The organism is Microbulbifer jejuensis (assembly GCF_047289955.1).
Taxonomy (GTDB): Bacteria; Pseudomonadota; Gammaproteobacteria; order Pseudomonadales; family Cellvibrionaceae; genus Microbulbifer.
This window is the reverse complement of the sequence record NZ_JBLBUB010000003.1, coordinates 57,672-240,678: the sequence shown is the minus strand read 5'-3', so window position 1 is coordinate 240,678 and position 183,007 is coordinate 57,672. Positions and strand designations below refer to the sequence as shown.

The 183,007-nt window shown below is 51.7% G+C and carries 139 protein-coding genes, 3 tRNA genes and 3 pseudogenes (1 of these 145 running past the window's edge); 90 read left to right on the top strand and 55 right to left on the bottom strand.

All coding sequences use genetic code 11. The annotated features are described in order from the left end of the window. Positions 1–1,015: 1,015 nt before the first annotated feature. From ACL7TT_RS03370 to ACL7TT_RS03355, 4 genes are all read right to left on the bottom strand, one after another. Positions 1,016–2,167: a lipid-transfer protein gene (locus ACL7TT_RS03370; protein ID WP_299944561.1), complete on the bottom strand. Its 1,152-nt coding sequence runs from the start codon at positions 2,165–2,167 to the stop codon at positions 1,016–1,018. Then, positions 2,160–2,576 carry a Zn-ribbon domain-containing OB-fold protein gene (locus ACL7TT_RS03365; protein ID WP_366523402.1) on the bottom strand — a complete coding sequence of 139 codons (417 nt, stop codon included), beginning with the start codon at positions 2,574–2,576 and terminating at the stop codon, positions 2,160–2,162. Before ACL7TT_RS03365 ends, ACL7TT_RS03370 begins: the two co-directional genes overlap by 8 nt. 24 nt (positions 2,577–2,600) lie before the next feature. Further along, a complete protein-coding gene (locus ACL7TT_RS03360; RefSeq protein ID WP_413393164.1) occupies positions 2,601–3,896 on the bottom strand; it encodes an ISKra4 family transposase in 1,296 nt (431 codons plus the stop codon). A gap of 81 nt (positions 3,897–3,977) precedes the next feature. After that, entirely contained in the window at positions 3,978–6,458 is a 2,481-nt protein-coding gene (locus ACL7TT_RS03355; RefSeq protein WP_299944557.1) for a CaiB/BaiF CoA transferase family protein, read from the bottom strand. 266 nt (positions 6,459–6,724) lie between these two features. Here ACL7TT_RS03355 and ACL7TT_RS03350 point away from each other — a divergent pair, with 266 nt between their 5' ends. The 3 genes from ACL7TT_RS03350 (at position 6,725) to ACL7TT_RS03340 (ending at position 11,731) form a co-directional block, all read left to right on the top strand. Next, positions 6,725–7,348: a hypothetical protein gene (locus ACL7TT_RS03350; protein ID WP_413393163.1), complete on the top strand. Its 624-nt coding sequence runs from the start codon at positions 6,725–6,727 to the stop codon at positions 7,346–7,348. A gap of 516 nt (positions 7,349–7,864) precedes the next feature. Further along, a complete protein-coding gene (locus tag ACL7TT_RS03345; protein ID WP_413393161.1) occupies positions 7,865–10,885 on the top strand; it encodes a TonB-dependent receptor in 3,021 nt (1,006 codons plus the stop codon). 330 nt (positions 10,886–11,215) lie between these two features. After that, positions 11,216–11,731 carry a hypothetical protein gene (locus tag ACL7TT_RS03340; RefSeq protein ID WP_299944550.1) on the top strand — a complete coding sequence of 172 codons (516 nt, stop codon included), beginning with the start codon at positions 11,216–11,218 and terminating at the stop codon, positions 11,729–11,731. A 463-nt stretch (positions 11,732–12,194) separates the two neighbouring features. On the opposite strand, the gene ACL7TT_RS03335 is transcribed toward ACL7TT_RS03340, so the two are convergent. Beyond that, entirely contained in the window at positions 12,195–12,743 is a 549-nt protein-coding gene (locus ACL7TT_RS03335; RefSeq protein ID WP_413393159.1) for a YtfJ family protein, read from the bottom strand. Between the two features lie 344 nt (positions 12,744–13,087). Here ACL7TT_RS03335 and ACL7TT_RS03330 point away from each other — a divergent pair. The 4 genes and pseudogenes from ACL7TT_RS03330 to ACL7TT_RS03315 all read left to right on the top strand — a co-directional run. Further along, positions 13,088–13,393: pseudogene (locus ACL7TT_RS03330) on the top strand (transposase); the annotation flags it as partial. A 714-nt stretch (positions 13,394–14,107) separates the two neighbouring features. Continuing rightward, positions 14,108–14,431 (top strand): hypothetical protein, encoded by a 324-nt coding sequence (locus ACL7TT_RS03325; protein WP_299944546.1) that lies wholly within the window; start codon positions 14,108–14,110, stop codon positions 14,429–14,431. Between the two features lie 95 nt (positions 14,432–14,526). Then, the gene (locus ACL7TT_RS03320; RefSeq protein WP_413393158.1) at positions 14,527–15,954 is read left to right on the top strand and encodes a CoA transferase; all 1,428 of its coding nucleotides are present in this window, start codon (positions 14,527–14,529) and stop codon (positions 15,952–15,954) included. After that, positions 15,951–17,408, top strand: a complete 1,458-nt coding sequence (locus ACL7TT_RS03315; protein WP_413393156.1) for an amidohydrolase family protein — start codon at positions 15,951–15,953, stop codon at positions 17,406–17,408. The genes ACL7TT_RS03320 and ACL7TT_RS03315 overlap by 4 nt, the downstream gene beginning before the upstream one ends. Before the next feature lie 278 nt (positions 17,409–17,686). Here ACL7TT_RS03315 and ACL7TT_RS03310 read toward each other — a convergent pair whose 3' ends face one another. From ACL7TT_RS03310 to ACL7TT_RS03295, 4 genes are all read right to left on the bottom strand, one after another. Next, on the bottom strand, positions 17,687–18,583 hold the full coding sequence (locus tag ACL7TT_RS03310; RefSeq protein WP_413393154.1) for an enoyl-CoA hydratase/isomerase family protein: 897 nt from the start codon (positions 18,581–18,583) through the stop codon (positions 17,687–17,689). A gap of 38 nt (positions 18,584–18,621) precedes the next feature. Continuing rightward, positions 18,622–19,602 (bottom strand): Rieske 2Fe-2S domain-containing protein, encoded by a 981-nt coding sequence (locus ACL7TT_RS03305; protein WP_299944538.1) that lies wholly within the window; start codon positions 19,600–19,602, stop codon positions 18,622–18,624. A 91-nt stretch (positions 19,603–19,693) separates the two neighbouring features. After that, positions 19,694–20,302 (bottom strand): TetR/AcrR family transcriptional regulator, encoded by a 609-nt coding sequence (locus tag ACL7TT_RS03300; RefSeq protein WP_413393151.1) that lies wholly within the window; start codon positions 20,300–20,302, stop codon positions 19,694–19,696. A gap of 439 nt (positions 20,303–20,741) precedes the next feature. Beyond that, positions 20,742–22,982 (bottom strand): TonB-dependent receptor, encoded by a 2,241-nt coding sequence (locus tag ACL7TT_RS03295; RefSeq protein ID WP_413393150.1) that lies wholly within the window; start codon positions 22,980–22,982, stop codon positions 20,742–20,744. Between the two features lie 1,135 nt (positions 22,983–24,117). On the opposite strand from ACL7TT_RS03295, the gene ACL7TT_RS03290 reads away from it, so the two are divergent. The 6 genes from ACL7TT_RS03290 to ACL7TT_RS03265 all read left to right on the top strand — a co-directional run bounded on the left by ACL7TT_RS03290 (position 24,118) and on the right by ACL7TT_RS03265 (position 33,175). Next, positions 24,118–24,435, top strand: coding sequence for a 2Fe-2S iron-sulfur cluster-binding protein (locus ACL7TT_RS03290; protein WP_299944531.1), 318 nt, complete (start codon positions 24,118–24,120; stop codon positions 24,433–24,435). Positions 24,436–24,522: 87 nt separating this feature from the next. Further along, positions 24,523–26,010, top strand: coding sequence for a class I adenylate-forming enzyme family protein (locus tag ACL7TT_RS03285; RefSeq protein ID WP_413393147.1), 1,488 nt, complete (start codon positions 24,523–24,525; stop codon positions 26,008–26,010). A gap of 45 nt (positions 26,011–26,055) precedes the next feature. Further along, a complete protein-coding gene (locus ACL7TT_RS03280; RefSeq protein WP_299944528.1) occupies positions 26,056–27,774 on the top strand; it encodes an FAD-binding protein in 1,719 nt (572 codons plus the stop codon). Positions 27,775–27,790: 16 nt separating this feature from the next. Then, positions 27,791–29,278, top strand: a complete 1,488-nt coding sequence (locus ACL7TT_RS03275; protein WP_413393145.1) for an FAD-dependent oxidoreductase — start codon at positions 27,791–27,793, stop codon at positions 29,276–29,278. A gap of 186 nt (positions 29,279–29,464) precedes the next feature. After that, positions 29,465–31,099 carry a hypothetical protein gene (locus ACL7TT_RS03270; protein WP_413393143.1) on the top strand — a complete coding sequence of 545 codons (1,635 nt, stop codon included), beginning with the start codon at positions 29,465–29,467 and terminating at the stop codon, positions 31,097–31,099. Positions 31,100–31,132: 33 nt separating this feature from the next. Further along, positions 31,133–33,175: a DUF3604 domain-containing protein gene (locus ACL7TT_RS03265; protein ID WP_413393141.1), complete on the top strand. Its 2,043-nt coding sequence runs from the start codon at positions 31,133–31,135 to the stop codon at positions 33,173–33,175. A 291-nt stretch (positions 33,176–33,466) separates the two neighbouring features. Here the strand turns inward: ACL7TT_RS03265 and ACL7TT_RS03260 are convergent, their stop codons facing one another. From ACL7TT_RS03260 to ACL7TT_RS03230, 7 genes are all read right to left on the bottom strand, one after another. After that, positions 33,467–33,970 carry a nuclear transport factor 2 family protein gene (locus tag ACL7TT_RS03260; RefSeq protein WP_413393139.1) on the bottom strand — a complete coding sequence of 168 codons (504 nt, stop codon included), beginning with the start codon at positions 33,968–33,970 and terminating at the stop codon, positions 33,467–33,469. A gap of 57 nt (positions 33,971–34,027) precedes the next feature. Then, a complete protein-coding gene (locus ACL7TT_RS03255) occupies positions 34,028–34,501 on the bottom strand; it encodes an SRPBCC family protein (protein WP_413393137.1) in 474 nt (157 codons plus the stop codon). A gap of 36 nt (positions 34,502–34,537) precedes the next feature. Further along, the gene (locus tag ACL7TT_RS03250) at positions 34,538–35,743 is read right to left on the bottom strand and encodes an acetyl-CoA C-acyltransferase (RefSeq protein ID WP_413393135.1); all 1,206 of its coding nucleotides are present in this window, start codon (positions 35,741–35,743) and stop codon (positions 34,538–34,540) included. A 41-nt stretch (positions 35,744–35,784) separates the two neighbouring features. Further along, entirely contained in the window at positions 35,785–36,237 is a 453-nt protein-coding gene (locus ACL7TT_RS03245; RefSeq protein ID WP_299944515.1) for a MaoC family dehydratase, read from the bottom strand. A gap of 27 nt (positions 36,238–36,264) precedes the next feature. Further along, positions 36,265–37,056, bottom strand: a complete 792-nt coding sequence (locus tag ACL7TT_RS03240) for an SDR family oxidoreductase (RefSeq protein ID WP_299944513.1) — start codon at positions 37,054–37,056, stop codon at positions 36,265–36,267. A gap of 15 nt (positions 37,057–37,071) precedes the next feature. Then, positions 37,072–38,268 carry an acyl-CoA dehydrogenase family protein gene (locus tag ACL7TT_RS03235; protein ID WP_299944511.1) on the bottom strand — a complete coding sequence of 399 codons (1,197 nt, stop codon included), beginning with the start codon at positions 38,266–38,268 and terminating at the stop codon, positions 37,072–37,074. A gap of 1,189 nt (positions 38,269–39,457) precedes the next feature. Further along, a complete protein-coding gene (locus ACL7TT_RS03230) occupies positions 39,458–40,708 on the bottom strand; it encodes an NAD(P)/FAD-dependent oxidoreductase (protein ID WP_413393132.1) in 1,251 nt (416 codons plus the stop codon). 1,147 nt (positions 40,709–41,855) lie between these two features. On the opposite strand from ACL7TT_RS03230, the gene ACL7TT_RS03225 reads away from it, so the two are divergent. The 6 genes from ACL7TT_RS03225 to ACL7TT_RS03200 all read left to right on the top strand — a co-directional run bounded on the left by ACL7TT_RS03225 (position 41,856) and on the right by ACL7TT_RS03200 (position 47,048). Further along, on the top strand, positions 41,856–42,089 hold the full coding sequence (locus ACL7TT_RS03225) for a DUF2789 family protein (protein ID WP_299944507.1): 234 nt from the start codon (positions 41,856–41,858) through the stop codon (positions 42,087–42,089). Between the two features lie 100 nt (positions 42,090–42,189). Next, positions 42,190–43,155, top strand: coding sequence for an LpxL/LpxP family Kdo(2)-lipid IV(A) lauroyl/palmitoleoyl acyltransferase (lpxL, locus tag ACL7TT_RS03220; protein WP_413393130.1), 966 nt, complete (start codon positions 42,190–42,192; stop codon positions 43,153–43,155). Between the two features lie 93 nt (positions 43,156–43,248). Next, a complete protein-coding gene (gene dapA / locus ACL7TT_RS03215; protein ID WP_413393128.1) occupies positions 43,249–44,124 on the top strand; it encodes a 4-hydroxy-tetrahydrodipicolinate synthase in 876 nt (291 codons plus the stop codon). A 35-nt stretch (positions 44,125–44,159) separates the two neighbouring features. Beyond that, entirely contained in the window at positions 44,160–45,350 is a 1,191-nt protein-coding gene (gene bamC, locus ACL7TT_RS03210) for an outer membrane protein assembly factor BamC (protein ID WP_413393126.1), read from the top strand. Beyond that, positions 45,350–46,123, top strand: a complete 774-nt coding sequence (locus ACL7TT_RS03205; protein ID WP_413393124.1) for an MBL fold metallo-hydrolase — start codon at positions 45,350–45,352, stop codon at positions 46,121–46,123. The genes bamC and ACL7TT_RS03205 overlap by 1 nt, the downstream gene beginning before the upstream one ends. 103 nt (positions 46,124–46,226) lie before the next feature. After that, on the top strand, positions 46,227–47,048 hold the full coding sequence (locus ACL7TT_RS03200) for a sulfite exporter TauE/SafE family protein (protein WP_413393122.1): 822 nt from the start codon (positions 46,227–46,229) through the stop codon (positions 47,046–47,048). 249 nt (positions 47,049–47,297) lie between these two features. On the opposite strand, the gene ACL7TT_RS03195 is transcribed toward ACL7TT_RS03200, so the two are convergent. Further along, positions 47,298–48,830, bottom strand: coding sequence for a peptide MFS transporter (locus ACL7TT_RS03195; RefSeq protein WP_413393120.1), 1,533 nt, complete (start codon positions 48,828–48,830; stop codon positions 47,298–47,300). Positions 48,831–49,207: 377 nt separating this feature from the next. Between ACL7TT_RS03195 and ACL7TT_RS03190 the strand changes: the two genes are divergently transcribed. From ACL7TT_RS03190 to ACL7TT_RS03155, 8 genes are all read left to right on the top strand, one after another. After that, on the top strand, positions 49,208–50,380 hold the full coding sequence (locus tag ACL7TT_RS03190; RefSeq protein ID WP_413393118.1) for a tetratricopeptide repeat protein: 1,173 nt from the start codon (positions 49,208–49,210) through the stop codon (positions 50,378–50,380). 550 nt (positions 50,381–50,930) lie between these two features. Next, positions 50,931–53,822, top strand: a complete 2,892-nt coding sequence (locus ACL7TT_RS03185) for a TonB-dependent receptor domain-containing protein (RefSeq protein WP_413393115.1) — start codon at positions 50,931–50,933, stop codon at positions 53,820–53,822. Between the two features lie 126 nt (positions 53,823–53,948). Continuing rightward, positions 53,949–55,526 carry a tetratricopeptide repeat-containing sulfotransferase family protein gene (locus ACL7TT_RS03180; protein WP_413393113.1) on the top strand — a complete coding sequence of 526 codons (1,578 nt, stop codon included), beginning with the start codon at positions 53,949–53,951 and terminating at the stop codon, positions 55,524–55,526. Positions 55,527–55,569: 43 nt separating this feature from the next. Then, entirely contained in the window at positions 55,570–57,144 is a 1,575-nt protein-coding gene (locus tag ACL7TT_RS03175) for a tetratricopeptide repeat-containing sulfotransferase family protein (protein ID WP_413393111.1), read from the top strand. A 387-nt stretch (positions 57,145–57,531) separates the two neighbouring features. Further along, a complete protein-coding gene (locus ACL7TT_RS03170; protein ID WP_413393109.1) occupies positions 57,532–59,022 on the top strand; it encodes a hypothetical protein in 1,491 nt (496 codons plus the stop codon). Positions 59,023–59,227: 205 nt separating this feature from the next. Continuing rightward, positions 59,228–60,031, top strand: coding sequence for a glycerophosphodiester phosphodiesterase (locus ACL7TT_RS03165; RefSeq protein ID WP_413393107.1), 804 nt, complete (start codon positions 59,228–59,230; stop codon positions 60,029–60,031). 22 nt (positions 60,032–60,053) lie between these two features. Next, a complete protein-coding gene (locus ACL7TT_RS03160) occupies positions 60,054–60,968 on the top strand; it encodes an MBL fold metallo-hydrolase (RefSeq protein WP_413393105.1) in 915 nt (304 codons plus the stop codon). A gap of 287 nt (positions 60,969–61,255) precedes the next feature. Beyond that, positions 61,256–61,984: an amidohydrolase family protein gene (locus ACL7TT_RS03155; RefSeq protein ID WP_413393103.1), complete on the top strand. Its 729-nt coding sequence runs from the start codon at positions 61,256–61,258 to the stop codon at positions 61,982–61,984. Between the two features lie 362 nt (positions 61,985–62,346). Here ACL7TT_RS03155 and ACL7TT_RS03150 read toward each other — a convergent pair whose 3' ends face one another. Continuing rightward, entirely contained in the window at positions 62,347–62,805 is a 459-nt protein-coding gene (locus ACL7TT_RS03150; protein WP_413393101.1) for a hypothetical protein, read from the bottom strand. A 246-nt stretch (positions 62,806–63,051) separates the two neighbouring features. Here ACL7TT_RS03150 and dapB point away from each other — a divergent pair, with 246 nt between their 5' ends. The 10 genes and pseudogenes from dapB (at position 63,052) to ACL7TT_RS03100 (ending at position 76,206) form a co-directional block, all read left to right on the top strand. Further along, complete coding sequence (gene dapB, locus ACL7TT_RS03145) at positions 63,052–63,867, top strand: 4-hydroxy-tetrahydrodipicolinate reductase (protein ID WP_413393099.1); 816 nt, start codon at positions 63,052–63,054, stop codon at positions 63,865–63,867. A gap of 104 nt (positions 63,868–63,971) precedes the next feature. Further along, positions 63,972–64,373: pseudogene (locus tag ACL7TT_RS03140) on the top strand (ATP-dependent zinc protease family protein); the annotation flags it as partial. A gap of 132 nt (positions 64,374–64,505) precedes the next feature. Then, positions 64,506–65,435, top strand: coding sequence for a 30S ribosomal protein S6--L-glutamate ligase (gene rimK, locus ACL7TT_RS03135; RefSeq protein WP_413393175.1), 930 nt, complete (start codon positions 64,506–64,508; stop codon positions 65,433–65,435). 462 nt (positions 65,436–65,897) lie between these two features. Then, positions 65,898–66,203 carry a hypothetical protein gene (locus tag ACL7TT_RS03130; RefSeq protein WP_413393097.1) on the top strand — a complete coding sequence of 102 codons (306 nt, stop codon included), beginning with the start codon at positions 65,898–65,900 and terminating at the stop codon, positions 66,201–66,203. 287 nt (positions 66,204–66,490) lie between these two features. Beyond that, the gene (locus tag ACL7TT_RS03125) at positions 66,491–67,063 is read left to right on the top strand and encodes a YfiR family protein (RefSeq protein ID WP_413393096.1); all 573 of its coding nucleotides are present in this window, start codon (positions 66,491–66,493) and stop codon (positions 67,061–67,063) included. Positions 67,064–67,390: 327 nt separating this feature from the next. After that, positions 67,391–68,539, top strand: coding sequence for a glutamine-hydrolyzing carbamoyl-phosphate synthase small subunit (gene carA, locus ACL7TT_RS03120; protein ID WP_413393094.1), 1,149 nt, complete (start codon positions 67,391–67,393; stop codon positions 68,537–68,539). 112 nt (positions 68,540–68,651) lie between these two features. Further along, positions 68,652–71,879: a carbamoyl-phosphate synthase large subunit gene (gene carB / locus ACL7TT_RS03115; RefSeq protein WP_413393092.1), complete on the top strand. Its 3,228-nt coding sequence runs from the start codon at positions 68,652–68,654 to the stop codon at positions 71,877–71,879. Between the two features lie 85 nt (positions 71,880–71,964). Further along, entirely contained in the window at positions 71,965–72,441 is a 477-nt protein-coding gene (gene greA / locus ACL7TT_RS03110; RefSeq protein ID WP_299941766.1) for a transcription elongation factor GreA, read from the top strand. Positions 72,442–73,330: 889 nt separating this feature from the next. Then, positions 73,331–74,491: an NnrS family protein gene (locus ACL7TT_RS03105; protein ID WP_299941763.1), complete on the top strand. Its 1,161-nt coding sequence runs from the start codon at positions 73,331–73,333 to the stop codon at positions 74,489–74,491. Positions 74,492–75,003: 512 nt separating this feature from the next. Next, on the top strand, positions 75,004–76,206 hold the full coding sequence (locus ACL7TT_RS03100; protein ID WP_413393089.1) for a serine hydrolase domain-containing protein: 1,203 nt from the start codon (positions 75,004–75,006) through the stop codon (positions 76,204–76,206). Positions 76,207–76,397: 191 nt separating this feature from the next. On the opposite strand, the gene ACL7TT_RS03095 is transcribed toward ACL7TT_RS03100, so the two are convergent. After that, entirely contained in the window at positions 76,398–77,189 is a 792-nt protein-coding gene (locus ACL7TT_RS03095; protein ID WP_299941757.1) for a PhzF family phenazine biosynthesis protein, read from the bottom strand. A 276-nt stretch (positions 77,190–77,465) separates the two neighbouring features. Between ACL7TT_RS03095 and ubiM the strand changes: the two genes are divergently transcribed. The 14 genes from ubiM to ACL7TT_RS03025 all read left to right on the top strand — a co-directional run bounded on the left by ubiM (position 77,466) and on the right by ACL7TT_RS03025 (position 90,780). Then, positions 77,466–78,632 carry a 5-demethoxyubiquinol-8 5-hydroxylase UbiM gene (gene ubiM, locus ACL7TT_RS03090; protein WP_413393087.1) on the top strand — a complete coding sequence of 389 codons (1,167 nt, stop codon included), beginning with the start codon at positions 77,466–77,468 and terminating at the stop codon, positions 78,630–78,632. 363 nt (positions 78,633–78,995) lie between these two features. Continuing rightward, positions 78,996–79,072 (top strand) — tRNA-Met (locus ACL7TT_RS03085). Positions 79,073–79,113: 41 nt separating this feature from the next. Further along, positions 79,114–79,190: transfer RNA gene (locus tag ACL7TT_RS03080), tRNA-Met, on the top strand. Between the two features lie 40 nt (positions 79,191–79,230). After that, a tRNA-Met gene (locus ACL7TT_RS03075) sits at positions 79,231–79,307 on the top strand. Between the two features lie 135 nt (positions 79,308–79,442). After that, positions 79,443–79,907: a ribosome maturation factor RimP gene (gene rimP, locus ACL7TT_RS03070; RefSeq protein ID WP_299943869.1), complete on the top strand. Its 465-nt coding sequence runs from the start codon at positions 79,443–79,445 to the stop codon at positions 79,905–79,907. A 43-nt stretch (positions 79,908–79,950) separates the two neighbouring features. Next, complete coding sequence (nusA, locus tag ACL7TT_RS03065; RefSeq protein WP_413393085.1) at positions 79,951–81,453, top strand: transcription termination factor NusA; 1,503 nt, start codon at positions 79,951–79,953, stop codon at positions 81,451–81,453. Positions 81,454–81,518: 65 nt separating this feature from the next. Next, positions 81,519–84,284 carry a translation initiation factor IF-2 gene (infB, locus tag ACL7TT_RS03060; protein WP_299943864.1) on the top strand — a complete coding sequence of 922 codons (2,766 nt, stop codon included), beginning with the start codon at positions 81,519–81,521 and terminating at the stop codon, positions 84,282–84,284. Positions 84,285–84,373: 89 nt separating this feature from the next. Next, complete coding sequence (gene rbfA, locus ACL7TT_RS03055; RefSeq protein WP_413393083.1) at positions 84,374–84,769, top strand: 30S ribosome-binding factor RbfA; 396 nt, start codon at positions 84,374–84,376, stop codon at positions 84,767–84,769. A gap of 3 nt (positions 84,770–84,772) precedes the next feature. Beyond that, positions 84,773–85,714: a tRNA pseudouridine(55) synthase TruB gene (gene truB, locus ACL7TT_RS03050; protein WP_413393081.1), complete on the top strand. Its 942-nt coding sequence runs from the start codon at positions 84,773–84,775 to the stop codon at positions 85,712–85,714. 147 nt (positions 85,715–85,861) lie between these two features. Further along, the gene (rpsO, locus tag ACL7TT_RS03045; protein ID WP_299943856.1) at positions 85,862–86,131 is read left to right on the top strand and encodes a 30S ribosomal protein S15; all 270 of its coding nucleotides are present in this window, start codon (positions 85,862–85,864) and stop codon (positions 86,129–86,131) included. Between the two features lie 257 nt (positions 86,132–86,388). Next, positions 86,389–88,515, top strand: a complete 2,127-nt coding sequence (pnp, locus tag ACL7TT_RS03040) for a polyribonucleotide nucleotidyltransferase (RefSeq protein WP_413393079.1) — start codon at positions 86,389–86,391, stop codon at positions 88,513–88,515. Between the two features lie 132 nt (positions 88,516–88,647). Continuing rightward, entirely contained in the window at positions 88,648–89,298 is a 651-nt protein-coding gene (locus ACL7TT_RS03035; protein WP_413393077.1) for a hypothetical protein, read from the top strand. A gap of 99 nt (positions 89,299–89,397) precedes the next feature. Then, the gene (locus ACL7TT_RS03030; protein ID WP_413393075.1) at positions 89,398–89,691 is read left to right on the top strand and encodes a GFA family protein; all 294 of its coding nucleotides are present in this window, start codon (positions 89,398–89,400) and stop codon (positions 89,689–89,691) included. Positions 89,692–89,811: 120 nt separating this feature from the next. Continuing rightward, positions 89,812–90,780: a zinc transporter ZntB gene (locus tag ACL7TT_RS03025; protein WP_413393074.1), complete on the top strand. Its 969-nt coding sequence runs from the start codon at positions 89,812–89,814 to the stop codon at positions 90,778–90,780. 264 nt (positions 90,781–91,044) lie between these two features. On the opposite strand, the gene panB is transcribed toward ACL7TT_RS03025, so the two are convergent. The 4 genes from panB to pcnB all read right to left on the bottom strand — a co-directional run bounded on the left by panB (position 91,045) and on the right by pcnB (position 94,508). Beyond that, positions 91,045–91,857, bottom strand: a complete 813-nt coding sequence (panB, locus tag ACL7TT_RS03020) for a 3-methyl-2-oxobutanoate hydroxymethyltransferase (protein ID WP_413393072.1) — start codon at positions 91,855–91,857, stop codon at positions 91,045–91,047. A 5-nt stretch (positions 91,858–91,862) separates the two neighbouring features. Then, positions 91,863–92,546 carry a deoxynucleoside kinase gene (locus tag ACL7TT_RS03015; RefSeq protein WP_413393070.1) on the bottom strand — a complete coding sequence of 228 codons (684 nt, stop codon included), beginning with the start codon at positions 92,544–92,546 and terminating at the stop codon, positions 91,863–91,865. Positions 92,547–92,652: 106 nt separating this feature from the next. After that, entirely contained in the window at positions 92,653–93,129 is a 477-nt protein-coding gene (folK, locus tag ACL7TT_RS03010; RefSeq protein ID WP_299943836.1) for a 2-amino-4-hydroxy-6-hydroxymethyldihydropteridine diphosphokinase, read from the bottom strand. Further along, complete coding sequence (gene pcnB / locus ACL7TT_RS03005; protein ID WP_413393068.1) at positions 93,129–94,508, bottom strand: polynucleotide adenylyltransferase PcnB; 1,380 nt, start codon at positions 94,506–94,508, stop codon at positions 93,129–93,131. Before pcnB ends, folK begins: the two co-directional genes overlap by 1 nt. A 684-nt stretch (positions 94,509–95,192) precedes the next feature. Here pcnB and ACL7TT_RS03000 point away from each other — a divergent pair. Beyond that, positions 95,193–95,585 (top strand): hypothetical protein, encoded by a 393-nt coding sequence (locus ACL7TT_RS03000; RefSeq protein ID WP_413393066.1) that lies wholly within the window; start codon positions 95,193–95,195, stop codon positions 95,583–95,585. A 203-nt stretch (positions 95,586–95,788) separates the two neighbouring features. Here ACL7TT_RS03000 and ACL7TT_RS02995 read toward each other — a convergent pair whose 3' ends face one another. From ACL7TT_RS02995 to dksA, 5 genes are all read right to left on the bottom strand, one after another. Continuing rightward, the gene (locus tag ACL7TT_RS02995) at positions 95,789–97,180 is read right to left on the bottom strand and encodes a sigma-54-dependent transcriptional regulator (RefSeq protein WP_413393064.1); all 1,392 of its coding nucleotides are present in this window, start codon (positions 97,178–97,180) and stop codon (positions 95,789–95,791) included. 126 nt (positions 97,181–97,306) lie between these two features. Beyond that, positions 97,307–100,267, bottom strand: coding sequence for an ATP-binding protein (locus tag ACL7TT_RS02990; RefSeq protein ID WP_413393062.1), 2,961 nt, complete (start codon positions 100,265–100,267; stop codon positions 97,307–97,309). Beyond that, the gene (locus tag ACL7TT_RS02985; protein WP_299943824.1) at positions 100,257–100,433 is read right to left on the bottom strand and encodes a hypothetical protein; all 177 of its coding nucleotides are present in this window, start codon (positions 100,431–100,433) and stop codon (positions 100,257–100,259) included. Before ACL7TT_RS02985 ends, ACL7TT_RS02990 begins: the two co-directional genes overlap by 11 nt. 131 nt (positions 100,434–100,564) lie before the next feature. Beyond that, positions 100,565–101,458 carry a tRNA glutamyl-Q(34) synthetase GluQRS gene (gene gluQRS, locus ACL7TT_RS02980; protein WP_413393060.1) on the bottom strand — a complete coding sequence of 298 codons (894 nt, stop codon included), beginning with the start codon at positions 101,456–101,458 and terminating at the stop codon, positions 100,565–100,567. 57 nt (positions 101,459–101,515) lie between these two features. After that, a complete protein-coding gene (gene dksA, locus ACL7TT_RS02975) occupies positions 101,516–101,953 on the bottom strand; it encodes an RNA polymerase-binding protein DksA (RefSeq protein WP_299943818.1) in 438 nt (145 codons plus the stop codon). A gap of 257 nt (positions 101,954–102,210) precedes the next feature. Between dksA and sfsA the strand changes: the two genes are divergently transcribed. Next, complete coding sequence (gene sfsA, locus ACL7TT_RS02970; protein ID WP_413393058.1) at positions 102,211–102,909, top strand: DNA/RNA nuclease SfsA; 699 nt, start codon at positions 102,211–102,213, stop codon at positions 102,907–102,909. A gap of 18 nt (positions 102,910–102,927) precedes the next feature. Here sfsA and ACL7TT_RS02965 read toward each other — a convergent pair whose 3' ends face one another. The 4 genes from ACL7TT_RS02965 to ACL7TT_RS02950 form a co-directional block, all read right to left on the bottom strand. After that, positions 102,928–103,272 (bottom strand): Rieske (2Fe-2S) protein, encoded by a 345-nt coding sequence (locus ACL7TT_RS02965; RefSeq protein WP_299943813.1) that lies wholly within the window; start codon positions 103,270–103,272, stop codon positions 102,928–102,930. A gap of 82 nt (positions 103,273–103,354) precedes the next feature. Beyond that, a complete protein-coding gene (locus ACL7TT_RS02960; protein WP_413393056.1) occupies positions 103,355–104,413 on the bottom strand; it encodes a S1C family serine protease in 1,059 nt (352 codons plus the stop codon). A gap of 193 nt (positions 104,414–104,606) precedes the next feature. Then, positions 104,607–105,491, bottom strand: coding sequence for a protease HtpX (gene htpX / locus ACL7TT_RS02955; protein WP_413393054.1), 885 nt, complete (start codon positions 105,489–105,491; stop codon positions 104,607–104,609). Between the two features lie 202 nt (positions 105,492–105,693). Then, positions 105,694–105,978 (bottom strand): TfoX/Sxy family protein, encoded by a 285-nt coding sequence (locus tag ACL7TT_RS02950; RefSeq protein ID WP_299943804.1) that lies wholly within the window; start codon positions 105,976–105,978, stop codon positions 105,694–105,696. Positions 105,979–106,223: 245 nt separating this feature from the next. Here ACL7TT_RS02950 and ACL7TT_RS02945 point away from each other — a divergent pair, with 245 nt between their 5' ends. The 3 genes from ACL7TT_RS02945 to ACL7TT_RS02935 all read left to right on the top strand — a co-directional run bounded on the left by ACL7TT_RS02945 (position 106,224) and on the right by ACL7TT_RS02935 (position 108,428). After that, positions 106,224–106,940: a M15 family metallopeptidase gene (locus ACL7TT_RS02945; RefSeq protein WP_413393052.1), complete on the top strand. Its 717-nt coding sequence runs from the start codon at positions 106,224–106,226 to the stop codon at positions 106,938–106,940. 129 nt (positions 106,941–107,069) lie between these two features. Beyond that, entirely contained in the window at positions 107,070–107,912 is an 843-nt protein-coding gene (gene cysE / locus ACL7TT_RS02940) for a serine O-acetyltransferase (protein ID WP_299943798.1), read from the top strand. Between the two features lie 15 nt (positions 107,913–107,927). After that, positions 107,928–108,428 carry a hypothetical protein gene (locus ACL7TT_RS02935; RefSeq protein WP_299943795.1) on the top strand — a complete coding sequence of 167 codons (501 nt, stop codon included), beginning with the start codon at positions 107,928–107,930 and terminating at the stop codon, positions 108,426–108,428. A gap of 115 nt (positions 108,429–108,543) precedes the next feature. Here ACL7TT_RS02935 and ppa read toward each other — a convergent pair whose 3' ends face one another. Next, positions 108,544–109,077 (bottom strand): inorganic diphosphatase, encoded by a 534-nt coding sequence (ppa, locus tag ACL7TT_RS02930; RefSeq protein WP_299943792.1) that lies wholly within the window; start codon positions 109,075–109,077, stop codon positions 108,544–108,546. Between the two features lie 160 nt (positions 109,078–109,237). Between ppa and ACL7TT_RS02925 the strand changes: the two genes are divergently transcribed. The 6 genes from ACL7TT_RS02925 (at position 109,238) to ACL7TT_RS02900 (ending at position 119,481) form a co-directional block, all read left to right on the top strand. Next, positions 109,238–110,611, top strand: coding sequence for a glutamine synthetase family protein (locus tag ACL7TT_RS02925; RefSeq protein ID WP_413393050.1), 1,374 nt, complete (start codon positions 109,238–109,240; stop codon positions 110,609–110,611). A gap of 151 nt (positions 110,612–110,762) precedes the next feature. Continuing rightward, positions 110,763–112,151, top strand: a complete 1,389-nt coding sequence (locus ACL7TT_RS02920; protein ID WP_413393048.1) for an aldehyde dehydrogenase family protein — start codon at positions 110,763–110,765, stop codon at positions 112,149–112,151. 307 nt (positions 112,152–112,458) lie between these two features. Further along, positions 112,459–113,643 carry an iron-containing alcohol dehydrogenase gene (locus tag ACL7TT_RS02915; protein WP_413393046.1) on the top strand — a complete coding sequence of 395 codons (1,185 nt, stop codon included), beginning with the start codon at positions 112,459–112,461 and terminating at the stop codon, positions 113,641–113,643. 64 nt (positions 113,644–113,707) lie between these two features. Continuing rightward, positions 113,708–114,286 carry a peptide-methionine (S)-S-oxide reductase MsrA gene (gene msrA, locus ACL7TT_RS02910; protein ID WP_413393044.1) on the top strand — a complete coding sequence of 193 codons (579 nt, stop codon included), beginning with the start codon at positions 113,708–113,710 and terminating at the stop codon, positions 114,284–114,286. A gap of 326 nt (positions 114,287–114,612) precedes the next feature. Beyond that, a complete protein-coding gene (locus ACL7TT_RS02905; RefSeq protein WP_413393042.1) occupies positions 114,613–116,346 on the top strand; it encodes an SLC13 family permease in 1,734 nt (577 codons plus the stop codon). A gap of 615 nt (positions 116,347–116,961) precedes the next feature. Beyond that, positions 116,962–119,481 (top strand): TonB-dependent receptor plug domain-containing protein, encoded by a 2,520-nt coding sequence (locus ACL7TT_RS02900; RefSeq protein ID WP_413393040.1) that lies wholly within the window; start codon positions 116,962–116,964, stop codon positions 119,479–119,481. A gap of 245 nt (positions 119,482–119,726) precedes the next feature. Here the strand turns inward: ACL7TT_RS02900 and ACL7TT_RS02895 are convergent, their stop codons facing one another. The 14 genes from ACL7TT_RS02895 to ndhC all read right to left on the bottom strand — a co-directional run bounded on the left by ACL7TT_RS02895 (position 119,727) and on the right by ndhC (position 135,472). Beyond that, complete coding sequence (locus tag ACL7TT_RS02895; RefSeq protein WP_413393038.1) at positions 119,727–120,185, bottom strand: hypothetical protein; 459 nt, start codon at positions 120,183–120,185, stop codon at positions 119,727–119,729. A gap of 84 nt (positions 120,186–120,269) precedes the next feature. Then, positions 120,270–121,811 (bottom strand): NADH-quinone oxidoreductase subunit N, encoded by a 1,542-nt coding sequence (locus ACL7TT_RS02890; protein WP_299943773.1) that lies wholly within the window; start codon positions 121,809–121,811, stop codon positions 120,270–120,272. After that, the gene (locus tag ACL7TT_RS02885; protein ID WP_299943770.1) at positions 121,808–123,406 is read right to left on the bottom strand and encodes a complex I subunit 4 family protein; all 1,599 of its coding nucleotides are present in this window, start codon (positions 123,404–123,406) and stop codon (positions 121,808–121,810) included. The genes ACL7TT_RS02890 and ACL7TT_RS02885 overlap by 4 nt, the downstream gene beginning before the upstream one ends. Then, a complete protein-coding gene (gene nuoL / locus ACL7TT_RS02880; RefSeq protein ID WP_299943768.1) occupies positions 123,403–125,241 on the bottom strand; it encodes an NADH-quinone oxidoreductase subunit L in 1,839 nt (612 codons plus the stop codon). Before nuoL ends, ACL7TT_RS02885 begins: the two co-directional genes overlap by 4 nt. Before the next feature lies 1 nt (position 125,242). Then, a complete protein-coding gene (gene nuoK, locus ACL7TT_RS02875; protein ID WP_299943765.1) occupies positions 125,243–125,560 on the bottom strand; it encodes an NADH-quinone oxidoreductase subunit NuoK in 318 nt (105 codons plus the stop codon). Beyond that, the gene (nuoJ, locus tag ACL7TT_RS02870; RefSeq protein ID WP_299943762.1) at positions 125,550–126,074 is read right to left on the bottom strand and encodes an NADH-quinone oxidoreductase subunit J; all 525 of its coding nucleotides are present in this window, start codon (positions 126,072–126,074) and stop codon (positions 125,550–125,552) included. Before nuoJ ends, nuoK begins: the two co-directional genes overlap by 11 nt. A gap of 88 nt (positions 126,075–126,162) precedes the next feature. After that, a complete protein-coding gene (gene nuoI, locus ACL7TT_RS02865; RefSeq protein ID WP_299943759.1) occupies positions 126,163–126,681 on the bottom strand; it encodes an NADH-quinone oxidoreductase subunit NuoI in 519 nt (172 codons plus the stop codon). A gap of 40 nt (positions 126,682–126,721) precedes the next feature. Beyond that, complete coding sequence (nuoH, locus tag ACL7TT_RS02860; RefSeq protein ID WP_299943756.1) at positions 126,722–127,678, bottom strand: NADH-quinone oxidoreductase subunit NuoH; 957 nt, start codon at positions 127,676–127,678, stop codon at positions 126,722–126,724. A gap of 7 nt (positions 127,679–127,685) precedes the next feature. Beyond that, positions 127,686–130,532 carry an NADH-quinone oxidoreductase subunit NuoG gene (gene nuoG, locus ACL7TT_RS02855; protein ID WP_299943753.1) on the bottom strand — a complete coding sequence of 949 codons (2,847 nt, stop codon included), beginning with the start codon at positions 130,530–130,532 and terminating at the stop codon, positions 127,686–127,688. 42 nt (positions 130,533–130,574) lie between these two features. Next, positions 130,575–131,849, bottom strand: a complete 1,275-nt coding sequence (nuoF, locus tag ACL7TT_RS02850; protein WP_299943750.1) for an NADH-quinone oxidoreductase subunit NuoF — start codon at positions 131,847–131,849, stop codon at positions 130,575–130,577. Beyond that, positions 131,827–132,393: an NADH-quinone oxidoreductase subunit NuoE gene (nuoE, locus tag ACL7TT_RS02845; RefSeq protein WP_299943747.1), complete on the bottom strand. Its 567-nt coding sequence runs from the start codon at positions 132,391–132,393 to the stop codon at positions 131,827–131,829. The genes nuoF and nuoE overlap by 23 nt, the downstream gene beginning before the upstream one ends. A gap of 145 nt (positions 132,394–132,538) precedes the next feature. Next, positions 132,539–134,344, bottom strand: a complete 1,806-nt coding sequence (gene nuoC, locus ACL7TT_RS02840) for an NADH-quinone oxidoreductase subunit C/D (protein WP_413393033.1) — start codon at positions 134,342–134,344, stop codon at positions 132,539–132,541. Positions 134,345–134,391: 47 nt separating this feature from the next. Continuing rightward, entirely contained in the window at positions 134,392–135,039 is a 648-nt protein-coding gene (locus tag ACL7TT_RS02835) for a NuoB/complex I 20 kDa subunit family protein (RefSeq protein ID WP_459564484.1), read from the bottom strand. A 19-nt stretch (positions 135,040–135,058) separates the two neighbouring features. After that, positions 135,059–135,472 carry an NADH-quinone oxidoreductase subunit A gene (ndhC, locus tag ACL7TT_RS02830; RefSeq protein WP_413393031.1) on the bottom strand — a complete coding sequence of 138 codons (414 nt, stop codon included), beginning with the start codon at positions 135,470–135,472 and terminating at the stop codon, positions 135,059–135,061. 1,871 nt (positions 135,473–137,343) lie between these two features. Here ndhC and ACL7TT_RS02825 point away from each other — a divergent pair. After that, positions 137,344–139,527: a S9 family peptidase gene (locus ACL7TT_RS02825; protein WP_413393029.1), complete on the top strand. Its 2,184-nt coding sequence runs from the start codon at positions 137,344–137,346 to the stop codon at positions 139,525–139,527. Positions 139,528–140,170: 643 nt separating this feature from the next. Here the strand turns inward: ACL7TT_RS02825 and ACL7TT_RS02820 are convergent. From ACL7TT_RS02820 to ACL7TT_RS02805, 4 genes are all read right to left on the bottom strand, one after another. Next, positions 140,171–142,945 (bottom strand): valine--tRNA ligase, encoded by a 2,775-nt coding sequence (locus ACL7TT_RS02820; protein ID WP_413393027.1) that lies wholly within the window; start codon positions 142,943–142,945, stop codon positions 140,171–140,173. A gap of 140 nt (positions 142,946–143,085) precedes the next feature. Further along, the gene (locus tag ACL7TT_RS02815) at positions 143,086–143,916 is read right to left on the bottom strand and encodes a hypothetical protein (RefSeq protein ID WP_413393025.1); all 831 of its coding nucleotides are present in this window, start codon (positions 143,914–143,916) and stop codon (positions 143,086–143,088) included. Between the two features lie 15 nt (positions 143,917–143,931). Continuing rightward, the gene (locus tag ACL7TT_RS02810) at positions 143,932–144,363 is read right to left on the bottom strand and encodes a DNA polymerase III subunit chi (protein ID WP_413393023.1); all 432 of its coding nucleotides are present in this window, start codon (positions 144,361–144,363) and stop codon (positions 143,932–143,934) included. A gap of 118 nt (positions 144,364–144,481) precedes the next feature. Continuing rightward, the gene (locus ACL7TT_RS02805) at positions 144,482–145,948 is read right to left on the bottom strand and encodes a leucyl aminopeptidase (protein ID WP_413393021.1); all 1,467 of its coding nucleotides are present in this window, start codon (positions 145,946–145,948) and stop codon (positions 144,482–144,484) included. 131 nt (positions 145,949–146,079) lie between these two features. Here ACL7TT_RS02805 and lptF point away from each other — a divergent pair, with 131 nt between their 5' ends. Both lptF and lptG read left to right on the top strand, forming a co-directional pair. After that, positions 146,080–147,252, top strand: coding sequence for an LPS export ABC transporter permease LptF (gene lptF, locus ACL7TT_RS02800; protein ID WP_413393019.1), 1,173 nt, complete (start codon positions 146,080–146,082; stop codon positions 147,250–147,252). Further along, on the top strand, positions 147,245–148,306 hold the full coding sequence (gene lptG / locus ACL7TT_RS02795; RefSeq protein WP_413393017.1) for an LPS export ABC transporter permease LptG: 1,062 nt from the start codon (positions 147,245–147,247) through the stop codon (positions 148,304–148,306). The genes lptF and lptG overlap by 8 nt, the downstream gene beginning before the upstream one ends. A gap of 9 nt (positions 148,307–148,315) precedes the next feature. Here the strand turns inward: lptG and ACL7TT_RS02790 are convergent, their stop codons facing one another. From ACL7TT_RS02790 to ACL7TT_RS02780, 3 genes are all read right to left on the bottom strand, one after another. Then, entirely contained in the window at positions 148,316–148,807 is a 492-nt protein-coding gene (locus ACL7TT_RS02790) for an RDD family protein (RefSeq protein WP_413393015.1), read from the bottom strand. 72 nt (positions 148,808–148,879) lie between these two features. Then, complete coding sequence (locus tag ACL7TT_RS02785; protein WP_413393013.1) at positions 148,880–149,368, bottom strand: hypothetical protein; 489 nt, start codon at positions 149,366–149,368, stop codon at positions 148,880–148,882. Between the two features lie 382 nt (positions 149,369–149,750). Next, positions 149,751–150,455 carry a class I SAM-dependent methyltransferase gene (locus ACL7TT_RS02780; protein WP_413393011.1) on the bottom strand — a complete coding sequence of 235 codons (705 nt, stop codon included), beginning with the start codon at positions 150,453–150,455 and terminating at the stop codon, positions 149,751–149,753. Between the two features lie 83 nt (positions 150,456–150,538). On the opposite strand from ACL7TT_RS02780, the gene ACL7TT_RS02775 reads away from it, so the two are divergent. The 4 genes from ACL7TT_RS02775 to ACL7TT_RS02760 all read left to right on the top strand — a co-directional run bounded on the left by ACL7TT_RS02775 (position 150,539) and on the right by ACL7TT_RS02760 (position 154,009). Next, the gene (locus tag ACL7TT_RS02775) at positions 150,539–152,173 is read left to right on the top strand and encodes a GMC family oxidoreductase (protein WP_413393009.1); all 1,635 of its coding nucleotides are present in this window, start codon (positions 150,539–150,541) and stop codon (positions 152,171–152,173) included. After that, positions 152,170–152,979 carry a putative RNA methyltransferase gene (locus tag ACL7TT_RS02770; protein ID WP_413393007.1) on the top strand — a complete coding sequence of 270 codons (810 nt, stop codon included), beginning with the start codon at positions 152,170–152,172 and terminating at the stop codon, positions 152,977–152,979. Before ACL7TT_RS02775 ends, ACL7TT_RS02770 begins: the two co-directional genes overlap by 4 nt. Before the next feature lie 150 nt (positions 152,980–153,129). Continuing rightward, complete coding sequence (gene tadA / locus ACL7TT_RS02765) at positions 153,130–153,585, top strand: tRNA adenosine(34) deaminase TadA (RefSeq protein WP_413393005.1); 456 nt, start codon at positions 153,130–153,132, stop codon at positions 153,583–153,585. After that, positions 153,572–154,009 carry an ion channel gene (locus tag ACL7TT_RS02760; protein ID WP_413393003.1) on the top strand — a complete coding sequence of 146 codons (438 nt, stop codon included), beginning with the start codon at positions 153,572–153,574 and terminating at the stop codon, positions 154,007–154,009. The genes tadA and ACL7TT_RS02760 overlap by 14 nt, the downstream gene beginning before the upstream one ends. 24 nt (positions 154,010–154,033) lie before the next feature. Here ACL7TT_RS02760 and ACL7TT_RS02755 read toward each other — a convergent pair whose 3' ends face one another. Continuing rightward, the gene (locus ACL7TT_RS02755) at positions 154,034–155,119 is read right to left on the bottom strand and encodes a glycosyltransferase family 25 protein (protein ID WP_413393001.1); all 1,086 of its coding nucleotides are present in this window, start codon (positions 155,117–155,119) and stop codon (positions 154,034–154,036) included. Positions 155,120–155,927: 808 nt separating this feature from the next. Between ACL7TT_RS02755 and ACL7TT_RS02750 the strand changes: the two genes are divergently transcribed. The 21 genes and pseudogenes from ACL7TT_RS02750 to ACL7TT_RS02650 form a co-directional block, all read left to right on the top strand. Further along, the gene (locus tag ACL7TT_RS02750; RefSeq protein ID WP_413392999.1) at positions 155,928–157,976 is read left to right on the top strand and encodes a multicopper oxidase domain-containing protein; all 2,049 of its coding nucleotides are present in this window, start codon (positions 155,928–155,930) and stop codon (positions 157,974–157,976) included. Positions 157,977–158,294: 318 nt separating this feature from the next. Next, positions 158,295–158,585, top strand: coding sequence for a LexA family protein (locus tag ACL7TT_RS02745; protein WP_413392997.1), 291 nt, complete (start codon positions 158,295–158,297; stop codon positions 158,583–158,585). 99 nt (positions 158,586–158,684) lie between these two features. Continuing rightward, positions 158,685–159,140 (top strand): Y-family DNA polymerase, encoded by a 456-nt coding sequence (locus ACL7TT_RS02740; RefSeq protein ID WP_413392995.1) that lies wholly within the window; start codon positions 158,685–158,687, stop codon positions 159,138–159,140. Positions 159,141–159,545: 405 nt separating this feature from the next. Continuing rightward, the gene (locus ACL7TT_RS02735) at positions 159,546–160,337 is read left to right on the top strand and encodes an ABC transporter permease (RefSeq protein WP_413392993.1); all 792 of its coding nucleotides are present in this window, start codon (positions 159,546–159,548) and stop codon (positions 160,335–160,337) included. Next, complete coding sequence (locus tag ACL7TT_RS02730) at positions 160,334–161,002, top strand: ABC transporter ATP-binding protein (protein WP_413392991.1); 669 nt, start codon at positions 160,334–160,336, stop codon at positions 161,000–161,002. The genes ACL7TT_RS02735 and ACL7TT_RS02730 overlap by 4 nt, the downstream gene beginning before the upstream one ends. 52 nt (positions 161,003–161,054) lie before the next feature. Continuing rightward, a complete protein-coding gene (locus ACL7TT_RS02725; protein ID WP_413392989.1) occupies positions 161,055–162,287 on the top strand; it encodes a hypothetical protein in 1,233 nt (410 codons plus the stop codon). A 188-nt stretch (positions 162,288–162,475) separates the two neighbouring features. Beyond that, on the top strand, positions 162,476–164,110 hold the full coding sequence (locus ACL7TT_RS02720) for a polysaccharide biosynthesis/export family protein (protein ID WP_413392987.1): 1,635 nt from the start codon (positions 162,476–162,478) through the stop codon (positions 164,108–164,110). A gap of 83 nt (positions 164,111–164,193) precedes the next feature. Further along, the gene (gene rfbA, locus ACL7TT_RS02715) at positions 164,194–165,132 is read left to right on the top strand and encodes a glucose-1-phosphate thymidylyltransferase RfbA (protein WP_413393169.1); all 939 of its coding nucleotides are present in this window, start codon (positions 164,194–164,196) and stop codon (positions 165,130–165,132) included. A 28-nt stretch (positions 165,133–165,160) separates the two neighbouring features. Further along, complete coding sequence (rfbC, locus tag ACL7TT_RS02710) at positions 165,161–165,709, top strand: dTDP-4-dehydrorhamnose 3,5-epimerase (protein WP_413392985.1); 549 nt, start codon at positions 165,161–165,163, stop codon at positions 165,707–165,709. 214 nt (positions 165,710–165,923) lie between these two features. After that, positions 165,924–166,814 (top strand): dTDP-4-dehydrorhamnose reductase, encoded by an 891-nt coding sequence (gene rfbD / locus ACL7TT_RS02705; RefSeq protein ID WP_413392983.1) that lies wholly within the window; start codon positions 165,924–165,926, stop codon positions 166,812–166,814. A 215-nt stretch (positions 166,815–167,029) separates the two neighbouring features. Then, positions 167,030–168,088, top strand: a complete 1,059-nt coding sequence (gene rfbB / locus ACL7TT_RS02700) for a dTDP-glucose 4,6-dehydratase (protein WP_413392981.1) — start codon at positions 167,030–167,032, stop codon at positions 168,086–168,088. Between the two features lie 212 nt (positions 168,089–168,300). Continuing rightward, a complete protein-coding gene (locus ACL7TT_RS02695; protein ID WP_413392979.1) occupies positions 168,301–168,954 on the top strand; it encodes a hypothetical protein in 654 nt (217 codons plus the stop codon). Beyond that, on the top strand, positions 168,938–170,650 hold the full coding sequence (locus ACL7TT_RS02690) for a glycosyltransferase family protein (RefSeq protein ID WP_413392977.1): 1,713 nt from the start codon (positions 168,938–168,940) through the stop codon (positions 170,648–170,650). The genes ACL7TT_RS02695 and ACL7TT_RS02690 overlap by 17 nt, the downstream gene beginning before the upstream one ends. Before the next feature lie 446 nt (positions 170,651–171,096). Continuing rightward, positions 171,097–173,535 (top strand): adenylyltransferase/cytidyltransferase family protein, encoded by a 2,439-nt coding sequence (locus tag ACL7TT_RS02685; RefSeq protein ID WP_413392975.1) that lies wholly within the window; start codon positions 171,097–171,099, stop codon positions 173,533–173,535. Between the two features lie 72 nt (positions 173,536–173,607). Further along, a complete protein-coding gene (locus tag ACL7TT_RS02680) occupies positions 173,608–174,048 on the top strand; it encodes a transposase (RefSeq protein ID WP_413392973.1) in 441 nt (146 codons plus the stop codon). A gap of 188 nt (positions 174,049–174,236) precedes the next feature. Beyond that, positions 174,237–174,629: an adenylyltransferase/cytidyltransferase family protein gene (locus tag ACL7TT_RS02675; protein ID WP_413392971.1), complete on the top strand. Its 393-nt coding sequence runs from the start codon at positions 174,237–174,239 to the stop codon at positions 174,627–174,629. Positions 174,630–174,862: 233 nt separating this feature from the next. Then, positions 174,863–175,913, top strand: a pseudogene (galE, locus tag ACL7TT_RS02670) (UDP-glucose 4-epimerase GalE). A 723-nt stretch (positions 175,914–176,636) separates the two neighbouring features. After that, positions 176,637–177,596 carry a sulfotransferase family protein gene (locus tag ACL7TT_RS02665; protein ID WP_413392969.1) on the top strand — a complete coding sequence of 320 codons (960 nt, stop codon included), beginning with the start codon at positions 176,637–176,639 and terminating at the stop codon, positions 177,594–177,596. 601 nt (positions 177,597–178,197) lie between these two features. Further along, positions 178,198–179,439 carry a glycosyltransferase family 2 protein gene (locus ACL7TT_RS02660; protein WP_413392967.1) on the top strand — a complete coding sequence of 414 codons (1,242 nt, stop codon included), beginning with the start codon at positions 178,198–178,200 and terminating at the stop codon, positions 179,437–179,439. 491 nt (positions 179,440–179,930) lie between these two features. Further along, entirely contained in the window at positions 179,931–182,015 is a 2,085-nt protein-coding gene (locus ACL7TT_RS02655) for a glycosyltransferase family 2 protein (protein ID WP_413392965.1), read from the top strand. Positions 182,016–182,434: 419 nt separating this feature from the next. Next, positions 182,435–183,007 carry the 5' portion of a glycosyltransferase family protein gene (locus ACL7TT_RS02650; RefSeq protein ID WP_413392963.1) on the top strand. The gene runs 321 nt beyond the window's last position, so the window shows 573 of its 894 coding nt (coding positions 1–573); it begins with the start codon at positions 182,435–182,437; its stop codon lies beyond the right edge, outside the window.

Here is a 183,007-nt window from a genome sequence, read left to right as displayed (position 1 = left end):
CAATCTGGCATCTTTGCTCATAGGTCAGTTGCTTGTAGTGTCTCATTGCATAACTCTTGCCGGAGAAAAAGCGAGAAGCCTACGGGCAACTGGCCGCTTTTTCTAGCTCCATTGAGATATGCACTTACAAGTTGAATCTAGGCCTTATTATCCTCCTTGGCATGAAACATCAATGGCGCTGAAGAAAAATCAGTATAAAGACCAAGTTTCTAACATGCCAGGATACTATCTTTGATTAATGTAAGATAATAATACTGCCCGCGAGAATCAGTAAATCTATATTGTTACTCCGTAACTTCTCTAAGCTGTTTCCAGTTTGAATAAGAGCCCCCACTCTTAATGCGAAAGAAATACTCGAATATTGTATCTTATGCAAAATTTTATTCTGACTGTTTAACCAATTTTTGCATAGCTCTTGAAATGTTTAAATTTATCAGTCAGTTGTTCGATCTCTTTTAAATGATGCACAAGCTTTTAATTGCTTTTAGAATTCGTATCGCTTGGTGCGTTTTCTAATGGGTGAAATTTCTTTGGCTGCTCATCGAATCTATAAAAAATGTAGCATATTGGCTGCTGCTCTGAGTGCGCTTCAGGTAAAACTGTTTGCTATGCCCGGCTCACGATCTGGTATCACATAATGTATTATAATGTTTTCAGTCGCATGAAGGATTTTTACAGATCCGTTTTCACTGACAAGCAGTTTTTGTTTCCGGGCAGGCAATTCAGCCTGATGAATATGAGTGATGAGCATTGCCGTATCAGCCAGTCGTTGGTTATTTAATGATTTCAGAATTAATCACAACCATTCTGGCAACGTGGAGATTTTATGGTATTAATCAGAGAAGGTGCCCCGAGTGGTTACTACCGGTTCAGAAGAAACTCCAGAGCGCGCCGTGAATATAACCCTGTACGCTTGTAATCGACATCGATGCCTTATGTGATTCCGAGGAAGAGGGGTTTCTCCTCTTCTCTCCTGTCTTACTAGTGGGTCAATGTTACAGCATTGTCTAACTCTTTAAACATTCAGAATTAGCCCACTCATGCCCGCTGACACCAGAACATGCTCAACATTCCTTACCTGATTAACGGCGCTTCCACGCAACTGCCTCACCCCTTCAACAATGTTATTAACACCGTGTATGTACGCTTCACCAATAAGGCCGCCATTCGGATTAACTGGAATTCGACCATCCAGGGCGATATTCCCTTCACTTACAAAGTTTTTACCTTGTCCGTAATTGCAAAAACCAAAAGCTTCGAGTTGCATTAACACAATCGGTGTAAAGTGGTCATAGAGCATCGCCACCTGAAAATCGCCTGAACTCAAATTCGATTGCCGATATAGTTCTTTGCTCAATAACAGCGCTTCCTTAAATATCGATAACTCTCCATGATAATAATTGGTGACAACTTCAACGCCGTGAGGCACCATTTGCGAGGCGGCCTTTATATTCACTGGTGTTTGCTTTAGCTCGTTCGCCCGATCATTACTGGTTATGACCATGGCAACTCCACCATCACTCTCTTGGCAACAATCAAGTAAACGCAGGGTTGGCTCTATAATCCACTTTGACGCCTGATGTTCTTCCAAGGTAATGGGTTTTTGATAAAACCAGGCTGCAGGGTTTGTTGCTGCATGCTTTCTCATTGTAACGGAGACATGACCAAGATCGACATTACTGACACCATATATATCCATGTACCGCTGTAGGTTCATTGCCATCCAACTGGCCGGCGTCAGTGCACCAAATGGCATACTCCAAGTCATGAAATCAGTACCAGAACCCGGCCCGCCTGCCGTCGTTTGTGCCTGGCCAAAGCGTTGCCCAGAACGTTCATTCATAGCACGCCAAACAACCACCACGTCAGCCAATCCTGCGGTTATTGCCGCCGCTGAGTGTGACACAACACCACAGGCACCACCTCCACCGTGAGGTACTCGAGAGGAAAAACGTAGGTTTTCAATACCAAGCGATCGCACCAGGTCAATGTCTTCATTATTGTCAAGCGTAAACGTACTCATACCATCGACATCTGAAGGCGATAAACCGGAATCATCAAGTGCCTGTTTGATACATTCGCAAGCGAGTTGCAGCTCACTTCTACCAGAGTTTTTTGAAAACTCAGTTTGGCCGATCCCCACAATTGATGCATTCAGCTTAGTCATGGATACCCTCAGCGTCCGATTGCAGTGGGCGAAATTGATGAATAGTCTTACCACCGATTGTCTTTACAAAACAAACCTCAAGTGCCATTCCGGGCTTTAACTCACTAGTCTGGCACTCTATCAAATTACTTAACAAGCGGACACCACCAGATAAATCCACCAGGGCAGTAATTAACGGGTATTCAAACATCGGAATTTGTGGGTGGCGAGGTATGCACCAGCTATATAATACGGCCTTACCGTCTACTGTTATATGGTTGTGCTCAAGGCTATGACAATGGGGGCACATCGGACGCGGTGGGTGCAAGAAGGTTTGGCACTGAGCACATTGTTGAATCTGCAATTCATTGCGATTAAGCGCATCCCAAAAGAACTGGTTTGCAGGGCTCGGTATAGGATCTGGCCGCATCACTTTATTCAGTGCTCTTTTCGATTAATACTTAGTTAAAGATATGCCAACGGGAATCACTGAGCCCATAATATTTTTCCATAATTGCTCCCAACGGCCACTTGTTTGGGTGAGGGCTCTGATCCTTAATACAGCAGCGGCACTGCCATGCTTCCACCTCATGCCGGTATTACATAAACGCCGTTTAACCAGTGTTTTACTGGCAGATTCTGTGGCCCCCGAGCTTATTGGCCAGCTCTGTTTGACCGCTTGGGAATAACGCATAAGCGTATGATTAACCTTTAGATAGCTGATCGCTTGATAATGCTTTTCAATGAGTGAGATTGTTTTTTTTGGTAGCTCAGCTGACTCCAAATAGCATAGTAACCGACGTGCAGCGCCCTGCTTATGTTTCAATCGGTGCAGCCATTCCTCCAGCCATATTTTTCTCTGGGATTCATTTTTGGGAAACAAGGCGTAGGAGACATTCGAAATGTATTCAGATAAATGGTAAAAATCTAAAATCTGAAAAGCGGTATGTTTTTTCAGAAAAGACCAGTTGTCCCGAGTAGCATCTGTGATACCAATGTATTTGACTTCAGGATAAACCACTTTGACCTTCTCAATTCCCTGTTCTAGCTGATCCAGAAAACCCGCTCTGTCATCTTCAGAGACTGATGCCGTGTATATGGTGTGAAGCCGATGTCCGGAATCATCATACAAGCTAATTGTGCCGCATATTGCTTCACGCCATCCGTCATCGCACAGTAGCTTGCAAGTGCCATCAAGGCTGATAGAGATTGCAGATACAGATACATCCAGCTTGGGGAGTTCATACCCGGTTCCCTTATAGGTTTCAGCAAGAGAACCAACGTCATCTGACAACCGCTTGATGTATGAGCGAGCGAGATCTCGATTATGGTTGAGTGCCAGGTCTTCCTCAACAGCCGGGGCAGCCATTTTACTGTATTTCCAAGCCACCATTTTGGCCAGTTTCGGTGTTGCCGAACCCACAATTCTGGCATTAAAGTCAAGCGGTGAAAATGTAGAACCGCCACCACTGCCCTGATACACATCTCTTTTTAGTGAGACAGCCCCATAAGGTGTTTCATAACATTTAGCCACTTGATGCTTATAGGTTAGCTTACGTCCATTGACGATGACAGGCTTACGGCCTGGTATCTCGTAATGCGTCAGAATCTCAGCGGTACCCCGCTTGCCTGCCTCATTAAGGGCTTTTTGAAGATCTTCTTCACTGGCAAGCAGGTTGTCTTGCTGGATGGGAACTTCAATCTGAATGGTTATAGTGTGGCTGTTACGCGAAATTTGTGTTGTGCTCATTGCAGTATCAAGCAGTTGATAGTTATTTTATTGTATTATTCAGAGAGGACACTCACTTTGTTATAACTTGATATAAAATACTTAGCCTTGCTGAATTTTCAGTGGATACATATAAGAGGACTCATCCGAGACAACCTGTTGCTCAAATAACGCTGCCTGACCTGCTTCGTCATATCCCAATTCACTGAGGATCTCTCGAGTTTGCTCGCCGACGATCAATGGTCCACTTTTTGCCAACGCAGGGGTTGCGGAAAAATCATAGGGAACACCGACCTGACCAACCTTGCCAACCACCGGGTGTGGAAAGGATGTCAGCCAGTTGCGGTCCAATAGGAAGGAATCACTCCGCCACATATCACGGCTGAATTTGTTGTCGGCCATCTCGCAGGGAATACCTGCACTGTCGAGTCGGTCAAACCACTCTTTGGCGTTACGAGTTTGAAAACGCTCCATGAGTATTTCAGTCAGTGCCTGATCGTTTTCGCGACGTGCCTGGATACTGGCGAAACGTGTATCGATGTTTAATTCAGGAATTTCAAGCTGCACGAACAACTTTTCCCAATGTTGTTCATCACTGAGTGCTATACAAATATAATCATCCAGGGTCTTGTATAAACGATAGCCTGCACTAAAACCCAGCGCATCGCGTGTCATATAAGGTCGCTGCACGGCGCTGCCGTCTTCTTTCGCAAGAATATGCGAGGCATTAAAGAGGTGGGCATTAATAATGGACGTATCCACAAATTGCCCCTTGCCGGTTTTCTCTCGCTCCAGTAACGCCTGGATAATAGCATTGGCTGCCAGATATCCGTTGCCTGTATCGCCAAGGGTTGTCAGGCTCCAATAGGGCCTTCCACCGTTACCACAGGCACCATCTTCCCATTGTACTCCGGTTAATGCTGAGCCAGTTTGATCATTTCCTGGCAAATTTTCTCTGCGGCTCTTCTCAAACCCTCGTGTATGACAATAAATTAACCTGGGATGGGTCTCCCGTAAGGACGCGTAATCCAGACCTTTGTTCTCAACGGCCTTGTAGCGCATATTGTGAATCACAACATCGGCTTTGGAAATTAACTGCTTGATAATTTCAACACCCTGGGGATCACGCATATTAATGGCGATGCTATCTTTGCCGCGGTTGGCCGACATTGCGATTGCGTTAGAATGCCAATACCAATCGTAAGTGGCATTTACCTTGATAACGCGTGCGCCCAGATCAGATAATAACTGGGCGCCAAACGGACCTGCAATCGCCAGCCCCAAATCAATCACGGTAACGCCCTCGAGCGGCTGCTTTAACAACGCACTGCCAAAGTGGTCGGTCGCCAGCGTTTGCCCATCAGCCTCTTGCCGTACTTGTTCAGTATGCTGTCCAGATGCCGCATAGCCCTGCTTTACATATGCCTTATGGTTTTCCAGAGAGTAAAGGTTACCCACCTGATGTGTAACACCGTATGTTGGATCGTCAATTTTGGCCACACAGCCATCTTGTAAAAACAGCTCATCACTTAAAGCTTCTTCTGGCGAGCGTATTTTTTGGATACATTGTCCGGCTACCTCACCTGCTGCGACCCACTCGTCGGCAGTGAACTTCTTAAAAGCCTCTACCAACTGCGGATAATAGTGGTCAAGCACCAACATGTCGTCCATTGCAGGCATGATCCGATCTGGGTCGTTGCGTGATGACATATCCGGCGCTGGGTCCAATGCGCTACCACGGGAAGCGCCAAGCACAAATCGGGGATTTGGCACCCAATTAATTATCCAGCGGCCATCAGCACATTCAAAATTTCCGCGTGGTGAGCGACTATCATTGATCCATGTGGAAAAATGCGGCGCATCAGGGAATTCTCCATAGCTGTATGCCAGTGTTCCAGCCGTCAGTGCTCCCTGCATCAAACTGGTTTCAACCCACTGGCCAACCCCCGTTTTTTGGCGCACTAAAAGTGCCGCATTAATGCCAGTCATAGCGGCGTAAGCTGCGCCCAGACTGGGCCAATAGGTACCCGTAAAAAGCGGACCATCGCGGTCCTCATGACGAGGACCAACCACACCATCAGGCGCAAATTGAACGTCTGCGAATGGCGCTTCATGCCCTTTTACATGGTATTGCGCGCCAACACGACCACGTTGCTCAAAGTGCAAGCCAAGTTTGGCGGAAACCAGCGCATCGACAGCGGGGCGATCTGAATAAGGGGTATCCCGCCCGTAGCCTGTGATAGAACAGACAACTAATGCTGGGTTAATCCGCTGCAAGGACTCAAAATCCACCCCCAATTTTTTGGCAACACCCGGCGAATAACTCTCGACCAAAACATCTGCGCCCCTAACCAATTGATAAAACAGATCAAGCTCAACAGAATTTCTTAAGTCATAGCAGGCGCAACGTTTACCTCTTTGCCATACATGGTATCCGAGCTGCGACTCTCGATTGGAATCGCCGTCAGGTCCTTCTATCTTGATAACTTCTGCGCCATTGTCAGATAAAACCATAGTGGCCATCGGGCCAGCAATGCCCTGCGACAGGTCGAGAATTTTAATTTTATCGAGTACTCCAGCCATACTCTATTCCTAATATCCTTATCTGTTGTTTTATACGTCTTTTGACAACCATATCACTTTTCGTATAAATTTTGCAACTATTTTACGATTGGTATCACTATTTTTGCTAAAATGACATATGATCGTATCAATGCATCAAAATTAATGCAGCACATAACAACCAAAGGAAGGCCGGGCCCACAGACAAAAAACCTCGACCTTTGCCGGTTTTAGAGTGTTCTCTTTGATTAATACAATAAAACAGTCATCAACTGTCCGACACTGTAATGACCACAGCTCAAATTTCTCATAACAGCCCCACTATAACCATTCAGATTGAAATTTCTGTCCGGAAAGGCAACCTGCTTGCCGAAGAAGACAGTCTTCATAAAGCTCTTGATAGGCATGATTATCAGGGCAGTGGCGGCAGATCTATATCCTCCATGCTTGATTTTAATAGCGGTGTTGTGGGTTGGGCAACGACGAGACCGGCAAAAATGATTGCCCCATCAACTGGGAATGACCTCGAAGGCAATCCGAATCGGAGGCTGATTCGTTTATACATGAAACAGTGGTCGGATGGCGTTGATTTAAATGCTGAAGTCTTTAAGACCGTTGAACGTGAACGCTCCAAACTCGAATCACCCGTATCGTCAATCTCTATCTGCCTTGATGGCACATGCCAGTCGCTATGCGAGAATGGATGGCAGGATGCACTGTGCGCCACAATCACCCTGTATGCTGCGCGCGGGCTGCGGCTTCACACCAACTACACGCCGTCATCTTCTGAATCTGGCACGGCTGGTTCTCGGGATCGGTTTGAACAGAGCCTTGAGAAATTAAAGCGCTTTATCTCGCGGCCATTTACATTGGTTTCGCAAATGGCAGTCGGGACAACAGGTCTTTGCTAAAAAATTACCTCTTTTCAAATTATACAGTTTAATCACATTAGGGGGGTGGTCCTTAGTCAAAGAAGAAGCCGATGGAAGCAGTTATGAGAAAATATTATTGACCCATTGATTCCCAATGGCATATCTTCAATGATGTATTAGGAAGAAAGAATACTCAATTCATTTAATTTGGTCTTTTGTGATTGGCTTTATCTTTAGCACAATCAGTCCACCTTAAAGACAAATATTATTTGTATTTCCAGTAGTTTATGCTTGTGTCAGTACCACTTAGATAAGTCTGGACAACTCTTATATATTCAAGTGCAATGATTATTAAGTTCAAAAAATAAAATACTTAAACACTTATAGCTTAAATGGCAAGTTAGAAAAAGTATGTAAGGTATGTAATTACCATATAGTGGTAATCAAATTAATTTAATTCGCCGCTACAGCGTCTCACTAGGGGAGGGACGTCTCTGGATACTAAATGGGAATAATGGCGCATAATAAAAGGTATAAAGATAAGGATAAATCACGATGCGGAAACTCCATAAACCACAAAATTTAAATATCAATTATATTCGTGAGAGTGACAAGGTCAGTTCTTTCGTATCTCCTTGGTATAACCCCACTGTATTTTATCTTGCAATGAGTGCTGCCGCGGTCAATGCTCAGAGTAATGAAGAGATAAATAATAAACATATGGCCATGGAAGAGGTAATCGTCACTTCGCAAAGAATAGAGGAGAACATCCAAACTGTCCCTATCGCCGTTACCGCGCTTACTGACAAAGCACTAGGAGAATTAAAGATTGAACGCGGGGATGAATTATTAAGAGCAACCCCTAATGTCACCTTCTCCAAAGGTAATTTTAATAGATACAACTTTTCCATCCGTGGCGTCGGTACCAAGTCCTTGTCTGCCAGTTCTGATCCCGCCGTAGCAGTGAGCTTTAACAATACACCGATGCTGCGTAATCGACTATTCGAGCAAGAGTTCTTTGATGTGGACCGGGTAGAGGTACTACGCGGCCCACAGGGGACCCTGTATGGGCGCAACGCCACTGGCGGTGTGGTAAATATGTTACCGCGGTTTCCAACACAGGAATTCGAAGCCGACATTAAATCGGAGGTTGGAAGCCACAACACCAGGCGCATTGGCGGCATGTTCAATCTACCTTTGGGAGACAACTTTGCTGCGCGTTTTTCTGGTGCGATGACCAAACGTGATGGCTATGATTACAACACCGTTACTGGCAACGATGTTAATGACCGAGATCTATTTTCGACAAGGGTCATTTTTGAATGGACACCCACGGAAAAAGTGAGGGCAAATTTAATTTGGCAGCATTTTGAAGAAGATGATAAGCGTTCCCGTACAGGCAAACAACTTTGCACTCGGGATGAAGGGCCTGCTAGTGTTGGAAATCAAGAAATCCCTGATGATAATGAAATTGCACTGCACTTTACTCAAGGTTGTAAGCCGGATTCTCTATTTGCGGATGAAGCCTATGGCGCGCCCAACGCTGATACGCTTGCGAATTATGCTTGGCTAAATCTTGCTGTAGAACTAAAGGGTATTGATAAGAATGGCCGTGCGCAAAGGCTATATGATGCAGATGGAAATCAACTTAGGTTGTTTAATGGAAATAAGCCATATGGCGGCGTTAATCAGTCAAAGGATCTGCGCGAAATTGCGACAAATTACGATCCTAAGTTTAACGCGGAAAACGATTTAATACAGTTAAATATGGAATTTGCTTTGGCTGATACGTTAACGCTGTTTACTCAATCTACTTATGCTAAAGATGATTACCAGAGCATTCAGGATTATAGTCGTTATCAATCCAACCCTATCTTTACCGAAGTGCCTGATGTTGTTTATGATAGAAGGGGCAGAGTGCTTGATATAGTGGAGTTTCCGACAACCTCTGGTGGGGTCTATATGGATCCACAGCTCGGCCCTTCCAGTGGAATAGAGGCAGTGGATTTAAGCCGGTCTGATAGCGAACAATGGAACCATGAGTTGCGTATACAATCGGCTTACGACGGTAATGTTAATTTCTCTTTAGGGGTAAACTATCTAGATTTCGAAACCTCGGATGATTATTTCTTATTTAATAATCTCTATAATGCTATGGCCGAATTCTATTTGCATCAATTTGATGAAGAATGCACTGACGAAGTTGAGGGCCCCTGTATGTATGTGGATAAAAATGATCTGGATAATATAGACGAAGAAGGGCATAACTACTTCTATGGTCCAAACGCCGTTGCGACCCGCTCCTATGCCGCATTCGGTGAGTTCTATTGGCAGCTTTCAGAGGATGTTAAACTCACTACCGGAGTGCGCTATACTGCAGACAGTAAGACGACGACACCTTACCCAACTCAAGTGTTACTGATGGCTGGACCTAATGGTGAAACGGATGAGGTAATTACTGGTGGTACTGTACGTCGTGGCCTGGAAGCTGATCCTGAGGTAGTACAAAGATGGGATGAATTTACCGGTCGTGCAGTATTAGACTGGCAAACAGAAACCCCTTTTACTGACGAGACGATGTTCTATCTGTCTGTTGCCCGCGGTTACAAGGGCGGTGGTACCAATCCGCCACGAATAGGTATTGATCCTGAAATAGCCCAATACCGCGAGGCCAAGAAAACTTTTGACCCGGAATATGTTAATGCGTTTGAATTAGGGACTAAAAATAGCTTGTTAGAGAATAGAATGACACTCAATGCCACAGTTTTCTATTATGATTATAAAAACTACCAGATAGCAAGGATTTCTGATCGCTCTACGATAAACGAAAATTTCGATACCACGTCTTTCGGTTTAGAGTTGGAAACGCTATGGCAGGCTACCCAGAATACTCGATTTAATGCGGCTTTGGGTTATTTGAAAACTCGTGTCGGAAAAGGGGAAAAATCTGTGGATGTAATGAATCGTACCAACGGAAATGAAGACTGGATACTGTTACGTCCTTTTTTTGCATCACCTTCAAGTTGTATCGCACCCACAGCATTGGTTGAGGAAATCCTTTCCGATCTTAAGGATAATCCGTTTGGAAATGCCCATGCGAATCTTTTCACGCTATGTCCAGGCATGAGTGGTGGTCTTGTGCTTGACCCCAAATACAATTACGATCCGCTTGTCGATGCCCCCAATCAAGGTCGTGGCTGGGATGCCGATCTGAGCGGCAACGAACTGCCTAATTCACCCAACTTTACTTTCAACTTTGGCATGGAGCATATTGTTGGGATACAGAACTGGGACTTAAGGCTACGCGCCGACTATTACTATCAAGGAGAAAGCTATGCGCGTGTCTATAATACCGAGTACGACCGTTTAGAGGGTTGGGACAACCTTAATGTTTCGGCGACGCTGGTCCAACCCGAGTGGGATTTACAGGTGGAACTTTACGTCAAAAATGTCTTTGACGATGCACCTATCGTCGATGCCTTTACCAATGCCGATGATGTTGGCCTTAGCACTAACGTGTTTACCCTAGACCCCCGTATTATTGGCTTAAGCGTATATAAAGCTTTTGGTAACTAAAAAACGCCGGCAGCTGTATTTGGACCATAACCGGTCACAGTGCCACTGTATTCATTTTAAACTGGCAGAGTGTTGGCCTACCAGTAGGGCAGGAGGGAAGAATACCCTTCGCCCAGAATCGTATGAGGCGTGGTTATCAATTACGGTCGTACAGGGATGTAGTCACTGTGCATCCTGGAAGAGGGGTATTCTTTCCTTCCGAACCGGTAGTAATTCTTTTTCAGGCTTGTTGATGGTGATCTGAATTTACGCTCTTGTGTTAATGAAGTAGTTAACCGGGAGCGTGATGTTGTGCCGCAGTATTTTACTTAACTAATAAGGAAAAAAATCATGCGTTTGAATAAAATATGCACCGCAGTGTTCTTATCTATCCTCGCCAGTTTGTTTGTCGGGAAGGCTTATGCGGAGACGTGGTCTCCTACTGGCAATGGCAATCTGGATGATATTGATGGTCTAGAGGTGAAAAAAGGAATAATCGAATTGACCTGCAAGCTAACAGGGGAAGTCACTTTAGATGGTTCAAATGCCACTGTTGATAATTTAGTGGTTTATGGTGGCTTCCTAAATATTTGCAATAACAGGGTCATATTAAAAAACATTGATCCTTCGATGGGAACTAGCTTCAATATGGAAGGTATGGCGAGTAATATCGTTACTATAGAAAGTGTCTATGCTGAAGCCCCCATCGGTGGTGACTGCTCTGGTGATTTAACCGGTACCTTTGATCAAGCTACAGGTATACTGACTTTCATCAATGCTACACTCCCTGGTGTTTCTGGTGCGGCGGACTGTGAATTTTCAGGCGAGCTGGCCACATTCCCCGAGGCTTCTTATACTATTCCATAATGAGTAACAAAATTAAGTAACTAATGAGCGTCGTTGGCTGTATGTGCCTGCGGCGTTTTTTATACTCAAGGGTATCTCAATAAACCTAGTTTTTCTTAATTTTATCGCCGTGTGCCTCCATTGTTCGATGTTTATGGGCACTAATAAGTAATTTTTTTAAAGGTACCCTTAATATACTTCAGGGGTTGGTATAAAAATGTTGGAAAAATATCTACACATCACATTCAATACTCAAGTATACCCACTGGAAAACCAGGAAGTTTCAGTATTTACAAAAAAATAGTGTGCCGATAGATTGTTCTACCCTGGTTGTCCGAGGTTCTGTTGTCAGAATTATAATTATCTTGCATTCACAGTAAGAGAGTATTGCGCTAAATTTATTTCTGATGTTGAACGTAAAAGGACTGACCTAAATTTAGCGACTGCCAATTAGACTTGGGCAAGGGGTTTGCGCTTGATGGGATTAAAGTTGCTGCTTAATCACCGCTAGGGCTTGATCGATATCTTCATCCAGTAGTCTCCCTTGCTTCAGGTACACGACTTCGCCACTGGCAGAGAGAACGATAATCGCGGCGCTCTCTTTTTTTAAACCCCACTGCGAACGGATTTTACCGTTATTATCCAATACAAACGTCGTTTTCGGGTGCTTGATTTTATTATGTTTGATCTTACTGGTCACTAGGCGACGAGTACCCCACAGAGTGTCGTCTAAATTAATAATCGTGGTGCTGTGGAGTTTATCGCTTGCAATATTCTCGGCAGTTAGGCGATCTGTAAATGGTTGAATCAACTTATTGGCCGAACTACGACCCGCCATATGTAAAATAAGATTGGCTTTGTCATCACTTAAAGCACTGACATCCCAAGGGCGATAGCGAATAACATGCTCTCTGTTAATGAGTAATTCACCTTTGTCGTTAACCGATGACATGGGTAATGGTTGATTGATTTCCAATGCTGAGAGCCCGTGACTGGTAATGAGGAAAGCACTTAATAGTACTATTTTTATCATTGTATTATCCATTGAATTTTTATTGAATTACCTTGAGGCAAACTTTCTTTTATTTGCTGGGCGCTATTATAAATCTGTTTCAGAATCATCATTTTGGTAGGGTTAATAGCACATTATTATTCTGCGGTTTCGATGATATTGTCAATATGGCATTAGCTATCAAGGCCACGTAGTAATGCTCGGTGGGCGAGCTGAAGCTACAGGTAACGCAATCTCCAATAGTCAGCTGAAGGTGGGGATGCGTTCTGAGAGTGCCCTGCAGTGGGTCTTGATGAAAGTCAAGGTGCAGGGATTATCCACTCGAAAATGGCCAAAGTCAGGGCGGCAGCGGAGTCGATTGCACGGTACTGTTAGTGATGGGTGTAGAAGACTCGGGGAAGCGGAATCTACGCAGTTGCTTTGTATCACTATCAGAAGCTGAGCCCCACTGGAGCGCTTTCTTACAGACATTGGTTAAGCGAAGCTTGCAAGGGATTACAATAATAGCGAGCCATGCACACGCAGGATCGCGTTCAGCGCGTAAGACTAATTTCAGCAGAGTTGTCTGTTCCACGTGTAGCCACACGCTTTCCCTACCAAAGTCGTGCTTACGCCGGGTCTCTACCGTGGCAATAGCAATCACTGAAGCCTGGCAGACTGGAAAAACGTAGCTAACGCAATAAAATTCGGCGATCAGACAAGAAAAATTGAGAGAATGAAAGTTGCTTTATCCGGGGGATTCTAATGACGCTCGGGTACTTGATCTGGCTCAAGGAGGCAAGGAGTTACCCAATTCGGCCAATGATATCATGAGTTTTGGGGTGGTTCATGTGATTGAAATACAGGATTGGGACTGAATGATACGCGCTGACGACGACTATTAAGGAGAGATTTATGCGCGTGTCTACTGTGTCATTGCGCATATTATGGAGCCCCTAATGAAAAAATATCTCGTTTTTAGCTTTTTAACGAGTGTCTCGACAGTTTAGCGGGAATGTACTGTGGGTAAGAACCAGGAGCATAGCGGATAGATACTACCGGGTCATAAGGAAAGAATTTCCCTCTCCCAGGACACGCTGTGAATACACCCTTGTACGCTCGTAATCGGCATCCATGCTTCATACGATCCTGGGAGAAGGGTATTCTTCCCTCCCGCTTTACTAATAGGTTTGACGCTGCAAATCGTACTTTTTTTGTAGAAAAAACCCACTTTTTATGCAACTATAACGTGACGCTTTACCATGGGGGCTTAACCCTTTGGTTGGTGGCTTGTGTTGCAATCACAAATCAATCAGATATGCTGCTTTTTCTTCGAATCATCCAACACCAGATGCAGTTATAATTCATACAATTTTCATGGGATATCAAGCTTGGAGCGTCAAAGAATGATCGTATTAAAACCAGGTACACGTTTAAAAAGCGCTGTTTGCGAGACACAGATCATGCTAGTGAAAGGGAGGGGTGAGCATGATCTTTGTTGCGGAGGCATTGCCATGCAAGCATTGAATGCAATGGGCTCACCCACGACCCAGCTTGATTTTGACTCCCCATTTGCCGCTGGAACACTTATGGGTAAAAGGTATGTCAATAGTGACGGTAGTATAGAAGCTCTTTGTACCAAAGCGGGCCTGGGGAGTTTATCATTGGGCCCCAATCTGGACAACTTATTACAAATAAAGCAGACAGAAGCGCTTCCGGCTTCTGACTGATAACACGCAACGAATCCAGCAATGAAATACTGGCCTGTCAGCTGGCCCATTGGAAGCAAGGGCGCTCGAAGCACAAAGAATAATCTACCAAAATAATGAAACTTTATCCTGGGAATTTTTTGATCGATCAGTTTCTATCTGGTGTGTCTGGAGCCTACGCAAATCAACTGCTAACCAATTTGGGCGTTGTAGTCTGCCGGGAATCCAACTTACCAGATAGTCATCCCGTTGACGATTGGTTAGCGAGTGGGCTGCTCGACTATAGGGATGGTTCACTAGCAGAACCTCTTTGTCCGGTTCCTTTAGCCAGTTGTGCTATCGCTGCCATGAAATGCTTTTGTGTCTTATCAGGTCTGCAAGCTCCGATTGCCGAACAGGGCGCAAAAATACTGGGCTGTCGCTCAATACTCACTGGATTCACGCCAAAGGGCACACAATCAGCTGGGAAAAGCTGCCACTTAATACCGTCTCGAGATGGCCAAATCGCGCTTAATCTTGCTCGTCACCAGGACTGGGAAGCCCTTGCGGCATTATTTTCCACTGAATCGTCAGTTTCCAGTTGGGTATCTGTGCGCCGGCACGCAAAACATTTTTCATCCAAACAATTGCTAGATACTGGCCGCTTACTTGGCCTGACGATTGCCGATGCACTCGCATCAGATTCGAGTACACCAAACTGGTTTCATATACCCTTTGCTATTCAGACTAAAGAGCAGGGATTTAACCAAAAACCCTCGAAACAATCACCCCTGATTATAGATTTGTCATCTTTATGGGCGGGGCCCTTATGCTCATACCTGTGGCAACAGGCTGGAGCCCATATTATAAAGGTGGAGAGCACTGCCCGCCCCGATGGTGCACGACAGGGAAATGCTGAATTTTATCAATTGATTAACCAAGGTAAGCATTCCGTCAGTCTGGCACTTGATACCCATCAGGGACAACAACAACTGAAAAACCTAATCAGACAAGCGGATATTGTTATAGAAGCTTCCAGACCCAGAGCATTGCGACAAATGGGAATCCACGCTGAAGCCCTGTTAGAAAGCAACCCCGGCTTAACTTGGCTTAGCATCAGTGCCTATGGTAGATGCAAGACCGCACAAAACTGGCCGGGCTATGGTGACGAGACGGCTGTAGCCGCTGGCCTCAGCCATATTATCTATCAAGTGTGCGGAGCATGGCGTTTTTGTGGTGACGCCATCGCCGACCCACTTACGGGGCTCCACGCTGCTCTGGCAGGCTGGGCTGGTTGGCGATCAGGGGGCGGCAAGCTCATTGAACTCTCCCTGTACAATGTTGTTAGACACTGTATTGCAGCCACCGCACCGCAAGATAACGACTACCGCCGCCGTTATCGAGCGTGGAGGCGTTATTTAGCGCAAATACCTGCTCGCCCAAGACCAAAAATACTGAAAGCACAGCGCGGCACCGCTGAACTCGGAAAACACAATCACTTGTACCTGCACCCAAAATCAACCTTAGTAAAAAACTTTTATGATTCCAATCTCGCTGCTATATGAAGAATTCCGCGCTCATTATAGACAATGTAAATCGATACTCGAAAAACGACATTGCGAGCGAATCGCGTTGTGCGGTACATATTTTGGGTGGCAAAATTGTGGACATCACTCCGCCCTTTCCTGAGCCTTGTGGCATCAATATAATCGACGCCAGGGGAGCAACTTTAATACCTGGTTTACATGATCATCATATCCACCTAAGTGCTTATGCAAGCTCTCTGACTTCACTAGCATGTGGGTCGCCGACCCTTGAAACCAGGCAGCAACTTATTGACCAAATCTGCCAGTATGGCAAACAACGTCCTGGCGAGTGGTTGCGTGGCTATGGGTATCACCCCTATCTCGCTGGCGATATTGATCGCGACTGGTTGGATCAACATGTTCCCGATAACCCGGTAAGAATTCAGCACCGCAGTGGCCGCTTATGGGTACTGAACAGCTTGGCTTTGCGCCAACTTGGACTGATAAAGCAAACTAAACTGGCTATCCCGCAGGCCATACCGAAGGGTGCCGAGATCATCAAAGGTCGTTATACAGGCCGGTTATTTGAAGAAGATGCCTGGTTGAGCGCACAACTCTCGCAGAAAATGCCGGGATTCAAACCTGCCAGCGAGAAACTGGCCAGTTTCGGCGTAACCGGCATCACCGATTGCAGCCCACGAAACTCTACTAATGAATTTGATTACTTTCAGCAATCGCAACTAAACGGAGAGTTGCAGCAATCAGTGCGCATGATGGGTGATAGTAATTTAATTCAGGCTGGCTATAGCCCACGGCTGAAAACAGCTGAATTAAAGCTGCATCTACTGGAGGCCAAGCTGCCGGAGTTTGACCATATTTGTCAACAGGTTCGAGTCAGCAGACAACAAGGCCGCAGGGTTGCAGTTCACTGTGTTTCTCGAACTGAGTTAGTGTTTGCACTCACAGTACTGCGCGAATGCGGCACATCGAAGGGGGACCGATTGGAGCACGCCGGGGTTGTTCCCCCTGAGCTTATGCAACGTATCACTGAGCTGGAGTTATCCGTCGTCACACAGCACCATTTTCTCCGGGAGCAGGGTGACCGCTATCTTGAGCAAGTTGAGCAGGACGACCAACGGTGGCTGTACCTTGGGCAGAGCTTTCTATCTGCTGGGGTGCCGTTGGCGGCGGGTTCCGACGCACCCTTTGGCAGTGCCGACCCCTGGATTTCAATGGATTCTGCAGTGCGGCGGCAAAGCCGTAGTGGGGTTTTAATGGGTGCACAAGAGCGCTTAACGCCTGAACAATCTCTGGACCTGTTTATCAGTTGCCCACAGCTTCCAGGGCGACGATACCGACACATCGAGATAGGTGAACAGGCTGACCTGTGTTTGCTCGATGCGCCCTGGCATTTCGTACGTAACGATCTCAATAGTCGACACTGCCGTGTAACTATCAGCAGCGGTCAGATCATTTATGAAAAGGACAACTAAACGGTCGCTTCAATATCAGTGGGAAAAAGCACCCGCCAATACTGTTATTCCGTCGGTGCTTTTTACCGAGGCACCAGGGTGTGTAAGCTAGAACGTTTGTACGCAATTTGCCCCGTAGGGCTATGGAGATCGCCTGATGCCTCCGTACGCTGGCTGTGATGGAAAGGCCACTGAAGATAGATCTGGCTTAGGTGGTAATAACAAATCCTCAAATTATTTACTCAGGTTTATTCTAGCAAGGTCATACATTTCATTCAGTTTGTACAAACGGACTACTTTCAATCAACAATCGAGTCGATTAAGCCCCACTCCAGCGCCTTTTTTGTATTGATCTTCTTGCCCGACAGCGCCAACAAAGCCGTACGGTGACGACCTATTCTACGGGCAATACTAATACAGCCACCAGCACCTGGCATTAAGCCAAAGCGCAATTCCGGCAACTGAAAAAAAGTCTTGGTATTCGCGGTTAAATGACACGAAAATGCGGGCAATTCAATTCCTGAACCAATGCATGCGCCATGCAGGTGGCAGTGAATTCGATGACTATTGCGTGCAAACAGGTACGCAGGGTTGGTTTTACAACGAATACTATGCGCTGCTGCCGGGTCACCCGCCAAGCCAAATTCCTTTAACGCGCCACCAATGCTGAAACATTGGCCAAGTCCACACATTTCCAGTCGTATGATCGATGTATCCACTTCTAGCAAGGTCAGCACTTCTAATAAGGCATCACGCAATTCAACTGTTAGAGCATTATGGAATTCGGGACGATTTAATTTTGCATAAACGATATCATTCCTGCGCTCCAACAAAATGGGTTCGCCTTTTGAGTCAGTAATTTTTTTTGGGGGCTCAGATCGCTCTGCAAGCCAATTTTGATAGTCACACCCGGACTGCAATGTCGAATAAGCCAGGGATTCAATCAGTAAACTTTGCGCAATCGACATGCCCTCTGTCACACGCAATACCTGCACTAGTAACAGTGCAGGTATGGGAGCTTGGTTGATTTTGCCAGCTAATTGTTGCGCAGCAGGCAAGTCAGTGACGATCACATCCGCGTTGTTTATTTGTTCATGCGTATAGTTTATACCTTGCTCAGACAATGCGATAACGGGCTCTGCCTGCTGGCCCAGCCAACCTTCGACCTTGGGTATCTCGCAGGCAGGAATAATCACTGCAGATGGTTGCGAATGAGATTAAATATCTACAACCTCTAGGCATCGATATAAAATTGTTGGCTGAATTTTCGCCACAATCGAATGGGACCGTCACCGTCACATAACAATGGTTCTGGCCGATATTTTTTATTATTCCAGACAAGCATATCAACTGACTCAAAGCCGGCTGAATCTTTCCCTTCAGCTTCACCAATCGAATGTTGGTATAGAGTCTCGGCCACTTTACGTTCTTGTGAGTCTTCGGGGTAATCTTTAAAAGTAAAGTGCATTCGCGTCCGCGTCAGTTCAGAGTTTATCGGCAGTCCGGTAGAGAACATCAGCATTGAAACACCCTGCTGATTATGGCGAAGTTCTTGAATACCGGCACCATGACATTTTCCAACAATGTATCCACCACCTATGTCAAAGTTAAAATTGTGTCCATCTATCGACGCCTCTACCGGCGGAATGACTGGTGATCCATGTAAAAATTTTAAGTGCGCGTTATCAACACTGTTCTCTCCTATCTCCTGCAGGCAGGTCCCTATATCCCACTGGCCGTGCCTTACCGGAATATAACCTTCTGATTCAAGCTCTGGAATCGTCGGCACCTCAAACATGGGTTCTTCACCTTTTGGGTGATACCAGACAAATATCAAATCATATCGTTCCTGAGTGGGCAGGGAACGCAAGATTGGCTTTTTCTTTGCAATACCCGGCATCACTTTTCCATAGGGAATTTTTTTACACCAGCCCTGATTGTCATATTCCCAATGATGGAAAGGGCAGCGAATATTGTTCCCGACCACTTTGCCACCATGCCCTAAATGTGCGCCAAGATGCGGGCAAATAGGGTCAGTTACACCCACCGAGCCATCTTCGCCACGAAACATAACCCACTGCTGATCAAATGCTTCGATGTTTTGAATCTCACCCATCGCCAGATTTTCTGATAATTCTATCACGTACCATCCGTATGGTATGGGAAATGGGCAGCGCTCGAGCTCAGTGGAGGTTTGTACAATCTGGTCTTTCATATATTCACCTTTCACCTATTGTTGGTTTAGTGTTGTGAAGTGCGATCGGGGGCTTGGATCGCCATAAAAAACGCTATTGTCTAAGCTACAATTAAGACTCTAACGATGAATTAATCTTTTGGAGCAATGCATCAATCAAGAAATGCCCTGCATTTACGGCTACGGCTTTTCTGGGTGCGTTACCGTTTGAAATTCCAGCGCGTCTTTGTATTTGAGCCTCTAATTCCAACTCTGTAACTGCCGCGCCAATAGACGCCTGGCACACGGCTACATAAAGCTGTTCAGCATTCTCTGAAGACATACCTGCGTGGAGGATTTCCCGGGTAAAACCCGATTTCAGCCTTTGACTGGTTTCAACACCAAAGCCTCCCTCCATTAACTGGCTGATTACCTTGGGCTGCCGGATCATTGCCTGGCGTAAAGACTGGTAAAAACTCCGTATATACTCTTTGGGGTGATGCCCATCGCGTTGAGGTAAATCGAGATTGGTCAATAACTGGTCTACCACCAATTGCTGCAATTCATCTCTATTCGCTACATACTTATACAGCGTCGCAATACCAACGCCTAACTCGTCAGCCACCTGTTTCATAGTGATCTTGTCGCTACCCAGACGTAAGGCGGCATCAATGATTTTCTGGCGACTAATACTTCTTGGCCGACCAACCGAATTTGTGACTTGATTCTTTAATTTTTGCATTTTTTGATAATACCGAATGCATTTCGGAAATACAATCACAAATAATAAACAACAGTGTAAATGCTGACCAAGTCCTCTTATCAACCAATTTTGGCACACAGCCATTGGAGCCAAAGGGGGTTAACCGGATGGATATAGGGTGGTGATGGAATACAGGCGTGAATCAAATGCTCATGCAATCTGTAAGGTATTTAGTTCAGAAAATCAGGCCTGCGATACAGAAGTCCAATCTATATATCCGCCGTGTTAATAAAACGCAGGAAAGTGAATCACAGTCAATAGATTTCGGACAAGGTGGTTGATTTTGAGAGTCTGAGCAACGCGACGCCGACGCAACTCAATCCCATGGTACAGTTGCAGCACGTTTTTAAGTTTACGCCTTACCCAATGGTCGCTGTTCTTCCCTCTCATAAAAACCAGCAAGTTCTGGGCTTTTCAGTCAATCATCAATTGCCTGGAAGTTGTAGCGAACCTCTATGCCATAAGTGCGCGGATCACCAAAGTAACTAGTCGTCCAGCCAACACCGCTGTCGCCATTGGGGTCGATACGCTGATCAACACCACCAAAGGGGATAGTGTTAATGCGATAGTCCTCGTCGGTGAGATTTTGTCCCCACAGCGCAATTTGCAGTGTGCCACTGTCACCCAGCTTAATCTCGCTAATCGCCAGACGCGCATTGAGCAGTGCGCGATCACCCATTTTCGATGCCGCGTTCTGGTCTGGGTCAATGAAGGGCACGTAGTCATCGCGGTAGCTGTAATCTATGCGCAGATCCCATAAGCCGAAGCCCGTCTGGGCAATGCGCCAGTCCATGCCGAGCGTCAGAGAGTTCTCAGGGGAGTAGGGTGTGCCGGCATCGCCTTTGTCGAAGTAAGTGAAGTCGCTGGGGAACTTCTTGTACTCTGCATCGAGGTAACCATAAGCCACAGTCAATTGCAGGCTTTCATGGACCAGCGCGACCGCTTCGACCTCCACGCCCTTTGTTTCGTATTCCGGTACGTTAAATATGACAGAGGAAGCGAATTTACCTTCAAAAACCGACAGCTGAAAATTGTCGAACTCGTTGTAGAACAGGGCGCCGTTCAGCAATAGACGCCCGTCCAGAAGCATCGATTTCAGTCCCGTTTCGTAGGAGGTGACTTGTTCATCGTTGTAGCCTTCATTGAACTCGGCGGGCACAGCAGCTTCGCCGTTAAAGCCACCTGACTTCCAGCCCTTGGCATAGCGTACATAGCCGTTGATGTCATCAGTGAAGACCCAGTTTAGCGCGACCGACGGTGAAGTATTTTCAAAGGTGTCATTTGCTTGCGCGTTGAACATACCGGGGTGGACAATGTATTGATCCTTCCTCTCTTCGGTCCAGCGCAGGCCGGTAGTGACCGTCAGGCGGTCACCGAACATTGCCGGACGCCAATCCAGTTGGCCATAGAGTGCAACAGAGTCTGTGTCCAGTCCATAGCGGTTATTTGAGGTTGGACTGCCAAAGGTGCCGAAGAAGGTAATGGGATTCAAGACGTCTGCATCTTCTTCAAAATAGTAAGCGCCGACCACGTAATCCAGCTGATCCAGACTGCCTGACAATTGCAGTTCCTGAGAGAGGGAGCTGTAGTCGACGTGTCGGCTTGAGTGGAAGATATCGATGGCAGTGCCGTCAATATCAATGGTGTCATCCCAATCCAGCTCCCGGTAGGACGTGATGGAACGCAAGGTGTAGCTGTCACCTCGCCACTGTAGGTCAAGAGCGTGGCCCGTTGATTTCGACGTTTCCTCTATCGCCCAGTCGTTGCTGCCTTTGTCGGCGCGCTCGTCGTCCTTGGTGAGGTAGGGCTCTTGCATGCCGGAGTAGAGGTAGGAGTTGCTGCTAGTCTGAGTCAACTGGCCAAAGCGAGGTTTGTTGTCCTGATCGCTGTGATCAAAGGTGTAGTTGACGCTCAGGTTGTCGTTGAGGTCCCACTGCAACGCCAGCCGCGTGGCTTGCTCGTCCAGGTTGTGAAATTCATCGCTGGAGGGAGATGCCGCCAGCGGGTTGCCAAGCTGGTCTGGGCGGTTGTCAGTGAAGCCGTCGCGCTTTGCCTGATAGAGCGTCAGGCTGCTTTTCAAGCCCTGCCAGTCGGGTGTGTTTATCGTCGTGCGCCCGGACCAATAGCCCTTGTGGCCCAATTCGGCGGTGAGGGAACCACCAAATTTGTTGCTTGGTTTACGAGTGATAAGGTTCACTGCGCCACCCACTGTATTTTTGCCGTATAGGGTGCCCTGGGGGCCGCGTAGCACTTCAACCCGTTCCAGTTCGGCGATGTCGAAGATGGCTCCCAGGTTCTTACCCATGAAAACGCCATCGAGGTAAATGCCTACCGAATTTTCCCAGGTAATGGCCGGGCTGATTTGTGAGGCGCCGCGAATAGCAATAGTGGCGGCAGTGGTGTTTGCGGGAGAGTCGACAATTTCTACATTGGGCGCATGCAGGCTGATATCTGTAACATTGGTAATACGCTGGCGTTCGATTGCCGCTTTGTCGAGTGTGGAGATGGCGATGGGAACATCCTGTACAGACTGCTTGCGCTTCTGAGCGGTAACTACCACTTCTTCCAGAGTGAGCATGTCTTGTGCGACTGCTGGCATTGCGAAAGTGGCCAGCATGGCGGCACTTGAAAGTAGTATCCGAGTGACCTGATGTAGCATAAAGAGTCTCCGGTTTGTCCTGTTTTTCTTATTTCCGGGGCATGATCGTGCACACGGGGCACGGACCCTGGAATACGTTATCAGCCCGCTGTTCATTGTTCCTATTCAGGCAGTGGCAGATCGGCTCGCTCGGGATCAGAGGTTTGTGTTAAACGAGTCGTAATATAGAATCCGGCAGAGGCGGAGTGTATGTAAGTTTCATCAAATTTAACGTTTGAATTGGATGTATTGTTAGTGTCATTGACGGCCTCTGGGTTTTCTTTTCGAAATGACTCTCGGGTGGAAGGATGCCGGAAGGGTTGCGCACTATGGATGTTCTTTCCGATTAATACAGAGTTCAAGACAATCCAGCGGGAATCACTGAACCGATAATATGTGTCCATAGCTGCTCCCACCGGCTTCTTATTTGAGTGATATCCATTATTCTTATTACGACAGAGACGCTGCCGTGCTTCCATCTTTACCGAAATTTCATCAACGTTGCTTAATCAGCATTTTACCAGCAGCTTCTGCGACTCCCGAGCTTATTGGCCAGTGCTTTTTGGCAGATAAGTTGACTACAAATAGCACAACTGCCAATGGGTTGCCTCTGCTTATACTGTAATCTATACAGCCATATCATCCGCAGAGCTTTATTTTTAGGAAGCAGGGCTTGGAAGGCATTCGATACGTCTTGAGCTTTTGACTGGTTTCAACATCAAGGCTACTCACCATCAACTGGCTGATTTCCTTAGATAGTCTGGTCAATGCTTGGCATAAAGACTGGTAAAAACCCCCTGGATAACCTTTGCAGAGATCCCCATCGTATTTGGGTAAATCAATATTGGCCAATAGCGGGTCCATCGCCAGCTACTGTCATTCACCTTTATTGGTCACTTACTTATAAAGTAGCGTTATACCAACGCCCAGCTTGTCAGCCACCCATTTTATAGCGCACTTATCGTCACTCAGGCGGCAACAACGATTTTATGGCGGCTAATACTTCTTGGATAATTAATCTAATTGGGGGTTTGACTCTTTAATGATTGCATGGTTTGATAATAACGAATACATTTCGGAAATACAATCTCAAATAAGAAGCAACAACTTGATTACTGACGAAGTCGACTGATAAAGCAACTTGGACACGCAGCCAATGGAAATAAAGGTTAAAACTCGAGAGGGTGAATCACAGTCAATAGAGGTCGAATCGGGTAGAAACCTAATGCAGGTATTGAGCGAAGATTTTGATGTGGCCGGAACCTGCGGCGGATCAGCATCCTGCGGTACCTGCCACATTTATTTGAATTCGATATGGGCTCCGATACTCGGAGAACAAACTGAGGATGAATCTTACATGCTGGAGGCGCTGGCCGATATGGTAGAAGTGCAGCCAGGCTCCCGTCTTGCCTGCCAGATCACGCTATGCGAGGAGCATAGCGGCCTGCAACTCGAGCTTGCACCGGAGGCATAACACAGCATCGCCACAGGTTGTCCTGGGTTGGCCTTGACCTGAGTCGCACCTTGGCTCGTGCCCTTTCCAGTGACTGAAGGTCTTTCTATGAATATATCCATGTTATTGCAGATGTCGGCACAAACATTTCCAAGCCGCATTGCGTTGACCTATAACAGTGAGCATTACAGTTACAAACAGATTTACGATGCTGCGCAGCAGGCAGCTCAGGTATTTCAATATTCGGGGTGTAGCTTTATTGCCTATCTGGATGTCAACACTCCGGCCGTTCCAATTGCAATTTTTGCTGCCGCCATCGCCGGCATCCCCTACGTGCCCCTTAACTATCGTTTGAGTAAATCCGAGCTTGAATCTTTGCAGGCTCGATTAGACAAAGCCTATGTTATCAGTAATCAGGTACCGGAATTCAGCTTACCTGACTACACGTATCAACTAACAGATGCGTTTTACCAAAACATGCTGGCGGCAGGTGAAACGGATGAAGCACTGCATCCGGCAACAGATTCAGAAGAGTCCATCGCCGTGCAATTATTTACCAGCGGAACCACAGGAACGCCGAAAGCCGCTTTGCTTCAGCATAAACATCTGATGTCTTATATCCTGAATACCGTTCAGTTTGCAGCAGCCGCTGAAACAGACGCAACACTGGTTAGCGTGCCGCCCTATCATATCGCGGGTATCTCAGCGATGCTCAGCAGCTTCTACTCCGGCAGGCGCATCGTCCACATGGAAAATTTTGACGCCATGGAGTGGATCTCCTTGTGCGACCGGGAAAAGGTAACCCAGGCCTTCGTGGTTCCCACCATGTTGTCGGAAATCATGGTCAAGCATAAACAAAAACGACAATCCCTAGACAGTCTGCAAGCTATCGCTTATGGCGGTGGAAAAATGCCCTTGCGCACCATCGAAGAAGCCTTGCAGCGCTTTCCCAATGTGAACTTTGCCAATGCCTACGGACTCACCGAAACCAGCTCCACAGTATGTCTGCTGAGTCCAGAACAACATCGGGAAGCATTCAAAAGCGATAGACCGGAAATGCGTAATCGATTGCAATCCGTGGGCAAACCAGTGCCCGGCATCGAATTACAAATTCGAAATGATGAAAATCAATCACTGGCAGCAGGCCAAGTTGGGGAAGTGTTTTTACGCGGGGATCAGATATCCGGTAAATATCGTGAAAAAGAATTGGTTCAATACGATGGATGGTTTCCCACCTGCGATCACGGTTATATCGACAAAGGGGGTTATCTCTATCTAACAGGTCGTGCAGACGACATTATTGTCAGAGGCGGTGAGAATATTTCGCCTGGTGAAATCGAAGCTGTTATCAGAGAGAGTCCGGCCATTTCAGATGTGGCAGTCGTCGGGATTGCCGACGAACATTGGGGCGAATCCATTGCTGCCGCCATTGTTCTCGCGGAAGGTCACTCGATTAGAGACGACGAAATATCCGTGGCGGTAACGGAAAAGTTGCGTTCATCCAGAGTGCCGAAAAAAATTGTTCGCATGAAGCATCTGCCCTATAACGAAATGGGCAAACTGCTTCGCCGAAAAGTCAAACTGTTGCTTGAATAACACCGGGCCAAATGCACCCATATAAAATTAGGGAGGTAGAGGCACATGACAGACGAGCAAAACAATCAGTGGGACGAATCGGTTGACGTTGTGGTTGTAGGCACAGGTAACGGCGGTTTAACTTCCGCCTTATGCAATAAGCTTATGGGCGCTGGCGATGTCCTGATTTTAGAAAAGAGTGCCAAAATTGGTGGCACCAGCGCCACCTCGGGGGGTGGTATCTGGATTCCCTGCAGCCATTACGCCAAACAAGCGGGTGCCAAGGACTCTCTATCTGAGGCGCAGGAGTACCTCAACCAAACTCTGGCTGGCGAAGACGTGCCACCCAAATTAGTAACGGCCTACTTGGAAAATGGCCCCAAGATGCTTAAGTTTCTGCACGACAAAACCCATGTCCGCTATGAATCCCTTGGGCAATATCCTGATTATTACACAACTTTATCAGGTGCAAAACACGGGCACCGATCACTGGAGCCGCTCCCCATTAATGCTTCTGAGCTGGGTGATGACTATCGCAAGCTGACCTATACACACCATATGATGCGCCTGTTTGGCGTTATTCATTTCACTCAGGTAGAGGCACATCTGCTGGCGACCAAACTACCTGGATACCAAAAAGTTTTGGGTCGCATTATCTGGGACTATATCAAAGACATTCCCTGGCGCTTAAAGACTAGAATATCACGCAGGCTTTGTTGTGGCAGCGCAGGCATTGCCCGCTTGTTCCTGTCAACCAAACAGGCCGGCATTCCGATTTGGCTCAGAGCTCCAATGTCACGCCTGGTTGAGCAGGGCGGGCGTGTCGTCGGTATTGAGGTGAAGCGCGATGGTAGATTGACCAGAATTCAAACGCGCAAAGCTGTGGTGCTGGCAGCCGGGGGCTTTGAGAAAAACCAGAAGATGCGTGATCAATATCTGCCTAAGCCAACGAACACGGAATGGAGTGCTGGCACAACAGGTAATTCTGGCGATGCTATTACTGCAGGTCTTGACTTGGGCGCTGCTGCCCGCTTGATGGGTAACGCATGGTGGTGCACAACACTTTGTGTGCCAGATGAGCCGTCACCACGACTGAGCATTATAGAAAAATCTCTCCCCGGCTCGTGCGTGGTCAACAAAGCGGGGCACCGCTTTGCGAATGAATCACAAAATTATATGGCCTTCCAAAAAGCGCAATTTAAAGCACATTCTGATGACACCCCTTGCGCACCCGCCTTTCAGATTTTTGATGCACGCTTTCGCAGGAACTATATGGTGGGGCCGTTGATGACAAAATCAACCTTTCCGGATTGGCGTATTCCCAAAAAATGGTTTGACATGGGATTTGTGGGTAAGGCCAACACTATTGCTGATCTGGCAGTACAAATGGACATTGATCCCGCTGGGCTCGAAGCAACCATTAAGAAAATTAATCACTACGCAAGCACAGGTATTGATGAAGACTTCCAGCGTGGTGAAGCGGATTACGACCGCTATTATGCAGACCAAAAAATACAACCAAACCCATGCCTGGCAGCTATTGATGAAGGTCCATTTTATGCTATGCGTATTGATTCAGGCGACTTTGGCACCGCCGGTGGTTTGAGTACCAACACAGACGCTCAGGTACTGAGGGAAGATGGCTCGGCAATTGCTGGTTTGTACGCGATTGGAAACTGTTCAGCGGCGATATTACCAACTTACCCCGGACCGGGATCCACGCTGGGGCCAGCAATGACAATGGGTTATCAGGCCGCAAAAAAAATAACTGGTTACGCAGAATAAAGCCCGAGGGATTGCCGTGAGCGAGTACAAAACAATACCAACAAAAGCCATTAAGTTCAGCGAAATAGAAGAGTGGCACTACAAAACGGATGTTTCGGTAATCGGTTACGGCGGCGCCGGCGCCTGCGCCGCAATTGAAGCTGCTGATGCGGGAGCATCAGTGACTATCATTGAGTTAGCCGCAGCCCCTGGCGGCTCCACCGCCCTGTCTTCTGCAGAAATTTATATGGGTGGAGATGGCGGTACTCGGGTACAGGCAGCCATGGGTTACAACGATACCAATCAGGCCATGATTGATTATCTCAGTGCCTGCGCTGGACCACAGGCCGATGCGGATAAGATCAAAGCCTATGTTGAAGGCAGCAGAGAGCATTTCAACTGGCTGGTTGAGCAGGGCGTGCCATTTAAAAATTCAGAATATAAGGAACGTGCCATCATGGCGCTAACCGACGATTGTTTACTATATACCGGCAGTGAAAAAGCCTGGCCTTTCAAAGATATTGCTACGCCATGTCCGCGTGGTCATAACCTTGAAGTCGAGGGTGACAATGGCGGCCCACTGTTTATGGAAATTATGAGCGCGGCGGTGACACGTAGAGAGATAAAGGTTCGCTTCAATTGCCGCACCTTGACTCTGATTCAGGACGAAGCCGGGTCGGTTCGTGGCATTCGTATTCGTGAAGATCTGCAAGAAAAAAATGTACTGGTTGAACGTGGCGTCATACTTTGTACTGGCGGTTTTGCAATGAACCGTGACATGCTCAAAAAATACGCGCCCAACCTGCTGCGCTGTAGCGAACCCATTGGCAATCCGGGCGATATGGGCACCGGCATTTTGATGGGCATGGGCGTGGGTGGTGCCGCTATCAATATGCACGAGGGGTTTGTCAGTGTCCCCTATTATCCGCCCGCCAGTTTAACCTTTGGTTTATTTATAAACGCGCAGGGACAACGTTTTATCAATGAAGATTGTTACCATGGCCGCGTAGGCGCTTATATTTTGCAGCAACCCGGTAATCGCGTATATCTGGTATGCAGTGGCGAGGATTATGGTGACTACGAGCAGATTTCCTATCTGGGCGCCTCGGTCGCGGGTACCGGTGAAACCATTATAGAGCTTGAGCAAGAGTTGAAGCTGCCAAAAGGCCAGCTTGTACAAACGCTGCAAACCTATAACAAACACGCTCAAAATGGCGAAGACCCTGTGTTTCATAAGTCCGCAGAATGGCTCAAGCCCCTGAATGCACCCTATGTTGGATTGGATGTCACACCTGGACGAGGTGCTTTTTACCCCTATTTTACTTTGGGTGGTTTGGACACCAAACCATCGGGTGAAGTCTTAAATCCTGAAGGTAATGTCATTGCTGGGTTGTATGCGGCCGGGCGTACCGCCTGCGGTGTACCGCGCCGGGGTGCAGGCTATAACTCGGGAATTTCTGTAGGCGATGCAACTTTTACTGGCCGAATGGCTGGCAGAGCTGCAGCTGCAAGAAACAAATACTAGTAAAGTAGGAGGGAAAAATACTCCTCTCCAAGGATCGTATGAGGCATGGATGCTGATTACGAGCGTACAAGGATGTATTCACAGCGTATCCTGGGAGAGGGGTATTCTTTTCTTCCGACCCGGTAGTAAGGTTGGAGAATACATCGGCTTGTTAGAAGAGGTACTAGATAATACAAGAAAAATATCATGCACCTATCCATCAAAATAATAGCGTTATTAACCCTCAATATTATATGTTCTTCGTTAACGGCACTATCTGCCGATACACTGCTAAAATTTGAAATGCCAGCGCGCAATCCATATTTAGCAGATTCCAACAATGCGATGGCACACGGTGATTCCGCTCAGCAGGATGCCGTTTTACAACCGGGCCCAATGGGCCCAAGCAGAATCTTGAGCACGTCTGAATTGCAATATAACTTCAGTGGCCCCGGACTTATGGGTATCCTCACATCGGGTGAGTACGTCGATGGGCAGCGCGTTTTTTGGGGTAATGGTTTAGATCGTCTGGTGAAATTAGATTACCAAAGCTACCAGACAATCACTGAATTTTATTTACCCAACGTTGAACCCTATACCGAATCTCAAGCCGAAAAATCAATTGTCGGTTTCGACAAAAGTAATAGTGGATTGTTAGCCGTTATACGCGGTTTCATGGAAATATGGAAACTCAAAAATTTGTCTGGTTTATATACCGTACTTGATAAAGACCACAACTATTATGTCGGCAATAAGTCAGGTCTTATTCAGGTTTATGGCGACCAGAATCCGATGAACTCACGCTCGCCGATAATCAAACTCCGTCAATGGCAGCTACCTGATGAGGTAACAGGCCCTATTGTGGGTATTAATCTAACTTACGATGGGAGGTTAATCGTTGCTACTGAACATGGTTATCTGGTTGCAGTAAAGCGCGACTTTAGCGAGTATCAACGAGTTCGTATTCGACATAGCGAGGGTGCCGAGAACAAAGCAACACAACGCGCTGGTTATGGCTGGGTTCGCAACGGCTTTGCGATCGATCAAGAGGGCGGTATTTATATCGCCTCCCAGGAGCATATTCATAAAGTAGTATGGACTGGTGAGAAGCTGAGTACCGATATTTCCGATGGTGCCTGGACTGAACCCTACCTTAATCAGTGGAAACACGGCACTGGCGCCACCCCTTCGCTGATGGGTTTCGGAGAGGAAGATCAATTTGTGGTGATTACGGATGGCCAGCCCCAAATGAACCTTGTGCTGTTTTGGCGCAACGCTATTCCAGACAACTGGCAACAGTTGAGCAACACCTCCAGTCGCCGAGTTGCAGGGCAGTTACCGGTCAATATGGGTAAAACACAGGCATTCGAAATACAGTCTGAACAATCTGTTGTTGTTGCCGGATATGGCGCACTGGTGGTCAACAATAATGCAAACAATATACCCTGGTATCTACCCAAACAGGCAGTCAGCGTGCTACAAAGTTATTTGGGTAGCCATCCTGATCATCAGCCCTATGGTGCGCAGAAATTTAAATGGGACCCCGTTTCGCGCCAATTGCGAGAAGATTGGGTTAATCCATCAATTAGTTCTCCCAGTGCTGTCCCCATCGTTGGAATCGGTTCAAATATGGCCTATCTGATTGGCGCGCGTAATAATCAGTGGACACTCGAAGGATTGGATTGGGATACCGGTGTATCCAAATTCCATTACGTCATTGGTGGTCAACGCTATAACCCTTTATATTCTGCCACCTTAATAGATAATGACGGGAACATTCACTACGGCACCCCTTGGGGCCGCGTTCGGCTGATACCTGCGCAAGAGATAAGTGATGAGTAGGCATTACGCCAATGTCAAAACCGAGAAACACAGATGAATAAAAAATGGTTTAAATATACAGTTCTTTTTTTAATATTGATTATTGCAGCGTATTTTTTGCTCTCTCGAACAACACGCTATAGCATTGACCGCAGCGAGGTCATTATCTCTCCCGATTCAATTAAGTCACAAGCCGAACATTATGCATTCGGCTACCAGCCTGAACTTAAATATTCAGAGGAGCGTAGCCCCTGTATTGTTCAATATCCACTAAAAAAAGCTTATTATGGCGATCTGCATGTGCATACCGCTGTTTCAGCGGATGCCTATCCAGATGGGACACGTACCTACCCTGATGATGCTTACCGGTATGCCAAGGGTGCGCCCATCGCACTGCCTGTACCAGAGGGTAGCCCCCCACTCTCTGTGCAATTAGATCGGCCTCTTGATTTTGTCGCGGTGACTGATCATTCTGAAACAATGGGCGAAGGCTATATTTGTCGCAACGAAGGCAAGTTCCCCGGCTATTCATCCAAGGCATGTAAAACCTTTCGGCAGGGGGGGCAGCCGGGCATGCGTATATTTTTGACAGAAATGGCCCGTATGCGGCCTAAAAGAAATAGATCTGTATGCGGAGAAAACAACCAGGACTGCGAGGAAGCGACCAGAATTGTTTGGCGCGAAATGATTGAATCTGCTGAAAAGGCATACGATAAAACTGAAAACTGTAGCTTTACCAGCTTCGTTGGCTATGAATATACTCGCACGAGCAATAACAACCACTTACATCGAAATACCATATTTAATAATGCCTCCGTGCCGGATTTGCCTGCCACTTTTATTGGATATCCAGATTTACACAGTTTGCTCGGCAAGCTCGAAACCTCCTGTCGGCAAGATATTGAAACCTGTGATGTAATTTCAATACCGCACAATTCCAATCTTTCCGGGGGCAACGCCTTCAATCAAAAAGCTCTGCAAGGGTTTTCACAGGAAGCACAACAGGCTCACCGCAAACAGCGAAATGCATTTGATCGACTAGCAGAAATTACCCAACATAAAGGCACTTCCGAATGTCAAAACGGGTTTATAGATATTTTGAGTGATGAGGATGAATACTGTAACTATGAGGCAATCCGAAAACTCGGTAAGCTCGACAAAGCGATAGACCTCTCTACATACATTCCCCGTATGTATGATGTTATCACCAAAGAGTGTGAAGCCGATGATATGGACCCCAAGGATAATTTCTATAAAGGTAACTGTCTTTCTTCCCACGATTTTTTACGCGGCGCGTTGTTAGAGGGTCTCCACGTGGAAGATCATCACCATGTTAATCCCTTTGAGTTTGGCTTCATTGGCAGTAGTGATACCCACCTCAGTACCCCAGGCCAAACAAATGAAGCGAATTGGTCAGGGCATATAGCTGATGAAACTACATTGGCGGACCGCTTAGGGGAGTCTATATTGGCCCGCTATAATAAGCGCAGCTCGAATCCTGGAGGTCTTGCTGGTCTTTGGGCAGTTGAAAATTCCCGCGATGCTTTATTTCAATCCATGAAACGTCGTGAAGCTTTTGGCACATCGGGCACACGGATATCACCACGATTTTTTGTCGGCCGCTACCCTCCAAACCTATGTGAAGAAAAAAATTGGCTGGCGTTGGCTTATCAAAATGGAACACCCATGGGCTCTAAATTGCCACCCCAAACAGAGGGGTTTCAGATGCTGGCACAAGCAACGCGAGATCCACACCCCTCTGCCAAGGGTTTGGAAAAACTACAAATTGTTAAAGGCTGGCTGGATCAGAGTGGACAAAAAAGAGTAAAAGTTATGGAGATTGCCACGATGGAACGAGCTGATTCAGAAGGCGATGATGTGCTGTGCGCTGTTTATACTGATTCAGACTACGATCCGTCCTTAAACACCTATTATTATTTGCGTGTTGCTGAAGCCGAATCGAACAGATGGAGTTCTGCGCAATGCGAGGCTTTGCCTATACATGAGCGTCCCAAAGGTTGCAAAAACGATAGCCTTAAAAAAATACGTGAACTGGCATGGACATCACCCATATGGCTAACGCCTATGCAACCATAAAGCTATTACAATATTTTTATGAGAACTACCTATGGGATGCTTTTAAAATTAGCCGAAAAAAATAATACTCATAACTTATCGGGAAGGTTCCCCATGATGTAAGATTTTATTTTGACAATCCATTTTCGCAGTGATTTCAGCTATTCACTCATATACCATAGTCTTGAAATAGCAGTAAACATTCTTGCATCAGTTTAAACTTCACCTTCATTGAGGTGAAGTTCAAAAAAAGCGGCATCTTCTGCTTTGAGACCTGTGATCTTAAAGTGGATATTTCGAATATAAGTATCATCAAACCTCAATTGCTAAACCTGACATTGCCCCCATCTCAATCAACTTCATTGCGCCGATGCTGTCTTTTTGCATCATCAAATTGAAAGTGAGATTATATTGGGTGGTTTGAATCTTCCATTCATTGGCTTGTTTGCAGTAGCTGTCCATATAATAACCGCCCATAAATTGGGTTACCTGTGCCTCTGTTTCGATCAATTGAAACTGCATGCGCCAACGGCCATTAGCGGAGTGTTGATCGGTTAATTTAATTTCTGGGGCAAGCCCGTGGTGCAAATCGATATGGCTTGGCTTACCTGTCATTTCGATAAAAAGCGCAATGAACTCGTTCAGATCAGTAAATTTTCCAATAAAACCAAAATCGATGAAAATATCATGCTTGGCAAAACAATCCTTAATTGCACTGACATCGCGTTGATCACAGGCAAACCAGTAACGTGCTTTTAACTGCTTGATTTCCTCAATATCTTCAAGAGTCTGAATTCGGTATTCTAAGTTACTCATTTCATACCCCAATAAATAAGAACCAGTATGGCTTGTATTTGGTAAGGTATTATTATCTTAGGATATTTTTTGTGCTTTACCCGTTTCATAATACTTTTTTTGTGAAATGACAATTTTCTTTTGCATCTGATGCATCGATTTCATAATAATTTTGTACAGAAGATCACCAAAAATGCCCCACTTCATTTCAAATTGCATGCAGTTGATTAACTTGGTTTCAAATTCAGAGACTGGCTCCAGTGCATATTGAAAACTGGCGTTTTTAAATAGAGGCGGTATGCCATCACCGCTATCACTGTGTAATTTCAGCGTGAAACCTCGACCCTCATCCCAGGCTGTTACTGTTTCTATCAGCGGCGCTCGATCACTGTAGACACGGCGGCTGGTGCCAACCCCTTCCTTTTGAATGCTGGTAATCTCAGCCCCCGTTAAACCGGGCACATAAAAATGTGGTTTGCCCAGGTCACGCATTTTCTTCCAGGCTTCCTCAACGCTCACATTGGCAACACAATTCACAGAAATAGTTTTCATTCAGTCGGCCTTGATCCTGTATCTGTCTGATTGTATTTAACCGGCCACTTCAAATAAACCGGCCGCACCCATACCACCGCCAACACACATAGTGCATACTACGTATTTTGCGCCTCGGCGTCTTCCTTCGATCAGCGCATGTCCCACCATCCTCGAACCGGACATGCCGTAAGGGTGCCCTATGGAAATTGCGCCGCCATTAACATTCAGTTTTTCATTGTCGATACGCAGATGGTCGCGGCAATATAAGACTTGACAGGCAAAGGCTTCATTGATCTCCCAGAGGTCAATGTTATTCACCGACAAACTCTGTTGTTTTAACAACCTTGGGACAGCATACACAGGGCCGACGCCCATTTCTTCAGGCGCGCAGCCTGACACCGCGATACCACGATAAATACCCAACACCGGTAAATTGTACCGGGATGCATATTGTTCACTGGCAACAACACAGACTGAAGCTCCATCTGAAAGCTGCGAGGCATTGCCCGCAGTAATATACTTACCACGTTTGATGATTGATCCACCGCTATACACTGGCTCAAGCGAGTCCAGCGACGCCAGCGTCGTTTGTGGGCGATTGCCTTCATCGCGCGTCAGTTCAAGCTGCTCAAAAGACTCCTCACCCGTTTCTCTGTTGACGATTCTTTTATTTGTCGCAAAAGTAACCAACTCATCATCAAACAGCCCTTTCTCCTGAGCAGCTGCCGTGCGGTGCTGACTTTGCAATGCATAGTTGTCCTGTGCGCTACGGCTAATGCCATACCGCTCGGCAACCAATTCTGCCGTTTCTATCATCGGCATATACATATGAGCCGATTGCTTAAGCACCGCTTTTGAAACTGCCCTATGGCTGTTTTTATATTTATTTTGGATTAGAGAAACTGATTCGACACCACCAGCGACTGCGACGTTCATCTCTCCAGCTAAAACACTTTTTGCAGCGAGACCAATAGCGATCATGCCAGAGGAACACATCCGATCGATTTGCATTCCGCTGACCGATTCAGGTAAACCAGCCGCCATCGCACTCAGTCGACCAATATTATAACCCTGTGTGCCTTGTGGCGCTGCTGCTCCCATAATCACATCATCAATATGTGCAGGCTCTAATTCTGCCCGTTTAACCGCTTCACGGATGACTGTACCGCCTAGTACAGGCGCTTCCGTATTGTTATAAGCTCCGCGATAGGCTTTGCCAATAGGGGTTCGAGCCGTTGCAACTATCAATGCATCACTCATAATTTTTTTAAACCCTTCTTTTACATTTCGCTTATAATCTTCTAATTGTAAAAGCGCGAGATGGTATCAACCACACAGGCTGGGCGTTCTTCACCTTCAATTTCAACAATGATTCGCACAACTACCTGCACGCTATCCGGCTTTGTTTCTGCTGCAATTACTTCACCCACACCACGAATTCGCTGCTCGACTTTGACTGAGTTAGGGAATCGAATTTTGTTACAGCCATAATTTATTCCCATGCTATAAGTCTCAACTAGTAACAGCTCGGGTAAGAATTTACTCACCAGCGACAGCGTAAGATATCCGTGTGCTATGCACATTCCAAATGGGCCTATGGCCGCACGCTCAGGGTCAACATGAATCCATTGATGGTCGTCGCTTGCCTGCGCAAATTGATTGATTCTTTCCTGATTGATAACCATCCATTCGGTAGCTCCTAAAGATTGTCCGACCTGCTGCAATAAATCCCGGGGTTGTTTTACGCTAATCATGATTCACCCACCTTTATCTCTGTTTATCTAGGCTCTTTGACTTGAAACCGATACGATTTCACCAGTCATATAAGAGCTGTAGTCAGAGGCCAAAAACATCATCACATTGGCAACCTCCCAAACCTCAGCCGCGCGACCGAAGGCTTCCTTACCGGCAAGCTCTTCAAGCAATTCCATCGGTGTGGTTTTCTTTAAAAATTCATGGAAAGCGATACTCGGTGAAACCGCATTGATACGCACCTTGTAATCGGCCGCCTCCATCGCCGCACAGCGGGTCAGAGCCATCACCCCGGCCTTAGCGGCGGCATAGTGGGTTTGTCCCTGCTGTGCGCGCCAACCCAGCACGGACGCATTATTGATAATGACGCCGCTTTTGCGTGCCTGCATTAATGGCAGTATCGCACGCATCATACGCATGGTACCCGTCAAGGTGATATCCAATATTTTGGACCACTGCTTATCGGGCATTTCAACCAGTTTACATGTGCCGCCCAAACCAGCATTATTGATTAACACATCAATACCACTATGTTGCTCCTCGGCCTTCTTGATCAATAACTGTACATCGCTTTCATTGGTGACATCACAAAGTTGACCAAACACCGGTATCTCCGGGTGGTTATTTCTTAATTGTGCCACTGCTTTGTTTAAGCGGCCCGCATGCGCATCACTGATTGTCAGGCCTCTACAACCTTCTTCAACAGCTCGTGTGGCTGCTGCAAAGCCAATACCCGCCCCAGCGGCGGCGGTGATCAGCACTGACTTGCCCGTCAGCAAATTATGACCTTCGACATAAGCAGGTGGTTCTTTTAATGCCATGGCTTTTTCTCCGAATTAGACTGCTGGTCTCGGTTCTCTGGGTAAGCCAAGTGCCCGTTCAGCAATAATATTGCGTTGAATCTGATTGGTTCCACCATAAATCGTGTCCGATCGGGTAAACAAAAATAGCGTTTGCAAGCGGCTTAAGTCATAGCCTTCGCTCTCGATAATATCTGCATCCGGCCCCAATATATCCATAGCCAAGTTGCCCAAATTGCGATGCCAAATTGACCAATAGAGTTTGTAAGTTATTGAGGCGCGATTCAGCCCGACATTGGTCGGGTCTGAAGACAAAGTACGCATTGCGTTATAACGCATAATCTTCAACCCCATATGGGCATCGGCAATACGTTGCCTAATACTTGGGTCTTTACTAGCGCCATTTTGTTTGGCAAGGAGAATAATTTCCTGTAACTCGTTTTGGAACAACATTTGCTGCCCCAGTGTTGAGACGCCGCGCTCAAAACCGAGTAGTTTCATGGCGACCTTCCAGCCTTCGCCAGGTTGTCCCACAATGCAATCCGCAGCAACCTGTGCGTCATCAAAAAACACTTCGTTAAACTCTGAAGTACCATTAAGCTGTTGTATTGGCCTGACATCGATACCGACTTGATCCATCTCAACCAGAAAAAAACCCAAGCCTTTATGAGCTTTACTCGTCGGTTCTGTACGGGCAACCACAAAACACCAATCAGATTCCTGCGCCAGGGAGGTCCAGACTTTTTGCCCATTCAAGCGCCATATTTGTGCGGCCGAATCGAACTCAGCCTTAGTGCTTACGTTGGCCAAGTCAGAGCCCGCACCTGGCTCCGAATAGCCCTGGCACCAAAACTCTTCGCCGGCGAGAATTTTTGGTAAAAAACGCTGTTGCTGCTGTTTGGAGCCAAATGCCATCAAAGTCGGTGCCACCAGGCCTTCGCCAATATGCCCGGCGCGCCCGGGGCCTCCCGCACGTGCATATTCTTCGTAAAAGATTACCTGTTGTTCCAGTGAGCAGCCACGTCCTCCAAAGTTTCTTGGCCAGCCCACGCCCGTCCATCCACCCTCCGCAAGCTTTTTCTCCCAGGCCACACGCTCTAAGAAAAACCTGTGCTCGTCGCCCGGTCCGCCACGAAACCGGATTGATTCGAATTCGCCACATAAATTTCTTTCTAGCCAGCTCGCTATTTCCTGACGAAACGCTTCATCCTCTGCGGTAAAACCAAGTTTCACCCGATATCTCCTAAGGAATAATCCTTAATTAAACACTCGATATCCCGCCGTCTCTCGAGTATGGTGATAAATTTTTACTTCGGTAATAAAGTATCGAAAACAATAGTTTGCAGTTTTTTAAATTAGCTGCATCTTCCGCCATCCGTAGCCATGAGTATGCAGCGAGGTTCTTATCGGATCGCGAATCAAGGGTGGCTAGTTTTTAGTGCGGTTGTCGGCGAGAGATGTTCGCCCATTTTATACTTTTTCGCTGATGCGCAACGTGCATTCCCGTTCTGAGTTCCGTTCAGTTATTTCGCCACGGATGTTATTTGGGTCACCACCAAGAACAGAGTTGAACTCGATACCACTATGCCTGAGCTTGCCGCTTTCATTGCAGCTTAACGATAGAGATCCCGCACATAAAGAGAACGATACAAGTGATCCATTTTTGAACTTCCACACTCGCTGAATGGCTACTCAAGATCCTCTTCTGTATTCATACAGGGCTGATTATCACCGATCTCAGGCTCTGTGAAAACACGAAACTGAATTCGGAACTATTCCTTTTAATCCGGTGGTAATGTAGTGATGGTATATTGCGTACCCCTTCTTTTTCATGCCTGTATTTAACCATCACAATATATTCGCCAGATTAACAAGCCGGTTTTCTATTGGTGGCGGCAATCCCCTTATTAGCTCATTTTTCGTCAATTTAGTTGTAGCAGGTAGTGCAGCTGAATGATCCACCGCGCTTGACAACAATGCCATCAAGCATATTATCTGTAGTGCCCTGCATAAGGCTGACTCCGCGACTGGGATTAAATGCGTTGTTGTAAATGTTGGCTTGTATGAAAGTTACTGTTGGCATGTCTAAATTTCGGTATTAAATGCCTTGGATTCAAATACCAAGTACACCACAGCCTAAATAGCTATCAGTAAGGTACGAGGGAAGAATACCCTTTTGTCAGGATCAGATGAGGCATGGATGCCGATTACGAACCTACAGGGATATATTCACAACCCGTACTGGGAGAGCAGTATTTCGACATCCTCTTCGCGCGGTTTTGGCTGAACAGTTTCGTATGCTCATCGCGGCTAACCGAGCTTTCTGCTAACCTCTTTTTCCACCCCATTAAGTGATAAAGTTTAAGTTTGAACCTAAACTATTTTAAGGGGGTGAATCATACATGTTAGAATTGTTGTTTTGTCAAGCGTTTGCAGTCACCGGGCTACTGGCCAGCAAGCCCCTCAGTGCAATATTTTCGTCTGCTAATTGTCCGGCATCCATAGAATTGCCTTGGAGGATAAGCCGCTTGCCAAGCATAAATTCCTGAGGGCTATTGACCGCATCCACAGCCAACAATTTATCCTCCTGAAGATAAAATACCGAAAAATGCCGACTACCTTTTATATCTCCGCGTATCACTATATCAGTATAGCCTTGGCAAAGACCGGCGATCTGCAATTTCAGGTCATATTGATCAGACCAAAACCAGGGAAGGGCGGCGTAGGGTTTTAGCTTGCCGCACAGCGTGTTGGCAACCACCGAGGCTTGGTCTTGGGCATTTTGCACAGACTCCAAGCGCATTTGACGCTGATAAATAGGGTTGAAGTGTGAGGTGCAATCGCCTGCCGCTAAAATATCGACATCGTTAGTGCGTGCGTACTCGTCGACCTTTATGCCGTTGTCAATGTGCAGGCCGGCCTCGGCCGCTAATTCGACATTGGGGATCACACCAATGCCAATAATCACTATATCCGCTGGATAATCAGCTCCACTGAGACACTCCACCGATGCCACTTTTTTATCTCCGGTTATGGCTATAGCCTGCTCATTGGTTACAATTTCTACACCTTCTTCACGATGTGTTCTCGCAAAAAAATCGGCGACTTCAGGAGCGGTAACTCGCTGTAGAATACCAGGCAAGGCTTCAAGCACGGTTACCTGCATATCTAGCTTGCGCAGTGCAGCCGCAGTCTCCAAGCCAATGTAACCTCCACCAATTATTACAGCGCGTTTATCACTGCCAGTAAATGGTTTAATTTTTTGGGCGTTATTAAGGTTGCGTAAATAAAACACCCCCTTTAAGTCGGCGCCGGGGATGTCGATTTTACGTACTCGTGCGCCAGTGGTAATCACCAGTTTGTCATACTCAAGGCTTGCGCCATCATCCAGAATCAGTTGTTTGTTGGTGCGATCAATGGAGGTTGCCGTCACACCCATGGAGATACTGATATTACTTTTGCGGTAGACTTCTGGTGAGCGGATTAGCATCTGTTCAAGGCTTTTTATGCCCGCAAGGTAGTCTTTGGATAACGGGGGACGGTGATAGGGCAGGTAGTATTCATTGGAAATCATTGATATAATGCCAGCCCACCCTCTTTGGCGCAACACAGGGGCGAGTTGTGCTGCAGCATGACTCGCACCAATAATAATACATCTTTGTTTTGATTCCATTGTCGCGAGGCTTCCTGTTGGCAAAACAGAGTTGCGAGGGGCGGCCTATGGTTAATTACACCCAGCATACCCCTTTAATATAAAAACAAACGCACTTGTTTTACTCGGTTCTACAATTTTTATATTTGATAATCAAGCCGTATTCACAAAGCCATACTGTTTTGCCTGAGGCTTAAGTGAAGCAACGGTTTCATGCTTGCCCAGATCCCGTTCGACCATAAGGTTACTCGATTTGCGCACTGGTAGCGTGTCTTTCACGGCACGAGTCAGTGTTTCCAAAATATTTGCTGGGTCTTTGAGGTAGCCACTTCTTCGATAGTATCAACCAGCGCTTTAGCCTTGAGATGTTTTATCAGTCAGTCTGCAGGTATCCTGAACTGTTTTTTTACGGATTGGCGCATAAGTATTCAGATATGGATGCAATTTCGCTGCATAAGAGAATTAGACAGTAGAAAATTAGATCATGCAACCCTGGGAAAATAGGCATTCGAGCGGTTCAGGGTGTAGAGGCTGGTGAAAGTTCGATGGTGGTGATAGCGGCGCTGGGGCGGCCGGGTCCCTGTATATACAATGGGATTGCAAATTAATGTAAAGACAATATTGATGCCCTCACAGATTGTTGAAAAATCCCGGCATTGTCCATAAATGCCGTTTCCATTCTTGGGAAAATAAAAAAATACAGAATTTAATGATTTTGGTGCCAAATTCACGATTTTCCCGGGGTGTCCTCGTGTGTTTTATTTTATCAGGCGGACCCTTCCGGCAGATTCACCCTCCGCGTTGAATTCCAACTGATGGATCTCATGTTGAAAAAGATATGGACCCGCGCCAATCCTCCCCCTTGATTTGACGGGCCAGGCTCACTGTTTTGCTCCAGCCAAATCCCTCTTCGATACGTCTTTTCACTTTCATACTAAGAAACCTAGCCGAGGCGTCAGCTGCTGCGGCTGTCGATGGCCGGACCACCGCGGCGCTTGTCGTTACGCGTTATGTGTGGGGGTACATTCTGCCGGAGCAGTTGCCCTCGATTGAATGCATGCACCCATTGAATCCCAATCCGGCAGCGTACATCGGGTGCGGGGCTATCTATAATGGGAACAGCCACCTTAAGCTGGGGGCAGTCAGGCAACATTCGATGGGAGGCTCTATGGAAACCACCGGGCATCACACCCTCAATGACCTCTTTGCGCAGCTGGGGCTGGCTTCAGAGGATGCGGCGATAGACGAGTTTCTGATCGCTCACAGCCTGCACCGGCACGAGAAATTGTCAGCGGCCCCCTTTTGGAGCCAAGGGCAGCGGGAATTTCTCGAGGACGCCATCAGGGACGATTCCGACTGGTGTGTCGCCGTTGACGAGTTGGACTCCCTGCTGCGCCACTGAAACGTTCCGGCTCCGGAGCGGGCTCTTCTCCATAGGGTATACTACGCCGAATTCAATCAATCAAGCCGGTGCCCGGGCGCCGGATGCTTAGTGATATCCGATGGAAAAACCGCGATTTCAAGCTGCCTTGCTGCACCCCCGTTACTGGCTGACCTGGCTGCTGTTTGCACTTTGGTTCCTGGTGGCGCAGCTGCCCTATCGCTGGCAGCTGCACATGGGCCGCGGCATCGGCCGGGCAATGCTGAGACTTGCGCCCAGTCGGCGTACCATCGCCGAGCGCAATCTCGCGTTGTGTTTCCCCGGGCTCGGCCAGGCCGAGCGCACACAACTCCTGCACCGCAATTTTGAATCCAGCGGTATCGCCCTGATGGAAACCGGTATGGCGTGGTTCCGCTCGGCGCCCTGGCTGCGCAGGCGCGTTGCTATTGAGGGCCTGGAGGCCCTGCAGACTCTCCAGGCAGAGGGGCGCGGGGTGCTGCTGATGGCCATGCATTTCACCACCCTGGAACTGGGAGCGGCCTTGATGGGGATGAATATTACACTGGATGGGATGTATCGGCCGCACAAAAACCCTGTTTATGACTATATGCAGCGCAAAGGGCGCGAACGCCACACCGCCGATGGCTGTGTCTACCAGCGCAAGGATGTGCGCGGGGTATTGCGCGCCCTGCAGCGGGGGCGTGCGGTCTGGTATGCTCCGGACCAGGACTACGGGATCAAACAGGGGGTTTTCGCCCCGTTTTTTGGTGTCCCGGCGGCCACAGTCACCGGTACATCGCGGTTTGCCCGGGTGGGGCGGGCCGAGGTGGTGCCCTATATGGTGACCCGCCTGGACGATGGTTTTGGGTACCGCCTGAAAGTGTACCCACCCCTTGAGCAGATCCCCTCGGGAGATGAACAGCAGGATGCGGTCCTGGTCAACCAGTTTATTGAAGCGCGTATCCTGGAAGCCCCGGAGCAGTACATGTGGGTACACCGCCGCTTTAAGACCCGACCGCAAGGCGCGGCCAATATTTACGAAGGTGTGCGTAAGAAGAAAAAGAAACGCAGGCGCGTGGCGACCTAGTTGCACTGGCATAGATTCCGCGCCCTCAGTAACATACGGGTTCGTTTCTGGCGGTGCTGTTCCAGGGCGAGCGCAAAGTATGAAGGAGTGAGAATGTTTACCGGCAGTATGGTGGCTTTGGCCACCCCAATGTTTGCAGATGGAAGCCTGGACTGGGACAGTTTGCGCAACCTGGTCGAGTGGCATATCGAGCAGGGTACCCGCGCGCTGGTTACCGTTGGCACCACGGGGGAATCCGCCACACTCGACGTGCATGAGCATGTGGAGATGATCCGGCGGGTCGTGGATCAGGTAGCGGGCCGCATCCCGGTGATCGCGGGAACAGGTGCCAACTCTACCACGGAGGCCATCGACCTCACGGAAAACGCCACCCGGTGTGGCGCCGACGCCTGCCTGTTGGTGACGCCTTACTACAATAAACCGAGCCAGGAGGGGCTGTACCAGCACTACCTGGCCATCGCCAGGGCGGTGGCGATCCCGCAGATTCTCTACAATGTGCCCGCACGCACGGCTGTTGACATGCTGCCTGACACAGTGCTGCGCCTGGCGACCACCGGCAATATTGTCGGCATCAAGGAAGCGACCGGTGATCTGGCGCGCGCCAGGGTGTTATTGGATACCCTGCCCGAGGGGTTTGCCGTGTACTCCGGTGACGACAGTACCGCTTTGGAGCTGATGTTGATGGGGGGGCACGGCGATATCAGCGTAACGGCCAATGTGGCGCCCGCTGCGGTGGCCCAGATGTGTGAGGCCGCACTGGCTGGCGATGCTGTCACCGCGCAGGCCATCGATCAGCGTATCCAAATATTGCACAAAGTGCTGTTTCTGGAGTCCAACCCGATACCGGTAAAATGGGCCTTGCGGGAAATGGGGCGTATAGACGGGGGAATTCGCCTGCCGCTGACCAGCCTTTCCCCCCAGCACCATGCTACAGTGCGCGAAGCCCTGCGCAGTGCCGGCATACTCTGAACCCGCGAATTGAGAACGAATCAGGATAAGCTTTCATGAACAAATTGACCGTTGGAGCCGCGCTCTGTATTTCCAGCCTTACCCTGGCAGGCTGCGGTGTATTCGGCAACGATGGCTATTTCCGTGACCGCAGCAACGACTATCAGCAGGCCGATAGCCTGCCGCCTCTGCAGATGCCTGAAGGTGTCACTGCCAAGCACCAGGAGGAGCTCTACGAGATTCCCCAGATCGCCGCAGACGAGCTGGGGCAGGGGGATTTTGAAGTGCCCAGACCCCAGGCGCTTTCCATCAACGCGGGCCTGGACAGGGTTAAAATTCAAAAGTTGGGCAGTAACCGCTGGGTATTGATATCCCAACCGCCGGAGGAAGTCTGGCCACAGCTGCACTATTTCCTGCGCACTTCGAACCTGCGCGTGGAAATGTCTGATGCCAGTGCCGGTACTTTGGAAACCGCCTGGATGACCTTCAACGAAAGTCCTGAAACCAAAGACAAATACAGGCTGCAGATTGAAACTGGCGTACAGCCGGATACCACGGAAGTCCATGTGCGCCACCTGTCCGTGCCCATGGAAGCGCCGGTGGGTGGCATGGTCAACTGGCCTCAGCGCTCCACGAGTCCCGAGCGTGAAGGCTGGATGATTGACGAGATGTCCACTGCCCTGGCAACCGATACTTCCGGTGCCTCGGCCTCTTTGGTGGCCCAGGCCATCGGCGGTGATACGGTCAAGGTGCAGCTGCGTGAGCCGGTCGGTCACGAGCCCTATATCGCTATGGGGTTGGAGATGGAGCGGGCCTGGGCGACAGTGGCCCATGCGGTCAATGCCGGCGCCTATCGCCTGCACCGCGAAGATTCCGATATCGGGCTCTTCTACGTGACCTACGATGAGGATCGAGAGCTGGCCGACAGCGAGGAAGAGGGCGGTAGCTGGTTCTTCTGGAGCAGCGGGGATAAAGAGGACGAACTGGCGGAAAGTGCGGATCAGGTGACCCTGCAGCAGATTCTCGCCGGTATCGATCCGGATGCAGAGGTTGAGTCTCCTCTATTTAGGGAAATCAGGGGACTGGGTGTGAGCGCGAACCCCGATGAGGCATATCCCGGCTATCTGGTCGTTATACGGGGCAACGATGACGAGATTGAAGTGCGCATCCGCGATACACGCGGCCAGCCCCTGTCCAGAGCTAAGGCCTCCCAACTGTTGCTTTCTATCCAGCAGAACCTGATTTAATGGGCCTGCGCTTCGCTTCCCTGGGGAGCGGCAGCAGGGGCAACGGCACCTTGGTCGCCAGTGGCAGCCACAGTCTGTTAGTGGATTGTGGCTTCACCATTAAGGAGGCCGAGCGTCGTATGGCGCGACTCGGCATATCCCCATCGGACCTCTGCGCGATACTGGTAACCCATGAGCACAGCGATCACCTGTCGGGAGTAGCGCCCCTTGCGCGCAAGTACGGACTGCCAATTTACCTGACCCCCGGAACCCTCCGTGCCCGCAGTATAGGCAGGCTGCCCCAGATACACCTGATTGAGGGGCACCAGCCGTTTACGATTGGCGATATTCAGGTTACGCCGGTGGCTGTACCCCATGATGCCCGTGAGGCTGCGCAGTTTGTTTTTCGCAGTTGTGGCTGCAGTCTCGGGCTATTGACCGACCTGGGCACCGTGACCCCCCATGTGGAGGCGCATTTTGGCGATTGCGATGCCCTGGTTCTGGAGGCCAATCACGACCCTGGGATGCTGGCTCAGGGGCCATATCCCTGGCGTTTAAAACAGCGCGTCGGTGGTGCCTATGGGCATTTGAGCAACCAGCAGGCTGCCGGATTTCTGCAGCGGGTGGGCTATCAGCAGCTCCAGCACCTGGTGCTTGCCCATATCAGTGAGAAAAATAATCAATTGGCACTTGTCCAAGAGGCGCTGGCAGATGCTGTGGCTGGTGCGGGGAATAGCCTTTTTGCCTGTCAAGAAGCGGGATTTGGCTGGCTTGCTGTTGAGGGCCGTGGTTAATTGCCCCACTCCTCTAGTCAATGGCCAGTTTGTGCCTCTCTAATCCGACAACGTTTTGGTCCTGGCCGGGCTTGTCTGTCGCTGTAAATTCAGGGGGGACTTTATGGAAACACTCTTTGTTTACTTGCTGGTGGGGGCTGTGGCGGGCACCATCGCCGGCCTGTTTGGGGTTGGTGGTGGGCTGATAATCGTTCCGGCACTGGTGCTGGTATTTACCGCCATGGGTATTTCCCCGGAAATCCTGACCCACATGGCGGTGGGCACTTCACTGGCGACGATTGTGATCACCTCAATCAGCTCGGTGCGCACGCACCACCAAAAGGCTGCTGTGGATTGGCGGGTTTTCTGGGTAATGACACCCGGAATACTCCTGGGCTCCTGGGTTGGGGGCATAACAGCAGAACGCCTCTCCGGTGCCTGGCTACAACTGTTCATCGGTATTTTCGCTATCGTGATGGCCGTCCGCATGTGGCTGAGCGGTCTACACCACGGAGAGGTCTCGGAGGGCTCTGGTACATTGCCCGGCCCTCCTGTACTGATGACTGCGGGCGGGGTTATCGGCTGGGTCTCGGCAATATTCGGTATTGGTGGCGGCGCACTGACGGTGCCCTTCCTGTCGCGCTGCCGGGTAAATATGCAGCGTGCCATCGCCACTTCCGCCGCCTGCGGCCTGCCTATTGCGATTGCCGGCGCGCTGAGCTTTTCGGTGCAGGGCTGGGACAATACCCTGCTGCCGGGGTGGAGCAGTGGCTATATTTATTGGCCCGCTTTTTTCGGCATCGTGCTGGCCAGCACTTTTTTCGCCCGCTTTGGTGCCATACTGGCCCACCGCTTCCCCGCACGACTATTAAAACATGGCTTTGCCGCGTTGTTGTGCGTGATTGGATTTCGCTTTATCTGGCTGAACATTGGCCGCTTCTTATAAAGAATAACTGGTGGATGGCCCGCAATTGGCTGCCTGCACCCTCTCCCTCCCAACAAGTGAATATCCCATCAGCCACTGTGGTTGGGGATGGTAACTGGTATCCAAGGCGTGATGCATACCTAAGTACTCTGACATCTGGTGATCAAAAGCCCGAGGAGGAACTTCTGGGCGCACAAAAAAGCCGCTGTAGACAGCGGCTTTCTGATACTAATCCAGACCCGCACTGCGGGTCAGCGGGAGGGGGTATCCTTATACCGTTCTGGGGGTGGTTTCGGCGGGTTCGGCCACTTGAGACACCTCCCCAAGACTCTCCCAGTGTTTTGATTTCAGGCTGATCAGCGCGAGGATAATGCCGATGCCGATGGTGAACAGACTGATCTGCAGGTAAAGATTCGGCATTTCAGCGACATTGTTCGGATCGAAGTGTCCCGCCAGCAGGCCTGAGAAGATATTGCCGATGGAATAGGTCAGCACGAATACGCCCATCATCTGGCCGGCAAAGCGGCGAGGGGACAGTTTGCTGACGGCACTCAGGGCCACCGGGCTAAGACACAGCTCACCAACAGTGTGCAGGAAGTAAGTGGTAACCAACCAGTAGGGCGCCACTTTCAGGCCCTCGGCGGCGTACTGGGCGGCGAAGAACATCACCAGGAAACCGCTGGCCATAATGATCAGGCCGATGGCGCATTTCAGATTATAGGAGGGGGTCATCATGCGCTTGCCCAGATTGATCCACAGCGCTGCAAAGAAGGGGGACAAGGTGATGATGAACAGTGAGTTGAGGTTTTGGAACCAGGTCGCCGGTATTTCAAAGATACCGATCAGGCGGTCAGTATAATCGCGCGCGAACAAGTTGAGAGAGGAACCGGCTTGCTCGAAACCTGAAAAGAAAAAAGTGGAGGCCACACAGATCAGGAACAGGGCCCACAACTTCCTTTTTTCCGATCCGTTCAGTTTGCCACGGAAATAGATGAAGCCGAAATAGGCGAGGAAGGTCAGGGTAAAGATCACGGCCACGTACTGGGCGGCTGTGACTGGATCGATGGTGATGACGCCCTGCATAGTCAAACCGGTGATCAGTGCAACAGCAACTAAAACGGCACCAATGATGCGCCAGGTCAACCTGGTTCTCTCCGGCGACAGGGGACTTTCCGGCTTTAAGCTGGCATCACCCAGGTTGCCGATGGTCCTGCGGTACTGAATCAGGCCGATGGCCATACCAACTGCCGCGACACCGAAGCCCCAGTGCCAGCCGATATTCTCTCCGAAGTACCCACAAATGGTGGAACCGAGCACGGAGCCGATGTTGATGCCCATATAGTAGAGGGCGTAGCCACTGTCGCGACGCACATCTTGGGGTTGATACAGATGACCCACCAGGGCGCTGATATTGGGTTTGAGCAGGCCGGTCCCGGAGGCAACCAGGATCAGGCCCAGGAAAAAAGTGTTATCACTGGGGATCGCCAGCACGATATGGCCACACATGATAATGATGCCGCCGTACCATATGGTGCGCTGCCCACCGAGTAGGCGGTCGGCGATCCAGCCGCCGGGAAGGCCGAGAAAGTAGACCGCACCGGTGTAAAGGCCGTAGATGGCAGCTGCGGCGGCAACGGTGAAGGCGAGCCCCTCCTCCTGCAGGCTGGCGGTCATAAACAGTACGAGCAGGGCGCGCATACCGTAATAGCTCATCCGCTCCCACATCTCGGTGAAGAACAGTGTGGAAAGGCCTTTCGGATGACCAAAGAAGCCACCGCTAGTCTGGTGTGTATTCGACGACATAAGCTGAATTTCCAGTTGTTATAGCTTTACTCAAGCATACCTTGGCAAGCCAAGATACTCATGGGTTTCAGGGGCATGTGAACGATTCCCGTTCATTGGCCCGGCAATCCATCCAGACCTTGGAAAATGATTCCATTTTCCCGTTGTAATTGGTGATGGAGGCCTCGACCATACGGTGGTTTCCTTTACCACAAACCCCTCGGGCCGATCCGCTCTGGCAGCCCTGCCTCCAAGCACAACTGGCAAAGTGTAACAGTTGCGAGTGCAGCAGGCGACTCGTTACAGTTGCAACCAAACCGGTCATCGCACTGCTGTTCACAATTGGTCCGAAACATGTTAAATGCTCAAGCAGGATGCCCCGAACAGGGAAACCACTAATGAGAAAAGCCCCGGTACTCTTGACCCTTTTAATGCTTGCGGGCATTTTGGGGGCCTGCGCTGGCCAGCCGCTTGCGGAAAAACCGGCAGAAGTTGCGGTGGCGCACTTGCTGTCAGGTACTGCGATATTTGGCCGGCCCGTGAATGCCGTTGAATTGCCTCAAGACCTGGTGATGTCACTGACACCGGAGATGCGCCGATTTCTCGCAGAGATTGCTCCGGGCGCATCCCCACAGAGGCGCCTGGTGGCACTGATCAAAGCATTTGAAGCGCAGAAATTCCATATTGAGTACGATGAAGCCACCACCCTGACTGCCGCACAGACTTTCCATAAGCGGCGCGGTAACTGTCTGTCATTTACCCTGATGATGGTGGCGATGGCGCGGGAGCTGGGTGCCGAGGCCTACTTCAACCAGGTGGTGGTTCCCCCGGTTTGGAGCCACGACGTGGCCCAGACTTTCGTGGTTTACCGCCACGTCAATATGGTTTCGAAAGATCCCCGTGGCCGCCGCGTGGTGGATTTCAATCTGGCCGCTTATGATCCCGCCTACGACCAGCGCAGGCTGGATGACACCAGTGCTGTCTCGCTGTATTACAGCAATCGCGGAGTTGAGTTTATGCGTGCGGGCGAGGGTGAGAAAGCCTTTCTGTATCTGCGTAAGGCTCTGGAGCTGCGCCCCGAGATAAGCGATCTATGGGCTAACCTGGGGGCGTTTTACAGCCATTTTGGCTATTACTCTGAGGCGGAACAGAGTTATCGCCAGGCCTTGTATTTAAACAATATCAATCTGGTGGCTATGAGCAATTTAGCGCGCTTGTACCGCTACAGTGGCCGTGAGGGATTGGCCAATGCCTACGCAGAGCGTGCCCGCCACCACCGGGAGCGCAACCCCTACTACCTATATTACCAAGCCCGTGACGCCTATGAGCAGGGGGAATACAAGCGGGCTGAGAAACGTTTGCGCCGCGCCGTCTGGCACCAGGATGACCACCGTTTCCACTTTCTTTTGGGACTGACAAGATTTCAGCTGGGGGATATGGCCGCATCCCGGCAGAGCTTCAAGGAGGCCTTTTCCCTGGTGAAGAGCCCATATGCAGTAAATGTTTATGAACGCAAGCTAGGCTTACTGTTGGACGGGCTTGTCCAGCCCAAGTCTGGCAACTCCTCCTGAATGGAGAGGGGTGTTCTGATAGTATCGGGTAGCCCCGCTCTATAAGTGCCCTCAATTGGTCCCAATACTACACTCGCCTATGGTCGACTTGAAAGCCCAACAACGGTATTCTTGTCCATAGTGGCGTATTTTTTGAATGGCTGACTGTTTGGCGACAACTAACATGAGCCAGATATGCGGCTTTCTTTCAAACTCTCCATCACCAAATTCGGATATAACTCGGCGATGCCATTTGCCGGAGGGTTCAGTGAGTGAACAATAAGCAATGCATACTCACTGAGATGCAGAGGACGGCATACCAGCGGTATGCCGGATTTGACAGTAGCATCCTAACATGACTAAAATGCCATAGTGGAAAATCTTGAAAAGAAAAGTTGCCTCATTTGATTACAAAAATAGAAATTTGCCTTAATACATTGTTTTCTAGTATGACTTTTGACTTATAAGTGCCAAAATCCAGCATCAACTCTATTTGTAATGGGTGAGTAACCTGTAGAGAATGCCATTGCGATTTTTTTAAAAATTTGAGGTATTTCTTACGCTAACCGTCATGAAAAGTGTTGGGAGGAAGCAGGTTACTTTGGGGGTGATTGCTTCTGATTATCGCCATTCATGGCAAAAGACTATAAATCCAACGATCAAGAGAGGATTAACAATGAAAAAGAATCTCCTATCTGTAGCTGTGAAGGGGGCAATAGGCTTCACTGCAGCTGCAATCATGGTTCCGGCTATGCCTGTTTTCGCTCAGCAAGATGCGGAAATGGTCGAAGAGGTTGTGGTTACTGGCTCACGCATCAAGCGTGCCGATCTAGATAGCCCCAGCCCTGTAACTGTTCTCGACCGTGAGGATATGAAGGTTTCAGGCCTAACCGACGTGGGTGATCTGCTCCAGAGCCTGCCATCCATGTCTGGCTCTCCGATCGGAACCACTACCAACAACGGTGGTAACGGTTCCGTTGAGATCGATCTGCGCGGACTTGGAGTTGACCGCACCCTCACCCTGATCAATGGGCGCCGCACTGTTGACGGTGGCGATTACCAAACTATCCCCTCAGCAATGATTGAGCGGGTAGAAATTCTAAAAGACGGCGCATCAGCTACTTATGGTGCCGATGCCGTTGCAGGTGTAGTAAACATTATCACCCGCAAGGACTTTGAAGGTGTAGAGCTCGAAGTTCAGACCGCAGACTTTTCTGAAATGGACTCTGGCCGCCAAGATAGTGTAAGTATCGTAGTTGGTCAGCAATTTGATAAGGGTAACTTCGTATTTGGTGCGGAGTACGTCACCCAGGAAGAGGCTTTCCAGTCAGATGCACCATGGGACTTCTTCCAGAACAGCTATTATATTTACCCCGCAGGTTGTGAGAGTAACGTCACCAGCTGTTACGCCGGAGGATCCTCTCGCATTCCTGAGGGTCGCTTTGCCATTGGTGATAAGAGCTATATAAATCCCGGTAATGGCCTAGTTGCTGATGATGGTCGTCTATATAATTATGCGCCAATTAACTACATTCAGACTCCCTATGAGCGCTTGAATTTCTTCGTTGAAGGAAATGCAGAGATTACTGATAATGTTCGCTTCTTTACTGAAGTAAGAGCTAATAATCGCACCTCAGCCCAACAGCTGGCTCCAATGCCGTACGATAGCCGCCCGGGCTTTGATCCGGCCTACTCCGGTTTTTACGACTTTGACGGTAATGGTACTCTTAAGTCCTACAACGGTATTCACCAAGACAACTATTACCTCTCTAATGCTCTGGATGCCGCAGGCATCGATAACCAGCCTGCATCAGCTGTGCGTCGCCGAGTAGTAGAATCTAACCGTCGTTTTGAACAGGACATTGTACAGGTTCAAGGCGTATTTGGATTTGAGGGCACCTTTAACGATTATGATTGGCAGATTAGTTACAACCGTGGCTACCGTTCCAGAACCGATATTGATATGGGGCAATTCGTTGGCGCCAACCTCCAAAATGCCCTCGGTCCATCTGCCGATCTAGATGGAGATGGCACTCCTGAGTGCTACAGTGACATCAGTGATGAATCGACCCTAATAGAAGGTTGTGTGCCCCTCAATTTAGTGGGTGGCGCCGGTACTATCACTGATGAAATGCTTGCCTATGTTGGTACAAACCTCACTGACCACTATGTAGACACCCAAGAAGTACTGGACTTTAGTCTCAGTGGTGATGGTTTTGAGCTTCCCGGTGGTGCAATGGCCTGGGCGGTTGGTGGCGGCTACTGGGCTCAGGCCCGGACCTACTCCCCTGACTCAGGTAAAACCACAGGTGCGGTTACTGGTGGCACCGGCCTAGGTGCCGATGGTTCCTTATATAATGCCAACCTATTTGCCGAGGTGTTGCTCCCCGCTTATGATAACGGCGCACAATCTATTGATGTAAAGGGTGGCCTGCGTCACGATTCTTATAATCGCTTTGGCAGTGACACCACTTGGCAAATTGGCGTCGATGTTCAGCTGATAGATGCTCTCAAGCTCCGCGCCACTACAGGCACTGTATTCCGCGCTCCAACACTTGAAGATTTGTTCGATGGGCAGTTTGACAACGCTCCAACAGCGCAAGACCCATGTGCAGAGACCCCCCTGCCGGCAGGTTGTGCACAGGCATCAGTTCAAGACGACAATCAGCTACCTGCCACTATCGGCGGCAATGAAGATCTACAACCAGAGACCGGTGACACCTTTACTGCTGGTGTTGTCTGGACCCCAAGCTTTGGTGATTCAGGCGACTTGAGCATCACATTGGACTACTGGAAAATCCAGATTGAAGATGGAATCAGCTCTTACGGCGCACAATATATTCTGGACCAGTGCCACAGGAGTCAGGACGACAGTTTTTGCGCACTAATTACTCGTACTGGTGATTACGCAATTCAAGATATTCTGGATATCGACCAGAACGTAGCGGAGCAAGGGGCCGCTGGTGTCGACTTTGAAACTCGCTACACCCTGGATACTGAAATTGGTCAGTGGGAGGCATCCCTCTTGTGGACTCACCTTCTCGAACGCACCAAAGTTGCTGTTCCAGGCCTTGATGAGGAAAACCTTGAGGGCCGCTATACCGATCCAACAGCAGAAGATGGTGGTGCTTACGCAGAGAATAAGATCAATTACTCTCTGTCTTGGTATTGGAATGAGCTCAGCGTAAGCTACCGTGGTGAGTATATTAGCGCGCTGGAAGGTGATGTTAGCTTTGTTGACGATCTACCACCCGGCTACAAGCAGGATATTGATGCGCAGCTGTATCATGATCTCGTAGCTAGTTACGATTTCAGTAATGGTACCTCCATCAGTTCAGGTATCACTAATATCACAAATGAAGAGCCTCCATACATTGACATTGGTTTCAATGCTAAAACTGACCCAGCGACCTACCGTTTGTTCGGTCGCGGCTACTACTTAAGACTAAGTCATAAGTTCTAAGTCTTAAAGTGGCTTTGTCATTGAAGGGGGCCGCAATTGCGGCCCCTTTTTTTACTTGAAAGCTGGAAATTACATCCTAAAAAGGGTATTTGTATCGAGCTTGATTCAATATTTTAAGTATTAAGAATGACCACACCAAGACAAAAACTTAGTGAAATAGGCCGCCAAGCAGTCCAAACTTTTAACTGGCTGACCGTCGATCGCTGTGCAACACAAATTCTGCACCAGAATCCTAAAGACCCTGAAGGATACTTTTTAAGGGGGCTTGCCGAGAAGGCACAAGGAAAACAAGAAAAAGCCATAGAGTCTTTTGAGATCGCCGTCAAGTTAAATGAGGGGCGTTACGATGCTGCTGTTGAACTTGCAAACTTATACGCAATGAATTTGCGCAATGAAGAGGCGGCAACTGTCCTGGGCTCTTACAGTTCCCAATTGATCAACAGCCCTCGCTACTCCGATTTAGCGGCTACCATATATACTCAGATTGGGTTGATTGATCAAGCCTGGCCCTTATACCTCCAAGCAAACTCTTTGCAGCCTAATATTGAATTATTCCAGTCCAATATGGCGGCTTGCGCCGTATATTTAGGCAAAACTAGTGAAGCTAAAGCGATATACAAAAATCTCTTAAATCGCTCCCCGCACCACCAAAGGAATCATTATCATCTATCCCGCCTGGAGAGAGCTATAGATAGCAATCACATAAATGCCATGAAAGCCTCCCTGGCACAAACTCGTCTCCCCCCCCACAGAAATATCTTTATGAACTATGCTATCGGGAAAGAGTTGGAGGATCTTGAGCAATGGGAAGAAGCGTTCAATTACTATAAGTACGCAGGAGATGCTGTTGCGGCAATATCTGAATACAAAGTCACAACTGACATTGAGATTATCAACAAGATAATAAAGGTTAACAGTGAAGAATGGCTTAAAAGCTGTCTACACAAAGAAGCACAAGAAAAGAACAATGAAATTCCTATATTTATAGTTGGTCTACCTAGAACCGGAACCACGCTTACTGAGCGTATCCTTGCCAGCCATAGTAAAATTGAAAGTCTGGGCGAGACTCAATTCCTACCCGCAATAATCAAAAAAATTAGCGGTATTCAAACCAAGGAACAAATGACTAGTGATATCATTGAGGAGGCATCTAAGGTCAACCCTCAAGAAATAGCAAGTCTATATTTAAAGAATATAAAATATCGACAAGCTGGCAAGCCTTTTTTCATAGAAAAATTACCATACAATTTTCTCCTCCTCGGCTTTATATCCAAGGCATTCCCAAATGCAAAAATCATCTATCTACAGCGAGATCCAATAGATACTTGCTTTGCAATGTACAAACAGGTTTTCACCTGGGCTTATAAGTTTTCATATAAACTTGAAGACTTGGGGCTTTATTATGCTGCCCACCACAAACTATTAACACACTGGAAAAAATATCTTGGTGACAGAATTGTAGAAGTGAAATATGAAGAATTAATTTCAAATCAAAAAGAAAGAACAGAAAGAATTCTCACTTCCCTCGGTCTAAGCTTGGAAGCCAGCTGCCTGGAATTCCATAAAAACTGTTCTGCAAGTACAACGGCAAGCTCCGTTCAGGTCAGAGAAAAAATTCACAATCATTCAATAAAAAAATGGGAGAAATTTAGCGACCAACTAAAACCATTAGTAAAAGTATTAAATAATGCAAAAATTTACTAATGGTAAATAAACGATAGACCTTAAGAAAGATTCAGCAATCAATATGTATAAACCAAGTCAATTAAGTAGAGCCGCAAGATATGCGGTACACAAGAAAAACTGGAAAGCTCTTAGGGTATACATTGGAGAATTATACAAAATCTCTCCTGGAGATCCCGAAGCCATCTTCTTATCGGGAATGTATTCAAAAAATACAGGGAACTTACAAGGAGCCATTTCTGATTTCAGGAATACACTTCGTCTTGACTCACGCCGCTATGATGCAGCTATTGAGCTTGCAAACTTACTGCTGAAACTTAGCCTAAACTCAGAAGCAATTAATTTAATTAACAATTATAAGTCAAATCTAACGAATAGCCCACTTTACCTAGACATGGCTGGAGCTATATACTCCAATCTCGGACTACATCAGGAAGCCGTCGAACTTTTCGAAAAAGCAAATCAATTGCAGCCCAACACGGAGACCATTGAAGCGAATCTTGCAAGCTGCTACACCTACACAGGTGATATTGACAGGGCATACAAAATATACACAAAGCTATTGGATCAACTTCCCTTCCATCAGCGATACCATTACAAAATATCCCTCTTAAAGAAAGTCAAGGATTCAAAGCATATCAACTTAATGAAAAGCTGCCTCGCCCAAGAAAAATTACCAGACAGTAAAAATATTTTTATTTTTTACGCATTGGGGAAGGAGCTTGAAGACCTACAAGAATGGGATGAATCATTTCACTATTATAATTTGGCGGGAAATGCTGCAACAAGCGCATCAAATTACAGTGTCTCTAAAGATATAGATTTAATTGATAGCATTATTGAAATCTGCAGTCCGCAATGGCTAAAAGAAAAAACTACCCTTAATAAAGGAGAGGTAAATTTAAAAATACCAATATTTATAGTCGGGCTTCCCAGAACAGGAACAACATTAATAGATAAAATAGTTTCAAGTCATTCCAAGGTTTCCAGTGCTGACGAAACATTTTTCATGCAAAGGGCAATCCAACAATCCAGTAAAAATCTATCAACCACCGGCCTCACGTCGAGGGTAATGGCAGAGGCAGCTAAAGCAGACATTCAGGAAATCGCCAAGGCATATCTACATTCGATTGAGTACAAGCTTGACAAGAGCCCCCTGTTCACCGATAAACTTCCTGAAAACCATCTTTACCTAGGCTTTATTGCGAAAGCCTTTCCTCATGCAAAGATAATAAACTTACATAGAAACCCAATGGACTCATGCTTTGCACTTTATAAACAATCATATTTTCGCTACGCCTACAATTTTAGTGACCTTGCTGAATATTACTTAGCCTACAACAAGCTAAATCAATATTGGCATAAGGTATTAAGGGGCCGAATTATAGACGTGAGATATGAGAGTTTAGTCGCCGACCAAATAAATCAAACTAAGAGGATTTTAGAAAAATTAGGTTTAAGGTTTGAAGAGAATTGCCTGCATTTCCATAAAAATCCTTCGGCAACTGCAAGTGCAAGTGCCTCTCAGGTAAGGCAAAAGATCTACTCAGATTCCGTTAACAAGTGGAAAAAATTTTCAGCTCATCTTGGCCCACTAAAGGAGCTTTTAGAGAAAGGTGGCATAGACACCAGCCACTAAAATGCTGCCCCTAATACTGAAAATGTGCGCGATCCCAGGAAGTTATTCCTGCATCTATCGCCTCACTCGGATCTCTTCCTCGGTGAGGACCCACCTCAATATTAATCAATTATTAACTGGTCTGCCTACTCCCCTTTGCCTCCTGTGTCAGCATAGTTGTGTATGTCGCAGCACTGTAAACGCTCAGCTAGGCCCACCTTTTGATTCACTCGTAGGTCTACTTCCGTCACGCTCTGACGATTCCAGGACAACATGGCTGCAGTCAGACAAGTGTTAGGATTAATAGTCATGAGGATTCGCGAATACAAACTGTGAACTTTTGGGCGACTATATTACCAGCTACTGTTAGGATGATACATCAGTTTGCTGCACAGGCGGGTTTATATTATGGCCCAGTTAATGAGTAGTTTACCGTTTTGGCTCTGGTGTCTGTTGGGGTTTTTCGCGCTATTTTTTCTTCGTGGTCCAGTACACAGGACCATCTTCGCGCTGGCGCGCTTCTGTTATCGCGCTTTGGGATTTGTAGCCAATGCACTGGGCGTGGCAGAACAGCGCCTGGCTCGACGCAACCGAGAGATACTCCTTACGGCGGGAAGGGAGGCCGCAGAACGCCGGATAGAAAGGGAATTTGAGCGGATCACGAGTATCATACAGTGTGAATTAGCACAGTATCCAACCCTACACCGCCGGCTTGTGGAACAAATAAACGCCGTCGATGAGGACTATGCAAGCAGTGCGGAAGTGCCTCCGCAACCCTCTAACTGGGCGCGGGCTATGCGCTCGGTGGTGGAAATCCCCGCACAGGACGACGCTGTGGTGGCGGATGTGCTGGAGACGATGCATCACTCTATGCGCAGGACGGAATCCAGGGCGCTCGAGTCCTACCGGGAGTCCACCCGTGTGCGCCACCAACTGTTGAGGCGGATGTTGCCCAAATGGCGGGCAATGCTGGCAGCGCTCGAATGTATCAACAGGAATGTGGAATCGGTGATTCTGCGAGCCAAGGCGCTCGATCGTCATATGGTGAGCTACGAGGAAATTCTACATAAGAGTGACCGCAGTCTGCGTGTACTTTTGGCCTCGTCTTTTACCCGTTTTCTGATTGCCGCCCTGGCCCTTGCTGTGGCTGTAGGCGGTATACTGGTAAATTTTCAACTGATCGCCCGTCCTCTCACCGAGGTACTTGGAGGGACTGCCGTTCTCGGCGAATATGCCACTGCGGAAATTTTTACCTTTGTAGTGATTTTCATACAAGTCAGCCTTGGCCTTGTGGTGATGGAGTGTCTGCAGGTGACGCGGCTGTTTCCCTCTCTTGGCTCCCTGGCAGACAGAACACGCAAGCGTCTGCTGTGGGCCGCTCTGCTTTTGCTGTTCCTGTTTGCAGGGGTAGAGGCGAGCCTGGCGTTTTCCAGGGAGCTGTTGGTGCAGCGGGACCAGCTGCTGACTGGGGTTGTAGGGCAGGGAGTGCCAACCCTTGCAGAAGTGGGGCCACCCTGGGCAATCATCCTGGCGCAGATGGGGCTCGGCTTTCTCCTGCCGCTGATCCTGGTCTTCATGGCAATCCCTCTGGAGCAGTGTATTGTGTCAGGGCGTTCAGTCTTCGGGATGTTTCTGGTATTGCTGTTGCGGGTGCTGTCGCAATGCATACGCCTGCTTGCCAAAATCTCACTGCATTTCGGTATTTTGTGCAACCGGGCCTACGATCTGGTCATTTTCCCGCTTCTGTGGCTGCAGGGTTTTTATCAACGCTGGCGCCGCCAAAAGCGGGCGACCGCCGCTCTTGGCGGTAAAACTGTGGCGGGTCGAATCGAGGAACCCAAAGACAGCACCTTTAAGGGAGCAGTCAATAAGGCACAACCTGTGGTAAAAGAGGTATAGGTTGTGTTATGAGAGGCGCCAGTGTATTTGAAACGCGTTTACCCGCCACACCGCATCGTGAATAATTGAATCTGTTGGTACAAAATTACGGTGATTCATGTTCCTGTGGTTTGTTTTTTGCCTCATATTGATTGCGTTGCTGTTCTATGCATGTTCCGGACCGGCACCGAAATCCGCTCTATCCCTTCCTGAGGGGAAGGGACCTATGGTGATTGCCCATGGTAATGATTGTGGTAACGGGCTCTATCCCGGCAATACGCTGTTGTATTTGCACAAAATGGTGGAGCTGGGAGTTGACGGGATTGAAGTGGACCTGTGGCTGACTGCTGATGGGCGCTTGGTGCTGATGCACGATCCGGACCTGGAAGATTTTTCAAACGGCCGAGGCATTATTGGGGACTTGACTCTGGCACAGTTGCGCGAATTGAACATCGCCTATCATTGGACCCGCGATGGAAAGACCTATCCATTCCGGGACGATCCACTGGGTATTGTCACCATTGAGGAGGCGTTGCAGGCGGTGGGGGATACTTTGCTGATTCTGGAACTGAAGAGTGCTCAAGTCCGCGCTGCACAAGTGTTGAGTCGAATGTTGCAACACACCCGCAAGCACAATCAGGTGATAGTGAGTTCATTCCACCAGGGGGTAATCCGGGCGTTCAGGCGTTTGAGCCCGAATACAGCCACTGGTGCGGCGACTTATGAAGCAATACTGCTGTATATGGCCCAACTGTTCCGCGTAGAAAATCTGCTCTCGCCCCGCTACCAGACAGTGCAACTGCCCATGAGTCACTTCGGCATTGATGTGATAACCACGGGCACCCTGCGCGCGGTCCGTAGACTGGGCCTGCATCTTTCGGTGTGGACAGTGAACGGGCGAGCGGATTTGCAGCACTATATCAATTTGGGTGTGGATGCTATTGTAACCGACCGGCCGGACTTATTGATGGCTATATTGTCTGGTCGGGGCAGAATGATAGCATCAGAACTATCGAGCCAGACCCATTGAAAATGAAAACAGAGAGTTTCCTATGAAACAGATGGCAAGTTTTGCGGCGTTGGCAGTCTCACTGCTCTGCGCACCAATTTTCGCAGAAGACCGCTTTGCCAAAGTGGAAATCAGCAGTATACCGGTGGCCGGTAATGTCCATATGCTCACGGGCGCTGGCGGTAATATCGCCGTTCTGGCGGGGAGGGACGGCACCTTTATGGTGGATGATCAGTATGCACCTTTGACCGCCAAAATACAGAAGGTGGTGGCGGGCTTGGCAGATCAACCTCTGCGTTTTGTAATCAATACCCACTGGCACGGTGATCATACCGGAGGTAACGAAAACCTGGGGAAAAGTGACGCTTTAATTGTTGCTCATGAAAATGTGCGCAAGCGTTTGAGTACCGAGCAATTTATCGAAGCCTTTAAAAGTAAGGTGGCACCCTCACCCGCGGTAGCGCTCCCGGTGATTACCTTTACCGATGCGACCACATTTCACTGGAATGGCGACAAGGTCCGGGTCCAGCATGTGGGGCCTGCCCACACCGATGGGGATTCCATTGTGCATTTCACTGAGGCCAATGTCCTCCATATGGGGGATATCTACTTTAACGGTACTTATCCCTTTATCGATCTCTCTTCCGGTGGGTCGGTAGATGGCATGGTAAAAGCGATGGATATGGCCCTGGCGATGGTGGATGAACAAACCAAAATTATTCCCGGTCATGGCCCTCTGAGCGATCCTGTAGAGCTGAAGCGGCAGCGGGATATGTTGGTGAAGTTGAGAGGCCGCATACAGGAACTGATCGATAGTGGCAAAAGCCGCGAACAGGTGATTGCCGCCCAGCCCACCTTGGAATTCGATGCCCAGTATGGCCAGGGTTTTATGACCCCGGATATCTGGACTGGCATCGTTTATGATTCCCTGAAGCAGGCAAAGAGCGAGAAATCCTAGCGAAAGGTAGACCTGGAAGGCGGTTTATGATTGCGCCGATGGGATGATCGGGTCCCTCGACCCTCGGGGGGTAGGGCTGTTTCCGATAGTATGGCAAAGATAAAAAACGGCCGTATTTTAGCCTGACTCTGCTTGTAACTGTCAGCGGACCACCATAAAGGATTTAACGGGGTTATATGAATATGCACCCACAGGAGCTGCCAGTAATCATTGATGCCTGGGCGCAGCATCCCACACTTCGACATATCAATGACCCGGTTTTTGATTCCCTAAAACGCTGGACAAAAATGGGGAATCTGACTGAAGAGTTGCCTGTCGAACTGACGATCAGGCAAATGGATGCCGCCGGTATTCGCAAAAGCCTGATTTGTGCATGGGAAGCACCGGGGAAATCCATGATATCCAATGATGAGGTGGCTTCGGTTGTTAATAGTGCACCAGACCGCTTCGTTGGCATAGGGTCCGTTGATATCAGCCATCCCATGAGAGCAGTCAGGGAAATTCATCGTTGTGTAAAGGCATTGGGGTTTAAGGGCATTCGTGTATTACCCTGGCTTTGGTCCAAACCGCCGACGGATCGTTGGTTTTACCCGGTTTACACTGCTTGTTGCGAACTGGGTATCCCCTTTTGTACCCAGATTGGCCACACGGGGCCGCTAATGCCTTCGGAAGTGGGCAGGCCGATTTATCTTGATCAGGTTGCACTGGATTTCCCGGAGCTTACGATTGTGGCTGGTCATATCGGTTATCCATGGACGGAAGAAGCTATTGCCGTTGCTACCAAGCATGCAAAAGTCTACATTGATACGTCCGCTTATACTGCCAAGCGCTACCCACCTGAATTGGTACGTTATATGAAGAGCCACGGAGGTCACAAAGTGCTTTTTGGCACTAACTACCCAATGATCAGTGCCGAAAAAGCGCTACAGGATTTAGATGCCCTGGCACTGGATGAAAATACAGAGCAATTGTTTTTAACTGAGAACGCGATTCGAGTGTTTAAGCTTGAAGATTAGTCCTTTGTAATCGTATTTATGCTTGTGAAGCCTCTATCACATCAGTTATTCGGTGCTGTGTTCAACCCGGGCAGGACTCGCGAATGATGGGCGAGACATCTACGAAGGAGCGAGCCAAGCGCAGGCAGCGTTCGTACTCTCGCAGGAGTGGCAGGCCAGCATTGGAGGTTAAATCACTGCCGGTGAAGCTGCGGTGATTCTGCGACGGGAAGGAGAGATGAAAAACTGAGTCCAGGCTGGTAGTATTTTGGCACGGCGGAATTTCTTATTGGACTGTTTTAAACACCACTAATGATAAAAATTTCTGCCGTTTTTGTATCTGAATTAGTGCAAAACCTGAGTTAGCAGATCAGCACGCCGGATTACTCGTCCTGTACTGACCGCACACTCAATCTGGCAGCAAATGCGCGCAAAAACTCGCGCTGGATTTTGCTGGCCTCCCTCAGCTGTTTTTCGTTCAGCATGCCTTGCAGTTCCCGGTAGTTTCGTGCGCTGATGACCGCCAGCTGTGCGCCGATTTCCCCGCGTTGCCCGGGTGTGAGGCTGGGTTTGGTACTGTTAGCAAGGCCGTAGCTTTGTAGCAGGGATTTCTGTTTTGCAAAACTCCTCTGCATCACTGGCAGCACGACCTTTTCCTGTTCGGGGGTGAGTTGCAGGCGGAGTGTCACCCAATCTGTAAGGTCGTCATATTTTTCCCAGAAATCGGGGTTGACCTCCGGTTGTTCCTGCGCTTTAACCGGCAGGCTGGTAAAGGCGAGACCCAGGAAAAGGGTGACTTGCAGTAGGTACGGCCAGACACTGGAATGAATGATGAGCCGCATATTGACGCTCGATTGACTACTTTGGATAAAGCCTAGCAGCGGTGGCTGGCGCTGTTTTTGTGAGGGAAAGCTACTTTGCAATAAGAACAGATTCCCTTATTCCCCCAAAAGAGGTTTCAGGCCTAGTGGTAAAGCCTTCAAGGGCGAAGTTACCCGCTTTTGAGCATTTCTATTGTTCTATGCGCGGTATGGAGCCCAAGGTAGAATTCCAGGCCTGATTTATGGGTGTGGACAGGAGTGTTGAAAATGGCGGTACAGGTAGCAGTAACGGGATTTGGCGGACGCATGGGGCGGGCGCTGGCAGAGGCCTTGGCGCTTTGCGAAAAAGCCGCGCTTTCCGCTGCGGTAGTGCGTCCGGGTTCCAGCCTGGTCGGGGCGGATGCAGGGGAAGTTGTTGGCCTGGGGCGTAACGGCCTCGCGATTGTGGATAGCCTGGAAAAGGCCGATTTCGATGTACTGATCGATTTTTCTACGCCGCAAGCAACTGTGGATAACGCCATTTATTGCGCAGCTCTGGGGCGCCCCATTGCCATCGGCACCACCGGCTTTGATGCGGGGCAGAAAACTCGGCTGCTGGCCAATGCGGAAAAGGTACCGCTGTGTCTGGCCAGTAATTTTTCCACCGGGGTAAATCTGTGTTTCAAATTGCTGGAAACCGCTGCGCGGGTCCTGGGTGAGGATGCGGATATCGAAATTATGGAAGCGCATCACCGCCACAAGGTGGATGCCCCCTCCGGCACCGCCCTCAGCATGGGGGAGGTGGTGGCCGAAGCGTTGGGTCGCGATTTGGACAGGGTGGCAATCTACGGTCGCGAGGGCCACACCGGTGTGCGTGATAGGGATACCATCGGCTTTGCCACAATACGCGGTGGCGATGTCATCGGCGAACATTCGGTCATCTTTCTGTCCGAGGGTGAACGGGTAGAGATTAATCACCGCGCGAGCAGCCGTCTGGCTTTTGCTCGCGGCGCCGTGCGGGCGGCTCTTTGGCTGCTGGGCGACGGGGAGTCCGTGCGCATGCCGGGACACTATGATATGCGTGACGTGCTTGGGCTGCATTAATCCTATCCTGAACAGTTACTTTTGACGCCTGCAGGGGACTGCCTGATATTTTGTGATTTCCATTTGCCAGTCACTCTTGTGGGTGAGCCTGCCAGGGCCGAAGGGTGTTTCGCCCGATCGGTCAGTCTGTCATCCCCTTTGAGGAAGTACTCTTGGAAAAGAAGCTGATTGTCGGCAGTGAAGAGTGGTGTGGATTTCCTGCGCTCGGTATTCCGGCGATAAAGGCACGGGTGGACTCGGGAGCCAAGACGTCCTGCCTGCACGCCTACAACATCCAGACGTTTAAGCGCGATGGTGAATCCTGGGTAAGTTTTGAGGCCCATCCGTTGCAGCACCAGCGCCGTCCCTCGGTACGCTGTGAAGCACGTCTGATGGACAAGCGCCTGGTGCGCAGTTCCTCCGGTGAAAGTGAGAAACGCCCTGTGATTCGCACGGCCCTGTCGGTTGGCGGCAGTGTCTGGGACATAGAATTGACCCTGACCAACCGCGATAGCATGGGTTACCGTATGTTGCTTGGGCGGGAGGCGATGTTGGGACGCATGTTGGTGGACCCCTCGGAGTGCTACTGCCTGGGAGTGATCCCCCAGAGTCAGTTGGATGAATACTACCGCGACGAGCATCATATTGCGGGCACCGGACTGCGCATCGGCCTGCTGGCCTCGAACCCGGACCTCTACAGCAATCGCCGGATTATGGAGGCGGGGGCGGAGCGCAGTCATCGCATGACATTTCTCGATGTGCGCCAGTGTTATATGAAACTGGATGCCGATGAGCCAGAGGTACACTACCGAGATGGCCGCATCCTCAACAACCTGGATGCGGTGATTCCACGTATCCGCCCCAGCCAGACTTTTTACGGCTGTGCCCTCACACGTCATTTTGAGAGCCTGAATGTTTTTGCCCTGAATGGTTCTGCCGCCATCAGCCAGTCGCGGGACAAACTGTTCTCCCTGCAGCTTTTGCAGCAAAGCGGGCTGACTATCCCTACTTCCGGCTTTGCCAACTCCCCTGTAGATACTAACGAGCTGATCGAGATGGTGGGGGGGGCACCGCTTGTGGTCAAACTGCTGGAAGGCACCCAGGGGCGCGGCGTGGTACTGGCGGAAACCCGCAAAGCGGGGGAGTCCGTAATCAACGCTTTCAAGTCGCTGAAGGCCAACCTACTGGTACAGGAATTTATCCGCGAGGCTGAGGGCAGGGACCTGCGTCTGTTTGTGATTGACAGCCGCGTGGTGGCCTCCATCCAGCGGGAAGCCGCTCCGGGGGAATTTCGCGCCAATCTTCACCAGGGCGGCAGCGCCTCGGTGGTCAAGGTCACCCGGGAGGAGAAGCGCCTGGCGGTGAAGGCTGCAAAAGTGCTGGGGCTGAGAGTGGCAGGAGTGGATATTATCCGTTCGCGCAAGGGGCCGTTGTTGTTGGAAGTGAATTCCTCTCCCGGTTTGGAGGGGATCGAGAGTGCAACCCGCAAGGATGTGGCCGGTGCCATGATTATGTCTATCGAGAAAGCCCTGAAGTGGCGCCCGGCGATGATCGGGGAGGGCGTTCAAGGGGGTTGCGATACGGATTAGACAATGTGTGTTCCGTATCACCATTGCCGTAAAATTCCTGCATGCTATTTACTGTACATTGTCGCAAGCATTTCGTTTTTTATCGTGCGTTTTTTACAATCAGCCTGGATTGGTTCTTGGGAAATACGGATTCAATGATAAAAGGGCGAATGTACCGGCATGAAAGTAGGTTCAAAGAAAACGGTTGATTTAAGATTAAAGATTGCAGGGTGTCAGCAAAGGATCCCTGATACTATACCGGTTGGCTTGGGCACTACTCAGAAAATTCTAGGCATTACCTGTGTTTGCAGTCCCACCTTTTATAACAGAATGGAACCGGCCAGCGGATAGGCAGTTTGACATCAAATGACCCTGTATGTGAAATTCAGGTTAGGCCTAAAATAAGGCGAAAAAGTCCCAGGCAGCCTGTCCCAGAATCTGTCCTGGCCTCTGTGGGAAACTTATCATTGAGTTTCGATTGTTATGAGCTTTGATGCCATGGGAAAACCCATTTTCAGATCACTAACGGTAAGTGTTGCCGCGTTGTTACTAGGCATGGCCGCTTTTTTCTATAATTGGAACATCCACGGGGGTGGGTGGCATTACTTTAGGATCTTTCTTTTCCCTGGGAATTTGGTTCTTTCGCTGTTCACCGAAGAAATTGATTTCTGGCCCAAATTCCTGTTGCAGATGAGCGGGCAGTTTTTGGTTTCATTCTCAGCTACCTATTCTGTTCTCAAAAGCACTGCTTTCTTAAAGGCCCTGTACCATACAAGCGGTGGTAAGTAGACGCCGCACAGCCGGATGGGATAACAGGTGCTGCTGTCCCTCCATCCCCTTCCCATGACAGTCGGGCGCAACTTCGGGCAGCGGCTGCTATTTAAAGGCCTTGCGCCGGCCCGGTGAGCTAAACTTCCGGAGTGGCCGGACTTTTCTGCAAGGCGCAAGGGGGGCCGGGGAAGGTCCCTCGCCACAGGTGCTCATTGACCGAAACCGTTTGTCGGGTGGTAGCCCCGTGGGAACAGGGGCTGTTGCCCTTGTGGGCAAATGGTGCAAGCCGCAGGGATTGAAGAACCGTGAACATACACAATGCTCGCTCTTCCCACAGCCTTCTTACACGCTTTCTACTGCTGGTATCGCTGGCTGCCCCAGGCGCCCAGGCAACGGTGCAGCTCTCGGATACTCCCCTTGGACGGCGTGTGATGGTGGATTACATTGTGCATTTTGCCTACCATCTGCAGTGGCCGGTCAATGCCTTTGCCAACCGCAATGCCCCTTTCCGCGTGTGCCTGATGGGCGGAGATTCCCTTGGTGAACCCCTGCAGGAGCGCTTCAGAAACCAGCGTATCGACGGGCGCAGGGCGGAGTTTGAGAAGGTCGACCTGCAGCAGATGCTGCGCGCCCGCAAGTGCCAGATTGTCGTGCTCGGCCCAATGGCGCGCGCCAGCCTGCTCAAGCTCCTGGTGGCGCTGGAATTTTTTCCCGTCCTCACTGTAAGTGATGCCGAGCGTTTTGCTGCAACCGGCGGTATGATCGAGTTTGCCGATAGCGGTGGTGAAGTGGCCGTGCGTATGAACAAGACCATGCTGGAGAAGGCGGAGTTGAAGATGGGTACCAGCCTGTTCCGTCTCGGGCGCGAGGCCAACTGAACGGGAGCTGCCCGATTCTCTCGGCATATTTTTGCACTGGCATCCGGGCGCGGATTCGGGTAGAATCTGCGCCCGGATTTAGGTCTGTGGCGCGGGACTGGATTGTGCCGCGCAGGTCCGCGGAAAACCGGTGGTAAGCAATGGCCAGTTTGTGAGTGCCGAGTGTGGGCAAAATTTTAAAGCGGGATGAAGCTGTCAGGTTTCATCTCGCTTTTTTATGCGCGCGCCAGCCAGAGGTGCCCGCCTGTTCAAAGCCCACGGCCCGCAAGCCGCTGTGAAGATCGGAGTTCCAATTTGATTAATGCTGTACCCTCGCCGGAGACCTGTATGTCCCTCGACTTTTTGCACACGATAACGCCCGCCCTGCTGGTGCTCGCAGATGGCAGTGTCTTTGAGGGGCGCGCAATCGGGGCTCACGGCAGCTCTGTGGGCGAGGTCGTATTCAATACTTCAATGACCGGCTATCAGGAGATTCTTACCGATCCCTCCTACGCCCGCCAGATTGTTACCCTGACTTACCCGCACATCGGCAATACCGGCACCAATGGGACAGATGAAGAGTGCGCAGAAGTCTGGGCCGCAGGCCTGGTGATCCGGGATCTGCCCCTGCTTGCCAGCAGTTTTCGCAACAAGCAGTCCCTGCAGGACTACCTGCGCGAGCGCAATATTGTCGCTATCGCCGATATCGATACCCGCCGTCTGACCCGCCTTTTGCGCGACAAGGGTGCGCAGAACGGCTGTATCGTGGCAGGTGAGAATCTCGATCGCGCAAAGGCTTTGGCAAAGGCCAAAGCCTTTGCCGGCTTGAAGGGGATGGATTTGGCCAGGGTTGTGACGACCAAGGATTCCTACCCCTTTAATGCAGGGACCTGGGCCCTGGATGCCGGACACAAGGCAGCACCGCCACAACCATTCAAGGTGGTGGCCTACGACTTCGGTGTAAAGCGCAATATCCTGCGCATGCTGGTGGATCGCGGCTGCAATATTACCGTGGTACCGGCGCAGACACCCGCAGCGGAAGTGTTGGGGATGAACCCCGACGGCATCTTCCTGTCCAATGGCCCCGGTGACCCGGAACCCTGCGACTATGCGATCACTGCTATTCGTGCATTGCTTGACACGGGTATTCCCACCTATGGTATCTGCCTGGGACACCAGCTGCTCGGCCTGGCCGTGGGCGCTAAAACCTCCAAGATGAAATTTGGGCACCACGGCGGCAACCACCCGGTGCAGGATCTGCGCAGCGGCAGGGTGATGATCACTGCGCAGAACCACGGCTTTGCGGTGGATGCGGACGCCCTCCCCGAGAATGTGGAGGTAACCCATAAATCCCTCTTCGACGGCACCCTGCAGGGCATCCGCCTGACAGACAAGCCGGCCTTCAGCTTTCAGGGGCACCCGGAGGCGAGCCCAGGCCCGCACGATCTGGCACCTTTGTTCGACCAGTTTATCGATTTGATGAAAGCGCGCACCTAAGCGTGCCGCTGTCTGCAGCAGTGAGAGAACCGCCGCTTCTGCGGCGGTTTTAACAAGACACGAGTGAAAATGAGCGCAGCCGGCCATTAGCCGGTAGTAGAGCGGAAGAAAGATGCCAAAACGCACAGATATCCAAAGCATTCTGATTATCGGCGCCGGCCCAATCGTGATCGGCCAAGCCTGCGAATTTGATTACTCTGGTGCCCAGGCCTGCAAGGCGCTGCGCGAGGAGGGTTACCGGGTCATTCTGGTGAACTCCAACCCGGCCACCATCATGACCGACCCGGCCATGGCCGATGCTACCTACATCGAACCCGTGGAGTGGCGTACCCTGGCCAAGATCATTGAGCAGGAGCGCCCCGACGCCATCCTGCCCACAATGGGTGGTCAGACCGCGCTGAATTGTGCCCTGGACCTGGAAAAGCAGGGCATCCTGGAGGCCTGGGATGTGGAGCTGATCGGTGCGGACAAAGATGCCATTGAAAAGGCGGAAGACCGCGACCTGTTTGACAAGGCGATGCAGGCCATCGGCCTGGAGACGCCGCGCGCCAGGATTGTGCACTCCATGGAAGAGGCGAAGGCAGTCCCGGAAGCGTTCGGTTTCCCGGTGATTATCCGCCCGTCCTTCACTATGGGCGGCTCCGGTGGCGGTGTGGCTTACAACTGGCCCGAGTTTGAGGAGATCTGCAAGCGCGGTCTCGACCTGTCCCCCACCAATGAACTGTTGATCGACGAATCCCTGCTGGGCTGGAAAGAGTACGAGATGGAGGTGGTTCGCGATAAGCGCGACAACTGCATTATCGTGTGTTCCATCGAGAACGTCGATCCCATGGGGGTGCATACCGGTGACTCCATCACCGTGGCGCCAGCGCAGACCCTCACCGACAAGGAATACCAACTGATGCGCAACGCCTCCATCGCGGTGCTGCGCGAGATCGGCGTGGAGACCGGTGGTTCCAACGTGCAGTTCGGCGTCTGCCCGAAGACCGGCCGTATGGTGGTGATCGAGATGAATCCGCGGGTATCCCGATCCTCGGCGCTGGCCTCCAAGGCCACCGGCTTCCCGATTGCCAAGGTGGCGGCCAAGCTGGCGGTGGGTTACACCCTGGACGAACTGCAAAACGATATCACTGGAGGTGCTACACCGGCCTCCTTTGAGCCGTCCATCGACTATGTGGTGACAAAAATCCCGCGTTTCACCTTCGAGAAATTTGGTGAGGCCGACGCGCGCCTCACCACCCAGATGAAGTCCGTGGGCGAGGTCATGGCCATCGGTCGCACTTTCCAGGAGTCCCTGCAGAAAGCCCTGCGCGGCCTGGAAGTGGGCAGCTTCGGTCTGGAGAGCAAGATCGATCCCGGCGAAGATGGTGCCGAGAACCGCTTGCGCAGCGAACTCTCCGTGCCGGGTGCCGAGCGCATCTGGTACCTGGGCGATGCCTTTCGTATGGGGATGAGCGTAGAGCAGGTATACGAGCTGTCTGCTATAGATCCCTGGTTTTTGGTGCAGATCGAAGAGCTGATCAAGATCGAAGAGCCGCTCAAGTCACTGCCCACCTCGGCACTTCGTACTGAGCATATGCGTTTTCTCAAGCGCAAAGGGTTCTCCGACCGGCGCCTGGCCGATCTGCTGGGCGTAAGCCAGAAGACCGTGCGTGAACTCCGTCATAAGTTGGGTGTTTTCCCGTCTTACAAATGTGTGGACACCTGCGCCGCCGAATTTGCCACCTCCACCACCTATATGTATTCCACTTACGATGAGGAATGTGAGGTGGTGCCCTCCGACAGGAAGAAAATCATGGTGCTGGGTGGTGGCCCCAACCGTATTGGCCAGGGCATTGAATTTGACTACTGCTGTGTGCACGCGGCACTGGCTATGCGCGAGGATGGTTACGAGACCATTATGGTCAATTGTAATCCGGAGACGGTTTCCACCGACTACGACACCTCTGATCGTCTCTACTTCGAGCCGGTCACTCTGGAAGACGTGCTGGAAATTGTCGCCAAAGAGAAGCCCCAGGGTGTCATTGTACAGTTCGGTGGCCAGACTCCTCTGAACCTGGCGCGTTACCTCGCCGCCGAGGGGGTGCCCATTATCGGCACCACGCCCGAGCAGATCGATCGCGCGGAAGACCGCGAGCGCTTCCAGCAGATGATCAAGCGACTGGGCCTCAAGCAGCCGAAAAATGCCATTGTGCGCTCGGTCTCAGAAGCGATCCAGGCCGCCAAGGATGTGGGTTACCCCCTGGTGGTGCGCCCCTCCTATGTGCTGGGAGGCCGCGCCATGGAGATCGTCTACAAGGAAGATGAACTGCTCAACTACATGAAAGAAGCGGTGCAGGTTTCCGACGAGGCGCCGGTACTGCTGGACCGCTTTCTCAATGCTGCCATCGAGGTAGATATCGATGCGGTGTCCGATGGCCATGACGTTGTAATAGGCGCCATTATGCAGCACATTGAGCAGTGCGGTGTACACTCCGGTGATTCCGCCTGCTCTCTGCCGCCCTACAGCCTGCCGGTGGAGGTGCAGGACCGTATGCGCGAGGAAGTCAAAGCCATGGCGCGTGAACTGGGTGTGATAGGCCTGATGAATACCCAGCTGGCTTATCAGGATGGTGAGATTTACGTGATCGAAGTGAATCCGCGCGCCTCCCGCACGGTGCCGTTTGTCTCCAAGTGTATCGGGGTTTCCCTGGCCAAGGTCGCTGCGCGCTGTCAGGCGGGTACCAGCCTGAGAGAGCAGGGCTTTACGAAGGAAATTGTGCCGGATTACTTCTCTGTGAAAGAGTCGGTATTCCCGTTTAACAAGTTCCCGAAAGTGGACCCGATTCTCGGGCCCGAGATGAAATCCACCGGTGAGGTTATGGGGGTCGGCGCGACTTTCGCGGAGGCGTTCGATAAAGGGCTGGTGGCTGCTGGCGACCGACTGCCGATGTCGGGGCGTGTATTTATTTCTGTGCGCGACTTCGACAAACAGGACGCCGTGGGTGTCGCGCGGGACCTTGTCGCCCTGGGTTTTGAGCTGGTGGCCACTCGCGGTACTGCCAGGGTCTTGCAAGAGAGCGCCATTCCCGTTACAACCGTGAATAAGATGAGTGAAGGTCGTCCGCACATCGTGGATATGATCAAAAACGACGAGATTGCGCTGGTGGTCAATACCACCGAAGGGCGCCAGGCGATTCGCGATTCGGCGGATATCCGTCGCAGCGCGGAGAATCACCGGGTGTGTTATACCACTACCCTGACGGCCGCCCAGGCCATGGCTATGGCCATGCGTCAGGAGCAACCGCTGCAGGTGCGCCGTCTGCAGGACCTTCACCAGCGCGTAGTCAAGCTGTCTTAAATTTCTAAACCAACCTATGAGTTGCGGGCGGACCCTGTGAAGTTCCAGGGTTCGGTTCTGCAGTAACTACCATGGAGGCCCCACATTGAACCGGGTACCAATGACCGTTGAAGGCGCCGACGCATTGCGTTCAGAGCTGGAAAATCTGAAGAAAGTGGAGCGCCCTGCCGTAGTGCAGGCTATTGCGGAGGCGCGCGAACACGGCGACCTGAAGGAGAATGCCGAATACCATGCTGCACGGGAAAAGCAGGGTTTTATTGAAGGCCGCATCCAGGAAATTGAAAGTAAACTGTCTCATGCACAGGTCATAGATATTAAGTCGATTGAGCCAAGTGCCAGGGTGGTTTTCGGTAGCACGGTCACGATTATTCATTTGGATAACGACCGCGAAGTCACCTACAAGATTGTAGGTGATGATGAAGCCGATGTGAAAAAACGCAAGATCTCTGTGAACTCCCCCATTGCGCGGGCGTTGATCGGCAAAGAAGTTGGAGAGGTTGTTGTGGTACATGCGCCTTCCGGTTCGATGGAATACGAAATTGACGCCGTGGAACATTTGTGACCGGGTGTTCTTTTCAAAGCGGATTTCCACTTGGCTGAATGCCGGTCATTAACAGTCCGGTAGCCAAGTCGGTGCCAGGTTAAGCAGGGCACCTGAGTGAGATTTTCTTTTTCCGAGGCGTTTTCCGTTACGATTTTTATTGGCCACTCTCGGATGGGTCCGTTTCGGTTACAACAGAAACTGATAAGTCGAAGCCAGCCCCGCGATCGTCTTGGTCGCGGTGGGCATTTTTTCCTGCGAGGTCTATGGTGCGGACTTCGGCTCCTTTTATTATCTGTGCGAACTCTGGTGAAAGTTGCGCTGGTTTGAATGAATACCTTGTTGAATGTACGTCGTATATTCCCTCTCAAGAGGTAAAGAGAGGTTGGGCAGGAGCGCTTTGGTTTTCCTTGCCAGGCTGGTAAGGGAAACAACTGAACTGATCGGGATTAAGCAGTCACCCCCCCTTTTTTTATGCGCAATGCCTGGAAGTACGGATAACCCGGCAACCTGTCGATTGCCGGATTTGTTTGTATCATTGAATGCCTGCTGAAGCGGGTCGCGAGATACCTTGCCTCCCTGAAGGGTTATAGTTCCCGACTTTCAACATTTTGCAATTGGCTATTAACTATTGGTGTTGGTTGAGTGAAAATGAACACCTCACTCAATCTCTGGAATGGTATTTCAGGTCATTGTAATCATGGGTGCGCAAGGATTTTTCGCCGCTTCCCAGGGTGGACGCTTGAGCGGAATCAGGGTATAGATTCCCGGGAGATGCTAGGGTGTGCGCGGGAAGGCTCTGTAACCTTCAGCACAGATGAGATGATATTGCTCAATGGATGGAGAACCCGGAGCCGGTTAAGCATTTGCCCTGGGGAAAACAGCCCAGTTTTTAGAAGGAGAGTAGATTGTGATTCCCATCGTCGACCGCGCACGCGCAGAATCCATTTCGCCTATTTGGCGTATGCCTTTCCGGCCTTTTTTCTGGGGCGCTGCCCTGTGGAGTATGATCGCACTTTTGGTATGGCAACTGCAGTTGTCCGGATGGCAGCTGCCCGCGTTGCGCGGTGGGGTTGTCTGGCACTCCCATGAAATGCTGTTTGGGTTTGCAGCAGCGGTGGTGGTCGGCTTTCTCGGTACCGCCATGCAGACCTGGACCGGAATTCCCTCGCCGAAAGGGGTCCAGTTAATGAGTTTGGTGGGATTGTGGCTGCTGGCGCGTTTGGGGTATCTCTTCTCGTCGGTACCGCTGTGGATACCTGTCTGCACAGAGGTGGTGTTTTTCCTGTTGGCCGCGTTTCTGTTGGGGGCAAGGGTATTGCGTACCAGGCAGTGGCGCAATCTGTTTGTATTGCCTGCCATGCTGGCTTTTGCCGGGTTATCGGCCTGCCACTGGCTGTTGCCAGGGGCCCAGAGTCGAGTGGCATTGCTCGCCCTTTTACTGGTGACAGCCATTATTCTGGTGATTGGTGGGCGGGTGATTCCCTTTTTTACCGCGCGGCGTTTCCAAGTGCGTCCGCGTGCGCAGCTGCCCTTTGCCGAGTGGGGTACGCACATTGCCGCAATACTGCTTTTACTGTGCGTGGCTGTGGGATTGCCCCGGGAGATTTGGGCCGCACTCGCCCTGATACTTGGTGTATTGCAGCTTGTGCGTGTATTGCGCTGGCATCCCACCCGGATCTGGGCTGAACCGATGGTCTGGTCTCTGCACTTGAGCTACTGGCTTGTAGTTCTCGGCTGTTTTCTCGCCGCACTGGCCTGGAGCGGTATAGCGCCATCCTGGCACAGTCCCGCCCTGCATGCCTTTGCTGTGGGCGGTATCGGCGGATTGATTCTGTCGATGGCCAGCCGCGTGAGCCTCGGGCATACCGGTCGGGTGTTGAAGGCGCCGCGCCTGATGCCGCTGGCATTTGCAGCGCTGGCATGCTCGGCCTTGGTGCGCGTGTTCTGGGCATCTGCACCCACTGGCTTTCTTGTGGCCATCGTCACTTGGATCGTGGGGTATGCACTCTTCCTATTGTACTACACTCCGGTCCTCTTCCGGCCCCGCTGCGATGGCCACCCCGGGTAAGTCCCGGGGTGGCTTCGGGTAGCTGCCAGCTTTCTGGTTAAGCAGATATTTGGCTGCCAGTGCGCTGGGCAGGGACACCGTGCTCTTAGGGTGCTGATATGGAGGGAAAAATTCTCAGATAGTCTGTCAAAACCCAACGACATCTGGAATAGCAGTGGCACCGGGTTGCCTCGGGTGAGAATGAATGTTCCAATAGATGCCAAAGAGGGGGTAATCACGGTGGACATTGTGTAGCCGAAGGTTTGCAAGAGCGCTCGAGTGATCCACGCTTTTTGTCTGCCCCGGATAGATTTCAACCGGGTTTTACGGCTGACTTGTTAATAGCACCTGGAAACACATTAATTCGATCAGACGCTCACTTGTATTCTGGAGCGACTCAATAAACTCCTTTTCCCGATTGTTCAATTCCCAAGGCTGCGAACATGCAGATAAGAATTAAAATCTGACACAGGTTCTTTTGAAGCAGCGAAACCGTTTAATACAGATTAAAAGAAAAACAGCGTGAATAGGCTATGAAAAGAATTCTGGTAGTTTTGATTGTTATCGGGTTGACCAATTTTGCCAGCTCTGCTGAAAAGCAGCTGGTGCGCTTGGATGGCAGTACCATTTCCTCCAGTCAATTGACGGACAAAATCACCCAACTGACCAATGCGGCTCAGGTACAGGGTTTGACTGTCACAGTGTTTAACAATGGCCTGCCGGTATATTCTGAAGCGTTTGGGTTTGCCGACCTGCCAAATAAAAAACCGCTCAAAACCACCACAGAAATGTACGGCGCTTCGCTGAGTAAAGCGGTTTTTGCTGTTTTGGTAATGAAGCTGGCGGATCGGGGTATTATAGATCTGGATAAACCGCTTCAATCGTATTTGAAAGAGCCACTGTGGAAAAGCCAGAGTGATGGCGGAAATGCATGGCACAAGAATTTAGGGGATTTGCGCCAAGCACCGCGATATCGGAAAATCACCGCACGCATGTGCTTATCGCACACAACCGGGTTGCCAAACTGGCGCTGGTTTGAACCGGATCATAAACTGCGTATTCATTTCGAGCCGGGAGAGCGATACAGTTACTCTGCAGAGGGGATGGTGCTTTTACAGATTGTGCTGGAAAAGCTGACCGGAAAATCTGTGGAACAGCTGATGCGGGAAAATATTTTTGCCCCATACGGAATGGCTATGTCCAGTTATACCTGGCAACCCCGCTTTGAGCGCGATTATGCTTTGGGGCATGGGGTTGACGGCAGCACCTTTCCTCGGGATAAAGATAATGCGGCCCGTGCACCCAGTACTCTGGAAACCACCACCCAGGACTATGTGCGCTTTATGACTGCGATACTGGATGGTGATGGCACCAGTAAAATGGCTCTCGAAGAGATGTTCAGTCCGCAGATACGTATTCGCACTAAAACACAGTTCGGCCCCGGTGCAGGAGAAATCACTGATCGTGACGATGATATTCAGCTCAGCTATGGCTTGGGTTGGGGGTTGTTTCACACCAAATACGGTTGGGCGGCCTTTAAAGAGGGGCATCATGATGAGGGCTTTCAGAACTTCTCGATGATTTATCCCGAGACGGGTACGGGAGTCTTGTTGATGAGTAATAGTAACAATGCGGAAGGCATCTTCGATTATCTGCTTTCGCTAACTATTGCTGAGCATGATTTTCCGATGCACTGGGAAGGCTTTATCCCGTATGATCAAAAACCGCTTAAATAAGTGCGCTTTAGTGCATCGACAGGCGGTACCGGGTGAGATTTACTTTGCTGGTATTTACGCGGTGGAAAATTTGGCCTGTCGATAACCGCCAAACAGGCCCTTGGCATAGATCAAACCGGCTTGGTGCCTACCGATTGCGGCAGGAGATACATGGGGACTTTTTGACCGATTCAATACCATTGCCGGGTAAATTATAGTGTGATGGTGCCTTTCAAGTATTGAACCGCCTTGCCGGAAATAATGACCCGATCCTCCTTGACTTGGCAGTTTAGCAGCCCTCCCCGTTTGGATGCCTGGAACGCAGTCAGTTGGGATTTGTCCAGCTTTTCTGCCCAGTAGGGGGCCAGTCCCGTATGGATGGACCCGGTTACAGGGTCTTCCACGCCACCATTGGTGGGCCAGAAATATCTTGAGATGAAATCGTATTGTGCGGATCTGGCTGTCGCCACCACATCAAAGGGGGCGAGAGTTTTCAGTTTTGCCGAGTTCGGCTTCAGGTTGTAGATATCCTCTTCCTTCTCGTAAATCGCAAAATATGCCTGATGATTGCGCAGTATATCCGCCGGTTTAATAGATAGCCCTGCAATTAGGTCATTGGGTACATGCGTTACCGGATGCGGAGCCCGCTTGGGAAAGTGCATGGTGATATAGCCATTGTCGGCTCGGGCAACGTACATTTTCCCCACAGCCCCGGCTGAAAAGTGAACGCCCTGCAATGAGGGATTTTCGGAGAAAATCACAAAGGCCGAGGCCAGGGTGGCATGACCGCAAAAATCGATTTCAGTCACGGGGGAAAACCAGCGAATCCGGTACTCGCTGTCAGAGCACTTCAGCAGAAAGGCGGTTTCAGACAGGTTATTTTCCGCAGCGATTGATTGCATCAAATCATCCGCAAGCCATTGCTGCGTGATAATGACTGCTGCGGAGTTGCCTTTAAACAGGGTGTCGGTAAAGGCATCTACAATGGTGATTTCGAGCTGCATGGTTTGCTCCTCTTTTTCCATATCCTGTGCGTATTATTCTGTGAATAATCACTGTGCCCTGAGCGTAGTTACTGCGGTTATTGCCTTTAAGCCGGTAAAAGGGTGAGGTCAACGGTGAAGCCTGTTGATCTGCCACTGATTCTACCTGTTTCCTGATCTGTGTCAGTACCCGGTAATAGCCCTTTCTTTAAGGTCCCCTACAACTCGGCGGCTGTAGCCGAAGGTGCCAGTTGAGAAAATGGTTTGGCGGTGGACTTGCCGTCAGGGGGGACAGAAATGTTGCAAGCAGATGTCGCAATTGTTGGGGCGGGGCCTGCAGGGCTGGCGTTGGCGGTGGCACTGGCCAGACGTGATTGCCGGGTAGTATTGCTGGAGCGCCAGAGTGAGCAACATGTCCTCAGCCCGGATGATGACGGACGAGAGATTGCACTAACCCACAAATCCGTGAGGATATTGGAGAATCTGGGGGCTTGGCAGCGACTGCGCGACGATGAAATCGGCACACTGCGATCTGCACAGGTTGTGGACGGATACGCCCCGGCCAGTTTGAATTTTGGTACCCGCGGCGGCGGGCCCCTTGGGTTTATTGTATCTAATGCGACTCTCCGGCGCGTGCTCTATGAGGTGGCTCGGGAGGACCGCAAGATACAATTCTACAGCGGCTGTACAGTAACTGGGATCAGAGCTGAGGCGGGCCGGCGAGTGCTGGGCTATGGGGAGGACGGGAGTATTGCTGCAGCACTGGTAGTGGCGGCGGACAGCCGTTTTTCTGAGGTGCGGAGAATGGTGGGTATCGGTGCAGATATGCGCGACTTTGGTCGTGTGGCGATTGTCGGGCAGGTGCGCACTGAACGGGCGCACGGTGGTGTCGCGCGGGAATGTTTTCGCTATGGCTCTACCCTGGCGCTGTTGCCCCTGGCGGAGTGTCACGCCTCCTCGGCAGTGGTGACCGTGCCCGCCAGTTGCACTGAGGCGGTTATGCAGTTAAGTGATGCAGCGTTTGCCGCCTGGGTACAGGCGGAAAGTGCTTCGCAGCTTGGCGCGGTCGAGACCTGTGGCCAGCGCTACAGCTATCCACTGGTCGCCATGTATGCACACGGGTTCTATGCTGAGCGCTTTGCCTTGGTGGGGGACGCCGCTGTGGGTATGCACCCGGTGACGGCGCACGGCTTTAATCTCGGGCTTGCCGGTGCAGATACCCTGGCGCGTCAGCTGCAAGGGGTTGTCCGCCTGTATCAGCCTGCGCGGCTCGGGCGCGCACTGTCCCGCTACCAATTCCAGCACCGTCTGGAGTCTCGCCTGATTTACTCAGGGACCAATCGGGTGGTGGGCCTGTTTACCAATGATCGCCTGCCTGCGAAGTTGCTGCGCAAGGCAGTGCTGCGTGTGAGTGATCACTTTGCGCCAATTCGTCGTGCTATCGTGCACCAGCTCACGCGCTAACGAGGATTGTGGGAGCGGTGGATATAGCAAATTTGCCAGGTTTAAAGTGGCTAAAAAGAAAGAGCGGATAGCGGCAGAAGCAGGCCCGCCTGGTGTCGGGATTGGCCCTGCGCCAGTCGGTTTGTTGGCGGCCCGGCGCAGGTGGTCAACAGTGGAGAATGGCCTCTTGCGGGATTTTCTTCCTTTTCTATACTGATCTGCGGGATAGGGCGGGTGACTTCCCGCCCAGAGTAAAAACAAATGCCAATTACGGCTTGACTCACTTGGGCCGCAGCCATAGAATTCGCAGCCTCTTGAGTGGTTGGGTTAGTTAGCCCCGCCGCAGGGAAACTAAGATTGCCAGGTTTCGTTTCCTGGAGTTGTTGCGGGGTGGAGCAGCCTGGTAGCTCGTCGGGCTCATAACCCGAAGGTCGTAGGTTCAAATCCTGCCCCCGCTACCAATTTCTTCTTGATACAATGGCTTTGAATACGCATTCATTGTTGCGGGGTGGAGCAGCCTGGTAGCTCGTCGGGCTCATAACCCGAAGGTCGTAGGTTCAAATCCTGCCCCCGCTACCAATCTTGTCTTAATAAAAGGCTGTGGGTGCGTTTTCGTTGTTGCGGGGTGGAGCAGCCTGGTAGCTCGTCGGGCTCATAACCCGAAGGTCGTAGGTTCAAATCCTGCCCCCGCTACCAAATTTACATTCGCGTATACTGACTGCGCGAATGTGCGGTCAAAGCCCCGTCAGGGGCTTTTTCGTATCTGCAAAGAAAATTGCAGAGGTATTTCGAAGTGGGCCGCAGGCCCATTTTTTGTATGTGGTGACGTGGATGGCGGGCAAACGCGAATTGCTGGAAGAACTTCTGGCGCCGGTGGTGGCATCGCTGGGGTGCGAGCTTTGGGGCATTGAATACCAGACCCACGGCCGAAATGCGCTGCTGCGTATCTATATCGACTCTGAAAACGGCATTGCAGTGGAAGACTGCGAAAAAGTGAGCCGTCAGGCCAGTGCGGTGTTGGATGTGGAAGACCCCATCAGCAGCCGGTACACGCTTGAGGTCTCTTCGCCGGGACTTGACCGCCCCCTGTATACCCTGGGGCAGTATGCGCGTTTTGCCGGCGCCCAGATCGAGGTCCGCCTGCGACTGCCCCTGGCTGGCCAGCGCAAATGGCGCGGCCTGTTGGCCGGTATAGAGGGAGATGAAGTGGTGCTGCGTGTGGACAGCGAAAATGAGTATCTGTTGCCAATCGATAGTATCGAAAAGGCAAATATTATTCCCCAATTTACCAAGTAACCTGTTAGGCGCCTAAACGCAGGCGAATTTGAGGCACAGTTGCATGAACAAAGAGATCTTGCTGGTAGCCGAGGCGGTATCCAACGAGAAGGGTGTTGACCAGGAGATTATATTCCAGGCCATCGAAGCGGCACTGGCAACGGCCACGAAGAAACGCTACGACGAAGATTCAACCATAGAGGTGATCATTGACCGCCTTACCGGTGACTACGAGACTTTCCGCAGCTGGGAAGTTGTGGGTGATGACACCCTGGCCGAACTGGGTACCCAGTTCACCCTGGAGGAAGCCCATGAGAAAGATCCGCAACTGGGCGCTGGCGACCTCTATCGCGAGCAGGTGGAAAATGTAGAGTTCGGCCGCATCGCTGCACAGACCGCGAAACAGGTGATCGTGCAGAAGGTGCGCGAAGCCGAGCGCGCCAAGGTTGTGGATGAGTATCGCGACCGCGTTGGCGAAATGGTGAGCGGTACCGTCAAAAAAGTAACGCGCGACTTTATTGCCGTGGATCTCGGCAACAACGCCGAGGCACGCCTGCCCCGGGACCAGTTGGTTGGCCGTGAGATTTTCCGTTTGGGGGATCGGGTGCGTGCCATTTTGCTGGAAATCCAGCCGGAAGCCCGTGGTCCTCAGCTAATGCTGAGCCGCTCCTGCGCGGAGATGATTATCGAGCTGTTTCGCATCGAAGTGCCGGAAATCGCTGAACAGGTGATCGAGATTAAGGGCGCAGCCCGCGATCCGGGCCTGCGCGCCAAGATCGCAGTAACCACCAATGATGGCCGTATCGATCCGGTGGGCGCCTGTGTGGGTATGCGCGGTGCGCGTGTACAGGCGGTATCCAATGAGCTGTCCGGTGAACGGGTGGACATCGTGCTGTGGGATGAGAACCCGGCCCAGTTTGTCATCAACGCCATGGCACCGGCAGAAATTGAATCCATTGTTGTCGACGAAGACACCGGCGCCATGGACGTGGCGGTGGCCGAGGAAAACCTCGCCATGGCCATTGGCCGCAGCGGCCAGAATGTGCGTCTCGCCTCCGAACTGACCCAGTGGCAGATCAATGTCATGAGTTCCGATGAGTGGCAGAACAAGCAGGAGGCAGAGTCCAGTTCCATCATGCAGGTGTTTATGGACCGCCTGGATATCGACGAAGATGTGGCCACGGTGTTAGTCGACGAAGGCTTCACCTCTCTTGAGGAGGTAGCCTACGTGCCGATTGAGGAAATGCTCGAGATCGAAGGCTTTGACGAAGGCATCGCCGAAGAGCTGCGCGCCCGTGCCAAGGACTCCCTGTTAACCCAGGCACTGGCCTCAGAGGAGAAACTGGACGCTTCCGAGCCCCAGGAAGACCTGCTCACGATGGAAGGTATGGAACGCCACCTGGCGTTCCAACTGGCGAGCCGCGGCATTGCCACCATGGAAGACCTGGCGGAGCAGGCAGTGGACGATCTGCTCGATATCGATGGTCTCGACCAGGAGCGCGCCGCGGCGCTGATTATGAAAGCGCGTGAGCCCTGGTTTGCCGATGACAGCGGTGAGCAAACCTAGGTGCGAAGGCACAAGACAGACAAATAAGTAAACCCCCTCCGACCAAGTGACTTTTAGGAGAGAGAATGGCCCAAGTAACAGTTAGCGAACTCGCCAAATCGGTAGGTGCCACCGAAGACCGTCTGCTCACGCAGATGAAGGAAGCGGGTTTGTCTCACACCTCTGCGAGCGCGGTGGTGTCAGATGAGGAAAAGCAGGTCCTGCTCAACTTCCTGAAAAGCAGTCACGGGGAGCAGGGCGCCAGCCCGCGCAAGATCACGCTGAAGCGCAAGACTACCACGACGCTGAAGACCGGCTCTGGCACCGGCCGTAAGACCGTGAATGTGGAAGTGCGCAAGAAGCGTACCTACGTGAAGCGTCCCCAGGCCGATCTTGCTGCGGAAGCAAGCGAAGGCAGTGCTGCCACAGCAGAATTGGAAGCCCAGGCAATCGAGCAGGAGCGACTGCGGGTCGAGGCGGAAGCAGAAGCTGCCCGCCTTGCGGAGGAAGCACAGCGGAAAGCCGAGGCGGAGGCCAAAGCAGCTGAAACTGAAGTCAAGGCCGCCGAGCAGCCGGAAATTTCGCAAGGCACAGAGGATAACACGGCACAAAGTGTGGAGAAAAAAGCGGAGCCCGCAGCACCGATTCGCTCCAGCTATGTGGATGATATCGAAGCGATGCGTATCGCTGCAATGGAGCGCCGCAAGCAGCAGGCCAAGCAGGATAAGCTTGAGCTCGATGAGAAAAAAGCGAAAGTAGAGGCTGAGCGGCAGCGCACTGCACAAAAGAAAGTGGAAGCCTCCACCAAGGCCAAAGCTGCCAAATCCGAGAAAACTGAAGAGGTTAAACCTTCCTTGCGCCGCAAGCTGGAGGCCGCGCCACCGGGCGACGGTGATCGCACTGAGGAGCAACCGCGGAAGCGTCGCGGCCGCCGTTCCAAGTCCGGCCCGAAAAAATCCAGCAAGACCGCTCTGTTCGATCAGGCGCTGGAAGTGTTTGAAGAGAATGAAGCAGAGAAGCGCAGTACGCGCTCCCTTTCCCGACCCACCCTGAAGATTAAACCGACTCACGGTTTTAAAAGGCCCACGGTGAAGCAGGTATACGAAGTACAACTGGGCGAAATCATCACCGTAGGTGAACTGGCCAAACAGATGAATGTGAAGGCCGGCGAGTTGATCAAGCGCCTGATGAAGATGGGTGAAATGGCCACCATCAACCAGAGCCTGGATCGCGAAACCGCACAGCTGCTTGCCGAGGAAATGGGGCATTCAGTGGTCATGCGCTCCGAGAGCGAACTGGAAGAGCGTCTGGTAGCTGAATCCCAGTCACAAGAGGGTGACGATGTTTCCCGTGCTCCGGTTGTTACTGTAATGGGACACGTAGACCACGGTAAAACGTCCCTGCTGGACTACATTCGCAAAACCAAAGTGGCCTCCGGTGAAGCCGGTGGTATTACCCAACACATCGGTGCTTACCGTGTGAAAACCAGCCAGGGCGAGATCGCTTTCCTGGATACTCCCGGACACGCCGCCTTTACCGCCATGCGCGCCCGCGGCGCCCAGGCCACCGATGTGGTGATCCTGGTGGTTGCCGCTGATGACGGTGTCATGCCGCAGACTGAAGAGGCTGTTAATCACGCCCGCGCTGCCGGTGTGCCGCTGGTTGTGGCGATCAACAAGTGCGATAAGGAAGGCGCGGACCCTGATCGCGTTAAGAACGAGCTGGCGGCGAAAGACGTCATTCCAGAAGACTGGGGCGGTGATACCCAGTTTATCAATGTCTCCGCGCACACGGGCCAGGGCATTGACGATTTGTTGGAGGCCGTTTCCCTGCAAGCGGAGATTCTGGAGTTGAAAGCCAGGATCAAGGTGCCGGCCACCGGTGTGGTGGTGGAATCCCGCCTGGAAAAAGGCCGCGGTGTGGTTGCTACCTTGCTGGTGCAAAACGGCGAGCTGAAGCGCGGCGATATTATTCTGGCAGGCCAGAGTTACGGGCGCGTGCGCGCCATGACCAATGAGCACGGCAAGCAGGTGAAGGAAGCCGGCCCCTCCACGCCGGTGGAGTTGCTGGGCCTGGACTCAACTCCGAATGCCGGGGACGAATTCCTGGTGGTGGCGGACGAACGGAAGGCCCGCGAAGTGGCCGAACAACGCGCGCACAAAGAGCGCCGTGAGCGTATGCAGCGTCAGCAGGCAGCCAAACTGGAAAACATGTTTGCCGACATGGAAGCCGGCGAGCGCAAAGTGCTGCCAGTTGTCATCAAAGCCGACGTGCGCGGCTCTCTGGAAGCGATCCTGAGTGCTCTGGCGGATATCGGCAACGAAGAAGTTTCCGTTAACGTGGTATCCAGTGGTGTTGGTGGTATCGCTGAAAACGATATTAACCTGGCCCTGACCGCCGGCGCTATCGTACTGGGCTTCAATACCCGTGCCGATGTTTCTGCGCGTAAGGTCGCCGAAACCGAGGCTGTGGAGATTCGTTACTACAGCGTCATCTACAACCTGCTCGACGAAGTGAAGCAGGCTCTGTCCGGCATGCTGGAGCCGGAAATTCGTGAGGATATCGTGGGTATTGCCCAGGTGCGCGACGTATTCCGCTCTCCGAAGTTTGGCGCCATTGCCGGCTGTATGGTTACCGAGGGTACCGTGTACCGCAACAAGCCGATCCGTGTTCTGCGAGACAATGTTGTAATCTACCAGGGTGAACTGGAATCCCTGCGCCGCTTTAAGGATGATGTCCAGGAAGTGCGAAATGGTATGGAGTGTGGTATCGGGGTGAAGGACTACAACGACGTGAAGTCCGGTGACCAGATCGAAGTCTACGATATCGTCAAGGTTGCCCGCGAACTGTAAGACTTGTAGCTCGAATCACAGTGAAACCCGCCCGGCTGCTGCCGTGCGGGTTTTCCTGTCTTTGAACTGCCATCTGCTATAGGTAAAAAATGGCAAGAGAATTTCATCGTGCTGATCGCGTCGCTGATGCCATGCGTCGCGAGTTGGCACAACTGATTCAAAAGGAAGTGCGTGACCCGCGCCTGGGTATGGTGAATATCAACGATGTGGAAGTCAGTCGCGATCTGACCGTTGCCAAGGTATTTGTCACATTTGTGGGCGAGGATGACCGCAGCCAAATCAATACTTCGATGGAAGTGCTGAACAAGGCTGCGGGTTTCCTGCGCAGACTGCTGGCGCACTCGATCCAGATGCGGGCTATTCCACGCCTGCAATTCCACTACGATGAAACCTCCGTGCGAGGCCAGGCACTCTCGGCACTGATTGACAAGGCGGTGAGTTCTGATCGCGAGCACCAAGACAACAGCGACTCTAAGGAAGATTGATCCATGGGCCGCAGACCAAAATGGGGCCGACCGGTGAACGGTGTGTTGTTATTGAACAAGCCCGCTGGTATTACTGCCAACGATGCCCTACAAAAAGCCAAACGCCTTTTTTTTGCCAACCGCGCGGGGCACACCGGCGCACTGGATCCAATGGCAACCGGTGTGCTGCCAATCTGTTTCGGTGAAGCCACCAAGTTTTCCCAGTACCTGCTCAATGCCGACAAGCGCTATCGCAGCACTTTTTGCTTTGGCATGACCACTACCAGTGGCGATGCCGATGGCGATGTGCTGGAAACCAGGGATGCCTCGGATCTCACTGAGCAGGATGTGCTCAAGGCTATGGAAGGGTTCCGGGGTCTTATCAAGCAGATCCCTTCCATGTTCTCTGCCCTCAAACACAAGGGTCAGCCGCTGTACAGGTTGGCGCGCCAGGGGATTGAGGTGGAACGAGAGGCGCGCGAAGTGAAGATTTTTGAATTTGAGTTGCTGGGATTTACGCCCGGCAGCCAGCCCTGCGCCGAAGTGGAGGTGCACTGTTCCAAGGGCACCTATATTCGCAGTATTGCCGAAGACCTGGGCCACGCCCTGGGCGTCGGTGCCTATGTGGCGGCACTGCACCGCAGCGGGGCCGGCGCCTATGACGAGGCCGGCGCAATCACGCTCGATGCGCTTGCCGAGGAGCGTGGCGAAGGCAGGGCGGAAGTACTGGACTACCACCTGTTATCGGTGGACTCCCCTGCCTCTTCTCTGCCGAAACTCACCCTGCCGGATGACTCCGGCTACTATGTGCGTCAGGGACAGCCGGTAATGGATTTACAGGTCTATCGTGTCGGTGCAGAAGGTGATATGGTGCGCCTCTTCCTGGAAAGCGGTGATTTTCTGGGCGTGGGAGAGGTTACCGACGACGGGTGCGTAGCTCCGCGGCGTCTGGTAACTGGCACTTGAGTGACGGCTGCTCTATTGGTGAAAGCCGGGATGGCGCTGTGAGTGAAAGTGTCCGCGCGGGTTTGCCCGCAATAGCGATTAGCTGGTCTGTAAATATGCACGGGCCAGCCGAATCTTTTAAAGCATATTACGATGAGGTAATACGTTATGGCACTGACTGCCACTGAAAAAGCAGCCATTCTGAATGAGCACGGCCAATCCGAAGGCGACACCGGTTCCCCGGAAGTCCAGGTAGCTCTGCTGACAGCCAATATTAACAAACTACAGGGTCACTTCTCTGCGCACAAGCAGGATCACCACTCCCGTCGGGGGCTGATCCGCATGGTAAATCAGCGCCGCAAGCTGCTGGATTACCTCAAGCGCAAGGATCTGAACCGTTACGCACAGCTGATTGCCAAACTCGGCCTGCGTCGCTAAGACCCTGGAATGCCCGCCTCTGGCGGGCATTCTTTTTCATGCTTACTGAAAAGTGGCGCCTTGTCGCTTTTCAGAAGTCGCGCTGCACAGCCCCTCGGAGATTGCCGAGCTTGGGTGCGGCGCCAGCACCGGCCACCCTGGCCGGTGGCGGTACGCCCGCGTACCATCCCGGGCAAGGGGCTTGAACCTCCGCTCGGGCAACTATTGTAGGGGTTACTGGAATGGGCCAGTAACCGTAAGGAAATAGGAAAGAACTAGTGAATCCAGTAAGCAAAACCTTCCAGTACGGACAGCAACAGGTCACCATCGAGACTGGCCGTATCGCGCGCCAAGCCACCGGCGCAGCCCTGGTGACCATGGGTGAAACCGTTGTTTTGTGTACCGTTGTTGGTGCCAAAGAAGCCAAGCCTGATCAGGGCTTTTTCCCGTTGTCCGTGCATTACCAGGAAAAAGCCTATGCGGCCGGCAAGATTCCCGGTGGTTTCTTCAAGCGCGAAGGTCGCCCGTCTGAAAAAGAAACCCTGACCTCCCGCTTGATTGATCGCCCGATTCGCCCGCTGTTCCCCAAGGGCTTTATAAATGAAGTCCAGGTGATGCTCACGGTCCTGTCCGCAGAGAAGGATGTGGACCCGGATATCGCCGGTATGATCGGTACTTCCGCAGCACTGTCAGTATCCGGTATCCCCTTCGCCGGCCCGATCGGCGCTGCGCGTGTTGGCTACACCCAGCAGAATGGTTACTTGCTGAATCCGAGCTACAGTGCCCTGAAAACCTCCGAACTGGATATGGTGGTAGCAGGTACCAAAGACGCTGTACTGATGGTGGAATCCGAGGCTAAAGAGCTGCCGGAAGATATCATGTTGGGTGCGGTGCTGTACGCGCACCAGGAAATGCAGGCCATTATCAAGGTCTGTGAAGAGCTGAAGGCGGAAGCCGGGAAGCCCACCTGGGACTGGCAGCCAGAAGCGGAAAACACCGCATTGAAAGCCGCTCTGGAAGGCCAGTTTGGCGATAAGGTAGCGGAAGCTTACCGCATCACCGACAAGCAACAGCGCACCGCCCGCCTGGCCGAACTGCGCAGTGAAGCGGCAGAGACTCTGACCTTTGAAGAGGTCGATGCCGGCGCTATAAAGAGCGACTTTGGCAAGCTGGAAAAGAAAATTGTCCGTGGTGCAGTAGTGCGCGGCGAGCCGCGTATTGACGGTCGCGACACCAAGACAGTACGTCCGATTAGCGTTGAGATTGGTGTGTTGCCGAAAGGCCATGGTTCGGCACTGTTCACCCGTGGTGAAACCCAGGCCCTGGTCGTTGCCACCCTCGGTGCTACCCGTGATGCACAGATCATTGATGCTTTGGAGGGTGAGCGCAAAGACTACTTTATGCTGCACTATAACTTCCCGCCCTACTCTGTCGGTGAGACGGGTCGTGTTGGCGCTACCGGTCGCCGTGAAATCGGTCACGGCCGCCTGGCCCGTCGCGGTATTGCGGCTGTGTTGCCCGATCCGGAGAGTTTCCCGTATACCTTGCGTGTCGTTTCCGAAATCACTGAATCCAACGGTTCCAGTTCCATGGCTTCCGTTTGCGGTTCCAGTTTGGCGCTGATGGATGCGGGTGTGCCCCTGAAGGCGCCGGTGGCCGGTATTGCCATGGGCCTGGTGAAGGAAGATGAAGGCTATGCGGTGCTGACCGATATCCTCGGCGACGAGGATCATCTGGGTGATATGGACTTCAAAGTGGCCGGTACCGCCTCCGGTGTAACCGCGCTGCAAATGGATATCAAAATCGAAGGGATCACCGAAGAGATTATGGAAACCGCCCTGGAACAAGCCTTGCAGGCGCGCCTGCACATCCTTGCGGAAATGAACCGGGTGATTGAATCCTCCCGCGCCAGCGTGAATGAGAATGCGCCGCGCTATGCGACCCTGAAAATCCAGCCGGACAAAATTCGCGATGTGATTGGCAAAGGCGGTGCGACTATCCGCTCCATCACCGAAGAGACCGGTGCCTCTATCGATATCGAAGATGATGGCACTATCAAGGTCTTCGGGGAAGATGGTGAGAGCCTGGAAACCGCAGTGACCCGCATTGAGGAAATCACTGCGGAAGCCGAGATCGGGACTATCTACGAGGGCACTGTGGTGCGTATCGTGGATTTTGGTGCTTTCGTTAACTTCCTTCCGGGTAAAGACGGCCTGGTACACATCTCACAGATTGCCGATGAGCGTGTGAATGCGGTCACCGACTATCTGAGCGAGGGCCAGAAAGTGTTTGTGAAGGTGCTTGATGTTGACCAGCGCGGACGTATTAAGCTGTCCATCAAGGAAGCCAAAGCCGAGCAGACAGCCGCGGCAGAGGCGGCGGGACAGGGAACCGACAAACTGTGAGCCTGCAAAGCTGAAAAAAACCCGGCCTCGCGCCGGGTTTTTTTATGGCTTTTTTTGCGGATGAAAGGGCCGGGTCATTGTCTGTTCTCACGGATTTTCAGCTAGAATTTGGGCGAAAAGGGGAGGGTAACCGTGCACAATCTTTGGCTTTTGGACCTGATGCTCGGTCTCACTGCCCTGTTGATTGCCAATCAGTATTGGTATTTGACCCGCGCGCACTTTCAGTCGGCGGCCCTGATGATGGTTGCTGCTCTTGTCCTTATGGCTCTCGCTGCGATTGCGGGCGCCTACCGCTACGGTATAGACCCCAGTGTGACTGAACTGCACCGGGCACTCACTCGCCTTTCCGGCTTCGCCGCTCTCCTGTTAATTGGCACCGGCCTGTTTTGGGTGCGTCTGGGTTTGCGCTGGGGTACGGACAAGCGCGCGCCAGCCTATGCGGTGGTGGCAGTGGTCCTCGCATCATCGATCGGTCTCGGGGGAAGCGGCCTGATGGCGCCCCGTTCGGTAGTCGATCTGTACTCGACGCTGGGTCTGCTGTTGTGGCTGCTGGTGGCGTTACTGGAATGGGTTTCACCACGCCGACTGAGCCGTACACAGGCTTTTGTGCTGGGTGGTGGCGCTGTGCTGGTGGCCGTTAACGGACTGTTTGTCGGCACCGGTGCCACACAACTACTGGGCCTGGCGCGCACCAACTGGTTCCATCTGCTGTTGGCTCTCTCGCTGTTCTCCCTTTTGAGTGCGCGCCCCTTGTTTGGTCTGGATAAATCTGCAGGTGCGTGAGATAACAACCAAACTACAAGGTGGTTACCACTGCGGCGCCGAGCGTTTTCGTGGATTACACAGGCACAAAGACGGTGAGCCCAGGCCTGTCACTACTCCATGGGCAAAAAGTGCGCTTACCTGCACCTGATTGTGCCTACACAGAATATTGAGCTGATATGCCGGGATGTAGCCCGCAGTGGTTATACTTTTAATATCGGCGTAGCAAAACACTATTTCTGTTGTCACTGCAGTGTGAAATCTTTTTACATTCCGCATTCAACTCTGGATGGCTACAGTCTCAATACGCGCTGCCTGGATGAATGCCTGCGGGACATGCAGGGAGAGTCTTTCGACGAGCAGAACCGGGAGCAAGCTGCGGCTGAGGTGGCGCACCTGAGTATGATTGGGTAGCCCAAGCCGGCGTAACAGTTTGCAGCAGCGCGGCCAAATGGCGCTGATGCCAAGCGATTAAACACTCCCCCTGGGATGCGTGCAGTTCCGGGGAGGAATTGCAAAAGGAAGCGCATATCCGTGCAACCTGAGTATATTCATGCAACGCTGCTGGATCGAAAGGGCTCAGGGCGGGAAATGACCTGGCTTGAGGTGGAGGGTTGGCATCCTGGCCAGGGAGTGCTGTGGCTCCACTTTGATCACGCTGAGGAAGAGGTCGTGCAGTGGATAAGCACTGACAGCGGGCTGGCGCCAATCGTGGTGGAAGCTCTGCTGGCGCGGCCGATACGACCTCGCACTCTTGCAGTGGGTGACGGGCTCTTCCTGGCCCTGTGTGGGGTGGACCCAAAGCACAAGTCACGTCGGGAGGACCGGGTCTCGATCCGTGTGTGGGTCGAGGAAAATCGTGTCATCAGTATCGGCAAACGGCGCCTGCTGGCAGAGGAGGACCTGATAGCCCGTTTGGAGAGTGGCTGCGGCCCCCAGGGTACCGCCGCGCTGGTGGTTTCCCTTGCGGATTTACTCGTACTGCGCATGAGTGACCGGGTTGAGGAGTTTGAAGAGGGAGTGGATGACTTGGAGGACCAGCTTCTGGAGAGAGGGATGGGGGGCCTGGGAGTGAATCTGGTGCAGTTTCGTAAGAGGACAATTGCACTGCGCCGCTATCTGTGCCTGCAAAGAGAGGTCCTGTCGCGCATGCAGCAAGAGTCTGTACCCTGGTTCGACAAGGAGAGTCATGCATTATTGGGTGATGTCAACGAGCGCCTGCAGCGGAATATCGATGATATTGATACCGTGCGAGAGCGCGCCGCTATTGCCCAGGAGGAACTCCTGAGTCGCAATTCCGACCAGCTCAACAGCCGCATGTACGTATTGTCGATAGTCGCCGCTGTATTCCTGCCTTTGGGATTTTTGACCAGTTTGTTCGGCGTTAATGTCGGCGGTATCCCCTGGGAGGAGTCCGCCAGTGGCTTTATCGTCTTCTGTATTTTTCTGATGGTGGCCTTTGCGGGGCAAATAGCTTTTTTTCGCTGGAAAAAGTGGCTATAGCAATTCTTGTACGCGGGTGTCTGTCGCACTGTTGCAGGTAAAAATTGTAACCATTTGCTGCGAGAGGGCACTGATCATGATCCCACAGATAGCGCGTAGCCCTTTCCACTTCGGCAAGCTATTGCCACCCGTCTGAGCCCCGTGTTTCAACAAGGATTCCAAAAACCTCTCACCCCAGAAGGGGAAACTGGCCGGAGTCCTCAGCACCGGTAGGATGGCAGGTGGCCAAATGCTGTGGGATTCCGGGGGAGGCCAACGGCAAGCTCATTTGAAAATATGCGAATCGCTTGGGAAGATTCCGAGTTTGACGTCTTCCGCGTATTTGCGCAGTGCACCGGGAATATCCTCGGCTTCCACCAGAAAGTTTTTGGAGAATTTTGGGGGTTGCTCGGTGAGGCCGAGAATATCGTTGATGACCAGCACCTGGGCGTCGGTGTTGCGCCCGGCACCGATACCGATGGTGGGCATGGCAACCGATTCGGTGATGCTTTTGGCCAGGGTTGCGGGAACACACTCGAGTACCAATAGGTCGGCGCCGGCCTGATCCAGTTGGATCGCATCATCCAGGATCTGTTTGGCGTGTTCTGCATCGCGCCCCTGTACCCGGTAACCCCCCAATTTGTGTACAGACTGTGGGGTTAGCCCCAGGTGGGCACAAACCGGAATACCGCGATCAGTGAGCATCTTCACGGTTTCGGTAAGCCAGGCGCCGCCCTCAATCTTTACCATATGGGCGCCAGCCTGCATGATACGGGTGGCGTTGGCGATGGCCTGCTCTGGCGTGGCGTAGGTCATAAACGGCATGTCACCCATAATCAGGGACTTCCTGTTGCCCCGTGCCACCGCTTCCACATGGTAGATCATCTGTTCCATGGTAACCGGTACAGTGCTGTCATAACCGAGTACGGTCATCCCGAGGGAGTCCCCCACCAGCACTGCCTCGACACCACTTCTTTGGGCCATGGTGGCCATAGGTGCGTCATAGAGCGCAACGACAGTAAACTTCTCTCCCTTCTCCTTTTTTTTGCACAGGGATTGAGCAGTGACGAGCCGTTCTAATTCAAAGGATGTATACATAAGCATTAACTTCCCGGATTGTAATAGTGTCGGCCGTTGGTGACAGTGAGCATGTACTCGACCAGTTGGCGGTAATCTTCTGGGTGATTGACAAAATCGATTTCCTCACTGTTGACGATAAGTAGGGGTGCACTGTCGTAGTGGTGGAAAAACCGGGTATAGGCTTCGTTGAGGGTGGCCAGATACTCGTTGCTGATGGCGCGCTCGGCGGGGATGCCGCGGTTGCGGATCCGGGTTTGTAGCACATCGAGAGGTGCTTGCAGGTAGATAACCAGGTCCGGCCTGGGTGCTTCCAGGGTGAGATGCTGGAATACCTGCTGGTAGAGCGCGAGTTCATTCTTATCCAGGGTCACCTGGGCGAACAACTGGTCTTTTTCAATCAGGAAATCCGCTACCCGTACTGGTTCAAAGAGGTCGTTCTGGCGCAATGCCTGGATTTGCTGGGAGCGCTGCAGGAGAAAATGCAGCTGGGTCGGTAGGGCCGCGCCTCTGGAATCGCGGTAAAAACGTGCCAAAAAAGGGTTTTCCTCCGCCCGCTCCAGCAGGGTATCGTAATTGAAAGTGGCGGCCAGCTTCTTCGCAAGCGTGGTTTTACCCACGCCGATATTGCCCTCCACGGCGATAAACTTGGGCAATGGCTTGCCCGACAGGCTGAACTCACTCGGAGTGTCGCTGTTGTCGATAACCACGTATACAATTCCTATGGCTGGGGCGTCTTCCCGATGGGTTTCAGGCGCAAAAGTACTATCAAGTGGGGCGCTCAGTCGAGTACTTTTCAGGGGCTGAGGTGGTCGATCAGATTTTCTCCAAGCGGTTGTGTGGGCAATTCTGCAGCAGCTGTGCCAATGTCTCCCCTGAGGGCAGTCGCAAATTGGGTGTCAGCTCGGCTAACGGCACCAGTACAAAGTTGCGTTCGAACATGCGTGGGTGCGGCACCTGCAGGCGCAGGCTGTCTATTTGTTTTGGGCCGAACAGCAGTATATCCAGATCCAGGGTGCGGGCGCCCCAGCGCACGGATCGCTCGCGCCCGTGTGCAGCCTCAATGGCCTGCAGTTGCTCGAGCAGGGAAAGCGGACAGAGTTCTGTGTGCAGCTCTGTTACCGCATTGATGTAGTCCGGTTGCGCGCTTGGACCAAGGGGCGCGCTGCGATAGAAACCGGAGCAGCGCAGCAGTTGGCTTTGCGGGATTTCCCCCATTGCCACCAGGGCATTGCGCAGTTGTTTTTGCGGCTGCGCCAGATTGCTGCCGAGCCCAATATAGGCTGTGTCCATTACCCGGTTGTCCGGGGTTTGCGGTGGCGTCCACCACGGGAGCTGCGGCCGCGCTGATGGCCGCCGCCGTTGCGCTGTAGCTTGCGTACCATTTGCTCGCGCTGCTCTTCATCGGCCTGTTGGAACTGGGTCCACCACTGGCCAAGTCCAGCCTCAATCTCGCCGCACTCTTCGCGCAGCAACAGGAAATCGTAGGCAGCGCGAAATCGGGGGTGTTCCGCCAGGCGTTGGGCACGACTGCCACCACGCTGGGGCAGGCGGTATTGCAGGTCCCAGATTTCGCGCATGGGGATAGAGAAGCGTTTCGGGATCGCGGTGTGTGCCAACTGGGCACTTGTGATCTTTTGTGCGGCCTGGATCAGCGCCGGTACCGGTGGAATTCCCTTCTCCACCAGCTTCTGCTGTTCCGCGTTCACCGCCGGCCAGAGCAGGGCTGCATACAGGAACGCAGGGGTGACCCGCATGTCCGAGCGAATGCGCTGGTCAGTATTGCGCAGGGCTTGCCGGGTCAGTGCCAGAGCCGTCGGGCTCTGCTCGATCTGGACGGCATTGTCGGGGAACAGATGCTGCCACAATTCGTAACGTCGCAATAATTCAAAGGTGCTTTCACCCTGGCCGCTCATCAGCAGCTTGAGCATTTCGTCGAAGAGGCGGGCGGGGGCGATATTGCGCAATAGGGGCGCCAACTCCCTTAGGGGGGCCTCGGTTTTATTTTCTATGGTGAAATCCAGTTTGGCGGCGAAGCGCACCGCGCGCAGCATACGCACCGGGTCTTCCTTATAGCGCGTAACCGGTGTGCCAATCATGCGGATCAGGCGCCTGTCTATATCCTTTACACCACCGGTGTAATCGTGAATGGCGAAGCCGTTCGTGGTGTAGTAGAGGGCATTGACGGTAAAGTCCCGGCGCTTTGCATCGCTTTCCAAATCTCCGTACACATTGTCTCGAAGCAGCATCCCGTGCTCCGATTGCCTGGCGTTGTGCTCTCCACCGTCTGTGTGGTGACCGCGGAAAGTGGTCACTTCTATGACTTCGCGACCGATACGGGCGTGCAGGATACGGAAACGCCGCCCCACAATACGTGCACCCCGAAACAGTACCTTGGCCTGCTCTGGGGTGGCATCTGTGGCGATATCAAAGTCCTTGGGGTGGCCGTCGAGCATCAGGTCACGCACCCCGCCGCCGACAATAAAGGCTTGGTAACCCGCGTCCTGCAGGCGTTTCATAACCGTCAGTGCTGCGCGGCTGATGTTTTGCCGGGAGATATTGTGGTTGTTGCGGGCGATGACCCTGGGGCCTTGCTTGGCCGGCTTGCGCCAGCGCTGAATACGAGTAATCAAATTGTTGAGCATACGGCTGTCTGTCTCGACTGCTGCCATTCGTGAATGACCGGAAAAACCCTGCTGCGCTTTGGCCACACGGCAGTGGGGGCAGGCTCTGTGCCCATGCTTTTCCACCCTGGGACCCAGAGGGGTGGGGATACTGCTGCTTCTACAGCCCCGGGCTGGCCAGAGTTGAAGTACAAATTAAGGCACTAAAGTGACGCCTGTCTCCAGCGAGCTGGATGTGTGGGCGCGATTCTAACATACCCCATACAATGCGCCCGCAATCTGCGGATGTCGGGTGTTTTGATAATGAAAATAAGAATTATTACAGGCTGGAGAATCCGGGAATCCTTCCATAGCCAGCGGGATAATTTTCCCTGGCACACCAGGCGTTTGTGTATGGGGTTGCCAGGCCTTTTATGAATTGCTCTTTTTTATCCAAACTTGACCCTACGGGCAGCGCAATGTCGTTGCAAGATAAAACAGCAGGCATTCAGCTCAAGCCGGGTGTAACCGGGATCGTTAAATGAAGAAGGGGTTCGCTACCCCCGGGTACCATAGCGGTGAAGACTTCACATGTCTGCTCTGCGGGCGAGACTATCGTGTAAATGGTAAGAGATCTGAGACATGGTTTGAAAGGCCCCATGAAAGTCTGCTCACGTCGCTTGGTATTACAGGAATAACTGTGTACCTAAAGGAAAGCCGCTGATAGAAGGGAGGTGGAGGAAAACGCTTCTTGTGAGAAATGCGGTTGGCAGAACACCCTCGGAACAACTGGTGACTGCCCGACCGAATGAGAATCACTCTTATTTTCTGTATGAAGGTAGCGGCTTCCTTGCGCTCTCAATTTGCAGTCAAGCAAACACCCTATCCCAGGTACAATTCAGTCAGTTTGCAACGCGCTTTTTGTTATTCTTGATTGGGACTTATTCTTATTGTTTATTGTTGTTTTTTCGGTTTTGGTCTCTCATTGCTCTTATTGTCGACCGCCTCATTATTATTATTCTCTTTTGCCCGCTTATTGTGAGTCATTTTAGGGCTTACAACGGTCATTTATTTTTATTGTTGGCCGTTTTTAATTTTTGTATCAAGAATAAAGCACTTTATGTGCCAACTTTAAAAATATTATAAAAATCAATAAGTTATAATCTTTACATATTTTCACGGAACTTTTCTCTGGCTTGTTGCGTTACGGAAGGTGCGGCAATTGTTACTTGTGGATGGGTTGGGTAACACTTGCCCCGATCAGCCTTGGGTTGGCTGCGGCAGTAGGGGTGGGTACGGACGCTGCCGGGCGGGGAGAAGACAGGAAACCCCGAAGAAGATGGGGGAGGTCAGGCCTCGGCGACGGTGCTACGGCGGGTCCTCTTGCGTGGAATCCCCAGTTTTTGCCGCCGCTCCCACAGGCACTTGCGGCTGACACCCAATTTCTTGGCCAGTTCGGTTTCGCTCATGGTGTCCTGGTGCTCGATAACAAAGCGGGCGAAATAATCTTCCAGGGACAGGTCCTCGCGGGGGTCTGTATGCAAGCTGCGAGGACGCGTTGAGCTTCTGGCCTCTTCCACGGGTACCAGGTCGAGATCAATATCCAGAATTTTATGATCGATTTCTTCACTGCTGCTGTCGGTGAGGATCACCGCGCGCTGGATCGCGTTCTCCAGTTCCCGCACATTGCCGGGCCAGGCGTAAGTGGTGACCGCCTGGATGGCCTCAGGGGACAGGCGCAGGAGCGGGCGCTCTATTTTTTTGCAAAATTTTTCCAGCAGGTGCTCAGCCAGTGCCAGAATGTCCCGACCGCGCTCCCGCAGGGGGGCGAGGGTCATCTGTACCACGTTGATGCGATAGTAGAGATCTTCACGAAATTTGCGTTCTGCCGCCAGCTGGCGCAGGTTGCGGTGCGTGGCAGCTACCAGTCGCACATTCACCTTGCGCGATTCAATCGCGCCGATGGGGCGCACTTCGCCCTCCTGAATCACTCGCAGCAGGCGCGCCTGGGCCTCCAGGGGGAGTTCGCCGATTTCATCGAGGAATAAGGTGCCGCCATCTGCGGCAGCTACCAGCCCTTCGCGGGCGCTCTGTGCCCCGGTAAAAGCGCCTTTTTCATAACCGAACAGTTCCGATTCGATCAGGGTCTCGGGGATGGCGGCACAGTTCACCGATATCAGTGGTTTGCCGACACGGTGACTCTCCTCGTGGATGGCGCGGGCAACCAGCTCCTTACCGGTACCCGTTTCACCGTGTACCAGTACTGTGGCATCGGTAGGTGCCACTTTGTGGATGCGGCCATACAGCTCGCGCATTATCCGGCTGTTACCGATCATTCCGGCGATGGAGCCGGTACTCTCTTTCTCCGCCGGGGCCTGGATGCGGCTCTGCTCGGCTTTGCCGATTACCCGGCGTATGGTGGTGATCATCTCATCGTGATCGAAGGGCTTGGCGATGTAGTCCGCAGCCCCCATACGCATCGAGTCCACGGCGGACCTGAGGCTGGCGTAGCTGGTCATGATCAGCACGGGGATATCGCCGGCGGGTTTGAGTAAATCGGTGCCGGGTGCACCGGGGAGGCGCAGGTCTGAGATGATCAGGTCCACCGTGTTCAGGCGATACTTACTGAGTGCTTCGCGAACGGAACCCGCCTCACTGACCTTGTAGCGGTGCCGCTCCAGAAGCTTGCGCAGCGCCGTTCGAATAATGGCTTCATCTTCGACGATCAGGATGTGGCTCATGTGTTACGCCTGGTTACAAAATACTCAGGAAGCGCCTAGTTTTACCTGTGCGCCGTTTCTATGCAACTCAAAAACTGAGAATCGAGCTATATTTGCACAAAATTTAATCGTTTTGGGCCTCCTTCCTTACCCAGCCAGCGGTAGCTGCACGATAAATTTTGCACCGCGTCTACTTTCCTTGTTGGCCGGACTGACCAGTTCCAACTGTCCACCATGTTCCTCGATAATGCTGTACACCATCGCCAATCCCAGCCCGGTGCCCTCTCCGGGCTCCTTGGTGGTGAAGAAGGGCTCGAGGATGCGCTCCCGGTGCTTTGGGGAGATCCCCGGGCCGTCATCGGTAACCGAAACACAGGCGCTACCCTTGCAGATATGGCCTTCAATGCGGATATGGCCTCCGTCGGGGCTGGCGTCACGCGCGTTGCTGAGCAGGTTGATAAATACCTGGATCAGACGCTGGTTGTCGCCGGGAGCAATCAGGTCTTCTGGCACTGTGTTATCGAAGCGCACCTCAGTCTTGTCCCGCTGCAGCGACAACAGCTGTACCGCCTCCTGCACACAGGCGTACAGATCCACCGGTGCCCGTTCACTCTCCTGGCTACCGCTGTGGGAGAAGTTGACCAGTGAGTGCACAATACGGCTGATGCGCTGGGTCTGGCTGAGAATCTGGTCGGCGGTCTCCAGGACCTCCGGATTGTCGCAGTCGAACTGGAGATTCTGTGCCAGGCAGGCGATACCGGTGACCGGATTGCCCACCTCGTGGGCGACACCCGCGGCAAGGCGGCCGACCGAGGCGAGGCGTTCGCTGTGCATCAGCTCCTGCTCCAGAACCTGTGTCTCGGTAATATCTTCCAACAACAGCATCTGGGCATCACCGCGCTCGTTGTGGGTGCGGTTGTTGCGGTCGCGCTTCTGCCGGGTCTTGTGCAGATTGAGCCAGTGGCTGATGCCTCCCAGGTTGACCTGCTGCTTGAAGCGGCTGGCATTGGCGGACTGGGCGAACTCTGTCAACAGACCGCGCCAGGGTTCGGTCAGGTAATCCAGTTTGGAGCCGACCACTCCGCTGGCGGTGATGCCGGTGAGATCCTGCATGGCGTAGTTCCACAGCAATATCTCGCCGTCGCGACCGAGTGAGCAGGCAGCCATGGGCAATTCTTCGAGCATCTGGCGGTGGTACAGGCGCAGATTGTTGAGTTCTGCAGCGAGTCCGGTGAGTTGGTGTTTGTAGCGCCCCAGGCGCGTCTCGATCAGGTGAATATCCTTATTGGCTGGTTGATCACTGTTTTTGAAGGGGAAGTGGCGGTCGATAATCTGCCCGGCCAGCACCCGCCCGAGCAGCCCTGAGAGGTTCGCTTCCAGCCGGTTGCGCAGCTGACGCAGGGCGTAGGGGCGCCGCTCATCGTCCGGCAGGTTGAGTTGGCTGAGGGCGCGTTTGACCTCCAGGCTGGCGGTGGCTGCGCCCAGGCTTTCCGCTAGGCGCAGGCGGAAGTCCGTGGCGGATTCCACGTCCAGCCCCAGGCGCAGGGCCTGGGCGATGGTGTCATCGCTGCATAGGTCGGCAGCGTACTGCTCCAGGCTGCCGGTGCGGGTAAACAGCGACAGGCAGACGAACAGCAGTATGTTGGCACCCAGTGACAGGGTGGTGATCTGGGTCCATATAGACATCCCCAGGGGCATCCGTATTGACGTGCCGGGGAGGGTGATACCATTCAGGTCGAGGATCGACGGCAGCATCAGGCCGCAGCCCCAAATCAGCATGCCTGCGAGCAGACCGCCAATAAACCCGCGACGATTGCCCCTCGGCCAGTGGATAACCGCAAAGATACCCGGCAGGAACTGCAGGGAACCGATAAACGCCAGCAGGGCCAGATCCGACAGGGACAATCGATTGTTCAGCAGCAGGTAAAAAGCAAAGCCGGCAACGAATAACGCGGCAATCAGGGTGCGGCGCAGCCACACCAGTTGCCGGTACATATTGTCTTCGGAATGCCAGCGGGTGCCCGGCAGCAGCCAGTGGTTCATCACCATGGTGGAGAGTGCCAGGGTGATCATGATCAGTGCGCCGGTGGCGGCGGAAAGACCGCCGATAAACGCGAGCGCGGTGAGCAGTGCGGAGCCGCTGGTGCGGGGTACCGCCAGGGAGAAATACTGTACGGGCTCGGCCACGCCCAGGGCAAAGCCCGCCCACATGATTGGGAAGATCGGCAGTGCCATCAGCAGCAAAAACAGCGGGAAGCCCCAGCTGGCAGTGCGCAGAGCCTGCCTTGTTGGGTGCTCGGCGACACTCAGATAGAAGATGTGCGGCATGGCCACAGCCGTGGCAATAAATACCAGCAGCAGCGTGTGCGAAGAGCCTTGTTCGATGGGGGTGTAGAGCCGCTGCTGCATATCACTGTTTTCCAGCAACCACTGGTCGAGGCCGGAGAAGCCGCCGAATACACCGAACACCGCATAGCCCCCAACGGCGGTAAGGGCAACCAGCTTAACCAGGGATTCCAGTGCCATGGCACTGGCCAGCCCCTCACCGCGCTCGCGGGTGGCACCGTACATACTGGTGAACACTGCGAGCAATACACAGTAAAGGAAGGCGATCAGGTTTTTGCTGGACACGTCGCTGTCCGGCAGTGCCAGTACGGTAGCGCTGTCATGGGACAGCAGTGCCAGGGTTTCCGACACCGCCTGGATCTGCAGGGCCACCAGGGGCATCAGAGCCAACAGCATAAACAGTGTGGTGAGGATGCCCGCCTGGCGACTGTGGTAGCGAAATACCAGCAGGTCCGCGGGAGAGTACAGCTGGTAACGTTGGGCCAGTCGCGCCAGGGGTTCCAGGGCCACCGGGGCGAACAGGAACATGGCGCCGGTGCCCAGGTAGTAGGCCAGCACGCCGTAGCCGTATTGCCAGGCCAAATCGACAATGCCGTAGAAGGTCCAGGCGGACAGGGAGACCCCCAGGGAGAGCACGTATACCACAGGGTGGCGCACCCAGCGCGACGGCATCCAGCCTTTGGACGCGGCGAAGGCGACAAAGAACAGGATGGCGATATAGGCGACACCCACAAAAGCGATATGGGCTATCTCAAAGCTCATTCGACTTGCGCCTCCACTGGATAAAAATCGCCAGTAGGATCAGGACAAACCAGAGGATAAAGGGCCGGTACCAAGCTCCGAAGGGGTTGATCATCCAGGTAAAAATGGTGGGGGAAAACACATAGCCCACCAGCACGAGCAGGATTAACAGAGTGCGGTTGCTCATAAGTCGCTTTGGAAACCCGCTTTGCAGTAAAAATATTCAGTTGCCAGGCCAGGTAGTTGTGCGCAGGGGTAAACCGGCTGTTGCCTGGGGCCGAGCATGACTGGCATAAAAAGGGTAATTGTCAACGCAATTCAGTGCAATTGCCGGTTGTGCCTATCGACCTGGTGGCGCTGCCAGTGGGTTGCGGCCCAGTTGAGAATTGTTTCCGGCATCTCCTGCGCCAGGGACGCGGGCACATGAAAGCCGAGAAATGCCAGCGCGGTACAGAGATTGCCAGCTGCATTGGCGTTATCGACAGCCGGGGCGCGATTTTGTTTGCTCAATTTCTGCCGGCCTCCCGGCCCCATCACCAGGGGCAGGTGTCCGAATACTGGTGGCGCAGCGGAGAGTGCCCCGAACAGGCGTATCTGCGCGCCGGTGGTCTCGAGTAGGTCCGCACCGCGTACCACATGGGTGATGCCCAGAGAGATATCGTCAACCACCACGGCTAATTGATAGGCGTAGAGGCCGTCGCGGCGTTTGAGGAGGGTATCGTCTCGGATATACTGGCGCTGCTCCCCGTGCCAGATATCCAAGAAAAGCTCCTCGCCGCCGGCACAGACCAGGCGCAGGGCACAGGTGCCCTTGCCGGGGTTTACGGTGCGGCAGCGGCTGTTGTTGTGCCCGCCGCTCTGGCGAATCTGGTTGCGCGAGCAGTAGCAGGGGTACAACAGGCCCTGTTTGCGCAACTGCTGCAGGGTATCCTCATAGAGTGGGGTGCGTTTACTTTGCCACTTAACAGTACCGTGCCAATGCAAGCCGTGGGCCTCCAGGGCGCTCAGAATGCGCGCGGCTGCGCCCGGGGCTTCGCGCGGGGGGTCCAGGTCCTCCATACGCAGCAGCCAGTGACCGCCGTGGGCTCTGGCATCGAGGAAGCTGCCGAGTGCGCACACCAGCGAGCCGAAATGCAGGGGGCCGCTGGGTGAGGGCGCAAAACGGCCAATATAGGGCTTAGCACTTTCCAAGGTGATTGGCGGTGGTCCCACAGACGGCCCTTTCGCGCCGGGCTACCTCGGGCGCTTCGGGCTGTTACCGGTTGGAAATCAGCCGGAAATCTGCCGTTCCTTGATTTCCGCCAGGGTTTTGCAGTCCACGCATAAGGTGGCGGTGGGGCGAGCCTCCAGGCGGCGGATACCAATCTCAACCCCGCAGGCTTCGCAATAGCCGTAGTCCTCCTGATCGATCAACTCCAGGGTGGCATCGATTTTCTTGATCAGCTTGCGTTCGCGGTCGCGGGTACGAAGCTCGAGGCTGAATTCCTCCTCCTGACTGGCACGGTCGGCGGGATCGGGAAAGTTGGCAGCCTCATCTTTCATATGGGAAACGGTGCGGTCCACTTCCGCCATGAGTTCGGCCTTCCAGGCCAACAGCAAGTTGCGAAAATGCGCCTGCTGCTTCTCATTCATGTACTCCTCGCCCTTGACCTCGTGGTAGGGCTCAAAGCCGTGCAGAGAATCGGCGCTCGCAGCAGTTTTGGGCATAGTCGGTGCCTCTCTTTCTATACGGGCCCCCGATAATGGGGGCGATACCACCAAATTCAATCTAGCCTAGACCGGAAACCTGTTGGGTGATGCTTTTATCACCAGCCAAAACGGTTGTGGTGGCAGGCTAATCCTTGCCCCGGTTGCCGATACCCCTCGGTGACCGGGAGCGTGGAAGCTATCAAATCTGCGCGATTCGCGCTACAAATAGTTGTCTGCTATTTTGCGGCGTTCAAAAGTACCAAAAGGCTTGGCCCGTGAAGTTTACCCCCCCGCTACAAAAGGCAACCCTGTTGCGTCGCTACAAGCGTTTCCTTGCCGATGTAGCGTCACCGGAGGGAGAGGTTTTCACCATTCACTGCCCAAATACCGGCTCCATGAAGAATTGCTGGATTGAGGGGGGCGTCTGCTGGTACTCGGATTCCGGCAACCCCAAGCGCAAGTATCGCCATACGCTGGAGATCAGCACCACGCCAGAGGGGGCACTGGCTGGGGTGAATACAGCACGCGCCAACGCGCTGGTGGAAGAGGCTATTCGCGCCGGCATCGTCAGCGAACTGCAAGGCTACGAGTCCCTGCGCAGAGAGGTGCGCTACGGCGAGGAGAACAGCCGGATTGATTTTCTCTTGTCCGGCTGTGACGGCGATTGTTATGTCGAGGTGAAAAATGTCACCCTGGCGGAGGCGCGCCGGGGTTTCTTTCCCGATGCAGTCAGCGCCCGGGGCGCCAAGCACTTGCGCGAGTTACAGAAGCTGGCCGGTAGCGGCGTGCGCGCGGTGCTTTTCTATTGCGTGCAGCACAATGGCATTGACAGTGTGGAGGTCGCGCGGGAAATTGATCCGGGCTATGCAGAGGCCCTCCATAGTGCAGTGTCCACAGGGGTACAAGTACTCGCCTACAAGGCGCGACTGAGTGCCGAGGAGATAGTTTTGGCGGAGAGGCTGCCGTTTGCCTGAGTGCCTCTCGGGGCTGCCTTACTCCGGCAGCAGGACATAGAGCCCGTCCTGGGCATACTCGACCGGTATGGGGGTCAGTGCATCGCCGCTACAGGGGCCGGCAATGCACTCACCGGTTTCAATCAGGAACAGGGCGCCGTGGGACGCACACTGGATCAGTGCGCCGTCTGGATCGAGAAACTGGTCTTCCTGCCAGTCGAGATTAATGCCTCTGTGCGGGCAGGTATTGCTGTAAACATAAATCTCACCTCCTTTCATCACCGCGAACACATTGTCAGTGCCGGTGGTATTGTCGCCGAGAGAGAAGCCCCTGGATTGCCCTTCGCTCAATGTATCGTAGCGGCACAGGAAGTATTTCTGCATAAATGTCCGACTCTTGGGGGTGGTTGTTCCTTGTGAAACGATTCGCCAATGGGAATTTCCTGCGCACAGGCTGTGTGTGCCGTTACTGGGGCGCGGCGAGTGTAATGGCGGTGTAGCGTATAATCCCATCGCGCATGATACCCAGGGTGACCTCATCCCCGGCGCGGTGTTTTTCCAGTGCGTTGAGCAGGTCGTCGTAACTGCGAATGGCTTGACGCTCCACTTCCACTATCACATCCCCCAGTTGCCAGCCGCCCTGGCGAGTGCGGTGGATACCGCGCAGGCCCGCTTTTTCCGCAGGCATCCCCGGCGCTGTTCGCAATATCGCCACACCCTCGAATCCGTAGCGGTTGCGCCATTGGTCGGGCGCGGACTCAATGCCGAGAATCGGGCGTACCAGGCGGCCGTGTTTGATCAGTTCCGGTACAATTTTCTTGACCGTATCTACCGGAATGGCGAAGCCGATACCCACGCTGGTGCCACTGGGGCTGTAGATGGCGGTGTTGACACCGATCAGACGGCCGAGGGAATCCAGCAGCGGGCCGCCGGAATTTCCCGGATTGATGGCGGCGTCGGTCTGAATCACGTTGCGGATGGTGCGGTTGTTGGCCGCCTCAATTTCGCGCCCCAGGGCGCTGACCACACCGGTTGTCAGGGTGGTATCGAGGCCAAAGGGATTGCCGATGGCGAGTACCTTGCGCCCCACCGACAGGTTGCTGGACGTACCTGCCACCAGTGGTTTCAACAGTGCTCTGGGGGCCTCGATCTCCAGTACGGCCAGGTCTTTTTCCGGCGTTGACCCCACCAGTTTTGCCGGCCATTCGCTGCGGTCCTGCAGGGTGATGGTCACCTTGCGCGCACCCTCGATCACATGGAAATTGGTGACCACGTGACCGTGTTCATCCCAGATAAAGCCGCTGCCGGCGCCTTTGGGCACTGTGTGCAGCCGCAGGGTTCTGCGATCGCGCACCAGGGTTTCATTGGTGACATACACCACCGAGGGGCTGGCGAAATTGAACACCTGCATGGTGTTGCGCTCGTCATCGGTGGCAAACTCCTGTACTTCCTCTGCAAACAGCACGGTAGCGGTACAGAGCAGTAGCGTGGAGAGAAGCGTTATTAGTGTGTTCAGCGGTGTCATGGATGGCAATGTTGCTTTGGAGTCGGGTTGGTAAGTTTACCGTGCCCGCGGCAGAGGCGGGAAGATACGGCTTATACAGTGCCTGCTCCCGCGGTTGCTTTGTCCTAACCGGTGGACCCTGTGGGCCAAAGCCTTGACAGGCACTGGGGGAGGGGATTGCCCCCAGGTGCCGGGTATGGCTTTTTACACGAGGCTATTTACGGAAGTTTTTCAGCGCGAGGATGCGATCGGTCAGGGGCGGGTGCGTGGCCATCAGCGCGCCCATATTGCCGAAGATACCGAAGGCCTTCATATTGCCTGGCAGCGGTTCCTCCTGGCCCCGCTCCGATTCCACCTTGAGGGTCTCCAGGGCGGCGATCATGGCGTTGGGGCTGGCCAGGGTGGCACCGGCATGATCCGCCCTGTATTCCCGGCGACGGCTGAACCAGGCCACAACCATCATGGCGAAAAAGCCGAATACAATATCCATCACGATGGAAGTGATAAAGTAGCCGATACCCAGGCCCTGTTCATTGCGCAGTATCACCCGGTCTACAAAGAAACCCACCAGGCGCGCAAAGAACATGACAAATGTATTCACCACCCCCTGGATCAGTGCCAGGGTCACCATATCGCCGTTGGCCACATGACCGATTTCGTGTCCGATCACAGCCCGCGCCTCTTCGCGCCCAAAGCGCTGTAACAGTCCGGCACTGACCGATACCAAAGCGTTGTTGCGGTTCCAGCCGGTGGCGAAGGCATTGGCCTGGGGCATGGGGAATATGCCCACATCCGGCATGCCGATACCGGCTTTGCGCGAGAGTTCCCGCACGGTTTCCACCAACCACTGCTCATCGGCGCTGCGCGGTTCCGTGATCACCTGGGTACGGGTACTCCTACGTGCGATGGTCTTGGAGAGCAACAGCGAAATAAAAGAGCCACCAAAGCCGAATAGGCCACACAGGAGCAGCAGGGCACTCAGGTTCAGGTCCACCCCGTTGGCCTGAAGGATGCCCCCGATACCGAAGATATTGAAAATAATGCCAACCAGGACCAAAACAGCCAAATTGGTCAGCAAGAATAGCCCAATGCGCAACATCGGCGCTCTCCTTCTAAGTTATCCAAGGGAAGTTTAGATAGCACCGGGTTGGGCGTATACCCACCGTGGGACAAACTGACCCGGGCCCCCTAAAATACACGCAACTCTACCCAGTTGCGCCAGCTTTTCAAGGGCACAATCCATTAGACCGAGGGTGGCCCACTGACTGACAGGGCGAATGGACTCTGGGCTGTCTGTTAAACTATTCGGGATTTTGCGTGGCGAGCAGCCGGTCAACTTCGCTGGTCAGTTGCTGCTTTAGGTTGGGGTCCAGGTCATTCCAGTGTACGTCCATCAGCGCGCCCTGCAGGGCGTAGAGCATGACTCTGGAAGCGTTGATACCGCGGTTGCGAATACTGATAAATGCCTCTACCGGACCTATGCGGTGCAGGTCGTCGTAGGAGCGGATACCGATAGAGTGCAGAATATTGACAGAGGCCAGGCCCAGGTTCTTCAGTTTCAGTAGTTCTGATTGGCTCGGATGCATTCAGTTTTCCCTACTAGGTTTAACGTCCAGGTAATGCGATTACTCCTTCAATCGCGCGACTGAACTTAACATAATTCAACGGTCCGCCAATAAACATTATTGCCGACGCACAGCGGGCAGCGTCTGTTGTACTCCCCGGCAAAGCCTGGCGGACCCGCATATTTCGGCACGCTCTTTGGTAAAGTAGGCAGCGGGGTGTGTTTACTTTAGCCCGCAATGCAAAAATTGGCTGCTACGGAACACTAATGTTAGACGTATCTCTTCGGCGTATCCTCTTCGGTCTCGGTGATACGCATGTCATCCTCGATCCCGAATCCGACCAGCTGCTGCACCCCGAGGCCCTGGTGGCTTTTCAGCGCCTGTGCAGGGATGCCCAGGATGCGGGTTTCGCCCCCAGGGTTGTCTCCGGTTTCCGCGACTTCAAGCGCCAGCGCATTATCTGGAACGGCAAAGCTCAGGGATTGCGGCCAGTACTCGACAGCCGTGGGGTAGCCTTGGAAATTTCCCGCCTGACGCCGCGGGATCTGGTATTTGCCATCCTGCGCTGGTCGGCACTGCCCGGTGCTTCCCGACACCACTGGGGTACGGATTTCGACGTTATCGATGCTGCTGCGGTACCCGAAGATTATCGCCCGCAACTGACACCGCAGGAAGCGGCCGGCGATGGTGTTTTTGGCCCCTTCCATCGATGGCTGGATGCGCGTATTGCCTCAGGCCGGAGTTACGGCCTGTTTCGCCCTTACGCCGAGGACAACGGCGGCATAGCCTCAGAGCGCTGGCATCTCAGCTATGCACCGCGCGCCTGGGAACTGCAACAACTACTCACGCTTGAGCGCTTGGATGAACAGCTGCGTCGCAGCAATCTGGCCCTGTGTGATACGGTGTGTGAGCAGCTCCTGGAAATCTATACGCGCTTTATATGGGTCCCGGATCACTGTTACCCCAAATTTTCGCAGCGTTGAGGATAGGGGTGTTTATCGTCTGATCCACCGGTTCTGACAACCGGGAGCGATGGTTGAAAGTGCCCACTATTCCTGCCAAGCTCCAAGCTGTGCTGGCAAAAGGCCCTGACATACTCTCTGTTACAGCCTATGGGACATCGTGGAATAGTGGATACAAAAGGCGAGAAGCTTATTATCGACAGCCAGACAAATCCTCGTGATGTGTGGGGCTCCATGCGCGCCGAGGCCGCTGTAGCGGCCAGTGGCGAGCCAATTCTGGCGAGCTATTTCCACAATACCATTTTGCGCCACCGGTCTCTCGAGCACGCCATTGCCGACCAGCTTGCCACTATCTTGAACCACAATGCCCTGACCGCCGCTTCCCTGCAGGAAGTGATTGCCGCAGCCCTGGAGAGCGATCCCGATATTGCCCGCTGCATGCTCGCTGATATTTGTGCCTGGTACGATCGGGACCCGGCTTGTAACCAGTACCTGATCCCCTTCCTTTACTTCAAGGGGTTTCACGCCCTGCAGTCGCACCGGATTGCCCACTGGCTCTGGCAGCAGGGGCGCACCACCCTGTCTCTGTATTTCCAGAGCCGGGTATCGGAGCAGCTCGCTGTGGATATCCACCCGGCGGCGACATTTGGCAGCGGTATTATGATTGACCACGCTTCCGGTCTGGTGGTGGGGGAAACCTGTGTGGTGGGGGACGACGTTTCCATACTGCACTCGGTCACGCTGGGCGGCAGTGGTCGCGGCTCTGGGGATCGCCACCCGAAAATCGGTCGCGGGGTGATGATCGGCGCGGGTGCCAAGGTGCTGGGGCCGGTACGGGTGGGGTCTGATGTTAAAATTGCCGCCGGCAGCCTGGTGTTGCAGGATGTACCGGATCACACCACGGTGGCGGGGGTACCGGCGCGCCAGGTTGGTGGCCGAACCGGGGATGCCCCTGCCTTTAGCATGGATCAGACCCTGGACCCAGATGCATAACAGAGAGATCAAAGGATGTCAGAACCCACCTATAGCCTGATCTTTCGCGGTGACCTGCTTGATGGATTTACCGCCAATGACGTAAAAGCCAATATGGCCCGCCTTTTCAAGATTCAGGCACAGTCTGTTGAAAATTTGTTTAGTGGGCGCCCGTTAATCTTAAAAAAAGGGCTCAGCCGCGGCCATGCCGAGCAGTTCCAGGTTACCCTTGGCAAAATCGGCGCGCAGGTGAGCATCAGAAATGAATGCAGCGGCGAAACTATCCAGGCTGTGCCCGCAACCAAGCCACAACCCGCTGACGGGCTGAACGCCTCCGCTGTGGTGGTGCCCAACTGGACGCTCGCACCAATGGAGGGGAATCTGATCAGGGATCAAGAGCGCAGGCAGGTGGTGCCGGTGCAGGTTTCTGTGGAGCATATCAGCCTGCGTGCGGCAGAGGGCTTCCTGCTCGATGAGATGGAGCGGGACCGGGGCGAGGTCGTGCCGGTGCAGGTTCCGCAGTGGGAGGTCAATTGAGTAATTCTGATGAGGCGCTCTTACCCTGGCGGGTTGCAAATCAATACCGGTCAGTGGCCGGTATTGATGTCTTTATCCCCGCGGTAGTTTGCCAGAGCAATCAGCAGCGGCGCGCTTAGCCTTCTTCCAGGTAGCGCTCGCGAGAGGCCAGCACTTCTCTGCGCGCGGCTTCCCCATCGGCCCAGCCTTCCACTTTCACCCACTTGCCGGGTTCCAGCGTCTTGTAGTTCTCAAAGTAGTGTTCGATCTGCTTGATCAGTAGCTCCGGCAGGTCGCCAATTTCCTGAACATGGTCGTACAGCTTGGTCAGTTTGCTGTGGGGTACGGCCAACAGTTTGGCGTCAACACCGGATTCGTCGGTCATATTCAGCACGCCGATCACGCGAGAGCGGATTACGGCGCCAACCATGACCGGATAGGGTGCGACCACCAGCACGTCCAGGGGATCTCCGTCTTCAGACAAAGTCTGGGGTATATAGCCGTAGTTGGCCGGGTAGAACATCGGAGTGGCCACAAAGCGGTCTACAAAAACTGCGTCGGAATCCTTGTCAACCTCGTATTTTATCGGGTCGTGGTTGGCAGGGATCTCAATGATTACGTTGATATCGTTGGGCAGGTCCACACCTGCGGGAATTTTGTCGAAGCTCATCGCTGGTCCTGACTGGATAAAAGGAAAACTTTTGAGCGCGGATTATATACGCTGGCCAACCAGGCGGAAAGCCGCGACCTTCTGGTAACGCTTTGGCGTCGAAGGCGTTTGGCGGGTCTATCCTGTAATGCATTGATAACAACAGCGGGGCAGAGCGGTCATGGTAAAAGCTCGGGAGGTTAAAACCGTACAAGAGGCCCGCGCTATTGTGGAGGAGCGCGGTCTCAGTCATGTTAAAGTGGGCCTTTTCGATATCGACGGGGTATTGCGCGGCAAGTATATGAGCCGCGACAAGTTTTTTTCCGCACTGGCTAAGGGCTTTTCATTTTGCGATGTGGTTCTGGGCTGGGACGTGAAGGACCAGCTCTACGATAACGTTCGTTACACCGGCTGGCATACGGGCTACCCGGATGCGCCAGTACGTATCCTGCCCCACAGTTGTCGCGATATTCCTTTCGAGGACACTATGCTGCTGTTTTTGGCCGAATTTGACGGTCGCGCCCAGGCAGTGTGTCCGCGCGCACTTCTGCGCCGTGTGGTGGAACGCTGCAAAGCCATGGGGTTTGCGCCTTTTGCGGCGCTGGAGTACGAGTTCTTCCTATTTGACGAAACGCCCGAATCGGTGCGCAGCAAGGGCTTTCGCAACCTCAAACCCTTCACTCCGGACTGGTTTGGCTATTCGGTACTGCGCAACTCGGTACACTCGGGGCTCTACCGGGAGATTCTCGACCTGGGTGAGCGTATGGATTTCCCGCTGGAAGGACTGCATACAGAGACGGGCCCTGGGGTTTTGGAAGCGGCCATCGCTGTGGATAGTGCCGAGGCGGCAGCAGACAAGGCCGCTCTCTTTAAAACCTTTATAAAGGTGCTAGCCCAGCGCATGGGCCTGATGGCGACTTTTATGTCCCGCTGGTCCAGCCACTATCCCGGACAGAGTGGCCATATTCATTTATCCCTGCGCGATAACGACAGCGGGGAATCCGCATTTGTCGACTCGCACCAGGCTCAGGGGATGAGCGAGACCATGTGCCAGTTCCTCGCCGGGCAGCAGCGCCTGATGCCGGAATTTCTGGCACTGCTCGCCCCCACAATAAACAGTTACCGTCGCCTGGTACCCGGTTTCTGGGCACCCACCGGTGCCAATTGGGGCGTGGAAAACCGCACCGCCGCCCTGCGCGCCATTCCGGGAAATAGCCAGTCCCAGCGTATTGAATACCGGCTGGGTGCCGCTGATGCCAACCCTTATCTGGCCCTGGCCGCTGCCCTGGGCTCCGGCCTTTACGGCATCATGCAGCAGTGGCAGCCCAGTGACCCCATTACTGGCAATGCCTATGCGCTGGCCCCGCAGGCCCAGCAGGCACTACCCAATACCCTATGGGATTCAGCGCAGAAACTGAAAAGTTCGCAGGCCGCGCGTGAGTTGTTCGGCTGCGATTTTATCGAACACTTTGCCGCAAGCCGGGAGTGGGAGGAGCGTGAGTACCGGCGTCATGTGAGTGACTGGGAACTGGACAGGTATTTCGAAATCATCTGACCCAAAATAGTTATATTTACCCTATATCCGGCGGTCAGCCCGGTTCCAGGTCAATGCCAAGCAGAAAAATTCCCGCCGACAGTGTTTGGGTGGTCATGCGCTGGTCAGGGGGGTCTATCACAGGACAAAATAAAAAAGGAACTTTTCAAGCATGCATTATCTGCAATGTATTTCACCGGTTGATAACAGTGTGTACCTGGAGCGGGCCCTGGCTGGCGAGGCGGAAATTCGTGTGGCCCTGGACAGGGCCGCGTCTGCCCAGCGGGCCTGGCGGCTGACACCAATAGTCGAACGTATTGCCGTGGTGCATCGGGCGGTGGAATTTTTCTGTGATCGCAAGAAGCGCCTTGGCGAGGAACTCTGCTGGATGATGGGACGCCCCATTCGTTACTCAGGGGGAGAGATTGACGGTTTTGCCAAACGCGCCTGCGCCATGGCAGATATTGCCGAAGCGGCTTTGGCAGATATCCCATTGCCGTTCAAGCCGGGTTTTTCCCGCTTTATCCGTCGCGACCCCCTGGGTATTTCCCTGGTAATTGCCCCCTGGAATTATCCCTATTTAACCGCGGTCAACGCGGTGGTGCCCTCACTACTGGCAGGCAATGCGGTTATCTTAAAGCACTCCGCACAAACCCCTCTCTGTGCCGAGCGTATGGTGGAGGCCTTTCGAGAGGCGGGGCTTCCCTACGGTGTCTTCCAATATCTGCATCTCGATCATCCCTGTACCCAGCGGCTGGCATGCGCCGGCGAAATCCAGCATATCGCCTTTACCGGCTCTGTAGATGGCGGTGTGGCTATAGAGCGCAGTGTGGCTGGCCGTTTTGTTCAGCTGGGTTTGGAGTTGGGTGGCAAGGATCCCGCTTATGTGCGCGCGGATGCCGATCTGCAGTCGGCGGTTGAGTCAATAGTGGATGGTGCTTACTTTAATTCCGGGCAGTCTTGCTGCGGAATTGAACGAGCCTATGTCCACGAGCAGCTATTCGACGAATTTGTCGAGTGTGCGGTCGCCATCATACGTCAATATCGTCTCGGGCGCCCGCAAGAACCACAGACCACGCTGGGGCCATTGGTGTGCGCAGCTGCAGCCGACAGGGTGCGGGTACAAATCGACGAGGCGGTGGCAGAGGGGGCTCTGGCGCACCTGCAAACTGGCGATTTCTCAATGGATCGGCGCGGCACTCAGTATATGGCACCGCAGTTACTCACCGGAGTGCGGCATAAAATGCGTGTCATGCGTGAGGAATCTTTTGGGCCGGTGCTGGGGGTGCAAAAAGTGCATGACGATGGCGAGGCGCTGGAACTGATGAACAACAGCCAGTTCGGTCTTTCTGCTGCGATATTCAGTCGCGATGAAGAGGCTGCCTTAATGATCGGAGATCACCTGGAAACAGGTACGGTTTTTCTGAATAGGTGTGACTATCTGGATCCGGAACTGGCCTGGAGCGGGGTAAAACAGTCGGGCAGGGGGTGTACTCTGTCCTGTATCGGTTTCGAGCAGTTGACTCGGCCCAAGTCTTTTCATTTTAAAATTGGCGAATAGGAAGGGCCGTTTTCTGTGAGATGGTAGGGTTGTGGGCGTATTGGAGCAGTTTTTTTGCCCTCCCTGAATCTGAAGGCTGGGGAATGTTGCTTAAGAACAGGACGTTATACACTCCAAGCAGTGGCTTTTTTTGTTCAGGGGGAAAGCAGTGAATCAGGTGTGCTTCCCCCCTGCCTTACTAGTAAGCAGGTTGAGCACGCATCTGACCTGACCCGATCGCTCAGGCCCAATGTGCCGGCAGGCAGTTGATTGCTATTGGGCAGTTATTTGCAAATTTTCAGGATCTGAGAAGCCGAGCGAGGGTGATGTGGATCAATACTGGGTAAAATGGAATTATCCCACTGCTATTTGGGTAGGGCCTGGCAGGGTGGCAGAACTTGCCAAGGCCTGTGCAGAACTTGGAGTAATGCACCCCCTGCTGGTCACTGACCCCATCCTCGCCGAGCTGCCCCTGATTGAGCGTGTACTCATTCCCTGCAGTGACAGTGGTCTGAGCCTTGAAATTTTCTCAGCGATCAAGGGCAACCCCAACAGCGATAATATTGAGTGTGGTGTTGAGCTGTTGCGGGAAAAGAAGTGCGATGGGGTGATAGCTTTTGGCGGTGGCTCCGCTATAGACGCCGGTAAAGCCATTGCCCTGATGGCCGGGCAGAGCCGACCGATTTGGGATTTCGAGGATGTTGGTGAAAACTACAGGCGTGTAGATACCAATGGCATGCTGCCGGTGATAGCGGTACCCACGACTGCGGGGACTGGCTCGGAAGTGGGGCGGGTGGCGGTCATCACCGATGAAAAGGCGCATATCAAACGCCTGATTTTTCATCCGGAACTCCTGCCGGATATTGTGATTCTGGATGCGGAGTTGACTCTGAGCCTGCCGCCCGGGATCACCGCGGCCACGGGAATGGATGCACTGTCCCATCATCTCGAGTCCTACTGTTCACCCATGTACCACCCCATGGCGGAGGGTATCGCTCTGGAGGGGATGCGCCTGGTCAAGGAATACCTGCCACGGGCCTATACGATTGGTACAGATTTGGCAGCGCGCCAGCAGATGCTGGTGGCCGCCAGTATGGGCGCTACCGCCTTCCAGCGCGGGTTGGGTGCGATCCATGCCCTGGCACATCCGCTCGGTGCCCTTCATGACAAACACCATGGTTTGCTCAACGCGGTGTTGATACCCTATGTACTGGTGGCCAATCGCCCGGCGATTGAGGCGCCTATGGCGCGTTTGGCGCGCTATCTGCAACTTGTCGGCAAGACGGCCTCTGCCAGTGGGTTTGAGTCAGTGCTTACCTGGATCCTCGGGTTGCGCAAACAGTTGGGGATTCCCCATAATCTCGCTGACATCGGCATAGATACCGTCAATGCCAATAAAATAGCTCAGATGGCCGCCGCAGATCCCTCCGCCACCAGCAATCCCATGTCGTTTGGTGCAGGGGAGTATCGCGAAATTTTTCTGCGCGCCTGCGCAGGCACTGTCAAACTGTAAGAGTTTCCTCCTCTGCATCGACAGAAGAGTATCGATCAACCGGACCTATCATCAGGATACAACTATGCGCGGTATCTTTGCCTTTTTCATGCTTCTGGCTGCCACGCTTGGCAGCGCCCAGGAATCCTCCAATATCCGCACCGCCGTCTTTGCCGGCGGTTGCTTCTGGTGTATGGAACCCCCCTACGACAAGGTCAATGGTGTACTTGAAACCACATCCGGCTACAGCGGTGGCCATGTGAAGAACCCGACCTACGAACAGGTCTCTGCGGGGGGTACCGGTCACGCCGAGGTGATACAGATAAAATATGATGCCAATAAAGTCAGTTATTCCGATTTGCTCACGATCTTTTGGCATAATATTGATCCTTTCGATGCCGGTGGCCAGTTCTGTGACCGGGGAGATCAGTACCGTAGTGAAATCTTTTACAGTAATGAGCAGGAAAGGGAGTTGGCGGAAGCGAGCAAGAAAAAGGTGGAGGCGGAGTTGGATAAAACAGTGGCGACCCAGATAAAACCGGCCAGTACCTTTTATCCCGCTGAGGCCTACCACCAGAACTACTACCAGCGCAATCCCCTGCGCTACAAGTATTACCGCTTCCGCTGTGGACGGGATCAGCGTTTGGAGGAAGTTTGGGGATAACGCACAGGTTGGATGTGGCGGTTATGCAGTTCGGTCCAACAAGCCTTAATGGGTTTACTCCCCTTGAGAAATCTGTGCAGCTGCGTGTAATGGTGTGTCTTTTATGCTTCCCCCTGGCCTGCCGCTGGCGGTGGAGGTCTCTGAGGGGGAAGCCAGCAAGGTGCTGGGTTGCCGGGTAGCAAAGAGCACAATAGCTTCTGGTCTTGGTGCCGATAGCGGGACTAGGGGCTTTGTATTCTCTTTCTCTGTCTGGTGAGAGGAGGTTCTTTCCTTCCGACCCGGGAATATTTATCCTTCACAAGGTATTTTGCCGAAAGTGAAGAACTATGACCCTGAGTGAATCTATTGTCGCTGGTATTTTTTTACTGGTCATTTTTTCCCTGATTTTTACCCGTATCCGCCCCTCTCAGGTGTTCGCTTCGGCTGCTGTTGTCTGTTTTCTGACCGGCCTGGTGCCCGCAGAATCCGTCCTGCAAAAGGCGGTAAATCCCGGCCTGGTCACCTTGGTAGTGCTTCTTCTAATCTCCCTAGGGCTGGAGAAAGCCCGTTGGCTACGCAGTATCTCAGATGGGTTGATTGGCGGTTCACTGAGAGGCAGTTTACTTAAGTTGACCAGCGCAACCGCCCTCAGTTCTGCGTTCTTAAATAACACCGCAGTAGTTGCCGCGCTGGCTTCCAGTGTCAAGGCGCAGAGACGCCACCCGCCCGCCAAACTGCTATTGCCACTCTCCTATGCGGCAATCCTCGGCGGTACACTGACACTGATTGGTACCTCCACAAACCTGATTGTGAACAGCTTTGTGCTGGACCGGGGCATGCCCGCGCTGGATTTCTTCGCTTTCCTGCCCGTAGGGGCTTGTGCAACCGTTATTGGACTTATCGTATTACTGATTGCCAATCGCTTGTTGTCCGAAGGGCCGGTCGATGAGGAGACGTTTGCACATTACCTGTTGGAGGCCGAAGTGGCTGCCAACTCTCCTCTGGATGGCCGCAGTGTTGAGCAAAACAAGTTGCGCCGGTTGGAGACGCTCTACCTGATTGAGATAGTGCGCGGCGGGCAGACGATCAGCCCGGTAGCACCTACAGAAGTGCTGCGCAACGGCGACAAGCTGATCTTCAGTGGGGATATTCGCGACCTCGAACGACTGAAGGATATAGAGGGCTTGCGCTTGTTCGCCTTTGAGGACGAGGCGCTGCATCTAGATTTGACCGAGGTGGTGCTCACCCCAGGTTCCAGTATTATCGGTGAGTCCTTGAAGAGTTGTCAGTTCCGCACACGATTCGATGCTGCGGTGGTGGCCATGCGCCGCGGTGGTGACCGCATTTCCGGAAAGCTTGGTGAAATTTCGCTCCAGGCAGGCGATGCGCTGCTTCTGGCGGTGGGGCAGGATTTCAAACATCACCGTAATATTGACAAGAACTTCTACGTAATCAGTGGCTCAGAGGTGCAGAGGCAGTTGTCCTGGCGGGACAGTTGGCTGCTCGGGGCAGGCTTCGCATTGGTGGTGGCAGGTGCGGCTTTGGGGGTGTTTTCCCTGCTGAAAGGGCTTGTGGTTTTACTGGGCTGCATGATTGGTCTAAATATAGTCTCCAGCTCTGAATTGCAGCGGAGATTTCCGTTCCAGATCTGGATTATTATTGCCAGTGCCCTGGTGTTGGCCGAAGCTTTTTCCGCGAGTGGTTTGGCAGATACTCTGGTAGGAGGAATGCGTGATACCCTTGAGGATGCAGGCCCCTCTGTGGGTTTGATCGCTATCTTTCTCTTGACGCTGTTGTTGACCGAGTTGATGACAAATAACGCTGCCGCAGCCTTGGTGTTTCCATTGGCATGGGGTCTTGCAGAGGGCTTTGGCGTTAGTTGGATGCCCTTTGTAATGGCAGTGGCCTATGGTGCGAGTGCCAGTTTTTTAACGCCATTCGGTTATCAGACCCATTTGATCGTGCAAAACCTCGGCGGTTACCATTTGCGGGATTTTATGCGCTCCGGATTGCCTTTAACGATTGCCTATAGCCTGACGGTATTAACACTTTTACCTCTGGTGTTTCCCTTCCACCATTGAGGTAATTTCCCTGCGAAAGTGTACGGAGTTCACGCTCTCATTGGGTGAGTGGACTGTATTTGTGAACGTTTGTTAAGCTGATAAATGAATACCTGCAATACAGGTTGGACGGCCTTCCTGTTGAAGGCTGTATTTTTGTTCGTGTCCTATCACTTTTTCTTTACGGGCTGTCCAGGTTTGTTTGACATTAGAGTCAAGCTTTCCGTGCTGTTCAATCGCTGTTTCTAATATGCCGCGTAATTTGTTGGGGTAATTATAGTTAGAGGATGCGTGCCAGACTGTGTCCGATGACGATATCTTCCTTTGCCGTACGCGCTTTAAAGGTTATTTGTGTGCAGGAGTGGTCAGGATATTTATATACAAACGCGAAAAGTAATTTGATAAGGGAGGGTTAGACGATAATTTTTTATTTGTGAGAGTTATCTTATAGCACGATGCTTTTAGAAGGGATCGTTTTTAGTAATTTGTTATTAAAGTGTTCTGGCTGCCAGTGCAATGATCCGTTAAAGTGGAATCTCTTCACTTGACGCTGATATGTGTGCAGCGTGTGTTGGAGTATGGCCAGGGAGTAGACTGGCGTCTAAGACAATTATAGAGAACTAACAGGGTAGTTATATGAAAGAAAATAAGAGGCGCCGGTTAACCGCCTGTGGCGCGCCATCACTGTTGGCAATATCCATTGCCGCATTGTCAAGTCCCGCTATTGCACAGGAAGCCCTTCTCGAGGAAGTCATTACCATCGGTACCCGCGTGGAAGGACGCTCTGCCATTGATTCCGCTGCGCCCATTGATATCGTATCCGGTGAGGCGTTTGTCAATCAGGGGGATGGGGATCTCAACAACCTGCTGCGCAATCTTGTGCCCTCTTACAACGTCAATACAATGCCGATTTCGGATGCGGCTTCCATTGTGCGCCCGGCAAACCTGCGTGGCTTGCCGTCGGATAGTACCCTGGTGCTGGTGAACGGTAAGCGCCGGCATCGCGCCGCTGTGATTTCCTTTCTCGGCAATGGTGTCTCCGATGGCGCTCAGGGGCCGGATATCTCCTCTATCCCTGCGATCGCCCTGAAGCAGGTTGAGGTGTTGCGCGATGGCGCCGCCGCCCAGTACGGCTCTGATGCGATCGCCGGGGTGATCAACTTTCAGCTGAAGGATGCGGCCGAGGGTGGCGCGGTGGAAGTGAAGCATGCAACCACCAACGCGGGGGATGGTGACCAGAGTATGGTGGCCGCGAATGTTGGTCTGCCATTGACCGGCGATGGTTTCGTGAATTTCAGCATGGAATATCGCGAACAGGATGCCACCAGTCGCAGTGTACAGCGTGATGACGCAGCGCAGCTGATTGAGAATGGTAATAGTTTTGTCGCCAGTCCGGCGCAAATCTGGGGCCAGCCGGAAGTGGAGGATGACACCAAGTTCTTTGTCAACAGTGCCATTGAACTGAGCGATGCCGTTGAGCTTTATGCTTTTGGTAACTATGCCAGCCGCTCTACCGACGGGGGGTTTTATTTCCGTAACCCTGAAACTCGCGAAGGGGTTTTTGCTACCAAGGTTTTACGAGATGAAGATGGAGATGGGGTTCCTGAAGAAATACTCGTGCCTTTAATAGGGGATCTCGATGCGAGTAATGGCATCGACGATTGCGCGGGCTTCACTGTTGCAGAGGCGCACGATAGTAATGAATGTTTCTCCTTTGTAGAAATGTTTCCCGGTGGATTTACCCCCCGTTTTGGCGGAGAGCTGGAGGATTACTCCATGGTCTTCGGCCTGCGCGGTGAGCTTGCCAATGGTATCGGCTACGATGTCAGTGCCAGCAGGGGCCATAACCGGGTGGATTTTAATATCTATAACACCGTGAATGCGTCGCTGGGGCCGGATTCGCCCACTGCGTTTAGCCCCGGTAGCTATGCTCAAAATGAAACGAATTTTAATATCGACCTGAGCAAGACGACCGAGTTCGCTGGCATGCCTCTGTATTTGGCCGGTGGTTTCGAGTGGCGCGAAGAGGAGTTCCAGGTAAAAATGGGCGATAGGGCCTCTTGGGAAGTGGGCCCGCTGACCGAGCAGGGTTTTCTGATCGGTTCCAACGGTTTCTCCGGGTTTGGGCCGGAAGTGGCCGGTGCTTTCGAGCGGGACAATATCGCGCTTTACTCTGATTCCGAATTGCAGGCCACCGATAACCTGCGCTTTGGCGCCGCCCTGCGCTGGGAGGATTTCTCTGATTTCGGCAGCACCTTTAACTTCAAGCTGTCAGGGCACTATGTTGTCAGTGATATGCTGGCGCTGCGTTCTACTCTCAGTACCGGTTTCCGCGCGCCAACGCCCGGCCAGTCCAATATCAGCAATGTGACGACAGCTTTTACGGATGGCAAGCTGCAAAACCTGGGCACCATTCCCCCCACAAACCCGATCGCGGTCCTCAAAGGCGGCAAGCAGTTACAGCCGGAGGAGTCCGGGAGCTTTACCCTGGGGGCGATTGTCGCGGCAGGTGACTGGGATGTTACCCTCGACTACTTCCTGATTGCGGTTAGTGATCGTCTTAGTCAGTCCGCAGAGCAAGAGCTCAGTGACGAAGAACGCGCCCAGTTGGTGGCGGAGGGCATCAGTGGAGCCGATTCTCTCAACTTTTTCCGTTTCTATACCAATGACTTTGATACCAAAACCCAGGGAATCGACTTGGTGGCCACTTATCCCTTGGGAGATGCTACCGATTTGAGTTTCGCCATGAACTGGAAGGATACCGAGGTTACGGATTTCAACCCGGAGACCATGGATGACAAGCGCATCAGGCAACTGGAAGATGGCCTGCCAAATCTGCGTGGTAATGCAACGATCACCCATGCTGGAGACGGCTGGCGTGGCCTGGTGCGCCTGAATTACTACGGCAGCTATTGGGAGGCGCATCTGGATGATAAAGACTTTCCCCTTACTGCTGGAGAGGAGTGGACGGTGGACCTTGAGGGGGCCTATGATTTCAGCGAATCCCTGTCTCTGATTGCCGGTGCCGAGAATTTGTTGAACAATTATCCCGATAAAAATCCCTGGGCGGGTGTGGCCGGTGCCGAGTACCCGGAAACCGCTCCCATGGGCTTTAACGGCGCACTCTATTATGTGCGCGCACAATGGGATTTCTAAGGCGTCGCAAGTCAGCCTCCCGGTAAATTGCTTTTGTAGGCTCAGCCAGTTCACTGGTTGAGCCTCCCAAGTTGAGGGGGCAAACGACGCGCTTTGATTACTCCGGCAATCAAACTGGTATTTCACAACTTGTTTGATTGCCGCTTTTGAAAAGTCCGCGCAAATGGGCGGGAATGCATGAATTCAAGCAAATTGCACCGGTCCTGAACCGGTGACGACATGTTTTTGTGTCGCGTTTCGGTGGGCTACATGTCCCACAGGGAGTTGGTGGCCATGGAGAGTGTGATGCGTTCCTTGTCTTGTATTTGCTTTAGATCCTCGAAGACTTCCTTCACCTCCATGGATTCTATCGCACCGTAAACGGCTTCGTAGAGACCGGAGAAATAGCGGTCCACTTCCCGCCCCATATTGTTGATTTCCCTGATGGTGGGGGGATCGCTCAAGGGCAGATGGCGAATAAAGTCCTGTGCGCTCTCTTCATGGGTGTATTGCAGCCAGGTCTGCATGACTTTTTGTTGCGCTACTGCGCCATAGTTGGAGAGGTTTCTCGCCATACGCTGTTCGTGTTCCAGCATATGTCTCAATAGAAGCCCCGTTCGGTAGTCCTCTGATTTATTCAGCAGATCCTGGTAGAATTCCGCCATATCCAGATGGAATTTTTCTGCGTCTTTTATAATCTCGAATGCCTGCTTGAAGGTTTTCATAAGCTTGCCCTTTGCTCGCTGGTGGCTTTTTATTGGGCAGGAAAAACAGGTCGTGTGCTTTTGCAGCCATACCCTTATGTATCGTTATAGTGCATTTATCCAGTTGATCAAGAGTTGTGGAAATATCCCAAACAGCAGCAGGATCGCGGTTAATACAACCAGCAGCCATTGGCCGGATACTGCAATTTGTACGCTGCCGGTGGATTCCGCGGTAAGCGTGGGGTCGCGCTGTACCATGGTTAACAGCAGTCTCAGGTAGTAGAAAAGACCCAGCGCGCTGCCGATCACAACAGCTGCCAGAAGTACCCACAGCTGTCCCTCCACACCGGCGGTGAATATATAGAATTTGCCGATAAAGCCGATGGTCAGGGGGATGCCTGCAAGGGACAGTAACATGGCCGCGAGGCAGCTGGCGAGCCAGGGTGAGCGCCACAACAATCCGCGGTAAAAGTCCCTATGGTAGGGGTTGTCGGCATCGGACGGTGGACTTTCCGGATATTCCCCCTTGAGAATCCTGTCTTCGACGGAATCCGCTACCAGGCCAACCACGGCAAAAGCGCCCAGTGTCGTGATGATATAGGCCACCAGATAATAGATAACGGCTTCGGTTCCGAAGGTGCTCTTGCCGATGATAAAGGCTACCACCAGATAGCCGATATGGGCGATGGAGGAGTAGGCCAGGAGTCGCTTGATATTGGTTTGCATCAGCGCCAACAGGTTGCCGACCAGCATACTTGCGATGGCCGCGATGGAAAGCAGGTTGATCAAAACGGGACTTCCATAAAGGTCCAGGGTGTTAAAGAAGCGCAGCAGGAATCCGATTACTGCGCCTTTGCTCACAGTGGCAATAAGGGCGGTTGTCGGTGTCGGAGCGCCCTGGTAAACATCAGGTGTCCAGATATGAAATGGTACCAGCGATAGTTTAAAAGCGACCGAGATTAAAAACAGGGTGATTCCTGTGGCAAACAGCGCAGAGGTCTGTGCCAGTTCCGGCATAAGAGCAGCGATACCACTGAAGTCCAGCGCGCCGCCTGCGCTGTAGACCAGTGCAATACCAAACAGGCCGAGCGCTGTGGAAAGCGCGGATAACAACAGGTACTTGATCGCCGATTCCAGCGACTGCGCCTGCTCTCGCGCAGGAGATAAATCGCCGGTGACCGCGAAGCCGAGCATGGGGTAAAGTGCCAGGCTGATCAGTTCGAGGCCCAGGAAGAAGGTGGCGAAATGGCTGGCGCAAACGAGCGTGGTTGTACCCAACATCGCCAGTAGCAGCAGTATGTAGAATTCTTCCGGGTAACTGCCGGGGTTTCTCTCCGGGTTGCAGCGCAGGCGCAGGTAGCTATAGCCCATGATACTGACGGCAGTGGCCGTCAGTAACAGCAATAGACAGAAAAACAGAGCGGTGTGATCTACCAGCAGTAGCCCGGTGGCTTGGACAGAACTGACACCGCCAGAGAGTGTAGCGCCAACCCAAAAGCAGGAGCCTGCTGCGAGCAACAGGGTGATTAAAGTCGTCGCCAGTGCACTCCGATGTCCGCGCCAAAAGGAAACCTGCAGTAGGAGAATGACAATGCCCGCACTCAGTAGCAGCAGTGGCAGTATTGCGAAAAGTTCCTGCGTGCTCATGGGGATTCACTCTCTTTTGGATGTGGCTTTGCCCAGGTCTGTTCCTGGGAAGTAAAGCGAGTGCCGATACCCTGGTCTTTGGCATACTGCGCTCTGGCAGTTTCAATGTGTGCCAGGGAACGGGCGACGGTGGGGCTGGCGATATCGAATACCGGTTGCGGGCGCAGGCCCAGCAGCACCAACAGTGCGGCGAGAGAGAGCAGGGCACAGGATTCCCGCAAATTCAGATCCGCTATTGGGGCCTGCGGGGAAAGTTTCTGGAGCCGCTTGTTCAGTGCACCAAAAAACCCCCTCTGCATCATGATGAGTGCGTACAGGGCGGCGCCAATCAGACCTGTGGCGGCAAGTACGGCAATCCAGTGACTGCTGCGAAAACTGCCCACCAAAACTGTGAATTCGGCGACAAAGTTCCCCAGCCCCGGGAGACCCAGGGAGGCCACTGCGAAGAACAGCGCAATTGCGGACAGCTTGGGCAGGATGGCCCAGACTCCGCCCAACTGCGTCATATCTCGGGTATGCAACCGGTGTTGCAGGGCGCCCACCAGCGCAAACAGGGCGGCGGTACTGAGTCCGTGGGCAATCATCTGCATCACGGCCCCCTGCATGGCAATCGTATTCAGCGCGTAGAGTCCGAGCAGAACAAACCCCATATGGCTGACACTGGAATAGGCGACCAGCCGCTTCATGTCACTTTGGGCAAAGGCGAGCATAGCGCCGTAGATTACACTAACAGCGCCGATGCTCATTGCCACCGGTGCAAATGCCGCAGAGCTCTCGGGAAACAGAGGCAGGTTAAACCGCAAAAGACCATAGGCACCGGTTTTCAGCAGAATGGCCGCCAGCAGGATACTGCCGGCCGTCGGCGCCTGGGTGTGCGCATCGGGCAGCCAGGGGTGGAATGGAAGCGCGGGTAACTTGACAATAAATGCCACGAAAAAGCCCAGCATCAGCCAGTAGGCGGTCGAGGGTGCCAATTGGGCGTCGAGCAGGTCATTGTAATTGAAGGTCAGTTGCCCGGAATTGCCGTAGTGGAGGTAAGCCAGTGCCACGATGGCGATGAGCATCAGCAGGCTACTGGCCTGGGTAAAAATAAAGAACTTGATGGCGGCGAAGAGGCGCTGCTCATACCCCCATACCGCGATAAGGAAAAGCATGGGAACCAGCATCACTTCCCAAAAGAAAAAAAACAGGAAGAGGTCCATGGCCGTGAATACACCGACTACACCGGCGAGGGTCCACAGGTAGTTAAAATAGAAAAAACCACGGCGAAAATGTATATCGTTCCAGGTCATGACCAGCCCGAAAATACCCATCGCCATGGTCAGAGCCAGCATCAGGAAGCCCAAACCATCAATGGCCAGGTGAAAGCTGATCCCAAATCTGGGAATCCAGTTGATTTGCACACTGTCCCACCAGGGACCACTGCCGATCACTTGTGCCGCACCTAAATAGGGCCAGTAACTGGCCAGCAGCAAACTGGCCAGCAGTAGGCTGACAAGGCCGATCCAGTGCCCGCCCCGCTGCAGATAACGCTCCGAAAGCCAGGCTAGTATACCGCCAGCGAACAACAGAATAATGATTGCCATTAGTGTCATAGGGCCACCAAAAGTGCGAGGAATAGAATAGAACCCGCAGCAAAGGTTGCCAGGTACCAGCGCACCTGGCCGTTTTGTGAAGCGCTCAGTAGCGTATTCAACTGGCGGCTGAACGCGGCAGTGCCTTTGTATAACGCGTCGATCATGTCGTTGTGGTTCAGGCGCGCGAGCATGTTGAATGGCCTTACCAGCAGGTGATCGTAGAGCCAGTCGAAGCCCCAGCCACTGAACCAGAATTGCGTAACCCGGGAGCGCTGTTCGCCCGTCTTTTTTTCGCGCCGATACAGCTGCCAGGCCACGCCCAGGCCAATCAGCGGCATGGCAATGGCCACACCTTCGACCCATGCCGCGGGGTGCCTCTCTGCAGTAGTGCCGAATACCGCCTGGAGAGGCGGCGTCAACAGCCCACCGAGCAGTGCGAGTATTGCGAGAATGGCCAAAGGTATCGTCATTGCCGGCGTATTGGCATCTTTACAGTGTCTTGAGGCGGCCCCCTCACTGCCGGCAAATACCAGGAAGAGTACGCGAAACGTATAGATACCGGTGATCAGGGCGCCGAGGACTCCCGCAAGCCAGAGACTGTTAAAACCCTGGTGGAATTCCCAGGCACGCAGCAATATTTGGTCTTTGCTGTAAAACCCGGAAGTCAAGGGCAGGGCTGCCAGGGAAGCGCAGCCGATGGTAAAGCAGAGAAAAGTAAACGGAATTTTCCGGTATAGACCGCCCATACGGAAAATATTCTGCTCGTGGTGCAGACTCAGAATAACCGACCCGGCGGAGAGGAAAAGCAGTGCCTTGAAAAAGGCGTGGGTCATCAAGTGGAAAATGGCCCCGGACCAGGCGCCCACACCCAGAGCCAGAAACATATAACCAATCTGGCTGATGGTGGAATAAGCCAGCACTCGTTTGATGTCACTTTGGGCGATGGCGCTGAATCCGGCGAGAAGTAGTGTGAGAGCGCCGACAATGGCCACTGCGGTCATCGCCGTTTCAGAGAGTGTATACAAGGGGTGCATACGGGCGATCAGGTAGACACCTGCAGTGACCATGGTGGCCGCGTGGATCAAAGCGCTCACCGGGGTTGGGCCGGCCATGGCATCGGGCAGCCAGGTCTGCAGTGGCAGCTGTGCCGATTTGCCCACTGCGCCGCCAAGTAGCAGCAGGGTGGCGATAGTAATTATTTCCCGGTCTGCGCCAGGGTCGCCCGCTGCATTGATCAGTTCTGGGATATTGAGGGTCGAGAACTCGTAAAACAGCAGGAACAGGCCGATGGCCATGGCGGTATCGCCGATACGGGTGACAATAAAGGCTTTGCACGCGGCGGTGCCATTGACAGGGTCTTTGTACCAGAAGCCGATCAGCAGATAGCTGCAAAGCCCTACGCCCTCCCAGCCCAGATAAAGCAGCACCAGGTTATCGGCCATCACCAGGGTCAGCATGGCAAAGATAAACAGGTTCAGGTAGGCAAAATAGCGGCGGAAATCCGGGTCCTTGCGCATATACCCGGCAGAATAGAGATGAATCAGAAAACCGACACCGGTAACGATCATCAGCATCACGAGTGTCAGCCAGTCTACATGGAAGTTGATGCCGAGTTTAAGCTCCCCCAGTTGCATCCACTGCCAGAGGGCAATATTGACCACTCCGGACGGGGTTTGCCAAAAAACAGCGGCCGTTGCGACTGCCGTGAACAGTGCCGCAATGCCGACACTGCCCACCCCGATCACCGTGATCACGCTCTCCGGAGGTTCGCGCCGATAAAACAACGGGATACCCACCAGTATCAAAAAGCCAATCAGCGGTAGAAGTGGCACCCAGGCCAAAAGCCCCTGCATATTACCCTCTCAGGTCGTTCAATTGATCGATATCGACGGTGTGTTTGCGGTGGTAGAACTGCAGGACCAGAGCGAGGGCTATGGCGACTTCCGCTGCCGCCAGGGTCACCACAAAAATAAACATCACCTGGCCGTCGGCATTGCCCCAGTGGGCGCCGGCGACGACGAACATCAGGGCCGCAGCATTGGTACAGATCTCGACACACATCAGCATAAAAATGACATTGCGCCGCATCATCAGCCCGGCCAAACCCAGGCAAAAGAGTGTCGAGGCCAGAAGGATTCCGGCCTCTAGCCCAGGTGCAGTCTCAATTGGCATTGCCGGATCTCCCTGTTTCTGGTTTTCGATGTCGGGCCAAGTGAAAGGCACCAACCAATCCTGCCAGCAGAAGCATTGAAGCCAGCTCCACGGCGAGGACATAGTGACTGAACAGAGCAATGCCCACCTGCTTGGGACCGATATAGTGGAAGGCCCGGACTGCAGAGAACGGAGCGCTGCTGACCAATAAAATCAGTTGAATCAGCAATAGTGCGGATAACAGGGCCGGGCCGACCCAGGTGCTGGGCTGCAACCAGGCCCGTTCCTGAACCACCGTGGAATCCCCCTGGTTGAGCATCATGATGACAAATATGATCAGCACCATAATGGCACCGGCATAGATAATGACTTCCAAAGCCGCAGCCAGGGGGGCACCATACTGGTAAAAAATAACAGCCACGGCCAGCAGGGAAGTGACCAGATACAAAAGTGCATGGACCGCGTTGCGGTGAAAAATCACCATAGTGGTAGAAAGTACCGCGATTGCCGCGGTGAGATAGAATAGGTAATTCACAAAAACCCTCCCACTGTAATGAGCATCTGCAGGTACTTTTCACGCCTGGATGAAAATCGGTATTTTTATCCAGGGGTTTGTTGACGCTTTATAGATTAAGGCTCTTTATGTCGATGGGCTCGGCTTCATTTTGTGCCTCGCCTTTCCCTTTGCCCCGGATTGCCTTGCCCGCTACCTGATAAAAACTGTAATCGTGATATTTTCCCGGACCGTCGATCAGCAGGTCTTCTTTTTCGTACACCATATTTTGCCGGTCGTATTCACACATCTCAAAATCCGGTGTCAACTGGATTGCATAGGTGGGACAGGCATCTTCACACAGGCCGCACATGATGCAGCGTGAGAAATTAATGCGAAAATACGCCGGTCGCCAGCGTCCGTCCGGATCTTCGGTTTTTTGCAGGGAGATGCAGTCCGGTGGGCAGGCCACTGCACAGAGGTTACAGGCTACGCAGCGTTCATCCCCGTTGGGGTCCCGGGTCAAAATGATCCGTCCGCGATAGCGTGGGGCCAGGTAGGGCTTTTGGTCTGGATATTGTACTGTGACATTGCGCCGAAACAGGTGCTTGAACACCAGCCACAGGCTGCGGATTTGGCTTGCGATCATCTTTTTCCTCCCGCCGGTTTTTCCTGAGGTTGGCTGGTGCTCAAGCGATCCATAGTAGTATCCCTGCGGTGGCGAGCAGATTAACCAGTGACAGGGGCAGCATCACTTTCCAGCCAAATTTCATCAGTTGATCGTAGCGGGGGCGTGGCAGGGAAGCGCGCAGCAGGATAAACAGGGCCACCAAAAATGCGGTTTTCAGGCAAAACCAGACAATGGGTGGCAGCCAGGGGCCGTGCCAGCCGCCCAGAAACAACGTGGTGATCAGTGCCGAGATCAGGATTACGGCAAGATATTCGCCGACAAAGAACATGCCGAATTTCATTCCGGAATATTCGGTGTGAAATCCGGCAGTAAGCTCGTGTTCCGCCTCGGGAAGATCAAACGGTGTGCGCCGGCTCTCAGCGATTCCGGCGATAAAAAATACAATAAACCCGAGGAACTGGGGCAGGATAAACCAGTAACCTGCCTGGGCGTCGACAATATCCCGCAGGTTGAAGCTGCCGGACAGCATCACGACACCCATCAGGCTCAATCCCATAAACACTTCATAGGAGACCGTCTGAGCGGCGGCACGCAGGCTGCCGAGCAGGGCGTATTTGTTGTTGGAGGCATAGCCACCGAGAATAATGCTGTAGACCGCAATGGAACTCATGGCGAGCACAAACAGTAATCCGATATTGAGATCCGCCACGCCGATACTGGGGGACATGGGTACGACGGCAAAGGCGATCAACATGGTGGCCATCACCACGGTGGGTGCCAGCACGAACACCGGAATGTCCGCAAAGCGTGGTATGAAGTCCTCTTTGAAAAAGAGTTTGATCATATCGGCAACGACCTGCAGGGTGCCGAAGGGGCCTACCCGGTTGGGGCCGGGCCTGTCCTGCCAGAATCCCAGAAGGCGCCGTTCCCCCCAGGTGAGTACTGCCGCCAGCAGGACTGTGGCGATCAATACACCGAAGATATTCAGCAGTGTTATCCAAAGTGGCGTGCTCATCGGTCTCTCAGTCCTCAATACTGGCGGACGCTTCCGCTGGGCGCAGGGAAGCGTATCCGGGGAGTAGGGGGGTAAGGGTTTCAAGGCCCGGCAATCCATAGGGTACGCCTACGTTGCCCGGCGGTATTGTGGGGGCTGAGCGCGCCTCGGCCCGATAGGTGCCGCAACTGGTCACAAGTTCGATCGGTTGTCCGTCGTGGATACCGGGTATTTTTGCCTCCGCCAGATTAATGAGCACAAAGGGCGCTTCAGTTGCTTCAACAATGCACTTCGACTGGTTGCTCAGTTCTCCGGAGCCAAACAGCCGATAGACCGGCTGCATCTGTACGGGGTTGGGGATGTCCGGTAATTCCTCTGTTGCTGTTTCCTTTGCAGGAGTGATCCATTCTGGCATCGGGTGTTTGGAACGTTTGATGGCCAGACCGGAAGGCCCCCCCTTACGCTCGCCGCCAATCTGTTCCTGAAATTTGTTGATAGATTGATTGGAGTTCCAGCCGGGGGACCAGATATTGGCTTGGAGCTGTGTCTTGTCAGGGTTGTGTATCCCCTCCATGCTGAAATTCATGGGGGCATCCGGGTCCTGGATGGGTGGCTCTTCCGAGACATGTTCTTGCGCATGGACAGCTGTGCGGCCACTGTAACGGCCACTTTGGCGGGCGACTTTGAGTCCATCGATACGGTAGTTTTCGTCCGGCCCGAGTACATTGAGGACCTCTAAAGTTTTGAACTCCCTGGCGATGGCTTCACTGAGATCGGTACTGTGTTTCCAACTGGTGATTTGCGACAGCGCTCCGGATTTTTCCGTACAGAATTCCACGGCATCCACCAGCCAGCGCCAGCTTTCCTGTATAAAGCCTTTGCCTTCATAAATTGCGTAAAAGCGCTGGGCCAGCCCGTTGGCGTTCACAACAGTTCCCTGGGATTCCGCCGTGGCAGCTGCGGGAAAAATCCAGTCTGCGCGCTTGGACGTGGAGTGGAACAGCGTGTCCAGGAGCACGACCTCATCGATGTGCTCAAACAAGTGCGCAAGCGATTTTCTATCCAGGCGTCTGTAGAGATCATTTTCCAATACAATCAGGGTAGTGGGTACTTCACTTTGTTCCCTTTCCCTGAGTGTTTGCAACAGCTGCTCGAGATAACCGCTTTCTCCGCTAAAAAACTGGCTGAGCCCCAGGCTGTTGACTTCGTCACAGGCCAGATACAGCATAACGGGCACGGTTTTTTGTTCGCTCAAGGTGGTGGCGATTTGTGCCGCAGCATGCAGTATTTCTGCGTGCTTGCTGGAGGTTCCCGAGATGATCAGTGGATTTTTGGCGTTGCGGAGTATTTCTGCCGCATGCACAGCGATTTCCTGCTGTTGTGGTTCCAGTCCGGTCTGAGCGTTTTCTGGATTGGAAAGCAGAAGGGCCAGGGATCGGGCAAACTGTGCTACTTTTTCCGGTGTCTCAAACAGGGTGGTGGAGGCTATGTTCTCTAAATCAGTGAGTTCTGTACCGGCGAAAATAATCGGGCTGCCATTCCCCTCCAATTGTCGGACAGAAGCATCCTGCCACAGGGGGATTTTTAGTGATTGTGCTTGTTGTTTTTGACGATTGCGGGCAGCTTGGCGTATTGCCAGGGAAATACGCGGTGCGGTGTTATAGATATCCTCAGCAAGAATGAACACTGCGTCGGCGGCCTCAATTTCCGGTGTGGTCGGGCACAGGATTCGGTTGTCGCTTTGGATATTATTGACCAGCTGAAGCAACTCCTGGTCTCTTTGATTGAGGCCGGAGAAGAAATTTTCCGGGCCCACCAGCTGTCTCAGGGCGAAATTATTTTCCAGGGAGGTGCGCGGTGAGCCAATGCCGAGCATGTGTCTCCTGTTGTCTTGGGCTGCCGATATCTGTTGTGCCAAATGCAGGAGCGCTTTTTGTGGTGCGACCTCCCTGTGTAGTCGATCGCCACTTTGTGCCGTGGAGCTGATGACCGTTTCGTGTCTGGCTGAGAATACTTTCTCAATGCGTGTCGCGCTATTGATGTATTCATAGCCAAAGCGACCACGGTCGCAGAGGAAATAGCCGTTGATATCCCGGTGATAGAGGTTGATCACCCTGCGCAGTATCGGCTCGTGCCCATTGCCGGGTTCCCGTGCACCCGGAGCGGTGTTGCAGCCCACCGCGCAGTGTTCACAGATAGAGGGAGCGGTCTGCAAGTCCCACTTGCGTACAAAGTGTGCACTGAAGGTTTTATCGGTAAAGACTCCCGTGGGGCAGACTTCGACCAAGTTACCACTAAAGCCATTTTCCAGCCGCCCCTCTTCCTGGCGCCCGAAATACACCTGGTCATTCCTGCCGAGCGCTTGAAGATCCATCCCACCTGCATAGTCATCGTAAAACCGCACACAGCGATAGCAGGTAATACAGCGGTTCATTTCGTGGTTAATAAAGGGCCCCAGATATTGGTTGCGGTGGGTGCGCTTGGTGCCCCGGTAGCGGCGCAGGGTGTGCCCGGACATTTCCGTCATGTCCTGCAGATGGCACTCGCCGCCCTCTTCACAGACGGGGCAGTCGTGCGGGTGGTTGATCATCAGGTTTTCGATAATACTACCGCGAAACGTTTCTGCGGCCTCGGCCTCAATACTGTAAATGGCGCCGTCACGGATGGGGGTCATGCAGCTTATGATCAGGCGGCCGCTCTGATCCTCTTTGCCCTTGTATTCGATCATCGCGCACTGTCGACAGGCACCTACGGAGCCCATTGCCGGATGCCAGCAAAAATAAGGAATATCGAGGCCCAGAGACAGACAGGTGTTGAGCAGGTTCTGTTCTCCGTCGACCTGATATTTTTCGCCGTCAATCGTGATGGTTGGCATTGTCAGTCCGTTGTGGTTGTATCGCCTGGGTTTCGCTAAACGCTACCGGTAGGGGCAGCGGTGCTGATTTATATGGTTGAAAAAGTCCTGTTCAAAACGCACCAGAGCACTTTGTAATGGTTCCGCAGCTCCGGGTGCGAGGGCGCAGAAAGTATTGCCGGGGCCTATGCGTTTGCACTGTTCGTGCAGCAGATCGAGGTCCTCGGAGCGTCCTTCGCCCGCTTCTATACGCTGTAATATTTTCACGACCCAGGGCAGCCCGTCGCGGCAGGGGGTGCACCAGCCGCAGGATTCGCGGGCGAAAAACTGGGAGAGGTTCAGCACCAGTCCCACCGGGCAGGTCTTGTTGTCGAGCACAATTATGGTGCCGGTACCCATACGGCTGCCTGCTTTGCCGATCACGTCGTAATCCATCGGCAGGTCCAGGTGCTCGGGCCCGAGAAAATCCGTAGAGCCGCCGCCCGGCAGAAGGCCTCTCAGCCGCAAGCCGTCGTGCATGCCGCCGGCATGCTGTTCGATGATTTCCCGGATAGGTGTGCCCATAGGCAACTCCCAGGTACCAGGATTCTTGACATGGCCGCTCACACCGAACAGCTTGCTGCCGGCATCCTCTCCGCGCCCCAATCCCCGATACCAGTCAACGCCAAATTCCACCAGATGGGGAATATTGCAAAATGTTTCTACGTTGTTGACCACGGTGGGCTTACCCCAAAGCCCGCTGACCTGGGGGAAGGGCGGCTTTGCCCGGGGAATCGCGCGCCGACCTTCCAGCGCATTCAACAGCGCGGTTTCCTCGCCACAGATATAATTTCCGGCGCTGCGATGCACGAAGATTTCCAGGCTGAATCCGCTCGCGCAGATGTCGGTACCGAGAAGCCCCTGCGCTTTTGCCTCTTCGATGGCATATTCCAGACGCTCTGCAGCCAAGTGGTATTCACCCCGGATAAAAATGTAACCGATGGAAGCGCCAATGGCGTAGGCGGCAATAGCCATACCCTCGAGCAGCAGATGGGGGTCGCGCTCCATCAGCAGCCGGTCTTTGAAGGTCCCCGGTTCCATTTCGTCTGCGTTGCAGACAATAAATTTCTGTTCCGGTGCATCTGCTCCGCGGGGGACAAAACTCCATTTGAGTCCGGTATTGAATCCCGCGCCACCGCGCCCGCGCAGGCCACCGTCTTTGACCAGATCAATAATCTTGTCTGGATCTATGGTGTGGGCTTTGCGCCAGCCCACGTAGCCCCCGTTGCCCAGGTAGCGCTCGAGATCGGTGGCGATATTCTGATCGGTGACATTTTTAGTCAGGGGATTGATCAGCATGGTATTTCTTCTTTTTTTTGATCAGATTCTCTAGGGCGGCTTCATCGAGATTGCGGAACATCTCTTCGCCGAGCATCAATACCGGAGCCTTGTCACAGTCCCCCAGGCAGGGAGCTTCCAGCAGGGTGAAGATGCCGTCTGCAGAGGTTTGTCCAGGTTGGATTTTCAGGTGTTCGCAAATGCGTTGTTGCAGGCGGTCACAGCCCTTAATCCAGCAGCTGACACTTTTGCACAGGTAGATGACCTCCTTGCCCACGGGCTGGCGAAAGATCAACTGGAAATAAGTGGCCACAGATTCCAGTTGTGCTACGGGAATATCCAGGTAGGTGGAGATCGCCTGTAGGGTGTCATCGGAAATCCAGCCACGATATTTCTGTACGATTCTGAGTGCTTCCAGCCCCACGGCTGATTTGTTCTCGTAGTGAGAAGATTCGCGATCGATTTCCTCTTTTTCCACGGCTGTGAGGCCACCGGGGCTTTTTTTTGGGTCCGCGCTGCTGTGCTCCATTACTTCAATCAATTCCGGTTCTAGTAAGCTGGACATATATGCTTCCTCGGCCGACTTCGGAGAGGCATATGTGAAGTGACTGTGCCGCTGAAATATTTTGCGGCAGGGGTGTACGGCTCTCTCCCGTGCACTGGTCTCCTCCGTTGTGATGGCGGCTTGAGCCGCGCACTGCTATAGTTTTTTACCGATCAACATCCGCCATCACAAAATCAATGCTGGCAATAATTGCAATCAGGTCGGCGATCAGCAGCCCCCGTGACATCAATGGAATCATCTGCAGATGCGGGAACGATGGGGCGCGAATTCGGGTTCGATATGAGGCGGTGCCGCCGTCACTGACAATCTGATAACTGTTTAGGCCCTTGGTGGCCTCTATGGGAAAGCAGACCTCGCCGGCGGGCATTACCGGGCCCCAGCTGTTATTTACAAAGTGTTGGATCAGTGTCTCGATATCCTGCATGGTGCGCCCCTTGCGTGGCGGGGTAGTCAGCGGGTGATCGGATTTATAGGGACCGGGGGGCATGTTTTCCAGGCACTGTCGAATAATGCGCAGGCTCTGCCACATTTCGTCGACCCGTACGCGGCAGCGATCAAAACAATCGCCACCATCGTAGCTGGGGATATCGAATTCATACTGGTCGTAACCGCTGTAAGGGCGCTTCTTGCGCAGGTCCCACGCCAATCCGGTGGCGCGCAGACCCGGTCCGGTCACCCCCCACTCCAGCGCTTCGGCGGTATCATAGACGCCAATCCCGCGGGTACGCTTTTGCACTAATTTGTTTTTGATCACCATACCGTCGTAGTCACGCAGGCGGGCGGGCATGTAATCGAGAAATTCACGCAGCATTTTGTCCCAGCCCTCGGGCAGGTCCTGGGCGACACCACCAATGCGAAACCAAGCCGGATGCATGCGCCCGCCTGTGATTGCTTCGATGACGCCAAACAGTTTTTCCCGGTCGATAAACATATAAAAGACCGGCGACATCTGTCCGATATCCTGAGCAAAGGTGCCGAAGAACACCAGGTGGCTGGAGATGCGGAACAGCTCGCACAGCATCACGCGGATCACCTGAGCCCGCGGTGGTATCTGTATGCCCGCCAGCTGTTCCAGCGCGAGTAGGTAGGGCAGGTTATTCATTACCCCGCCCAGATAATCGATGCGGTCCGTATAAGGCACATAGGTGTGCCAGGCCTGGCGCTCGGCCATCTTCTCAGCACCGCGGTGGTGGTAGCCGATATCCGGTACGGCATCCACAATCTGTTCGCCATCGAGTTGCAGGGCCACGCGAAAAACGCCGTGGACGCTGGGGTGGTTGGGTCCCAGATTCAGGAACATAAATTCCGAGTCTTCACTGGCACGCGCCATGCCCCAGTCCTCCGGGCAAAACAACAGGGCCTCCTGTTCCCTGCGCTCCTTTTCCTCGGAAAGGGTATAGGGATCCACTTCGGTGGCACGGGCATGATGGTCCTTGCGCAGGGGATGCCCTTTCCAGGTCGTGGGCATCAGAATACGTTGCAAATTGGGATGACCGGTAAAATCGATCCCAAACAAATCCCAGGCTTCCCGCTCGTACCAGTTCGCATTTTTCCAAACCCCGGTGATGGAAGGCACGGACAGATTGGATTCTGGCAGGGCGACCTTAATGCTGATAAATAAATTGCGCGTGAAAGACAGCAACTGGTAAACCAGGGTAAAGTCACTGGCTGGCTGTCTCTCTTTCCCCCTTCCCCGGTTGGTCCGCAGGCGCTCGTCGATGGCGCTGAGGTCATAGAGCATGGCGAAGGGACGGGAAATCTCCTGCTTGAGGAAATACAGCAGGGGAATCAATGCGTGGGCGTCTATCCACAGAATGGGCATATCGGGGCTATCGTGCTGCAGCCAATAATTGTGCCAGCGATACTCCAGTGCCAGGTCCCGCACAAAGACCTTGGCCTCTTTTGTATAGGGGGTCTTGCTGTGCACACTTTTTGCTATGACGCCACTCATCGGGATTTCCGTTATCAGAGGTCTGTTTCTCGGCGAGAACTGCGCACTTAGACTGTATCCGGCGAGCGCAAAACCGTTGCGCGCATGCGCTCTTCACGGTTCAGATCGCGCTGGCTGGGTTTGGGGGTCTTTCTGACGCCCTGTTCGTCCACCACCCAGCTGAAGTTTCGTCGCTCGGCAGCAACCGAGGCCTGTAGTAGGGTGAGCCCCTGTAACAGCGCCTCGGGGCGGGGTGGGCATCCGGGTACGTAGACGTCTACCGGGAGAAACTTATCTACGCCCTGCACCACACTATAAATGTCATACATTCCGCCGGAGTTGGCACAGGAACCCATGGATATCACCCAGCGCGGCTCAATCATCTGTTCGTACAGACGCTGCAACACCGGTGCCATTTTTAAAAATACCGTACCGGAAATCACAATCAGGTCTGCCTGGCGTGGTGTGGCACGGATAACCTCTGCGCCAAAACGCGAGATATCGTGACGACTGGTAAAGGCGGTGGCCATTTCCACATAACAACAGGAGAGGCCAAAATTGAATGGCCAGAGTGAATTGGCCCTGCCCCAGGCAACCAGTTCCTCCAGTTTCGCCAGCAGAATATTTTTTTTCAGGTCCTCGGCAATTGCGCCTTTTCCTGCCTGGTTAGAATCTGCGGCAATCACATCCCGTGCTTTGCTAAGCTGCCAGCGCATAGTGTCTTCCTGTCTATTTTTAACGATGATCTTTGCGGTCGACCAGGCTTTCCTGATGTCCACCCCACTCCAATGCGCCGAGGCGCCAGAGGTAAATCAGACCCACCAGCAGTATCACGATAAAAACAGTGGCCTCGATAAATCCGAGCAGCCCGGTTTCGAAAAATGCTATGGACCAGCTGAAAAGGTAGATCGCCTCCAAATCAAAGACGATAAATAAAATGGCAACCAGATAGTAGGCGACAGAAATACGCAGCCGCGCGCTACCCTGGGAGATAATGCCGGATTCGAAGGGTTCGTCGGTTGCGGGATCTCTGCGTTTTTGACCGAGAAAATAGGAAAGGCCGAGCATTAAGGCGATCAACCCAAATACGGCAAGGCAGTAAACTACAAGTGGCCATACTTCCGGATTGAACTGGTCTGGGTGGTTCAACGTTGCTCTCCCCCGATTTTATGCCGGGACCTGGCCCGGATAAATTACTGGTACCTCGGCTAACTACACTGCGTTAAAAAGGTTTCATGGAGAGACTTTTATTTAAAATGAAAGTCTCTTGAGTAAAGCGTTCTTTTTCTCGGCGTGTGCGCAGTTTCTGAGTTCCCGGTCGGATTCTGCGAGCAGGCGCGGTTGTGTTCTTTTTATAAAGCGTTGCGGCAGATAGCGCCAGCATCACTAAAGAACGTTTGTTTCTTAAGGGTGTTTTTTTTATTTACTATAATTCTGTAATATTTGGCGACAGCAGTTTTTTAGAGCAAAAGGAAGGAGAAATCTAAGGAGAAAGGGTAGAGAAAAGCACGGCTGTGATGCCCTAAAGTATGGATATTGCCTCTGTATGCTGTTCTCACGCAGCAATCATCGCACCATATTGATCAACATTCTTTCACACTGGATCTCGTCGTCCAGCTGTTTGGGTCAGTTCACGCAAGCTGAAAGCCGTCTTCGGGCCCTTTTCCTTCCAATGTATGCGGGAACAACAGGAGCGTTGCTGGATCAACCTGTTGCAAGCCGCCTTAGTCACGCCCGAGCCGATGGCGAAATTCGGCTTTACATTGGTTGCATAATCCATGCGTGGCATTTGGTTCTCAAAGCAGGTAATAGCCGCTTGCAACCGCTCGCGGTGCAAGTCGGAGGAATGGCTGCACGAAGGATGCGTACCGTCGAGTCCAGGGAGCAGTATTTTTCCTGCCACGCGAAGTCTGATAGATGTGACGCTTGAAATCTACTTCGCCATAGAGGATTTGGTAATTCCCCGATGAAAGTATGACTGTATTCCACTGGATTACAGAATACTTTTTAAGAACCTAAAAACCGGAGATAAGCTTGAGCATTGGCCTGGCAGAACTTGGTGACTGAGAAGCCCGACTGCTGCCAGACGGAATTTGCTGCTGTCAGTATTCTGCTTGTGATTCTGGTTGGGGTTGGTATCCATAGCGTGCCTCCTTGAAGGTACTGGTAAGGCAAGAGGGAAGACTACCCCTCTGCCAGGATCGTATGAGGCATGGATGCCGATTGCGAGCGTACAGGGATGTATTTACGGCGCATCTTGGGAGGGGGATATTCTTTCCTTCCAGCCTAGTAGTAATTGAGCGGGGAACAATTTTGCGCGTGGGATTGGGCGGGGAAAAGGCGTTGACTTAAAGATGCTTGCGACCCAGGCGAAGGATTTCTCGTATATGACGCATTGTGACTCTCAACCTGGTCACACTCGCTCTTCCAAAAAGTGCGGAGCGTAGCAAAAAATATGGATAAATACTGATTTAGGAGAAATTTCGGCTCCTAGTGAACACTGATATCAGAAAATTTGCCAAACGTGTTCACGAAGAACTGGAATAGAGGTTCAGGGTAGGCCGGAATATACCGGTAATAAAGTGGATGCAGCGGCGGAGGTGGGTTTTCAATCACGCTATCGAAATCTGTGAGCGTTGCAGTGGAAAGGTTAAGGTGACTGCCAGTATCGAAGGCCCGGCTGTGATTGCACATATTCTAAAACGCGTGAAACAGAAGGAAGCCTTGAGAACCGGTATGCAGCCGTGCGAACCCCCGCAGGAGTCTACACCACCGGTGATGCGGTTGTTCGATGAACCTTTTCCATTTACACTGCGAGCCCGATGGGTCCCTGTTCGTGGGTCAGTCGTCCAGGTTGTTCAATGCAAGCTAAAGCCAGTGAAAATCCGTCCGATCTTCACCCGGAAATGCTACAAAAAGACAAGAAAAGGGCCGCAAATCAGGGTCTGTGCTTGCTTGTGAATGACCAATAAGGTGTTTATTCTCCTTAAACTCACAGAGCTAGAGAGGAATCAAAATTCATGAAAATCACCACCGCAACAGTGATGCTCGCCCTTGGCCTTGTGGCTTGTGGCAAGTCTGGTGATGAAGCAGCCAAAACCGATCAGGAAGTGAAAGCATCTGCAGAGCTGCGATCGGCTCCGGTTGCCAAGAAAGTACCCTACAAGATGTCCATTCATGGCCATGAACGGGTCGATAACTATTATTGGATGCGCGACGATGAACGTAAGGATCCTGAGGTTATCGCTCATCTCGAGGCGGAAAATACCTACACCGATTCTGTTATGCAGCACACTAAGGAGTTGCAGGAAACGCTGTTTGAGGAGATGACCGGACGCCTGGAGAAAGACAAATCCACTGTGCCGGTATTTCACAATGGCTATTGGTATTACACCCGTTATCTGCCTGAAAAAGAATATGCTATCCACGCACGCCGTAAAGGTAATTTGGAGGCTGCCGAGGAAGTGTTGTTGGATGTCAATAAGCTTGCTGAAGACTCCGGCTACTTCAGTGTTGGGCGCCTGGCGGTTTCCCCCAGCAACCAGCTGCTGGCATATCCCGAAGATAATATGGGGCGCCGTGTCTACACTATTCGCTTCAAGGATTTAAAAACCGGGGAATTGTTGCCGGATAAATTGCAAAATGCCTCTCCTGTAGCGGTCTGGGCTAATGACAACCAGACCGTTTTTTATATTAATAAAGATCGCCAGACCTTGCTCGGCTACCAGGTACTGCGCCACAAGTTGGGAACGCCACAAAGTGAGGATGTTGTTGTTTATGAGGAGCGTGACAAGGCGTTCTATACCTGGATTTCAAAATCCAGGGATGGGGAGCTGGTTAATATTCACCACGATTCCACCACGACTAGCGGCCAGTCCATTCTCAGTGCTGATTCACCACAGGGAGAGTTCTCTTCTCTGTACCCGCGCGAGGAAAACCATGAATACTCAGCCCTGAAGCTTGGGAATGACTTTTATATCCTGACCAACTGGCAGGCTGAAAACTTTCGGCTGATGAAAGTCGCCATGGGAGATGTTTCGGATAAATCCAAGTGGCTTGAAGTTATCCCCCATGACAATACGGTGTTGCTCGAGGATTTTACCTTGTTTGGCCGGCATCTCGCCGTTATAGAACGGAAAGCGGGGCAAGCAAGTTTGCGTATTATCAACCTGAAAGACAACAAAGACTTGCAGGTTGGTTTTAATGATCCGGTTTATCAATTGAGTTTAAGCGCCAACCCCAGCCCTGACTCGGATCGTGTGCGGGTTTCTTATTCCAGCTTAACCACTCCCGGCAGTGTTTATGAAGCAAAGTTGGACAGTGGAGAGTTGGATTTACTCAAGCAGGATAAGGTTCCCGGTGGCTTTGACCCCGAGCACTATCAGAGCGAAGGTATCCTGATTACTGCTCGGGATGGAGTGAAAGTACCGGTATCCCTGGTATATCGTAAGGATAAGTTCAAGCAGGATGGCTCCAATCCGCTGCTGCAATACGCCTATGGCTCTTATGGTAGTACCGTTGACCCCTGGTTCCGTTCTTCAATCGTTTCCCTGCTCGATCGTGGCTTTGTTTTTGCTATTGCTCATATTCGTGGCGGACAAAAATTGGGTCGGGCCTGGTATGAAGATGGAAAAATGTTCAACAAGAAGAACACGTTTACCGACTTTATCGACGTGACCAAAGGTCTTACCAAGATGAAGTATGGCGCACACGATAAAATATTTGCGTCCGGCGGCAGTGCTGGCGGCTTGTTGATGGGAGCCGTGGTGAATATGGCTCCGGAGCTATATCGTGGTGTGACTGCAGCCGTTCCATTTGTCGATGTTGTGACCACAATGCTGGATGAGTCCATTCCCCTGACGGTCAATGAATATGATGAGTGGGGGAACCCCAATAATAAGGACAGCTATGAATATATGCTGTCCTATTCTCCTTACGACCAGATTCGCGCCCAGGACTACCCCAACCTGCTCGTAACTACCGGTTTGCATGATTCCCAAGTGCAATATTTTGAGCCCATGAAATGGGTGGCCAAGTTACGCGACCTAAAAACCGATAAAAACCAGCTTTTATTTCAAGTAAATATGGAGGCTGGGCATGGCGGTTCTTCTGGTCGCTTCCGCCGTTACCACGAAACTGCCCTACAGTATGCATTTTACCTCGACCTTATTGGTCAGAGTGCGAACGCTACTCCCAGGGAGTAACTGGAACTTCCTTTAAATAGAAATCCATTTCCGGGCGTTGCAGAAGTAGTGGAGGTGTAGAAAGAAAATGGTAGGTGGCAGTAAGGGTGGCAAGACTGTGTACGCCGAGAAGCCCGGGGTGATTCACTGTTCAAACTGTGCATGACACTGGGCTGCAGCAAGAATTTCTATGCAATTTTGGCACTGCTAAATATCCAGCCTGGTTGACTGGGTTTAGCTATCCTGAGGGAGCGGCGACTAAAAGCGGCCCGGTTCAGTGTTCCAATAACGATGATACTAGCCATAATAATAACTAGCGCTGCTGAGATGAACAGCCACTGTGTCCGTCACCAGCACCATAACATCAGTTCCTGACAGTTGTAGTAACCTCCTGTTGCCTTACCTTCGTCCTTGTGAGCAACCGGTTATGCATTATCTAATTTGAGAACCAAATGCCAGGTATGAATGATGCGGCGAATGTGAAAACAGGGTTACCGATTAATCCGGGTGTCACCGGTGGCTGGCCTGAGCACCTGAGAGGCAGGCATCTGCAAGCCGTTATATTCCTGTTCAACAGCGGCGCCCAAACAGGCAGTAGAAGCGCTGTTTGAGCGACGGTTCAATAGCCGTTTCGAAACGATCAACACCTAACCCGCCTTGTGGACTAAAGCCGGCTGAGTGCTTCCAGCTGCTGCTGCAGGCGCTTCCGGGCACTTTCTGTCTCCGCCAGTTTGTCTTTTTCCCTGGACACCACTTCTGCCGGCGCCTTGCTTACAAACTTGGGGTTATTGAGTTTGCCCTGGCCTCGCTGGAAATCTTTTGTCAGTTTGTCGATTTCTTTTTGTAAGCGCGCGCTCTCGGCTTTCACATCAATCAGGCCAGCCATAGGCACCAGCAGTTCCATCTCTCCCACCAGTGCGGTGGCCGAGGTAGGGGTGGGTTCACCGGCACCGAGCCAGGTAATGGCTTCCAGACTGACCAGCTGCATTAACAGACTGTGAGCCTGCTCCAGCAGCGCCTTGTCCCGGGTGGAACCGCTGCGCAGGATCAGCGGGATTTTCCTGGCTGGGGAGATGTTCATTTCTCCGCGGATATTGCGCACCGCTTCAACGACCTGCTTAAGCCAGGCAATAGCGGTTTCGGCTTCCTCGTCGATCTTGTGGCTATCGGCCACCGGGTAAAGCTGCAGCATGATGGTGTCACCTGTGGCACCGGCCAGGGTTTTCACCCGCTGCCAGATTTCCTCGGTGATAAACGGCATCAATGGGTGTGCCAGGCGCAGCAGGGTTTCCAATACGCGGATCAAGGTGCGGCGTGTACCTTTCTTGATGGTGTTGGAGGCATTTTCGTCTTTGAGAATTGGCTTTGAAAGCTCCAGGTACCAGCTGCAGTACTCGCCCCAGATAAAGTCGTACAGTGTTTGCGAGGCGAGATCAAAACGGTAGCTGTCCAAGGCTTGGCGCACAGAGGTTTCGGTGCGCTGCAACTGGGAAACAATCCAGCGGTCGGCGATGGTCAGTTCGAAATCGCCGCTGTTGTCCTGTCCACAGTCGTACCCCTCGCAATTCTGTAATACGTAGCGGGAAGCGTTCCAGATTTTATTGCAGAAATTGCGGAAGCCTTCGATGCGGCCCACGTCGAACCGGATATCGCGACCGGTAGAGGCCAGCGAGTAATAGGTGTAGCGCAGGGCATCGGTGCCGAAGGCGGAAAAACCGTGTGGGAAATCCTTGCGGGTCAGCTTTTCGATCTTGGGGGCGTCCTGTGGGTGCATCAGCCCGGTGGTGCGCTTTTGTACCAAACGCTCCAGATCGATACCGTCGATCAGGTCGATGGGGTCAATCACATTGCCCTTGGATTTGGACATCTTCTGGCCGTGGCTGTCGCGCACCAGACCGTGGACATACACGGTGTGGAAGGGCACTTCCTTTTTGAAATACAGGGTCAGCATGATCATGCGCGCGACCCAGAAGAAGATGATGTCGAAGCCGGTGACCAGCACGGAGCTTGGGTGGAATGCCTGCAGTGCTTTGGTCTCTTCGGGCCAGCCCAGGGTACCGAAGGTCCACAGGCCGGAGGAGAACCAGGTATCCAGTACATCGTCGTCCTGGCGCAGGGCGACATCGGCACCGAGCGTGTATTTTTCACGCACTTCCTCCTCGGAGCGGCCCACAAACACATTGCCCTCATTGTCGTACCAGGCCGGAATGCGGTGGCCCCACCACAACTGGCGGGAAATACACCAGTCCTGGAGATCGCGCATCCAGGAGAAGTACATATTTTCGTAGTTCTTCGGTACGAAGTTTACCCGGCCGTCTTCCACGGCGGCGATAGCTTCTTCCGCTAGGGGCTGGGTTTTTACATACCATTGGTCGGTGAGCCAGGGTTCGATAACGGCGCCGGAGCGGTCGCCATGGGGCACCTTGAGGGTGTGGGGCTCCACCTTCTCCAGCAGGCCGAGGGCGTCCAGGTCGTCGGCGATCTGGACGCGCGCGGCAAAGCGTTCCATACCGCGGTATTGCGCCGGCACGGCATCATTCAGGTTGGCGTCCGCGTCGAGGATATTGATAATCTCAAGACTGTGACGCTGCCCCATCTCGTAGTCGTTGAAGTCGTGGGCCGGAGTGATTTTCACGCAGCCGGTGCCGAATGCCCGGTCTACATAATCGTCGGCGATAATAGGGATCTCGCGATCAGTGAGGGGCAATTTGACGGTCTTGCCGACCAGGTGCCGGTAGCGCGCATCTTCCGGGTGTACAGCTACCGCGGTATCGCCGAGCATGGTTTCCGGGCGGGTGGTGGCAACCACCAGGTGCCCGGAGCCATCGGCGAGTGGGTAGCGGAAGTGCCACAGATGGCCCTGTTTCTCCTCGTTGAGCACTTCGAGATCGGAAATCGCCGTGTGGAATTTGGGGTCCCAGTTCACCAGGCGCTTGCCGCGGTAGATCAGACCATCCTCGTACAGCTTGATAAAAACTTCCTGTACCGCCTTGTAGAAGCCGTCGTCCATGGTGAAACGCTCGCGCGACCAGTCCGGGCTGGCACCCAGGCGGCGCAACTGGCGGGTAATGGTGCCGCCGGATTGCGCCTTCCACTGCCACACTTTCTCGATGAACTGGTCGCGGCCCAGTTCGTGGCGCGAGGTACCCTCGGCTGCCAGCATGCGCTCCACCACCATCTGTGTGGCGATACCGGCGTGGTCGGTGCCCACCTGCCAGAGCGTGTTGTCCCCTTGCATGCGGTGGTAGCGGATCAGCGCGTCGATGATGGACTCCTGAAAGCCGTGGCCCATATGCAGACTGCCGGTGACGTTCGGCGGCGGGATCATAATGCAGAAGGGCTTGGCCTCTGTGTCGCCGCTCGGTTTGAAGTAACCGTTCTCCTCCCAGGTCTTGTACCACTTTTGTTCTATGGTGTTGGGTTGGTATGTTTTGTCCATGGGGGTGGGAAGCCTTGTGTTAACTGACAGCGGGCGCAGCAGTTTGGCCCGGGATGCCCGGCCGTGGCTGCATCGAAAAGGCGGGAATTATACCGCCGGGGGTGCGGTGGGCAAAAGGCAGGTTTTGTCCTTAGTGACGATCACTCCCAGATCTCAAGCTCATCGACCACTTTTTCGATCTGGGAACGCAACTGGCGCTCCAGTTCCGGTAGTTGCTGTGAGACCAGTTGCTCAACCAGCGCCCGGCGCTGGCGTTTTTTTCCCGAAGTTTCCAGCTTGTCCGCAGGACCCTCCCGCTCGGCCATGGCCTGGGCCATCACCAGAGCCTGGGTACGGGTACCGGCACTTACTGTACTTGTGGTTTCGGGCCTGGAAGCGGTATCCGGTGCTGTCAGGCTGTTGCTTGCGGGAGGGCAGCCACCGGTCAGGCGCGCGCGAATATGGGCGGGCAGGAAGGGGTTCTCCGGTATTTCTTCGCTATCCAGCGCGTGGGGCTGTGTCTCTGTGGCCCGCTCGGGGGCAGGTTCGTCGTTCTCTTCGGATACCGTATCAGTGATGGGAGCTTCTCCCGCTTCCCCGGCGAGAGTGCAGGCAGTTGTGGCCTCGCTATCCTGCCTGGGCAGGTTTTGCAAAGGGCGCAACAGAGCCAAATCGGAGTCCGCGAGCCGAACCCTGTGCTCTTCAGGCAGCTGCTCTTTGAGTGGAGAGAATAGAATGGGCAGGTCGGCGTCCTCATCCGGCGGCGCCTCCGGGGAGGTTTCGGTTTGGACATTCACGTGCGGACTCTCCGCTTTGGCAGCGAACTCAGGGGTCTCCTGGCCGCGGGGGTTGGCCACTTGATTCAGCAGGGGAATTGCATCCGGGCCGCCACGGTCGAGCAGGGCATGCAGTGCGCTTAGCTCGTCGAGTAATTCTCTGGGCTGCCGGTGCTGCTGTCCGCGGTGCTTGTGTTTGTTCTTTCGACCGGACATGGCGGTAGTGGTGATTTAGTTGCTCTGGTTGATCTTGTGGGATTTTAACGGATATCCACGCTCGCGGAAGAGGCCGAATCGCGTGCGTGAGCGCTGCAGGGCCTGCGGTTGCTGCACGACGATCTCGGCGAGCCGTTCGAAGCGGCTAAACCAGCTGGGCACTGCGCTGCACAGGTTGATCATGAGCCCGTGGTGCGCTCCCGGATCTTCACCACAGTTGATCTCCACCGCCGCAGGGGGCTCCTCGCCCTGGGGTGCGTGGGGTACGAAGCTATCTTCGCGAAAGGTCCACAGCAACCGGTTTAGCTGCTCTGCGCGCTCCGGATGATCCACAGCCAGCAGTACACCCAGCCCTGTGCGGTACGCCTTCTCCGCCAGGCGACAGGCGAAGATATCAGCCTGCTCGATCCGTTGGGAGGAAAGAATGTAAAAGTCGATTTGGGTCATTCAGGTTGCCGGTGCATCAGTTTATTGTCCTTGCTGTGGCTTCAACCTGCTGAGGCAGGCGCCCCGCGCGCGGGGTCGCCACCCATTACTGCGGGCGACTTTTCTGCGCCCGGGGTATTTATTGTCCCAGCAGGTATTCCACCAATAGGGGAACCGGACGGCCGGTAGCGCCCTTGGCGGCGCCGGATTTCCAGGCACTGCCGGCGATATCCAGGTGCGCCCAGTTGTAGTCCCTGGCAAAGCGCGATAGGAAGCAGGCGGCCGTCACTGAGCCCGCTTCGCGACCACCGATATTCTGGAGGTCTGCGAAGTTGGAATCCAGAGAGGGTTGGTACTCATCCCACAGTGGCATCTGCCAGGCGCGATCGCCGGTGGTTTCGCCGGCACTCAGCAGTGCCTGGGCAAGCGCTTGGTTATTGGCATAGAGGCCGCTGGCATGGTGGCCCAGGGCGATGACACAGGCACCGGTAAGGGTGGCGATGTCAATCACAGCACGGGGTTTATACTTGCCCGCATAGGTGAGGGTGTCGCAGAGCACCAGGCGGCCCTCGGCGTCGGTATTCAGAATCTCAATGGTTTTGCCGGACATAGAGGTGACAATGTCGCCGGGCTTGCTGGCGCCCCCACTGGGCATGTTTTCGGCTGCGGCCACCAGCCCTACGACATTGATGGAGGGCTGCAGTTCGACCAGGGCGTTCATGACGCCGAATACACAGGCGGCGCCACCCATATCGTATTTCATTTCATCCATGGCCAGGCCCGGCTTGATACTGATGCCGCCACTGTCAAAGGTTATGCCCTTGCCTACGAGCACAACGGGTTTCTCACTGGCTTTGCCCCCTTTGTAATGCATGGCGATCAGCGCAGGTGGCTGGTCGCTGCCTTTGGACACACTGAGCAGGGCGCCCATGCCCAGGGATTGCATCTTTTTCTCGTCGAGCACAGTCGCAGTCAGCTTTGCCTGTTTCTTGGCCAGCTTGCGGGCTTCTGCTGCCAGGTAGGACGGTGTACAGATATTGCCGGGCAGATCGCCCAACTCCCGGGCGACATTACTACCCAAAGCCTGGGCGGCACCCAGTTTCATACCGTCCTGCAGGGCTTTGAGCTGTTTGCGCTCCAGGGCGTGCAGTGTAAATTTTGTCAGGGGATAGGGTCTGGCATCGCTGCGGCATTGGATGAAGCGGTAGCCGGCCAGTCCCGCGGCCATGGTGACCTGCTGGGCCTGCCAGGCTTTGTTTTCGCCCTCAACCTCCAGTTCACACAGGTAGCTGATGGCATCCTTACAGTGTTTCACCCCATTGGCACTGGCCATTGCCAACTTGCGAAACTCTGCCTGAGTGAGGGGGGCTTTACCTGCGCGTACGATCAGTATGCGCTCGCTGGGGCCCTCGAAAAGATTGATCAGCTGAGTGCTGCCCAGCTTGGAGCCCAGGTCGCCGCGTTTCAGGATTTTGCCGATCACCCCCCCGGTGAGCTGGTCGAGACTTTTGCCGCTGCTACTGAGGCCGTTTTTGGCATCTGCCGAAATAATGGAACAGGCACTGCGTTGTTTGGTGATATCTGAAACCTTGGCGGAGAACTGCATGTTTCGCTTTCCTTAAAATCTGACAGTGGATGCATGGCCCCGAGCCGAGACATAGCAAGAATTTTTAGTGATAATGCGTCGCGCTAGTTTAACCCGACCGTGTGTGGATTGCTGTACCCAGTGGGAAACTTGTGCAGTATCACACCATTGCCATCGAGGAATGTCTTCGCCCCGTGATTATCTTCCGCTATCTCTGTCGCGAGCTGCTTTTTGCCACGCTGGCAGTCAGCGCAGTCCTGCTGTTAATGGTGATGAGCGGCCGATTTGTAAAATATCTGGCGGAGGCTGCGGCAGGTGATATTTCGGCCGATATCCTTTTCTCCCTGATGGGGTTCCGCCTGCCGGGTTTTCTGGAGTTGGTATTGCCGCTGGGTTTGTTTGTTGGAATTCTCCTCGCCTACGGACGGCTCTATATAGAGAGTGAAATGACGGTGCTGCACGCTTGCGGGTTCAGCGAGTGGCGTCTGCTGATGTACACCCTGGCGCCGGCGTTGATGGTGGCTCTGCTGGTGGCTTCCATGAGTTTGTACTTCTCACCGGCAGGGGTGGAACAATCTTCGAGCCTGTTAAATGCGGAAAAAGCCCGCAATGAGTTTGACCATCTGGTGCCGAGAAAATTTGTCTCTACCGGGGATGGTCGCGCGGTGTATTACGCCGATTTCCTCAGTAAGGACAAATCCACCATGCAGGGGGTATTTCTTGCCGAGCTGGGCGACGCGGGTGCCGGGACTGAAGCGGGTCACCAGGTAGTGATTCGCGCTCGTGAAGGTGTGCAGGAGATAGATCCGGAGACGGGATTGCGCTATTTGGTATTGCGTGACGGCTACCGCTACGAGGGTGTTCCCGGTCAGCGGGATTACCGCCAGATGGCGTTTGCCAGTTATGCGGTACTGTTGGAAGCGCCGCAAATGCGCAATCGCTGGCGCGACCAGATGGAGTCGGCTTCGACTCTGCAACTGCTGGGCAGTGACGATCCCAAGGAAAAGGCCTTTCTGTACTGGCGCTTGAGCCTTCCGCTATTGGTACTGGTTGTTGCAGTATTGGCAGTGCCGCTGTCACGCACCAACCCGAGACAGGGACGGTTTGCCAAAATGATCCCTGCGGTGCTGCTGTATATCACTTATCTGGTGACGTTGCAGGGGGTTCGCGGCGCGATTGAAGACGGCGAGATTGCTATCCCGGGGATGATCTGGCTGGTGCATCTGCCTTTTCTGCTGCTTGGGCTGTTACTCCTCACTGGCAAAGGGTGGTGGCGCAGACCCGGACGCCTGCCGGAAGGGACAAAGGAGTCGGCAGATGCTTAAGCTGGATCTCTATATTGGGCGCACCATCGCCCTGGCAATAGGTGCCGTACTGCTGGTTATTCTCGGCCTCGATATCGTCTTTGCCATTGTCGATCAGTTGAGTGAGTTCGAGAGGGGCTATGGCTTAGCTGAGGCAGTGCAGTATGTGGTCTGGACGCTACCTGCTCGAATCTATGGGCAGTTGGGTTTTTCGGCACTTGTGGGCTGTATGGTTGGACTGGGTACCCTGGCCGGTACCAGCGAACTGACCGTCATGCGCGCCGCCGGTGTGTCCATTGGCCGTATTGCCTGGGCGGTGATGAAACCGATTCTCGTGCTCATTGTGTCGGGGCTCGCCCTGGCAGAGTTTGTGATTCCCAAGACCAATGCGATTGCGGAAGGCAACAAGGCCAGGGCGCTGGGAGAGCTTGAGGCCAGCGGCCTGGAGCGAGGGCTCTGGTTGAGAGACAGCGGTGAATTCGTGCACTTCAATGCCGCCTTGCCGGATGGAGCGCTCTACGGGGTAACCCGCTACCAGTTCGGTGACAACCGGGAGCTGGAGAGAGTGGAATTCTCCGAGCGCGGCCAGTTTACCGGACAGCAGTGGTCGCTGGAGAACAGCCGTATTACCTCGTTTTCCACACAAAACTCCCACAGCGCACAGTTGCCAACCAGTGCGTGGAAAGCGGAAATCTCACCGGAATTGTTTGCGCTGATTGTGCCGCTGCCCTCGGATCTCTCGCCGCGGAATCTGTGGTCCTATGCCACTTTCCTCGATCGCAAAGGGGAAGACGCCAGCCGCTATTGGCTGCAATTCTGGAAAAAACTCCTGCAGCCACTCACGATTGCCGCCCTGGTGATGGTGGCTATTTCCTTTATATTCGGTCCACTCCGGGAAGTGACCACCGGGCTTCGGGTCTTTTCCGGCATTATTGTGGGCATCGTTTTCCAGACGGTGCAGGATATGCTCGGCCCCTCCTCGCTGGTGTTTGGCTTCCCGCCATTTCTCGCGGTACTACTGCCGATCGTGCTGTGCTTTGCCGCTGGCTGGTTATTGCTCAAGCGTGCGCGCTGAGCAGGCGGGCTATTTTTGCTTCTTGGGCAGCAGGCGCACCTGGGACTTGGAGATCAGATCGTGCCAGCTGGCCTTATCCGGCCTGGCCCAAGCGGAAAAATAGCCGAGGCCCAGGCAGGCGATAGAGAGGGGGCCCACTGTGGCACGCAGGAGGCATTGCCCCCAGGTCAATTGGATGCCGTCTGGGTTGGCCAACAACAGTCGCCAGGCGCGCATGCCGACTGTTTGTCCCGCCGCACGCCACGACCAGAAAAAATAGCCGGCAATAACCGCCACTGCACCCAGTTGGAAGAGGGGGCCTCCCACGCAGGGGCTGTAATCGAGGGTTTCCGGTTGGCAATGCAATCCCCCGAACACCGATGCCACAGGTAGGGCGACAAAGCCGTAGACCATCATTAGACCCGTCAAGATCAGGAGGTCGTAAAGCAGTGCCGCCAGGCGCCGTCCGACACCGGCGATGGGCAGTTTCGGGAACGAGGTCGCACGGGTTGAGGTACTCAAGGTTGTCTCCGCCAATACCAGTTGGCGGAGATTCTAACAAACTTGGGGGCAATCAGGAGGGGCCTTCAAGCGCTAAAACTCATACTCAAAGGAAAAACGAAACTTGTCGTTGGAGAGTCTGATGTCGTAATCGATGACACTGCCGATTTTTCCGCGATTGGTGGTATAGCGAAGCAGACTGTTCTGTACAGTCCGCTTGTTGCGCTGTTTGTAGGTTTCCCAGCCCATTTTCAGGATTTTGGAAACTACTTTACCGCCGGTGGTGGGGCGAAATTCATCCGGGTTGGTATGCATTTGCAGCCACTGGTAGTTCAGGCGTCGCTGCACGCCGCTCATGGTGTTATTCCTGAGGTAATCTGCGGCCTGGAATAAGGCCGTGTTATCCATGGCAAAAGCACTGTCGGAGAAAAATACACTTTCCGATTGTATATTCAGTGCCTGGTGGGAATCGGGGATAAACAGGTCGTCGGCGGAGCAGAGGCAGCAGGCGGGAAGTAAGAGTAGTCCGAATGTCTTTGCCAGGGTGCTGTGCAAACTGATTCGGAAACTGCAGAGTACCATTCTATCTCCCCCAAAGGCATGACGATTCACTTAGGTGGCCGCAAGCGGTGGTTGAATTAATTATGGGACACCTATGTCAATGTGTTTTCCTGTATTAATTAGGCGGCTGTTGCAACTTTTCATACTGGACAGTCGGGAAATGGCAGTTCCTTCCCCGGAGACCGCATGAATTGGGGAGTTTTCCATTTTTGTCCAAGGGGTCGGATCTGTGAGCAGGATGGCGCCAAGGTTTTTTTATTATTTTTTTGATATTGTGGCGCCAGACTTGATGAAAAATTGATCTTGTGCGCCGGGTCTGTCGATCTTGGCGGCCGCCCGGTCTATCGTTTCCACAGGGCATCTGGCGTGCACCGTATCTATACTGAGAGGCCAGTAAAGCCCTTCAGGGCGAAACGCCGGTGTCAGATCTAAGCTGTCCACACAGGATCAGGGAGGCGGGTTTGCCTGTATCCGGATGGAGAGGCTCCTGTAGCGCAGTCAATGCGAAACCATTGTCGATAAACAGTCTGACCCAGCTCGACAGCGTACGAAAATACCAGGGTGGTGTATCTGCAAAGCACCCTTCAATGCCCTCCCAGGTTCCCGCCCTCCAGCCGTCCCGATAGCACAATTTGTCGCAACAGAGCGCGGGATGTAAAGTTTGCACCAGCAGATGTCCTCCGGGATACAGCAGTTCCCTCGCCTCTGTGAAGAAACCCTCTATGGACTCACCAAACAGTGAGAAATTGCACACCGCCAGGTCAAAGTCTCGCTGTAGAGTTTTGGCGCATAAATTCTCGTAACAAAGCAGCCGAAACTCCTGGTGTTTTCCCGCGCAGTGCTGTGCCACTTCGATTAGCTGGGCGACGCCATCAATGCCGCAGACCTCTATCCCCTCTGCCGCAAGGGCCCGGGCCAACCAGCCCTCCCCGCAACCCACATCCAACACGCTCTTGGGTTTGCACGCCCGCACCGCATCGATAATTGCCCGGTCGGTTACCCGCCTGCGGCTGGGGATTGCGGCCTCTTCTATTACCCGCACCCACTCTCTGGCATTTCTGTGCCAACTCTGCAGGATTTTACTATCGCTGAATTCGCAATCCCTCACAATGGATTCCCCGCCTGGCTGTTATTCGCTTCTGGTTGAGTGTACCGTCGTGGGAAATCCAGTTGCAAAGGGGCCACGCTCTTATGTCTGCTCAAATGGTGTTTGATTATGTGATCGTAGGTGCCGGTTCTGCCGGCTGTGTACTGGCCAACCGACTGAGCGCCGATGAGCAACACCGGGTTTGCCTGCTGGAGGCAGGGCCGTCCGATAGCAGTCCGCTGATTTCAATGCCTTTGGGTATCGGTCACCTGCTGCCGGGTACCCGCTACAACCTTCACCACTACACCGAGCCCCAGGTGCATTTGCTGAATCGCCGCCTGTTCTGGCCGCGGGGACGCACTCTGGGCGGCAGCAGCGCTATCAATGCCATGGTTTATATTCGCGGTAGTGGTGAGGACTATGATGCCTGGGAGGCTGCCGGCAACCCCGGTTGGGGATGGCGGGACCTGTTGCCGTACTTCCTTTTGGCCGAGGGCAATGAGCGGGGAAGCGATGCCCACCACAGTGGCTATGGCCCCCTGTCTGTTGCGGACTTGAAGTGGAAGACGGAGGCGGGGCAGGCATTTGTACGGGCTGCGCAGTCCGCGGGGCACAGGCTTAACATGGATTTCAATGGCAGCCAGCAGTCGGGCGTCGGTTTTTATCAGGTCACCCAGCGCAGGGGGCGTCGCTGTTCTGCGGCTGCAGCGTATTTGCATCCGGTCAAGAGACGGCCGAATTTGCGTATCCGTACCCGAAGCCCGGTTGCCCGCTTGATTTTAAGGGGAGACAGGGCGACGGGGGTGGAATTGATCAACGGCAAGCAGATTCTGGCCAACAAGGAGGTTCTGCTTTGTGCCGGGGCGATCCAGTCTCCACAGATTCTCCTGCTTTCCGGCATTGGCCCACAGGAAGAACTGAGCAAATTCGACCTGCTGCCCCAGAATCATTTGCCCGGTGTCGGGAAGAATCTGCAGGATCACCTGGATATCACTCAGGTTATAGAGGCGTCGGCGCCGGTGAGCTTTTCTGAGTCCTTGTGGCCCAAACTGCAAAGCGCCTTGCGCGCGCCCGAGTTTTGGTTTCTGAATCGGGGACCGCTCACCAGTAACGTGGCCGAAGCCGGGGGATTTGCCAGCTCCACCCTGGCCAACGGCTGTCCGGATATTCAATTTCATCTGACTGCGGCACCGCTATTTCATCACGGCCTGATCAAGAAGCCCGGGTACGGGTATTCCCTGCACGCCTGTGCGCTGCGCCCCAAAAGCCGCGGAGAAATCACCCTGGATACGCAAGATCCGCGGGCGCTGCCGCGTATTCAGCCTCGTTATCTCAGTGAAGCTGAGGACCTGCAGGTGATGTTGGAGGCATTTGAGATGGCCGGGGATATTCTCGCCCAGGAGGATTTACTGCGCTATCAGAAACGCCACTGGCTGCCGGAGCAAAAGCTCACGAACAAAGCCGCTATAGAGCACTTTATTCGCCAGAATGCTGAGACCATCTACCATCCGGCGGGAACCTGCAAAATGGGCAATGATGAACTTGCCGTGGTTGATGCCGAGTTAAAAGTGCATGGGGTGGATGGACTGAGGGTTGTGGACGCCTCCATAATGCCCACCCTGATCAGCGGCAACACCAATGCGCCTGTGATCGCCATTGCGGAAAAGGCGGCGGATCTTATCCTGCAGCGCGATTCGCTGTCATTGATGAAGCATATACAACATCAGGAAACTGAATGATCTGGCAATGTCCTCTCTGTGCAAAGCCATTGATACCCGATCATAAGCGCTGGCACTGCAGTAACCGGCACAGTTTCGACTGTGCCCGGGAGGGATATGTCAATCTTCTGCCCGTGTACCGCAAACGCTGTAAAGAACCCGGGGATTCGGCACAGATGCTGCGCGCGCGGCGGCGCTTTCTCAAGGCGGGACACTACCGCCCGCTGGTAGAGGCGATTACAGCGCTGCTTCCCTATAAACCGGGGGGCAATCTGTTGGATATCGGTTGTGGCGAGGGCTATTATCTGCGCCAATTGGAGTCTGCCGGCTGGCACGGGCACGCGCTTGCCGGGGTGGATATTGCCAAGTTTGGGGTGCGTATGGCGGCCAAGTCGGACAGCGGCGCCCAGTTTGTCGTGGCGAGCAATGTCAATTTGCCAGTTGCCTCGGATAGCGTGGACCACCTGTTGCGTATTTTTGCACCAGCGCCGGATAGCGAAATGTTGCGGGTCATAAAAACCGGGGGATACCTGTTGGATGTCTCTCCCGGTCCGGATCATCTATGGACCCTGAAAGGTCGACTGTATAAAGAGCCGCGCAAGCACCCTGTGCCCAGGGCTGTGAAAGGGCTTTATCCCGAAGTGGATCTGCGTTGCTGCTTTCCACTTGAGCTGCGAGGCTGTGCGGCAATTGCCGACTTCCTCGCCATGACACCGCTCGCCTGGAAGGGAAACCGGGAGACCCGCGCTGCATTGGCTCAGCAGGACAGCCTGACACTGGAAGCCGACTTTGTCGTACGCCGTTTTATTAACCCTGCATCCAGATAGCGCTTTCATGGCCTGTCTGATGATCGCTATTGAAATATCGGTACAATTGCCGGAGCTACCTGTATCCCAGGGCGCGTATCATTCCCTCGGTGGTATTAAGACCCACCTCAGGGCTGTATATGGGTGAAGCAGAGGTAACAAGCAAGATTCATGGCAACACCAAAAGATTACGGATTTATGCGTAGAGCCCTGGAGCTGGCAGAAATTGCTGCCTCGCGTGGCGAGGTGCCGGTAGGGGCGGTTTTGGTGCATAACGGTAAGGTGGTCGGTGAGGGCAGCAATCGCCCTATCGGAGACTGCGATCCCAGCGCTCACGCGGAAATTGTCGCCTTGCGCCACGCTGCCGCGGGGCTGCAAAATTACCGCCTGCCAAATACTACGCTGTATGTAACCATCGAGCCCTGCACCATGTGTTTTGGCGCATTGGTGCATGCGCGGGTGGGGCGCCTGGTCTACGGTGCCTGCGAACCCCGTGCAGGCGTTGTAGAGAGCCACTTAAGGTTGGGCCAGAAGGACTTTTTCAATCATAAAATTTATATAGAGTCCGGGATTATGGCTAAGGAAGCGGGAAGACTGGTGCGCGAGTTTTTTTATGATCGACGCTGAAACAGCCTTTGCCTTTGTGATCAATTGCATTGTTACCGCGGCCGTCGTGCTGATTCACCAGACAGTACTCAATGTGCTCACTCGTATCGGGCAATGGCACTCCCTGCGGTACAATGTGGGGCTTATGATCGGGGTATTTGGCGCACTGCTGGCTCATGTGGCGGAGATCTGGCTGTTCGCCTACAGCTATTACTTTATGGTGAATTCACCGTATTTTGGCACACTGATTGGTAACTTTAATGGCAGCCTGCTGGACTGTGCCTATTTCTCGTTCACCACTTACACTTCACTCGGTTTCGGGGATATCGAACCGCACGGGCACCTGCGTTTTACTGCGGGTCTGGAGGCGCTGACGGGATTGATGATGATTACCTGGACCGCTTCGTTTATGTTCGTGAAAATGCAAAGGCACTGGGAGAGCTAGCACTGCCGCTCTCTGAAGCGGGTGTCAGGGTTTTATTCTCACCGTGCGTCCGGTACGTCGATGGGGTTTTTGTGCCGGATAGAATGCGCGCGCATGGCGGATCAGATAGTAATGCCGCCCGACACTGCGCCACAGTTTTCCAATAGGGTGCAACCAGTACAGCCATGGGGTGACCTTGGTCTTGCCCATATTGGACTTCACGATGCTGGAAGCGTGTTCGGTCTCCCACAGCAAATGTGGTTCGACGCCATACAGGTGCAGATCGAATTGCCAGAAGTGATCAAAAACTTTGTCGATGGGTTCCAAGATACGGTTGGCATAATTCAACACTTTCCGCATCCCCTCCCGGTTGATGAGGTATCCCTGGGCTCCGCACCAGCCGCGCTCGGGGCGCACGAGTTTGTGGATACCATCCCCCAGGATTTTTACTACCCGGCGCTTCCTGAGCTTGAGCCCCATCAGGCGGATCATCTCCACCTCGGGGGGCAGGCGCTCCAGCTCTGCCAGGACCCTGCCAAAATCCGGCTCCAGCTGCACATCGTCCTCCAGAATACAGATCCTGTTGAATCCGGCCCGGTATGCGCGGTTTATGGTGCGAAGGTGGGCCAGATAGCAGCCGATTTCAGAACTTGTCAGCTCGCATAAGTGGCGCCAGCGGGTGGCTGCATTGGCGATATATTCACCCGCTTCAAGCCGGGGAAAATCCGTGCGGCCGTCGATACCGGCAACAAGATCAGTGCGCAGACGCTGGCTCCTAAGGACGTCCAGCAGGCCGTGTACACCCTCACCTCGGGGATGGAGAGTGATCACCCAGCAAGGGGTTTGGGCGATATAAGCGGTGACTTTTTGCGCCCGACGCTCCAGTGTCGAGCGGCTGGGCGGAGGTCGTCGCAGTCGCTGGTTATGCTGGGAAACATTCGGTTTCCGTCTCCCGCCAGGCTTTGTCAGCGCTTGCATCTGCCTGGCGTTGGATGGCGCCGCTTGGCGGTCAGCGCTTCTACAGGGGGGGATTGCTGCCCATAGGATTGGGAGATAGCAAGGACTGGGCCTGCCGGCGGCTTGAAGGGTGAACTGGCGCTTCAACTTTTGCCAGTACTGCTGGAGTATCATGGCTGGTTTCTACTATCCGCCAACAGATAGAGCCACGGGTTTGTACAGCACCACAATTCAGGTGGGGCGGTGTATGACATGGGAGGGTCCCCTGTATCTGCCACAAGACACCTGAGCACCGGGGAATCCTACTATCCGGACTCGGAGTAGTCTGATAACAACCTGTTCAGGTGTGTTCCCTGTTGCCCCCTGGCATTGTCTTTCTGAAAGCAGCCTACTTTCACTCAACGCAATCTCCATGCGGTCGATGTCGCAACTACAATTGGATACTAATGTTTGACTCTGGAGTCGGGTGTTTTTCGTGCTACCGCTGCCAGTTTTGCTGAGGGATGGTCGTTGTTCTCTCCCCTGACACAAGCGATAGCCGGTCTGGTGAATGGGCATTGGCAGGGCGGGTGGCCGGCAGTGCAGCGTTTGCAGGTCTGTGTGGATTGTTGGTGCGCGGAGTATGTGTTCCGTGATTCCTGGTTCGTTTTTTAATATCTACACAGTGATCGAATACATCAATGCAATCATGCACGATTGCCATGGCAATCGTGGTGGAGAAAGCCCCTGGGAATCAGTAACAAGAGCGTCAAAAATTTCCGGGCAATCAAGAGGCAGGGGGCAAAATGGACCGGGGTACGCATGGCATATTTTTTAAGAAAATAAAAGATTGAGCGATAAGAGAAAAAATAGCGCTTATTGTACAAGTTGCCGGCTAATTTTTCCGGCTTGTTCCAGATGTGCCTTTGTCAGTGAGGGCTGAGTATATTTTAGAGATAGCAACATGAAAATTCTGCTTTTATGGATAAGTTGGATTCTGCTGATGTTGATATCACTGCCGGCGTTATCAAAACGTGTGGAATACACCTTGGTGGTGGATCGTGAGCCCAGAAGTATTACAGGAAAAACGGTGCAGGCGATCACCATTAACAGCCAGCTACCTGGTCCGACACTGGAATTTGTCGAAGGCGATTACGCTGTAATGCATGTGGAAAACCACATGGAAAAACCCATTACAATCCACTGGCACGGTCTTTTGGTGCCCAACCATATGGATGGTGTGCCCTATGTAACCAATGTCCCCATTATGCCTGGTAGTGCTTTCACCTATGAATTCCCGATCAAGCAGAGTGGCACTTATTGGTATCATTCGCACTTTGGCTTGCAGGAGCAGTACGGTCTGACTGGTCCTATTATTATTCACCCCAAAGAGCGCCCCCCCAATGCACCAGTTGATCAGATCATTATGCTGGCGGATTGGAATGATGAGCGCCCGGAAGAGACACTGCGAAAGCTCAAACGCGATAACGAAGGCTTTGCCATCCGCACCGGTAACTCGCAAACCCTGGTTGGCGCCATTCGGGCGGGAACCATCGGCAATGTGACTAAACGGAACCTGTATTCCCTGATCAATGCGGAGGTTTCCGATATCGCTTACGACAGGGTTATCACCAATGGCCGAAAGGACTGGGTTGTGGATCAGCCAGCCGGTCGGCAGGTCCGGTTGCGGGTTATTAATGGCAGTACTTCCACGTATTTTTACCTGAACTATGCAGGCGGTCCAATGACCGTTATTGCTGCCGATGGCCAGGATATTGAACCGATTGAGTTGGAGCGGATGTTGATTGCCGTCGCGGAGACCTACGACATACTGGTCACGGTGCCCGAGGGCAAAAGCCTGGAGTTTCGCGCTACTAATTACGATGGTTCCAACCATACCTCCAGTTGGATCGGGCGTGGCGAAAAAGTCTTTGCGCCGGCTATCGAGAGACCGAATATCTATACCTACGCAGCCAACGTGGGCACTGAAATGATTCAGCGTATCCAGAAGAAGCATAAAAGCTCCGGGGGGATGCCTAAATCAGATATGGGGCATATCACTAATATCGAGGGCTCCATATTGACCGGTGGCGATGCACAACAACGTCCACCAGCCCCTTACCAGCAACTGCGCTCAGTCACTTCCACCGCCCTGCCCAAACACGCCCCTACCCGTAGTGTGAAATTGATGCTGACCGGTGATATGAAACGCTATGTGTGGTCCATGAATGGCAAAACCCTGAGTGAAGATGCTTATATCAAAATCAAGAAAGGAGAAAATGTGCGGTTTGTGATGGTAAACAGCACCATGATGCGCCACCCCATGCACCTGCATGGGCACTTTTTCCGGGTAGTGAATGGCCAGGGCGATTATTCACCCCTAAAACACACGGTGGATGTGGCACCGATGAGCACCACCATGATCGAATTTAAAGCCAACGAGGAGAAAGACTGGTTCTTCCACTGCCATATTCTGTATCACCTGGAGTCCGGTATGGCGCGAATCGTTCACTACGAAGGCACGGAAGTGTCTCCGGAAATTCAGGCGATTCGCTATAAAGCACTGGAAGACCCCTGGTATGCCTGGGCGGATATTGGCCTGCAGACCAATATGAACACAGGCTTCATGATAACGCGCAACAATCGTAACGATGTATTTCTGACCTGGGAGAGCAACTGGGACAACGAGTATCAAGCAACGCTCGGGTACTATCGCTTTGTGAACCGCTTTTTCTCCGGTTTTGTGGGCGTTAACACCGATACTGATCTTGACCCCCACCGCACCCGTGCCGTGGCAGGCTTCTACTGTCTTTTGCCTTTCAAAATTAATGCCCTGTTGTGGGCGGATGACCGCGGCAACGGACGGATCACGATTAGTCGGGAGCTGGCGATTATTGACCGGTTCGGGTTAGGTTTTGAGTACGAGTACGATTCCTTCTCCAAATCCGAATACGTCGTGGAACTCACTTATTGGCATTCGGATTTTTTATCCTTTGCTGCCAGCTATCACAATGAATATCACGGTGGCGTTGGGGTGTTACTCCGGTTTTGAAGTTTGTTTTGTGTCCGCTCTCCCCTGTATAAAGCACTCCGCTCAACGGTTTGATCAGTGAGGTAAAGGTGCTATCTGAACTCCTGGAAATTCCTGTCTGGTGGAGTCCTTTGAGCACGGCATTCATGCCGGTAGTGGATTTGGCTTTGGGAACTCTATAGTCGGTAAAATGACGCTGCGAGCAAAACCCAAAGGCAGGGGAACAATCAGGCTGGCTATGTGAATAATACCCGGCCTATCGGTCAGCTTCCACCCTTGGCGGCAGTGGCTTACAAAGATAAACTGTATGTGCGTACAGGATTTAAGTAGCACCCCCGAATGAAATACTTATCCTTATATAGCTGCAGCATTGCTTGCGGCTTCCCGTCCCCAGCAGATGATCACAAGGAGGCCAGCCTTAGTCTTGATGAACACTTGATCACTAAACCCGCGGCAACTTTTATCGCGCGTGCCAATAGCGATTCGATGCAGGGGCTTGGGATCTTTGACCGGGATCTGCTGATTGTCGACCGCTCCCTGGAACCGGTACAGGGCGATGTGGTGGTGGTCGCTCTGGGTGGCCATTTGGCCTGCAAAGTGCAGGATCGTCACCACAGGCGCCTTTTGTAGACAAAAAGCAAATATCCTCCAATCCCTATCCGGGAGGGGCAAGACTTGAGTGTGGAAGGGGTGGTCAAGGCCTCCGTTCGCTACCATCGGCCTCTGTGAATGCTGGCATTGGTGGATTGCAACAGCTGTTACGCCAGCTGTGAGCAGATTTTTCGGCCGGATCTTCGCGCTAAGCCGGTGGTGGTACTCTCCCTTAACGACGGTTTTATTGTGGCACGTTCGAAAGAGGCCAAATCGTTGGGTATCGGGGATCTTGAGCCCGTCTTTAAGATCGAGCCTCTGTTGTGGCTGCACCAGGTGGCTATCTTCTCCGGCAACTACCCCCTTTATGGGGATATCTCGCACCGGGGGATAACGACCTTGCGGCAGTTCAGCTCGGAAGTGGAAGTGTACAGTATTGACGAAATGTTCCTTGAGCTTCAGGGCCTACAGAAGCATTGGCTGGATTACGGACGGCAGATTCGCCAAACGCTGTGGCGGGATGCTCATATGCCCGTGGGTGGAGGTACACATGCGGATGTTTACATTTTTGACGGTCATAGATTGTTTATCTGATGAGCTATTGGTAGCAGTTTGTCTAATGATGACAGTAAGAATGGCTCCTTTTCGGACTTTTCCAACTGTGTAACGCTTCCATTATTTAGGAGCCAAATAGGATCGGTAAGCAAGCTGCAGCTAATGCGTAATGGCGTGCAATAGGTATGGTGTGACGCAGGCAGTGGGCTGTGGTAGGATGCCGCGCAAAATGGGGTTTGAGGCGAACACCTCAAAAAATTGGCTATATAACATGTGGTTTAGATGTTGCTAAGAGTCAGAGAGTTAGGTATGGCACAGCTTTAGCTGCTCAGGGGTCAATTTTATGAAATAAATCTCCTTCAGATGAGCTCAGCTAAAGTATAAATGTTTCTCGGCTTGATTGTGAAGGGACTGGTTCACATATATTTAAGAAGTTAGAAAGATATGGGTCCTACAGTTCAGCGTACCGTTTGGCAGATCCAGCGCGATGTGATTTATGCGTTGCTGGTTAGAGAGATGAAAACCCGCTTTGGCAAATGGCGGCTAGGCTATGCTTGGGCCCTACTTGAGCCGGCAATGCACATCATGGTGCTGGCGGCAGTTTTCAGTTTTCTCGGCAGGGAGTTCTATCCGGGCATACCTACTTTGTTATTTATGCTGGGGGGCATAGCGCCATTTCTATTTTTCAGCCACTGTTTTTCCAAAAGCCTGGCTACAGTAGCTTCCAATCGCGGGCTATTTAATTATCGCCAGCTACGCCCTTTTGATGCTGTACTCAGCAGAGTTTTGCTGGAGTTCATTATTTACCTGTTAAGCCTGATCGCATTGCTTGTTGTGCTGGCATGGTGCGGTGTGCAAGCCGCCTTCGGTAATTTTCTTTTGTTGGTTGAAGTCAATGTTCTTTTTTTTGGCTTTTGCTTGGGCTTGAGTCTGGTCCTTTGTGTTGTGGGAGAAAGGTATCCAGAGTTTTCTAAAGTGCTTCCTGTGCTTGTGCGGCCTTTGTACTTTATGTCAGGTGTATTTTTTTCGCTCGACCAGATTCCAAAAGAGTATCATCCATATTTGATCTGGAATCCCTTGTTGCATGTAATAGAACTTACCCGCCAGGGCTTGTTTGCCAGTTACCATGGCATGTTTTCCAGCTTTCAGCATCTTGCATTCACTGCAATCGGAATGCTGGCATTTGGGCTGCTGGTTTATAGAGTGAGTTGGCGTGATTTGGTGCGCACCCAATGATTAAGTTGGAGAACCTTACAAAGTCTTATCTAACGCCCCAGGGTCGTAATGTACTGTTCAAAGCTGTAAATGCTACTTTTCCTGAGGGTAAAAATATAGGCATTCTCGGGCGCAATGGAGCAGGTAAGTCAACTTTGTTGCGTATTATGGGGGGGATTGACTATCCCGATGCCGGGCGAGTGATTACGAATCAAAGAATATCCTGGCCGATGGGGCTGTCTGGTGGTTTTCAGGGGAGCATGACCGGCAGGGAGAATGTTGCCTTTGTCTGCGGACTTCACGGTATCTGGGGTGCTGGCCAACGCAAGGTGATGGATACAGTTCAGGAGTTTGCCGAAATTGGAAATTATTTCGACGCCCCGATTAAAAATTATTCTTCAGGTATGCGATCACGCCTCGCTTTTGGGTTGAGTATTGCTGTTGATTTTGATGTCTACCTGGTAGATGAAGTCATGTCAGTAGGGGATGCCCAATTCAAGAATAAATGTGAAGCGGTTATTGCTGAAAAGCGCAAGACCTCCACTTTTATTATTGTTGCCCATTCGATGCCATTGCTGAGAAAAAATTGTGAAGTGGGAATCTACCTTGAAGAGGGAAGAGTGAAAATTTGTGGCTCTATGGATGAAGCTATTGCTCTGTATCTGAAAGGCGCAGCTTCTCGGTAGAAGAGCAATATAGCATCGTAAATATTCAAATAAGAAGTGTATATTAAAGTAGATGGAAGAAAAAAATTCGCGTACAGATGAGCAAATCGAAATAGTGGGGAGTAAGGCACTGCGGGGGGTGGTTAATACAGTAAGGAAAACTGTTGGAAATCTCTCAGATCATGTGAGTGATACACACCGAAAGCCTGTAGAGTTTTTACGCCGCTGGCGTGGCTTGTTGCTCTTTGTCGCAGCTCCTCTGTTGATTGTTGGAGCTTATTACGCATTCTGGGTCTCAGAACGTTATGTGAGCCATGCGCAGCTAATAGTGAAAGACAGCGCCGCCCCTCAAGCGACATCCCACTCGCTGGGATTTTTGGTTCCGGGTATAGGATCTGATAATCAGGATGTTTTTCTGGTGGTCAATTATATCCAGTCTTTGGATATGGCGTTGTATCTGGATGAAGAATTAGATCTTGCGAATTATTATAAGAGCAATCGCCACGATGTATTCTCCCGTCTTGATGCGGATGCAACCCAGGAAGACTACCTGGTGTATTATCGACAGCATATTGGCGTTGGTCTGGACGAGGCTACAGGTATTATTTCCATTGAGATGCAAGCGTTCGATTCGAGTTTTGCTCAGCATCTAGTCGAGACTGTTATTCAAAAATCAGAAGATTTTGTGAACGCAATCAGTAATCAGCTTGCAGATAAACAGGTTGATTTTGTAAAAAGCGAATTGGCATTAGCCCAGAAAAATTTACGTAGCTCAAAACAGGAAATTCTGGATTTTCAGAACCGTAATAATATTGTGAGCCCGGAAGAGCTTACCAAAGGAATCGGTAGTATTATCCAGGGGCTTGAAGCCAAACTTGCAGAGCAACGTGCCGAGTATACGGCGGCAAAGACCTATTTGAACCCGGATTCTTCCCAGATTATTTCCATGCAGTCGGGGATCGACGCACTAGAGCATCAAATTGAAATGGAAAAAGTTCGCCTGGTGGGGATAGATAAGGAAGGGAAGCAAAGACTGAATAGCTTGGGGGCACAGTTTCAAAACCTGGAACTTGATCTTCAATTCGCAACAGATGCCTATGCGGCCTCTTTAAAAGCTTTAGAAACTGCCCGTATGGAAGCCTCTGGAAAACTGAAACACTTGATGGTGGTCGCACAACCCTCTCTGGCAGAAGAAGCGGGATATCCGCGTAAATTATATAATTTGACGAGTTTTGCCGTTATGTTGCTGTTGCTGTACGGGGTTGGAAAAATGCTGGCTGCCAGTATCCGTGATCATAGAATGTAGGAAGATCCTTATAGTACAAAGTTGACCCCACGCAAGAGTAACGATATTTCTGTGGTAGGTTTGCAAGAGGATGGTGGGTAAGGCAGTAATATATTTTTGTTGGATAAATAGTACAGAAAATGCTTGCAAGAGCGGCACAGCAGCCTTGTTTGTTGAAAGAGTGAATTTAGTCAAATAGATTAGCAGAAATGACCGCAAGAAAAGTAAGAAGTTATCGTTTAGTTCTGGGCCTGTTGGCTTTCTTTGTGTGCCCACAGGTTGCGGCTCTTGAAACACAACTGTTAGACAATAAAGAAGCTTCGGAATTGCCGCAATCGGGGGTTCCGGTTTTTGGTCAATCTCTTTTTCGGGGGGCTTTTAAGGATCAGCCTTTCAGTGGTTTCAATCCGGATTACCGCATTACGGTGGGTGATCAAATAACTCTGCAGCTGTGGGGTGCCTATGACTTTAATTCGACCTTATTGGTAGATCCGCAGGGCAATATTTTTGTACCGGAAGTGGGGCCGATCCATGTGGGGGGGGTCAAAAACGGTGAGCTCAATGATTTTGTCTTGCGTTATGTAAAACGTGTGTTCAAGAAAAATGTGCAGGCCTATGCAAATCTGGAAGCCAGCCAGCCGGTAAAGGTATTTGTTACCGGATACGTCAATAAGCCTGGATTATATAATGGCTTTTCCTCGGATTCCGTTCTCTACTACCTGGATAGTGCGGGAGGTATAGATCCTGAAACTGGAAGTTTTATTGACATCAAGGTAATGCGCAGCGGAAAACCGATACAAAAGATCAACCTCTACAATTTTCTGGTAAAAGGTATCATGCCATCATTGCAATTACGCAGTGGTGATGTAGTCGTCGTTGGCTCACGCAAAGGCTCTGTGACCATGAAAGGGGCTGTGCAGCAGGTGGCACAAATGGAGTTTATTGGCCCTTATACACAGTTGGGTGAAATGCTCTTGGTGACCAAGCCGGAACCTCAAGCCAATTTTGCCCGCATCACTCAGGTAATTGATGGATTACGGCAGGCGAGTTATCTACCACTGACCGAAGCGATGGCGGTGTACCTCTACCCTGGTGCCCAGGTGGAGCTTGTGCGGGATAACGATATCGAATCGATTTCAATTCGTGTCTCCGGAGAGCTGGATGGTCCGGCTACTTACGTACTGCCCTACGGCGCCACACTAAATGAGTTGATGATACAGTTGAATTTCCGCGAAAACGCAGACCAGTCCGCGGTACAGCTTTATCGCAAAAGTGTCGCGGAAAAGCAGCGGGCGGCTTTGGATCGTTCTCTGGATGCTTTACAAATGGAAGTGCTGACAAGGCAGCCGAATACGGACCTTGAAAAGACGGCGCAGAAAGATAATGCGACCATGATACAAAGTTTCATTGAGCAGGCCCGTAAAGCGGAACCTCGGGGACAGATAGTGATAGCGAATAGCTCCAATGCTGCACAGATGCTGCTGGAAGATGGCGATGAACTTGTTGTACCGCTGAAAGCCTCCACGGTTTCCGTTGTAGGCGAGGTTATTTTCCCGACTTCTCTCGTCTACAGTAAAAAACGCACTCTGGATGAATATATCGAACTGGCAGGTGGGTTTGCCAATAATGCCAATCAGGATGAACTGATCATTTTACATCTGGATGGGACCATCAGCAGAATTGAGGACAGAGATTTCGATAATCGACTGGGTGATCGGTTGCGCCCCGGAGATGAGATCATGGTAATGCCCAAAATTCACTCCAGTGAATTACAGGTAACTAAAGATATTACGGAAATACTGTACCGTATAGCGGTGGGCACCGCAGCTGTCCTGTCTTTTTAATTAGGCAGGTTGTTGTACTTGTACTGACAAAATTACAACGCATAAATGTAATGACAAATTTTAAAAAAGCTGGGGGCAATGAAATGGTAATGCTGGGCTCTTCCGATAGAAAGGGGATAATTTTGGCAGGAGGATCAGGTACGCGTCTGTATCCTCTGACCAAAGGTGTCAGTAAACAGTTGATGGCGGTTTATGACAAGCCTATGATTTATTATCCCCTGACGACATTAATGTTGGCGGGTATCAAGGATATTCTGATCATTACCACACCTGAAGAGCAGTGTCTGTATCAACGCCTGCTGGAAGATGGTGCTCAGTGGGGTATCAATATTTCATATGCGGTACAACCCTCACCAGATGGCCTCGCCCAAGCTTTCCTGATTGGCAGAGCGCATGTGGGTAACAAAAATAGTGCGCTTGTACTGGGTGATAATATTTTCTATGCGCAAAATTTCAGTCAGTTACTCCAGCATGCCGATGTCAGGGAAGCCGGCGCTACTGTATTTGGCTACCGCGTTGCCGATGCAAGTGCTTATGGTGTGGTGGAATTCGACAAGGAAGACATGGCAGTCAGCCTGGAAGAAAAGCCGGCACAACCGAAATCCAACTACGCAGTCACCGGTCTCTACTTCTACGACAATCAGGTGTGCGACATTGCGCGGGAAGTCAAACCCAGCCCTCGCGGTGAGTTGGAGATCACCGACATCAATAAAGTCTATCTGGAACGCGGCCAGCTCAACGTGGAGCTGATGAGCCGCGGTAGCGCCTGGCTGGATACCGGTACCCACGACAACCTGCTGGAAGCTGCGCACTTTGTACAAACCATTGAGCGACGCCAGGGGCTGAAAATCGCTTGCCCGGAAGAAGTGGCCTACCGCAAGGGCTTTATCTCAGCCGAACAGCTGGAAAAGCAGGCCCACCCGTTGCGCAAAAGCGGCTACGGCGAATACCTGCTGAATCTGCTGCTGGAAACCGGTGAAAGCTCCCCCTTCAACCAGCAACGTTTCGCCGCCGTTGTCTGAATAAAAACAAGACGAATACAAAAGTAGTATGAAAGTAATTGCAACAGCTATTCCCGATGTAAAAATCATCGAACCCAAAGTCTTTGGCGACAGACGTGGCTTCTTCTTTGAGTCTTTCCGCCAGGACCTGTTCAATAGTGAATGCGCCGAGCGTGTATTCGTACAGGACAACCACAGCAAGTCCACCCAGGGAATCCTGCGCGGCCTGCATTACCAGACCGAACGGGCTCAAGGAAAACTGGTTCGCGTGACAATGGGTGAGGTCTTCGACGTAGCTGTTGACCTGCGTAAAAGCTCTCTTACCTTTGGCCAATGGGTCGGTTCCACTCTGTCCGCAGAAAACAAACGCCAACTTTGGGTTCCGGAGGGCTTCGCTCATGGCTTCTATGTCATCAGTGCCGAGGCCGAATTCGCCTACAAATGCACTGACTACTACGCCCCTGAGCACGAACAGTCTCTGCGCTGGGATGACCCGGAACTCGCCATCGAATGGCCCCTGGTAAATGACGAAGCCCCCAGACTTTCCACCAAAGACGCGGAAGGAAAGCGCCTGAAAGATGCCGTAACTTTCCCGTAAGTATGCTGGGCCTAGGCACTTGAGCACAGGTGATTTCGGGGCTTTGGAGCTTCGGCCCCGCAAAGCTGCACTGTGAACACTGAGCTCTAGTCCGGCAAGGGGTTGCAGGCTTGTAATAAAGGTAGAGGTGGTCGTTGCCGCGCGCGATTGAAGTTGCCAGCGATACCAAACCCGGCCCCACACAAAGAACGAACAGAATTACAGAAAACGACAAATGAACATCGTACTAACCGGCAAAAACGGCCAACTGGCTCGGGAACTGCAAAAGCGCAAACCAAGTAATATCGAGCTGGTGGCCCTGGACCGCAATGACCTGGATATCACTAACGCCCTCCAGGTCATGGAAGTCATCACCGAATACAAGCCGGAAGTGGTCATTAATGCCTCCGCCTACACAGCGGTAGATAAAGCCGAGTCAGAAAGAGGGCAGGCTTTCGCCGTCAACGCCATTGGTCCGGAAAACCTGGCGAAAGCCTGCAAGGCATTCGGCAAAGGCCTGATCCATATATCCACCGATTTCGTATTCGATGGCCAAAGCCCTACCCCCTACCAGCCGAAAGATACCGTCCGCCCCCTTGGCGTATACGGCGAAAGCAAAGCGGCGGGCGAGGTGGCTGTCCAGTCCCTGCTGCCGGAAGCCGTAATACTGCGCACCGCTTGGGTTTACAGCGCCCACGGGGTTAACTTCGTCAACACCATGTTGCGCCTGATGCGCGAGCGCAAGAAGCTGGGCGTAGTTGCGGACCAGGTAGGTACACCAACCAGTACACACACACTGGCTGGCGCCATCTATGCCCTGGTTCACAAGCGAGGCGCAAGTGGTATCTACCACTGCACCGACGCCGGTGCTGCCAGTTGGTACGATTTCGCCGTGGCCATTTCTGAAGAGGCCAGGCAGGTGGGCCTGCTCCCCTTGGAAAAGATTGTGCAAATCAAACCGATAGGAACTGCCGACTACCTAACCCCGGCGGCAAGGCCAGCTTACAGCGTTCTGGATAAAGCCCGCCTGGTGAAGGATTTGGGAATTGAGTTGCAACACTGGCGCCAGGCACTGCGCCTGGTCCTAAAGGAAAAGAAAGTTATCGAGAAGATTGCTTGTAGGTGAGCCTTGGGGCGGCAGAATCCCAATTCGGTAAAAGCAGTATACCCGCTTATTCTTCCGCTCGCTTGCGGTACAGGAGAGGTGACTGGGAAGGTATGAAAGAGTGGCCCCTGATCGCAATCAATACCGAAAAAACTATCGCAGGCTAAAATAGTAACTCTCTGAACAAGAAAAACTTTGAGTCAGTTAACAAATTGAAGTGAAACCACAGCAAGAAAATGAGCAATCTACTGGTAACCGGCGGCGCTGGCTTTATAGGCGCAAACTTTGTCCACTACTGGATGAAAACTTACCCGCAAGACAAGGTCGTTGTACTGGACGCACTCACTTATGCCGGCAACAAGGCCAACTTGGAACCGATAGGAGGCAACCAGAACTTCTTCTTCTGCCACGGCGATATCTGTGACACGGCTTTGGTGGAAACCCTGCTCAAGGAACACCGTATAGACACCCTGGTGCACTTTGCGGCCGAGAGCCACGTAGATAGATCCATCAGCAGCCCGGATACTTTTATCGAAACTAATATCATCGGCACATATAGTCTGCTCCAGGCTGCCAAGAAAATCTGGCTGGATGAGGGCCTGAATAAAGAAAACCATCGTTTCCACCACGTCTCCACCGACGAGGTCTATGGTACCTTGGGCCCCGAGGATCCTCCCTTCAGTGAGACCATGCCTTACGCGCCGAATAGCCCCTATTCGGCCAGTAAAGCCGCGTCCGATCACCTGGTGCGCGCTTACCACCATACCTATGGGCTGAAAGTTACCACTAGCAACTGCTCCAACAACTACGGGCCCTACCATTTTCCGGAGAAACTGATACCGCTGGTGATCACCAATATCCTACTGGACAAGCCACTACCCATTTACGGTGATGGCCGGCAGATCCGCGACTGGCTATATGTAGAGGACCATGCTCGGGGTATCGATCTAGTTATCAAAAAGGGGCAACTGGGGGAGTGCTACAACATTGGTGGGATCAACGAATGGGCGAATATCGATATCGTCAAATTGATCTGTAATCTGATGAGTCAACAGTTCGCGGAGAGTCCTGTACTAGCGGATAAGTATCCGCTAGCTAGCAATGCTATTAACTGCAAGGCAGAGAATCTTATTGTTTTTGTAGCCGATAGATCAGGGCATGACCGTCGCTACGCTATTGATCCCTCTAAATCAAGCCGAGATTTGGGATATCAGCCACTTCAAAGTTTTGAGAATGGTATTAAGAAAACTATTAAATGGTATCTGGAAGAAAGTTCATGGTGGAGTGGACTGTAAAAGAGAATTAATAAGCGATAGCCGTTATTATTTTTTTCATTTTAGGTAAAGTTAGGATGACTGTAAGCACAGTAATAAGATTTCATGACATTAAATCGCTAAATTTATTGGAGAGAGCCATACAATCATTGCATTCACAGTCAAATACTTCTGTGAAGCCGATAATTGTTCTCCAAAGGTTTTCTAGTGAAAATGAGCTGTTGGTAAGAAAGATGCTTTCAGAAAACTGGTTTTTTAGAGAGCACGCAAAGCCAAAAGTAATAAACTTTCACGATAATTTAGTTCATGATGCAAGGTCTAAATTGATGACTGTTGGTATGAATGCTCATATTGAATCTGAAAACCGGTACTTAGCATTTTTGGATTATGACGATTATATGTACAGTCATGCGTATAGTGTCCTGATTAATTCTCTAGGTAAATCTAAAGCGGCAATTGCCTTTGCTACTGTTGAGATGGCTAAAGTGATTGCGCTAAAGGACTATGAGTTTATATATGAAATATCGCTTCCATTTCAAGGTGCGAATAAGATTGATTTACTAAAAGAGAATTTTTGTCCAATCCATTCTTATATTGTTGATACAACTCGCATAGATGCGACCGAATTATATTTTCAGAGCGATATGACAAGGTTGGAGGATTACGAGTTTTTATTACGCATCGCCGGATGTAACCCTTGCGACTTTAGTCAGTTAGGGGTAAAAATTGGATGTTATATCATGAGAAATGATGGCAGTAACTCTACACCGACTGAGGCAGATGGTTCTGATGGAGAGGAGAAGCAAAAAATATGGGAATTTAATAGAAGAAAGCTGCTATCTCAAAGATCAAAAATTGAAGTGAAATTCTATGCGTCAGATTTTTAATTGTTTTTGGGGTAATGGTGTGGACATAGTTGCTAAAAAACTATTAGATAATCGATTGTTTGACCCTGAATACATGGAAAGGGTTAGTGTTTCTAGTGATGACAAAAAGGAGAAGGTTACTTGCGAGGAGTACTGCTCCCGAAGAGAACTCTGGAGGGTAACAACTTCTGGCCTTTTCTGCGGCAGATATTACTTGAATAGATATCATGATATTATAAATTTTTCTGATTCTCCAGCAACCCATTACTTGAAATATGGTTTTCATGAGGGAAGATCTCCATCTCCGTTAATTGACATCAAGTTTATTTGTGAGCAATATCGCGCAAAAATTTCTCAAGGAATTGGGAGGAGAAATGATCTTATCTCAGATCAAGAAATATTAAGCCAGTACCCAAGTCTTTATGAATTGCTGAGAGAGTTGGATATTTCTCCAAATCCTATTTTTGATAATAACTTTTTTAGGGGGCGATATGACTGTCAAGATGATCTACCAATTTTAGTATATTTGCGGTTAAGAAGCGGCTATTCTTCTAGTTTTTCATGTTTAGAAACTACTCCACTTTTTTCAATGGAAAAGTACATGAAAACTTTTCCAGATCTAGTGGAAGCGAAGGTTGATCCTCTATGTCACCTCCTTGAATGGGGGATTACAGAGGGGCGGTTAGAGTCTGCAGGCTTAATTTCAAAGTTTTTTAAAGAAAGCACTTTAGCTATGTTGCCTGGTGAGAGTGATTTCTCTACATACAATTTCTTGTCTTATTGTTCTTTAAATAAAACGCTTGCTAGCTCTCACAGTGCTAGCAAATATACTAATTCTTCATTGCCTTATTTTTTAACGCCTTTGTCTAACAGTTCGTGCAATTGTTTTATTGGTGTTGTTTTGTACAAAAACAGCGAAGATGAGATTTTACGATTTAAGGCAGCAATGGATAAGGAAGTTGGGCGGAACCCCGGTTCAGACATTGTAGTGAAGTACTATATTAATGATCGAGAGAATGTAGAGATATATAAAAAAATCCTAAATGCGGAATCTCTGATATTTTCTTCAGAAGGAAATGTCGGTTTTGGCAGGGGGCATAATGCCCTGATGGAACTTTGCTTTCCGAGTTATGATATATATGTGGGTCTTAACCCTGATGGTTACGTTTTGCCTGGATTTATAAGGTCTTTGCTCAATTTTGATTCTTATAATGGCGGGCATGCTTTGATTGAAGCTGTTACGGCGCCTATAGATCATCCAAAATGGCACGATCCCATTACAATGGATACATATTGGGTTTCCGGAGCAGCATTTGCGATTTCTAAATTAATATGGAATGAGGTTGGTGGCTTCGATCCAAATATTCATATGTACTGTGAGGATGTGGATTTGTCCTGGCGGGTGAAAGCCGCTGGCTTTGATTTGAAGGTGTGTCCCAAGGCGCGTTTCTTCCATGACGTCACCCCAAGATTTATTTCTGAAAATATTAAGGGAGAAAAAGATCGCACTATTCGGATGCTCACGGGAGCCTATTATCTGGCATTGAAATGGCGAGGTGAGACTCAGGCGGAAGCTCTATCTCAACAGTTGAAAGAATTGGGTGTCAGTGAAGATGATGAAATTTTTTCTACGGATTTTAGCCAAGTATCGGATGACTGCCCTGCTGTGAGTAACTTTGACAATTGGTTGAGATATTCACCTAGCCGATTTTGGTAGGTAATAGAGAAATTTTTGCAACTTTACCTGGAAAGTTTGTGCTTGGAATTAAGTCTAAGTATTGATGGAGCATAACGCGAGTTCTTTAAATTGGCTTTAGTGGTTTAAAATGAGTTTGATGAATTTTATAAAACTATCAGGACAGGTCAAAAGGTTGTGAGTGTTTTTGGTTTTCATTGGTGAGGGCTGAAAAAGTAATTCTTATAAAATCTGTATTTTTTCTAATTAGGTTGCTTTGTTTGAAAAATACTTAAGAGGTGTAAGTTATGGAATATTTCAGTGTCGTTGGGTGAGTAATTCTGCAATATTTTTGTGATAATTAAAAGATATATCGTATACTTGCAGATAAAATTTTTAGAGAATAAATTTTGAAGATATAGTTTTATTCTCTACAGATAGAATTTTTATTAGACTCATAGTTTAAATAATTTTTAATTGGTGAGGCCGTGAAAAAAGTAATCACTTTTGGTAGTTTTGATCTCCTCCATGAGGGACATATTAAAATGTTAGAGAGGGCGAGGTCGAAAGGCGATTATCTTATTGTTGGGGTCTCTACGGATGAGCTTATCTCATTCAAAGGCAAAATTCCTGTTTTTCCACAAGAGCAGAGATTGTCTTATATTTCAGCACTTTCTTGCGTCGACGAAGTTTTTTATGAAGCAAAATTTGAAGATAAAGATAAATATATAAAAGAACGGCGAGCTGATTTGTTGGTGATGGGGGATGATTTACTTGATCAATTCAATTGGGTTTCTTGTGATGTAGAATATCTTTCTAAAACGGAAATCGTATCACCAATAAGAATAAAAACAGATGTGTCAAAAAAATACAAAGTTAAACGAATTTTATTCGGAGATACTTATATACGAAAACACTATGACTGCGCTCTTTCTATTGTTAATGAAATGACTGAAGCAAATATAGCCCCTATATTCACGACGACTAGACAGCTACCACTTGGGGTGGAATGCGATTCTATTGTATATTTTAATAAGCCTGCTGTGCAGCCTCAAGATGAATATAAGGACGTACCTAAAGTCTTGATCGATCATGGTGCAAGTACTTTAAAATGGTTCTTGGCGAGTAAGGAAAGATTCAATTTCTTTGACAAAATTATTACGGCAGGCCAAGATCATGTAAATGCTTTGTTGGCTTTTTTTGGTAATAGTGAATTGGTTCTTTCAAAGGTAAAAAGTGCAGGTTTTATTAAATCCAATGAGCTGCTTTCTCCTGCAAGATATTCTCGGGATGAAATTTCTAAAATATGCGGATTGAATCCAAATAAACCAATAATATTATTTGCCCCTACATGGCATATATATTCTAATCGTGATATGAATGATGCGATTAAAGTTATTTCAACAATTGATAATGAGGTGACAAGTCTTCATCCAGAGACAACTCATTTAAACACGGATGAATTAAATACTGTTGATAATATTAACGGTATGACTTTAGAATTGTTAAAGCATGCTGATTGCGTTATATCGGATACATCGTCAACACTATTTGAAGCTGCAGCATTGAAAATACCCACAATACAAATCCAATTGGCAGAGTATTCGGATAATAACGCGAACATGTATGATTTTCCGCATATTGCGGGAACCGCCGACTTATTCTATGGTGGAATATTGTCTAAACCACAAGATATAAAGTCTACGGTTGATAAATTAATTCACAATAATAGTGATTTCTTGCGAGTCCTTTCGGTTATACAAGATAGGATAATCAAAGGGACTGAAATTTCCAATAAGGCTGGTAATAATATTGTGAATGAACTGATTTGTTCGTGTGATAGTAAAGCAAGTAAAAATACTATTTGTTTTGACTTAAATTTAACTGCTGTTCATGAGAATATGTTTTTTTCATCCAATAAAATTATTGCGCATGGTGGTGGTAATTATAAAAAACACCATGCATCTAATTCATTGGAGGCCATAAAGGCTTCAATAGATGCTGTCAATATTGTTGAGATTGATATTGTTAAATCGTTAGACGGTATTATTGTTGCCCATGATGGTTTTGAGAATAGGTTTGGTTTAGGAGATAAGTTTGATCAAATATCTACAAATGATTTTTTAAAATTAAAATATCAAGGAAAATTAACAGCTATATCAATTGAGGATGCATTACGATTATGCACCAAAGCAGGTAAGGCAGTTGTATGTGATATTAAAGCAACGGGTGATGAGTATACGGAAATAATGACGCAATTATATGAAATATCAAAGTCACTTAATATTGTATCGAGAGTTATTATCCAGTGTTATCGTTTTGAAGACTATGAGGCTTTTAATAGGATAGGTTTTAAAAGGTCGATACTTGCCGTGTGGAAGTATTATTATAAAGACCCGTTGGGGAAAAAATCCTTATCATTTATTGAGCAGTGTATGAGTATCAATGCAAGCTCTATTGTAGGAATTTCTATACCTCACATTAATAAACATATGGCTGTCACATCATACCAAGATGGACGGATTCACCTATTTCAGGCTTTTTGGAAGCGTGTGTATATTCATGGAGCTCCAATGAAGGATTATCCTGAAATATTAAGAGCTAACTTAGGATTGTTTGCTGATGCATTTTCGGAGGAATATGACTTTGAAAGCTATGTAAGGCATTTTTCATGGATTCCATATTTATATTTAAATCCTGATTTGATAAAAGCAGGTATTGACAATCAAGTTTCGGCCATCTGCCATTATTTAAAGTATGGTAGGAATGAGGGAAGACTATTTAAGTATGACTTGCCTAGCAACTTTGATTGGGGCTTGTATCTCCAACTTAATCATAGTTTGAGGGCTAAGGGCATTGGCTCTCCAGGTTCTGCAATGGCGCACTGGACAAAATATGGAAAAATAGAGAATAGGAAATATTATTAAGGGCACCTCTAAAAATCACCTGATTTCTGGTAGAATCGATCCAACTTCTCTCAAATAGAGGTTATGCTAAAAATGCAGCCGAGTTTCTTAGATCTCGAAGACCGAATAATACGAGATTACGAGATCACCTCTGCCGAAGTGCGCGACTCCCAGGTGTTGCATGAACTGCTGAGCGACAACACCTCCAAAGATGTTTGGGCAGACAGTGCGTACTACAGTGAAGAAAGCGGGATCACGCTGGATGCGATGGGATGCCGCAGCCATGAGCATAAGAAAGGGAACTGGGGTAAGGCTCTCAGCAAGCGAGACACGGAAGAGAACCGTCGCAAGTCCAGAGTTCGAGTTCGAGTTCGAGTCGAGCACGTATTTGGATCAATGGAAAATGAGCAGGGCGGTATGCTCGTGCGGACTATTGGGATTTTGCGTGCTGCGATTAAGGTTGGCATGAAGAATTTGGTGTACAACATGCGTCGATTTGTAAGCTTTCAGAGCCGACGTGCGCCCGCTGTATGAGGAATAAGGGGGAAGCCTCCTCAGAACAGGCCGAAATAGCTCTAAAACCCATCAAATATCGGTTGTTGTGACCTTCAGTGAAATTATGGTCGATAAAAAAGGGAAACACCGGGGGCGCTGAATTTTGCAGCTATATGTGGATTTATAGAGGTGCCCTCAAGTAACTTCAATATGAGTTTTAAAATTGTATGAAAACTATTATTACATTCGGAACATTTGATGTTTTTCATGTTGGGCATGCGAATCTGCTTCAAAGGGCTGCTGCGATCGGAGATAGATTAATAGTCGGTGTTTCTACTGATGAGCTAAATATTAGTAAAAAGGGGCGCGCTCCAATATATAATCAGCAAGATAGGATGAAAATTATAAATAGCTTAAGGTATGTTAACTTTTGCTTTGAAGAGGAAAATCTTGAAAAAAAGGCTCACTATATTTCTCTTTACAATGCTGACGTCCTGGTGATGGGGGATGATTGGGTTGGAAAATTTGACCATTTGAAATCCCTTTGCGAAGTTTGTTATTTACCAAGAACACCTTCGGTTTCCACCACTGAAATTATTGAAGTCATTAGTTCAAGCTAACGGCTCAAATATAGCTCTTGCAATATTTTTTTACAATTTTATGAAATTTTTGAGTGGTTCTTGAGGTTAGTTGCTTTTCTTAAAGCTGTTCATAGGGTAAGTTTGTGATTTTGGCAACCTATACAGGCATAAATTCAGAAGGCTTGCCTTCTGCGGGCCACTTATGATGACAGGCTCAAAGTGGTTTTAGATTAACTGTTGATTTAAGTAGGGCTTAGATAGGTTTTTTTAAGATGCAGCAGGCTCTTGTTACAGGTGGGGCGGGCTATATAGGGTCGCACACCCTGGTGGCTCTGCAGGAGGCAGGGTTTGAGGTAGTCGTTGTTGATAACCTATGCAATAGCTCCGAGGTGGCATTGCAACGGGTGGAGGCAATTACCGGTAAGCCGGTGCGTTATTATCAAGGCGATATTCTGGACAAAACGCTGCTGAATTGGATCTTTGCGGAGAACAGCTTCTACGCCGTGATTCACTTTGCCGGCCTGAAGGCAGTGTGTAAATCCACGCAGAAGCCGCTCGAGTACTACCAGAACAATGTTTCTGGCAGTCTCGTGCTGTTGGAGGTTATGCGCACGTCCGGCGTCAAGCGACTGGTGTTCAGTTCTTCGGCCACTGTCTACGGTAGTGAGGCACCGGTACCCTATGTGGAAACTTTGCAAACCGGTAATACAAGCAACCCATACAGCAACAGTAAGTGGATGGTGGAGCAGGTTTTGCGAGATGCTGCCGTTGCGGACCCGGAGCTTTCTATAGCGTTACTGCGATACTTTAATCCGGTCGGCGCTCACCCCTCTGGCCTGATCGGGGAGGATCCCCAGGGGATCCCCAACAATCTGTTGCCGTATATCGCCCAGGTGGCGGTGGGTAAGCGCGAGGAGCTTTTGGTATTTGGCGACGACTACCCCACGCCGGACGGTACCTGCCTGCGGGATTATCTGCGTGTGGTGGACCTGGCCCTGGGGCACGTCCGGGTCATGGAATGGCTGGTGGGCCACACGGGTACAGAGGCATTTAATCTCGGAACTGGCCGGGGTACCTCGGTTTTGGAGGTAGTCCGAGCCTCCGGTGTGCCTGTGCCCTATCAGGTGTCGTCGCGCCGTGCGTGATTTGCCAGCTTTCTGGGCCGATGCGTCCAAGGCGGCGCGGGATCTGAGGTGGGTGGCGAACCTGGGGCTGGAGGAGATGATGGTCGATACCTGGCGCTGGCAGAGTGGCAATCCCCACGGCTACCGGACTGCCGATGCCGAAGAGCAGGTGGAAGCTGCTGCGTCGTTGGCCAACTGATTGTATAGTGTGCCGCTTGCTCCTCTGGGTGTAGTTGAGGATAAAGGTATTCCTCGCGGACTTTTCGCTCTTTACAGAGCCTGCCACGATTTTGTGGAGCGGTGCGTTACCGGTTTTACGCAGGTGCCTTCCTGCATTTAACTCGCTGTTTTAGTATTTTGCATGAAAGTATTTCAGATCGGTTTTAACAAGTGTGGCATAACAAGTCTGAACCTATTTTTTTTTCGCATTGGTTATAAAGCCATTCACTGGGATTATGGGAACTTGGCTCTGCAGCTAGAAGATAATTTTCTACATGAGCGGCCACTGCTGAGTGGGTATGAAGAATATACTACCGGGTCGGAAGGAAAGAATACCCCTCTCCCAGGACACGCTGTGAATACATCCTTGTGCGCTCGTAATCGGCATCCATGCCTCATACGATCCTGGGAGAGGGGTATTCTTCCCTCCTGCTTTACTGGTAACTTCTTTAGTGATATAGAGCTGGTTTCAGGCCGATGCCTGTATGCATACTATCAGGCCTTGGATCAGCAGTATCCGGGCTCTCTTTTCATATTGAATACACGCTTTATAGATAAGTGGGTAAATACCGGGAAAAATATGTACCGCGAGCGAATACACAAGTCCAATCTATCTCCTACTGGCGAATACGGCTACAAGCTCGACCTGAAGCCCCTCGGACTTGAATTCGATCATTTAATACTTTAAGGATTTTTTGTGGTAGTGAATCCACTTCTATTTGTTCATGTCCCAAAAACTGCGGGAACAAGCTTTCGCTTGGGTGCTTCTGCTTATTTTGGTGATGATAGTGTTTGCTTTGATTATGGTCCAAACTCAAGCGAGACCAGTGATGTGGTAAGGAAATGGATGGGCCAAAACCCTGACCACTGGTCATTTTTTCGTGAAATTAAATATGGTAACAAAAGGCTACTTTCCGGGCACTCTAATGCAATGCGCTATCTTCCAGTATTTGGCCTAGAAAATACTGTAACTATCTTACGTGATCCGATACAGAGGCTGGTTTCAGAGTATATGCATTTTTCTCGTCACCATGGATATGAGGGTGATTTTGAATCTTTTTACAAAAAGCCAACGTTTACCAATCGACAGGGAAGTTTTTTTAAGGGCTTGCCTTGGCCAGTACTCGGGTTTATAGGTCTGACTGAGAGATATGAAGAATCTTTGCGGTTGCTTAATCGGAAATATGATGTTGATATACCAATTTTAACACGTAATTTGTGGCGATCTGATCTCAGAGAAAAATATGAACTTCCTCCCAACCAGTTGACTGAATTGCGTAAGAGAAATGCTGATGAAATAGGGCTTTATGAAAAAGCGGTATCACAATTCGAGTGGAGGGTTTTGCTCTCTCAGGAGGGTGAAAAATTTGTGGCTGGACTGATTTCTACGCAAAATAAAGGTCGCATTTTAGGTTGTGCCATTCCTGAGCAGGGTGATGATGCCGTTGTACTAAGGGTGATCATTGATGGTGTTGATAAAGGTGAAGTTCTCGCCAATGAAAATCGTCCGGGTCTTCGTGCCAATGGTGCTCGCCGCGGTGGATTTGTGGGTTTCTCCATTGATGTGTCAGGTTTCCCTGAAGGGGCGGTGCTGGAATGTAAAGTCGCAGAAACGGGACAACCACTGGTTAATTCCCCATGGGTAATTCAGAATGAAGATTAACTATCATTGGTTTTTGGTTGTTGTCGATCATGTATTTATTTTAGAGGGTTAATAGCTTTGTAAACTGAATAATCGAGAACTTACAGGCACGGTTAACTATAGAATCGCCCTAGGTTGAATATGAAAACCACATATTACTTTGATATCGGAAGTGTTGGTGACTGCTGGAAGATCCTGTGTGTCAGGATTGCTGATCCTGTCTAATTCTCTCAACGCCAGGATAGTTGTATTATTTTCCTGAGTTTCAGAATGCTCCGTTGAGAAAATCAAGTGTCAAATCAGAGCAGGGGTGGAGTATTATTTTTACTATCACACGCGCGTATTTTTTTACGATAAGGTGCGCTATAGAAGGGGTTTGTGAGAAATACTGAATGCTCGTATGGATAGGAAGGGAATGCCTGGATGTCTAAAGATAGGTGTGGCTGAAATATACCAAAGACGCTTATAATTCGAGTAAGAAGTTAAGGATTATTAAATGGGAAAATGGTATTTTGAGTGTGAAAAAATTTCATAATTGTGCGTTTTATTTTGATCGAGAAAATGGACAAGTCTACCATGAATTTCTTGTATTATTAATTTAAATAGTAAAGTCAAATTAAAGATGAAACTTAAATTAATTGCTATTGCGAAAGACGAAGCGGCTTATATACCTGAATGGGTATTTCACCATGTTGCTGTTGGGTTTGATAGTATAAGCATTTATACCAATGAATTATTGGATAATACCAGTGCAGTTATTGATAAGATATCTCTGCACTATCCTGTCAGTGAGATAAACTCTGATCATATAAAGGCGTCTTCAGGAAGTGATTTCCAAAGAGTGGTTTATGGGATTGCATATCAAAAAGCAGTTTTAGAAGGATTTACTCATGTAATGTTCCTTGATATAGACGAATTTTGGACAGTGTGTAATTTTGATTTAAATATTAAGGAGTATCTATCAAATAAAACTGGTATGGCCCATTATAGCTTTCCCTGGGGATTAAAATCTGGTGAAGAGCAGTTTTCCTCCCCGTTTCAAGAAGTTAATACTTTTGTTATGAATAGGCATGTTAAAACTATAATTAACACTAAAGCCAATATAGATGAAGTGCACATCCATAATGTTGTTTCGAGCAATGCTAAAAGTATACTTCCGGATGGGTCCACTCTCTCTGAGGAAGGCAAGTATGTATTTGCCCTAAAACATGAGTTAGATACCATTCCTGATGCTTTTATATTGCATCGCATTTCACGAAGTCAAAAAGAATACATATCACTTCTTGGTAGGGGAAGGCCTGGGCAGGTTGATTCTCGGTTGAGATTAAAGGATAATAGAGACGGTTATTTGCCAAGAAAAAATTCGCATTTAAAATTGAGTATCAAGAAATCTAATATAGACAGTTATACAAAAAAATATAATGCCTTCTTGAAAAGGTGTTCTTTAGGCCCTGAAATAGAAAAAGGAAGAAAGTTTGTCATGGGCCGTTATAAAGAGGTTAAGCGACTAATTACGGAGGATAAGCAAGTCGATATTTTACTTAAAGAAAAACTACTAAAAAATATATCCTTGCCTGAATTAACTGAAGCTATCAATGATGTCAATGACCTCTCGGCTGATTTATTTCCTGTCGAGTTAAGTGAAAAAGAAACAATAAAATTCCGAAAGGCAGTCGGTGCAAACTCTAGGTTTATTGATTCTTTGAGAGATCTTTCGTTGAAATATCAAAATCAAGACCTGGATTTGTCGGTCAGGCTTATGAAGCTGGCAAATATATTCAGGCCAGAAGGCCCCTTTATCAAGGTTTCACTCCAGAGGCTTATTGCTGAGCATCGCAAATTGAAAAAAAATCGCGATTTTTGATATTAAGTGCAATTGGTAAGATAGGGGCTGGATGGTGGAGTTTCTGCTTTTCCCAACCCTGCGCAAGCACTGATGAACCGCTACCAACAGACAGAGAGAGGACAGTACCAGATTTGCAGTTTAAAGAAAGCCGGATATTCGTAAATAAAGATTACGGAGAGGAGGCAAGACTGGTGTAACTTTCGGTCATGATTTACAATTTTATTGATTTTCTTCATATTCTCGTCGAGTTTGTTAGAGTTGTAGTGCGCTTGCCCCGGACGTTATACAATACAATGATCAAACCTATATGCCCATCGAGTGAGTAAGGCAAGCCAGATACCGTGATTAAATTTATCAAACCCCTACTTAGCGTTGATTTAGTTTCCCGCCTCGTACCAGCTTCAGATATTGAACCGGTTGATGGAAGCAAGGGTGGCCTTCAGTGGCGCTCTCTAGGTGTAGACCCGCAGTTTTTTTTGCCTGGACGCCATCTTTTGCCGGGCTGGTATATGCTTGAGTTGCGGTTGGTCCATAATCGTGGTAGCGTGAATGCTGGCCTCTATGTGAACTCCGGCAGTGGATTCAGCGAGGAGGAGCGCTATTCGCTCAACTGCAGTTCTGATCGAATGGCGAAACGACTGCTGTATTTTCCAAAGGGAGTACATGCTCTTCGTTTCGACCCGTTGGAGGAAGCGGGCCTGTTCGGTATCGAACATCTGCAACTGATGCCATTGGTGCCCTGGTTTGCTTATAGATTGTTGGCAAAGCGGCTGGCCGCCAGGCACCCTGGTTTCAGGGAGCTCAATATACGAGATGTACTGGCCCACCTGAAAGCCAATGCTAGAAAATTGCACCGTAACTGGCTTGATCTCGGTCTCTCTCACTATGCGGAGACTTTTAACCGTAGGTGCAGGGGGCGTGGATACCGGGAATGGATAGAACAAGTGGAGGCGTTACAGTTACTCTCGGTACAGCCCACCGCTGAGATAGATGGACCACTAATTTCCATTATTCTGCCGACTTACAATTCGGAAGTTGGGTTCCTTCGCGCTTGTATCGATTCTGTGCTGGCACAGTCTTATCCACACTGGCAGCTCTGTATCGCCGATGATGCCTCGCCGGACCCGCAGGTTCGGGAGTGTCTCTCTGCCTACCAGGCATTGGACCCGCGTATCCAAGTGGTGTTTCGCACCGAAAACGGCCATATCTCGGCGGCGAGTAACAGCGCTCTGGAGCTGGCAACGGGAGATTATATCGCTTTCCTGGACCACGACGACACCTTGCCGCCACATGCACTTCAGCGAGTCTGTGTGGAGATCGGAAAATCATCGCAAGTACAGTTGATTTACAGCGATGAAGACAAGATTAATCACGCCGGCCATCGCTTTGATCCCCATTTCAAGCCAGACTGGAATCCGGACCTGTTATTGTCGATCAATTATGTCTGCCACTTCACCGTCCTTAGGGCAGATCTGGTCAAAAAGGTTGGTGGGCTGCGTACGGGCGTCGAGGGTGCCCAAGACCATGACCTGTTGCTACGTTGTTTGCCCTATCTAAATGCCGGTAATGTTATGCATATCGCGGAAATTCTCTACCATTGGAGGGCCGCAGAAGGGTCGACAGCGTTGGATTGCGACGAGAAAAGCTACACGTCAGAGGCTGGCATTAAGTCGTTGAATGACTGTCTGGAGTCTGAGAAGCTAGGTGCGCAGGTGAAGCAGGGCTTTGTACCGAATACCTACCGCATACGCTGGAAACTTCCGAAAGAAAGGCCTTTGGTCAGCCTCCTGGTGCCAACCCGAGATCACTGTGACATTCTCCAACCCTGTGTAGACAAAATCTTGTCTCTCACGGAGTATCCAAATTTTGAGCTGCTGATTCTGGACAACCAGAGCAGTTGTCAAAAGACCCTTAACTATCTGGAAAAAATCAGTGCTGATCCCCGGGTAAGAGTTTGCAGCTGGGACTATCCCTTCAATTATTCAGCTATCAACAATTTCGGTGTACGTCAGGCGAAAGGGGAGATCATCGGCCTGATCAACAATGATATTGAACCGATAAATGACGATTGGCTGACGGAGATGGTCAGCCAGGTCTGTCGTCCGGAGATAGGTTGTGTGGGCGCCAAGCTATATTACCCCAATGATACTATCCAGCATGGCGGTGTGATTCTGGGAATTGGCGGCGTCGCGGGCCATTCTCACAAGTATTTCAGCCGCAATGAATATGGCTATTTTTCGCGGCTGCACTTGGTGCAGAATCTGTCCGCAGTAACGGCTGCTTGCCTGCTTCTGCGCAAAACAGTATTTGAAGAAGTGGGCGGCCTGGAAGAAAAGAAACTTCCGGTAGCCTTCAACGATGTAGATTTATGCCTGAAGGTACGCGAAATAGGTTATCGTAATCTCTGGACTCCCTATGCAGAGCTCTATCATCACGAGTCTGTGTCCCGCGGAGCGGACGATACCTTCGCCAAACGGCGCCGGATGGCTGCAGAGACTGCCTATATGCGCGAACGCTGGGGGAATATGTTGGACCGGGATCCGGCTTACAACCCTAATTTGACTTTAGCACACGAAGATTTTTCACTGGCATAATTGACAATCTCGCTGGTTACTTTAACGCTTACACTGAGACAGTTTTTTGTAGAACCAATTTGGTAATGTAAATTCCGATTAGACTAAAAAAGATTAAAGGGTCTTTAATTCTTGTGCTTTATTTATGAATGTGTGAGAAGATTCAAAGTGATTCTAAAATGGACAGCCATGCGAGAAAGCATAAACTGGAAAATGGTGTTTGAACAGGTCTCAGGCTGGTTCTTCAGGGGATACCTGGCATTGCTGTATTAAAAGCGTATCTGTCAGCATATATAGGGGGAAGGGTGAAGCATGATAATCTTTGAGGCTTTGTCAGATAGAATTTAAAGTGTAGCAGCTTATTTCGGTCCTGGCATTTTTTTGAATCTTTATTTTAAATTGATATTTTAATTTTGGAAAATAATACTCGGTATCTTATCGTGGAAGAGGGAGTAAATCCTTCTACAGATTACTTTGTGCTCCCCTATTTGCGCGAAAAGAAAATTCAATTCGAGCGTATATCGTTTGATCAGATGCCTTCAAAAGAAAAAATTAAAGGAGCAACTATTCTTTTTGTGCGCTATGTACCCTCGGCTTGGAAGTCTTTGGTCAATAAATGCCGGAGTTCTATTTCCGAAATTTACTTCTTTATGGACGATGACCTGTTGAGCTGGAGATCCTTTGGTGCAATGTCATTGCGCTACCAGGCTAAAATCCTGCGCTATAGCTGGTTAAATCAACGATGGCTGAGATCTATAGACGCTAAACTGCTGGTATCTACATCCTTTTTACAACGCAAATATACTGAATGGAATCCAGCGCTGCTGAAAGCGCAGCCGGTCCAATTAAAAACAGGAGTACAGCAGACCGTTTTTTACCATGGCTCTGCTTCACACCATAAAGATCTGCTTTGGCTATATCCAATCATTGAGGAATCCTTACAAAGAAACCAAAATCTGATTTTTGAGGTGATTGGTGACAAGAGTGTCAATAAGCTCTTCCATGGTTTGTCC

Bases quoted from the DNA above. Each gene is read 5' to 3' on its own strand.
- ACL7TT_RS03100 (WP_413393089.1), top strand. From the start codon at position 75,004: ATGAAAAGAATTCTGGTAGTTTTGATTGTTATCGGGTTGACCAATTTT.
- ACL7TT_RS02950 (WP_299943804.1), bottom strand. From the start codon at position 105,978: ATGCATCCGAGCCAATCAGAACTACTGAAACTGAAGAACCTGGGCCTG.
- carA (WP_413393094.1), top strand. From the start codon at position 67,391: ATGTCCCTCGACTTTTTGCACACGATAACGCCCGCCCTGCTGGTGCTC.
- ACL7TT_RS02680 (WP_413392973.1), top strand. From the start codon at position 173,608: ATGCAGCCGAGTTTCTTAGATCTCGAAGACCGAATAATACGAGATTAC.
- ACL7TT_RS02805 (WP_413393021.1), bottom strand. From the start codon at position 145,948: ATGCAGTTCTCCGCCAAGGTTTCAGATATCACCAAACAACGCAGTGCC.
- bamC (WP_413393126.1), top strand. From the start codon at position 44,160: ATGAACAAATTGACCGTTGGAGCCGCGCTCTGTATTTCCAGCCTTACC.
- lpxL (WP_413393130.1), top strand. From the start codon at position 42,190: ATGGAAAAACCGCGATTTCAAGCTGCCTTGCTGCACCCCCGTTACTGG.
- ACL7TT_RS02945 (WP_413393052.1), top strand. From the start codon at position 106,224: ATGTTAGACGTATCTCTTCGGCGTATCCTCTTCGGTCTCGGTGATACG.
- ACL7TT_RS02775 (WP_413393009.1), top strand. From the start codon at position 150,539: ATGTCTGCTCAAATGGTGTTTGATTATGTGATCGTAGGTGCCGGTTCT.
- rfbA (WP_413393169.1), top strand. From the start codon at position 164,194: ATGGTAATGCTGGGCTCTTCCGATAGAAAGGGGATAATTTTGGCAGGA.
- ubiM (WP_413393087.1), top strand. From the start codon at position 77,466: ATGTTGCAAGCAGATGTCGCAATTGTTGGGGCGGGGCCTGCAGGGCTG.
- ACL7TT_RS02785 (WP_413393013.1), bottom strand. From the start codon at position 149,368: ATGGTACTCTGCAGTTTCCGAATCAGTTTGCACAGCACCCTGGCAAAG.
- ACL7TT_RS02825 (WP_413393029.1), top strand. From the start codon at position 137,344: ATGAAAATCACCACCGCAACAGTGATGCTCGCCCTTGGCCTTGTGGCT.
- ACL7TT_RS03190 (WP_413393118.1), top strand. From the start codon at position 49,208: ATGAGAAAAGCCCCGGTACTCTTGACCCTTTTAATGCTTGCGGGCATT.
- ACL7TT_RS03240 (WP_299944513.1), bottom strand. From the start codon at position 37,056: ATGGCATTAAAAGAACCACCTGCTTATGTCGAAGGTCATAATTTGCTG.
- nuoF (WP_299943750.1), bottom strand. From the start codon at position 131,849: ATGCTGATCAATCCCCTGACTAAAAATGTCACCGATCAGAATATCGCC.
- dksA (WP_299943818.1), bottom strand. From the start codon at position 101,953: ATGCCCAAAACTGCTGCGAGCGCCGATTCTCTGCACGGCTTTGAGCCC.
- ACL7TT_RS02905 (WP_413393042.1), top strand. From the start codon at position 114,613: ATGACCCTGAGTGAATCTATTGTCGCTGGTATTTTTTTACTGGTCATT.
- ACL7TT_RS02810 (WP_413393023.1), bottom strand. From the start codon at position 144,363: ATGACCCAAATCGACTTTTACATTCTTTCCTCCCAACGGATCGAGCAG.
- ACL7TT_RS02655 (WP_413392965.1), top strand. From the start codon at position 179,931: ATGCTTGAGTTGCGGTTGGTCCATAATCGTGGTAGCGTGAATGCTGGC.
- ACL7TT_RS03345 (WP_413393161.1), top strand. From the start codon at position 7,865: ATGCGGAAACTCCATAAACCACAAAATTTAAATATCAATTATATTCGT.
- ACL7TT_RS02720 (WP_413392987.1), top strand. From the start codon at position 162,476: ATGACCGCAAGAAAAGTAAGAAGTTATCGTTTAGTTCTGGGCCTGTTG.
- ACL7TT_RS03165 (WP_413393107.1), top strand. From the start codon at position 59,228: ATGGTGATTGCCCATGGTAATGATTGTGGTAACGGGCTCTATCCCGGC.
- ACL7TT_RS03355 (WP_299944557.1), bottom strand. From the start codon at position 6,458: ATGGCTGGAGTACTCGATAAAATTAAAATTCTCGACCTGTCGCAGGGC.
- ACL7TT_RS03195 (WP_413393120.1), bottom strand. From the start codon at position 48,830: ATGTCGTCGAATACACACCAGACTAGCGGTGGCTTCTTTGGTCATCCG.
- ACL7TT_RS02755 (WP_413393001.1), bottom strand. From the start codon at position 155,119: ATGATACTCCAGCAGTACTGGCAAAAGTTGAAGCGCCAGTTCACCCTT.
- ACL7TT_RS02890 (WP_299943773.1), bottom strand. From the start codon at position 121,811: ATGAGCACGCAGGAACTTTTCGCAATACTGCCACTGCTGCTACTGAGT.
- nuoI (WP_299943759.1), bottom strand. From the start codon at position 126,681: ATGATCGCAAGCCAAATCCGCAGCCTGTGGCTGGTGTTCAAGCACCTG.
- ACL7TT_RS03230 (WP_413393132.1), bottom strand. From the start codon at position 40,708: ATGGAATCAAAACAAAGATGTATTATTATTGGTGCGAGTCATGCTGCA.
- nuoG (WP_299943753.1), bottom strand. From the start codon at position 130,532: ATGCCAACCATCACGATTGACGGCGAAAAATATCAGGTCGACGGAGAA.
- ACL7TT_RS03255 (WP_413393137.1), bottom strand. From the start codon at position 34,501: ATGAAAACTATTTCTGTGAATTGTGTTGCCAATGTGAGCGTTGAGGAA.
- ACL7TT_RS03325 (WP_299944546.1), top strand. From the start codon at position 14,108: ATGATCGTATTAAAACCAGGTACACGTTTAAAAAGCGCTGTTTGCGAG.
- rfbD (WP_413392983.1), top strand. From the start codon at position 165,924: ATGAACATCGTACTAACCGGCAAAAACGGCCAACTGGCTCGGGAACTG.
- nuoE (WP_299943747.1), bottom strand. From the start codon at position 132,393: ATGTCCAGCTTACTAGAACCGGAATTGATTGAAGTAATGGAGCACAGC.
- ACL7TT_RS03315 (WP_413393156.1), top strand. From the start codon at position 15,951: ATGAAGAATTCCGCGCTCATTATAGACAATGTAAATCGATACTCGAAA.
- ACL7TT_RS02675 (WP_413392971.1), top strand. From the start codon at position 174,237: ATGAAAACTATTATTACATTCGGAACATTTGATGTTTTTCATGTTGGG.
- dapA (WP_413393128.1), top strand. From the start codon at position 43,249: ATGTTTACCGGCAGTATGGTGGCTTTGGCCACCCCAATGTTTGCAGAT.
- cysE (WP_299943798.1), top strand. From the start codon at position 107,070: ATGGGACATCGTGGAATAGTGGATACAAAAGGCGAGAAGCTTATTATC.
- ACL7TT_RS03285 (WP_413393147.1), top strand. From the start codon at position 24,523: ATGAATATATCCATGTTATTGCAGATGTCGGCACAAACATTTCCAAGC.
- carB (WP_413393092.1), top strand. From the start codon at position 68,652: ATGCCAAAACGCACAGATATCCAAAGCATTCTGATTATCGGCGCCGGC.
- ACL7TT_RS03155 (WP_413393103.1), top strand. From the start codon at position 61,256: ATGGGGAATCTGACTGAAGAGTTGCCTGTCGAACTGACGATCAGGCAA.
- ACL7TT_RS03360 (WP_413393164.1), bottom strand. From the start codon at position 3,896: ATGAGCACAACACAAATTTCGCGTAACAGCCACACTATAACCATTCAG.
- nuoC (WP_413393033.1), bottom strand. From the start codon at position 134,344: ATGAGTGGCGTCATAGCAAAAAGTGTGCACAGCAAGACCCCCTATACA.
- nuoH (WP_299943756.1), bottom strand. From the start codon at position 127,678: ATGAGCACGCCACTTTGGATAACACTGCTGAATATCTTCGGTGTATTG.
- rfbB (WP_413392981.1), top strand. From the start codon at position 167,030: ATGAGCAATCTACTGGTAACCGGCGGCGCTGGCTTTATAGGCGCAAAC.
- ACL7TT_RS02770 (WP_413393007.1), top strand. From the start codon at position 152,170: ATGATCTGGCAATGTCCTCTCTGTGCAAAGCCATTGATACCCGATCAT.
- ACL7TT_RS02885 (WP_299943770.1), bottom strand. From the start codon at position 123,406: ATGACACTAATGGCAATCATTATTCTGTTGTTCGCTGGCGGTATACTA.
- ACL7TT_RS02760 (WP_413393003.1), top strand. From the start codon at position 153,572: ATGATCGACGCTGAAACAGCCTTTGCCTTTGTGATCAATTGCATTGTT.
- ACL7TT_RS03095 (WP_299941757.1), bottom strand. From the start codon at position 77,189: ATGCAGCTCGAAATCACCATTGTAGATGCCTTTACCGACACCCTGTTT.
- nuoK (WP_299943765.1), bottom strand. From the start codon at position 125,560: ATGCCAATTGAGACTGCACCTGGGCTAGAGGCCGGAATCCTTCTGGCC.
- ACL7TT_RS03340 (WP_299944550.1), top strand. From the start codon at position 11,216: ATGCGTTTGAATAAAATATGCACCGCAGTGTTCTTATCTATCCTCGCC.
- ACL7TT_RS02935 (WP_299943795.1), top strand. From the start codon at position 107,928: ATGTCAGAACCCACCTATAGCCTGATCTTTCGCGGTGACCTGCTTGAT.
- ACL7TT_RS03030 (WP_413393075.1), top strand. From the start codon at position 89,398: ATGGGCAAAAAGTGCGCTTACCTGCACCTGATTGTGCCTACACAGAAT.
- ACL7TT_RS02985 (WP_299943824.1), bottom strand. From the start codon at position 100,433: ATGAGCAACCGCACTCTGTTAATCCTGCTCGTGCTGGTGGGCTATGTG.
- lptG (WP_413393017.1), top strand. From the start codon at position 147,245: ATGCTTAAGCTGGATCTCTATATTGGGCGCACCATCGCCCTGGCAATA.
- ACL7TT_RS02750 (WP_413392999.1), top strand. From the start codon at position 155,928: ATGTTGATATCACTGCCGGCGTTATCAAAACGTGTGGAATACACCTTG.
- pcnB (WP_413393068.1), bottom strand. From the start codon at position 94,508: ATGGCAGCAGTCGAGACAGACAGCCGTATGCTCAACAATTTGATTACT.
- ACL7TT_RS02660 (WP_413392967.1), top strand. From the start codon at position 178,198: ATGAAACTTAAATTAATTGCTATTGCGAAAGACGAAGCGGCTTATATA.
- rfbC (WP_413392985.1), top strand. From the start codon at position 165,161: ATGAAAGTAATTGCAACAGCTATTCCCGATGTAAAAATCATCGAACCC.
- ACL7TT_RS03175 (WP_413393111.1), top strand. From the start codon at position 55,570: ATGTATAAACCAAGTCAATTAAGTAGAGCCGCAAGATATGCGGTACAC.
- ACL7TT_RS03270 (WP_413393143.1), top strand. From the start codon at position 29,465: ATGCACCTATCCATCAAAATAATAGCGTTATTAACCCTCAATATTATA.
- ACL7TT_RS03265 (WP_413393141.1), top strand. From the start codon at position 31,133: ATGAATAAAAAATGGTTTAAATATACAGTTCTTTTTTTAATATTGATT.
- truB (WP_413393081.1), top strand. From the start codon at position 84,773: ATGGGCCGCAGACCAAAATGGGGCCGACCGGTGAACGGTGTGTTGTTA.
- ACL7TT_RS03245 (WP_299944515.1), bottom strand. From the start codon at position 36,237: ATGATTAGCGTAAAACAACCCCGGGATTTATTGCAGCAGGTCGGACAA.
- ACL7TT_RS03170 (WP_413393109.1), top strand. From the start codon at position 57,532: ATGGCCCAGTTAATGAGTAGTTTACCGTTTTGGCTCTGGTGTCTGTTG.
- ACL7TT_RS02730 (WP_413392991.1), top strand. From the start codon at position 160,334: ATGATTAAGTTGGAGAACCTTACAAAGTCTTATCTAACGCCCCAGGGT.
- ACL7TT_RS03150 (WP_413393101.1), bottom strand. From the start codon at position 62,805: ATGCGGCTCATCATTCATTCCAGTGTCTGGCCGTACCTACTGCAAGTC.
- ACL7TT_RS03260 (WP_413393139.1), bottom strand. From the start codon at position 33,970: ATGAGTAACTTAGAATACCGAATTCAGACTCTTGAAGATATTGAGGAA.
- dapB (WP_413393099.1), top strand. From the start codon at position 63,052: ATGGCGGTACAGGTAGCAGTAACGGGATTTGGCGGACGCATGGGGCGG.
- ACL7TT_RS02820 (WP_413393027.1), bottom strand. From the start codon at position 142,945: ATGGACAAAACATACCAACCCAACACCATAGAACAAAAGTGGTACAAG.
- ACL7TT_RS03320 (WP_413393158.1), top strand. From the start codon at position 14,527: ATGAAACTTTATCCTGGGAATTTTTTGATCGATCAGTTTCTATCTGGT.
- ACL7TT_RS03370 (WP_299944561.1), bottom strand. From the start codon at position 2,167: ATGACTAAGCTGAATGCATCAATTGTGGGGATCGGCCAAACTGAGTTT.
- ACL7TT_RS03295 (WP_413393150.1), bottom strand. From the start codon at position 22,982: ATGCTACATCAGGTCACTCGGATACTACTTTCAAGTGCCGCCATGCTG.
- ACL7TT_RS03250 (WP_413393135.1), bottom strand. From the start codon at position 35,743: ATGAGTGATGCATTGATAGTTGCAACGGCTCGAACCCCTATTGGCAAA.
- nuoL (WP_299943768.1), bottom strand. From the start codon at position 125,241: ATGCAGGGGCTTTTGGCCTGGGTGCCACTTCTACCGCTGATTGGCTTT.
- ACL7TT_RS03350 (WP_413393163.1), top strand. From the start codon at position 6,725: ATGACCACAGCTCAAATTTCTCATAACAGCCCCACTATAACCATTCAG.
- msrA (WP_413393044.1), top strand. From the start codon at position 113,708: ATGCGCGGTATCTTTGCCTTTTTCATGCTTCTGGCTGCCACGCTTGGC.
- ACL7TT_RS02740 (WP_413392995.1), top strand. From the start codon at position 158,685: ATGCTGGCATTGGTGGATTGCAACAGCTGTTACGCCAGCTGTGAGCAG.
- ACL7TT_RS03280 (WP_299944528.1), top strand. From the start codon at position 26,056: ATGACAGACGAGCAAAACAATCAGTGGGACGAATCGGTTGACGTTGTG.
- ACL7TT_RS02960 (WP_413393056.1), bottom strand. From the start codon at position 104,413: ATGACACCGCTGAACACACTAATAACGCTTCTCTCCACGCTACTGCTC.
- ACL7TT_RS02725 (WP_413392989.1), top strand. From the start codon at position 161,055: ATGGAAGAAAAAAATTCGCGTACAGATGAGCAAATCGAAATAGTGGGG.
- ACL7TT_RS03305 (WP_299944538.1), bottom strand. From the start codon at position 19,602: ATGAAAGACCAGATTGTACAAACCTCCACTGAGCTCGAGCGCTGCCCA.
- ACL7TT_RS03185 (WP_413393115.1), top strand. From the start codon at position 50,931: ATGAAAAGTGTTGGGAGGAAGCAGGTTACTTTGGGGGTGATTGCTTCT.
- ACL7TT_RS03225 (WP_299944507.1), top strand. From the start codon at position 41,856: ATGGAAACCACCGGGCATCACACCCTCAATGACCTCTTTGCGCAGCTG.
- rpsO (WP_299943856.1), top strand. From the start codon at position 85,862: ATGGCACTGACTGCCACTGAAAAAGCAGCCATTCTGAATGAGCACGGC.
- ACL7TT_RS02920 (WP_413393048.1), top strand. From the start codon at position 110,763: ATGCATTATCTGCAATGTATTTCACCGGTTGATAACAGTGTGTACCTG.
- folK (WP_299943836.1), bottom strand. From the start codon at position 93,129: ATGGACACAGCCTATATTGGGCTCGGCAGCAATCTGGCGCAGCCGCAA.
- infB (WP_299943864.1), top strand. From the start codon at position 81,519: ATGGCCCAAGTAACAGTTAGCGAACTCGCCAAATCGGTAGGTGCCACC.
- ACL7TT_RS02895 (WP_413393038.1), bottom strand. From the start codon at position 120,185: ATGAAAACCTTCAAGCAGGCATTCGAGATTATAAAAGACGCAGAAAAA.
- ACL7TT_RS02695 (WP_413392979.1), top strand. From the start codon at position 168,301: ATGCTTTCAGAAAACTGGTTTTTTAGAGAGCACGCAAAGCCAAAAGTA.
- ACL7TT_RS03365 (WP_366523402.1), bottom strand. From the start codon at position 2,576: ATGCGGCCAGATCCTATACCGAGCCCTGCAAACCAGTTCTTTTGGGAT.
- ACL7TT_RS03160 (WP_413393105.1), top strand. From the start codon at position 60,054: ATGAAACAGATGGCAAGTTTTGCGGCGTTGGCAGTCTCACTGCTCTGC.
- ACL7TT_RS03130 (WP_413393097.1), top strand. From the start codon at position 65,898: ATGAGCTTTGATGCCATGGGAAAACCCATTTTCAGATCACTAACGGTA.
- ACL7TT_RS03300 (WP_413393151.1), bottom strand. From the start codon at position 20,302: ATGCAAAAATTAAAGAATCAAGTCACAAATTCGGTTGGTCGGCCAAGA.
- ppa (WP_299943792.1), bottom strand. From the start codon at position 109,077: ATGAGCTTCGACAAAATTCCCGCAGGTGTGGACCTGCCCAACGATATC.
- nusA (WP_413393085.1), top strand. From the start codon at position 79,951: ATGAACAAAGAGATCTTGCTGGTAGCCGAGGCGGTATCCAACGAGAAG.
- ACL7TT_RS03290 (WP_299944531.1), top strand. From the start codon at position 24,118: ATGGAAATAAAGGTTAAAACTCGAGAGGGTGAATCACAGTCAATAGAG.
- ACL7TT_RS02735 (WP_413392993.1), top strand. From the start codon at position 159,546: ATGGGTCCTACAGTTCAGCGTACCGTTTGGCAGATCCAGCGCGATGTG.
- ACL7TT_RS02995 (WP_413393064.1), bottom strand. From the start codon at position 97,180: ATGAGCCACATCCTGATCGTCGAAGATGAAGCCATTATTCGAACGGCG.
- ACL7TT_RS02815 (WP_413393025.1), bottom strand. From the start codon at position 143,916: ATGTCCGGTCGAAAGAACAAACACAAGCACCGCGGACAGCAGCACCGG.
- rbfA (WP_413393083.1), top strand. From the start codon at position 84,374: ATGGCAAGAGAATTTCATCGTGCTGATCGCGTCGCTGATGCCATGCGT.
- tadA (WP_413393005.1), top strand. From the start codon at position 153,130: ATGGCAACACCAAAAGATTACGGATTTATGCGTAGAGCCCTGGAGCTG.
- ACL7TT_RS02965 (WP_299943813.1), bottom strand. From the start codon at position 103,272: ATGCAGAAATACTTCCTGTGCCGCTACGATACATTGAGCGAAGGGCAA.
- ACL7TT_RS02835 (WP_459564484.1), bottom strand. From the start codon at position 135,039: ATGCGCTGGCAGCTTAGCAAAGCACGGGATGTGATTGCCGCAGATTCT.
- panB (WP_413393072.1), bottom strand. From the start codon at position 91,857: ATGTATACATCCTTTGAATTAGAACGGCTCGTCACTGCTCAATCCCTG.
- ACL7TT_RS02745 (WP_413392997.1), top strand. From the start codon at position 158,295: ATGAAATACTTATCCTTATATAGCTGCAGCATTGCTTGCGGCTTCCCG.
- ACL7TT_RS03205 (WP_413393124.1), top strand. From the start codon at position 45,350: ATGGGCCTGCGCTTCGCTTCCCTGGGGAGCGGCAGCAGGGGCAACGGC.
- ACL7TT_RS02925 (WP_413393050.1), top strand. From the start codon at position 109,238: ATGGTAAAAGCTCGGGAGGTTAAAACCGTACAAGAGGCCCGCGCTATT.
- htpX (WP_413393054.1), bottom strand. From the start codon at position 105,491: ATGTTGCGCATTGGGCTATTCTTGCTGACCAATTTGGCTGTTTTGGTC.
- ACL7TT_RS03180 (WP_413393113.1), top strand. From the start codon at position 53,949: ATGACCACACCAAGACAAAAACTTAGTGAAATAGGCCGCCAAGCAGTC.
- ACL7TT_RS03335 (WP_413393159.1), bottom strand. From the start codon at position 12,743: ATGATAAAAATAGTACTATTAAGTGCTTTCCTCATTACCAGTCACGGG.
- ACL7TT_RS02990 (WP_413393062.1), bottom strand. From the start codon at position 100,267: ATGAGCTTTGAGATAGCCCATATCGCTTTTGTGGGTGTCGCCTATATC.
- rimP (WP_299943869.1), top strand. From the start codon at position 79,443: ATGGCGGGCAAACGCGAATTGCTGGAAGAACTTCTGGCGCCGGTGGTG.
- ACL7TT_RS03200 (WP_413393122.1), top strand. From the start codon at position 46,227: ATGGAAACACTCTTTGTTTACTTGCTGGTGGGGGCTGTGGCGGGCACC.
- ACL7TT_RS02900 (WP_413393040.1), top strand. From the start codon at position 116,962: ATGAAAGAAAATAAGAGGCGCCGGTTAACCGCCTGTGGCGCGCCATCA.
- ACL7TT_RS02690 (WP_413392977.1), top strand. From the start codon at position 168,938: ATGCGTCAGATTTTTAATTGTTTTTGGGGTAATGGTGTGGACATAGTT.